Source organism: Paraburkholderia sp. A3BS-1L, assembly GCF_051125215.1.
Classification (GTDB): domain Bacteria; phylum Pseudomonadota; class Gammaproteobacteria; order Burkholderiales; family Burkholderiaceae; genus Paraburkholderia.
The window spans coordinates 859,792-1,090,477 of the sequence record NZ_CP120444.1 but is presented as its reverse complement, the minus strand read 5'-3'; the positions used below and the strand labels follow the sequence as shown (position 1 = coordinate 1,090,477).

Below are 230,686 nucleotides of genomic sequence, written 5' to 3'. Positions count from 1 at the left end.
TTGCGCGCATGGATGCGGACAAATTTGAATCCCATGTGACGCAGACATCGAAGCGCGTCGTAAGCGTAGCGAGTCAGGCCGAAGAAACGGCACTTCGGCGTGCCGAGCGTATCGCATACATCCTTGATATCTGCACGGGCAACGCGCCGCTCGACGGCATCGCGCAGCGTTACCCGGTGCTTTATGTCGATCCGCCGTGGCGCTATGAGCATGTGAAAACTGAAAGCCGCGCCATCGAAAACCAGTATCCCACGATGAGTCTCGAAGAGATCAAGGCGCTACCCGTGGCCGAGATTGCCTTCGATGATTGCGTGCTCTTCATGTGGGCCACGAGCCCGAAGCTCGCGGAGGCGTTCGAAGTGCTCACCGCGTGGGGTTTTACCTATCGCACGTGCGCGGTATGGGACAAGCAGAAGATCGGCATGGGCTATTACTTTCGCCAGCAACACGAACTGTTGCTTGTAGCAACACGCGGAGATCCCATTGTGCCCGAGCCATATGCGCGCGCCCCATCGGTTTTCAGCTATCCGCGTGCCGAGCACAGCGCGAAGCCAGTGGAGTGCTACGCGATGATCGAGGCCATGTATCCCGAACTGCCACGGCTTGAGATGTTCGCACGCCTCTCGCGCGGTGGTTGGGACGCATGGGGCAATCAATCGCGTGGGGGCCACCGTGAGCCCTGACAATAAAAAAGGCCGCTTGTGCGGCGGCCTTCAAATGACCCCGATGCTGTGTCCCGCCCACGCCGGGCCGACGGGGCAGCGTCAGATTAGCCCGCGCCTCATGCGCGCGCAAGCCGTGTGGAGACTGGCATGACGACGCGAACCCAAGAGGACCTGCCTGAAACGGGGGCCGCCGGGACGGCAAGCGCATCGCGCGTAAAGCCGCAAGCCCCATCAGCGCTCGAAGCGGAAGCGCTACGCCTCGATGACGCACGCAACAATTTCCTCGGAAACCGTCACGCAGCGAACGGCCATGGCGCGAAGGGCAATTGTGCGCGTGGCAATGGCGACCGCATGGCCGTACCACTGGCCGCGATACCTCTGCACCTGTCCGGTGAAATCGCCGCTACCGTCGATCTGAACGAAGACGCCATTGCCGTTGTGTTCGCATCGGCTCATCAGGGCAAGCTGCTCTACGATGCACAGCGCGGCAAGTGGTACAGGTGGGAAGGCACCCACTGGAGGCAGGACGATGGCGCACGCGTCACGCGCGAGATGATCCGCCGCACCGTGCGCAAGATGTGCCGTGGCGAACCGCGCTGGCTGACGGCCCGCATGATCGACGCGGTTGAAAAGCTCTCACGCACCGATGAGCGCACCTGTCCGCGCGGAACGTTCGACGCCGAACCGTTGCTGCTCGGCACGCCTGGCGGCGTGATCGATCTGCGTGACGGCACGACGCGCACGGCACGCCCTGAAGACCTGATGACCCGGCTGACCGGTACAATGCCCGCGTTCGGCACGCCGTGCGAGCGCTGGCTAGGGTTACTCGGCGCGTGCATTCACGGCTTCGGCCCGGATGGCGAGCCGCGCAGCGCGCCGCCCGGTGACACTATGGTGAGGTTCCTGCAACGCGTGTGCGGCTACTTCCTCACGGGCTCGACGCGCCACGAATTCGTGTTCCTGCTTTTTGGCGGCGGCGCGAACGGCAAATCCACCTTCCTGCGCGTGCTGCGCGAAATTCTGGGCGATTACTTCGTTTCGGTCGCGGTTGAAACTTTCCTGCAAACCGCTCATGACCAGCACCCGACCGGCATGGCGCATATCGAAGGCGCACGGCTCGCGGCCTGCGGCGAACTGCCTGATAACCGCTCGTGGAACTCGCAGCGCGTTAAAGACATCAGCAGCGGCGAAAAGATGTCAGCGCGCCATATGCGCCAGGACTTCTATGACTTCGTGCCGGTCTGCAAGCTGCTCTTCGTGGGGAATCACCGCCCGCGCCTTCGGCAGGTCGATGAGGCAGAGAAGCGCCGCTTTCGCGTCATCCCGTTCATTCACAAGGTGCCGGAGAGCCAGCGCGACCCGAAACTCGAAGACGCGCTGCGCGAGGAATATCCGGCCATTCTCGCGTGGATGATTGAAGGCGCCCAGGCGGTCATTGCCGAAGGCTTCGGCACGATGCCCGCCGCTGTCACGCAGGCGACAGATGAATATTTCGCGGAAAACGATACGTTCGCCCTGTGGGCCGCAGAACGGCTGCTGCTGCACAAGGACTTGTCCGTGCGTGCTGGCCTTGCCTACTCGAACTATCGCCGCTGGTTTGAAGAAAACGGCCACGAGGGCCGCCCGGTATCGCCAAGGGAATTCAAGGCGCGAATGACCGGCATGGGCGCTATCCACGAGCGCAGCAATAGCGAGCGCCTGTATCGCGGAGTCGCATTGAACATCGGTGACGACGATGAGCCGTGACACTAGTGACACTTGTGACGCTACTTCCCACCATCTATGCATATCGCGCGCCTATAGAGAGCTAACCGGAGGTTGGCGTCACTAGCGTCACAAACTGCCTGCACCACAACGAAAGGAATGGACATGGGACGCAGATTGCATCTGCACTCAATCGAGATCATCGACACCGCCCGCGCAGTGCTCGCCGAGATCGCGCCGACGACCGTTCGCAGCGTCTGCTATCAGCTATTCACGCGCGGCCTGATCGCCGACATGGGAAAGAACGAAACCGGCAAGGTTTCACGGCTGCTCACACGCGCCCGCGAAAGCGGTGTGATCCCGTGGCACTGGATCGTGGACGAAACCCGCGAGATCGAACGAGCCGCGCAGTGGAGCGACGGCGAGGTATTTATCGAACAGGCCGTTCGCCAGTACCGCCGCGATTGCTGGCTCGATCAACCGTGCCGTGTCGAAGTCATCAGCGAGAAAGGCACGGTCAGGGGCGTGCTTGCGCCCGTGCTCGATGACTTCGGCGTGCCATTCCGCGTGATGCATGGGTTCGGTTCCGCGACCGTGCTTAACGATATGGCATGCACGATCAATGCCGCCGAATCGCCTTCGATCCTGCTCTATGTGGGCGATTATGACCCGTCCGGGCTCTACATGAGCGAAGCGGATTTGCCCGAACGGCTCATGCGCTATCACGCGGACCCGGAACACTACGAACTGCGCCGCGTGGCACTCACCTGCGAAGACGCTGGCCGCCTGCCGTCTTTCCCGGCTGACGCCAAGCGCGGCGACGCGCGGCACGAATGGTTCGTGCGGAGCTACGGCGCGCAGTGCTGGGAACTTGACGCCATGAATCCGAATGACCTGCGCGAGCGCGTGCGCCACTGCATCGCCGCCTGTCTCGATATTGACGCATGGGAGCACGCGCTGATGATCCAAGCCGCCGAACGCGAGTCGATGGACTCGTTTATGGGCGACTGGCAGCGCATGTTGCAAGGGGGCCGGGTGTGAATTTCTATTCTGCGACCTGTCCGCAAATAGCCTTCGAGGTGGCGAAATGCTCGATGCGTTAATCGGCGGTGCTTTGACCGCCGCGCCGCAGGAAAAAACGAGCGCGAGCGGCAAGCCGTACGTGCAAGCCAAGATGCGCGCGCCGACCACGGACGGCGAATCCACCTTCGTGCTGCTCACGGAGTTTGATCCCGATGTGTGCCGTGCTCTGCTCGCGCACGCCGCGGGTAATTCCATCGCGGTGAGCGGGCCGCTGCGACTCGGCATCTGGCAGCCGGAACGTGGCGAGCCGCGTATGAATGTCAGCATGATCGTGAGCGCGGTTCTGAGCACCTATGCCGTCAAGCGCCGCCGCGAAGCGATGCGAGATCAGGGCCGCCCGGAGCGCTCCAGTGGCGCGCGGGCATCATCGAGCGGTGGCAATGATTTTCACGATGACGCGCTTGATGGCGCGTTTTGAAGTCTCACTACCGGAGGCAGAACCACCATGGCGAAATCTAAGATTGAAACGGCCGAGATGGACGAAACGGCGGCCCGCGTGCGGGATGCACGCGTCGAACTCATGCGCCTGCGCGCCGAGCTTGTACGCTGCACGAGTGCGGTAGGCGTGGGTGCGGAGCACGCCGATGCGCTTGAGCAATTGCGCGAACAACGTCGTGAATTGCTCGCGGCTGCATACGCAGATGATGTGAACCCCGACACGAGCGAGGTCGACACAGCCATCGCGGAACATGAGCGCAAGCACGCCGCTGCCATTGAGGCGGCGGCAGTGGCACGCGATGCAGCGGTCGTAATCGAGGCGCGCATCGAGGCACAGCAGGACCTCATGGAGCCGCTAGTTGCCGAGTGGCGAGAGCACGCACAGCAGGCCATCCTTCGGGGGCTCGACGCGACGGAGGAAAAGTTTGCGCGCGCGCTCGATGCGCTTGCCGGTCCCGTTGCGGAATTCACCGCGTATGCGAAGGTCTGGCGCGAGTTGACCGGCAAGCCGATTCCCGCCGATGGTCGCGAAGAATTGTGCGAAGCCATGCGCGGCGTACCGGCTCTGCGCGTGCGCTGGGACTTCTCACCATTGAAACACCCGGAACTTTCGGCACGCTTCGCGTCGGAAAGCTACCAGGGCGCAGCGCGCTTTGTGCCGGATTGGCTCGCCCCCGACTCGACGGACTTCGCGGCGCGTGAGACCGCTGCGCTGCGCGCGCTGCTGCATATCGATGACGTGGGTGGAACCCGCTAAAGGAGAGCAACATGACGGATGATGAACTTCTCGCCTTGGGGCTCAAGGCGATGATCGTGGCGCGCGGCCGCTCGGTGCAGGGCCCTGTTCCGGGGACTGGTCGACCAGACCCGGACAATCCGAACCGCGTGATCGGTGTGACTTCGAAAACGTATCGCTCTGGCTCCACGGTTTGGTTGACACCGGACGAAGCGCCGCGCCTTCGCGATCTCGGATATGTGCTTGACCCCGAGCGCGATGCGCAGATCGTCTCGGCGATGTTCGCACCGGCGCCCGCACCGGATGCGCCGACCGTGCTCAATATGGTGCCCGCCGAAGCATTCAATCTGCGGGCCGTAGGAAACCATTAGGGAGACATGACATGGACAAGACGAACGCCTCCGCGCCGTACGCCAAGCGTCTCTGGGATGCCTGCCTGCGCCCGGCACCGCCTAAACGCGCCGCTGCCGGGGCCACGCCAGCAAAGCCGAAAGCATCAACGCCACACGCAAAGCCATCCACGGCAAATGCGAAGTCCGTCACACGTGCCACCGCACGCGCTGCGGTGAGCCATGCCGCGAGCGAGCCTATGAGCACTCCCGTGAGCCGTCGCGACTTCGCGCACCTGCTGCGTGTGCACGCACCTGAGCCGCCGGCATCACCGGTACCACGCCGTGACATCCGCTCGCCTGTACTGAGCCACGAGCAAGCGGCGGCGACAGCCCGCGCCATCGTGCGGGCGAACAACCGCCGCCTGGGGCTCACTCCGGACGCCGGTATGCCGCCCGAGCAGGCAAACATGACGGCAACCGCGAAGCGCATTGTCGAGGTGGCGAGGCGCGTGGGCTTGGCGTGGTGATGGACTCCCACACATTGGAACTCCGGGAACTCTCAAAAGGGACTCTCGGAATGCTTTCTATAGGATTACGGGTCCTTCTGGCACTCTTTTGCAGTAGGGGCATCGCTAGCGTGCGTTTTCCCCGTAGCTATCGATTCCGGAATTTGTTTTAAAACTGCTATGGCAGGTTTGACGCAAGCCGAATTCGCGCGCCGGTCCAACTGCTCGCAAACCACCGTATCGAAAGCGTTGCGCGCAGGGCGGCTTGCATTGCTGGCCGATGGGGGCATTGATCCGCGTTTTCTGGAAAAGCAGTGGCGCGCGCAACCGGTCCACACGAAGGCTGCGAACGCGTCGAGCAGCACGGACAGGCCTGCGAAGAAGGTGGGCCGCCCGCCTAAGAAGCCCGTCGAACCGGCGAGTGCAGAGCGTGTGGCAAGTTTCGCGGCGGCGGCGCTGCAGAAAGAGCGAGCACTTGCTGGGTTGCGTGAACTGGAGTATCAGCAGCGCGCGGGCGCGCTCATTTCGCTTGATGCCGCGAAACGCGTGCTCTTCGAGGCGGCGCGTGGTGCCCGTGACGGCTGGCTTTCGTGGCCCTCACGCGTGGCACCGCTGCTGGCCGCCCGTCTCGGCATCGCGCCTGATGTCGTGCTTCATGAACTCACGGCGCTCGTGCGCGAGCAGTGCGCCTGCCTCGGCGAGCCAGCGGCGGACTTCGGCGCGCGCGAATCCTGAGCGCAGCGCAGCATTTAGCACGTGGTAAGCGTCTAACGGCTATTCATCTTTGGATATGCATGATTCTGTCGCGGTACGACGTGCGCCGCCATGCTCGCATGGATAGATATGCCGCACGCAAAGCGCATAATCTCGGCTAGCGGGCGCTCCAATCCAAGACTCTTGCAACGGATCAGGGTTGGCCTTCTCACCGCCCGGTACGAAACTCGGTAGAAGTCGGCAGCATCTGTGTGCTAGGAGGCGTTTCGATGCTGGCGAACCGCTGGTAGAATTTTTCGCTTCGATCTTGCCGACTGCCTTCGGGAGCGGCTTATTGCCAAAACAAATCTAAGGCTTATGACGATCCTCACCGACCAAGCTCTGGAATTTGCTCGAGAACATATTGAGAAATTCTATGACTCAGACTTCTTCCCAAAGCCGCCAGAATTCCAAGCGCTGTGGCATCAGTGGGGTGAGGTCAAGAAAGAGCTAAGTTCCAAGAACGTAGCGAAACTGTGGGTCACGTCTCCGCGTGCCATGACCATCGCTAAGCCGAAGGCGGGGTTTCGGGTCGTGCATCAGTTAGAGCCCTTGGATGCGCTTGTCTATTCGGCACTTGCATGCCAAGTAGCACCCAGCGTTGAAGCGGCAAGAATGCCCGCTGAACTGCACGTCGCTTGTTCGTATCGTTTTCAAATTGCTGATGGCAGTTACTTCGCAGGTGGCTCTGGTTGGGCCAACTTCGCGAGCAAGACTGAGGAGTTGGCGGATCAGTTTTCACATGTGCTCGTCACGGACATCACGGATTTTTATAATCAGATTTACCTCCATCGACTTAATAACGGGATAGAGGCTGCGGACGGCGGCCTTAAGCCAATAGCCGACGACATTGAGACTTTCCTGTCCATGCTGAACGAGAAGGCATCTCAAGGGGTGCCTGTAGGGCCAGCGGCAAGCATCGTAATGTCAGAAGCGGTACTAATTGATGTAGACGTGTTCTTGCGAGATCAGGGTGTATCCCATACACGATATGTAGACGACATCCGTATTTTCTCGGATTCGCCTCGCCTGTTGATGCAGGTACTTGAGCGCCTGACCTTGTATCTTTACGAGAACCACAGATTGACACTCTCCTCCGACAAGACGTTCGTTATGGAGGCGAAAATGTACGTAAAGGAACACCTGCACAACACATACGCGGAAGAAAAGGTCAAGCTCCTCGAAACACTGGAGGTAATAAACCCCTACACCAACGAGATTGAAGAAATCGAGATCGAGATCGATGACGACGAGGAGGTCCAGAAAGCTCAGCTAAAAGCCGCGATCGAGAAAGTTCTTGCATACGAACACTTGGATTTGGGATTGGCACGCAGCGTTATACGTACGGCTCGGCGTCACAAGATATCGGCGATTGCCTCGCACCTCTTGCATGAGTTTGAGTTTTTCGTTCCGGCGATTAATGACGTCGTGTTGTATCTTCAAGAGGTAACTGATGAAACACTTGCCAAGGAGCTTCGACCGCAACTCGAAGCCATAGTGGATTCAGGCGCGTTGGACAGCCAATTGGTTCGCTTCTGGATAGAGTGGTATGTGGCCCAGCAGCCGATCTACATGGCGGCTCCCAAACTCTACGGTTTGGTGTTCGGTGGCCCCAACGTCGAGAATCAAGCGCTCGCTGCCATAGCAACCAAGAACATCGCTTGGGTCAGGGATCACAAGGCAGGCGTCTATAACCTGGGCGGTTGGGCACGTCGTTCCATCTTGAATGCCGCGCGAGTACTGCCGAGTGACGAACGGGAACATTGGTTGAAGCTGTTCATCAATAATTCGCCAGTAATTCTCGACAGATGGATAGCGAAATGGGTGCTTGAAACAACATGACGATTCCCTTGGAATAGCCATGAAACGGCCGTGCGATTAGGTGATGAGCGTGGTTCCACGCAGCTCCGCTCGGTCTCCTTCTATGGCGCGCTGAATGCGGGCTTTTTCTGTCTAAACGGCACGTGCAGCCCTTGATCGTTCATTCGCAGCGATGAGGTGACAGGCCGAAAATCCGCGCGATGGCGGGGCTCGCGCCGGCCGCTGTCTCTCTCGCTCACGACGCAGTGCAAATCGCCTAGAGCGGGCGAGCAAAGCGGAACTGCGCGAGATCGCCAGCTATATGCTCGCGCTACCAAGCCTCGCCAACGCGCCCTGCTCAGGTTGACAGGTTCACTCAGAGTAGCAACGGCACGCGGTTGCTCCCCACCGTCCCCAACTAAGTCTCCTTTACTGCCCCTATGCGGGCTTTTTCTGCGCGCGCCGCATTGGCTGCCCCACGCACGCTTAGACGCGGCGATCACGCAGCGGGCAACATCAGTTTTATTCGCTGGTCTACCTACTCATTTCCGCTCGCGCGGTCAGCCGACGGGGCGCGTCACCGGCTCATCAGGAAGCGGCGCGGACTTCAGACGCGCACGCCTCATCCGCTTCAAGCCGTAGATCGTGTGCTGACTGCAACCCAGCATAGCGGCGGCTTCCTTGCATGACAGCATCAGAGCGTGTTGTTCGGGTTTCGTTTCGGTCTGGGCAGGCGCGCCTTGTACTGGCGCGCGCTTGTTTTCCCGAGCATCCTGAATGCTCTGATGCCATGACCGCTGGTATACGCTGAAGGTGGCGGCGTTTTGATTGGAACGTGTGCCATGGATACCGGCGGAGACGTGATAGCTCGATCCATTGATGATGTGATACGCGAGCGCATCCGATGGTTCTCCGCAGTGACGAGCCGCACGAATCCGGACCGAAGACCCCGAAGGACGCCGCGAACATGACCGTCTTCGCAAGGCCGGTCAGCGCGCAGCGCAGCGGGGGTACGCTCATGACAAACTGTGATCGTGAACCCGCATCTTGCGTTCCGCTTGCAACGGCTCGGCGTCGACGAAGTCCGCAGACTTCAACGCAAGTTCAAGTGCGCGTTCGTCGTCCAAAAGCGTGCATTGCTTACGGTCATTCACTCTTCGGAAATAAAGCCATTAATAAGCCGACTGAAGTGTCAAGGAAAATATGAACCGCTGCGGTCAAGACGAAAAACGCTCCCCACGCAACGAGAACATCATGCTTGGCCATCTGCTCTACACTTTTTGCAACGGCCCCAAGTAAGCCCGACATAACAACTAGACCTGTCTGCTCATAAAGAGCCAGCTTAAACTGGTTGATTGAGGCGCCAAACGATACCTTATGTGTGTCAGTAAGCTCTCTCAGCTTGACTGCAACCACCGCTGTTGTTTGAACATTAATCGCAAGTAGAGCGATAACAATTGGTATTAAATTTGGAATGAGAATTTCCGATACGACCGTCGACTTGATCCAGAATGAGAGTCCAGTCGCAGCACCGGCAAAAACGGCATAAGCTATTAAATTTCTAAGCCAATCAATCATGATCGAGCACCGAGAGCCACTGATCAAGGACCATCTCATTCGGCCCTTCCAAGGCAAGTTCGTCGATCTCGATGGTCTTGATATTCGTTGACGTACGCACCGTTTTCCTTAACCCTTTGAATTTTATCGCGACATCGCCACCACCCATTGCCGAATATTCAACGCAACCCTCTATTAACGGATTTTGTGCGGAAACGTCCAACGTTGCCTCATGGCCAGCCTCAAGTTCCAGAGAGGTTTTATGTGAGTTCGTGTCTCGATTCAATTGCTTGAGATCAATTTTTAGCACCTTTGAGATGTTCGCCATGTTTGGCGAAACCATTTCGAATTTAATGCGTAAAACCCGGCCGTGAAATTCGTCCATCAAATCCCAAAATTGCCTTTTATCAAACTGCTCTCGAATTTCAACAAATAATCCAAAAATATGAAGCGGCCGCGCGACGGAGCGCTCAATGATTTTCACCACTGTGGCTGTCGAGGCAAAGGCTTTGACGTTAGGGGCCACACCGATAAATTGATGCGCCGGATCATTATTTATAATCACTGTAACATACGGCCAATCGTCAATCCGCTCATCTTCGAAATCATGATTTGTTCGAAGCATACTTTTGTGCGCGCTGATCTTAAATACAAACCACGGTCCGCTATGAAAAAGAAGTTTATGGTGAATATGAGTTCGATTATACGAAAACTCCAAAATAGAAGTCAAAACTCGACCAAAGAACTCGTTCTTTCTTTCGCGAATTTGATCTGCGGTCAAAGGCTCATCAAAAATCCCGAATTGTTGTTGCGTAATTGGAAGAAGTTGATAACGATATAATTCAATCAGCGCCATACATCACCCCGAAGTTCCCTTGCACCTTTCGCTATGCCTGATGCATAGATATAGTTTGTCTACGAAACATTGATAGGCGTTCGCAACGCGCAAATTGTAACCAATCTGCGTAAAAAGGTACCTATTTTCCGCGAAGAACCATGCCCGACCCGCGCGACTAACTCGGCGGGCCGGATCCTGGCGTTACTGCACGGTACTAGTCGGCGGAAGCATCGCGTGACCTGTTCGTTCGGATCGGTGCGCGCATCCAAGCCGCGCGCTACAGTTTGCTTAAAGGGTATCCCCGTATCCCTCAGTCTCCGAAGGAATTGTGCCCCCCTCGTGCGGGCTTTTTTCTGTGCGCTGCACGAGCCGTCTCACTCTCGTCCATGCGCTGCGAAGACGCGGCGGGGCGATATCGTGTTTATTCCCGTGTTTAGCGATCAATAGCGCTTGCGCGGTCTTCCCACGGGTCGCTTTACGGCCCTGTCAGGAAGCGGCGCGGACTTCAGACGCTCGTTCGCAGCCTTCATGCTCTCACGGCTCAAATAATCCTCGATAGCGGCGCGTGAATACTTCACACGGTTCCCAAGTCGCATAGGCACCGGCCAATCCGCTTTTTCTTTCTCGAACCGCAAGATAGTTGAAATACTGCAACCCAGCATCGAGCCGACTTCCTTGCGAGACATCATCAACGCGCCAGGTTTCGGTTCCGGCTTCGCTTCGGTCTCTGGCTGCGATGGCTCAGGGGCGAATGCCTGATAGCGCTGTGCCTGAATTGCGATCTCGTCGGAGATAGCCTCGCGAATTTCGCGAATCAACGCGCGGGCAAACGCGGCGAGTGCCTCTTCAACGCTCAATTTTCCCGCTGGTGCTTTTTCGTTCAATACCTGCACACGCCGGGCGAATGTTTCAGCCTTGGTCTTATCCCACAGCTTCGGGGAACCGTGAGGCGTATCCAGTGGTTGAAACGGAATCTTGTTCGCCTTGCGCAACGCTTCGAACTCCGAGTAGTTGCCGAGCAACTCAACGAACTCTGAAGTCGTGATGTAGTCGTCGGCGCTGACGTTCATGGATTCGAGCGCACGTCTCTTCGCCGTTCTGGTCACTGATTTGCTGAGTTTCTCAATGCGGTCGGAAAGCATTTCGTCCCCTCGCTTAGCTCAATATCTGCGCGCTTCTGGCTGAACTCGCCGACCCTTCACGCGCCGTCCCGGCTCACCCGATGAGCGACCCCGTACGCCGCCGCATTCGCTCATGCTGCATGTCGCATTGAGGAGCGCCACGTTGGTGGGGGCTGCCCGCTGACAGGTTCCCGCTACAATCGGGCAAACAATCTCACCTGTGAACATGCGCGATGAATAGGACGGTAATGGCGGCAATATTCCTGTTCGCGAGTGGCGCGGCATCGGAGTTCGACGTGGACGGCTATCGGGTGGGCATGACACCCGCCGCCGTTGCTGGCATCGCGCAACGGCAAGGTTTGGAAATATGGCAAATGGGAATCCCCAGCACTTGGGCCACTGACATTCGCGTGCAGTCTCGTCTTGACGCCACTTTTTTGACAACGCAGACAAAGGTATAAGAACATGTCATCTCTGAGTGCAGTCGTCACGCTTAGACCGATCCGGTTTGCTTTCCTCGTACGTCCCGACAATACAAAGTTAGTGCATGAGATATTTAAGATAAACACCTGTCTGTGGGGCGGAAGATTTAACCCTATCATCCCATTTTTTAGGCAAATTCCAAAGTGGTGGGATCGGCACGGAGGAAGCTTTGAAACCGCGTTACAAGTAATCAATGGATATCTGGATGCCTTCGAGCCAGATTTCCTAGTTGAAACAGAAGCGGGAATGGCAAACGGGCTGGGCTTCGACGAAGATCGCGTACTTCAACTTGAAAATATTCTAGGTCGAAAGAAAAAATTCAGCGAAGGCAATGGTTTGGACGTATTCGACATATATCGCGATCTATATAATAAAAAATTCCAATTTGTTAGTCGCGATGGGCACGATGTAGTCGATGTAACTCCCAAACAAAAGTCGCTTGGAGCTTTTGGTGCGTGCTTATTTGGTGGGTTTCCGGAAGAGGATGAACTCAAATACTTGCATCAGGGATTCGTGGATGCATTTGCACCACGAGAGGTTGAATTGACCGCCCGGACATTGACTGAACTCCATCGCTCTCAATACACATCCGCATTGCGCATCGGAAGTTCAACAATAAATGTAAATTACCACGACCATAACGATCCTGCAATTTTCGTTATGGACGCAAAAGATCCGCGCGATTTAATTGATTATTGGAATCTGCGCATATTTCAGCGACATGTACTTCCCATCCCGATCCAATGGCTTGAAGAAATGTCTCCATTTTGCAAGGAAGTGATCGAGTCAAATCACAGACCCTTACCCGGCAACCCAAACGGGGTCATGATTCGCGAGACGGTGATGTTCGCACGATCTATCGCGACCGCTGATATAGAACCGTTATATGACGCACATCTTAAGGTGAACAAAGCTGGCGCCAATGTGCTTCAAGTCTGGTATCCGTCGATTTGGCAACCATCGCCGAGTTTTACCGTTAGGCGAACACGATGCACGTTGTCAGCTGGCGAGCGACGTTTCGATACGAAAATCGATTCGGACAAGCCAGAAATCCGGCTTGATACACTTTATCCCGAATTTGCAGATCAGTACGGCGGCATCGAAAATAGATGGGCGAATGTTGTGAAACTGGATGACTGGAGTGGCAAGGCGCAAATTGCGACGGTGTTTCCTACCGATTATAAATCACCCAAGGGACCGAAATTCCATGCTCCATTCGGCAAAATAATACCCACGACCGAGGGTTTTGCATATTTCGTGCGATTCAAAAATGTGCCGAATACTTGGACGTTGGATGATGGTACGTCCGCCATTGGAAAGTGGTTAAAGGAAAATAATATCGATGCCGAATTATCGGATGCAGGAAGATCAACGCAGCAAATTATTCAAGCTCTAGATGGGTTTGGGGGGGGTCGGCAGTCTTTCGCATCCAGACATTGTTAAGCTTTTTAATAAGATTTCGCGCAAACCAATTTCCCCATCGATACAACATCAAAGATTGAAAAATGAAATAGATCGCGCTGTTGAAAAAGATATATGGAAGGATCGGACTTTTGAGACTCTCGTAGATAAGGGGGCGGTCGAACTCGGTCTTGAGTTGAAGTGTTCCAAATGTGGCAACTGGGGCTGGCATTCTTTAAAAGAACTCGACCACGAAGTCGCTTGCGCACTTTGCCGACGAAAGTTCAAGTTTCCCCATTTGGAACCTAGTTCAAGTCAGAAGTCCAGATGGGCATATCGTTTGGTCGGACCGTTTGCGCTGCCCGATTTCGCGCGCGGCGGCTATGCAGCGTCCCTCACAATTAGGTTCTTTGCGCGTATTTTTGGAAGACAGCGCGAGACAGAGATAACTTGGTCTGCTGGACAAATACTGCAGCTCGGCCCCCGCGACAAAGTGGAGGCCGATTTGATCCTCTGGCACCAACGCAAATCGATGCTAGCGTTGGACTATCAGACAGAATTGATATTTGGTGAGGCCAAGAGCTTTAGGGGCGAAAATGCGGAGGAAAAGCGCGCGATTGCGGATGCTTTTGAGCAAGAGGACGTAGACCGTATGAAGCGGTTGGCATCTCGTTTTCCGGGCGCAATTCTCGTCTTCGCGACGATGAAGCAAGCAAGTGAGCTTTCCGCTGGTGAAGTAGCTCGAATCGCGAAACTCGCTGAATGGGGGCGGACGTATATTCGTGAGCGGCGGCAGACAAGGGCCCCTGTAATTGTCCTTACCGGCACAGAACTGTTTGCGTCGTTCTCGCTATCAGAGGCGTGGAAAGCTGTCGGGGGGCAACACGCAGAACTCGCGAGCGGTATTTTGTGGCGTTCCGAAAGACTTAGAGAACTTGCCGACATGACGCAGCAATTATATTTAGGTATGCAGCCGTATTCGGAGTGGCGTCGAGAGAGATGGGAAAGGCGTAGACTGGTGCAGGAACGTAGGCGTGCCGTAGTTGCGACGTAGCTAGGCGGCTGCCGGGCCTAAGGCATGCCCTTATACACAAGTCACCGCAAGCGGAAAGGCACAGTGCAGGTGACGAAGCAAAAAAGCGATTGTTAACGCTGCGGATTTCCTGTTTACTCTCGGATTTTCTGCATGAAAATTCGGGACGATGCGGGGGTGTGGGTGGACGAGGAATTCGAAACGCTGGATCTGGGTGATCCACGGCGAGACCGGCGCGCGAAGGAACTGCTCAAACGGTTTGCCAGCCGGCCGACAGCCAGCATTCCCGGTGCGTGCGAGGGGTGGGCCGAGACGATGGCGGCCTATCGCTTTCTGGGCAATGAGCGCATTGAGTGGCGCGACATGATGCAGCCGCATTGGGATCGCACCACAGCGCGCATGGGGCAATTGCCGGTGGTGCTGTGCATTGCCGATACGACGGAGCTGAACTTTAACGGCCAGGATATCGAGGGCGCTGGCCCGCTCAGTTATGAAGCGCAGGTGGGCATGTATCTTCACGCGACCTATGCGGTGACACCGGATCGGGAGCCGCTGGGTGTCGTCAATTCCTGGATGTGGGCGCGTGAGCCGCGCGAAGCCAACGGCAAACGCGGTGGTGTCAGGGAAAGTATACGGTGGATCGAAAGCTACGAGATCGTGGCCGAACAGGCGCGAGCACTACCTGAGACGCGGTTGGTGTATGTGGCCGATCGGGAAGGTGATATCGCGGCGCTCATGAAGCGGGCGCAGGAACTGGGCGAACCGGCTGACTGGCTGATCCGCTCCCAGCACAATCGTGCCCTGAAGGATGAGGAAAAGCTGTGGGACAAGGTGCACGCGGGTAACGTGCTCGGCCATATCAGCTTCGTGTTGCCCGGGCGCAGTGGCCAAAAGGCGCGGGAAGTAAGGCAGGAACTGCGTAGCCAGCGCATCACGCTGCCCGGGCGGGCCGGTATCACGCTCACCTGCGTCGAGGCGTGCGAGGTGGATGCACCAGTGGGCGCCACGCCCGTTATCTGGCGTCTTGTGACCAACCGCGAAGCGGCTGATGCGGATGCGCTCATCGAACTCATTGACTGGTACCGGGCGAGGTGGGAGATCGAAATGTACTTCAATATCCTGAAGAACGCCTGCCGGGTTGAGGCGCTGCAGCTCTCGCAGATGGAGCGGGTCGAGAAGGCACTCGCGTTGTACATGGTCGTATCGTGGCGTATTGCACGGCTCATGCGTGTGGGCAGGACGTGTCCGGAGCTGGATGCGTCACTGTTCTTTGCGGCTGACGAGATACATGGCGCTCACGTACTCTCAAAAAAGCCACGCCCGAAAAAGCCACCAACGCTCAACCAGATGATACGGATGATCGCATCACTGGGTGGATTCCTCGGGCGCAAGAGCGACGGTGAACCGGGCGCGAAGACGCTGTGGATCGGTATGCAGCGGGTCATGGATGCCGTGATCACCATCCAGATCTTGCGCGACGGCTACGATACTTCTGTATAAGGGGATGGGCCTAAGGGGGCGGTGTTTCACCGCCCCCCGTTGTTTCAACGGGGGGCATGCTCCGATCGATCGCGGCTCGCGCGGACCGATGCGGATTGGGTCCGGTCGGCGCCCCGAAGCCGTCAGAAGGCTGCATGGCGAGCCGCGCGGGAATCCCGCCTGACTTGTCCGCCGATTGTCCTGAACGCAAATAAAAATGTCTTTCCTGCATGCGTTCACTTCGCGCAAATCCTTTCCTGACAAGGCTTCTGGCAATACGCCATTGTTTTTCTTAATTTCCCCTGTGCGGGGCGGCACCTACTTTTCCTTTGCAGCGGCAAGGAAAAGTAGGCAAAAGAGAGCGGCTCAAACCGCCAGTGTGACGCCGTCCACCACTCATTCGCGCTGGCGTCGGATGCGCGCGGCTTGGCCGGTCACATCGGCGCCAGTGAGTGTCGATGTGGATGGTACGCCCTGATGCAGAACGCCGAGCGACCTTGCGCTGCGAAACACGAACTTCATTCTGGGTACGTTGGAGGAAGTTACGAAAGCGGCTACTGAAGCGCTGCAAACAACCGGTGCTACATCACATGTCAAAGCACTTCAAGCGGTGCAGCTTGCCATGGCAATTCACGCCGTAGGCGTTTTTTTCGATCTTCGAGGCCCGGTTGCAAGACGCTTTGGCGTGTAAGAGCGGATTCCCGGAAGCGAAAGACATTTTGGAAAAGTCTGAAAATAAAGCCTTGCTTGGCAGATTTGAAGACCTGTATTTCGCTATCAATGCTCTTAAGCATGGTGAAGGCGCGAGCTATAAGGCGCTTTGTGCGAAGGCTGATCAGCTACCTTTCCGGTTGAAGCTTCCTGATGAGAGGTTCTTCACTGAAGGTGACGTCGCAGAAGTCGTCACGTTGATCGAGGTTGACGACAAGTTTGTGCGGTATTGTTCGGACACGATCACCGAGGTTTCAGAGGTGATTCGTAAAGAGCGGCCGGATTTTATCGGCTAGGCAAAAGCTCCCCAAGAATCGCGAGAATCGCCTAGCCGCCTTCGGGCGCTTTGGGTGAGTCTCCAGTACCAGGTGGATCACCCCAGCGTCACAGCGACGTTTCTGGCGGGCGCCTGCGGCATTGATCCCCGGTCTTCGATCCGCGCGCCATAGAAGAGAGAGGGGCACTCTCGAGCGCCGATCCGACTTTTGACCCGCCCCTCCCGACCCGCCTAAACGAAAAAAGATCTGCGTCAGTGCATAATTTCAGCGCTCGCCATCCTTGCTCACCTAACACATGTACATCTTTGTTGACGAATCGGGAACGTTCACGCTAACCGATAAAGAGAACGCGTGGTGTACGATCGCCGCCTTCGCCTTGCCTGAGTCGAAACGGAGGCCACTGGACGCGCTACTCTCAAGATTCCGTTTCAGGCATGGTGCTGGTCGCGAGGTCAAGCTCGGAGCCATCCATGAAGGTGACTTCGTCAAGTTCCTGACCGATTTGAGGAAGTTGGGAGGCGTCGCCTTTGCGGTGGCAGTCGATGTCAGCCTGCATCGTCGTAACGAAATACAACGGTATCAACAGATGCAGGCCGATTAAAATCCGGCAGAACATCGACAGAATGGTGTACGAGGAAGGCCGACGAGTGATCGCTGACCTTGCGGACGAAATTAGCGCGTTACCGCTACAACCGTACACGCAACTCGTTCTGCAAGCTGAACTCGTGCACACCGTTTTGAAGTACGCGCCCCTGTACTATGTACAACGGGAGCCCGTCGCCTTAGCGCATTTTCGGTGTCGTGTAGATCAGAAAGATCGAATACCCAATCTATACGAGAAGGTGTTTCAGAAAATCTTGCCTGGACTGTTGCAAACCAAGTCTTTACACGATCCTATGATCTCCCTTGAAGGCGCAGATTACAGTCACTTTAAGCGATTCAAGTATGAACCCGGTACTGCGCCGACCTATCTCGAAGAAACCTATGGATTGGACATCGGCACGAGCGGTGAAAACAGCGTGAACGTTGGGCGAATGATCCACGATGACTTCAGCTACGTAGATCAAACTTCGACTCTCCTGAGAGAGTGGCATTGGCCGTGGGGATGAACATGCTCCAAGTTCCCAAGGGTGAGACGACGATTCGTTTGCTATCGCTCGACCAAGGCGGGCAAGTCGATGAAAAGGCCGCCACGTTTGTCAGACTCATGGGCAAATACGCTAGACCGATGATAGCGAAGTAGCCGCGAGCCGTGGACTGCGCTCCGCCCGCCCTGGGCATGACTAGAGAATGAAAGAGACTTCCCCGTCCCGAGGCTGCGGTGGAATACGGACACCAATACAAGGAAGCGAGCCAAACGCTATATCTCGCCCCCTCAAGACGTAGCCGCATGCATCAGCAATTCCCGAACACGCGGCCAGTCCTTTTTATTAAGGATATCCAACGGATAAGAAGCCTCCCTGGTAAGCTCGGCAAAGCGCTTGTCGAGCACGCCTTTCTCCGCATGTTGCGCAACACTCCATTGCGAATCGATCTCGCACGACTTCACAATCATCAAACGCTCGGCGTTGAGCCGATTGGCAAGCCACGCCGCCAGCGAATCCGACGTCACGTCCCAGCTCGTGAGCGTATCGGCCTCCTGCCGCAGCAGACCAAACGGCGCCCACACGGCGGTCCGGCCTTCATGCAGCGCGTGGCGGATCTGAGGCTCGGTCGCCGCGATCACGAGGCGGCGGCACAAGCCCTGCATCATCAACGCGTGCTGCGCCATCGCGAGCACCGCCATGTTGTGCGCAGCAAGATCGTCGAATCGCCAGACCGCCTGATGCTCGCGCACCTGATCCGCGAAGCCGCCGCCGCCCGGCACGATCACCACGCGCCCGCCGCCCAGTTCGTTCAATTCGCGCAGCCACTTCTGCAGCAACGGGTCGCGGCTCAGGCTCCCGCCGATCTTCACCACCCACATAGGCGCTCCCCCAACGACATCGGCCATCCCGCCGCGTCACGCGAGCGCTGCATCGGCAGTCTCCGCGAACAGCAGCGCAACCGCCGCGCTGGGCGCGCAGACCTGCGCCCAGCCCGCCGCGCCGCCGTGCGCCTCGATGAGCTTGCCGAAGCGCACCGTCTCATACCCGCACGAATGCGCGAGCGCCTCGACCAGAAATGCGCCGCAGCCCGCCGCCACCAGCCGCACGGCACCGCGCGCCGGCCCGACCTTGCCCAGCATGCGCGTGAGATTCGCGGCCAGATACCCGAGCTGCAGATCGCGCCATTGGCAGGCGAAGGCAATCCATTCGGATTCCGATGCATCTCGCGCATCATGGCCGATCATGCGCGCGAGCCGCCGGTGCGTAGCCACGGCGTCCTTGCCTGCGCCGTCCGCGGCCGGATGCTGATCGTGCATGGGGGCGAGCTCGCCGGTGAGCCGGTACACGTCGGCAGTGGTTGCGAAGAGCTCGTTCATGACGTTCCAGGTCTCGCCGCGAAAGCCGATGCGCTGTGCGAGCGCGCATAGCGGCGTGCGCACGACGCCCTGATAGACCAGCTCCCCCGTGCGCAAACGCGCCGCGTCGTCGGTGCCGCGTGCGGCAACGCGGCCGCCGCGCACCGGAATCAGGTCCGTCGTGGTGCTGCCGATGTCCACCAGCACTGCATCAGGCAGGCGCCGCGCGACCACCTGAGCCGTGGCGAGCCAGTTGGCCGAGGCGATGTCCGTCCAGTGCGCCGCCACCTCGTCCAGCGCGCACCAGCGCCCCTCCCCTGCATAGAAAACCACGCGCTCGCCCAAACGTGCGGCGAGCCGCTGCGCGAGCGCAGCCACGCCGGCCTCGCGATGCTCGAAGAGATCGGCCATTTCGCCCGTCATCGTCACGGAATGGCCGGCCTCGCGGTAATCGGGCCAGCGTGCGGCGGCCTGGGCCAGCACGGCGTCCAGTTGCGCAAGGCCTTGCCAGAGCGGGCAAGGCCACTGCACGACTTCGACTACGCAGCCATGCTCCACGCGCGCCGCCTTCACGTGCGCGCCCCCGATGTCCCAGCCGATCACGAGGTCATCCAACATGGCAGACCTGTTCGGCGCCGTCGTGTGCCGTGCCGCGAACCCCGTCGTTCGCGTCGTGCTGAGCTTCGTGCTGGGCTTCGAGGTGCGCCGCAAGCACGCGCGCGGCCAGGTTCATCTCAAGCCGCGCCGCCAGCCCCGCATAGGCGCAGGTCACGCGCGGATTGATTTCGACGATCACCGGCCCACGCTCGCGATGCCAGACCACATCGACGCCAACGAAGCCCGCCAATCCCGGCAGCGCGTGCGCGACCCGCGCGGCCAGCTCCGTGCAGGCGCGGCCCACGAGGCTGTCGAGCGCGATGGCGCCTACCGTGACGCCCTCATAGGCGAGGCGCCCCTGCGTGACGTTCACATGCTGCCAGTTGACGCTCAGCAGTTCCGCGCGGCCCCGCGTGCACAGCAGCGAGAGACTCAGCGCGTCGCCCTCCACCCATTCCTCGAAAGTCACGTCCTCCTGCGCCGCGAGGCGCGCGAGGAACGCAGACTGGGCCGCGCGAAAGTCGTGATAGACATGAGTATCGATTGCGCCGGCACCGTCGTCGGGCTTCACGACCCATGCACTCGCGCCGGGCCGCAGCGGCGCGTCGGCCGACCAGGCGCGCGTGGCCGCAATGCCGGCTTGCGCGAGATGCCGCGCCGTCCTGCGCTTGCTGCCCGCCACCTGGAGCGCGGCGGCATTGCAACCGATCCAGCGCGACGCGTCCACCGCCCCGCACAGCGCGGCCAGCACGCCGTCCGTCTCGGGCGCGATGACCCAGACCGCGTCGTGGCGCTGCGCCTGTGCACCCACGAACGCAACGGCGTCGTGCGCGCGCGGCGGCACGTGCCACGTCAGCGAGGGCGCGCGCGGCGCAGTGGCGGTATCGCCAGCCGCACAGATGCAGGTCACCTCCACGCCGGGAATGCGCGCGAGGTCGCTCGCCACCGGATTGCGCATCGCGCGCCCCATCGCGAGCAGTTCGGGCCTGGCAGCCGCTGCCTCATCGCCGCCAGCACTGATATATTCGTAGACCAGCACCTTCGTCATCGCTCGCTCCCCCATGCAAATCATTCCCGTTATCGACGTGCTCGGCGGCACCGCCGTGCGTGCCATACGCGGCGAACGCAGCCGCTATCGCGCCCTCGAATCGCAACTCTGCAGCGGCAGCGATCCTGTGGACGCCGCCCACGCTCTGCTCGACTACTGCGGCGCCTCCGTGCTCTATGTCGCCGATCTCGACGGCATCATGCACGGCGCACCGCAACTCGACCTGCTTGCCCGGCTCGCCGGTGCGCTGCCCGGCATCGAGTTGTGGCTCGATGCGGGCTTTGCCGATCCTCATGCGGCCAGCGCACTGCTTGCCTTAGTGCGCGAATGCGGCACCCGCAGCGACATCGCGAACGGCACCCCAAGCGCCTCCCGCAATGCGCCCATCACGCCCGTCTTCGGCAGCGAATCGCTGCAGCCCGGCGCAATGACGCATCTGCCCGCCGACGCGCTGCTCTCGCTCGACCGCCGTCACGACACGCCGCTCGGCGATCCGCGCTGCTGGACCGACACGTCTCACTGGCCCGCACGCCTGATCGTCATGACGCTCGAGCGCGTGGGCTCGTTCGACGGCCCTGCGCTCGACACGATCGCCGAGGTCAGCGAACGCGCTGGGCAGCGGCAGATCATCGGCGCGGGCGGCATTCGCCACGCGGACGATCTGCAAGCGGCGGCCACCTCGGGCGCGACTGCATGGCTTGTGGCCTCCGCCTTGCACGAGCGGCGTATTCCCGCTGCATCCTGAATGCGCGACCCGCGCGCGGCGCCTGCCACATCGCCACAATCACGTTTCGTGCCAGTGGCGCGCGCATACCACCGCGCCACGGTTTCGCGGCTCGTCACAGTGAATCAGCAATGAACCGGCAATGGCATCGGCGACGAATCGCCAGCCAGATCGCCCCTTGCGCGGATAAGGCGTGGGTACGAGCCTGACGTGACAGTGTGTGACGCGCTCGCGAATTCCCGTGCGCATTGTGTACCGCGCACGGCACGCGCCGTGGCGCACCCGGCGGGCGACGCGAGACGCCCATCCTCCTGCATGGCGGCTCGCAAGGCGCGTAGCTGGCGCCTGTGCCGCCGCAATATCGCTCATGGCATAGCCCTTGCAGATCGGCAGGCATGGATGCGACTCTCGACACCCCACCCTGGACCTGCCCGTTCTGCGCGCTGCTGTGCGACCGCTTTGGCGTCGCCCAAGGCGAAACGCTGACGCCGGCGGGCACGAGCTGCCCGCGCGCCGCGCGCGCACTCGCCCAATTCGGCGGCACGCCGTCCTCGGCGACACCCGCCGTGAACGGCCAACCGGTGGACGCGCAGACCGCGCTCGACACCGCCGCGCAGTGGCTCGCCCGCGCGCGCCAGCCGCTCTTCGGCGGCATGGCCACCGACGTTGCCGGCGCGCGCGCGCTCTATCGCGTCGCCAACGCCTGCGGCGCGATCGTCGACCATGCGCATGGCCGCGCGCTGATGCACGGCTTGACGGCCATGCAGGACCGCGGCGCGTTCACGACGACCTTTGCCGAGATCCGCAATCGCGCCGATCTGATTGTCTACATCGGCTCCTCGCCATCGACGCGCTATCCCGAGTTTTTCTCGCGTTGCGCGGTGGGTAGCGAAACGGGTGGCGAGACGGATGGCGTCGGACCGTCACAGCGCACCGTCGTCTTTCTCGGTTGCGAGATCGACGCTGCGCTCACGCAACGCGCCGGAGTCGAGACGCTCGCCGTGCCGCTGCAGGGCGACCTCTACGACACCGTGGCCATGCTCAACGCGCTGCTCGCCGGCAAATCCCTGCGCGCCCCCGCCGATCCCGCATTGGCCGCGCTCGTGGAGCGCATGCTCGCGGCGGACTATACGGCAATGGTATGGATTCCGGCTGACCTGCCGGGCGCTCATGCCGCGCTGCTCGTGGAGGGACTCGACCGGCTGCTGAAAACGCTCAACCGCATGCGGCGCGCGGGCGGCCTTGCACTCGGCGGCGACGACGGCGGCGCGAGCGTCAACCAGGCACTCACCTGGCTCTCCGGCTTGCCGTTGCGCACGGGCGTGCACCGCAGCGGCCTGGAGCATGCGCCGCAGCGCTACGACACGGCGCGCCTGCTCGCGGATCGCGACGTTGACGCGCTGGTCTGGGTCGCGAGCTTCGGCGCGGACCTGCCGCCGCCGCGTACCCCTCTCCCGACGATCGTGCTCGGCCATCCAGGCCTCGCCGCAGCCTGCGCCGACCGAGAGGGTCCGACCGTGTTCGTGCCGGTCTCCACGCCGGGCATCGGCTCCGCAGGCCATCTGTTTCGCGCCGACGGCGGCGTCGTGCTGCCGCTCACGCCCATCTACGCAGACACGCTGCCGACGGTGGCCGCATTCGCGGCACAGTTGGACGCAAAGCTCGCATCGTGCAAGGAGAACGCAGCATGAGCACGTTTCGTCTGCGCGGCGGCCGCGTGTTCGACCCGGCAAGCCGCATCGACGGCCAGATTGCCGACCTCTGCGTGCGCGACGGCCGCATCGTTCATCTGGGCGACGAGGAAGCCGTGGACCGGGAATACGACGTCACCGGCATGACGGTGATGGCAGGCGGCATCGACATGCATTCGCATATCGGCGGCGGCAAGGTGAACCTCGCGCGGATGCTGATGCCCGAGGATCACCGGATCCGGATGCAACGCGAGCAGGCCGAAAACGAACTGGAGCTGGCCTCGTGCGGCGTCTGCACGCCCGGCACGCTCGCGACGGGCTACCGTTACGCCGAGATGGGCTACACCGCGGCATTCGAACCCGCGATGATCGCCTCTAATGCGCGCCACACGCATCTGGAGATGGGCGATACGCCGATCATCGATCACGGCGCCTACGTGATGCTCGGCAACGACGAGCTATTCCTGCGCATGCTTGCGCAAGGCGAGGATTTCGAGCGCCTGCGCGATTACGTCGGCTGGTCCATCAACGCCACGAAGGCTCTGGGCGTGAAGGTCGTGAACCCGGGCGGGATTTCGGCCTTCAAGTTCAACCAGCGCAGCCTGAATGTGGACGAGACGCACGCGCACTACGCAATCACGCCGCGCCAGGTGCTGCATGCGCTCGCGCGCGCACTCACCGAGCTGGGCGTGCCGCATCCGCTGCACATTCATGCGAGCAACCTGGGTGTGCCAGGCAACGTCGACTCCACGCTCGCGACGATCGACGCGCTCGAAGGGCTGCCGGGCCACCTCACGCATATCCAGTTCCATAGCTACGGCACTGAAGGCCCGCGCAAATTCTCCTCGGCGGCAGAACGCATTGCCGAGGCCGTCAACGCCCATCCGAACATCTCGATCGACGTAGGCCAGATCATGTTCGGACAGACCGTCACCGCTTCCGGCGACATCATGAAACAGGTCAAGCAGGCCGAGTTCGCCTCGCCGCGCAAATGGATCGCGGGCGACATCGAATGCGATGCGGGCTGCGGGGTCGTGCCGTTCCGCTATCGCGAGCAAAGCTACGTCAACGCGCTGCAATGGACGATTGGCCTCGAACTGTTCCTGATGGTGAAGAACCCCTGGCAGATCACGCTCACGACCGATCACCCGAACGGCGGGCCGTTCACGAGCTACCCTCATCTGATCCGGCTGCTGATGGACAAATCGTTCCGCGACGAGCAGCTTGCGAAGCTGCATCCCGAGGTCGCGCAGCAATCGGCGCTCGCGAGCATGACGCGCGAACTGAGCTTCGAGGAAATCGCGATTCTCACGCGCGCCGCGCCCGCGCGGCTGCTCGGGCTGCGCGACCGTGGCCGCCTGGGCGTGGGTGCCGCCGCCGACATCGCCGTGTATCGCGACGACGCCAACCTCGAAGTCATGTTCAGCACACCGGAATATGTGTTCAAGGATGGCGAGCTGGTCGCGCGCAACGGGCGCATCGTGGCAACACCCGTGGGCGGCACGCATTTCGTCGCGCCGGAGTTCGACCGTTCGATCGAGCGCACGCTCGACGAATACGGCGAACGCCACCTCGCGTACAACTTTCGTCACGCCGCCATCAGCCGCGACGAGCTCTGCTCGTGCTGCAACGGCGGGCGGCTCCTGCCCGCGACCTGCGTCGCACACGGCAACAGCACAGGGGAACAGCCGACATGAGCGCAAGCGCGAGCATTGCGGAGCATCCGCCGCTCACCATCAACGGCGTCACCATCGACGACACCTTCGCCGAAGCCTTTCCGATGAAGGCCACCCGGCTCGTGATCACCGCGCGCAACCGCACCTGGGCGCGCCACGCAGCCGTGGCTGCGACCGGCTTTGCGACCTCGGTAATCGCCTGCGGCTGCGAGGCTGCCATCGAACGCGAGATCGAGCCGGACGCGTCACCCGACGGCAGGCCAGGCGTAGCGGTCCTGCTCTTCTCGATGTCGGGCAAGGAGCTGGCCAAGCAGGTCGAGCGGCGCGTGGGCCAGTGCGTGCTGACCTGCCCGACCACGGCCGTCTTTGCGGGCATTACCGAGGGCGAGGCCATCGCGCTCGGCAAGAACCTGCGCTTTTTCGGCGACGGCTGGCAAATCTCGAAGCTGATCGACGGCGTGCGCTACTGGCGCGTGCCCGTGATGGACGGCGAGTTCGTTGCGCAGGAAACGACCTGCGTGATCAAGGGCGTGGGCGGCGGCAACCTGCTGCTGCTCGCGCGCGACCCCGACGCCGCGCTCGCGGGCGCGGAAGCGGCCGTGGAAGCGATGCGGCGCGTGCCCGGCATCATCATGCCGTTTCCCGGCGGCGTGGTGCGCTCCGGCTCGAAGGTCGGCTCGAAATACGCCGCGCTGCCCGCCTCGACCAACGACGCGTTTTGTCCCACGCTCGCGGGCCTCGCCCCGCGCACGGCATTGACCGACGAGACACGCTGCGTGCTGGAGATCGTCGTCGACGGACTCAGCGAAGCTGACGTCGCGAATGCGATGCGCGCCGGTATCGAAGCCGTGACCGCGCGGGGCGCACAAGCCGGCGTCACGCGCATTAGCGCGGGAAACTATGGCGGCAAGCTCGGCCCATTCCACTTTCATCTGCATCGTCTGTGCGGTAACGGAGAAACCCCATGAAGCGCATCACGCTGCGCGTGAAGACGGCGCCCGCGCTGCGCATCGACGCGCGCTCGCTCCTGCCCGCCGCACTCGCCCCCCTGAGCGACAGCGAAGTCGCGCGCCTGCCGCTCTGGCACGGCACCGAGCGCATCGCGCTCGCGGACCTCTTCGATGTGCGTATGCACACTACGCCCGACGCGGAACCTTGCATCGCCTTCGAGGGCGACTTGCGGCGCTACGATCGCGTGGGCTGCGCGATGGATGGCGGCACGATTGTCGTGGACGGCGACGTGGGCGATCTCGCGGGCGCGCAGATGAGTGCCGGCGCGCTCACCGTGCGCGGCAGCAGCGGCGCTTTCGCGGCCTGCGAGATGGCGGGCGGGCGCATCGAGATTGGCGGCAATACCGGCGATTTCGCGGCGGCGGCGTTGCCGGGCAGCATGGACGGAATGCGCGGCGGCACGCTTATCGTGCGTGGTCACGCCGGCGAGCGCTTTGGCGACCGCATGCGGCGCGGCACGGCGCTCGTGTTCGGCGATGCCGGTGCGTTTGCTGCCTCGCGCATGGTGGCCGGTACGATCGGCATCGCAGGCAGCGTGGGCGAGCATCTCGCATACGGCATGCGGCGCGGTTCGCTGATCTTGCCTGATGCGCGGAACGTCCCGGCAACGAACCGGTTCGTGGAGATTCACGCCGAGGTCAGCGTATTCTGGCGTCTCGTCACACGCAGCCTCGCGAAAGAAGGCGGTGCGTTCGGGGATCTCGCGAAATGGACGCCGCGGCGGCTCGCAGGCGATGTTTCTGTGGACGGCAGGGGCGAGGTGTTCATTGCCACGTGAGCCCAGGTCGCGGTGCGCCACGAAACGCACGCACCCCGCAACCTAAGCCCCCCTCCCTACACTTCGTCCATCACCTTCTGCGCCTCGCCCAGCAGGGTCCGCTTGAACGCCTCCACGGCTGCGGAGAGATGCTTGCTCTCGCGATGCACGATATACAGATACCGAACGATCGGAAAGCGCTCCACATCCAGCACTTTCAGGCGCAGCGTCTCCAGCTCCGGCAGCACCGTCTGCAGCGGCACCACGGCGAGCCCCATGCCAACGTGCACGCAGCACTTCACGGCCTCGTTGCTGCTCACCTCTAACCCCGGCCGAAACCGGATGCGATGCTCCGCAAAGAAGCGCTCCATCGCGCGCCGCGTGCCTGAGCCCGGTTCGCGCACCACGAAAACCTCGTCCTCGAGCGCCGCGAGCGGAATCGCACGTTGCCGTGCAAGCGGATGATCGGGCGGCGCAATCGCCACCAACGGGTTCTTCATGAAAGGCTGGGCCATGAGCCCCTGACCTTCGGGCGGCTGCCCCATGATCGCCAGATCGGCTTCATTACCGGCCAGCGCGCCAAGCACATTCTCGCGATTGCCGAACTTCAACCGCACGCGCACACCCGGAAACGCCTTCGTATAGCGCGAAATGCACGCCAGCGAGAGATGGCCGGCCGTACCCGTTACAGCCGAAACGCGAATCTTGCCCTGCGTGGTGTCGCGCAACTGATCGAGCGACTCCTCGAGTATCGACAGTTGCTCCTGAATCGAGCGCGAATGGCTGTAGACCTCGCGGCCCGCCTCGGTAAGAAAGATACGCCGCCCGATCTGCTCGAATACCTTCATGCCGATGGTCTCTTCGAGATGCTTGAGCTGCGCGGACACACCGGGCTGCGTCAGATGCAGCTCTTCGGCCGCGCGTGAAAAACTCAGGTGACGCGCCGCCGCCTCGAAAACGCGCAGTTGCCGCAATGTCAGGTTAAGCATCCGCTTCCTCTTCCGCTTCCTCTTGAGGCCATCAGCCTCCGCTGGACTCCTGAAAAAGGCGTCCATCCCATGCCCTCACTCTACCAGCGCAGGCCAGTGCGGCAATGCCCACGATGAGGTATTCCCGCGTGCCGGAGCCCCGCCGGCATTGGCTTCCAGGCCGGGTTATGGGTTGGATAACAAACCGGAATGAGTGTTTTTGGCGCGGTGCCACTACCATCGATCTCAAGTTTCCGACACCGACCATCGACACCAGGGCGACCCACATGTTCAGCTTCCAGCAGACCATCGCAGCAACCGATCCGGAATTGCGTCAGGCCATCGTTGCGGAATCCACGCGACAGCAAGATCACATCGAGCTGATTGCATCGGAAAACTACACGTCGCCCGCCGTGATGGAGGCGCAAGGCTCGCTCCTCACCAACAAGTATGCCGAGGGCTATCCGGGCAAGCGCTACTACGGCGGCTGTGAACACGTGGACGTGGCCGAGCAGCTCGCCATCGACCGCGCGAAAAAGCTCTTTAACGCCGAATATGCGAATGTGCAACCGCATTCGGGCTCGCAGGCGAATCAGGCCGTCTATCTCTCCGTGCTCAAGCCCGGCGACACGATCCTCGGCATGTCGCTCGCGCACGGCGGCCACCTCACGCACGGCGCGTCGGTGAACGTGAGCGGCAAGCTCTTCAACGCCGTGGCCTACGGACTCCATCCGGATACCGAAGCAATCGACTACGACGAAGTCGAGCGCCTCGCGCACGAGCACAAGCCGCGCATGATCGTCGCTGGCGCCTCGGCTTATGCGCTCACGATCGACTGGCAACGCTTTCGCAAGATTGCCGACAGCGTGGGCGCGTGGCTCTTCGTCGACATGGCACACTACGCGGGACTGATTGCGGCGGGCCTCTACCCGAGCCCGGTGGGCATTGCCGACTTCGTCACCTCGACCACGCACAAGACGCTGCGCGGCCCGCGCGGCGGCCTGATCCTCTCGAGTGCCGAGCACGAGAAGGCGCTCAACTCCACGATCTTCCCCGGCATCCAGGGCGGCCCCCTCATGCACGTGATCGCGGCCAAGGCGGTCGCGTTCCGCGAGGCGATGAGCGACGAGTTCAAGCACTACCAGCGCCAGGTCATGATCAATGCGCGCGCCATGGCCGAGACGCTTCAGGAGCGCGGGCTGCGCATCGTTTCGGGGCGCACGGAATCGCACCTCTTTCTCGTCGACCTGCGCGCGAAGAACATCACCGGCAAGAATGCCGAAGCCGCGCTCGGCAAGGCGGGCATTACCGTCAACAAGAACGCCATTCCGAACGACCCGCAAAAGCCTTTCGTCACGAGCGGCATCCGCGTGGGCTCGCCCGCGATGACCACGCGCGGCTTTGGCGCAACCGAAGCGCGGCATCTCGCGAATCTGATCGCCGACGTGCTCGAAGCGCCCGCGAACGATCTCGTGATCCGCCGCGTGGCCGACGCCGTGCACGCGCTCACGACGCGCTTCCCGGTCTACGGCGACGCGCCCGCGCAGCTGCACAGCGCCACGGCCCAACGGCCCGCCGTCTGATTCAACCGCCCGAGCGGACGTTTCATAGCTTCGTACCTACGTACCTACCTAAGGCCATCATCCCGTCACTCAGGAGTGCAGACATGTCGAATACCACTGGAACGCGTATCCCGGGTCGCAACATTCTCGCCGTGCCCGGCCCCACCAACATTCCCGACGCCGTGCTGCGCGCGATGGTCGTGTCGATGGAGGACCACCGCTCAACGCGCTTTCCCGAGCTCGCGAACGGCGTGCTGAGCGACCTCAAGCGCCTCTACAAAACCACGAGCGGCCAACCGTTCATCTTTCCGTCCTCGGGCACGGGCGCCTGGGAGGCCGCGCTGACCAACACGCTCTCGCCCGGCGACCGTGTGCTCGTCGCGCGCTTCGGGCAGTTCAGCCATCTGTGGGCCGACATGGCGCAGCGGCTGGGCTTCGAAGTCGAGATCGTCGACGTCGACTGGGGCGAGGGCGTGCCCGTCGAGCGCATCGAAGAGGTGCTCAAGGCCGACAAGAAGCATCAGATCAAGGGCATTCTCGCCTGCCACAACGAGACCGCCACCGGCGTCACGAGCGACATTGGCGCACTGCGCCACGCGATGGACAATGCCCATCACCCCGCGCTGCTGTTCGTCGACGGCGTGAGTTCGATCGGCTGCATCGACTTCCGCATGGACGACTGGCGCGTCGACCTGGCCGTGACCGGCTCGCAAAAGGGCCTCATGCTGCCGGCGGGCCTGGGCATTCTGTGCGTGAGCCCGAAGGCGCTCAAGGCGATGGAGCATGCGAAGTCAAAACGCTGCTACTTCGATCTCGGCGACATGATCAAGGCCAACGCAACCGGCTACTTCCCGTACACGCCTGCCCTGTCCCTGCTCTACGGCCTGCGCGCTGCGCTCGACCTGATCTTCCAGGAAGGACTCGATAACGTGTTCGCGCGCCATCATTACCTCGCCCAGGGCGTGCGCGCGGCCGTGACCGAAGGCTGGGGGCTCGAATTGTGCGCCAAGGCGCCGAAGTGGTATTCGGATACGGTCAGCGCCATCGTCGTTCCGCAGGGCTTCAATGCGGCCAACGTGATCGACACGGCCTTCCGGCGCTACAACCTCGCGCTGGGCGCGGGCCTCTCGAAGGTCGCGGGCAAGGTGTTCCGCATCGGCCACCTCGGCGACCTGAACGAACTGATGCTCACGAGCGCCATTGCGGGCGCGGAAATGGCGATGCTCGACGTGGGTATCGACGTGCGCCCCGGCAGCGGCACCGGCGCGGCCACGCAGTACTGGCGCACGCACGACCCGCGCAAGGCGCAAACGCAACACACGCAGAACACGCAACCCGCGGATCAAGTCGAGCCGCTGCGCCGCGTGGCGGCCGCCTGAGCCCTGTTCGCCGCGGGCCATAACCGCATCCCGCGCTCTCAACGTCTCACGAAAAAAGGCAGGATACCGAAATCATGCGTCATGAAATCGTCTTTCTCGATCGCTCCACGTTGAAGGCCGATGTACGGCGTCCCGCCTTCGATCACCGCTGGACGCAGTACGACGTGAGTGCGCCGCACGAGGTGGCCCAGCGTCTCGAAGGGGCCACCATTGCGATCACCAACAAGGTGCCGCTGCGTGCCGACACGCTGGCGAAGCTGCCGCGTCTCAAGCTGATCGCGGTGGCGGCCACGGGCTACGACGTGATCGACACGGCGTACTGCCGCGCGCACGGCATTGCCGTGGCCAATATCCGCAATTACGCCACGCACACGGTGCCGGAGCATACCTTCGCGTTGATCCTCGCGCTGCGCCGCAATTTGCTCGCGTATCGCGACGACGTGCGGCGCGGCCGCTGGCAGGCGTCGAATCAATTCTGCTTCTTCGACCATCCGATTCGCGACCTGCACGGCGCGACGCTCGGCATCATTGGTGACGGCTCGCTCGGCCGCGGCACCGCAGCCATCGCGCGCGGCTTCGGCATGCACGTGGTGTTCGCCGAGCATGCGTCGACCAGGACCAAGCCGCGCGACGTCGCCTTCATGCCGCTCGAGCAGTTGCTGCGCGAGTCGGACATCGTCTCGCTGCATACGCCGCTGCGTCCCGAAACCCGCAACATGATCGCGCTCGAGCAGTTGCAGACGATGAAGCGCAGCGCGCTGCTCATCAACACGGCGCGCGGCGGGCTCGTCTGCGAGCAATCGCTCGCGACGGCCCTGCGCGAAGGGCTGATCGCGGGGGCGGGCTTCGACGTCCTGACCGGCGAGCCGCCCAAGGCGGGCAATCCCCTGCTCGAACTCGATCTGCCGAATTTCATCCTCACGCCGCATGTGGCCTGGGCATCGGACGGCGCCATGCAGTATCTCGCCGACCAGCTGATCGACAACATCGAGGCTTACGTGAGCGGCGAACCGCAACATCTGGTCGCCTGAGCATCGGGCGGCGTTTTCAATTTCATACCGCTTTTCTCATTCGCACGGAACACCATCATGGACATCCACGAATATCAGGCGAAGGAACTGCTGTCCGGCTTCGGCGTGCCGATCCAGCGCGGGCTCGTCGCCTATACGCCGGACCAGGCCGTCTATTGCGCCACCGAGCTCGGCGGCTGGCACTGGGCCGTCAAGGCGCAGATCCACTCGGGCGCGCGCGGCAAGGCCGGCGGCATCAAGCTTTGCGAGACCTATCACGACGTGCACTCGGCGGCCACCGCGCTGTTCGGCAAGCGTCTTGCCACCACGCAAACCGGCCCTGAAGGCAAGGTCGTCGAGCGCGTCTATATCGAAGTGGCCGAGAAGTTCGAGCGCGAGATCTATCTGGGCATCGTGCTCGACCGCAAGGCCGAGCGCGTGCGCGTGATCGTCTCCGCACAGGGCGGCATGGATATCGAAGAAGTCGCGCGCACGAATCCCGAAGCCATCCTGCAAGTAATCGCCGAACCGGCCGTGGGCCTGCAGCCGTTCCAGGCGCGCGAGCTGGCCTTCGGCCTCGGCCTGAACATCAAACAGGTGAGCCGCGCCGTGGCCGCGATCATGGGCGCCTACCGCGCGTTTCGCGACCTCGACGCAACGATGGTGGAGATCAACCCGCTCGTCGTCACCGCCGACGACCGCGTGCTCGCGCTCGACGCCAAGGTCACCTTCGACGACAACGGCCTGTTCCGGCACCCGCATGTCTCGGAGATGCGCGACGCCTCGCAGGAAGACCCGCGCGAATCGGAGGCGGCGCAGTTCGGGCTGAACTATGTGGGCCTCGACGGCGACATCGGCTGCATCATCAACGGCGCCGGTCTCGCGATGGCCACCATGGACACCATCAAGTACGCCGGCGGCGAGCCCGCGAACTTCCTCGACGTGGGGGGCGGCGCATCGCCCGAGCGGGTTGCCGCGGCCTTCCGGCTGGTGCTTTCCGATTCCAACGTCTCGGCCATTCTCGTCAACATCTTTGCGGGCATCAACCGCTGCGACTGGGTGGCCGAGGGCGTCGTGCAAGCCGCGAAGAACCTGCGCGTGCCGCTCGTCGTGCGGCTCGCGGGCACCAATGTCGAAGAGGGGCGCCGCATCATTCGCGAGAGCGGGCTGCCGATCATCGCGGCCGAAACGCTGCTCGAAGCGGCCCAGAAAGCCGTAGAGGCGTCCAAGGCGCACCGCGCCAGAAAGAGCAAATAGGAGCGTACCCATGAGCATCCTGATCGACGAAAACACCCGCGTGATCGTGCAGGGCTTCACCGGCGACAAGGCGACCTTCCACGCGAAAGAGATGATCGCGTACGGCACCAATGTGGTGGGCGGCGTGACGCCCGGCAAGGGCGGCCAGCGCCATCTCGACCGTCCCGTATTCAACACCGTGAAGGAAGCCGTGCAGGCAACCGGCGCCACGGCGAGTCTCGTGTTCGTGCCGCCGCCCTTTTGCGGCGACTCCATCATGGAAGCCGCCGACGCGGGCCTGCGCCTCGTGTGCTCGATCACCGATGGCATTCCGGCCCAAGACATGATGCGCGTGAAGCGCTATCTGCTTCGCTATCCGAAGGAAAGCCGCACCATGCTGGTCGGACCGAACTGCGCGGGCATCATCAGCGCGGGCAAGGCCATGCTCGGCATCATGCCGGGGAACATCTACCGGCGCGGCTCGATCGGCATCGTCTCGCGCTCGGGCACGCTCGGCTACGAGGCGGCGGCGCAACTCAACGCACTGGGTCTCGGCGTGACGACGAGCGTGGGCATCGGCGGCGATCCGATCAACGGCAGCTCGTTCCTCGACCATCTGCGGCTCTTCGAGAACGATTCCGAGACCGAGGCCGTGATCATGATCGGCGAGATTGGCGGGCCCCAGGAAGCCGAAGCGGCGCGCTGGGTACAGGAGAACATGACCAAGCCGGTGGTGGGCTACGTTGCCGGCCTCACGGCGCCCAAGGGCCGCCGCATGGGCCATGCGGGCGCGATTATCTCGGCCGCCGGTGACAGCGCCGCCGAGAAGGCGGAAATCATGCGTGCCCACGGGCTTCTCGTTGCACCCAGCGCCTCCGAGCTGGGCTCCACCGTCGCTGCGGCGCTGACGCAAAATGATGCCCGCCGCGTCGCTTGATGCCATCGAGGCCCGGGAGGCTGCCGGGGCCGAGGCTCGCACCGTGACGTTGCGTGGCGTGGAGGCGCCGCGCCATCGACCGGTTGCATCACAGTCTTCGTCCGCGCCTTCTTCCGCAGCGCCGCCTTCGCTGCTCGACCTTCTCGCCACGGCTTCTGCGGCGTTGCCCGCGCTCGATGCTCAGGCTTACGAACCGTGTGTGGTCGACCTGCTGTTCGGCTTGCTGTGCGATGTCGCGCGGCGCCGCCAGCCCCAGGTCGAACTCGCGCTGCGCGGCGAGCAGTTGCCTCCCGATGTGCCGCGCGCGGTGTGGCGGCGCAGCCTGCAGGCCCAGGGCATCTGGTTCCAGCTGCTGAGCGTGGCCGAGCAGAGCACCGCCATGCGCCGCCGCCGCGAGATCGAAATCGAGAGCGGCTATGCGCGGCTCACGGCCTCGTTCTCGCGCGTAGTGGCCGATGCGGCTGCGGCCGGCGTGCCCGCTGACGAAGTCCGCACCGTGCTCCAGCATCTGAAGATCCGCCCGGTCATCACGGCGCACCCGACCGAGGCCAAGCGCGTCACCGTGCTCGAAATCCACCGGCGCATCTATCGCAAGCTGATGGATCTGGAGTCGCCGCGCTGGACGCCGCGCGAGCGGCGCAAGCTCGTCGGGCAGCTCGGCAACGAAATCGAGCTGCTCTGGATGAGCGGCGAGTTGCGTCGCGAGAAGCCCACTGTTGCGCAGGAAGTGGCGTGGGGGCTGCACTTCTTCGGCGAAACGCTGTTCGAGGCCGTGCCGCTGCTGTTCGAGCGGCTCGAAGAGGCGCTGCACCAGTTCTACCCGGGCGAGCACTTCGAGATGCCGCGCTTCTTCCAGTTCGGCTCGTGGATCGGCGGGGACCGCGACGGCAATCCGTTCGTCAACAACGAGGTCACGCGCGCGACGCTCTACGATAACCGGCTCGCGTGCCTCAAGCGCTACCGGCAACAACTGCTCGACCTCGCGCAGACGCTCAGCATCACCGCCGAGGCACTGCCCGTGCCTGAAGCGTTCGGTGCCGAGCTCGCGCGCATGCTCGAGCAAAGCGGCGACGGCACGGCCATTGCCACGCGCAATCCAGGCGAGGTGTTCCGCCAGTACCTGACCTGCATGCTGCGCAAGCTCGACACCACGCTCGCCGACGCACAACGGCGCGGCGCGGGCACCGCTGTTTCCGGCGGCTACGCGAGCGCCGACGAACTGGCCGCCGAGCTGCGCGCGATGGAACTGGCCCTGCTCGCGACCGGCAGCGACACGCTTGCCGACTCGTATGTCCGGCCATTGCGCCATGAGGTCGAAACGTTCCGCTTCAGCACGGTGCAGCTCGACCTGCGCGAGAACTCCACGGTCATCAACAAGACCCTGCTCGCGCTGTGGCGGTCTCGCGCCAAGCCAGGCTCGGAGCCACCAGATCTGAACTCCGAAGCATGGAAGGCGTGGTTGCTCGCGGAGCTCGCGCGCCCGCTCGCCCCGGGCGAAGCCACGGGCGCCTTGCCCGAATCCCTCGCGGAAGTGGACGCGGAAACGGTGCAGATCTTCCGCATGGTCCGCACAATGCGCCAGCAGGTAGACCGCAATGCCTTTGGCGCGTTCATCCTGAGCATGACGCACCACGCGACCGACGTGCTCGGCGTCTATCTGCTCGCGAAGCAGGCGGGGCTGTTCAGCGATGCCGCCGGCGTGGAAAGTTGCACGCTGCCGGTAGTGCCGCTGCTCGAAACCATCGACGACTTGCGGCGCGCGCCCGAAATCCTGCGCGAACTGCTGGCCGTGCCGATGGTCAAGCGCAGCATCCGTGCGCAAGGCGGGGTGCTGGAGGTCATGATCGGCTACTCCGATTCGAACAAGGACGGCGGGTTCTTCGCGAGCAACTGGGAGCTCTCGAAGGCGCAGACGAAGATCACGCGCGTCGGACGCGAACTGGGCATCACGATTTCGTTCTTCCACGGCCGTGGCGGCTCGGTGAGCCGCGGCGGCGTGCCGGCGGGCCGCGCGATAGCCGCGCTGCCCGCGGGCTCCGTCAACGGACGCTTTCGCGTAACCGAGCAAGGCGAGGTGGTGTCGTACAAGTACGCGAACCGCGGCACGGCGCAGTATCACGTCGAGTTGCTCGCGTCGAGCGTGCTGGAGCATACGTTCAAGTCGGAGCACGAAGACGAACTGCTGCCGCGCGGCGAGTTCGATGACGCGATGGAAGCGCTCGCGGGCGCTTCACGCGCGGCCTATGTGAAGCTGGTCGAGCAGCCCGAGCTGATTGCGTATTTTCAGGCAGCCAGCCCGCTCGAAGAGCTTTCGATGCTGAACATGGGCTCGCGCCCTGCCCGGCGCTTCGGGGCACGCAGCCTCGAAGACCTGCGCGCGATTCCGTGGGTGTTCGCGTGGTCGCAGAACCGCCACGCGCTCACGGGCTGGTATGGCGTGGGCAGCGCGATCTCGTCGTTCCTCGGGGTGCGCCAGGAACGCGGCCTCGATCTGCTGCACAGGATGTTCAATGAATCGCGCCTGTTCCGGCTGATCGTAGACGAAGTGGAGAAGACGCTCGCCCAGGTCGATCTCGACATCGCGCGCGGCTATGCGGACCTCGTGCACGACGCGCGCGTACGCGAAACGATCTTCGCGCAAATCGAGGCCGAGTATCGCCTCACCACGGAGATGGTGCTGAAAGTGAGTGGCGGCACCGCCGCCGCGGACCGCTTCCCACAGTTTTGCGAGCGGCTCGCGCGCCGGCTGCCGGCCATCAACCTCGTGAGCCGGCAGCAGATCGAGTTGCTGCGTCTGTACCGCTCGGCCAGCGCCGATCAGGAGCGGCGCAGCTATCTGGTGCCGCTCCTGCTCTCCATTAATTGCATCGCATCGGGCTTCGGCGCGACGGGCTAGGGCCGCGCGCCTCCACTATCGAGGAGATTACCCATGAGCTTTACCGCAATCGAACCGGCCACGCCGCGGCTGCACCGCTCGGAGCTTGCTGTGCCGGGCTCCAACCCCGCGATGTTCGAAAAAGCCGCGCGCTCGGCCGCCGACATCATTTTTCTCGACTGCGAAGACGCGGTCGCGCCCGACGACAAGGAGCAGGCCCGCAAGAACATCATCGAAGGGCTGAACGACATCGACTGGGGCGCGAAGACGGTGATGGTCCGCATCAACGGGCTCGATACCCACTACATGTATCGCGACGTCGTGGATATCGTTGAGGCGTGCCCGCGGCTCGACATGATCCTGATTCCGAAGGTTGGCGTGGCGGCCGACGTCTATGCGATCGACATGCTCGTCACGCAGATCGAGACGGCGAAGAAGCGCACAAAGCGCATTGGCTTCGAAGTCCTCATCGAAACCGCGCTGGGCATGGCGAACGTGGAGGCAATCGCGCAATCGAGCCGCCGGCTTGAGGCGATGTCGTTCGGCGTCGCCGACTATGCGGCCTCCACGCGTGCGCGCACGACCGTGATCGGCGGTGTGAACCGCGACTACGGTGTGCTGAGCGACAAGGACGCCAATGGCGAGCGCGAATACTTCTGGAGCGACCAGTGGCACGCCGCGCAAACGCGCATGATGGTGGCATGCCGCGCCTATGGATTGCGGCCGATCGATGGACCGTTTGGGGATTTCAGCGATCCCGATGGTTACGACGCCGCTGCGAAGCGCGCCGCGGTGCTCGGCTATGACGGCAAGTGGGCGATTCATCCCTCGCAGATCGAGCTGGCGAACCGCGTGTTCACGCCGAGCGATGCCGAAGTTTCGCGCGCGCAACGCATCATGGATGCGATGGCTCAGGCGGCGAGAGATGGCAAGGGGGCCGTGTCGCTGGATGGCCGGTTGATCGACGCGGCCAGTATTCGGATGGCAGAGGCGCTGCTTTCCACTGCACGGGCGATCGCGGGCTCAGAGGGCAAGCGCTGAAATTGGACGCCTACGCGTGCGCCGCGACGCTCTGCGCATCAACGCGCACGCGCTCCACCGCGCGCCAAGACTCGATCATCGAGTCGGCGGCGCGGTCGATATCGTCCTCGGTGGTAGGCCATGCAATGACCGAAATACGCATTACGCGGCGCTCACGCCACTGTGCGCCGACCGCGAAACATACGCCCGCCTGCTGAATGCCCGCGATCGTGGCGTCCGTGAGCACGTCGCCAAGCGCAACAGGCTCATCCGCACCGAAACGCACGACCACCTGATTCAACTCGACTTCGTTGAGCACCGCAATACCAGGCTCCTCGGCCAGACGACGCGCCAACCGCTGCGCAAGCGCACAATGCCGCTCGATCATCTCCGCGATGCCGCGCCGGCCAAGGGTGCGCAACAGGGCCCACAAAACGAACCCGCGCGCGCGCCGCGACAACTCCGGGGCGTAATGCACGGGGTCGCGCGCGCCGCCGTCTTCGGCGGGCGGGAGGTAGCCTGCGCCGATCGTCATCGCCCGCCGGTGCGCATCGGCGTCGCGCACGAAAGCGCACCCGCACTCGTAGGGCGCCTGCAGCCACTTGTGCGCGTCTGTCGCCCACGAGTCCGCATGCTCGATGCCCTGCGCCAGCGCTTCGCGCGCCGGACATGCCCTCGCCCACAGGCCGAAGGCGCCGTCCAGGTGCAGCCAGCCACCGCGCTCGCACCGCTCGCGCATCAGTGCGGCAATCTCCCCGACGGGATCGAACGCTCCGGTCATGATGTGGCCCGCCTGCGCGATCACGAGATGCGGCCCACGGCAATGCGCGAGCGCGGCGCGCAACGCGTCGATGCGCATGCGCCCCGCGTCATCCGTAGCAATCCTCATGACTGAGCGCTCGCCAAAACCCAGATAGCGTAGCGCGGCAAACACGCTCGCGTGCGCATCGTCGCCGATAAGAACAGCAATGGGCGGCGCGCCGAACAGGCCGTCGGCCTCGACATCCCAGCCCACGCGGCGCAGCAGTGCACCACGCGCCGCTGCGAGGCAGACGAAGTTGCTCATCGTCGCGCCTGTGGTGATGCCCACCGAGCATTCGGGGGGGAGCCGCAGCAGATCGACCAGCCATTGCCCGGCCACCTGCTCGGCCACGGCGGCCGCGGGCGCGCCCTCGTAGCAGCCGGCATTTTGCCCCCAGACGCTCGTGAGCCAGTCGGCCGCGACACCGGCTGGGTGCGAGCCGCCCACGACCCAGCCGAAAAAGCGCGGGCCCGCGGTGCCCATCAAGCCCGGACCGGCCGCGGCGGCCAGTTGCTCGATCACCTCGCTCGCGGGCAGGCCCGCCTCGGGCGCAGGTCCGCCAAACGCGTCGAGCAACGCCGCGAAGCCCGCCGTTGCTGCGGGCGGGCGCGTCGCGCGGGTACGATGAAACGTCAGTGCGTGCCGGTGCGCGGCGTCCAGCGCCGTGCACGCATCATCGTCCGGCATCCTGATCAACTCGGCCACAGCGGCTCCTTTCCCCTGATGACGCCGCGTGGTCGCGCAGCTTGCACCTCGCTAGCGTGCCGGCACCTGCCAGAACGGCTGTGCCGGATGAAACGCCTCGCCCTGCGCGAAACGCTCCGCCGAGCGCAGCGTGTTCTCGATCAGCATGGTGACGGTCATCGGCCCCACGCCGCCGGGCACCGGCGTGATCCACGAGGCGCGCTCGCGCACTGCATCGAAATCGACGTCGCCCACGATGCGCCCATCGGCGAGGCGGTTGATCCCCACGTCGATCACGATCGCGCCTTCCTTCACCATCTCCGCCTTGATGAGCCCCGGCTTGCCCGCCGCTACCACGAGAATGTCCGCGTGGATGGTGTGATGCGCGAGGTCGCGGGTTTTCGCGTGGCAAATGGTGACCGTGGCTTCCTTCTGCAACAGCATCAGCGCCATCGGCTTGCCGACAATATTGCTCGCGCCGACCACCACCACGTTCTTGCCCGCGACTTCGATGCCCGTGGTCTCCAGCAGCAGTTGAACGCCGTAAGGCGTACAAGGCGGAAAGATCGAGTTGCCGACCACGAGCGCGCCAACGTTGTAGAGATGAAAGCCGTCCACATCCTTGTCGACTACGATGCTCTCCAGCACGCGCCGCACGTTGACCTGTGGCGGCAGCGGCAATTGCACGAGAATGCCGTGCGTGGCCGGGTCCAGATTCAGTTCGCCGATGCGCTCGAGCAACTCGGTTTCCGTGCAACTGGCGGGGAACCGGTGCATGAACGAGCGCACGCGGCTCTCCTCGCACGCCTTCACCTTGTTCGCGACGTAGACCTGCGAGGCCGGATTGTCGCCCACCAGCACCACGGCGAGACCCGGCACGACGCCGCGCATGGAAAGCGCGGCGACGCGCTCGCGAAAGCGCGCCCGCAAGCGCCGCGCCAGGTGTTTCCCATCGATGATCTGTGCCGTCATGGCGCGTCAGACCACACCCGGGATCCAGTTGGTGCCGGCGAGCGGCACACGCGCCATCGCCGCTGCCTCGACCGTGAGCGCGACGAGATCTTCGGGCTCCAGGTGATGCACGTTCTGCTTGCCACAGGCGCGCGCGATCGTGGTGAGCTCCATGTTCAGCGTCTTCAGATAATTGCGCAGGCGCTTCGCGCCGACGTCGGGCTGCAGCCGCTCCTGCAACACGGCATCCTGCGTGGTGATGCCCACCGGACACTTGCCCGTGTGGCAGTGGTGGCAATAGCCCGGCGCCGTGCCCAGGTTGGCGTAATCGTCGAGCGCCTGCACGTGCTGGCCGTTCTCGATATACGACGCGCTGTTGCAGCCCAGCGAGACCAGCACGCCCTGCCCGATGGCCACGGCATCGGCGCCCATCGCCAGCGCCTTGGCGACATCGGCGCCGCTACGGATGCCGCCCGAGACGATGAGCTGCACCGTGCCCTTCATGTTGAGGTCTTCGAGCGCATCCACGGCCTGGCGCAACGCGGCAAGCGTAGGAATCCCGACGTTTTCGATAAAGCACGTTTGCGTGGCTGCGGTGCCGCCCTGCATGCCGTCCACCACGATCACGTCCGCGCCCGCGTGCACGGCGAGCTTCACGTCGTTGAAGGTGCGCGTTGCGCCCACCTTCACGTAGATCGGCTTTTCCCAGTCGGTAATCTCGCGCAACTCATGGATCTTGATGAGCAGATCGTCGGGGCCGGTCCAGTCGGGATGGCGGCACGCCGAGCGCTGGTCGACGCCTTCGGGCAGCACGCGCATCTTCGCGACGCGCGGCGAGATTTTTTGCCCGAGCAGCATCCCGCCGCCGCCCGGCTTCGCGCCCTGGCCGATCACCACTTCGATCGCGTCGGCCTTGCGCACGTCGTCGGGATTGAAGCCGTAGCGCGACGGCAGGCATTGGTAAACAAGCGTCCTGGACGAGCGCCGCTCTTCCTGGGTCATGCCGCCGTCGCCGGTGGTCGTGGAGGTGCCCATCTCGGTCGCCGCGCGGCCCAGCGCCTCCTTCACGTTCGCCGATAGCGCGCCGAAACTCATGCCTGCGACGGTGATGGGAATCGCGAGCTCGATGGGCTTTTTCGCGAAGCGCGTGCCCAGCACTGTCTTCGTGGTGCATTTCTCGCGATAGCCTTCGAGCGGATAGCGCGAGAGCGACGCGCCGAGGAACAGCAGATCGTCGAAATGCGGCACGTGGCGCTTCGCGCCGAGACCACGGATTTCATACAGCCCGTGTGCCGCGGCGTTCTGGATATAGTTGATCGTCTTGCGGTCGAAGCCCCAGGATTCTTCGGTGGCCAGTTGCTTCATGTGGATGGGCTTGATTTCCATGGTCGGGATCCTTGGGTCAATATTCCTGGTTCGCGTCGGCGTTCCAGTGATAGAGCGAGCGTGCCGAGGCGATGCGCTTGAAGTCCCTCGGTTCGAAGCCGGAGAATGCGGGGCCTGCCGCGCGCAGCAACTGCGCCACCGCTTCGATGTCAGCGGCAGTCATCGGCTCTTCGCGCGCGTCCGCGCCCAGCGACTTGATATTGCCGCGCACGTACAGCACCGCTTCGTACAATGAATCGCCCAGTGCGTCGCCGGCGTCGCCGCAGACCACCAGCCGCCCGGCCTGCGCCATGAATGCGGAGAAGCTGCCGACCGATCCCTTCACGACGATATCGGCGCCCTTGAGGGAGATACCGCAGCGCAGGCCCGCATCGCCTTCGATCACGAGCAGGCCGCCTTGCGCCGACGCACCCGCCGCATTCGACGCGAAGCCCTTCACGTGCACGCGCCCGCTCATCATGTTTTCGGCGACGCCGGTGCTCGCGCTGCCCGCGATGGTCACCTTCGCCTCCTTGTTCATGCCGGCCGCGTAGTAGCCGGCGTGGCCGTCGATCTCGACCTCGATCGGCAGATCGAGCCCGACCGCGATGTTGTGCGCGCCATCGGGGTTCGCGATGCGCACGGCCTGCACGCCCTTGCCGGCGGCGTCCTTGTGCAGGAACCGGTTGAGTTCGGTCACTGACGTGCTTGCCAGGTCAAAGTTCAGACTTTCCATACGTACATCTCCTCGGGAGCCGGTTCGAACACGCTTGCATGTTTGATATCGGGAAGATGCGCCAGCGAGCGGAATTCGGAGGCGATCGCCACGTAATCGTCGGTCTCTGCCACCACCGCGGGCTTGCACGCGAACGGATCGCGAATCAGCGCGAGCTTGTCGGGTGTCCCCATGAGGAACGTGTAGAAGCCGTCGAGCTGCTCGAAGCCCTGTTGCAGCGCCACTTCGAGATCGTCGCCTTCGCGCAGCCGGTATTCGAGGAAGCGGCAGGCGGCCTCCGTATCGTTGTCCGTATCGAAGTGAATGCCGTGCGGTTCGAGCATGCGGCGCACGCCGAAGGGATTCGAGAGCGACCCGTTATGCACGAGGCAGAAGTCCTCGCCGGCCGTGAACGGGTGGGCGCGGTCGGGCGTGACCGCCGACTCGGTGGCCATGCGCGTATGGCCGACCAGGTGCGTGCCTGAAAGGTTCTGGAACGCGTAGCGGTCCGAAACTTCCTTCGGCGTGCCGATATCCTTGTACAGGTCGATGGCGCGGCCCGTGGAGAGGATATGCAGCTTCGGATGCTGCTCGGCGATCCAGCGCTTCGCGGTCTCCGGCGCAGTGCTCACGCTCAGCACCGCATGGTTGCCCTTGGCCTGAACTGAGGCGCCGGCGCCCAGATGTGCGTTCATCTCGTGCACGAGCCCTTGCCAGTTGAAATCAGCGGCTTCTTCCGTGAGGCCGGAATACAGGCTGATCTTGCGGGTGTCTTCGTCCACCGGCTCCGTGAACACGGCCAGCCCTGCCGAATCGGGCCCGCGCTCCGTCATGCCGAGCAGCATGGGCACCATCAGCTCGCCCAGCCGCTCACGCAACGATGGTTGCTTTATCAGTAATCCTACAATTCCACACATGATTAATCTCCTGCACGTATTTCCTGCGTTTCATGGACGGCTGGCGCAGCGACGCCAGCTCAGAAAAATTCGAGGTAGGTCTTCTGCTCCCAATCCGACACATGGCGCATGTATTCGATCCATTCCATGTGCTTGAGGCGGAGAAACTCTGCGCCTGCCGGGCCGAGCGCCTCCATCATGACTTCGTCGCGCTCGAGTTCGCGAAGCGCATCCTGGAGGTTCTGCGGCAAGATGCTGATTTCGCGCTGGCGCAGCTCCTGCGGCGACATCTCGTAGAGATTCAGATTGCACGGCGCGCCGGGATCGAGCTTGTTGTTCACGCCGTCCAGGCCCGCGGCGATCACGGCGGCAGTCGCGAGATAGGCGTTGCACGCGGCATCGGGCAGGCGCAACTCGATGCGGCCACCGGGAATGCGCACCATCGACGAGCGGTTGTTGTCGCCGTAGCTCACGTAGGCCGGCGCCCACGTGGCGCCGGTCAGCGAGCGGCCCACCACGAGACGCTTGTACGAGTTGACCGTGGGCGCGCAAATGGCCGCGAGTGCCGCCGCATGCTTGAGCAGGCCGGCCGTCCAGTGATAGGCGAGCTTCGAAAGCCCGAGCCCGCGCTCGTCGTGCTTGTCGGCGAAGAGGTTGCGCTCGCCGTCCGAGATCGACATGTGCATATGCATGCCGTTGCCCGGCCGGTTCGAGAACGGCTTGGGCATGAACGAGCAAATCAGGCCGAGCTCATTGGCGATCTCCGCAGCGGCCATCTTGAAGAACACGTATGAATCGGCGGATTTCAGGCAGTCCGAGTAGGTGTAGTTGATTTCGAACTGGCCGTTGGCGTCCTCGTGGTCGATCTGATAGACGTCGATGCCAGCCTTGATCAGCGACTCGGTCAGACGCTCGAGAAATTCGCGCGAGCGCGAGAGCCCCTTGTAGTCGTAGCACGGCTTGGGCAGCGCATCGGAGGCGTCGCACGGCACGATGCGGCCATCCTCGGCGCGCCGCAGCAGCGAGAACTCGGGCTCCAGCCCGGTGTTCAGGATCCAGCCGTGCTCCTGCAAGCGGGCGACCTGCTTTTTCAGCGTCACGCGGCTCTCGAACTGCCACGGCTCCTTTTTCACGTAGCCGTCGCAGGCAATGCGGGCGTAGCCCGGCTGCCACGGCATGAGCGTGAGCGTGTCGAGATCGCCCACCGCCATGAAGTCCGGCCCTTGCGGATCGATGCCGAGGCCCCATACCGCGAAGCCGGCGAAACCCGCGCCATCGGTCAGGATGAGGTCGAGGTGGGCAGCGGGCACGGACTTCGTCTTCGCGACGCCGTGAATGTCGACGAATTGCGCGAGTATGTACTTGACGTCGTTATCTGCGAGGAACTGCTTGGCTTCTGCGGGTGTCATGTCGATTGTCCTCAAGCGTCGTGATGCGGTGTCGAGAAAACGCCCGGCGCCTGCTTGCGCCGGAAGCTTTCGCCCGGGGTGCCAGATGAGCCTGATAAGCCTGATGCAGGCCTGGTGAGTTAGCTGCTGGCCTGGTGCGATGGTGCCTGGTCGATTGCGTCGATCACGGCGAGACCGACCGGCCCGCCTCCCAATTCGGCAGCGATGCCGGCAAGGGTTTCCCACAAGTACACACCGTATGTCCCATCGGCCCACAGACGGTAGTACGGACGGCCCAGCCGCTCGCCCGGCAGGACGGTGACGGCGACCCCCGCCATCGAAGTCAGCACGACGGGTCGGGTTGCGAGGTCCAGCGCGCGAAAGTTGACGTTGCAGGTCTGCAGCAGCAATTCGTCGATCGCCTCGCCGCACAGCACCAGCGCCAGGTCCTGGCGCAGCACCGGATAGACCCGCAGCGCCGGCTCGCGATGGGCCAGCTTTGACGACGCGCGGCCGCTCATGCCGTCCTCGATCAGATACTCGGTGAGGCCCAGACGCGCGATCAGCCCGCCGCTCGCGAGCGGCGCCCATGTGTTGGGCTGGGGCAGCGCGGGCAAGCCCTGCTCCGCGAGCCAGGCGGCCACGCCCTGGCCCTTGAAGCCCATGCGGGACAGGTGCGAGACATCCGCAATGCCCGCGTTGCGTGCGCGCGCTTCGTCGTTCGCGCCGTGGCGCTCGACGATCTGCATGTTCTCGACCGTGCTCCACCGTGCTTCAGCGGCGTGTTGGGCGTCGCGTATGGGACTCGTGCGCAGCGGGAAATTTGCTGCGCCTGCCAGGTTCGATGCGCTCATGCGGTCTCCTCCCTCGGTGCGGCGGCGTGCGCGGGTGCGGCGTCTTTCTGGCGCAGGTTTTCTGGGTCGTAGAACGGCGTGGGCACCACCGTGGCCGACACCATGGTGCCGTCGCTCAGGCGAAAGCGCAGTTGCGTGCCCGGTTTCGCCATCGCGGGCCGCACGAACGCGAGGCCGATCGTCTTGTTCAGCGTCTCGCTCCACGACACGCTCGTCACGCGGCCTGCGATCTCCTTGCCTTCGATGGCGAGGTGGCACTCGCGCAAGGCGTCGTTCTTCACGCCATCATCCAGCGCGAAGCCCACGAGGCGTTGCTGCTGCGCCTGGCTGTCGATGGCCTGCAAGCTGCGCTGGCCGACGAAGAACGGCTTGTCCATCTTGACTGCCCACTCCATGGCGGCATCGCGCGGCGTCGTCAGGCCGTCGGTGTCCTGGCTCACGATCACGTGGCCCTTCTCCAGCCGCAAGAGCCGCTGCGCCTCCACGCCAAACGGACGGATGCCGAATTCCCTACCCGCTTCATAAAGCGCGTTCCACAGCGCCGGGCCATATTCGGCGGGAACGTGAATCTCGTAGCCCCATTCGCCGACGAAGCCCACCCGCATCAGCCTGGCCGGCACGCGGTTGGCGCCCAGCGCGATGCCCGTCACGCGGATGCCAAGATACGGAAATGCTTCGGATGACAAATCAAGGTCGACCAGCTTCGCGAGCACGGCGCGCGAGTATGGACCCGCGAGGTTGATGGCCGCGTAGGCGCCCGTCACGTTGACGATGCCGCAATCGAGCCCCCAGATCGTGTTCAGGCGCGAGAGTTCGCGGTAAATCGCCGCCGCACCCGAGGTCGTGGTCGTGAAGTAGAAGTGATCGTCGGAGAGGCGTGCGATCACGCCATCGTCGATCACCACGCCGGCTTCGTCACACATCAGCGCATAGCGCGTCATGCCGGATTTGAGCCCCGCGTACTTCGACACGTAGACGCGTTCGAGAAACTGCGCGGCTTGCGGCCCGCGCGCTTCGAGCTTGCCGAGCGTCCCCACGTCGATCATGCCCACGCCGGTGCGCACCGCCTGCACCTCTTCCTGGATGCAGCGCGCGCGATCCTTGCCCGCCACCGCGTAGTACTCGGGCCGCTGCCAGACTCCGGCCGGCATCCACTTCGCGCCGAGGCGCTCGTGCTGCGCGTGCATCGGCGTGCGGCGCTCGGGATTGAAGCCGCGCCCGGCAAGCAGCGCCATCGGCACCGGATGAAAGAACGGGCGCGCCGTGGTCGTGCCCACTTCCTGCGGCGCCTTGCCGGTCAACCGTGCGAGCACGCGCAGCCCATTCATGTTCGAGTGCTTGCCCTGGCTCGGGCCCATGCCGTTGGTCGAAAAGCGCTTGAGCAGCTCGATGTTGTCGAAGCCTTCCTGCACGGCGTTTTCGAAATCCTTCAGTTGCAGGTCTTCGTCGAAGTCGACGAAGTTCTTGCCCGCCGGATGCGCCACGATCGGCCACGCATGCGAGGGCGATTCGGGTTCGCGCGCGATCGCTGTGCTGCGCGAGTCGGGCGCGCCCCCCAGCAAGCCGACATGCGCGGCCGCAAGCGCGCCTGAACGGCGACCGTCCTGCAGCTTGCTCTCGAAGGTGTACACGCCGTTCACGCGGCCGCACGCGAATACGCCTTCGGGCAACTTATCGGGTACGAACTGCTCCACGCCCGTGTCGTAGCGCATCGCCGTGCCCGCCTGGTAGAGCAGATTGGCAGCCGGCGCCCAGCCCACGCTCATCAGCAGCGTGTCGCATTCGATTTGCCGGGTGCGGTCGACCGGGGCAGTCATGCCCGCGGGCGGCATCGCACCCACGCGCACGGCCGCAAGCCGCTTGCCTTCCGTGTCGGGCACGGCCTCGACCACGCAGCTCGAGCCGAGAACCTCCACGCCGCGCACCTCCAGCTCGCGGGCGAGCACGCCGCAGCCATGTGTCGCGCGCAGGTCGATCAGCGCCTTCACCTTGATGCCGCGCTCCAGCATGTCGAGCGCCGCGCGATAGCCATCGGCGTTCGCGGCCAGCACGACCGCGCGCTGGCCCGGCGCCACGCCGTAGCGCCACGCGAGCCGCTGCGCCGCCGAGGCGAGCATCACGCCAGGCAAGTCGTTATTGCGGAACACAGCGGGCTGCTCGAACGCGCCGCTTGCCACCACAACCGCCTTCGCGCGCATCTTGGTGATGCGATCCGGTTCGACGAGCGGGACCCAGTGGTCCGCATAATAAGCCGCGGCCAGCGTGCGATTGAACATGCGTACGCGCGGATGCGCACGAACCTGGGCTTCGAGCGCGCGCACGGCTTCCAGGCGCTCCATGTCGCCGCCGGCCTGATACGTGCCGCTGCCGCCCGAGCGCGCATTCTCGTCGACGATCACCACGTCCGCGCCCTGCTGCGCCGCCTCCAGCGCCGCCATCAGACCCGAGGGCCCCGCGCCGATCACCAACACGTCGCAGAACCCGTAGCGCTTGGGCGTGCGCACGTGCGGCGCCTTGAGGTCGACCACGCCAAGCCCGGCCATCTTGCGGAACATGCGCTCCCAGCGCGGAAACCAGCGCTTGCTGTAGAACGCCTTGTAATAGAAGCCAACCGGCAGGAACGGCGCGAGCTTGCCCATCCAGCGGTTACGGTCGTTGGCCACGCCGCCCGTGGTGTTGACCGCGTGCCAGTTCGCACCGGCGATCAGCTCGGTCACGTCGGCGCGCACGTTCAGGCGCGCGCCATCCTGGAACATCGCGTTCACGTCGTGGTTCGCGAGCGAGAGCACGCCGCGCGGGCGGTGATACTTGAAGCTGCGCCCGAGCACCGAAACCTCCGACGCCCATAGGGCGCTCGTGATCGTGTCGCCTGCAAAGCCCGTGTAACGCTGCCCTTCGAAGCCGAATTCGATCTGCTGGCTGCGATCGATCCATTCGCCTGCATGCGGTGCCAGACGCATTTACGCCTCCTCGTCATTCAGATACGTGCGGATGACACGATCCTTCGCGGTGTCACGCTCGGCGATGAACCAGGTGTTGCTCGGGGTATGGCACCACCACTCCTTCTTCACGCCGGCAGCGCCGTTGCGGCAGTACACGTAGTCGGCCCATTCGTCGTCGCTCGCTTTTGCCGGGTCCGGCATCGCGCGCATTTCGCCCCAGTAGACGAACTCCGAAACGGGCCGCGCGCCGTTCACAGGACAGGTCATGATCTTCATCGTCGTGTTCTCCGCTCAGTGTCCGACCGATGCTGCGCCCTTCTCGCCCGTGAGCGCATAGCGGCGGAAGCGATCGAGCGTGAAGCCGTTGATCAGCTCATGGTTCGTATCGTTGGCAACGGTGTACGACATGGTCTTGCCGCACACCGGCGTGGCCTTGAAGCCCCACGTGCCCCAGCCGGAGTCCAGATAGAAGCCCTCCACCGGCGTCTTGCCCATGATGGGCGCGAAGTCCGGCGTCATGTCCGCCATCCCCGCCCACTGGCGCATGACTTTCGCGGTCGAGAGGAACGGGAACATCTCGAGCATGTGCGCCGTGAGCCCTTCCACGAAATCGAGCGTCGAGCGCGTGGCATGCAGCTCGTAGGGGTCGAGCGAAGCGCCCATCACGAGCTCGCCACGCGCCGACTGGCTGATGTAGACATGCAGGCTCCCCGAAACCAGAATCGGATTGAGCCAGGGCTTGAGCGGCTCGCTCACCATCGCCTGCAGCGGATGGATGAAGATGGGCGTGCGCAGCCCGACCATGTCGGTGATGCGCGGCGTGGAGCCCGCCACCGCGCACAGCACCTTGTTGGTCGAGATATAGCCCCGCGAGGTTTTTACGCCCTTCACCTTGCCGCCCACCACGTCGATGCCCAGTACTTCGGTTTGCTGATGAATCTCGACGCCGCGCTGGTCGGCGCCGCGCCCATAACCCCATGCCACGGCGTCGTGGCGCGCGACCGATCCCGGCGCGTGATACAGCGCACCGAGGATGGGCGCCACGCCGCCGCACGAGAGGTCGATCATCGGCGCGGCCTCTTTGACCTCTTTCGGGCCGACCACCTCCGAGTCCACGCCGAAGTGCTTGTTCACCTCCGCGCGCCAGCGCATCGTGCGCATGGCCGAATCCGTATGGGCGAGCGTGTAGTGGCCGCGCGTCGAATAAAACAGGTTCAGGTCGAAGTCCTGCGAGAGGTCCTCCCACAGCTTGACCGATTGATCGTAGAACTTCACGCCTTCGGGCGTCAGGTAGTTCGAGCGGATGATCGTGGTGTTGCGGCCCGTGTTGCCGCCGCCGATATAGCCTTTCTCCAGCACCGCCACGTTCTTGATGCCGTGCTCACGGGCGAGGTAGTAGGCGCTCGCGAGCCCGTGGCCACCCGCGCCGATGATCACAACGTCATAAGAACTGCGCAAAGTGTCATGCCGGGTGAACATCCGCGGCTCAGGGTGCTTCTTCGACATGGCAAAACGCACGAGACGCCACGGCATGGCTCACTCCTTGTTCTCATCCGCGCGCACAGCGGCGCGCGGGCAAACCGGGTTGGACAGCAGGGCTGCTTTTAGCGCAGAACGATCGTCTTGTTGCCGTGTATCAGCACGCGGTCTTCGAGGTGGTAACGCAAGCCTCGGGCCAGCACCGCTTTTTCGATGTCGCGGCCAAGACGCACGAGATCGTCGGGCCGGTCGGAATGGCGCACGCGAATCACGTCCTGCTCGATGATCGGGCCTTCGTCGAGATCTTCCGTCACGTAATGGCAGGTTGCGCCGGTGAGCTTCACGCCCCGCGCATACGCCTGGTGATACGGTTTCGCGCCAACGAAGCTCGGCAGGAACGAATGATGAATATTGATGATGCGGCCCGGATATGCCGCGCACAGCTTGGGCGACAGCACCTGCATGTAGCGCGCGAGCACCATGGTGTCGGCGCGCGCGTCCTCGAACAGGCGCTGCACCTGGTCGTAGGCCTGCTGCTTGGTGTCCGGCGTGACCGGCACGTAATGAAACGGAATGCCATGCCATTCGACGAAGCTGCGCCACGTTTCATGGTTCGAGATCACACACGGAATCTCGATGTCGAGCTCGCCCGCCTTCCAGCGCGCGAGCAGGTCGTAGAGGCAATGCTCGAGCTTCGAAACGAGGATCACCACACGTTTTTTCTGCGAATGATCCGTCACCTTCCAGTCCATCGAGAACTCGCGGCCGATGCGGCCAAAGCGCTCGCGAAACGTCTCGAGGCTGACCGGCAGCGAGTCGGTGGCGATCTCGTGGCGCATGTAAAAGCGCTTTTCGATTTCGTCGGCGTGGTGAGTCGCCTCGATGATCAAACCGTGATGCTCGGCAATGAACGCGCTGACGGCAGCGACAATGCCGATCCGGTCGGGGCATGACAACGTCAGTGTAAAGCGGCGCGTTTCTGACATGAGGGGCACCCATTTCTCGACAGGATTGAACGTGGATTAAAAGTAATCAGCGGAATTTCACTTGTCAACGCCAATAAACTTTTTTTCCTGCCACGAACCCAATCAGGGGTATAGCCCACTGGGTAAGCACTACCCTTCCGGGGGTAGAAAAATGCGAGCCGTCCGCTGCCGCGCGCTACATGTCGCCTGCGCGCTGGCGTTGCACGAAGTACTCGCGGCGATATCGCGAGACCGCGTAGGCGTCGAGCACCGCAATCGCATAGACAAAGATGCCGCCCGCGTGACGGCCGGCGAACGATCGCCCGGGCGCGGCGAGTTGCAGCGTCACAAAGCCCAGCAACAGCATGAAGAACACCATGATGAGCGCACGCCTCGGCATGCGGTTGAGAACCTGCCCTGCGCCCGGCAATACCGCCGCGGCGGCCAGCACGACCCAGGGGTGCAAAGGGCGGCGCACGACTGGATCCGGGGGCCGCTTTGAGGCTTTCTCGACGGCTTCTCCGGTCGCTTCGTCAACACGTTTCTGCGCTGCTTCGATTTCGTGCGCTTGCATGCTCGCCTCCTTGCATCAGATCGGCGCATACGGCCGTCGCGCGCTCGAGCAGCGACTCGAGCAGCGCCACGCTCACGTGCGCCCCATGAAACGTCGCGCGGCGCAGCACCAGGTATTCGCTGCGATCCGCCGCCTGAACCTGATAGACGATGCGCACGCCGCGCGGCATCACGACCAGCTCCTTCGAGCGCGGGTCGGAGAACAGTGTCCTCACGTGCGGATCGAGTATGCGCAGCGGCAATTCGGATGCCTCGCGATCCGACTTGAGCGAGGTATGGCCCGGCCAATCGCTCGGGAGCGGGACGCACCGCGGCAAAGCATCGGCGTGTGACCAGAATTCTACGTTCGCCCTGCGCGCCAGCAGATCGAACGTTCCGGCGACGGGCAAGTTCTGCCTCACCGATACGGTCAGCCAGAGCGACGGCACCTGCCGGAACACGACCTGATCCACGATGGGTTCGATCCTGACGCTATGCTCGCGATACGAGCCCGTGAGCACGGGAAAGGCGACGTCGTCCTGGGTCAAGGTGGCGTGATCGAAAAGCGCGAAGCACCCATCGAACAGCTTGCGGCGTTGCGTCCTGAGCGATTCGCGCGCGCGTCGATTGAGGATGGCGAGTGTCAGCGCAAATACCGCGACGAATACGGCAGTCAATACGGCAGAAAACGCCGTGGCAGGAGCGCTGCCTGCGAGCCACATGACGGAACCCTCCCTATACGAATGCGGCGCGGGCGGTATGACCCGCCCGCGCCGCTGCCACGGCTAGCGTCGATTTCAATGCCCGTCAATAGTCCCTCGGCCGCGGCCAGTTCATCGTGAACTGGTCGCCACGCTTGACGTATTTGTAGCGATGCAGCGCGAACCAGATCGACGCGACGATATAGAACGCCATGATCGACAGCAGCGAGGCGCCATAGCCGAGATAGGTGGCGAAATAGGTCGCGGAGCACAGGCAGGCCAGCACGATCGCCGGGATCGGATGAAACGGATGGACGTAGCCTCGATTGATGCTGCCAAGCGGCCATTTGCGACGAAACTTCACGATGTTGATCGACATGAACGTATAGCCGAGCAGCCCGGACAGGATGGAAAACGTAATGACCTGATCGAGCAAGCCGGTGAATGCGAACGAGATCGCAATCGGCACCAGAAAGATGATCGCGCGGTATGGCGTGCGATAGCGCGGATGCACCGCGCCGAACCACATCGGCATATAGCGGTCGCGTGACATCGAAAACCAGGCGCGCGAGGCGTCGTTGATACATCCGTTGGCCGATGCGATGGCCGAGAACAGCGTGCCCACGAACAGCAGCGTTTGCAGCCCCTTGTTGCCCGTGAGGCGCGCAGCGTCGTAGAGCGGCGTCACTGCCTGGCCGAGATACTCCCACGGCATGAGCCCGGTGGCGACATACCAGGTCAGTGCGGCGGCAATCAGCAGCGTGATCATCCCGCACATGGTTCCGAGCGGAATCGAGCGTCCTGCCGAGCGCACCTCCTCGGCGGCCTGGCAGGTGCCTTCGATGCCCAGGTAGTACCACATGCCGAACTGCAGCGCGGCGACCACGCCGAGCCAGCCATACGGCAACTGCGTCAGCAACTGATGATGGAGCAGGACCTGGCCCGGATTCCACGGCTGCACGCCGAAGAACAGCACGACGATGGCGAGAAAGGCAATCGCCGTGATCACGAAATTGACCGTGAGCGTGACGAACACGCCGCGGTAATTGAGCCACGCGAGAAAGGCAATCGTCAGGAGCGCGAACGGGCGCGAGTCGACGGCATAACCCGAATCCGCCGCCACGGCCTTGATGAGGTCGCCCACCACGAGCGCGTCGGCCGCTTCCAGCATCGTATAGGCCATCACCAGATAGAGGCCTACGTTGAACGCCATGAGCGGCCCGATGATGTGCTTCGCCTGCGTGTACTGGCCGCCGGCCGCCGCGACTGTCGAGGTCACTTCGGAGTCGATCATGGCTACGCAGGTGTACAGCAGCCCGATGATCCAGCAGGCGATCAGTGACCCATATGCACCGCCTTTGGCAACCGAGAAGTTCCACCCCATGAACTCGCCCACGAGCACGATGCCCACGCCGAGCGCCCACACGTGAATCGGTCCCAGTACTTTCAGGAGGGCAATGCGCTCTCCGGACTGTCCTGCCGTTGCTGCGTCGCTCATGCACCGCTCCTGTACAGATTGGCTATCCAGACGGGTTGAGGCGGATCCGTCGCGGGGGTTATCGCGTGGGTTACTCGCTGCCTTCGGTCGAACTCATCAGGAAATCGTCGTCGTATGTGCGGGAGACCCGCAGCGCATCGACAAGAATCCACGCAAACAGCAGGATTGCGAGCGCCCAGGCGGCATGACTCAGCAATGACCAGAAGTTCATGGCGTCACTCTCCGAATTTTTCCGCGATCACCTGTCGATACTGCTTCTCTGACACGCGCAGCACGAATACGAAATAGCCGACGATCACGAGCGCCGTGACGATCAGTGAGCCCGGCTCCACTACGTAGTCGAACCGGGTGGTGATGATGGGCTTGGCCTGCCCGGCGTTGTAGCCGAGCTTCTGCCACTGCGCCTGCATGGTGGGATTCTGGCCCAGCGTCTGCCACGACACCTGGCTGGTCGCGGCCTGTGCCTGATCGGGCTGCTTGTCCGGCACCTTGAGCAACAGCGGCCCGAGCAGGCTGCAATACACGAGCACCAGCAGAAACAGGCTATCCACCAGCTGCCCGAAGCCCTTCTGCACAGGGGGAACATATACGGATGCCATGACGAGTTTCCTCTTCGGTCGGCATTGCGTTGTGTGGTCCAGCGGCGGGGAAGTCAGGCGAGCACTTCTTCTTGCTCGCTGTCGCGAAGCGCCGCCTTGCGCAGACGGTTCTCGTCGAGATGGTGGATGTCCAGACCGTAAATATGGTCCTTGTCTTCCTTGTAGTGCCGCACCATCGCCGTCACCGACGCGGTATTGAACACGACCACGCCGGTGGCGCCAACCGTCAGCGCAATCCGGACCCCAGGATCCGCCACCGACATGCTCACCGCAAAGTAGACGAAGCCCAGCGCAACCCATAGCGCAAGCAATGCGGTGCCTGCCATCCAACGGTCCCGGGCAAACATGCTGTCGATGCGCTTTCTCAAGCGGTAACTCATGCTCAATCCCTCCATCAGTCACGGCGAAACGATTGGGGAATTTCGACCGATCTGGTCGAGTTTCCCTTTCGGAACCAAAGTTTCACCGTGGTATTTATTGTGGATGGAGCCCCGAGTGTCAATACTGTTTTTGTAGGTAGATAGAGACCCTGGGTGGCCGCACGCCCGGTATCGGCCTGGAAGTGCGAGCTAGCCGGTATTGCGCAGCGCTTGCGCGGACCGTGTGAAGTGCCGCATCAGCGTCGCCGCGACGTCGTCGTCATAGCCGAGTTGCGCGATGGCTTTGCGCATGCACGTCAGCCACGCCTCGACCTCCGCCAGCCCGATCTCGATGTGCGCGTGCATGGTACGCAGATTCGCGTGCCCCATGCGCTCGAGGTAGTAATGCGGGCCGCCGAAAAAGCCCGAGAGAAATTCGAACTGCGCCTGCCTGACATGGGCGAGGCCAAAGCCCTTCAAATGCAGCGCGTGAATGCGCGCGCCTTCGGGATCGGTTTCGATGATGTCGTAGAACGTCTCGACAAGGCGCGCGAGCGCGGCCTCGCCGCCTATCATCTCATGCACGGTCGGGGCGCGTTGGTCCGCTGCTCGATGTCTTGTCTCCACGATTTCCTCGGATTCATAGTGTCCCGATACCGGGTGATGCCTGCGCGAAGCATAGACAACGGTGCGCGGCCGCCGCGTCTCCCCTAAGGGGTAGAAGCGGGTAGAAGCGCGCTACCCATTGCCGCCATGCCGCGTCTGCACCGTGCGCCCGGCGCGTACAGGCGCATCGCGCCTACCCCATGGGGGATACCTACTACGAATCATTGATGAAGCACTTTTGGTCGTCGATGCTCGGCGCATTGATTCGTGGTTCAACTTCTCCTCGTCCATGGACACTTGCCGATTCGACGATTTCGTTGCTGGACGTGCGCTCGTCATGCGCGGCCCGCACTCGCGGATCACGGCCCTCAATCGCCGCGAGTTCGCGGGGGCGATGCAGGAAATCGACACGGCGCGCGCGCGAGGACACTGGATTGCCTTGATCGCCGATTATGAGGTGGGGTATTGGCTCGAGCCGTCATTGCATGAACGCAGCAATGAGGAAGACGCACAGCAAGCGCCGCTGACCGCGCTCGTTTTCGACGATGCGAATGAAGCGCCATCGTGCGAGGCCCTCGCGAACGATGCGCAAAGCGAGATCATCTCGATCACGCCACGCATCGGCAAGCATCGCTATATGGAGCAGGTGACCGAGATCCGCAGCCTGATCGCCGCGGGCGAGGTTTATCAGATCAACTATACGTTTCCGCTCGACGTGAGCATGCGCGGCGATACCGGGGCGCTCTACCGGCGTCTGGCCAGCGCGAATCCGTCTGCGCATGCGGCGTATATCGAAGACGGCGATCGCCGGATTCTTTCGTTTTCTCCGGAACTGTTCCTTAAGCACAGCGACGGCAAGCTCACGACACGGCCCATGAAGGGCACCGCGCCGCGCGATCCCGATCCCGGGCGAGACGACCGCTTTGCTGCGCAATTGCAGGCGAGCACGAAGGACAAGGCCGAGAACCTCATGATCGTCGATCTCCTGCGCAACGACCTCGGGCGCATTGCGCGCACCGGTTCGGTCGCGGTGGAGAACCTGTTCGCGCTGGAACGATACGCAACGGTCTGGACGCTCACCTCGACGATCACCGCCGATATCGGCGAGCCGAATCTCGAACACATCCTGCGCGCGCTCTTTCCGTGCGGTTCGGTCACCGGCGCGCCGAAGATTGCCGCGATGCGCCACATCCGCCGCCTCGAAATCGCGCCGCGAGGCGTCTATTGCGGAAGCATCGGATGGCTCGCGCCAGATGGCCGGTTCTCGATGAACGTCGCCATACGCACCCTCGTTCTCGATCGCAGCGGCGAGGGCGTGTACTGCGTGGGCGGCGGCATCGTCATGGATTCCGACCCGTCGCGCGAGTGGGAAGAATGCAAGTGGAAGTCCCGCATCATCGGTTCATGGTGAATGTTTCGCCGCCGTCGTTCGCATCACCGGCGAGCTATCAATGCAGTTCTGTACGGGTTCCGGGCGCCCGACGAAACTCCAGCACCAGTACGAACTCCCCTGTCTCGCCCGTCAAATCAGGAGCCAACGCTAGCTCATGAACAAGCACCTTCCTTGCGCCGCGCTCGCGGCACTTTTCGTGGCCGGCCACGCCCATGCGCAGAGCAGCGTCACGCTCTATGGCGTGATCGACGACGGCTTGAACTACACGTCGAACGCGCGTGGCCATAGCGCTTACGCCATGGTCAGCGGCGACTCCAACGCGTCGAATTTCGGGTTCAAGGGCGTCGAGGATCTTGGCGGCGGTCTTTCGGCCATCTTCACCCTCGAAAACGGCTTCAATGTCAACAACGGCGCATTGAGCATGAACGGCACGCTTTTTAGCCGCCAGGCATTCGTCGGGCTCAGTTCAGCGAACTATGGCACGTTCACGTTCGGACGCCAGTACGACGCAATCGTCGACATGTGGAGCCCATTCACGGCGGCGGGCAACACCATCGGCGACCTCGCATCGCATCCGTTCGACAACGACAACGCGGACCAGGACTTCCGCTTCAACAACGCGGTCAAATATGTGAGTCCGACCTTCGCCGGGTTTCAGGCAGAAGGCGTGTATGGGTTCAGCAATGCCACCAACTTCGCCAACAACCGCGCTTATAGCGCGGGGATCAGCTATGGCGCCGGCCCTTTCTCGGCCACGGTGGCCTACACGCGTCAGTCCAACGGCAACTTGAACAGCACCGGCGCGGTGGGCGGCGACGGCGTCTTCACCGCCGCGCGCCAGCAGAATATCGGCGCGGGCGTGAAATGGACCTTCGGCGACGGTTCGAACATCGGCCTTGCCTATTCGCATGTCGACGTCTATGACCCAACCGGCAACGCCTATGCGCCCGACATCGGCACGCAAGCGTGGTCGTCGTGGAAGTTCGACAACGTCGAAATCAACGGTCAGTACTTCATCGATCCTGCGCTGTCCGTCGCCGCCGCCTACACCTTCACGCACGGCAACCTCAAGGAGACGGCGAGCGGATCGAGTCCGAACTGGCACCAGGTCGCGCTGGCGCTGAACTATTCGCTCAGCAAGCGGACCTCGGTCTACGCGCAAGGCGCTTATCAGCACACGAACGGCAAGACGGGCACCGATCTCGATGCGGCACACATTGTCGGTGCAGCGGACCTCTCTTCGAGCGAGAACCAGGCTGTGGTCCGCATCGGCTTTCTGCATCGCTTCTAATGCAATCCTAACGGATATTCGAAGCATTGCCAGGCACTGCGCGTGTGGCGAGCGCCGCTACCACGTTGGGCATACCCCCTCTTCTGGATAGCGGCCCCAACTGCGTTCGTCAAAAATGCAGGTTAAGGAAACTGCGTGCGCCGGCAGTATCGAAGACTGCCGGCGCTGCGCGGTTCGCCAATCCCTCATCGCTACTTTACGGAGCGTTATCCATGGCAAATTCATGGCGTATTTCGGCACTCGCGGACCGTCATCGCGCGCTGGGTTCCAACCTGGAAGACTGGAACGGCATGGGCATGGCATGGAGCTATGCAGCGGATCTCGCGGACCATCACGAGGCTATCCGCACCAAGGCGGGCCTCATGGATGTTTCGGGCCTGAAGAAAGTTCATTACGTCGGCCCGCACGCCGAGAGTTTGCTGAACTGGGCGACCACGCGCGACATCAGCAAGCTCTACCCGGGAAAGTCGGCCTACGCATCCATCCTCAACGAAGACGGCAAGTTCATCGACGACTGCATCGTCTACCGCACCGGCCCGAACGCCTTCATGGTCGTGCATGGCGCAGGCACCGGCTACGAACGGCTCGTGCGCTCCGCCGTGGGCCGTCAGGTTGCCGTGCTGTTCGACGACGACTTGCATGACCTTTCGCTGCAAGGGCCGGCCGCTGTGGACTTCCTTGCCGAGCATGTGGCTGGCATACGGGAACTGCCCTACTTCCACCATATACAGACGCGCCTTTTCGGCCGGCCCGTCACCATCTCGCGCACCGGTTACACGGGCGAGCGCGGCTACGAAATTTTCTGCAAGGCCGTGGATGCGCCGCTGATCTGGGACACGATCCTCGCCAAAGGCAAGGGCTTCGGCATCATTCCCTGTGCGTTTGCGGCGCTCGACTGGCTGCGCGTGGAGAGCTATCTGCTGTTCTATCCCTACGATAATTCGGAAACCTGGCCATTCAGCGACGAGAAAGCCGGAGACACGCTGTGGGAACTGGGCCTCGACTTCACCGTGTCACCGGGAAAGACGGAGTTCTGCGGCGCCACCGAGCATTTCCGTCTCGCCAATAAAGAGCGCTTCAAGATCTACGGCGTCGATGTCAGTGCGTCGCGCGCCACCGCGGCAGGCGACACGTTGTGGCAAAACGGCCGCAAGGTTGGCGTCATTACCTGCGGGATGTACTCGCGGCTCACGAAGCGCTCTCTCGCGATCGCACGCGTGGACGTGGACCAGGCACGCGACGGTATCGCGCTGGAAGTCAGGGGCAGTATCGAGACGCGCGGCGTGACGGCCGCTCTGCCCTTCGACGACCCTGAGAAGAAGAAGCGCACTGCGTTGGGATGATGGCCGGTCGCCAGGCCGGCGTGGTAACGCGAAGACCGCAAAAAAATGAACCGCACCGAAACGAGTGTCCTCGTCAAGCGGGTCGCGCAGGGCCGCGACCCGCAGGCCGCTCTGTCACTGTACGAGCACAGCATTGCAGCCGGACACAAGCGGATCGCTTTGCTGCGCTATATGGATGCGCGTGATTTGTGCGTGCCAATGACGCAGCAGCATCATGCCTACGCGTGCGCCGTCGCGAACACCCTTAGCGACGGCGAGATGGCGGCCATCGCTCAGCAGGCGCTGAAACGCAGCCGGGAACGCAGGGCGCGATGAGCGCCTGAATATACGCGGACGAGAACCGATCTCAGACGTCAGGGGCAATCTTCCTGCGTAACGAGACGAAGCGCTCCAGCACATTGTCGCCGAAGAGCGGGTCGGGACCGGCCGGCACCGCCGCGGCTACCTCAGCCCAGTCCTCTTCGGTCAATGCCTGAGCTGCGCTGGCCATGATATCGCGCTCCTCAGAGAAGATATGGTGGCGGTAGTACACAAGATAGGTAGCCGTGGCCGCCTCGAGATCCGCCCTCGGCGCCAGTACATCTGCCGCTGCGTCATTCAGGCGATTGAAGAGTTCTTCTCCAGCCGTGGCAATCACGCGATGCTCTTGCAGAAGCCGGTTCACTATCAACCGAGTCCCGGGATTGCGTTCGACGAGCCGCGCATAGGCAACGTCCTCCGGGGGGTGATGATAACGATCCGAGTAGTCTCGCAGATAGTAAAGGATATCGCTCATAAGAGCGTAGTCCGAAGTCTCTCCCAGATGGAAGGCCCCCACCTGTTCGTCCAGCAGATCCAGTAGCCGCACAAAATTGACGTGATCGGCGTGCCACCTGGCAAGTGCATTGATCATGAAGATCCCCTTCTATGCAAATCATGTGTGCGATAAGCCATCGCTCGCGCGCGGCCGGGCACGGCCAGAAACGCCTCGTCATCGGCCTGCGCGCCCACTACGAGGCGAACCAGATCGGCCAGCGAGCGCACCTGCATCTTCTCCATCACGCGTGCACGGTGGATCTTGATGGTCTTCTCTGCTGCGCCCAGTTCGTCTGCAACGAGCTTGTTAGGGCGGCCTTTGACCACCAGCGCCATGACCTCGCGTTCGCGCGGGGTCAGCCTGTCGACGCGGCTCTGAATCTCAGCACGCTCCTTGCGGCGTGCAAATAGCTGGCAGGCGCGCTCGACGGCGCGCGCTGTGGCGTCGAGAAGGGTCAGCGCATCGACTGGCTTCGCCAGAAAATCGGTCGCGCCCGCCTTCATCGCGGCCACAGCGGTGGTCAAGTCACCGTGCGCGGAGATGAACACGATCGGCACGATGCCGTCGAGCCGACGCTGCAATTCGATGCCGCTCGAGTCCGGCAACTCGAGATCGAGCAGCAGGCAAGCAGGCGAGTTCTCCAGGTCTACGTCCTGCAGGAACGCAGTTGCGCTGTCGTATGCCCGCGTGGTGTAACCACTGGCGCGAAGCAGGCGCCACAGGGCGTTGCGGACGTGCTCATCGCCATCGACGATGGACACGATAGGTGCAGGCGTATTCACCATGGTCATCGTGGGCCCGCATTCGGGCCATGCTCCCCGCTAGCAGTTCGTAATCAATAACGTTTGGAGTGCAGATAAAGGCTATCTTCGGAAACGGCACAGCCTGCATCTACGATAAGCTCGCTCATCGCCACCTGGTTGACCCTCGTCAATCAGAGAAGGGCCTTGCCGCGCGATGGCATCGCCCGCACCAGTCTTTAGCGATACGCAAAAATTGTCGATCAGGGCAGGCAGACCGCAACGCGCGACACTTTCACAAACCTGCGCTATGAAGGCGCCATTCCGGCATCTCGATGCTCTTCAGATATCGATTCGATATCCTTCATGTCCATCTCGCGCAGGTACGTTTCGATGACGTCGTCCACGGAGACCCGTCGGCTAATATCGCCAACGAGTTCTTCCAGTCCTTCGGCGCGCAACATATCGCGCGCGCTGCCATGAGCAGCCACGAGGCGCAGCCGCCTTCCTGCGCTGGCAAGGTCCGTGTGCAAAGTGGCCAGCATCCTCGCTCCCGCGATGTCCACCGCGGGAGCGTTCGAGAGGTCCAGTATCACCAGTTTCACGGGGCAAGTTGCGCACAAGATTCTCGCCGTAATCGCAGCGCGCACGTGGTCGGCGTTGAAGTAAAGCAGCGACGCCTCGACGCGAAACATCAACACGCCGGGAATCTGTTCGTTGTCGGCATGGCGCTCGATGTCCGAATAGAAGTGCGTGCCGGGAATGCGGCCAAGAACCGCCACGTGCGGATGTGCCGCGCGCCGGATGAGCAAAAGCATCGACGCCAGCACCGCAAAGATCACCCCTTTGAGAATTCCCAGCAACAGGACCGCAACGAATGCGACCATCGACACCATGAACTCATAGCGGCTGACGCGCCAAAGGTGACGCAACTCGCGAATGTCAATGAGACCCTTGACCGCCACCAGCACGATGGCTGCGAGTACGACGTTGGGCAGGTTGGTCAGCAAGCCTGTGAGAAACATCAGGCATAGACCGATGGCGATCGAAGCGAATACCAGCGCGAGCGGAGTTTTGGCCCCAGCCTTGTCGTTGACGGACGACTGGGACAAGCCACCCGCGACGGGATACCCCTGGAAGAGACCCGCGGCGAGGTTTGCCGCGCCGAGTCCGAGCAGTTCCTGACGCGGATCGATTTCGTAGCCATTTTTCTGGGCAATGGCGCGAGCCGCAGACACGCTTTCCACATACGACAACAGCAGACAGGCAAACGCCAACGAAACAATGCCGTCCACGTCGCGAATGCGCAGCGAGGGCAGGTGAAAATCCGGCAGACCGCGCGGCAATGCGCCGACGACCTTGAATCCCATCGTGCCCAACGGCGTCAGCGAAAGCAGAACAATGGATAGCGCGACCACGAACAGCGCGACGGGACGCCCCGGCAAAAATTTTTCGCCGAGAACCAGCAGGGCTAGCGCACCAACCCCGAAGGCGAGCACAACGAGCTGGGTGTCTGGAAGCTGCCCGAACAGGATCGAAACGCGTTCGAAGAACTGCTCCCCGCCCCCCTTGACCCCGAAAAGCTTGGGCAACTGGGTTAGCGCGATAGTCAGTGCGGCGCCCGCTTTGAAGCCCAGCAATATGGTCTCGCTGATGAAGTTGACGAGCGAGCTTAGCCGCAGAATCCAGCCGATCAGGCACATGATCGCAATAAGGATCGCCGTCAATGCGGCAATGGAGGCGAACCGCCCAGGGTCGCCGCCTGCCATGTCCGTGACCGTCACGCCAACGAGCATCGAAATCGCCGAAGTCGGCCCAATGGCCAGTTGGCGGGAGGTACCGAACAAGGCGTAGAAGATGCCGCCGACCAGGTAGCAGTAAATGCCGTATTGGGCCGGCAAACCGGCGAGCGTCGCATAGGCAAGCGACACGGGTATTCCGTACGCAGCCAGCGTGACCCCGGCCACGAGATCGGATGAAAGCCACGGCAACCGGTAATCGGGCAGCCATTGCGCCGGCACGAGTATCGCGCGCCAGCCTCTGGCAGGGGAAGTCGCGTCAGTGCTCGCGGCGGGAACGTGCTCTTTGTCCATCGCGTCCTCCTACCCGGCCATTCAACCGGAATTTGCCGATCGCGTCGTCGAAGGTTTGCCCGGTCCCATGTAACCGGCCATCATCGATCCACGATAATCATGCACCGGACCTTGCAATTGATGCAGGTCAGTTGCCTGCCGCAAGGCAGCCTGCTTCTTTATCGCCCCGCATGCGTGGTGGCTTCCGGCTCTGATGTGTGGTCGGGGTCCATGCTGACAATGAGTCGAGGCCGGCTCCTTGCGCTGGACGCGACGGACGAGCCGCCCAGCCCCTGGGTGTCGCCGATACGCGCCAGGATCGCGTCTTCGGCCAGAATGTGCTCCCGTTCAATCGCTGCGTCCAGGAGGTCACGTTCGCTGCGTAAAGCGGCGTGATGCGATGCGGGCAACGTCGTCGTCAGGTTATCGATCATGGCCCGAAGGCGCCGGCCAATCTGGATGCTTCCGGCTCCTGCCATCCGGATTTCCCTGAAGCACATATGAACATAGTCTTCCCAGTCAGGCGTGTAAAAGGCCACCCGGGGTTGCCCGCTCTCGTCGTAGATTTCGCGGTTGGCCAGCGAGCGCTTTCCAATCATCCCGAGCAGCCTGTGCAATTGATCGATTGCCAGAACTGCTGTCGTCGGATCGTTGATGGCCGGCGACAGCGCTTTCAGCGCGATATCCACCTCGATGCGGAACGCGAACATGGGATCCTGCTCCATCGTCCTCTCGGAGCCGAGTGCGACGAGGTTTTCCAGCCGACGGCCGTCCAGCGCCCAGGAATTGCCATACAAATAGAAAAGCGGCTCATCGGTTGCAACGAAATCGCCGACCTGAACCGCGAATTCAATAAAACAATCCGCACGCTGCGCCTCGCGCACAAGGCCTGGCAGATTGACGGCCAGCACGACGCCGGACCTGCCGCGCAGGCAAACGACGCGGTTCGCCGGCTCACGTCTCATTCGTGCGCTGTCCACTTCCGCGGCCGCGGCGTCGTCCGCCAGGGCGGCGTCTCCCTGCTCGGACAACTTGTCGGGATACACATTGCGGATGACGATGAATCCCAGCTCGGCGACACGGCCCACGAGACTCACTGGCCTCAGGAGTCGCGCCGAATAGTCGATCAGCAGGATGAACGCCACGAGCGACGCGAGCCCGATCGCGGTGGCAAGGGCAACCTGCAATTGCGGTATGAGCGTGCCCTGGCCGAGCTCGGTCATCGTCCTGTGGGTCCAGAGCATCGAGAAGACGAATAGCCCCACCACCCAACGGATGACGTTGTTCCGGAGCAGGGTTGTCGCGATGATGCGTGGCGTGTATTGCCCCCCCGCGATCTGGATCGCGACGAGCAATGAGCTGAAGGTAAATACGAGGCACGACAGGTTGAGCGTGAAGATGCGGTCGAGTATGGCGTGGGCCTCATCCGCGCTCACGGAGAGGAATCCGTTCTCAACGTCATAGCCATGCGTGCTGATGAGCCACTCGCCGACGGCAACAGCGACACGTTTGAGAATCATGGCGGACATCACCGCGAAAACCGGTACGATCCACAGCGACGAGCGCACGTGGCTGATCAGGCTGTATCGGCGGTTCCAGGCCATTTCACCCTCCTTCGTCCAGGTACGGCCGCTATCTGGAACTAGACTCGCCCTTGCCCCTTCGCCAGTTGATGCATATCAACGCCGCCGTGATCGCCGGAGCATGCTGAGATTTCGCGGCCGTCGATCGTTCCAGCAATGCACGTATGAGCGATTCCCCCTCGTTTCCAAGGCATCGCAGATCAATGCCCGTATTTTTCAGGCGCTGGCACGGCATTGATATACGTCAAACGAACGTTGCTCTCGAGGCATAGCCTGTTGTTCGGCGATACATCAGAACGCCCAGCACACAACCGAGCGGCACGGGAAACGCGAAATCGATGACTTGATGTCTTCTGAAAGGTGAACTCCATGAATGAGCCAACCATCTGGCTTACGGCGCCCGTCCTCTCTCACGGCACCGAATTGTGGTTTTCCGCGTACGGGTTTGCGTGGGGATACCGTGCCTTTGCCATTCCGTATGAAGTCGTCTGCGAAACGCTGGGCGCAGCCGACCACACTGAAGCGCAGATCCGGCTCGCCTTCCAGCTGGGAAAGCAGACGGTTCTGCGGGCGGTCCGGCAGCATGATGACCAACCCTACGAGGGTCAGCGCATCCGTCTTTTGCTTGGGCCCATTAATTCGACGGCGATCACCCACCGCGACACGGCGGCCCTCGCGATGAGCGGCTGAAAGTGTTGCTGAAATGCTGCCAACTGATTGAAACCGACTGAAATATATGGAATGATATCGATTCTCATTTCCCGGAAGAATTCGGGACGTTTAAACCAGGACCAGCCAGCCTAGCGTCGTTTCCCCGTGCATCTGGGGCGGCTCAGCCAGCCACCCCGCCCGCGCTGTTGCGCCATGCGTGCGCAATCGATCGCGCGGATTATTCCTTGCACAGGGCCCCCATGTCGAACAGGACGCCGCTCGCGAGTGCGCTCGCGCTGGTCTTTGCCGTACCTTTTGCTTCGTCCGCGCTCGCCCAGAGCGCGCCAGTTGCCGCGCAGCAGAGCGAGTCTGCCCCGCCAGCTCGGGCCACTCCGCCAGCTCGGGCCACTCCGGCCACTCCGCCAGCTCCGGCGACTCCGGCCACGGATAACGCCACGCTGCCCGCCATCTCCGTCTCGGCGCAGGCCCCCGGCCAGCATAATCAGGACTTCCAGGCTGAGACCTCGACCGTGGGCGCAAAAACGCCCACGGCGCTGCGCGACATCCCCCAAAGCGTCACCGTCATCAACAAGGCCGTGATGCAGTCGCAGGGCGCCACCTCGTTTCAGAACGCCTTGCGCAACGCGCCGGGCATCACGATCGGCGGCGCGGAAGGCGGGCAGATCGGCAACAACATCAATCTGCGCGGCTTCACCGCACAGAATGACATCTATCTGGACGGCTTTCGCGACCGCAACCAGTACTACCGCGACACCTTCGACCTCGAGTCGATCGAAGTGCTTTACGGTCCTTCGTCGATGCTGTTCGGACGCGGCTCGACAGGCGGCGTGATCAATCAGGTGACCAAGCACGCGACGCGCAAGCCGTTCACCGAAGTCTCGGCCACCCTCGGCACCGACGACCGCTATCGCACGACGCTCGACCTGAACCGCCCGCTCGGCGACCATGCCGCGTTCCGCCTGAACGCGTTTGGCCAGTCGATGGGTTCGACGCGCGACCAGATGAAGAACAAGGATTACGGCTTCGCTCCCGAGCTGCGCTTCGGGATTGGCACCCCCACCGAGATCACGCTCTCGGCGCTCATCCAGCACAACCGCGATATGCCCGATTATGGTGTGCAGTCGATTAACGGGCATCCGTTCGCGCCGTCGAAGAGCACTTTCTACGGCCTCACCGACGACCGCACGATCCAGGACGTGCAAACGGTGTCGGCGCGCATCGATCACACCTTCAACGAGCAGTTCAAGATCAGCAACCAGACGCAGTTCTCGCACTCGCGCACCGATGCGCGCGAGACCGCTCCGGGCGCCGTGCTGACCGGCCCGCTCGCCTCGAGCCCGGCGCTGAAAAACGGCAACTACACGACGTTGCCGCTTTCATCGCTGTACGTGAAGCTCGCGAGCCACGACCGCGTGATCGAGAACCACTCGATCTATAACGATACGATGGCGCAATACAAGTTCTCCACGGGCGCCGTGAAGCACGAGATGATTGCGGGCGTCGAAATCGGCCACGACAGCTATACGAACCAGGCCACGACGCGCAACAACCTGCCGATCGTCTCGCTGCTCGACCCCGTCTATATTCCGACACCTTCGAACGTCACGCAGACCGTGGGCAATCATGCGGAATCGGGCGCGACCTCGCTGGCCGCGTACTTCAATGAAACCATGTCGATCGGCGAGCACTGGAAGCTCATCGGCGGCGTGCGCTGGGATCGCTTCCAGGCGCACATTGCGAACACCGTGAGCGCGCCCGCCTACGCGGACCAGACCAATACCTTCACGAGCGTGCGCGCCGGCGCGATCTACCAGCCCACCGACTGGCAGTCGTATTACTTCTCGTACGGCACCTCGTTCAATCCGTCGCTCGAAGCGCTCACGGTCACGAACAACACGCAGAACCTCGCGCCCGAGAGCAGCAAATCGTATGAAGTGGGCGGCAAATGGGATCTGCTGGGCGGCAATCTCTCGGTGACGTCGGCGCTTTTCCAGCAGGAAAAAGACAATGCGCGCACGCAGACATCGACCGGCCAATACATGCTCGAAGGCGACATTCGCGTGCGCGGCTTTCAGGCGGGCGCCACGGGCCACATCACGAACAAGTGGCAAGTGTTCGCGGGTTACACGTATATGGACGGCGTGATCCTCAAGGCGCCCGACGGCACCCAGGGCCACACGCCGGCCAACACGCCGCGCAACACCTTCACGCTGTGGACCACGTATGCGTTCACGCCGCATTGGGAAATCGGCGGCGGGCCGACCTATATGTCGTCGCGCTATGCGTCGAACACGAATTATGTGGAAACGGGCGGCTATACGCGCTGGGATGCGATGGCCGCGTATCACGCAAAGAAGTGGGACGTGCAGCTCAATCTGCTGAACATCACCAACAAGTTCTATTACGACGCACTCGTTCCCTCCGATGGCGGACGTTCGGTGCCGGGCGTCGGCCGCACGTTCCTCGCTACGGCGAACTATCGTTTCTGATTCGAAAAGGAAGCACGCGATGCTGATCCATGTTCCCAACGTATTGACGCCCGAGCAGGTGCGCGCGCTGCGCGAGCGGCTCGATCATGCCGGCGATGCATGGGTCGATGGCCGCGCCACGGCCGGATGGTCGGGCGCGCCCGTCAAGCACAACCGGCAGATTGCCGAGCACACGCCGCTCGCGCGCGAGCTGGGCGACGTGGTGCTCGCGGCCATCGAGCGCCATCCGCTCTTTATCAGCGCGGCGCTGCCCAACCAGGTGTATCCGCCGCTCTTCAATCGCTACGAAGGCGGCATGACGTTCGGCAGCCATGTCGACGGCGCGGTGCGCGTGCTGCCCAATGGGCTGAAGCTGCGCACCGACGTCTCGGTCACGCTGTTTCTCTCATCGCCCGAGGAATACGCAGGCGGCGAACTCGTGGTCGAAGACACCTATGGCGTGCAGGAAGTGAAGCTGCCTGCGGGCGACATGATCGTCTATCCGGCCACGAGCCTGCACCAGGTCAGGCCAGTCACGCGCGGCGCGCGCGTTGCGAGCTTCTTCTGGGTGCAAAGCCTCGTGCGCGACGACACGAAACGCGCGCTGCTGTTCGACATGGATACCGCCATCCAGCGGCTGAACGCCAGCGACGCGGACGCCGGCGCGCGCCGTAGTCTCGTGGGCTGCTATCACAATCTTTTGCGGCTTTGGAGCGAGACGTAGGCGCGAGCGGCGCACTCAGAACGAATGCCGCATCCCGATCCGCACGTCGGCTTGAGTCGTCGAGGTCGACGGCGTGAAGCTATAGCCGATCACCGCGTCCACGCCACTCGACGCCTTCAGATAGTCACCGGAGATATACACATCCGTGCGCTTGGACAACAGATAGTGCGCGCCGAGCGAGCCCTGATTCCAGTGGTGCCCTTCGAAGTTCGTGTACTGATAGCCGCCGATCACACTGAACGCAGGCGTCACCTGCCAACTGGCGCCGCCCTCACCCACCTTCATGTGCGACGTCACGCCAAGACCCTTGATCGCGGTGTACGTGAAGTTACCCATCAGCGTCACATTGCCGATCGCATAGCTCGATCCAATGCCGAATGTGCCCTGCTTGTCCACCGGGAACGGGTTGGCCGAAAACAGATCGGTTCGCGCTCCCGTGGCGGGATCGACCGTCGCGACCTGTTGTCCGAGAAACGTGTGCACGCCGAGCATCGCGTACGGATCGAACGCGTAGATGCCATGCGGATTGTTCAACTGCGTGTAGGCGGCGCCCGCTGTGAACGATCCGTTCGCATAGTGCGCGCCCACGCTCCATGCGCTGTCCCGATGGAAGTCGCCCGCGACGTTGCCGAACGAATACATGCCGCCGAACATGAAGCCCCCGAATTCCTTCGACAGGAACTTCACCGCATTGGGCAGGCGGTCGCCGTTGAACCGGTCGAAGTCGCCCTGATGAATCGCATAACCGCTCGCCCATGCCGAGACGTTGTAGAGGTACACCATCTCTTCAGTCATATCCAGCTGATTGCCGAACGACAATGTGCCCCACTGGTTCTGCAGTCCCACATACGCCTGGCGACCGAACATCGAACCGCCAAAACCCAACTGCCCATTGCCCAGGTGAAAGCCGCTCTCCAGCGCAAAGACCGCTTGCAGGCCGCCGCCCAGATCTTCGGTGCCCTTGATGCCCCAACGGTTGCCGTACGAGATGCCATCGTCGAACTTCACGACGTGCGAGCCGCCCGTGTTGTTCACCCAGGTTATACCCGCATCGAGAATCCCGTATAACGTCACGCTGCTTTGTGCGTGACTCGCGGCGGAAACCCCGGCGAGCGCCAGTGCGACGCCCGTCAATGCTGCGGCATTCAGTTTTTTCATTGAGCTCTCTCTTGCCAGGCTATAAGGTAGGGGAACGCGAAGATGACTTCGCCGCGTGCGCGACCTGCATCACGGTCCACGCACAGTACAAATCCATATTTCGGGCAAACCGACCAGACGCGACACGCTTTGGCCTTGCAGCGACACAGGCAATAAAAGAAGAAGCGCGCAGTTCATGGCAAAACTGCGCGCGCCTCATTACATATCGTTGACGCCGCTTGCGGTCTGGTATTTAGTGAATGCCGAGTTGCGCCTGCACTGCCTGCAATCCGTCCGCACCGCTCGTGGTCGTCACACCCTTGAGCCATGCATCGAGCAATCCCGGATTGCTCTTCAGTGCATTGCGCGCCGCCACATTGACATCCATCTTGTTTAGCAGCACATTCGCGATGATCCGGTTTTCCAGATCGACATTGAATGTCATCTGCTGGAAAAGCCGCGCAAGATTTCCGCACTGGCCGGCAAAGCCCGGCCGTGTCACCGTATTCACGGTCGCGCCGCCATAGTTCGGGCCAAAAAATGCATCGCCGCCGGATAAATAGCTCAAGCGGAATTTCGTGTTCATCACGTGCGGTTCCCACGCGAGGAATACGATCCACTGCTTGTCGCGCACGGCGCGCTCCACTTGCGTGAGCATGCCCGTTTCACTCGATTCGACGATCTTCCAGTCGCCAAGCCCGAATGCCTTTTCCGCGATCATCTTCTTGATGTTCTGATTGGCCGGCGCGCCCGGCTCGATACCGTAGATCCTCCCGTTGAACTGGTCCGCATGCTTGACGAGGTCCGCGAACGAGTGCACGCCCGCCGCCGCCACATAGTCTGGCACCGCCAGCGTGAATTTCGCATTGGTCAGGTTCGCGTGCAGCACGTCGATTGAACGCTCGTCCACGAACGGTTTCACGAGCGGACCTTGGGCGGGCATCCAGTTGCCTAGAAACACGTCGATTTGCCCTTTCTTCAAGCCCTGATACGTGATCGGCACCGACAGGTTCGACACGTTCTGCTGGTAGCCCAGCGCTTTCAGCAATACGCCCGCCATGGCATTGGTCGCGTCGATATCCGACCACCCCGGATCGGCCATGCGAACCTGTGTGCAGCTTTGCGGTTCGGCAGCATCGGCAGCACGTAAGATCCCCGTCAGGGCCGCGCCAAGCGTCGCGACTGCCAGCACCGTCTTCGCAAGCGAACTTCTCCAGCTTTTGTTCATCGTGGACTCCCGTATTGATGCGATTCAGCGCGTAACGCGTGGATAGCGCGCCATGGCCTCCAGCGTGTCGAGCTCGATGTGATTGCGCATATAGCGCTGGCTCGCGTCGTTGAACGGTTGCCAGTCCCATGAGCGGATCGCGCCCTGCGTCGTTGCTTCGAAATGAAAGCGCCGACGGCGCTGGCTCGTCAGCACCGCCTGATGCAATGCCGGGATATCCCAGCGCCGCGCGACTTCATTGCGAAACGCGTCGACGAGGCTCGCGGCTTGCGGATCCGGCGCGAGGTTTACGCATTCGCCGGGATCGTTCGCGAGGTCATAGAGCTGATCGGGATCGACCGGAGTATGGATGAATTTGTACTTGCCGCGGCGGATCATCACCATCGGCGCAATCGCGCCTTCCGCAAAGTACTCGACGATCGCTTCGTCGTGGCCGCCGTCGTCCTGAAGGTGCGGCAACAGGCTGCGCCCGTCGACGGGGTCGGGCCATTGCGTGCGGCGCGTGCCAGTCGCCATCTCGACCAGCGTCGGCAGCAGATCGACATGCGAGACCGCCTGCGCCACGCGCCGCGCGCGGTATTGCGCGGGCGCATGCACGATCAGCGGCACGCGCACGCCGCCTTCGAGGCAGGTCATCTTGTACCAGAGCCCGCGCTCGCCGAGCATCTCCCCGTGATCCGACGTGACGATCACGATCGTATCGTCGGCAAGACCGGTTGCCTTCAGCGTATCGAGCAGCGCGCCGAACTGCGCGTCGACATACGACAGCGCGCCGTAATAGGCGTGCCGCGCATTGCGAATCTGCTGGTCGGTCGGTGGCGTCAGGTCCGCCTCGTAGAGATCGCGCAGGCGCCTCGAATGAGGATCGCTCTCGGCGCGCGTGAGCGTGATGCGCGGCATGTCGATGTCCTCATCGCGGTACAGGTCCCAGTACTGCTGGGTAATCGCATACGGATCGTGCGGATGCGTGAGCGACACGACCATGCAGAACGGACGCTCATCCCGTTGCGCAGCCCGCTCCCGTGCGATGTCATAAAGTTTCTGGCGCGCGGTGTAGGTGACTTCATCATCGAAATCGAGCTGGTTCGTGCGCACGCAGGGGCCCGCATCCAGCACCGAACTCATGTTGTGATACCAGCTGGGACGCACATCGGGGCGGTCCCAGTCGGGCACCCAGCCGAAATCGGCGGGATAGATGTCGGTCGTGAGCCGCTCTTCGAAGCCGTGCAATTGGTCCGGGCCGCAGAAGTGCATCTTTCCCGAAAGGATCGTCCGATAACCGGCCGCGCGCAGGTAGTGCGCGAACGTCAGCGTTTGTGCGGGCAATTCAGCGGCGTTATCGTATGCATCGGTGGCGGCGGGCAGTTTGCCCGTCATCATCGAAATGCGGGCCGGCGCGCACAGCGGGCTCGCGCAGTACGCGGCATCGAACACGACGCCTTCTTTCGCAAGCGCATCGATGCGCGGCGTCAGCGAAACCTGATTGCCATACGCGCGCAGTGCAAACGGCGTCATCTGGTCGGCCATCAGGACGAGGATATTCTGCTTTGTGACAGGGCTCATGGGCGGGGCGGATTAGAATCGTACGGTTATGCGTCGTTGCGCGGCGATGCAGGCATCGTTGTGACTCGCCGCGTGGACTTCACTATTGCCGCCTGCGAAACCTTTGTGAAGGCGGCGTACGCTTATCGGCCCATAAGGGGATGTTATGCCTGTGCCTGGTCCAGACCGTCTTCCGCCGATGCAGACGCTTTCGGCTTTCGAATCGGCCGCGCGCCTCGCGAGCTTCACGGCCGCCGCGCGCGAGCTCGGCTCGACCCAGCCCGCGGTCAGCCAGCGCATCGTGCAACTGGAAGAAGACCTCGGCGCGCCGCTGTTCGAGCGCGGGCATCGCGGCGTGACGCTCACGGCCGAAGGCGCGCTGCTCTACGAAGCCGTGCGCAGCGGTCTCGACACGATTCGCGAGGCGACCGCCTGCATTCGCGCGCGCCGCGCGACGGGCGCATTGACGATCCTCACCGACGCGGGCTTCGCCACCTATTGGCTGATGCCGCGCCTCGCGCGCCTGAAAGCGTCGATGCCGGGTGTCAACGTGAAGATCGTCACGTCGCAGCTTGGCTACGATCCTCACCGCGATCACGCCGACATTGCGATTGCATTCGGCGACGGCCACTGGCCGCCCTGCACCTCGACGCGGCTGTTCGCCGAAGCCGTCACGCCGGTCTGCTCACCTGCGTTCCGCGACGCGAATTGCACCGTGACCCGCGCCGTGACCCACCCCGCCGATCTCGCCGCGTTGCCGCTGCTGCACGTGCAACCGACCGAACCCGAGCGCTGGCTCGCGTGGGACACATGGTTTGCCGCCCATGGCCTCGCCGCGCCGGAAGAAAGCCAGGGGATCATGTTCAACAGTTATTCGCTTGTCGTGCAGGCCGCCCTGATGGGCCAGGGCGTCGCGCTGGGCTGGACGCCGCTGACCGACGAACTGATCGCATCCGGGCTTCTGGTACGCCTGCTCGACACACCCGTGACGACCGGGCGCGGCTATTACCTCGTCTGTCCGCCCGCGCGTCCCGCACCCGCCGCGGTGCCGCTTTTCCGGCGATGGCTGTTCAATGAATTGGGTGAACCAGGCGAACTTGGCGCACGCGAGCATGCCTGAAGTTGGACGCGATGCTTGCGCGCGCAACGGTATCGCCGTTAATCAGTGCCGTCGCGCCTGCGCCTCCGAACTTGCCGGACTCCTGTCGCGCCTGGGGCTCGCGCCAAACCTCGCGCGATAGGTCCGCGAAAAATGCGACGGCGATTCGAACCCGCATGCCACGCATATCGCCGTAATCGACATATCGGTCTGGCGCAGCAGCTCCCGCGCGCGATCGAGCCGCAATTGCAGATAGAAATGCGTCGGCGTGTCCTTGAGCAGCGAACAAAAGAGCCGCTCGAGCTGCCGGCGCGTGACGCCGATTGCCTGTGCGAGATCGGCCGGCGCGAGCGGCTCCTCCATGTTCTGTTCCATCACGCCGATCACCTGGATCAGCTTGGGATTGTGCACGCCATAGCGCGCGGCGATTTCCATGCGCTGATGATCGGAGCGCTGCCGGATGCGGCTCAACACGAACTGCTCGGAGATCGACGAGGCAAGCGCCGCGCCGTGACTGCGCGCAATCAGATCGAGCATCATGTCGATCGAAGCGGTGCCGCCCGCGCACGTAATGCGCCGTTCGCCGATTTCGAATAGATCTCCGCTCGCCGCCACGGACGGGTAACGCTCGCGAAACGCGGACAGCGCTTCCCAATGCAAGGTGACGCTATCGGTCGGGCGAAGCAGTCCCGCTTCGGCAAGAATGAATGCGCCCGTGTCGATGCCGCCAAGCGTGACGTTCGCGCGGTCGAGGCGCTTGAGCCAGTCGCCGAGCGCGCGGGTATAGCACGCAAGCGGTTCGAAACCCGCGACCACGAACACGCTCTGCACGTCATCGACGTCCGCGAACGCCGCTTCGGCGTTCAGCGAGATGCCATTGCTCGCGGGCACGGGCGCGCCGTCCACGCTCACGATGTGCCAGCGGTACAGGTTCTCGCGAAAGCGGTTCGCGACGCGTAAAGGCTCGATGACCGACATGAAACCGAGGGCCGAAAAACCCGGCAGCAGCAGGAACGAGATGTCTTGGGGCATCACTTGATGCTCGGGAGGTCACGTGAAGCGGATGCGTCGAATCCGGCGAGCGTAGCAAGCGCCATGCGACGCGGCAAGCAACGCCAAAAATAACCGGCCCGATGACGCAGTGCACAAGCCGTCCACAAGCCGTGCACAAGCCGTGCACAAGCCGCGCCCGGCGAGCCATTCGTCCCGCACTGTGGTTTTCCCTCATGGTCGCTCGCAAGCAAGAACGGGTCGCTGAGGGTCGATTTGGGCGCGATATGAACCGGTACCTTGATTGCACACCGGATCGGTTCAGGTCATCCGATTCGCCACCCGCAATGCAGGCTCGCCATATAACGCGTCCAGGGGGATTCTCATGAAGTTGCGCATCAAAGCCATTACCGCAGGCCTGGCCGGGCTTCTCGCGGCCATGTCCTTGCCCGCATTCGCGCAGGATCCGGCAAGCTGCCGGGCCGTCCATTTCGCGGATATCGGCTGGACGGATATTACGTCGACAACGGCGCTCGCCTCGACCGTGTTCGAAGGACTCGGCTATCAGCCCGTGACGACGGTTGCCTCCGTGCCGATTTCGTTCGCCGGGTTGAAGAGCAAGCAGCTCGACGTATCGCTGGGTTACTGGTGGCCCGTGCAGCAAATGGCAATTGCGCCGTTCATCGAGTCCAAGTCGATCAACGTGTTGCAGCCGCCCAATCTGACCGGCGCGAAAGCCACGTTTGCGGTGCCGACCTACGAATACGACGCGGGCCTGAAGACTTTCGCCGACATCGCCAAGCATCGCGACGAACTCGACGGGAAGATCTACGGCATCGAGCCGGGCAGCAGCGCGAATGCCGCAATCCAGAAAATGATCGCGACCAACCAGTTCGGTCTCGGCGGATTCAAGCTGGTCGAATCGAGCGAAGCGGGCATGCTCGTCACCGTCGAGCGCGCGGTGCGCGAAAAGAAATGGGTGGTCTTTCTCGGCTGGCAGCCGCATCCGATGAACATTCAGCTCGACATGAAATATCTGACCGGCAGCGATGGCGTATTCGGTCCCAACGACGGCGAAGCGCGCGTCTACACGCTAACGTCGACCGACTTTATGACGCGTTGCCCGAACGCTGGAAAACTCGTCAGCAATCTGCGCTTTACGACACAAATCGAAAACGTCGTCATGCAGTCGGTGATGAAGAAGGAGAAGCCCGCCGACGTCGCCAAGGCCTGGCTGAAACAGAATCCGCAGGTGCTCGATGCATGGCTGGCCGGTGTCAAGACCTATGACGGCAAGGACGGCTTACCCGCTGTCAAGGCGTATCTCGGTCTCTGATCTCGTGTCTCCAGCAGGACTCCATATTTTCCTTTGAAACGTCTAACAGGAATTGCAAGCATGAACCTTGAAGTGATCGTGACCTGTGCCGTCACGGGGGCAGGCGACACCGTCGGCAAGCACCCCGCCATTCCCGTCACGCCGAAGCAGATTGCCGACGCGGCCATCGAGGCCGCGAAAGCCGGCGCGACCGTCGCGCACTGCCATGTGCGGGACCCCAAAACCGGACGCGGCAGCCGCGACCCGAACCTGTATCGCGAAGTCGTCGATCGCATCCGCTCGGCGGATACGGACGTCATCATCAACCTGACGGCAGGCATGGGCGGCGACCTCGAAATCGGCCCCGGTGAAGATCCGATGCGTTTCGGCGCGAACACCGACCTGGTCGGCGGCTTGACGCGGCTTGCGCATGTCGAAGAGCTTCTGCCGGAGATCTGCACGCTCGACTGCGGCACGCTCAATTTCGGCGATGGCGACTACATCTACGTGTCGACGCCGGCTCAGCTGCGAGCAGGTGCGAAGCGCATTCAGGAGCTCGGCGTCAAGCCCGAACTGGAGATCTTCGACACCGGCCATCTGTGGTTCGCAAAGCAATTGCTGAAGGAAGGCTTGCTCGATGCGCCGCCGCTGTTCCAGCTGTGCCTCGGCATTCCCTGGGGCGCGCCCGCTGACACGACCACGATGAAGGCAATGGCCGACAACCTGCCGGTTGGGGCGCAGTGGGCGGGCTTCGGCATCGGCCGCATGCAAATGCCGATGGTCGCGCAGGCGATGCTGCTGGGCGGCCATGTGCGCGTCGGCCTCGAAGACAACATCTGGCTCGACAAGGGCGTGCCCGCGAGCAACGGCTCCCTGGTCACGCGCGCCATCGAGATCATCGAGCGCCTCGGCGGCCGCGCGCTGACGCCCGCCGAAGGCCGCAGGAAACTCGGCTTGCCCGCGCGCGGCGAACGGCTGCTCGACAAGCGCGCCGTCGAACAGTACGCGTGACGCGCCGAAGCGCATCGATCGCTTTAAAACCCATTCAACCCTTCAGACGATCATCGGCAATGAAAGAAATCACCAGCATCAAGACATTCGCGGCCATCGGCTCGGGCGTGATCGGCAGCGGCTGGGTCGCGCGCGCGCTGGCGCACGGGCTCGACGTTATGGCGTGGGACCCGGCCCCGGGCGCGGAAAAGCAGTTGCGCGACAACGTCGCGAACGCCTGGCACGCACTCGAGCGCGTCGGGCTCGCCCAAGGGGCTTCGCAGGAGCGTCTGCGCTTCGTGAATACGATCGAAGCGTGCGTCGCGCAGGCCGACTTCATTCAGGAAAGCGCGCCCGAGCGCGAAGAGCTGAAGCTCGCGCTGCATGAACAGGTCAGCCGCGCCGCGAAGCCCGATGCGATCATCGCGTCGTCGACATCGGGCCTGTTGCCGACCGACTTCTATGCACGCGCGCTGCATCCCGAACGCTGCATCGTCGGCCATCCGTTCAACCCCGTTTATCTTCTGCCACTGGTCGAAGTGGTGGGCGGCGAGCGCACATCGCCCGCGACTATCGATGCCGCGATGCGCATCTATCACGAGCTCGGCATGCGGCCGCTGCATGTGCGCAAGGAGGTGCCGGGATTTATCGCCGACCGGCTGCTCGAAGCGCTGTGGCGCGAGGCGCTGCATCTGGTCGACGAAGGCGTCGCGACCACGGGCGAGATCGACGACGCGATCCGCTTTGGCGCGGGCATCCGCTGGTCGTTCATGGGGACCTTCCTCACCTACACGCTCGCGGGCGGCGACACGGGCATGCGCCATTTCATGCAGCAGTTCGGCCCCGCGCTCGAATTGCCGTGGACCAAGCTCGTCGCGCCGAAGCTGACCGACGAGCTCATCGATCGCGTCGTCGACGGTACGGCGCAGCAGGTCGGGCCGCGGTCGATCAAGCAACTCGAACGCTATCGCGACGAATGCATCACGAACGTGCTGTCGGCGATTGCCGACACGAAAGCGCGCCATGGCCTGCGCGCCGACGAATAGCGCCGCGCGCTATCTGGACCCTCGCGGGGCGTTGAAGCACGATGCCCCGCGAGCGCCAACCCTCATTCAACATAACGGAGCCATTGACCATGCCGCGACACGCGCAATTGCCGGCGTATCACGACGTCGTGCGCGCCGAATGGGTCGATTACAACGGCCATTTGCGTGACGCGTTCTACATGCTGATCTTCAGCTTTGCCGTGGATGCGCTGATCGACGAGATCGGCCTCGACGACAGCGTGCGAAAAGCGCGCGGCCGTTCGATCTATACGCTCGAAGCGCATATCCACTATCTGCAGGAAATCAAGCAGGGCGCACAGGTGCGTGTCGAAATGCGCGTGCTCGCTCACGATGCGAAGCGGATTCATCTGTACCTCGAAATGTTCGCGGACGATGGCGACCAAGCCGTCGCTGCCAGCGAGCAAATGCTGTTGCACGTCGATACGAGCGGACCGCGCTCTGCGGCGTTCGATAGCGACGTGCAAACGCGCGTGCACGCGCTCGTCGACCAGCAGGCAGCGCTGCCCGTTGCCCAATATGCCGGGCGTGTAATTGCTTTGCCTGCGCAAGCCCGCAAGTGACATGCGAGCAATGGCAAGCACACCAGGAGCGACGCGTCATGCTCGAACCTGAAATCGCCGCGTTCGTCGAGCGCGCCAATGCATTTTATGCGAGCGATCACCCGGCTGAGACCGTGGACGATCAGCGCGCGACATACGAGCGGTTTGCCGCTGCGTTCACGCCGCCATTGCCCGATGGCGTGCGCACGCACGACGCGCCCCTCGCCTGCGCCGATGGACAGACGGTGATGCTGCGGCTGTACGCGCCCGCCGGGCGCGTGCAGTCCAAAGGCACGGTGCTGTATTTTCACGGTGGCGGGTTTGTCGTCGGATCGCTGCAAAGCCACGATCTGATCACGGCGCGCATCGCGGCGGATACGGGCCTTTGCGTCGTCGCCGTCGACTACCGGCTGGCGCCCGAACATCGCGCGCCTGCCGCCCACGACGATTGTCTCGCCGTCACGCGTGCGGCGCTCGACGCTCGCTTGCCGTTCGGCCCCCTCCCCCGGCCGCTGCAACTGGCAGGCGACAGCGCGGGCGGCACGCTCGCCGCGAGCGTGGCGATGCGTTTGCGCGACGAAGGCGTGCCAGGCGTGGATGGCATCGCGCTGGTCTATCCGCTGCTCGGTATCGAGCCCCAGCTGCCCGCGCGCGACACGCAAGCCAACGCGCCGATGCTCACGCTCGCCGACGTAAGACGCTACGGCGCGCTCTACTGGGGCGCGGACATCGAGAATCGGGCGCTAGCAGCATGGACCATTCCGCTCGAAGCCGCGCGCTATGACGGGTTGCCGCCCGCGCTCGCGATCGGCGTCGAGCACGATCCGCTATGCGACGACGCGCGGGTGTTCGCCGCTCGCATTCGCGCGGCGGGCGGCCACGCGCACGCGCCCGTCGGCGCCGGCCTTGTGCACGGCTCATGGCGTGCGCTGGCGACGAGCCCTGGTGCGCAATGGATGCATCGCGAGGTGTGCCGGTTCCTGGCCGCGAACGCAGCGCGACGCGCCGACGTCGAGCGCGGCGTATCCCGTGTTGGCCAGCCCGGCAGGTGAAAACGTCTCGATCAGCGCGTGCTGCAGCCATCCGACGCGCTCGCCAGCTCCTGATAGCGGACGAAGTGCGAACCCGTCGCGGCTTTCGCGGCATACATGGCGGTATCGGCTTTAGCCAGCAATTCTTCGGCATGCTTGCCGTCGGCGGGAAATTCGCTGATGCCGATGCTCACGCCCACCGTCATCAGATGCTCGCCCAGCGACACGGGCGCCTCCATCGCCAGCTGCACGCGGCCCGCCGCCACGCGCAGCGCGTCGGTCGAATGCACGCCGCCCACCAGAATCACGAACTCGTCCCCGCCATAGCGGGCAACGACATCGGAGCCGCGCAACGCCGCGCGCAAGCGCTGCGCCACGACCACGAGCGTCTGGTCGCCGGCCGAATGCCCGAATTGATCGTTGATTTGCTTGAAATCGTTCAGGTCGACGAACATCACGGCCAGCGGCTCGTCGCTCAGCGCCGCGCGGCGTAGCGCCAGATCGAGTTGCTCCATGAAGTGCGTGCGGTTCGGCAAGCCGGTCAGCGGGTCGTGCCCCGCCCGGTGCGCCAGCTCCTGCTGCCGCGTATGCAGCGCGTCCACCTGGGAGCGGATCTCCATGCGCATGCGGTCGAAGCAGCGCGCGAGCACGCCGATCTCGTCCGAGCGCGCGACGGGCAAACGCTCGATGGCGTCCTCGTCGAAGATGTGCGTCACCGCGTAGGCGAGCGTGCGCAGCGGCCGCGCCAACGCGCGCGCGAACAACACCGCCAGCACGATCGCGACGGTGCTGGAGATCAGCACGAGACGCACGATTTGCGCGCCGAGTTCGTTGGCGGGCGCGAGCACGTCGGTGAGCGGCCTCGCGAGCCCGAGCGCGATAAAGCGCTTGCCGCCCGCGAGTCCGAACGGCGAGCGCACGAACGCGAACACTTCGGCCGGCGGCTGGTTGCCACGCGCATAGCCGTTGAATGTCAGGCTCGGCGGCCCGTTCGTGAAGAGCGGCGCGGTGGCGGGAAAGCTTTTTTGCAGCAGCACGCGATGGCCGCGCTCGAAGCCGAAGGTCTGGCCCGGGTCCGGATGGAGCAGAAAATCGCCCCACTCGTTGGCCATGTACACCGCGTAGTCAGCCGGCAAATCGCGTTCGATACGCTCGAACACCTTGGTGAGATCGACGTCGATGACGAGCACGCCCACCTTGTCGCCGCTTTGATCGACAATCGGCGCACCCACCATCACTACCGGCAGCGTCGAGCTCCGGTCCGAACCGGGCTGGGCCTTCAGGCCGATGGGCGAGACGTAGACGCGCTCCGCATTCGCCGCCAGCGCGTCGTACACATACGGAAACTGGCCCTTCTCCTGCAATTGGTCATCGGGCACCACCACGATGCCACTCGCTTCGCGCTCGACGCGAACGCGCTCCAGGCCGTTTTGCCCACGCGAGATCAGGCGTATCTGCAGATACTCGGCGTGATGCAGCATGAAGCCGCTGAACACCTGCTTGAGCCGCACATCGGCGGGACGCGGCGCGTCGCCTTGCGCGACCGCCATCGACGAAGGCAGGGTCGCGAGCACGAGCGCGTCGTCGGCGACGTCGCCGAGCGCGGCGGTAAAACGCTGGCTCAGCAATTGCGTCGATGTGAGCAGGCTGCGCTCCGCTTCGTGCATGAGCATCTTGCGATTGGCGCGATAGGTCGAATAACCCGTTGCGCCCGACGCCGCCACGCCGATGCACACCAGCAGGATCGAAAGCCGCGAAGTCAGCCCGAGTTTGATCATGGCGCGAAGCGCTCCAGCGGATCGCCCGCTTTGATTCGGCGCCACAGCGCTTCGCGCTCGCCGGTGCTCTCGACGCCCTGGATCCAGACGAGGCGCGGCCCCGCGCCGGCGGCGGCACCGGCACCGGCAGCAACGCCAGACACGGGCGTCATGGTGTTGGCAAGCCCCTGGCGTTGCGTCAGCTGCTTGCCGATATCGGGCTCCAGCATGGTGTTGATCCAGTCGTAGGCCAGCGCCGGATTGGTCGCGTTGCGCGTGATGGCCCAGCAATCGAGCCACGCCAGCGCGCCCTCATCCGGAATCACGTAGCCCACGTCGACGCCGGCATGACGCAGTTGCTCGACTTGCTGCGTGCCGTAATTGCCGAACATCAGCGCCACGTGATGCTGCACGAACTGCTCGGTGGCCTCTTCAGGCAACGTGTAGTACGTGAGCAGATTGCGCCGCAGGCGCACGAGTTCGCGCGTGACGGTGCGCAATTGCCCGGGCGTCAGGTGAAACGGGTCGGGATAGCCGAGCGCCAGCGCGGCGAACGAGAAGTTGTGCTGCGCGCTGTTGAAATCGAGCACTTTGCCGCGATAGCGCGGATCCCATAGCGCCCGCATGGAATGCGGCGGCTCGGCAATCTGCTTGCGGTCGTAGATCAGCCCCATCGACGAATAGGTGAACGGAATCGCGTAGGTGCGGCCTGCGCTCACGAGCCCGCGAATCTCGGCTACGTGCTGGAAATAAGGCTGCTGCCAGCGGCGGTTCGGAATGCGCGAGAGGTCGAGCGCGGTGAGCAGGCCGGCGTGCGCATAGCGCTCGATCTCGGCGGTATTGGCCGCCAGCACGTCGAACGGCTGCGGCTCCGCGCCATGCATGCGGGCCCAGAGCGCTTCGTCGGAATCGACGAACGTGACTTCGACTTTGGCGTGGAAGCGCTTCTCGAATGCGCGGACCCAGTCCTCGTCCGCATAGCCGGGCCACGCCAGCACGCGCAGCACGGACTGCTTCGGGCCGTGAGAATCCGCGAGCGTATGCGCCCAGAAAAAAGACATCAACAGGACGGCCAAAGCCGCCGGCGTGACCCATCTGCCCACGCGGCGGCGAGTGCCTCCGCCCCGGATGAGCCGGCCAACGACCGTATTGAAGCGTCGCCTCATTTCGCCAACTTATTCGATGCTGCTTCAAGCTTTCGCGAAGCGCATTCTCATTTTTTCCCAAGCGAAAACGCCGTTTCGCTCGACCCCGCACCCCGATGGAAACCCATAATGCGTTCCCGCTGATATCTTATCGAAAATCGAAAACTAGAATATGCAATCGGAATATCTTTCGGCGCAAGGGGAAATACGGCTGGATGAAATGGGGCAAGCCTTTAAACGATATCTAACGTTATCGGCATCCGCTTTTTTATTATGAAAAAGGCCTAAGGCTCGCCCGACGGAGACAGTCGAAGCCAGTCTTAGGCAAGTCACTCATTTAATGCCCGGTCTTATTTCGTCTCGATCTCTCCAGGCGTATCGGTGACGTCTTCCGAACGGGTCACGAATCCTGCGCTACGTGTCTTCGTGTAAAGGCAGAATAGCCATGCCGACACAGAGCGGAAATCAGGTTTTCCTGATTTGCGGCTCAGGAATTGCCTGGAGCCGTCAATAACCCGTGTTGCGCGCCAAACCTCAGGCATCGTCCCGGACGGCAACCGAAGACTCGCGAACCACGAGAGATGGATCGGGCGGCGTGGCGAAGTCCGCCCCGCCCTTGCCCGCCAGATGATCGAACAGCAGCGCCACGGCTTGCGAGGCCATTTCGTCGAGATGAAGATCGACGGCCGTGAGCGGCGGCCTGCAACTGCGCGCGCGAATCCCGTCGTAACGGGTTGCGATCTTGATGTCCTCGGGCACGCGCCGGCCTGCGTCGGCAATGCCCTGCACGGCGCCCACGGCAAACGCGTCAACCAGCGCGCACAGCCCGTCGAGTTGCGGGTGCTGCTGCAACAGCGCAGCGCACGCTTCGCGGCCCGCTTCCTCGCCGCCCGCTTCGTCGGCCACCGCGATCACGGGCGGCATGTCGTGCTCCGCGCAGAATTGCTCGTACGCAGCGCGCGATTCGACATACGAATTACGCTGCTGCGCGCCGATCAAAAGCGCAATCCGCCGGCTGCCCTGCTCATGCAGATGGCGCAGCAACAGCGCCGTGGTGGCGAACGAGTGGATGTCGACATAGGGCAGCGCGTCGTTGCCGGGCATGCGGCCGAGACACACGACCGGCAAGCCGCGCGCCTGCAGATGGGCCACGTTCGCATCGTCGGCGGTGGGTTCGATCACGATGGCGCCGTCGATGTCGAGCTGGTCGAGCGGCAGCCGCCCCGCCATGATGGGCGGCACGAGCACCAGCGCAAGTCCGCGCGTGAGGGCGGCGGCGGCCGCGACCGCCGCCACCTCCATCAGAAACCCGAGCCGCGACGCGCCACCGGCGATTTCGAACGGCATCGACGAAAGCAGCGCGATGGTGCGCGCCTCGCCGGTGCGCAGCCGCTGCGCGCGCACGCTCGGGCGGTAGCCCAGATCGCGCGCCACATCCTTGACGCGCTGGCGCGTTTGCGGATCGACATAGCCCTTGTCGTTCAACGCATGCGAAACGGTGGTCGTGGAGACGCCCGCTGCGCGGGCGACGTCGGCAATGGTCGGCCGCGGCTTTGGCGGCACTGGACTTTGCATGCTGTTTCTCTCGCTTGAGTCCGGGGTTCGTGGGCTATCGCGACCAATCGGTCGATAAATAATCCGGCTTGACAAGGCCTTCAGGACGCACCATTCTACGATAGCAAATCGATTTGGGGCGTCCGCCCAATTTTTTGCACGTGATCCCAAATCGATTTGGGAGACGGTTTTTGTAGAGCAGCTTCGCCAGAACAACGACACACCCTCGCAGACGTGAGGCGGTCTGCGGCACATGGAGACACGCAGTCATGACGAAAGCCCAGCAGGTTCACCCTGTCGACGAGCGCTTGCCGCTCGTCAAACTGATGTTGTTCGGCCTGCAGCACGTGCTGGTGGTGGCCGCTTCCCCCATCACGGCGGTCTTTCTGGTCGCCAAGGCGCTCGGCCTGCCGCCCGCGCTGACCGTCGACTTGATCAGCGCGACCTTTCTCGTCTGCGGAATCGGCACGCTGCTGCAGTCGTTCGGCCCGCTGCGCTTTGGCGCGCGCCTGCCGTTCATCATGGTGCCGGGCGGCGCGCCGGTGGTCCTGTTCGTGCTGATCGCGCAGCAAACCGATCTGCGCACGGCTGCCGGCGCGACCATCCTCACAGGCCTGTTCTACTTTTTGCTGCTACCGGTGTTCCGGCGCTGCCTGCGCTTTTTCCCGCGCATCGTGATCGGCACGATGCTGATCCTCGTCGCCGTCAACCTTATCCGCATCTACGGCGTGGTGATCGTCGGGCGGCCCGGCACCGCCGAGTTCGGCAGCCCGGCCGGAATCGGCCTCGCACTCGCCACGGTCGCCTTCACCGTGCTGTTCGCCAAGCTCTTCAAGGGCATGCTCGGCCAGCTCGCCGTGCTGCTGGGGCTGCTCGCGGGCGCGGCGCTCGCCTCGGTGCTGGGCTTGATGAGTTTTGCCGGCGTCTGGAGCGGCGCGCTCGTCACGCTGCCCACGCCGCTGCCGTTCGGCATGCCGCGCTTCGACCTCTTCGCCGCGCTGCCGCTCTTGATCTTCAGCGTGATTTCGATGGCGGAGGCCACCGGCCAGACCGTGGCGATCGCGGAGATCGTGGGCAAGGAAATCGACCCGCGCGTGGCCGTGCCGCGGACCATCCGCGCCGATGCGCTCATGTCGATGGTCGGCGGATTCTTCGGCACCTCGCTCATCATCACGAGCAGCGAGAACATCGGCATCGTGGAGGCAACCGGCATCCGCTCGCGCTTCGTCACCGCGATGGCCGGCGCGCTGCTGATCGTGATCGCGCTGCTCGCGCCGCTCTCGCGCCTCGCCAACGCCATTCCCGCCGCGGTGGTGGGCGGCACCGCGCTGATCGTGTTCTCGATCATCGGCGTCATGGGCATCAACCTGCTGCGCCAGGTGGACCTGCGCGCGCGCGCCAACATGTACACGCTAGCCGCCGCGCTCACGATGGGCATCCTGCCGATCGTCGTGCCCGGCGTCTACAGCCGCTTTCCCGCGACGCTGCAAATCGTGCTCGGCAACGGGCTCGCGATGGGCGCGCTCACCGCCGTGATCGTCAATCTGATCTTCGAACACCTGAGCCTGCGCTGGCGGCCGCGCGCAAACCGCACGGCCCATGCAGCCCATGCAGCCCATGCGCCCCATGCGGCCGGCGCGCTCGATGCAGCCGTCAACGAAACCCCCTCCTGCCACTGAACCCCATACAGCCCAACTTCTTCATCATGCAAACTCGCTCCACAGCCGCTTCGCCCCGCTCCCTTTCGCGCACGGAACTGTGCGCCGATGAACTGCTGCTGCTACCCGAAACGCTGCTGCTCGCCGATGGTCCGGTGCGCGAGCATGCGGTCGTGGTCGCCAACGGGCGCTTTCGCGACATCGGCCCCGCCGGCGAACTGGTGGCGCGCTACCCGCTGCTGACGCCGCTCGCGCTGCCGGGCAAACTGCTGATGCCCGGCTTCGTCGACGCGCATCACCATCTCACGCAGTCGTTCGGCAAGGCGCTCGCGTTCGGCGAGCCCTCGGAGATCTACCGCCGCATCTGGGTCCCGCTCGAGAACTGCCTCGACGAAAACCTGCTGTATCTCTCGACCAAACTCGCCGCGCTCGAAGCACTGCGCGGCGGCTTCACGACCGTCTGCGACGCCGGCACGCGCTCGGACAGCGATATCTCGACGATCGCGGCGGCCACCCAGGAAGTCGGCGTGCGCTGCGTGCTCGGCAAGATCTGCAACGACCTCGCCGACCATATCGACACCCGCGAGCGCGGCGCCATCGTCGCCCGCGCGCAGGCCCATCTGGCGCATTGGAGCGGCCACGCGCTCGTGCATCCGTCGCTGGCTATTTCGGTGCCCGAAGCAGGTTCGGACGGCATGCTGCAAACCGTGGCCGCCCTGTGCGCCGAGGCCGGCGCGGTGTTCCAGACGCATGCCAACGAGCACCTCGCCGCCGTCGAGCGCTCGATCGTCGCGCGCAAGATGCGCCCCATTGAGCACCTTCACCATGCGGGCGCATTGGGGCCGCAAACCCTGATTGCGCACGCCACGCTCGTTACGCCTTCCGAGCTGAACCTGCTACGCGACACGGGCGCGGCCGTGAGCTACAACCCCGTCGCGAGTTCATGGAAGGGCAATGCGGTGGCCCCGGCGCTGCAAATGGCCGCGCTCGGCATCCGCTTCGGCCTCGGCACCGACGGCACGCGCAGCGACGCATTCCGGCTGCTCGACGCGGCCGAGACCGCGCAGCGCTTCGCCTTCGGCCTCGCAACGGGCGACTCGTCGTGCGGCGCGGGCAAGCTCTGGCTCGATCACGCGCTGCGCGGCGGCGCCGACGCCGTGCGCCTTGGCGCATTGACCGGCGAAATCGCGCCGGGCAAGGCAGCGGACTTTCTGCTGGTGGACCTCGATGTGCCGGAAATGCGGCCCTCGTGGGATCTCGAATGGGAGCTCGTGCGCCTCGCCAATCGCAGCCAGATCGATGCGGTGTTCGTCGCGGGGCGCCTGCGCCTGTGGCACGGCTGGCCCATCGACTGGGACGCGCGCGCGCTGCTGCGCGAAGTCGAAGAAGCCGCTGCCGCTGTCGTTGCGCGCGCACCTATCCAGCGGGTGCACGCCGCGCCCTTGTCGGCCACACCGGCCGCCCCCACGGCTCGCGGCGCCCTGCAGGCGCAGCCCGCCGCGCAAACCCTGGCGCCACTGGTATCGAGTCGTTGAAACACGCGGGCGCGTGACGCCGTTCGATCCGCCCCGCGCATAGCTGTCCATCCTTAGGAGAACCCTTCTGTGAGTCTGACCGTATTCCTCATTCTTGCCGCCACCGTGACGATTGCCGCGTTCATTCAGGGCGCAGTGGGAGTGGGCTTCGCGCTCATCTGCGCCCCCGTGATCGGCTTGATCGATCCGGGCCTGTTGCCCGTGTCGCTCCTGATCCTGATGCTTCCGCTCAACGTCTATCTCGCGTGGCGCGAGCGCCCGGCGCTCGATTCGAGCGGCACGCTATGGATCACAGTCGGGCGCACGGTGGGCGCCGTGGGCGGCGTGCTGATCATCTCGCGCATCTCGGCGCACGACCTGAACCTGTTCATCGGCGCATCGACGATTGCCGCCGCTGTCGCGACACTGTGCGCGCCGACTTTCGCGCCGGGCCGCAACGCGCTGATCACGGCAGGCGCCGTGACGGGCATCACCGAAACCGCGACGGGAATTGGCGGACCCGCGCTGGCGATGGTCTTCCAGCACTATCGCGCGCCCGCGCTGCGCTCGACCATCGCGCTGTGCTTCGCGATCGGCGAAGCGGTCTCGCTGGTGATGCTCAGCTTCACCGGCCAGATCAACCTGGACCGGTTCGTTTCCGCGCTGCTGCTCGTGCCGCCCGTCATTCTCGGCGCCTTCATCAGCCAGCATGTGCACCGGCGACTGAACAGCAAAGTCTTGCGCATCAGCGTGATGGGCTTCGCGATCGTTTCGGGCGCGGCAATCCTGTATCAGACCTTGAAGTGAATCCATGAAGTAAATGCAGGCACAGCTGGCCCGGTTCGGGCCGGCTCGTTCAACAGAGCAAATCGAGCATCGCGAGGAGACCCCCAATGAAGAAGTGTTTGTTGGCGCCCGTGTGCATGGCGCTTGGCATGACTAATTTTTCTGCTGCATATGCACAAAGCAGCATCACGCTGTATGGCAGTCTGGACGCGGGCGTGGGCTACGTCAGCAATCTGCATGGCTCGCACGCGTTCATCGCCGAACAGGGTACTTTCCAGGCCGACCGCTGGGGCCTCACGGGCACCGAGGATCTGGGCGCGGGGCTGAAGACCGTGTTCAAGCTGGAGTCGGGCTTCTCCACGCTGAGCGGCGCAATGTCGAGCGCAGGCACGCTCTTCAACCGCCAGGCCTGGGTGGGTCTTGCGAAGAGCGGCATCGGCACCGTCACGCTTGGCCGCCAGACCGACTTCCACTTCGAAATGCTCGGCCCGCTGTCGACCGCCCAGTCGCTCGGCGACTTCTCCGCCTTTCATCCGGGCAACGTCGACGGGCTGGCCAATACCGTGCCCGTCGAACTGTCCAATACCGCCAAGTTCGTGAGCCAGCCGTTCGCAGGCCTCACCATTGGCGCGCTCTATGGCTTCACGAATTCAAGCAGCAGCACGACGGGACACACCATCAGCTTCGGCGCGAACTATGGCTACGGACCGCTAAAGCTGGCCGCCGCGTGGTCGGAGTACCACGACCGCGCGCTCAACCTGGCCGGCGGGCTGGGCCTGAATGCGTTCGAGGGCGTGAACCTGTCCAACGGCGCGCCGGTCGTGGCCGACCGCGTGCGCAATGCGGGCATCGGCGGCAGCTATCAGTGGGGGCGAGTCCAGTTGCATGCGCTCTACACGCAGGTGCGCATCGAGCGGCATGGCGAGGCGCAGGACTACCGCACCATCGACGGCGGCGCCAATTTCCAGGTCACGTCCGCCTATATGGTGGGCGCGGGCGCGTGGACCACGACGCTCGCCGGCAAGCGCTGGACCCAGGCAACGCTCGCCAATGTGTACTCGCTCTCGAAGCGCACCCAGCTTTATATGGACGTGATGGTGGAACGGGCCTCATCGGGCGCGGTTGCCAGCACGATGGGGATAGGCGCGTCGTCTTCGGGCTCGCAGACGGTCGTGCTGGCCGGCATTCATCACTTCTTCTAGCGCGCCGACGATCACGCCGACCGAACGCGCCTCGCCCACCACCGGCTGCGCCGTGACTTTTACTTCTCACTGCGCCCGCCTGGACCTGCCCCGAGCCAGGATTTTCCGCAAGCTCCCGCTGGTGCTAGTGCGAAAACCCGGAGGCCGTTTCGCTGAGACTCTTGCCCCGGGTTTCAGGGGCTAGCCATTGCGATACGCCGGCACCGACAGCGGCGATGCCGGCGGCAATCAGTATGGTCACTGAGGGGCCGAGATTAGCGATGGACCAGGGCATCAGGAAGGTGCCGAGGCCGGCCCCGATCCGGCTGAACGCGGCAGCGAAGCCCGTCCCGATCCCGCGGATCTCTGTGGGGAAAACCTCGCCAGGGTAGATGCAGGTTAGCGTGCCGCAGCCCGCGTTAAAAAACGAGAATGCGAGAAACAGGCCCAACACGGCCACGCCAGGTGCATCTGTCCACACGCCGAGGATAACGAGGATCACAGTGATGATCCACTGCGGCGGCACCGTCAGCGCACGGCGGCCGGCCTTGTCGATCAGCAGGACCGTCGCGACACTTCCGGCCAAAGCAACGGCGGACAATCCCACTCCTCCGGCGAGCCCGCCACCGAGGCCGAACTTCTGCAAGACACTGTCGGCGAATGTGGCGATCGCAAAGTACGGCGTGACGACACAGAAAAAGAAGAGCGACACGAACAGTGTGACCCGCCAGTACTGGCGGGAAAACAACATCCCGAAGCCACCGCCCGAATGGGGCGCCTCGCGCTCCATGTCGAGCATATCGGAGGCGCTTTCCATATACCGATAAGCGATGGAGCGGGCCTTGTCCGTACGATTCTTGCTCCACAGCCAGCGCGGTGACTCGGGCATGCCAATCCGGCCAAGGAACAATGCCATCGCGATGAAGGTGCTGGTGCCGAGGATGTTTCGCCAGCCGAGATCCGTATACCGGTCCAGACAGTAGCCCACGACGAAGGCGAACATGAAGCCGGCATACCACGCGATCAGCGTCAAGCCCATGAGCCGTCCACGGATCCGGGCTGGCGAGAACTCCGACAACAGTGGCCAACCAACCGAGTACTCCGCGCCGATTGCGATGCCCATCAGCAGCCGCACCACGAACAGTTGCAGCGGTAACGCGATAGATAACTGCGTGGATCCGACGAAGAACTGCATGACCGACGCAATCACAAACAACCCCATGTCGAGCATGAACAGGGGTTTGCGACCGAACTTGTCGCCAGCCCACCCACCCAACGGCGAGCCGATGAGGATGCCGAACAGCGCGCCCGCCGCGATCAGGCCTTCCCAGACCGCCGATATGCCGAGTTCGGCGGTCATTTTGCCGGACACCGGGCCGACAATCCCGAGAATATAGCCGTCCAGGAACGTGCCGCCGGTAAGCACGATGATCATTCTGATCATGAAGCGTCGTTTAAACGCTGCAGATGTCTCTTCCTCCATCGCGACGGCGGAAACCGCAGCAGCCTTTTCTAGCGAGGTCATGCGTATCTCTCCATTTTTTGCGGCACGCATCAGCGACGCCTCAATGCCGTACAGCGCCGCTCGAGCGGTTCGCCACAAGCGGGCAACTGGCCGGTTCGTGATGAAAATGGCGGTGGGCAGGCGTGCAATGGCGTCAGGCCAGACTCCACGTTCGAACTAGCCGCGCAGATCAAAAATGCAATCGACGCATTGGCTAGCGATGAAATTTTTGGGCGAGCCACCAGACGTTGCGGCGCAGGTATTGCTACGCCATTCACCCACCCATCGCGCTGCCGAACGCCGCGGCGCCGGTGGCGCGCTTGAGCAGAGCATCGTCAAGCGATGATGTCCGCGAGAATGGTGGGCGAGAGTGAGGATAGAGCATCCACAGTGCGCCATTCGCAAACGATTCCACTGACTGTCTCCGGATATTGCACAACGAATCCGCCCCGTGCACACCTTCGATCAGTCATGCACTGATCGGGTGCGCTTTCAGGGTTGATGGCGCCGGCGAATTCTTTGAGTGCCATAGTGATGCGAAGGCGGACTACGTTAGAATCCAACTGCTTGGCACCAGGCGACGTTATTTCAAACGATTCTATTTATCTGCACGAAATCGAACCGCAAATAAACCGTCAAGAATCGGCCAGTAAACGACATCAGCACGATGTTTCGCTTCGTTCTTCGTCCGGTCAACGATCAGTGCGAATGTGGCAACCGGTTTGGGCAGCGGCTTGCCTGCAATACCCAAAGGGAATCCGCGTCGTTACGGGTTTGGGCTGCTGACGATGAAACATCGTCTGCTCCCCTTTTGGGCCGATGGGAAATCTGCTATGGATATCCTCGCCATTCCTGAAGCGCATCAAGGTCGACTGACTGCGACAAGCCGTCCAGGGCGTCACCTCGTCACTTAGCGCAGGCACGTGCTATCTCGATAATGAATGGGGCCGCACGTCCCACCATGAGCAGACCAACAAGTCGAGAGGCCATCCCCATGACCATTACCAGCGACACAGCGCGAGGACACGCTATCGAAGTCAAGATCCCCGACGCCCCGGTTTTCAATGTTTGCCCCGAGCTCGGTTATTTCGAGGTGCTCGGCACCATGGAGCAACTCGCTGCCGAATCACTGATTCCGGACGGGCTCGAATGGCCCGCCGGTTTCACGCATCGGATCTGGAGCGACGGAAAATTCGAATGGTGGTTGCGCCGGCAGCGCCCGGCGGGCGCGCGCGGCCCACGGCGGTTCTATGCGGAGTTCGATTACTGGCGGCTGCGCTCGACCGTCTGCGGGCGGTCCATGAATATCGCGCAGGCGCAATGGATGCGCCGCGAAGCCGACAAGATTGCCGCGATCGGAAGCTGGACCCGCGAGGATGAGATGCAGCTTCACGCGGCGGCACGGGCGCACCGCGACGCCGCTTTCCAGCAATTCAAGCAACTCGTTCCGGCGCTCGCCGATCTGTCGAAGAAACGCCGCCGCGCATAAGCGCAATCCATGCCCCGGTGCGCGCACCGCCTCCGCCTCCTGCGTCCGCCCGCGATACCAAGGGCAGTAAGCCAGCGTCAACGCCACGAGAAACTGCACGCCGCGCAGCAAGGTCATGCGGATTCGCACGTCACGAAGGTCGTCAACAGCACGGCCGTCATGAGCCCCGCCCCCAGCAGCGAAGTCACCGGATAGCCTCGAATCCGGAACGCGAGCGTCCGCGCGCCATGGACATGGCACGCCGGGCTTGAATAGGCGTTCGGATTCGCGCAGCCCGTAGAAGTCAGGACATCACGATTTCCCCCACCATGTACGACGCGTTTGTCCTAGTATTGTTAGACGATTCCCGAATTCGCCCTATACGTGCCACCCGACAGTCGACAGAAGCAAGGGGAAAGTCATGCCAATGGAAAGACCGTGGAGAAGCGTGTTCCAGCCCGGCGATTACATATTTGGCTATGCCAATACGATCACGGGATTTGTGGAGGCGCATAAAAGCGAAGGCGCCTCGAACGAGGACAAGATTCAGGTGCTTTCTACGGACCGCTCGGAAGCCTTGAATGGAAAGGGCAAAGCAGCAGACAAGGAGTCGTTTTTGAAATCGCTGGAGCAACACCCAAAGTTCTCCGCCATTATCAGCGATTCGGAGAGAGGCATTCGCGCACCTGCACTCGATGGCTTGAAGCCCGGCGACGTGAAGAACAATCGGGACTGGCGCATCAAGTCCAAGGGATCGCTCTACTGGGCCACCATCGATGTGCATAAACACGTGCATTTCATACTAGATGGCATCGACATGGATGAGGTAGTTCACAAGACTCACACCACCGGGCCAATGCATGGTCGGGATACCCCTTCGGGAACACCAAGTTCGCAAAAAACCAGGACGATCACTCACGCCGAATTACGCTGGATCTACCGTAACAAGGTCTTGCCGCAAGTCCGGGAGCACGTTCAGTTCTGGCTGAACGGTGTATGTTGCGAGCCGCCCTGGCGGACAGATCCGGGGCTTTGGTCTCACTACGTTCCCAGAAAGAGCCCAAGCACCCCAGGGATAGAATTTGAACTCGATTAATCGGCGGCCAATGTCTGCTTACATTTGCCGAAATCTGCTGAGTGACGACGTATGGAAAAAAGTCGAAGCGATCTCGCCGGCCAAAGACTTATCAGCACCGTGGTATGAACGACATGTGTAACCCGATGGTGCCGCCGCGCGCGTGGCTTGATAGGATCGTTCCTTAACGCATATAGCGCAAAAACCGCACTCGCCTCGCGAACATCGATCTTCACGAACGTTCCCGGATTGGATCGGTGCATGGAATCGGAGGCCATCGAGGCGTGAACCAGATCTTGCATATCGAGTGCAGCCCGCGCGGCGACGCCTCGGTCAGTAGCCAGGTGACGCGCTACGCGGTCGAGTCGCTGCTCGGTGAAAACCCGGACGCACGTGTGCAGCGGCGCGATCTGGGCAATGCTCCGCCGCCGCACCTGAGCGCCGAATTCGTCGATGCCATGCTGGTCGCGCCCCACGCGCGCAGCGCCGCGCAACACGGCGCACTCGCGCTTTCGGAACAACTGATCGAAGAACTCGAGTTGGCCGACGTAGTCGTGATGGGCACGCCCATGCACAACTACGGGCCGCCCTCAGGGCTCAAGGCCTGGCTCGATCACGTCATGCGCCTCGGGCGCACCTTCACCATGACCGCGCAAGGCAAGATCGGCTTGCTCAGGGATCGCCCCGTGATGGTCGCGGTCTCGTCGGGCGGTCTCTTTACCTGGGGCGGCGCGGCACGCCAGCCCGACTACCTCACGGGCTACATTCGCGCGGTGTTCGCGACCATCGGCATACGCAATGTCGAGTTCGTCACCGTCGAAGGCATGAGAAACGGCCGCGAACAGGAAGCCATCATGCTCGCCAGCGCGCGCCGCTGGATCGACGCCAACATCGTCGCGCTCAAGCGCAGGCAGCCACGGGGCATTTGAGCGCGCGAGCGCGCCTGGCTCCCTACTTCCTGCGCCGCGCGCCGGAGGAAGACAACATCGCCAGATCGATCACCGGCGCGCCCTGCTCGACGAGGAAATCGCGAAACAACCCGGTCACCTGCGAAATGCGCCGGTCGGCCAGCGTCACCACATACCATTCGCGCTCGACCGGATTGCCCGCGAACGGCAGTTCCTTCAGCAGCCCCGCGCGCAGTTCCAGCGCGCATGCATGACGCGACAGGAACGCCACGCCGAGCCCCGCTTCGGCCATCTGCTTGATGGCCTCGTTGCTAGATAGTTCGGATCCCACATGAAATCGGTGACCCGATGTCTTGAACAGACTCTCGACAGTCGTTCTCGTCCCGGCGCCGCGCTCGCGCACCAGCAAATGCGCCGATTCCAGGTCCTTCATTGAAATACGCTTGCGCTGCATGAGCGGATGGTCGGGCGCAGCGACGAACACCATCGGATGCTTCGCGAACTCGGCCGCATGCGTGCGCAGTTCCTTGGGCGGACTGCCCATGACCGCGAGGTCGATTTCATGCGTGGCGAGCATGCGAATGATCTCTTCGCGATTGCCCACCTTGAAGTAGGTCTTTACATGCGGGCGCGTCGCCGTGAATCGGACCAGCAGCGGCGGTATCAGATATTCGGCGGTGGTGATCGCGCCGATGCGCAAGCTGCCGCCCAAATCTCCCTTCAATGCCGCCACTTCGTCGCCCGCTTCCTGCCAAAGATGCAAGATCTCGCGCGCATAGCGCCCCACGATTTCGCCCGCCGTGGTCAACTCCACGCCCCGGCCCACACGCTGCAGCAACGCCGCGCCCACCGCTTCCTCCAGCAGGCGGATCTGCAGCGAGACGGCCGGCTGCGTCAGATGCAGCTCCTGCGCCGCGCGCGACACGCTTCCGAGGCGCATGACCATGTCGAGCGCCTTGAGCTGCCGGAACGTGGCCGCCTTACCTATTAGTGAAAGCATATGGGTCGCCTATAAACATTAAATTGTTCTTGGGTTCGCGAAACGATATCGTGAAATCCAGTCGCGCGACATTCAAACCGATTTCATTCTGGAAGACAACCATGGCACTCATCCCTGGCATTCTCGCGAAGGCGCGCGCGGCTAATCTGCCCCGCATCCTGATTGTCGGCGGCGGCGCCGGCGGCTTGCAACTCGCTACGCGCCTGGGCAGCACGCTCGGCCGCCGCGGGCAAGCGCACATCGTGCTCGTCGACCGCTTGCCGACGCACTTCTGGAAGCCGCTTCTGCACGAAGCCGCATCGGGCCACCGCGACCCCGCTTCGCATACGATCGAATATGCGGCGCAGGCAAAGCGCCACGGTTTCGAGTTCGTGCAAGGCGAATTGCAATCGGTCGATCGCGCACGCCGCATCGCCACCATCGGCGCGGTGCTCGACCACGACGGCGCGCAGATCGTGCCGCCACGGGAAGTGCCGTACCACGACCTCGTGCTGGCCGTCGGCAGCGTGACCAACTTCTTCAATGTGCCTGGCGCCGCGCGCTACGCGCTTCCGCTCGAACACGTGGGGCACGCCGAGGATTTCCGCAAGAAGTTCCTCGCGGCCTGCGCGAAGGTCAATCACCTCGCCGATGCGCCCGGCGCGCCGCTCGTTCGGCCGGTGTGCATCAACGTGATCGGCGCGGGCGCAACCGGGGTGGAGCTGGCCGCCGCGCTGCGGCACGCAGTGGGGCAACTCGCGGCGTACCGCTTCCGGGCGCTCGATCCCGACCGCGATGTCCAGATTCGTCTGATCGAAGGCGCGCCGCGCGTGCTGCCGGTGCTCGACCCGCGCATTTCGGCGCGCACGCAGGCGCAACTCGAGCGTCTGCATATCGAAGTGCTGACCGACACGCGCGTGGCGAGCGTCGAGGAAGATGCCATCGTGACTTCGACCGGTGCAGTACTGCCCGCCGATATGACGATCTGGGCCGCCGGTGTGGCCGGGCCCGCGATGCTGCGCTCGATCGAGGGACTGGCGCTGAGCGCGTCGAATCAGGTCATCGTGACGGATACCTTGCAAACGCCTGACGATGCGCACGTGTTCGCGTTCGGCGACTGCGCAGCCTGCCCGGTCGGCGGTTCGAGCCGTTACCTGCCGCCGCGCGCCCAGGTCGCCCACCAGCAGGCGGTCTACTTGAGCCAGGCTTTCGCGCGGCGCATCGCGGGCAAGGCGGTTGCGGGCTTCGTGTTTCGCGACGCCGGCACGGTAGTCTCGCTCGGCGAGTCCGGCGCGCTTTATCAGGCGGACCTGCGCTTGCGCGAGCGCTCCGTGATCGTCGACGGCCTGGCTGCGTCGGGCTTGTACCGGCTGCTGTATCGCAAGCACCTGTTGGGCGTGCACGGCACCCGGCGCACGCTGCTCCAGACGCTGGGCCAGTTTCTGCAGCGCTACAACCGGCCCTCGATCAAGCTGCATTGAAGCATGACGGCGGCGGAGCGCGAATCGCGCATCGGCTCCGCTGCCCCGATCACGCGTCGTGCCCGGCCTCGATCGATTGCCACGTGCTGCGGAACCACTCGGCAATCGCCACGTTCTGCTCGAACAGCGAGTACTTCACGCCGCCGCCGTCCCACTTCTCCTCGAGATTGAGCAGTTGCCGGTTGACGGCCGAGCCGTCCACATGCAAACGCCGCGCGGCCTCGCGAATGGATCCGCAGCGGCAGATCATGTCGAAGTAGCGAATGGAGCGGGCGTGGACGTTCACGCGGCGATACCAGCAGATCAGGCCACGTTTCGAGGCGCTGCCGTGGGCGCAATGCCTGGCAGCGCCGCCAGCGCGCGCTCCCAGATCTGCCGCGTGCGCAGCCACACGAGCTCGCGCCAATCGGCATCGGCGGGCATGAACGCTTCGAACAGCGCGCGGCTGATCGCGCGGCCTCGCGCGTCGCGCGGGTCGCCGTACAGGTGCAGCCAGTGGTCGTCGCGCAAGGCCGTGTGCATGGGCGCTTCCGGGTACGTGCCGCATTCGATCACGAGCTGCATCAGATGCGTATCCGGCAACGCGTCCAGCAGCGCCTGCGAGGCGTAGCCCGTTGCGCGCGCAACTACACCGGTTTCGCTGATGGCGGCATCCGCGTGCGTGAGCAGCGTGTAGAGCCAGGGGCCGTAAAGGCGCTGCGCGTCGGCCAGCGCGGGATAGGTCGATTGCGCAATCGCCATCAGCATCGGATGGCCGAACGCGCCCGCCCCGGTATGCAGATCGAACGAAATCGCCACCTGGGCCGGTTTGAGAAAGCGCTGCACAATCTCGTGCAAGGTCCGGTTGGACCATGTTGCAGCCTGGCCGCCATAAAAGAGTCCGTCCGCGTGGCGATATTGGCCCGCGCCCACGATCGCCTGCACACCCGACCAGCCGAGCGACTCGACTTGCCGCTCCAGCAGCGTATCGGCGTGGTGCCGCTGCGGACCGTCGATATCGGGGCACACGTAAATCTCATGCAGTTCCTCGTAGCGCGGATTGAGCGGCAATGGCGCGTCGAAGTCGACGTAGTTGCGATTCAGATCGACATTGTCTTCGTTCACGCGCCTGACCCACGCGGTGCCCCACGGATTGATCAGGTGCACCATCATCACCGCGACATCGTCGGGCAGGCTTCGCGCGGCCAACTCATGCAGCCATTGCGTCTGGCACGTCGATCCGTAGTAGCCCTCCACCCCGTGCGTACCCGACACGGCCACCAGCACGCGGCGCGCGGCGGCGTTGCCCAGCCAGGCGACGTCGGTCGCGAGCGCCTCGCCGTTGGGGCCCTTGAGCGGATGCGCGTAGCTCGTCACCGTTGCCCCCGCCAATTGCGCGGCGTGAAGAAAATGTTGGCGCTGGGCCGCGAAATCCGGTTCGACGGGAAAGCCGATCTTCATGAAATCCTCTGCGAGCCATCAAGCGGGTTGTGGGGAGCGCGCCGCGCCGCTTTGCGCGCACGCCTCGGACAACGCGAGCGTAACGTGTCCCGCGGGTTTCGCGCAGCAAAGCAGCACCGTACCTTCAGCGGGCGGGTCGAGTGGCGCAGTGGCGTACTCGACGTTGCCTTGCGCCAGCCGCGTCACGCAAGTATTGCAGATGCCGACACGGCAACTGAACGGCACGGCATAACCATGTTGCTCCGCCAATTCGAGCAGCGACTCGCAGCGATCATCCCACGCCACGGGCGCAGCGTCCGGATGAAATCGAACAGTGGTTGCGTGCGCATCGATTTCCCGGATCGTCTCCGCGCGCGGGACCGCATCGGGCGATGTTTCGCGCGCAGGTTCCACATCGGCATCGGCTTCCAGCACGGTTGCAGGGCCGAAGAACTCGTAATGAATGCGCTCGCGCGCCACACCGAGGCTGCGCAGGAGCCGCCAGTTGGCCTGCATGAACGCGGGCGGCCCGCATAGATACACTTCGTAGTCGTCGAGCGGCAGCAAGCCTTGCAGCGTCTCGCGCGTGATCAGCCCCTCGCTGTCGAAGGTCTGTGCCCGACGATCTTGCGCGGCGGGCTGCCGGTAGCAGACGTGCACGCGCACGTTCGGACACTCGGCCGCCACCGCCTGCACTTCGCGGCCGAACGCATGCACCGCGCCGTTCTCGCACGCGTGAATGAAATACACGCGCCGGTCCCGCGCGCCCGCCATCGCCCGAAGCCGATGCAGCATGCTGACGAGCGGCGTCAAACCCACGCCGCCGCTCATCAGCACGACGGGCCGCGTGATGTCGTCGCCGCACACGAACGCGCCCGACGGGCCCGCCGCTTCGAGTTCGTCGCCAACCTGCACCGCGTCGTGCAGATACGACGAGCCGCGGCCCGGCGCCAGGTCCTCGCGCCCTGCCGGGGCCGGTTCGCGCTTGACGGAAATCCGCCAGCGCGCCGTATCGGCCGGGTCGCCCGAGAGGCTGTAGGTGCGCAGCAGAGGCTCGCCGCCCGGCAAGGGCAAGCGCAAAGTCACGAACTGCCCGGCCACGAACGCAGGCAACGCCTCGCCATCGGCAGGCACGAGTTCGAACGAAACGATCGATGCGCTTTCGCGCGTGCGCGCGCTCACGCGCAAGCGGCGAAAGCCAGTAGGCGCACGGCTCGCCAGTTCCGCCGCGGTCTTGCCAGCGTCACTCATTTCATGGCTCCACGCGCTCGCGTTGCACGACGTGAGTCGGCGCAAGCGAAAGATTTTCCGTCTGCTGCTCGCGCTCGATCATCTGCGCGAGCGCGCGCCTGAAGCGCAGCGGCCCCGCGTCGATGGCGAGGTCGATGTTCGGCGTGCGCGCGTTCTGCATGCCCGCGTGCACGGCCGTCAACACCGCGCGGTCTTCCTCGAACGCATGGCGCACGTCCTCGTCGAACTGACGCGACACCTGTTCATCGTCGGGCGCGAAGTTGCGCGTCTGAAACCAGTAGTAGCGCGTATGCGATGCGTCCACCGGCGTCATGAAGTTATACGAGTTCATCAGGAACACATCGGTATGAAGCGGTGCATCGTCGCCGCCCGTACCGGCCGGCGTGAAGACAGCCTTGATGATCGCGTGCGACGGAAAACGCACTTCGTAATGCTGCTTGCGGTCGCAACGTCCCGCGAAGCGCACGAACTGCGCGTAGAACGGTGCCACCTCCACATCGCGCATCCAGCGCGACACGGTCACGCCGTGCGCGGTCGCCTCCGTCTTGAGCGGTTCCGCTTCGCAGGCCGCATTGCCGAACGACGAGCGATGCACCCACGCAACGTGCGAAGGGTCCAGCAGATTGTCGGTGACATAGAGATAGTGGCAGTCCACCGTCATGGCATCGCCGCGATTCATGCCCCACGCCGGATCGCCCCATTCATCGATCTGCACGATCTTCGCGGGATCGGCCTGTGCGGGATCGCCCATCCAGATCCAGAGCAGGCCGTAACGTTCCGCCAGCGGGTAGCTGCGCACTTTCGCGCCGGAAGGGATCCTCGCGCTGCCCGGCGCGCGTACGCACGCGCCCTCGCAATCGAACGTGAGACCGTGATAACCGCACTCGACTTGATCGCCGACGAGCCGGCCCATCGAAAGCGGCAGCTTGCGATGCGGACACGCGTTTTCAAGCGCGACAGGCGTGCCGTCCTCGCGCCGGTACAACACCACGGACTCGCCCAACAGCGTCACTGGCGAGAGTTCGCGCGTCACTTCCGCGTCCCATGCCGCGACGTACCATGCATTCCTCAGAAACATTCCGTTGCCTCCACCTTGACGATTTCGTGTATTGGGTTCCAAGGATAAAAAGCCATAAAGCAAAAGAATAGATGTAAAAACCTGCCTGTTCGTTTAGAGTTTCTAAACCGTGAAATCCCGCCAGCGATTCGAGCGATAACGAAATGACGACGAACAGCTTTCCTCCATTGCGCGCGCTGCAGATCTTCGAAGCCGTCGGCCGATGCGGCGGCATCACCGAAGCAGCCCGGCGGCTAGGCATTTCCGCGGGCGCGGTCAGCCAGCAGATCAAACTGCTGGAAGACACGCTGGGAATGCATCTCACGCAAAAGGACGGCAAGCGGCTGCGCCTCACCGCGATCGGCCGGCAGTACCACGAGAGTTGCGCTGCGGCCTTCGAAAGCCTGCGCGTGGCGCATGCGGAAATAGAACGCGCGAAGAACACGCGCAATCTGAGTGTCAGCGCGCTGCCTTCGCTGGTGTCGAAATGGCTCGCGCCCCGCGTGCTCGAATGGCAGCGTCAGCATCCCGAACTGAGTGTGTATCTCGATGGCACGCACACAGAGCCGTCGCCGGACGGCTACGAAATCGACTTTCGCATCAGCTATGGCGAGCGCGGCTTGAATACGGAGAATGCGGTTGAACTGTTCCGCGATTGCGTGGTGCCCGTGTGCAACCCGCGTCTGCTGGAGTCGGGCACGCCGCTCGAGACGCCGGCCGGTCTCCTCGCCTACCCGTTAATCACGGTGGACTGGCAGCCGAAGTTCGCCTCGCCGCCGTCATGGCGCGAATGGTTCGCCGCCAACGATGTCGATTGCGCCGATTTCGACGAAAACCGCCTCGTGTTCTCGCTTTCGAGCGTGGCGATTCAGGCGGCCATCGACGGCTACGGGTTCACGCTCGCGCAAGGCTCGATGATTACCGACGACCTGGCCGCAGGCCGCCTCGTCATGCCTTTCGCGCTCGGGCTTGCGTTGCCGTCGCCCTACTTTCTCAAGTGGAAGCCGAACGCATTCGACCGGCCGCATTGCCGCCAGTTTCACCGCTGGCTCGTCACCCGTGGCAAGGAGCAGCAGCAGCGCAACGAGAGCCTGCTGAGCGTGATCGCTTGAGGCTCCGGAAACTTCAACTCGCCAGCACGTCGAAATCAAAATAACGCCGCGCGATCTTTTGATAGGTCCCGTCCTTGATCATCTCGCCAATCGTCTGATCGATCATCTCGCGCAATGCGTTATCGCTCTTGCGAAAACCGATTGCCGCGCCGGCGCCCAGCGTCTTCGCGTCGTTGACCGGCGCGCCAAGAAACGCGTAATCGCGGCCCAGCGGCGTTTTCAGAAAGCCGTTGCTGCCGGAAATCATGTCGGTCAGCGTGGCGTCGAGGCGGCCCGCGCGCAGATCGGTGTAGACCACTTCCTGATTCGCGTACGAGGTCACGTTGATGCCCGCCGGCGCCCAATAAGCCTTCGCATAGGCCTCCTGCGTGGAGCCTTGCGCCACGCCGATATTCTTGCCCTTCAATGACGCGACCGTTGGTTCGAGCCGCACGCCGCGCGGCCCGATCAACGCGCTCGGCGTCTTGAACAACATGGTCGAGAAGGCCACTTGCGCTTCGCGCTGCGGCGTCACCGACATCGCGGACATGATCGCATCGAACTTGCGGCCCTGCAGTGCAGGAATGATGCCGTCGAACGCGGTTTCGACCCAGATGCACTTTGCGCGAAGCCGCCTGCAGATTTCGTTGCCGAGGTCGATTTCGAAACCCACGAGCTTGCCGTCCGGCGCTTTGGACTCGAACGGGGCATAGGTCGGATCGACGCCAAACTTCAACTCGGTCAATTCCTTCGCGTGGGCGGAAAGCGCCGCAACGGACAGCGCGACGCACACCAGCGTCTTCTTCATGGCAATCATGGGCATTCCTGTTCTAAAGGAGTGGTGTTCGGGGCGAACAATAACAACAAGGCCCCAAGCATATGGACTCAAAAAATCGAAGAATAGAGGTGTGCTAGTGCACGATGCTTAAGTTTTTCTAAAACGTATTGCATGCCGGAGCGTCCCGTGCCCGCCAGACATGCAGGGGCACATCACGGCCGTTCGCAGCGTTGTTTCGCAGGGTTCCCTCGTATACTCCCCGGCAGTATTTGACCTATACTCGTGCCCAGTATCCTCAGCAGCCGCTTTCGCCCAGCAAAGCACGGGCAAACCAGTCCACGCGACTGTTCACTTCACAAGCCATCACGGAGACACATCATGACCATCGCGTTACATCCGACCGTCGATCGGGGCATCAAAAAAGGCACCGAGAATTTCGCGGGAGGCACGCTGCGTTGCAAGTGCAGCGATAACCCGGTTGAAGTGCAGGTTGCTTCACAGGTGCTGTTCAACCACGCATGCGGTTGCAGCAAGTGCTGGAAGCCCGCGGGCGCGCTGTTCTCGGTCGTGGGGGTCGTGCCGCGCGAGAAGCTGTCCGTCGTTGCGCACGGCGAAAAGTTGAAGGTCGTCGACGAGAAAGCGCCGATCCAGCGCCATGCGTGCACCGCCTGCGGCACGCATTTGTATGGCCGCATCGAGAATAAGGACCATGCGTTCTACGGGCTCGATTTCATCCATACGGAACTGTCCGCCGATACCGGCTGGGATGGCCCGGGCTTCGCGGCGTTCGTTTCGTCGATCATCGAAAGCGGCACGCCGCCTTCAAAGATGGAGCAAGTCCGGCAAACCCTGCGCGACAAGGGCCTGGAACCCTATGATTGTCTCAGTCCCGCGCTGATGGACATCCTGGCCACACATGCGGCGAAGGCAAAGGGCACCTACCGCGAGGCTTGATCGGCTGCGCGGCTCGAAGCAACGCTTGCGATGATCACAAGCGTTGCGACGATCCGAATAGTCATTGATCTGAGCAATAAAGTTCAAGGCGAAATACCGATCGGCTTCTTGCCCGCGCGCCAGCGCGCCTCGGCCTCTTAATTCAGCGAGGCTTTCTCGCGGGCAGCCGCCGCCATTCCGGCGCCGGCATCCGACGATTCCAGCGCTTCGAGCGAGGCATCCTTCGTCTCGATGCCGAGCACCCACACGGCCAGCGCCGCAACCACAAACGACAGCGCGCCGAGCGTGAACACGCCGCCCTGGCCGAACAACGGCAGCACGACGCCCACCACGTAGGGGCCGATCAGCGAGCCGACCCGCCCGATCGCCGAGGCGAACCCCGAGCCCGTCGCGCGTGCACCGGTGCCGTAGAGTTCGGGCGTATAGGTATAGAGCGCGGCCCACATCGCGAACAGGAAGAACTGCATCACGAGCCCCGTGCCGACCAGCAATACGATGCTCGCGCCATGCAGCGCCGTTTGCCCGTAGACGAACGCCATCGCGCCGCCGCCCACGAGCGACGCAACGCAGGTGGGCTTGCGGCCCCAGCGCTCGACGAGCCACGCCGCGCACAGAAAGCCGGGTATCCCGCCCAGCGAGATCAGCACCGTGTAGAACACCGACTGCGTGACCGCGAAGCCGGCCTGCTGCAACAGCGCGCCGAGCCACGAAGTGAGCCCATAAAAACCGAGCAGCGCGAAGAACCACAGCAGCCACACCATCGTCGTGCGGCGGCGGTAAGCAGGGCTCCAGATCTCGCGCAATGCGCTGCGCCCGCGCGACGATGCGGGTTGCGCGAGCGGCTGCGGGGCGGGCAAGCGCGTCAGCCTCATGGAGCGCATCACGCGCGCCTCGACGTCCGAGACCACGCGGTCGGCATCGACGAGGCGCCCGCGATGCTCGAGCCAGCGCGGCGACTCCGGCACGATCCGGCGCACGACGAGCACGAACACCGCGGGAATCGCGAGCAGCGCGAACACGGCGCGCCAGCCGAGCGCGGGCAACACGAAGTACGCGACGATGCCTGCGGTAATGAAGCCGAGCGGCCAGAAGCCGTCCATCAACGCAACCATGCGGCCGCGCTGCGCGGAGGGCACGAACTCGGAAAGCAACGCCTGCGCGATCGGGAACTCCATGCCCATGCCAAAGCCGAGCAGGATCCGGTAAACGATGAGCGAGTTGACATCGTGCGCGGTCGAGCACAGATACGATGCGATGCCCCACAGCACCATGCTCCATTGAAACACCGGACGGCGGCCGAAGCGGTCGGCGAGCAGCCCCGCCACCGCGGCGCCGATCGTCATGCCGAAGAAGCTCGCACTTGCCACGAGCCCGGCCTGCGCGCTCGACAGGCCAAACTCCTTCTTGATCGAGCCGAGCACGAAAGTCATGGTGCCGAGATCGACCGAGTCGAAGAAAAACGCGAGTGCGATGATCAGGAAAATCAGCTTGTGATAGCCGGAAAACGGCAAGCGTTCGAGCCGTGCGGCGGCGGTCGCGCGCGATTTGGGCGACGTGGAAACGGAAGCGTTGCGCATGGCGTCCTCTGATGGAAAAAGCTGCGCCACGGGGCGTGACACAGCCGTTCGTTTCAGTAGACGTGAACAAAATCCGATGCCATAGAAGGCGAGCGGCATCGTGACAGAACACAAGCGTCATGAATGCCTGGGCGGGAGCTATTTTTGCGTCTTTGCAAAGCCGCTGGGTGCACAACGTTTAACTGGAAATGGCAATCGGAAATCTTGTTGGCAATTTTCTTCTGAACAAAGAAAAACTGCCCGTTTGTTCCGCTTGTTCTGTCTCATTCGCTTATTCGTTTTGTGCCATTTTTCCATCCGCGCACTGGCCCTTTCCAGGAGAGTTGCCTTTCGCCCCGCCGATTTCTATGCTTTTTGCATCTGCCAGGGATGATCGATCGTGGCGGCCTTCGAGAAGCGAAGCAAGAGGAGAATCGTTCCATGACGATGCCGCCCCAGCCAGAGCCAGGGGAATGCGAAGACCGGGAGCCGGACCACGTCAACGGCCCCGAAGCCTCCGCAAGAAGCAACGATCCCGCGCGCCTGACCGGCGGCGCATGGTTCAGCCTTGCGGTAAGCTTCTGTTTCTTCCTGCTCATGGTCGCGATTGGCGTGAAGTATCACGTGGCCACACCGCAGCGTGAGGCGCCCGCCGAACCCGATCGCTATGTGATCGCGAATGCGTCCGCGCCCGCCATCGCGACAACACCCGCCATCGCGACAACACCCACGCCACAGCCCGATGCCTACGATACCCTGCTCGCGCAGGCGCGCGAATGCGCGGCTGCGGCCCAATGGGATTGCGTGATCGAAACGACCAGCAGCGCCATCGCGCAACGCGGCAATACGCCGGAAACCAAAGCGCTGCTCTCGCAGGCCATGGTCAAGGGCGGATGGGTTCCCAAAAATGCACACAATGTGCGCGAGGTCTCCACCATGCCGCCGGAATCGAAGCGGCCCGTCCTGCATGCGCATCGGCATCGGGCTCATGCCGAGCGGCTAAGGTATGGCGCTGCGACACGGCCTAATTCCGCGGGTGAGATGGCCGATATTTATCGGCATTGAGCACGCCGCCAGCCGGCCAGAGCTGACTAGAGACGCCGGCATGGCGTTCGCGGCTCAGTCATCCATTACCGCCTCGATCCGACCTTCACGAATTGCCCGAATGAACTCTCGATAATCGTTCCGGTTCTGCCCGCTGTATTCCGTTGCGAACTCAGTGATGGCGTCGTCGAAAGCCCCGCCCGAACCCATGTATCCGGCAATCATCGCGGCATCCCCGGAGCGCGCATGAGCCCGCGCAAGCGCATGCGCGCACATGCGTCCGTATTGCCGGAGCATTCTGGCATCCAGTGCTTCGATAACGACAGACATCTTCACGTCGCGCAGTTGCCTGATATAGAAGTCGCGCCCGTTCTGTCCGCGAGTCCAGCCGAGAAACACGTCACTTGCGGACTGCATGATGCGCTGGCCCGCAATCACCCGCTGACCATGGTTGGAATGCAGACTCTTTCCCGCATACGGCTCCAGGACCGAAGCTCTGGCCTCCTTCACCTGCAGAAATAGCGGGTCGTTATCGGAGGCCATGAGGAGGCCCACACTGCACATCGTGCCGACGCTGCCCACACCCACTACCTTGGCCGCGAGGTCAACCAGATGGAACCGATCGAACAACACGCGCACATGCTCGGCGAGACTCTCGCGATACGAGGCCAGCGACTCGGCATAGCCTGACTCGAGGCCAGGCGCCAGTTCCGCATCAGGGTGAAAGATGAGCGGCGGCTCGTCCTTGATACGCGGCCTCCCGCCCTCCTCGGTAACGAGCTTGGGATAGAGGTGATCCGGCACGGTCTTTCGTCGCTCGACTTCGATCCGTTGCGCAAGGCGCTTGCGCGCATACTCGACGATATCCGGATCGCCTGACTTGTCCTCATACTTTTGCAAATCAATCCGGTCGTACCAGACATCGAGCGCGCGCATGTAGGCATAGTCGTGCATACGTTCGCGGTACTGGCGCACGAGATCGGTCGTGAGACGCACGGTGTCGCTGTAAGGCAGCTCGAGATGCTGTGCCGCAATCACCACGCTCGCGGCAAGCCGCTTCAGGTCCCACTCGAAGGGAGCCGGCAGTGTCTCGTCGAGATCGTTGATGTCGAAGATCACGTTGCGCTCGGGGGTCGCAAACCCGCCGAAGTTCATCAGATGCGCATCGCCGCACGCCTGCACGCGCAAGCCGCTCGTCGGCGTCGTGGCAAGGTCCGCAGCCATGATGGCGGCGGCGCCTCGATAGAACGCAAACGGCGAGGCGGACATTCGACCGAAGCGGATGGGGATCAGGTGCGGCAAGCGGCCCGCGTTGGACTCTTCGAGCAGTTCGATCACATTGCGGCGCTGCTCGGGCAGCCGCCATCCCGCCTGCGACGCCCGGGGTACGTGATCGCGAATGACCCGGCCCTCGGCAGCCCGCTCGTCAGGCGTGCGGTAAGCTACTGGCGCCGGGTTCGCGGCGTGCGCGGCCTTGCGCGAAAAAGCTTTATCCATGGCGTCTTTTCCTTGCGTGTTTCAGCGTTTCGGTGCTCCGTGTGCCCGCGAGAACCACCCGTTGTGTAGACAGTAGTGAAGAAAAATCCTCAACGATTGACCTGGATCACAGCCTCCCCATCACGCGGTTTCCAGGTTTCGGCCGCGTCGGTCTTGTTGCTCAGCAAGTAAGGCCGGACGAACTGTGGGGCGATCAGTCGAACAGTGTGTCCGAGCTTGATGAGCTCACGGTCCCGATTTCGCCTTGCGACTTCACTGTGCGCGATGTAATTCAATATCGCCGGTCTGATCGCTAAAAGGGATTCTCCGCCCGCTCATCGCGATCTTCAGTGCGAGGGCTCGCGATTGACGGAAATCAAGTAATCAGCACATCGTTCGTATACCTTTTGTAGCGGCGATTCGTGCTGGCAGTCGGCGCAAATGAGTTTGTCGAACTTCAGCCGAGACGATATGCGTACCCACCGCAGGATCTGCGCTCGCGCGCTATACCGCGGCGGGGGGCAATGAAAGCCTGCCTCGCGATGGTCGCTGTGGGCTGCTTACGATTTCGATTATTGCGTTGGGCGGATAAGCGATGTGAGCCGTCCGGCCGCCGAGGCTATTTACGAGCGTGAGGTGGATGCCATGATATTCATACTATCAGCCGCGATCTTCGTTGTATCGGCTGGGTTGCTCTTCGACATTATTCCGACACCGGCCACATCAGTGATGTCCGCCCCAGCGTCCCCCTCCGGTTCCACCCCGGGCGCAACGGACGAAACTGTCGCCCCGAAGCCGCGGTCCGAATCCGGACGGAGTCCGCGGACTCCCGCGAGTTCAGCGTCAAGATCGGAAGCAAGCGGCAAGGACGCGAACTGATGTTTCTCCAGGCCGCGCCTCGGGCTCGACATGGAAACGAAGGAGAGAAAAATGCACATCGTTTGCAGCCATTGCATGCGGGTCAACCGCATCGATGCGGCACGACTCGACGCTTCCGCCGTCTGTGGGGCCTGCGGCGAGCCGTTGCTTGGCGATGAACCGGTCCATCTGAACACGAGCAACTTCACGTCCTATGTCGGCCGAAATGATCTGCCGGTGCTCGTCGACTTTTGGGCGCAATGGTGCGGTCCATGTCGGGCCATGGCGCCGCAGTTCGCCACCGCCGCGGCTGAGCTCAAAGCGCGCGCCCTCTTTGCAAAGATCGAAACCGACGCAAACCCACAAGTTGCGACGCAATTCCGGATTCGCAGTATTCCGACGCTTGTGCTGTTTCGCGGCGGAATCGAGGTGGACCGCCGAAGCGGCTTGATGAGTGCGCAGGAGATCGGCAATTGGCTCGGCCCGGTACTTCGCCAAAAGCAACCTTGAAAGCACAGCCTCCGAACCGTTGGCGTCAGGCAAGGCGCTGGCGTGTAAGAGGAAGACCGAGCCTCACGCCGGGGGAGCAAAATTCAGTAACCGATCGTTGCCATCGATTGTGTCCGCAACGATCTTCTCGAGGTGCTATGCACGCCGTCGATGCGTCAAGCCTGATCAACTGGCGCCATTCCATGACCTGCCAGCAGATCGCGAATACGACGCGCGAACGCCGTTGCGATGCATGTTTGCGGATTGAGACCCAGCGCCGCGCCAATCATGAGGAACCCGCCTTTCTGGACACCAACGGCGTCCGGCGTGAACAACGCAATGGAGCTGAGAGCTTGAACGAGTGACTCGATCACGGGCGCCAGCAAGAAGCTGGATCTTTGCACCCAACAAGCAGGAGCGCTTTGAGGCGGCCGTTCGCTAGTTACGGGCCTGCGATCGATTCCGGCAGTCTGTCACGGCGAGACCGTCGGACAGCGCCGGCAGCCAGGCATCAGCGTTCCTCACGCGAAGGGGGATCGCCCGGCACGACGAACCCGAACATTCCGCGCCAGATCGCATTAAAGAAGTTCTCGTGCGAGCGGCCGTCAAGCGGCTCTCTTTTGCACTCGCTCTCTGGCGCAGATTCTGGCATTGCGCTGCGTGGCTCTTTCGAGTTGGGCGATGTGGAATCGTCAGATTGCTGGCGACGGGAGGTACGGTTCTGGCGCGACAAATGCAACTCGACCGCGCCAACTGCGATTCGCTCCGCCATTTGTGGCTCACATTCGCGACCAAGTAGCACGCCGAACACGACGTCGCGGTTGTGGCCCTGTTCTGCGAAGCGCATCGCCACAGCTACATAACGCGCATACGCCGCCTGGCGTGCCGCCTCTTGCAAACGCGCTTCTTCTTCCTGCTCACGGGCCAGACGCCCCATTTCCTCGGCATAAACCGCATCATAAACGCGACGCTGCGCGGGATCTGAGAGGATCGCGTAAGCCTCCTTGATCTCCTGAAACTGCGCATGTGCGGATGCTTCGCGTCCCATATTGCGGTCAGGATGCGCTTTCATCGCGGCCCTGCGGTAGGCCCGCTTGATTTCCTCATCACTCGCGTCGTCATGCACGCCCAGGAAGTCATACAACGTCGCCATGGCCCGCCCAGATCGAAGTGGAATCGCGTGACCGATCGTAGCATGCCGCACGGTCCCGCACAGCGAAGGAAAGCTTGCGAAATGGGGAAAACGCACAGTGTGCCGCGCTCGAAGGTGCTCAGTCATAGAAACGCGTGGCGCTTATGCGCCGCGCCGCGGTCGAGTCCGGTTGACGCAACACCCGCCAATCAAGCGTAAAAATTCTCGCTTCACACAGGAGTCGCTGCGCTAGCGAACATGCCTGCTTCTCCATGCGCTCCATTCGACTTCCGTGAAGCACGGCCGGGTGCCTGGCGTTGATTGATCCACATCAGTCAGAAAACCGGGGCCACGCCTAGATTGAACGTTACGTTAGAGCAGCAACGAGGTGTGACCATGTACGAACGAATCCTGGCGCCGATAGACGGCAGCGCAACGTCGCAGAGCGCGTTCAAATTCGCACTGTCGATCGCGCGCGAGAGCGGGGCAGAGCTCATCCCGCTCTTTGTGGTCGAGGTGCCGATCTCGGCCTATGAGATGCCCGGCGGCAATCCGATGCACGTGCACGAAGCGCTGCTAAAGGAAGGCCGGCGCCTGAAGGACGAAGCGCTTGCGGCCATGCAGTTCAACGGTGTACGAGGCACCCCGCGCGTCGTCGAAGTCGACGCGCCCGGGGGCAGTGTTCCCGAGCGCATTCTCGAAGTAGCGCGCGCGACGCATTGCGACCTTGTCGTCATGGGCACGCATGGGCGGCGCGGCGTGAAGCGGCTCATGCTCGGCAGTGTCGCTGAGCGCTTCGTGCGCATGTCGTCGTGCCCAGTCCTGTTGATCCCGGGCGCAGCCTTTGCTGTGGAAACCGGGGCCGCGTCGGCGCCTGAAACTGAAGACGCGTCGTCGTGACCCGAAAGCGGCCTTGTATATGCGAATAAATCCACGCGCAGGCTGGGTGCTTTTTCCGCCGGCGATTACCTGCGCCGCACCCAGATCATCACGTTGGGTGCAGACAAGGGCTACGAGTGAGCGCGTCCGTGTCTGAGAAGTACGGGTGGAGCGCGCCGATGCTGTGACCATCACTCGCACCGAACCGGGTTGTCATCGTTGTTGGCTTACATTTTGTAGGGGAAACGCCTGAGTGATTTCCTTCGTCAGAAGATTATCCTGACCTAGCGGCACTGAAAATTCTCGCTGCGTGTGTGATTTGCGGGCTGCGCTCATGCGGCGCGGCCCTTTTTTTGCAAAGAACAAAAGGCTTACGGTGCAAACAGGTAAGCCGATTGAAACGCTCGCCAAAAGCCGCACATCCTTTCAAATTGCGCCGCGAAACACGCGGAAACACGCGGACAGACAGGGCCAGAGAAGCAGGGCCTTCTGACTCGACAATATCAGCCGGACCATGGATAACCTGGTCAAAGCGTTACAGCTTTGGCAGGCCTTGCCGCTGGCCGTCCTGGACCTGCTGCCGCGCACCTTCCTGCGGCGTCGTTGCCGTGAATTCTCCGGCGTTAGGCGCGTCGGCCGCGCCGGTGAACGACAGTGAGACGCCGCCCGGTCGTTGCCAGCGCGCCTCGATGACCTCGTAGGTGCCGCGCATCCGGTCTTGTACGGTGACGGAGCGTTTGACCTGGGGCTTGCCGAACTTGTACTCCAGGAATGCATAGTCATGTACCTGCGTGTCGACGCCCGGCGTCAACAGGTAGACGCCGTGCACGACGCCCTTGATGAGGCTGATGCGCAAACTGGTGTACATCTCGGGATACTTGTCCACGGGGTACATGACGTCGAGTGTCTCCGTACCTGTTGGGGCCGTGCCAATCAGCGAGCGGTCGGCGTGTTCAAAGCACGGGTGCGGGGTTTCGTCGGTGTAGGAGTTGTGGACGCCCGGATAGCTGTTCGGCTTGAAGGGGCACTCCGGCATCGCGGTGAAGGGTTTGTACAGGGCGATGCCATAGATGGCCGTCACGGTGGGCTCGCTGCCTGGCGCGCTGGTATGGGCTGAAGCTGCGGGTGCAGCAGCAAATGTGAGCGCCGCCAACAGACCACCCAGAGTAGATGGCCGAAAACGAGTGGTGTGCATGTGCTTTCCCCGAGTGTGCTGATAGCGCCCGACTTGCGCATTGGCAGGCGGGTCTGTATTGGGTATGGGCCGCATTCTGTTCGAATGCGCCGCGCCCGTATGTCTGTCAGCGAACCGGCGCTGCGAGCTTGGGCCACACCTCCGTGCCTGGCTCCATCACCGGACCGGTTTCTATCCGGCTACTCAGTCGTGTCCAAAGTGCAACTCGAAGTCCGACGCACGAATCAACACGTGCTTAACAGCGCTGCAAATTTGTCGGCCAGCGTAGGACGTGAACGATGCGGCCAGATCGCACTGAGTTCGAATAGCGGCAGCGCGTCGCCTTCCCGCACCTCGCATACGCGCACGCCTTCGAACTGGATCGCCTTGACGGATTGCGGCAACAGCGAAGCGCCGCAACCCGCGGCAACGCAGGCGAGCACTGTCAGCGATCGATTGGCATCCTGAACGATATTGGCTTCGCAACCGAACTTGCGAAACGCGCTGAGGATGCCCGCTCGCACCACCGGCAAGTGTCCGTGCGGAAACCACACCAGCCCCATGCGTGCCAGTTCCGCGAGGCCGAGCTTGCCATCCTCGCCCAGCGGATGCGACGCCTGCACGACTGCCTGCAAGCGCTCGCGCACGATCAGCTTTTCGCGCATTCTGCCGCCCACCGCAACCGGCGTATGCAGCAGCCCAATGTCGATCTCGCCGGATTCGAGCGCGCTGGCTTGTTCCGCGTTGCTCATTTCGCGCAATGTCAGCTCGACATGAGGGACCGCCGCGCGCAACGCCGCTATCGCCCTGGGCATGACCTCAAACAGCGCCGCGGACGCGAAGCCGATGGTCAGCCTGCCGCCGCGTTGTGCGCCGATATCGCGCGCCCGCTTTTCGGCCGCTTCGATCCGCGAAACGCTAAGACGAATATCCTCGGCGATCGCTTCGCCGGCAGGTGTCAGGGCGGCGCCGCGGCGCGTGCGCGCCAGCAGCTTCACGCCCAGATCCTTCTCCAGCCGGGTAATCGCCTGGCTGAGCGCTGGCTGGGCCATCCCGAGCTGGGCGGCCGCGCCGGTGACGCTTCCCGCATCGACGATGGCGAGAAAATACTTCAACGTGCGGATCGACTCCATGGTCGCCTTTCCATATCAAGATGCTATGAATGAACAACATTTCCATAGTATGCACGCGTTTCAGGCTTACCTAGAATCCCGTCAAATCCACTAACAGCGGCCGCCCGCCGAACTTCGCACGCGGCACGCACCAGGAGACGACGACCATGCGCTGGTATCGCGAAATCACGCCCATCGAGAAACGAACACTGTGGGGCTGCTTCGGCGGTTGGGCGCTCGACGCCGTCGATACGCAGGTCTTTTCCCTTGTCATTCCTTCGCTTCTCGCCACCTGGAGCATCAGCAAAGGCCAGGCGGGACTGATCGGCGGCGCCACGCTGGTGGCCGGCGCGCTCGGCGGATTGCTCGCGGGCATCCTGTCCGACCGCGTCGGCCGGGTGCGCGCGCTGCAGATCACCGTGATCTGGTTCTCGCTCTTCACGTTTCTGAGTGCATTCGCCCAAAGCTTCGAGCAGTTGCTTGTGCTGAAGGCGCTGCAAGGCATCGGCTTCGGCGGCGAATGGACGGCTGGTGCCGTCCTGCTCAGCGAAACGATGAACCCCAGGCATCGCGGCAAGGCCATGGGCATCGTGCAGAGCGCGTGGGGATTCGGCTGGGGCGCCGCTGTGCTGCTCTATATGGCGGTGTTCTCGTTCGTTTCGCCGCAATGGGCCTGGCGCGTTCTGTTCGCGATCGGCCTCGTCCCCGCGCTCCTCGTTCTCTACGTGCGCCGCAATGTGGTCGAGCCGCCGCGCGAACCGCAGATCTCGCACGACGATTCCGCGCAACGCAGCATATTCGGCATCGCCGCGGGAATTTTCGATCCTGCCGTGATCCGCACCACCATCGTCGGCGGCCTGATCGGACTGGGCGCGCATGGCGGCTACCACGCAATCACCACCTGGCTGCCGACGTATCTGAAGACTGAGCGCCATCTCTCGGTGCTGGGAACCGGCGGTTATCTCGCAGTCGTCATCGTGGCATTCATCGTCGGCTGTTTCTTGAGCGCATGGTTGCAGGACCGTATCGGACGACGCTGGAACGTGATCCTCTTCGCCATCTGCTGCGCGGTGATGGTGAACATCTACACGTTCCTGCCGATCAGCGACACTACCATGCTGATCCTGAGCTTTCCGCTCGGCCTCTTTTCGGCGGGCATTCCGGCAACGCTTGGCGCGCTGTTCAACGAGCTGTATCCGCAAGGGGTGCGCGGAACCGGCGTCGGCTTTTGCTACAACTTCGGCCGCATCGTATCGGCCGCATTTCCGGTGCTCATTGGCCATATGAGCGGGTCGATGTCGCTGGGCGCGGCACTGGGCATCGACGCGGGCGTTGCCTATGGTCTCGTCGTCGTCGCCGCGTTGATGCTGCCCAGCACGCGGGGCCGGCTCGTCCCGTCGCAGCACCCGAGCGGCGCGCGCAACGACGCGCCAGCCGTGTCGCGCCACTGAGCGCGCTCGTGCATTGACGCATCGCTCAATGTCAACCGAATTTCAGGCACTACAAACGATGGACCGCTTCCAGCCCGCACTACCGGCCGATCCGTTCGATGGCCTTTCGTCGGCATCCCTGACATGGCTCGACGGGGCCACGACGTCCATCACGGGCATCGATACGCACGCGCACATCTTTGTGCAAGGACTTCCGCTCGCCTCACAACGCCGTCATGCGCCGGACTATGATGCGACGCTCGAGCAGTACATTGCGCAACTCGCAGCGCATGGCATGTCGCAAGGCGTTCTGGTGCAGCCCAGCTTTCTTGGCACCGACAATGCGTTTCTGCGTGCGGTATGCGAGCGCTATCCGCGACGCTTTCGTGGCGTGGCCGTTGTCGCGCCAGAGATCACGGACGCCGAACTGGAAGCGCTGAACGCCGCGCACATCGTAGGCGCACGACTGAATCTGATCGGACTTGCACTGCCGGAGTTTCGCGATCGCCGATGGTCCGCGCTCCTCGCGCGCTTGAACGCCCTGCACTGGCATGTCGAAGTTCAGGCGAATGCGGCCGATCTCCCTGTCGTGCTCAATGCCCTGCTTGGCCACGGTTGCACGGTGGTCGTCGATCATTTCGGACGGCCCGATGCGCATCTCGGTCCCGGCGATGCCGGCTTTCGTTATCTGCAATCCACAGCCTCCTGCGGCAGCGTGTGGGTCAAGCTGTCTGCCGCCTATCGCAGCGCCGACCGCTCAGACGGCACTGAGCACGGGCGCGCCCTCGCCGCCGCTCTGCTCGAATCGTTTGGCCCTGAACGTCTCGTGTGGGGCAGCGACTGGCCGCATACGCAGCATCGTCATCTGATCGACTACCGCGGTACCGTGGAAGCATTGGAAGACTGGATTCCCGACTTTCGGGCGAGAGCAAAAGTGATGACGACCTCCGCTGCAGAGCTTTTCCGCTTCAGTGTTCCTTCCGAGAAATAACTTTGCATGAACGCGCAATGATTTCGAGGCTGTTGGCGCTGCGACACAGCCCAATTCCGCAGGTGAGATGGCAGATATTTATCGGCATTGAGCGCGCCGCCAGCCGATTGGGATCGGAGCAAAAAGCCTTCACGAATCACGCGCGCCACCGTCATGCCGATCCCGCCGCTCCGAGTTCCGCGATCCGTTTTTCGATACGCGCGACCTCCGCTTCCGGCAGGTTTTCACCCACCCATGAACGATAGTTCCGCAGTTCGCGAAGACGGACCTCGTCCGCGCTACCCTCGCGATCGATGAAGAGTGCGTCGTGGGACGACATGGCGCGCACAACAAATGCAGGCTGACTGCTGCGCATGGGCCGGAACGTTTCTGAATGAGCGCCTTTTGTCACGCTCAACGGATGAAATTCGCCAAGCATCAATCCCGCGTCCATAAACGCGGGTTTCAACAATGCATGGGCTTCGTCTATGTATTGATAAAACTGCGCTTCTTCCAGGCCACGAACGAATACACATAATGAAAAGAGCCGAGAATCTGCTTTCGCTGAGTCAAGCAGCCTGAGGTACAGGTCCGGGAACTTGCCCAGTATCGACAAATAGTCCCTGTAGTGCAGATCGGACGCGTCCCACAGGCAAAAAACCAGTGACTCTTCGTGATGAACAGGCTTCGCAAAAGGGCAAACCGCGCCGCGTCGGCCAAGGTCGGCATGAGGCTTCATGATGAAGTCCTCGAGCCAGCAAAGGCCCGTTTCGAATGTCTTTCTGGTGAAGGCGTCCGGGACGCAAGCGATCTGCGTCGACAGGCAGGCCGACCGCTCTATCTTCCGGACTTCCCGATCCAGTTCCGTGCGCACAGACGCGCGCGCTTCACCGCGTGTCATCGTGATCATCATCGTCTACATCCTGCACAACACACGCAGGTGCGAATCCCTGCAATCAGGAACGTCTGCGTGCCCGGCGTCGAGTGCCATCGCGAGCAAGAATGCTTCGAAACGCGCCATCACTATTTCACGCGCGGTGCGCGAGAACAACGAGTGATCCACCCTCTCGATCACCTCGGTCGTGACATGAGTCAGCGTGCGGAGTTCGCTTCCGTTTCGTCCAAAACGCATCTCCAGTTCATCGAGCCCTGCATCGAGCGAGCCGTAGATCAGCGATGTCTTTACGCCTTTGCGCTCGAGATCCGTCAAGAGCCTGCGGGTCGCGCCCGTGGAGGTGTTGAAGCCGAACCGTCCCTCGAACGGACTGCCGGCGAGCGACGTCAGGCGCACGGACCAGCGGCGCGCCAACTCCGCGGCGATCGCCAGTCCGTTCGCGCGGCCGGTCAGCAAGCGGAGCCATTTGCGCGGGTTGCGGACCGAGCGCCGATACACCTGGCTGGATTCGATACGCCGGGCACCCGGTTTCGTTTGCGGTCCACCCCAAAAGAAAAAAGGCAGATTGACCGACATGCAGCCCACCACGTCAGGATGGACCAAAGCCGCATGCATGCTGACCCACGCCCCCGAGCAGACGCCAAACGTCACCACCTCCCGGTATCCGGCCGCGACGAGCCAATCCACGCCGGCGCCTGCGTCGTCGACCGCATGCCGCGCATAGGTGTCATCGAGTGTCGGTGAATCTTCGTGATCCAAACTATCTCCCAGGCCGCCCAGATCCATGCGCAACGAGGCGATGCCTTGCGCCGCCAGCCTTCGCGCCATCAGCACGGCAAGCCTTGCGTCGCCGACGCGGTGAACGCCTCCTGTATTGACGATCAGCACGGCGGGCGCGCGGCGATTCGCGTGACATGGCCGGCAAAATACGCCTGCATAGCGTTTGCCCCCGAATACCACCGGCTTCTCGTTACCCGCCGCAAAATCGATGCGGGCGTCGGCGGCTGGCGCAAGCAATTGAGCCGCTGGCCGCGCAGGCATACCGGGCTGCAATCCCAGCCACGCCAGTACGCCGTCGAAGGCGCGTTGCGGCGCTACGCTGGACCGGGGGTCGACCAGGAACTTGTCGTATTCGGGAAAAATTTCCACGTCCGTGCGCACGCCCCAATCGCGATAGCGCGCCGCGAGTTCGTGCAGCGATGCGTTGTTGCAGACGTCCTGAATCAGCACGCGGCGTGCGGGACGACGCTCGCGTCGCGCGAGGTTGACCGCGGCGAGTGGCTCGAGCGTGTCCGCATGCACTTGAAACCCGAATGCCCCCACGGCCTCGCGCACCTCATCGGCGGTCGCGCTGCCGTTGGAGGTCTTGAGCCAGCTCTCATGCTGCATGCGCAGTTCGCGGATATAGCGCTTCCCGGCTATTACGGGCGCCATTAATACGAGCCCGTCCACGTCGCCCATTTCTTCGGCGGCCAGCGCCGCAAGCATCGCGCCCAAGCGCAATCCGCACAGGATCACGCGCGTTGCGCCGCTGACTGCGCGCAGATAGCGCGTCGCCATCTTGATGCTGTCGATCCATGCACGAAAACGCTGCGGATCTTCCTCGTTGCCGGTCGAATCACCGGCGCCTGGATAATCGAAGCGTAGAACGGATACGCCGCCGTGCGCGAGGCGCTCTGCCAACTCGCGCCAGCCGCGATATGCGCATAGTGCGTCATAGCCGAACGGATTGCACAGCACCACGCCAGTGCCTGCCTCGCCGCCCGCAGGCAGATGCAGCGACCCATAGCAGCCGCCCAGGGTGACGGGCCTCATGGTTGGCTTCATTCTCATGGCTGTCGCGGCAAGGCTGCGACGGGCACACGCGCGGCCTGCCCATCACGCACGAACGGTGCGAGCGTTCCGGCGAGCGCGTCGATGCTCGTGAACAAATTGAACGTAATCAACTCAGCCGGCATCTCGATGCCGAACGCCTCCTCGACAGCCAGCATCACGCGAATCGTGCCAAGTGACGACAGTCCGGCCGCGTATAGATCGTCGGCATCGCTCAAGGTTTCGACCGGCACGTCGAGGCATGCGGTTTCCGAAATAATGCGGCGCAATGCGGCTTTCATTGATTCCCCCTCTTACTGACATTCTTTCCAACATCCCGTGCGCGCGTTCCCGCACGACGACGGCTCGCTATGCGTTGCCTCGAACGAGCACGGGCATCAGACGGCCATCGTGTCGCCCGCGTATTGCCTCGCAAGCGCGGATCGGTCGATTTTCCCGTTCACGTTGAGCGGAAGCGCGTCAAGAACCTCGATCCGTTGCGGAACGGCGTGTAGCGGCAAGCGCTCGCGGCACGCCCGCTGAATCTGCCCGGGCTCGCCGCTGGCGTCGGTCACGAAGGCCACCAGCCCTGCGGCTTGGCCAGCTTCGTCCACCGGCCATGGAATCACCGCGCACTGCGCAGCCTGACTACACGTTTGAACGACACGCTCGACTTCCTCCAGTTCGATCCGGTTGCCGCGAATCTTGACCTGCGAATCCAGACGTCCCTCGAACACCAGGCCATATTGCTCAGTTATGCGAACGGCGTCGCCGGTTCGATACCAGCGTTGCGCGCGCCGGCCGGGATAGCGCCCGACCACGAAACGACTATTGCCGGCCTCGTCGGGCGATAGATAGCCCTCGGCAATCTGCGGGCCCGCCACCAGCAGTTCCCCCTTCTGTCCGTTCGCGACGGGGTCGAGTTCATCGTCGACAATCACCCACTCCACGTCCGGCAGCGCGCCGCCAAGCGGTACGACAGCGTGGCGCCGATCCTCGACGAATCCGGCATCGACCTCGAAATACGTGCAGGCGATCGTCGCCTCGGTGGGGCCGTACATATGCAGCAACCGGCTATGGGGTGCCGCGCGCATCCAGTCTTGCGCCAGAGAGCGGGCCAGCGGCTCGCCACCGAACAGGGATACCCGAAGGCTCGGAAAGGCGTCCGCCGTCAGCTTGCGCATCTGCTGCATGAATCCCGCCACCGACGACACGCTATTCCAGTGCGTGATCCCGTGACGCTTGATGAAGTCCGCGTTATAGAGCGGATCGACGGTCTCAGGCACGTAAAGGCAAGCGCCATTCGCCCAGCAGACGAACATGTCATGCACGGACGGATCGAATACTAGTTCGCATAACTGTATATATCGTGCGTCATCCGATTTTCCATGTATGCGCAACTGCCCGTTGATATAGGCACTGACGTTCGCATGCGTGATCGGCACGCCCTTCGGCGTCCCCGTCGAACCGGAGGTGAAGAGCACATAGGCAACATCGCTCTCCGCGCTCTTGCGCTGCACATAGGGCGCGCTCGGCAGCAACGGCAAAGAGAGGTCGTGCGCATCTTCGTCGAGCAGGAATATCCGTGGCGGCTGCGCAAGCAGCGGCAACACCTCCTCGAGCGCCCGGGCGCCATGCCGGTCGACCAGCATCAACGGCGCACCGGACTCTTCGATGATCGCGGCAATGCGCCTTGCCGGCATCCTCGTGCTAAGCGGCACATAGGCCAACCCGGCGTCGAGAATGCCCAGTATCCCCGCATAGGCGGCGGCGCTGCGATGCCCGAAGAGCAAGCACCGTCGCACGTCGTTGGTCCCGCCGGCCGCGTGCAGTCCCGACGACACGCGACGAGCCCATGCTTGAATCTCGCCGTAGTGGTAAGTGCACCCGCGTGCCCACAACGCCGGCATATGCGGTTGACTCGCGGCTGCATCGAAAAAGAAGGCATGCAACATCTGACGCTCCGGTTAACCTCGGGAAGACGTGGAATCCGCTGCAATCACGGCGGCGGTGGCATGCCAACCCGTCACCCATCGACTGACTTCCCAGATAGCCTTCGCAGCCGATAGCTGAGCGGGCGATTTGTATGCGTCGAGCATAGGGGAAGGCCGATTGCAGGGTAAAGTCAGGCCTTGTAACCAGATGTGAATATTATTGCGATGAGCGGCGAGCCCGCATTCGGATAGATAAAGGGACAAATAGCGCAAACCACCCGAATATATTGGAGCGCTTGACGTTGGCAGTTATTGGATTTATCCCGCCCCGTTTGATACAAACCCATCTCGTTGCACCGAAAACCCCCTATGTTCCGCCGCATATGTAATTTCGACGCAAGATCACAACGGCCATTTATTTTTATTTATTTTTTAAATTTTATCAGCAACGTTTTCACGAGCACATTCTCATTTATATTCATTTTCGGCGGCGAGTGCCAGAAATACGCGGCGGCCCACTTATTGGCTTTATGGGCATAACGTTTTTACCGAATCGCGTGCCTTTTTCAACGCGCATCGTGAAAAATCAACTCCATGCCAAAGCGCTCGCCGCCTCGCACGCGGCTGATCGCGTGCTTGAGCTTGACGCGGTAATGGCCTTGCGCGCCTTCGACGGGGCGCTGCGCGGTCGCGATGATGGCGGCGTCGCCGAGTGCGAGCGGCACGACCATGGGCCGCGACTGCATTCGCGGGCGCTGCTCGGTCATCACGAATTCGCCGCCCGTGAAATCGCGCTGCGGCGCGCTTAGCAGCGCGATCACCTGAAACGGAAATACTTGCTCACCCTCGTCGTGGCGATGCAGCGCGAGGCGATCGCCTGCGCGCAACCGGCTCAGATGCGATTGCGGCCGATGCTGTCCGGCGCGCCGGTTAGCTTCGGAAAAGGCCTCGAATTCGGCGGGAAAGCAGGGTTCGAGACCCGCCAGCGCATGCCAGCGGTTCGCCATGGGCGCCAGCCATCGATAGAGCGCTTCGCGCCACGCATGCAAGAGCGGCGGCAGGCCCTCATTGAAGTCGAACCGTTCGCCGTTGCCGGGTTCCGACGGCACGGACGAAAGCAGTCCATCCTCCAGCAAGCGCGCGAGCGCGCGTGCTTCGCGCGGATCGAAACAGTGTGGCAACACCGCGTAACCTTCGGCGTCCAGTTGCGCGCCCACGGCATCAACATCGAAACGTTCGATCATGGCGTGCGCATTCATGCCGGCTCCGATGTCGATGCCGCGCGCGCATCGTGAAAGATCAGCCCGAGCGTGTGCCGGGTGCCGCTGCGCACGACGCTCACGCCATGACGCATCGCCACGCGGCGCACGCTTGCGCGCCCACGCGCGCTCGCCGTCGTGTCCGGCCGCTGATTGACGGCGAACACTACGGCATCGCCCTGCTCCAGCGCGACAACGTCAGCGTGCTGATCACGGCTTCCCGTTTCGGTCATGACGAATTCGCCGCCCGTGAAATCGGTGCCCGGCGCCGAAAGCAGAATCGCCACCTGAAGCGGAAATACATGCTCACCGTAAAGGTCCTGATGCAGACAGTTGTAGTCGCCCTCGCGATAGCGCAGCATGAGCGGCGTGGGACGCGTCTGTCCGGCTGCGTGGCAGCGCGCGAGAAACGCGTCGAGCTCGTCGGGATACTGCACGTCGAATCCCATCTGCCGGTTCCACCGATTGGCAAGCGGCGCAAGGCGGCGGTACAGCGCGTGGCGCAGCCGTTCGAGCAGCGGCGGCAGCGGATAGGCGAAGTACTTGTATTCGCCGCGTCCGAAATTGTGGCGCGCCATCACGATGCGCGAACGAAAGCAGTCGTCGCGCGAATACAGTGCAGCAAGCTGCTCGCATTGTTGCACCCGGAGCACGGACGGCAGCACCGCGTTGCCATAACGGTCGAGCGACTCGATTGCGTCTGCCCAGATCGCGTCACCGCTTGTGGTCCAATTCGTAGCCCATTTCGTGGCCCAATTCGTGCCGCAGCCCCTTCGCGCAACCAGTTCTGCATCGGCCATATCTTGTTTCCAGTGGAAAATCGAACGAATCCAGTCTACCGGCGCGACAGCCGCAATGAACTCCGCACCTTGCGCTGCAATTCATGCGCGGCAAACTCGAACCACGGGGGAATGTTAGTATATGGCCCGCCGATGGCTTTGGTCATGGCGAAATCGTGCGGGACGCTATCGAAATACCCGGAAACGCCCGCTACGCACCCATTACTTCCCTCATGTCCGCCTCTTCCTCCAAGCGCGCAACGACGCTTGCGCGCGCAACCAACTCACCGCGCTTCCTGCTGGCGATGATCTGCCTGTACGCATCCGCGGGCCAGCTCGCCATCGACATCTACGTCCCCGCGCTGCCCGCGATGGCGCGCTATTTCGCGACCACGCCGCAGGCGATCCAGTCGAGCGTCTCGGGCTACATGGCCGCTTACGCGATCGGCCAGCTCGTCTTCGGCCCCGTCGCCGATGCATATGGGCGCAAGCGCGTGCTCGCGTTCGGGCTCGTGATCTACACGATCGGCTGCGTGCTGTCGCTCGCCGCGCCCAATCTGGAGACCTTCGTGCTGGCCCGCTGTCTGCAGGGCTTCGGCATCGCCACGACCAACCTGCTCGCCAAGGCCATCATCACCGACTCGTTCAGCGGCAAGGCGCTGATGCACGCGTACACCTATATGTCGATCACGTGGGGGCTCGCGCCCATCGTCGCGCCCGTGATTGGCGCGCACCTGCAAACGTGGTTCGGCTGGCAGGCCTGCCTCGTGTTCCTGCTCCTCTATTCGCTCGGAATGTGGGCGGTGCTTTGGCGCTATCGCGAGACGCTGCCGCAGCCCGTGCATCTGGAGCCGCGCACGCTCATGGCGAACGCGGGCAAGGTGCTGGCGAGCCCGGTGTTCCAGAGCTGTTTTCTCGCACAGGGACTGTGCTACAGCATCCTGCTCGTGTTCAATATCGTCGGGCCGTTCATGGTGCTGAACACGCTGCACAAGCCGCCGACCTATTTCGGCTATCTCGCGCTCGGCATCGGCATGATGTATTTCCTCGGCGGCCTGTCGAACCGGCTGCACGGTCCGCGCCTGCCGAGCCCCGAGTGGCGGCTGCGGTTCGGTTCGCGCGTGATGGCGGGCGCGGCGATCACGATGCTGGCGCTCTCGCTTACGGTGGGCCTGCAAGTCTGGACGCTCGCAGCGCCCGTGCTCGTGATGGGCTTGTGCGCGGGCGCGATGTATCCCACGCTGATGGCCAAGGGCAATTCACTGTTTCCGCACATTGCGGGCTTGACGAGCGCGATACTCGGATGCGCGCTGCTGCTCGTGTCTTCGGCGATGATGGGGTTCGCGGGCTTTGTTTCCGTGCACGTGCTCACGCCGCTTGCGGTGTTCTTCGTGATCCTCGCGCTCACGGTCGTCGTGATGGTGAGCAAGCTGCTGCGCTATCTCGAGCGGATGGAATCCGAAGCGGCGGCGTGAAATCGCCCGTGTGATCGCGGGCGGCGAGCGCATGAAGCGGGCTCCCCATACCGCGCCTGCACTACGACGGCAAGGTTCCCGCCGAGCCCTTCAGCGCATCATACAGCGACGCCATCGGCAAATCGCCAATCTCACTGCGAACGTAAGCCGTGAATGCGCGCTCGTACAACGCGCGCCCTTCCGAAGTGTCAATCGTCATATCGAAGCCGCCTAGCACCAGCTCGGCAACCGAATCAGCCTCGATCAGAATGTGTTCGGCTCTGTCCCTGTTCATGTCCACTCCTTGTTGCAGCGTGCCCTCGAATTTTAGAGGATACGCGCGGAAATGGGCGCATCGATACGTCAAACCGGGACTCGCCGTCCACCCGTTGACATGAGGACCGAATAGCCACGCGGGCCCATGCGCGCCAGCGAAATCAATGTACCTCGGGCAGCACGGGCGGCACGTCGGGCGTGTCCGGCAGCCGCGTCGTGCGGTATTCGTTGGGCGATTCGCCAAACTCCTTGCGAAACTCGCGGCCCAGGTGCGAAGCATCGGAGAATCCGCACGACGATGCAATATCGGCCACCGTGCGATCCGAACTCGTCAACAGCCACGAGGCCATGCGGATGCGAATCTGCCTTGCGTAGGTGCCGGGGGAGCGGCCCGTCTCCGAGGTGAACAGCCGTTCGAGTTGCCGAACCGACACTTCGAGCCGGCGCGCAAGCTCCGGCAAGCTCAGCGGCTGGCCAATATGCTGCTCCATCAGCAAGATGGCGCGCCGGACCTTGGGATGCGTGGCGGGCTCGAGGCCCGGCGGATGCGGCTGGGGCGCGTTGCCTTTCTGTGCATCGTCCACGAGCAGAATGCGCAGCGCCTTGCGCACGATCGTGGCCTCCACATGGCGCAACAGGATGGCCGCCGCCACGTCGATCGATGCCCGGCCGCCCGAGCACGTGATGCGCCGCCGGTCGATCACGAAGAGCCGGTCGGCAACGAGATCGCGCTCGTCCACGTGCGGAAAGCGCTCGACGAAATCCCAGTAGTGAAACCAGCTCACGCAAACCCGGTAACCGCTCATCACGCCGGCCCGCACGAGCGCGAACGCACCCGTGCAAACGCCCACGAGGGTGGCCGGCGTATCGGCCATGGCGCGGATGAAGGCGAGCGTCGCGTCGCTGGCCGAGGGTCCGGAATGCAGCAGCCCGCCCACGATCACCACGTAATCGAATTCCCCGGCTTCGGCGAAGGTCGTCCACGGCGTGATCTGAATCCCGCAACTGGCGCGCACGGGAACGAGGTTTTCTCCGACGATGGTCCAAGAGCAGCGCACCGGCCGGCTCATGTCGCCCTCGTCGCTCGCGAGCCTCAGGAGGTCCACGAAACCGGAAAAAGCCGTCAAGGTGAAGTTGGGCAACAGCACGATGCCGAAGCGCAACCGCTGCGGGTTTCTGGCCTCGCTTTCAATGCTGTCAATCAAGTGGGTCGTCATGGGAGAACGCCTGCATCAATGCATTCCAGACAATGGAAACAAAGGAGAATCATCTCATAACGGCGCAGGCGAATACCGACCAGATCGGCTTCGACGATGGCGACGTGAGCCGCGACAGCGAGCCGATGCACGCTACAGCGTTCGGCGAGGCTTATCGCCGTTTCCTTCGTACGCTGAGTGACGCGTATGGCGTCTTCCCATTCGGGACTGGGATAGCTAGAAAAAATTTATCGAATATCAAACGGATATGAATTTCCGGGCCGCGTGATGCGCACGACATAGCTTCCGGCCCGGTTTTCGGATTTTTCGTGTTCCAGGCAAAAACTGGCTAGCAAAGGATAGGCGTCCGCGAACAACGCAAGTTGCCGCCACCCCCTTTCCTTTGGAGGTCAGAGCCGATGAGAGACGCAGTAACGGGGCGCGACGTTGCGCGCCTGGGCGATATCACAGACCACGGCGGCGAAGTCATTCAGGCCGCGTCGAACCTCACACACCACGGCGTACCGGTCGCGCTCGACGGTCACCTTGTACGGTGCGCGAAATGCGGCGGCGATTTTCCAATCGTCGCTAAGGGCAGGCGCACGCATGGCGGCGTGCGTGTGGCGTTCATCGGTGACACCACAACCTGCGGCGCGACATTACAGCGGGGGACCTGAGCATGTGGTTCCCCAGAAAATACAACACCCCCGTGCGCATGCGCGGTCCCGAATTGCCCGTACGGGAAATCACCCTGCAAAGGGGGAGACGGGAACAGGACTACAGTGAGGACGTCCTTCTGCCGCGACGCATTACAGGCCATGAAGCCATCGGGCAGCTTTTCGAATATCGCATCGAGGCGGTCAGATCCGTTCCCCACCCGGAGTGGTTTGCCACCGACGAATTCGAAGTCGATCTCGACGCCATCAAGGGCTCGGCCATCACGCTGACATTCAAGGACGTTTTCACAACAAGTCGCCACTGGCGCGAGCCCCATGACCGCGAACGCACTGGCATACGCGAAATCACCGGCATCGTTGCAGATGCCGAAGTGCTGGGCACCGAAGGCGATAACGTCGTCTATGAATTCGTGCTGCGTCCGATCTGGTGGTGCGCGACGCTGCGTAAAAACTCGCGCATCTTCATTGAAAATAGCATCTGTGACATTCTCCATACGATCCTTAAATCGTACAGCCACGATATCAAATTTCGTATCGAGAACACGCCGTCTCCGCGACGCGATTTCATCCGGCAGGCATCGGAAACGGACTGGAACTTCTGCATGCGCCTGTGCGAGGAATTCGGCTTTCTGATCTGGTTCGAACATAGTAAAGGCCGCCATTTCCTTGTCATCGCGGACAGCATCCGTGCCTGCAAGGCGCAGACCGCGCCCTACGCAACGCTGCCTTATCGTCCCAATGGCGGGTATCTCGACAGGGAATATGTCACGCATCTGTCCTGGCGCACGTCGGTTGCGCTCAACAGGGTCGTAGTCCATGACCACAGCTATATTTCGCCGCGACTGAGCGCGAACAGCGCGCCATATCGCGAAGAGTACGGTATCAAGCACGGAAATAGCCATCCAGACATCTTCGATAGTGAACGAATCGAGTCCTACGAGCCCGCCGAATACGCGCAGCCGGAAACAACCCGCTACCACTCGAAGCCGGTGGATAGTCCGGGACCGGAGGAAGCAAAGGCCTGGCGCAAGGAGGCCCAGCATCTCGCGCGCGTGAAGCTCGAAGCCGCCCGCTGTGGGCGCATCCGTGCGAAGGGCCAGGGCGCGCTGCGTGGTATCGAATCGGGCAGGACATTCACGCTGACGGACCATCCGCACGCCGGGGCGAACGGCGAATATCTCGTGCTCGATTGCAGGATCGATATCCGGGGAACTCAGGGGCTGTCGTCAAAGCTCGACGGTGGCGTGGCGGAATATGAGTTTGACGCCCAGTTCGAACTGCACCCCACGCGAGAGCCCTATCGCATGCCGCAGGTCACGCCGCGTCCACGCATCGAAGGATACGAAAATGCGGTGATTGTCGGGTGGGAGCAGCACCCGATAATGGTCGATGCCTATAACCGTGTGCGGATCCAGTACGCCTGGGACCGGGAGGGCAACTATCACGGGAATACGTCCATCTGGGTACGCCTCGCGCTGCCGTGGCAGGGCGACCAGATGGGCGTGGTGATGCACGGGCGGCCCGGTCAGGAGGTGCTGGTCGCGTATGTCAACGGCGATCCTGACCGGCCCATTGTCGCTGCGTTCGTGTCGAATCAGGACAACATGCCACCGTGGAAGCTGCCGGCAAATCGTGCGCTCACCGGCATCGTGAGCCGCACGCTCGGTAACGGCAATACATCGAACCATCTCGTGCTGGACGACACGGAGAATCGTCAGCAGGCCCAACTGGCATCGGATCATGCGAAGAGCAGCCTGAGTCTGGGCTATATCACGCGCATCGAAGGCAACGAAGGGCGGCAGGAGGGGCGCGGCGAAGGCTTCGAGCTACAGTCAGAAAAGCAGGGCGTCCTGCGCGCACTCGGGATGCTGCTGACCACCATTGTGAAGCTCGGCGCGGCGGGCAAGATGAAGGAGATGGGCGAGACCATCGCCCGACTCACGCGTGCGCGCGACATTCACAAGAGCATGGCGCGGCAGGCGCAGCGGCACGGCGCGCAGGACGCGGGCAGCGATCAGTCCAGCGTGACCGCAAGCATGCGCCGCGACAATGCCGAGTTGCGCGGCAAGCCTGCTGCCGGGGCGCATCCGGGCGTGGACGATTTCCCCGAGTTCGAAGCGCCGCACCTCACGCTTTCGAGCGCGGCGGGCATCCAGACGGCGGCGGCGGGCAGCACGCACATTGCGAGCGACGAACACACCGCGATGACCACTGGCGGGCATGTCTCCATCGCGACGGGCAAATCGTTCCTCGCTTCGGTGCGCGAGACCATCTCGCTATACGCGCAGAAGGCGCTGTCATTTGTCACGCCGGGACCGGTTCGTATCGAGTCGCGCACCGACTCGATGACGCAATCGTCCCAGAAGGACATGACTATTACGAGTACGCAGGGCATCGTGGAGATAACGGGAAAGAACGGCGTGGATATTCGCTGCGGCGGAACGTTGCTGCGCATGCGCCCCGAAGGTCTTACCATCTATACCGATGGAAAATTCCTCGTTCACGCGGGGGACCATGCGACCGACGATCCGCAGGCGCGACCGGTTGATTTCCCCGTTACGCCCGACAACCCCGGCAAGTACGCAGCGCATCATGTACTGGTTGAGGACGGCGGCGGCTTCGCGGTGGCGAATCAGCCGTACCGCCTCACGCTCGATGATGGACAGATCATTGAGGGCGTGACGAGTGAGCTGGGCGAATTGCAGATGGTGACAAGCAATACCATATCGTTCGGCGTGGTTGAGTTGATGTCGCAAAGTTCGCCTGATGACGTAATCGGCGTGACCCATGTAACGGTCTACGACGATGCCAGTCGCTCGGTTACCCCGCCATCGGAGCCTCCCGCGAAACGCACTACGACCATTGGCGGCAAGAGCGCGAGTACCCCCGATGAAAACGTCACGTCACAAGCCAAGCAGCCTGAGTACTTCACCTGCGATGCGCTGAATTTCGGTCTCCGGCGGTATCGGCTTCTCAAAGGCGCAACAGCGGAAGACACACCGTTGAAGTATCAACGCCGCGACAACATCGAATATCCGGTCGCGAAGACGTATACAGCGGCAATCAAGACGGCACTTGAAGCGATAGACTGGGTAGGACTGGATAAAGGTCCGTCGAACGTATTCTACGAAACGATCGTTTCAGCCATTCAGCCGTCGCTATGGGCTGCGCTTCAGGACGGACCGTTCGGATTGCGTGCTGGGTCCGAAGAAAGATACGGTGCTATGCCTGAAGTCGTGATTGTTGGACCGGAAGGGTATCCGAAGTACGGAATGAAAGCCGACTACGCAGGTGGCTTTGTATCGGAATATTGGACCATCGCGATCAACACAACACGCGTGGACAGGATTGTGAGCTATGCCAAACCATTGGACGATAAATCATTGACAGGAAAAGCTCTCGACACTGCACGGAGGAATTTGAGCGAGACGCTTCGTGATATTGCAGATACGCTCTATCACGAATCACGGCATTGCCAACAACGGTACTGGATGATCTCCCTGTTTCACAGCTACCCAGGCGACTATGCAAATTTCAGAGGGTTGGGAATTTGCTACCAAAATACCGTTAATGATAATGCGCTCACAATTGCGAGTGGGACAAAATTCCCCGCGGATGAATTGGCAAAAATCGGCATGCACCGGATGCTTGTATTCGACTACTACTGGAGAATTTGTGGAAAAACAACGAAGGCCAATCCGAAGCTTGCACCGATCCTGAAGGATCTCGAAATTGTCGAGCAGGAAGTATGCAAGTTGAGGAACGTTACGCCGGAAGTCGCGAAACTGATGGTAGATGAAAAGAAAGGCTATAGGAGTCAGTTACATGAAGAAGACGCATGGACGTGTGGTGAGATTGTTACTTCATACTGGCGTGATCCTGATGGTAAATTCCGGGTCAATCCAGGCGCATGCACAAAGCAGTACGGCGATACAGTCACCGCAATCGGAGGCAAGCCCAATGCATGAGCAGAACATGGACAAGCAACATGAAGCCATTCTCGCAATGCTCGATGAGGCCATGACGATCCTGCGTGACGGAAAATCATTCAATCCGGAAAGTGGAATTTTTGGAGTAATCAAATCTACGGACGAAGGCCCCGAGAATACAGGACGTGTCTATCGATATGAAAACGACACGATGCCACCATCGAAACTCGTAATGACTACGGAGGCTGATCCATTGAATTACTTCGAGGACCGATCAAAAGTAGCAGTTGTGCCGTCACAACTTCTTCTCCGATTCTATAAGCCGGTTCGTGGGTTTACGTGGACCGAAATACAAAGGCGGCTCGATCTAGCCGATTACTGGGTCGATACAGGCGGTAACAGGCAGGAGGGCAACTGCTTTCCTGCGTCGCCGCCTAACGACTGGATCACGATCTGTCGCTACCGCGCGAACGAGCATATCGATAGCCGCTTTCCGGTCAATGTCGAGTTGGGCTTCTTCGGCCCGACAAAGGAAGGTATGTATGACCTTGACCGCGTAAAAATCCGCCGCGCCTACCCCTACCTGACACCCGAAATGCGCAAGCAGAAGCGCGAGGAAAAAGCCCTGCGCATCCGCGAGAGCGGCTACACCGGGGTGATAGACGACTAACCGTCCGATTCGAAAACATGGTCACCGACCGTGAGGCCAGGTGACTATGCTCCGACGAATCCGACACAAGCTCGTCGTGGCGTCCAATCGATCAACAATGGAGGCGATACCTGCATGGTGTTTGCCAAACGCATCAACCTGGGTAGTCGACCCGCAAGGACGAGAAGTTTCCGGAGCGCACCATGCGAAAGAGCGACGGCGTCAAGATTCATGACGCAGGCCCCGTAAAGATCTGGCGGTGGGAAGCATTTCCGAAGGCCGGGGACGCCAAATGACCCAGCGATTCGACCGTATAGTCGAGCGTCGCCGCAGTGCGCGTTACTCATGCTCGCGTATCCCTACCTGCGCCCGAGCAACGCAAACAGAAGCGCGAGGAAAGGATTAAACGCATTCGTGGAAGCGGCTAGCACGATCGCACCGGGCCGCACGACGCGCAGCAATTCACGCATGAGCGCCAACGGCTTTTGCGTGACGTGTAAGCCTGGCCCGTCCCTCAATGCGTGCGCCGCGCACCACGATGGCGCGCGCGCACCGACATCATCCATCGTTGGCCCGCCTTCCGATCATTCAATCCGCACACCCGTCCGTGGTCCACCCGGATTGCGCCCCGCTTGCGCGCATTGGCCCGGAAGTTGCATTCACTCGCGGTCGTTCTGCCTCCTGGATCCACACCACCTTTAATCCTTAAGGACGATAAATGAAAAAGCGCGAGTTTCTGAAAATGGCATCGGCAGCGGGGATGGCGGGGATCGCAGCACAAGTACCTGCCGTATTCGCGCAGAGCGCCGACAAAGGCCCGATCAAGGTTGGCATCCTCCACTCGCTGTCCGGCACGATGGCGATCTCGGAGACGTCGCTGAAAGACACCGCGCTGATGACGATTGCCGAAATCAACGCAAGCGGCGGCGTGCTGGGTCGCCAGATCGAGCCGGTGGTCGTGGACCCCGCGTCGAACTGGCCGCTCTTCGCCGAGAAGGCTCGCGGCCTTCTCACGCGCGACAAGGTCGCGGTCGTGTTCGGCTGCTGGACCTCGGTGTCGCGCAAGTCGGTGCTGCCGGTGTTCGAGGAGTTGAACGGCCTGCTGTTCTACCCGGTGCAATACGAAGGCGAGGAGATGTCGCGCAACGTGTTCTACACGGGCGCCGCGCCGAACCAGCAGGCGATTCCCGCCACCGAATACCTGATGAGCGCCGAGGGCGGCGGCGCGAAACGCTTTTTCCTGCTCGGCACCGACTATGTCTACCCGCGCACGACCAACAAGATCCTGCGCGCATACCTGAACTCGAAAGGCGTGCACGATGCAGACATTCAGGAAGTCTACACGCCGTTCGGGCATAGCGACTATCAGACCATCGTCGCCAACATCAAGACCTTCTCGCAGGGCGGCAAGACCGCGGTGATCTCGACCGTGAACGGCGACTCCAACGTACCGTTCTACAAGGAGCTCGGCAACCAGGGGCTGAAGGCCACCGAGGTTCCCGTCGTGGCGTTCTCGGTGGGCGAGGAAGAACTGCGCGGCATCGACACGAAGCCGCTCGTCGGCAACCTCGCCGCCTGGAACTACTTCATGTCGCTGCGCGATCCGCAGAACACGAAGTTCAAGACGATGTTCGCCAACTGGGTGAAAAAGAATAATCTGCCCGGCGGCGACAAGCGCGTGACGAACGATCCGATGGAAGCGACCTACGTGGGCATCCACATGTGGAAGCAGGCGGTCGAGAAGGCGAAGAGCACCAACGTCGACAAGGTGCGCGTCGCGATGATCGGCCAGAAGTTCAATGCGCCTTCGGGCTTCGAGCTCGAGATGGACGGCAATCACCATCTGCACAAGCCGGTGATGATCGGCGAAGTGCGCGCGGACGGTCAATTCAACGTGGTCTGGCGCACCAAGACGACGGTGCGCGCACAACCGTGGAGCCCGTTCATCGCTGGCAATCAGGGCAAGCCGGATGTGGTGTCGTCGATTCCGGACTTCCTGCGCCGACGTCGCGTCGCGTGATTGCCTGATCGATGCATGGCCCGCGATGGGCCAACCCGTTGTGGGCCAGCCCTTGATGGGCCAGCCCGTCGTGGTCCACGCCGCCCGCCGCGCTCCGGCGGGCGCTCTCAACCGCTGCACGATGCACGCCATTACATGACCCATAGCCAATCGCTGCGCGCGCTGCTGGTTTCGATCCTGCTCGCGCTCGCCAGTCCCGCCGTCTTTGCGTTGACGGCCGCCGATCTCGCTGCGCTCGCGCAAGACGACTTCGACGCCAAATCCGCGGCGATCGACAAGTTGATCACCAGTCACGACGCGCCGTCGCGCGCGATGCTCGAGGCGCTCTCGGAGGACAGCGTGCTCGTGACCGATAGCGGCGAAGTGCTGCTGCAAAACGGCGACACGCTCAAGGACGCCGTCACCGGCAAAACCGTTGCCGCGAGCGACGCGCAACCGGTGACGCTGAATAATCTGCTGCGCTCGAAAGTGGCCGGCGCGCTGTCCGGCTTGCAACTCGATTCACCGGACTTCGCCACGCGCCGCTCGGCCGTCGAAGCGCTGTTGAAAAATCCCGATCCGTCGATGAAGGCGCAGATCGACGCGGCCCGCGCGAAAGAAACTGATCCGGCCTTGAAGCGGCGCCTCGACACGCTATGGGCGATGACCGCGCTGCACAACCCCGATGCCGCGACGCGTCTCGAGGCGGTAAAGCTCGTCGCGGCGCGGCAGGATCTCGACATGTACGAGCTGTTGCGTCCGCTCGTCGCGAAGCAACCCGACGGCACTTATGCCGAGCCGGACGCAGCGATTCGCGCAGCCGCTCAGGAAGGCATCGACTCGCTCGACGCCATCCAGCGCCGCAGCGAGATCGCCGGCACCGTGTTCGCGGGCCTGTCGCTTGGCAGCGTGCTGTTGCTCGCGGCACTTGGCCTCGCGATCACCTATGGCCTGATCGGCGTCATCAACATGGCGCACGGCGAATTCCTGATGATCGGCGCTTACGCGACGTATGCGGTGCAGAACTTCATCCAGCACTACGCACCCGGCGCATTCGACTGGTATCCGCTGCTCGCGATTCCGGCCTCGTTCCTCGCGGCGGCGCTCGTGGGCATGGCGCTGGAGCGGCTCGTGCTCAAGCACCTGTACGGCCGCCCGCTCGAGACGCTGCTCACCACCTTCGGCGTGAGCCTGATTCTGATCCAGGCCACGCGGATGATCTTCGGTGCGCAGAACGTTCAGGTGTCCAATCCATCGTGGATGAGCGGCGGCGTCGCCGTGCTGCCGAACTTGATCCTGCCGTATAACCGCATCGCGATTCTTGCGTTCTCGCTGATCGTCGTCGGCATCGCTTGGGCCGTGCTGACGAAAACGCGGCTCGGCCTGTTCGTGCGCGCCGTCACGCAGAATCGCCACATGGCAGCGTGCGTCGGCGTGAAGACGGCGCGCATCGATTCGTATGCCTTCGCGTTCGGAGCGGGCATCGCGGGGCTGGGCGGCTGCGCGCTCTCGCAGATCGGCAACGTCGGTCCGGACCTGGGCCAAGGCTACATCATCGACTCGTTCATGGCCGTGGTGCTGGGCGGCGTGGGGCAGATCGCCGGCACGGTCATCGGCGGCTTCGGTCTCGGTCTCGTCAGCAAGGCGATTGAGCCGTTCTGGGGCGCGGTGCTCGCGAAGATCGCGGTGCTCGTGCTCATCGTGCTGTTCATCCAGAAGCGTCCGCAGGGCCTGTTCGCCCTGAAGGGCCGCAGCGCGGAGGCCTGAGATGACCACCGCAATCTCCTCCGTTTCCCCTCATGACGCAACCGACAAGACCCGCGCACCATCGGCAGGCGCTGCGCAAGAAGGCTTCGCACTCGGCCTGCCAGCGCGCCCTCCGCTGCTGTCGCGCCACGCCTGGCTCGCGCTGATCGCGTTGATCGTTGCCGTAGGCCTCGGCGTGCCGTTTTCGGCGCTCGTGCTGCCCGAGTCCAGTGCATTCCATTTGTCCGCGTATGCGATGACGCTGGCCGGCAAGTTCATGTGCTATGCCATCGGCGCGCTCGCGCTCGATCTCGTGTGGGGCTATTGCGGCATCCTGAGTCTCGGCCACGCGCTCTTTTTTGCGCTGGGCGGCTACGCCATCGGCATGTATCTGATGCGCGCGATCGGCCATGACGGCGTGTACGGCAGCGACCTCCCCGACTTCATGGTGTTCCTCAACTGGAAGACCATGCCGTGGTATTGGGCCGGCACGCAGCACCTGGGGTACGCCTTGCTGCTGGTCGTGCTGGTGCCCGCCGCGATTGCCTGGGTGTTCGGCTTCTTCACGTTCCGCTCGCGCGTGAAGGGCGTGTACCTGTCGATCATCACGCAGGCGCTCACGTTCGCCGCCATGCTGCTCTTCTACCGCAACGAAACCGGCTTCGGCGGCAACAACGGCTTCACGGACTTCAAGCGTATCGCCGGGTTTCCGATCACGCACCCCGGCACCCGCACCACGCTCTGCCTGATGACGTTCGCGGTGCTCGTGCTCGCATTTCTCGGGGCACGATTCATCGTCACGTCGAAGTTGGGGCGCGTCGTCACCGCCGTGCGCGACGGCGAAACGCGGCTGATGTTCCTCGGCTACAGCCCGCTCGCGTACAAGCTCTTTGTGTGGGTCGTCTCCGCCGTGCTGTGCGGGATTGCCGGTGCGCTGTACGTGCCGCAAGTAGGCATCATCAATCCGAGCGAGATGTCGCCGGGCAATTCGATCGAAATGGCGATCTGGGTCGCCGTGGGCGGGCGCGGCACGCTGATCGGGCCGATCATCGGCGCATTCGCAGTGAACGGCGCGAAGAGCTTCTTCACCGCGTACTTCGCCGAATACTGGCTGTTCTTCCTCGGTCTCATTTACGTGCTGGTGCCGCTGCTGTTGCCCAACGGGATCATGGGCCTGATCGAATCCCGCCTCGAACGACGCCGCCGCGCGAAGGAATGACCGATGACACCGCACTCCATGCTCCTGAACGAAGACGCATCGGACCATGCGCTCAGCGGTGTGGCGTCGCTTGGCCGGGTCGTCACGCCCGGCGAAATCGACGTCTCGCACGGCGCGATCCTTTATCTGGACGACGTGGTCGTCAGCTTCGACGGCTTTCGGGCGCTCGACGCGCTCACGCTCTCTATCGACGCCGGTGAGCTGCGCTGCATCATCGGACCAAACGGCGCAGGCAAGACCACGATGATGGACGTGATCACCGGCAAGACCCGCCCCGATCACGGCAAGGTGTTCCTCGGCCAGACCATCGACCTCACGCGCATGAACGAGCCGGAGATCGCGCATGCGGGCATCGGCCGCAAGTTCCAGAAGCCGACCGTATTCGAGCAGCACCCGGTATGGGAAAACCTCGAACTCGCGATGAAAACCGACAAGGGCTGGTGGGCCTCGCTGCGCGCACGCCTCGATCGCAGCGCGCAGGCACGCATCGAGGAAACACTCGGCATCATCGGCCTCGAAAGCGCAGCGCGACGCGCGGCGGGCGAGCTTTCGCACGGCCAGAAGCAGCGCCTCGAGATCGGCATGCTGCTGATGCAACAGCCCGCCTTGCTGCTGCTTGACGAGCCCGCCGCCGGCATGACCGACGACGAGACGATGCAGCTTGCCGAGCTCCTGAACCAGCTGCGCGGCACGTGCTCGATGATGGTTGTCGAGCACGACATGGAGTTCGTGGCGGCGCTCGCGGGAGAGACGGGCAAGGTCACCGTGATGGCGGAAGGCCGCGTACTGGCGCACGGCACGCTCGACAACGTAAAGCAGGACGAATCAGTGATCGAATCGTATTTGGGCCGATAGAACACGCACCGAATTCCGTGCGGATGCTCGCGTCGATATCACGCAAAACAGGAAGCCATAACCATGCTGGAAGTCGACGGACTGAACCAATACTACGGCGGCAGCCACATCCTGCGCGATGTGAAGCTGGCCGTGCCGGAAGGCAAGCTGACCGTTTTGCTTGGCCGCAACGGTGTCGGCAAGACTACTTTGCTGCGCTGCCTGATGGGCGTCGTGCAAGCGAAGAGCGGCTCGATCGCCTGGCGCGGCAACGCGCTCACGATGCTGCCCACCTGGGCGCGGGTTGCGCAAGGCCTCGCCTATGTGCCGCAAGGGCGCGATATCTTTCCGCGTCTTTCCGTCGAAGAGAATCTGCTGGTGGGCGCGGCCAGCCGCAAGGCGCCATCGGGCGTGCCGGAGCGCATCTACGATCTGTTTCCGGTGCTGTGGAACATGCGCTCGCGGCGTGGCGGCGATCTCTCCGGCGGACAGCAGCAACAGCTCGCGATCGGGCGCGCGCTGATGAGCGAGCCGCAGCTTCTGATTCTCGATGAGCCGACCGAAGGCATCCAACCGTCGATCATTCAGGACATTGGCCGGACACTGCGCCAGCTCGTCGAAGAAATGGGCATGACAGTACTGCTCGTCGAGCAGTACTACGACTTCGCGAAAGCCATTGCGGACCAGTACTGGGTGATGCGTCGCGGCGAGATCGTCGCGGGTGGCGAAGGGGCTGCGATGGATCAGGACGGCGTGCGAGAACTGATTGCGGTTTGACGCGCTTTGTCAGTTGCGCTGCACCATCCGGCGTCGCGCCACGTGCACCCAGGCAGGCTGACTCGTGGGGCGCTGGACGCGCCCCACGGGGCGAAACACGAAGCGAATCAATGCCCGTGCGCCGCGCGCCAACCGGCACGCTTTTTCGGCTGCTGACCGGGCGCGCCGGTGTGGAACCCTGCCGAGACGATAAAAAGAATCCCGGCGAACGGCCAGACGAAGGTGGCAAAGACAAAGCTGAGCCAATACGCATCTTGTGGAGGGTATGCCTGAAGTGCCCAGATCAGGCACGCAGCTGGCAACATCAGCAGACACAACGCCGACCGGTGAAGAAAAACCGCGGCCCTTGCATTCTTGAGCGTCTCAGCTTGCATGCCTACCTCCATAGGGAATGGCACTGAGACATAGAGTCGCACGGCAACCGCCGCACGCAAACTTGGTGAAATCCCTGACACGCGCTTTTCTACAGAATATGCGGCTATGCAGCAAATATTGGGGCCCGCGCATCAACCAGGCATGACTAATTGATGGGTGCTTCAAAGACATCGCGCGCGAGCAACCAGGCGACCCTGTATCGCGAATGCGAATCCCTGCTTGCCTGGGAGGCATCCCAATCGCCCATGCTGCTGTCGACGAGCGCGACCCGCAGTATTCGAAAGATTCATGAAGGTCAATCGTAGGCACGGTCACATGACCGGCATAAAAGCGCCTTACTACCGTCCCGTCAGCGTCATGCAAGTGGTTTAGTTTTCCAGCCTGCAACACGCCGCAATCATCTGGAAAACCGTACAAACCTCCCCCCAGTCTTGCGAAGAAGTGCAACGCTTCCATGGAGACTCACATGAGCCTGACATCGAGACCGAGACACCCAAGGTCTGCCGCCCCCGCTTTGCTTGCTGCTGTTTCGCTGGCCTCCGCGGCCATCTTCTGCTCCGCAGCGGCCGGCCAGCCGCAGGCGCGCACGGATCCCTCTCTGGCAACGGCAACCCCGATCAAGCACGTCATCATCATCGTGGGCGAGAACCGGACCTTCGACCACGTCTTCGGCGCCTATCAGCCGCGGGCGGGCCAGACCATCTCGAACCTTCTCTCCAAGGGCATCATCAGGGCGGACGGCTCACCCGGACCGAACTTCAAGCTCGCCGAGCAGTACACGGCGAAAGCAACCAATCCCTCACGATTCGACGCCAGCCCCGCATCGAAACAGCCTTATTCGACGCTGCCAGCGCCGAACACGGGATCGGCGCCGACCGCCGCGAGCGACGCGAATCCGCCGCCGTTCGCCACGCTTGCGGCTGCACAGGCGGCAGAGGGCAACGCGCTCGAAGCTGGCGACGTCGTTCATCTGACCACGGGCGCGACAGGTCTTCCAAACGACGTGCCCGATACGCGCTTCGGTGCGAACCTCTATAACTTGCAAAGCGGTCCTTATCAAATTTCGCGCGTCGGCCCGAACTACGACCAGTACATGAACAGTCCGGTCCATCGCTTCTATCAGAACTGGCAGCAAGCCGATTGCAATATCGCGCACGCCACTTCCGCGAATCCGAGCGGATGCAAGATGGACCTGTTTGCGTGGGTTGAAACCTCGGTGGGCGCCGGATCGAACGGCAAGCCGCAGCCCGCCAATTTCACAGACGAGACAACCCACGAAGGCGCTACGGCCCTTGGGTTCTATAACGTCAACACCGACGACATGCCCTACTTCACCGAGCTCGCGCGCCATTACACGATCAGCGACAACTATCACCAGCCGGTGATGGGCGGCACGGGCGCGAACAGCATCATGATCGGCACGGCCGATGCGCTCTATTACACCGACGGCCAGGGCAATCCCGCTACGCCGCCGCAAAACCAGATCGAGAATCCGCGGCCGCAGCCGGGCACCAACAACTGGTATGCGCAGGACGGCTACTCGGGCGGGAGCTATAGCAATTGTTCGGATCCGAAACAGCCTGGCGTGGGCGCAATCCGGCATTACCTCGACAGCCTGCCGTATCGCCCCAATGCCAATTGCGCGCCCGGCTCGTACTATCTGCTCAATAACTACAATCCCGGCTATAACGGCGACGGCACCGTCAATACGAGTGCGTTCACTATTCCGCCCTCCCCGGTGCGCACCATCGCTGACACCCTGCTCGAACGCAGCATTTCATGGAAGTACTATGGCGAAGGCTGGAAGACATTCGTGACCAATCCATCAACCAGTGTCTATTGCAATATCTGCAATCCGTTTCTGTATGAAACGGCGATCATGACGAATCCGGCGCTAGTGGCCGCGCATCTCCAGGATACGAGCAACCTGTATTCGGACATTGCGAACGGGACGTTGCCGGCTGTCTCCTTCGTGAAGCCAGGCGGCCTGCTGGATGGACATCCGGCCTCTTCGAAGTTCGGCCTCTATGAAGCGTTCGTGCACAAGATCATTAATTCGGTTCAAGCGAACCCTGCCTTGTGGGCGTCCACTGCAATCTTCATTACGACCGATGAGGGAGGCGGCTATTACGATTCCGGCTACATTCAACCGGTCGACTTTTTCGGGGACGGGCCGCGCATTCCGCTCATTGTCGTGTCGCCTTACTCGCGCGGCGGCCGGGTGGTTCACGATTACTCGGATCACGTCTCGCTCGTGAAATTCATCGAGCACAACTGGTCGCTGGGACCGATTACGGCGCGCAGCCGCGACAATCTTCCGAACCCGGTTCAGCTTCCTTCGAACCCCTACGTGCCCACAAATGTGCCGGCTATTGGGGACCTGTTCGGTGTTTTCCGGTTCGAACCCGTCAAGCAATCCGGGCTGGAGAATTCAAACGAAGGGGCTGTGGGGATGTCGCCGTTCTGATCACGTCGGCTAGTCCGCTGCGTCATTGAATTGGCACCACTCGAATCCGACGCGAAGGATCGTCATATTTCCACTTGATCGGCTTCGGGTTCTTGTTGTGCTCGCGAATGTAATGCATCAGTTTGCGATCCAGATCCTTCACCGAAGTGAAGATGCCGCGCGCGATAACATCGCGCTGGATGCGCGAGAACCAGTTCTCCACCTGGTTGAGCCACGACGAGTAGGTCGGCGTGAAGTGCAGGCGCACGTTGCGATGCGCATCGAGGAACTCGGCGACCCGATGCGTCTTATGGCTGCTGACGTTGTCGCAGATAACATGGATTTCGCGGCGTTTGGGCTGGCTGGCGACGACGTCGGTCAGGAAGGCCACGAACTGTTCGCTGGTGTGGCGTGCTGCCGTTTTGCCCAACACCTCGCCGGTGGCGGTGTTGAATGCCGCGAACAGACTGAGCGTGCCGTTGCGCTTGTACTCGAAGCCGTGGCTCTCGGCACGCCCCGGTGACAGCGGCAGCATCCGGTCCTTGCGGTCGAGCGCCTGGATCGCGGTCTTCTCGTCCACGCAGAACACCGCTGCGTGCGCCGGTGGGTTCAGGTACAGCCCGATCACGTCGGCCGCCTTGGCCTCGAAATCCGGGTCGTTGGAGACCATGTGCCGCCCCAGCTGCGGCGGTTTGATGCCGTGCTTGCGCCAGATGCGCTGCACGGTCGAGACCGACACGTCGCTGAGTTCTGCCGCGAGTTTGTAGCTGCTCCAGTGTGTCGAACCGTCGGCAGGCCTGTGTTTGAGGGTTCGGTTGAGCACCCGCGCTTCCAGTCTCGCGGGAGGCTGCCTGGGCGCACGCCCGGGGTGCCGGGCATACATGCCGGCCAGCCGCTCACTGAGGAATCGCGCCGACCAGCGCGCGATGAAGCGAGAATCACAACCGAGTGTGCGCATGATGCTGTCACGCGACTCGCCGTCCTCGAGCATCAGGATCAACTTCGCGCGTCGCACGTCCGCCGCACGCACCGTCCGGCTACGCGCCGCCGACAGCAGTTGCTCCCGCTCAATATCTGTCAGATTCATTTTTCCCATGACCTAGATCTGAACACAGACGGGGTGCTAATTCAATGACGCAATCGACTAGTGTTGGCATCGCCGGTCATGGCCAAAAAGCAAAAAGCCCCGCAAGGCGAATCTTTGCGGGGCTTTTCTTCACGTGGGAGGCGACGCTTTATACTGGTGCCAGAGCGGGACTCCAATAACGCCCGCTATCCACTACTGTTAAACGATTCAAAATTTTCTCAGATGGATACAACCGTCGCCGCCAGCGAGTTGCGGTCGTTCGACGACGGCTCCAGCAGAATTGCCTCGGGACGCAACGCTAGCATACGTTCCTTGCCGGCGTCGTCCGATGGGAGCGACCGGGATATTCGCGCCTGCTTGCAGACGTCCTGACGTTTATAGTTTCTGATTCCTGTAATCCGTTCCACGCGCCTAAACGCCAGAACCCCGGCGCTCATTCGGAGTCACCGGGGTTCTGGACATACTGCATGAGGAGCCTGACGATTACCTACTTTCACACGGGCAATCCGCACTATCATCGGCGTGGAGCTGTTTCACGGTCCTGTTCGGGATGGGAAGGGGTGGGACCAGCTCGCTATGGTCATCAGGCATGACGGGTTGCTGCGTCGCACGGGTTTGGGTGAACCTGGCGCCACAGCCAATCGGGAAGAAGCGTAAAGAGGTGCTGTTTCTTGGGGTTGTGTTGTTTCCGGCACAACACCGATCTCTCAACCTGCGCGTCCTTCACTCCACACCGGGAGGAAGACACACCTGTTATAGGATCAAGCCTTACGGGCAATTAGTATCAGTTAGCTTAACGCATTACTGCGCTTCCACACCTGACCTATCAACGTCCTGGTCTCGAACGACCCTTCAAGGGGATCAAGTCCCCGGGGAAGTCTCATCTTGAGGCGAGTTTCCCGCTTAGATGCTTTCAGCGGTTATCTCTTCCGAACATAGCTACCCGGCAATGCCACTGGCGTGACAACCGGTACACCAGAGGTTCGTCCACTCCGGTCCTCTCGTACTAGGAGCAGGCCCCCTCAAACTTCCAGCGCCCACGGCAGATAGGGACCAAACTGTCTCACGACGTTTTAAACCCAGCTCACGTACCTCTTTAAATGGCGAACAGCCATACCCTTGGGACCGGCTACAGCCCCAGGATGAGATGAGCCGACATCGAGGTGCCAAACACCGCCGTCGATATGAACTCTTGGGCGGTATCAGCCTGTTATCCCCAGAGTACCTTTTATCCGTTGAGCGATGGCCCTTCCATACAGAACCACCGGATCACTATGACCTGCTTTCGCACCTGCTCGACTTGTCAGTCTCGCAGTCAAGCACGCTTATGCCATTGCACTATCAGCACGATTTCCGACCGTACCTAGCGTACCTTCGTACTCCTCCGTTACACTTTGGGAGGAGACCGCCCCAGTCAAACTGCCTACCATGCACTGTCCCCGACCCGGATCACGGGCCAAGGTTAGAACCTCAAACAGATCAGGGTGGTATTTCAAGGACGGCTCCATGCAGACTGGCGTCCACACTTCACAGCCTCCCACCTATCCTACACAAACCGGTTCAAAGTCCAATGCAAAGCTACAGTAAAGGTTCATGGGGTCTTTCCGTCTAGCCGCGGGGAGATTGCATCATCACAAACACTTCAACTTCGCTGAGTCTCGGGAGGAGACAGTGTGGCCATCGTTACGCCATTCGTGCAGGTCGGAACTTACCCGACAAGGAATTTCGCTACCTTAGGACCGTTATAGTTACGGCCGCCGTTTACCGGGACTTCAATCAAGAGCTTGCACCCCATCATTTAATCTTCCGGCACCGGGCAGGCGTCACACCCTATACGTCCACTTTCGTGTTTGCAGAGTGCTGTGTTTTTATTAAACAGTCGCAGCCACCAGTTTATTGCAACCCCTTCACCCTCGGAGCGCAGGCTCCTCAAGCTACCAGGGCGTACCTTATCCCGAAGTTACGGTACCAATTTGCCGAGTTCCTTCTCCCGAGTTCTCTCAAGCGCCTTAGAATACTCATCTCGCCCACCTGTGTCGGTTTGCGGTACGGTTAATGTTGAACTGAAGCTTAGAGGCTTTTCCTGGAACCCCTTCCAGTTGCTTCGCTTCCGAAGAAGCTCGCGCCACACCCTTGAATTACGCGCCCGGATTTGCCAAAGCGCCTTCTCCAATGCAGCGACCGGGACTTCCAACACCCGGACAACCTTCCGCGATCCGTCCCCCCATCGCATTCAACACTAGTGCAGGAATATTGACCTGCTTCCCATCAGCTACGCATTTCTGCCTCGCCTTAGGGGCCGACTCACCCTACGCCGATGAACGTTGCGTAGGAAACCTTGGGCTTACGGCGAGGGGGCCTTTCACCCCCTTTATCGCTACTCATGTCAGCATTCGCACTTCTGATACCTCCAGCACACTTTCCAGTGCACCTTCGCAGGCTTACAGAACGCTCTCCTACCATGCACATAAATGTGCATCCGCAGCTTCGGTATATGGCTTAGCCCCGTTACATCTTCCGCGCAGGACGACTCGATCAGTGAGCTATTACGCTTTCTTTAAAGGGTGGCTGCTTCTAAGCCAACCTCCTGACTGTTTTAGCCTTCCCACTTCGTTTCCCACTTAGCCATATTTGGGGACCTTAGCTGGCGGTCTGGGTTGTTTCCCTCTTGACACCGGACGTTAGCACCCGATGTCTGTCTCCCGTGATTGCACTCTTCGGTATTCGGAGTTTGCTATGGCGACGTAATCCGCAATGGACCCATCAACCATGACAGTGCTCTACCCCCGAAGGTGATACACGAGGCACTACCTAAATAGTTTTCGGAGAGAACCAGCTATTTCCAGGTTTGTTTAGCCTTTCACCCCTATCCACAGCTCATCCCCTAACTTTTCAACGTTAGTGGGTTCGGTCCTCCAGCACGTGTTACCGTGCCTTCAACCTGGCCATGGATAGATCACCTGGTTTCGGGTCTACACCCAGCGACTAATCGCCCTGTTCGGACTCGCTTTCGCTACGCCTGCCCTATTCGGTTAAGCTTGCCACTGAATGTAAGTCGCTGACCCATTATACAAAAGGTACGCCGTCACCCCTTGCGAGGCTCCGACTGTTTGTATGCATGCGGTTTCAGGATCTGTTTCACTCCCCTCCCGGGGTTCTTTTCGCCTTTCCCTCACGGTACTGGTTCACTATCGGTCGATCACGAGTATTTAGCCTTGGAGGATGGTCCCCCCATCTTCAGACAGGATTTCACGTGTCCCGCCCTACTTGTCGCATCCCTAGTTCTTCCATTCCGTTTTCGTCTACAGGGCTATCACCTGCTATGGCCGCACTTTCCAGAGCGTTCGACTAACGGTACAGATAAAGAATGCAGGCTGATCCCATTTCGCTCGCCACTACTCTGGGAATCTCGGTTGATTTCTTTTCCTGCGGCTACTTAGATGTTTCAGTTCGCCGCGTTCGCTTCACGTGACCTATGTATTCAGTCACGGATACTCCATTCGGAGTGGGTTTCCCCATTCGGACATCTCCGGATCAAAGCTTGTTTGCCAGCTCCCCGGAGCTTTTCGCAGGCTACCGCGTCCTTCATCGCCTGTGATCGCCAAGGCATCCACCACATGCACTTGTTCGCTTGACCCTATAACGGGTGCGTCTCTCGACTCACTCGCTACAGGCTGAGTTTTCGCGTTGTGCCGTATTCCAAAGCCCTCTTTCGAGGAACTTAAAAATACATCGATACAATCACAACCCTGATTCACCTACTCCACACCCATCTCTAAGTGTGTTTCAGATAAATCTCTTTACTACTTCTTCCTGATTGTTAAAGAACGACAGCCGATACGTTTTCACATACCGCTCTGACTGGCTCAATCGCCAATGCAAAACTCCCTGCATTTAACTGCTCCTGCAGGATGCTGTGCATTAGGGATTGGTGGAGGATGACGGGATCGAACCGACGACCCCCTGCTTGCAAAGCAGGTGCTCTCCCAGCTGAGCTAATCCCCCAGTCATGCATACTCAAGGGGGTTACCAGTCAGCCACCGCGCAGACAAATTGGTGGGTCTGGATGGATTCGAACCATCGACCCCCGCCTTATCAAGACGGTGCTCTAACCGACTGAGCTACAGACCCCTGAGTCTGTCTTTTCTACAGCCGACAAGTGTGAGCGCTTCAATGAACTTCGCAATGAGCTCTGGAAAGGAGGTGATCCAGCCGCACCTTCCGATACGGCTACCTTGTTACGACTTCACCCCAGTCATGAATCCTGCCGTGGTGACCGTCCTCCTTGCGGTTAGACTAGCCACTTCTGGCAAAACCCACTCCCATGGTGTGACGGGCGGTGTGTACAAGACCCGGGAACGTATTCACCGCGGCATGCTGATCCGCGATTACTAGCGATTCCAGCTTCACGCAGTCGAGTTGCAGACTGCGATCCGGACTACGATCGGTTTTCTGGGATTGGCTCCACCTCGCGGCTTGGCAACCCTCTGTTCCGACCATTGTATGACGTGTGAAGCCCTACCCATAAGGGCCATGAGGACTTGACGTCATCCCCACCTTCCTCCGGTTTGTCACCGGCAGTCTCCCCGGAGTGCTCTTGCGTAGCAACTGGGGACAAGGGTTGCGCTCGTTGCGGGACTTAACCCAACATCTCACGACACGAGCTGACGACAGCCATGCAGCACCTGTGTGACGGCTCCCTTTCGGGCACTCCCGGCTCTCACCAGGATTCCGTCCATGTCAAGGGTAGGTAAGGTTTTTCGCGTTGCATCGAATTAATCCACATCATCCACCGCTTGTGCGGGTCCCCGTCAATTCCTTTGAGTTTTAATCTTGCGACCGTACTCCCCAGGCGGTCAACTTCACGCGTTAGCTACGTTACCAAGCCAATGAAGGCCCGACAACCAGTTGACATCGTTTAGGGCGTGGACTACCAGGGTATCTAATCCTGTTTGCTCCCCACGCTTTCGTGCATGAGCGTCAGTATTGGCCCAGGGGGCTGCCTTCGCCATCGGTATTCCTCCACATCTCTACGCATTTCACTGCTACACGTGGAATTCTACCCCCCTCTGCCATACTCTAGCGATGCAGTCACCAATGCAGTTCCCAGGTTAAGCCCGGGGATTTCACATCGGTCTTGCATCACCGCCTGCGCACGCTTTACGCCCAGTAATTCCGATTAACGCTTGCACCCTACGTATTACCGCGGCTGCTGGCACGTAGTTAGCCGGTGCTTATTCTTCCGGTACCGTCATCCCCCCGGGGTATTAACCCAGAGGTTTTCTTTCCGGACAAAAGTGCTTTACAACCCGAAGGCCTTCTTCACACACGCGGCATTGCTGGATCAGGCTTGCGCCCATTGTCCAAAATTCCCCACTGCTGCCTCCCGTAGGAGTCTGGGCCGTGTCTCAGTCCCAGTGTGGCTGGTCGTCCTCTCAGACCAGCTACGGATCGTCGCCTTGGTGAGCCTTTACCCCACCAACTAGCTAATCCGCCATCGGCCACCCCAATAGCGCGAGGTCTTGCGATCCCCCGCTTTCATCCTAAGATCGTATGCGGTATTAATCCGGCTTTCGCCGGGCTATCCCCCACTACTGGACATGTTCCGATGTATTACTCACCCGTTCGCCACTCGCCACCAGGTGCAAGCACCCGTGCTGCCGTTCGACTTGCATGTGTAAGGCATGCCGCCAGCGTTCAATCTGAGCCAGGATCAAACTCTTCAGTTCAATACCTGTTACTGTTTTCTGTCCCTCTCGAGACAGGTCGCTCACTCAAAGCTGACAGGTTCTGAATAAATTCAAAAACCTGACTTACTTTTGTGTGAGACTCTTGATACTTTCGCTACTCCCGGTCATCCCCGAAAGAATCACCAGGTCACGAAACCCATCAAGCGCCCACACTTATCGGCTGTAAATTTTTAAAGAGCAATCGCTCAAAAACAGCGCTTAAATCAGCTATTTTCTCGCGCCCCGCATCAGAAGGGAGGCGAATTATGAAGCCCAATGAACCTCTCGTCAAGAGAATCTCGAATATTTATTTTTGAGGTCCTGACGCGGAATGTGAAGATACGTTGCCGCCTCTCGCGATCTGACACGCATGTCTTCGCCTGAACGTGGCGCGGTGCATATGGCTTGCGGGACTTTTGTGAGTCGAAAGCAAAACATGTTGACCAGAACCAACGATCTCAGTAAACTTCGCGCCGCGGGGTGGAGCAGTCTGGCAGCTCGTCGGGCTCATAACCCGAAGGTCATAGGTTCAAATCCTATTCCCGCAACCAACATCGAAGCCCGCTCCGCGTCAGCAAGCGGGCTTTTTGTTTTTGCTTCTTTTTTTTGGCGGGGTCTATGGCTCGCGAGCGTGGATGCGCGAGCTTGGCCGCCGCACGTCGCCCGCAAAGGCGGCAGCAAGCCGCGAGAACGGTCGCAAGGGGGGGACGCCCCCGAAAGACACCGGCAACGGGATCCACTGATAAACCAGTGTCGATACGCCGCGCCCGCGCCGCAACCGCCCGAATGACAGCCCCCCCCTACTGGCCGCCTGAGCATCCCCATCGACCGGCAGAAATGCGGTCAACCCCGAACCGCTATTGGCTTGCCCCCATTGGCCCCGGTCGGGCACGCTTCAGCGTTCATATGCAACTTGCGACGCCCGCACCTGTTCCCGTGATGGTGCTCATGCGCACGATCGCGGACGGGCTCGGGGGTCGTACGGCCGTTCGGCGCCAGCCGCGCAACGGCCGTGCTTTCCGCCGGATTTCGGGTATATGACCGGCCAGCTACGCACCGCACGCCCTCCGGAATCGCAGATCGCCGACGCGCAGATTTCGGACGGGTGGCGCAGGGGTTCACGCTGCGGGCGGTGCTGCATGCGCACGGCATCAAGGTGCCGGCTGGCCTACGGGTTCCCCAGTGCCGCTCGAAAACCTCGATAGTCGGCAATCGCCCACCTGTGCTACAAGATAACCGCACCGCTGGCGCAGGCCCGTGGCCTCCTCTACAACCCGACTTCACAGGAACATTCAGAACATGGCAACCGGTACCGTCAAGTGGTTTAACGATTCGAAGGGTTTTGGCTTCATCACGCCAGACGATGGCGGCGAAGACCTGTTCGCACACTTCTCCGAGGTTCAGGGAGCTGGCTTCAAATCCCTTCAGGAAGGCCAGAAGGTGAGTTTTGAAGTCAAGCAGGGCCCCAAGGGGAAACAGGCAGCGAACATCACGCCGTTGTAAGTTTCCCGGGCAACGTACGCGTCCTGCGGGGCAGCGATCAGGTCGACGCAGGATCGCTGCCGGCCCGGAGCCGGGCGTCGACAGGGGGCGTGCTCCGCTTTTGCTCAGCGCTCGACAAACGGCCTCAACCTGTCCGCGCGAATGGGCTCCCTCAGCGTGCGCATCGCCTTGATCTCAATCTGGCGGATTCGCTCACGGGTCACGCCAAACTGCTCGCCGACCTCTCCAAGCGTGTGTTCCGAGGTCGTATCGAGCCCGAATCGCAACCGCAGGACCTTGGCCTCGCGTGGTGACAGCCCGTTGAGCGCCTCATCGATTGCGACACGCATGTTCGCGTGAATTGCGGCCTCAGCCGGTGAACTTGCGGAGACATCCTCGATCAGGTCACCGAGCGTCGCGTCGGCATCGTCACCCACCGGCGTCTCGAGCGACACGGGTTGCTTCGCAATTCTGATAATACTGCGTACCTTTTCCTCGGACATCTCCAACCGTTCGGCGAGAACGGCGGGATGCGCTTCCTGCCCCGTCTGCTGCAGGATCTCGCGCGAAATCCGGTTCAGCCGGTTGATCGTTTCGATCAGGTGCACGGGCACACGAATGGTCCTGGCCTGGTCGGCAAGGCCACGCGTGACAGCCTGCCGGACCCACCAGGTGGCGTACGTCGAAAACTTCCAGCCGCGCCGGTATTCGAACTTGTCCACCGCCTTCATCAGGCCGATATTGCCTTCCTGAATCAGATCCAGGAACGGCATGCCGCGGTTCATGTATTTCTTGGCAATTGAGATGACAAGACGAAGATTGGCTTCGATCAGCTCCCGCTTGGCCTGCCGCATTTTCAACTCGGCGGTACTCATCCTGCGGTTGATCTCCTTGAGCTGCCGCAGCGGCAGTGAGACCTTGGCCTCGATGTCAGTGAGTTTCAGCTGCGCGGCCTGAATGGCCGCCAGATGTCGCTCAAGCGCCGCGCCAAACTGCCGCGAAGTGGCCGCCATGCGGCGGGTCCATTCAAGGTCGGTCTCGTGGCCCGGAAACGACTCCACAAACGACTCGCGTGGCATGCCGCAACGGTCGACGACGATCTGCAGAATGCTGCGCTCGATCGCACGAACTTCCGTAATCTGTTCGTGCACACTGGCGCACAGGCGATCAATGGTTCTGCCCGTAAAGCGGATTGGCGCCAGTTCGCGCTGGATCTCCAGCTGCACTCGCGCAACGGCTGCCGAACGGGCCGCGCCAGTAGCCGGCACACCCGGCAACTGCTCGAGCAGTGTGCGCACACGTGCGAAAACCGCAAGGCCGTCGTTCGTGAGTTGCTCGAGGCGGGCAGCGTTCGCTGCCTCCGGATCCCCGACGTCCGACTCAACATCGCCACCGTCCGGGTCATCGCCGCAGCCGGAGGCTTCCACCTCATCTCCTTCGGAGTCGTGCGTCATTGCACTTTCGTTCACTCCGTCGTTGATGCCATCGACCAGTTCGTCGATACGCAGTTCGCCGGCAACGATACGGTCCACCTCGGCAAGAATGGCGCCCACAACCGACGGACATGCGGCGATCGCCTGAATCATCTCCTGCAGGCCGTTCTCAATGCGTTTCGCGATCTCGATTTCGCCGGCGCGGGTCAGCAGTTCTCTGCCCCCCATCTCACGCATGTACATCCGGACCGGATCCGTCGTGCGGCCGAATTCGGAATCGACGGTCGACAGTGCAGCTTGCGCTTCCTCGTCCGCCTGATCGTCGGATGCCACGGCGGGCGCGGCGCCGCTTAACAGGAGCGTCGCCGCGTCTGGCGCCTGCTCGTACACGGCCACCCCCATGTCGCTGAACGTGCTGACGATCGCCTCCATCGCAGCCGTTTGCGTAACGTTGTCTGAGAGGTGATCGTTGATGTCCACGTGCGTGAGATAGCCGCGCTCACGGCCAAGCGCAATCAGCGCGCGCATCTGGCGTTGACGCTCCTCGTCCTGTCGGGCCATCGACTCGATGTCCAGCGGCGTTTCCACCGCCCGGGCCTTTCCCTTTGGCGCGCGGCGGCCGGACTTTGATGCAACCGCAATCATGCGGGATGCTGAATCCACGCGAACGGGATTTGCCACTACATTCTCCTCGACAGGTTGGCCGACGAACGTTGCAGGCCGGCAGATCAGGTTGATCTGTCGGGGTGCGAACGGAATCGTGGAATGACGCACGGACAATCGAGGCGGGAACGCCTCCGACGGAAATGATGCGCGCAGATTGGGGAATCCTAAATACTACCAGACAAAATTGTGCGCCGCAATATACTACCGATACGGCTTGATCACATCGCGGGATACCAGATAAAACGGGGATGTGACGCAGGGCCACCAACCAGCGCACGGTGCCACACCCCGGCCCCGGCCAGCGGTATGTGACCGTCCTGGGCGGCGGGACGCTCCAGGGGCGTCTGCTTGACTTGGGTAGTGCTGGCAAGGACGCCCCCTCGCCTGCTACCGAAGCGGCAGCGTTCCGTGCCCCATATTCGGTACCCTGGCCCGCATCTCCTCCACGACGGACTGAAGCTCTGCGCGCCGGGCGAGTTCCACCTACTTCTACGGGAAAGGGCCCCGAGGCGGGATCTCCCGCGCTGTGCTGCACGTCACGCAGGACATCTGTGCCGGGAGCTTCGCTTCATCCCGACTTCGCGTACACTGCGCCAGATCCCCGGTCGCTCATGCTTGCGCTTGTGGCGATGGTCGAAGCTCCAGTTATGCAAGGAGGCGTCATGCAGGCAATGCCTATGCTCGAGAGCAGCGCCATCGACCCACTCGCAAGCGCGCCCGGGTGTGACCTGCGCCGTGCACCCATCCATCCCTATCACTGGTATCCGCTGGCCTGGTCGAACGAGGTTAAGCGCGGCAAAGCCGTCGGAGTGCACTTCGCCGGCAATCCGATCGTGCTGGCGCGCACCGGGTCCGGTACATATTCGCACTGGAAGATCGTTGCGCACACCGACAGGTGCCGCTGCACGCGGGCGTGGTGGAAGGCGAGTCCATCCGCTGCGGCTATCACGGCTGGACTTATGACTGCACCGGCCACTGCATCGATGTGCCATACCTCGGGCGTGAGCGCCCTGAGTCTAGCCGTCGAGGTTGAACTGTTCCATCAACTGACGAACGCCAACGGACCGCGTATTGCCCAAGTCGATACTTACTTCTCGCCGTGAGGCTCAAGGACGGGCTTGAGCGGTCAGCCGCTTCATCACTTCGGTCAGCAACACACGCCGGAACACGGGCCACGCATTCGGCATCCTGAATAATCTAACCATCGTCCGGATTGCTCCAGGCGGCTCCTTGCCTTTGCCCTGACGCGGCCAAAAGACGTTTGCCGCAGCGCGTGCGTCCGGTCCGTCGGACGCCGTACGTGCCGACGGACGAGCGTAGGCCGTATTGCATCGCCGTTGCGATAATAATTGTGCATCGTGCGCCAACAGCAAGACTGGGCCCGTCAATCAGCGCCGTCGCGCTGCTGTCTGTCAACTGCCTGTTCGAGGCAACGCCGACAGCCCGCTTGCTTACTGACAGCCGGACGTCGAACTGCCGGTGTCGTTAAGGGTTATTCGATGCCTGCCATCGGCCACAGGAATGTGACGGTGCCTGCGCGCGTGTCGGCAGGCGTCGAATAAGCCTCGATGGAGGAAACCGCGGAGTGCCCCGAAGCGCTTGAAGTCTTCGCGGCTATGGCGATTGATAGGCCGGGATGCTCAGCGGTGCCGGATGCGGCGCGTTCAGGCGGGATGCCGGACGGGCACTGACGCGATGGCGAAGCGGTACTGAGGTGCAATCGCGATGATGACGCGGGCTTGGGAGGCGCTTCGAGAAGCGACACGCGCAAATGTCCGCTCGTGGGCCGCGTTGCCGCAAAGCCGACGGTCGGTTCAGATATCGGGGAACCGTGGAGTTCATGTCTGCTCCCGGCGCATTGGCGGTGCGCGGATCGGGGCGCTGCGCGCGAGGATGTCGACGACGATCATCGGTGCGCCGCAGTGCCGGCAGATGAAGACGGGCCGGGTTTCGAGGGTGGCGTCGTCCGGTGACGGGCTGATCCCTGGTGCGACGTGTAGCAGATCGCGCACCCTGGCGAGCCTGGCGCGGCGTACCGGGTTGGCGAGCAGTCCGTAGTGACGGATGCGATGGAAACCGCCGGGCAGCACATGGAGCAGGAAGCGGCGTATGAATTCGCCGGTTTCGAGGGTCATGGTCTTGTAGCGGGTGTGTCCCTTCGCGCGGTAGTCCTTCCAGCGGAACGTCACACCGCGCTCATCGAAGGCGACCAGACGCTGGTTGGAGATGGCAACGCGGTGCGTGTAGCGTGAGAGGTACTCGAGCACCGCCTTCGGTCCGGCGAACGGGCGCTTGGCGTAGACCACCCATTCGCAGGTACGCAGCGGCGCAAGCCAGTGGGCAAAGGTGGCGGGATCAGCGAGCCCGGTGTACTCGCCGAAGAACTGCAGCTGGCGATTCCGGTGGGCCAGTTCGAGCGCTTCGAGGAAGCGCCGGCGGAACAGGCGTGAGAGCACGCGCACCGGCAGGAAGAAGCCGGGCCGGCACGCAATCCAGCGCTCGCCATCGGGCGAGAGTCCGCCGCCGGGTACGATGCCGTGCGCGTGTGGATGATGCGTAAGGGCTGAGCCCCAGGTGTGCAGTACGAGCGTGGCTCCGATCTGCGCGCCGAGATGCCTGGGATCGGCAGCGATCGTGCGCAGCGTGTCGGCGGCGATGTCGAGCAGCAGGCCGTAGATGATCCGTTTGTTGTACCAGGCGATCGCGCTGATGGGTGCGGGAAGCGTGAAGACGACGTGGAAGTACTCGACGGGTAGCAGGTCGGCCTGGCGCGCCTCCAGCCAGCGGTGTGCGGCGCTGGCCTGGCACTTCGGGCAATGGCGGTCCCGGCACGAGTTGAAGGACACTTCCGTCCTTGCGCAGCCTGAACAGCGCAGCACATGTCCGCCCAGTGCCGCCGTGCGGCACCGTTCGATGGCCGACATGACCTTCAGCTGCCCCAGGCTCAGGTGTGTCGTGGCTCGCCACGCTGGCCCGTGGCTGCGGAAGATCTCCGCAACCTCCAGCATGAGGCGTTGCGGCTGCGGGCTTACTCGGTAGGCAGCCGGTCCAGCGGGCTGGTGACCTCCTGCAGCAGGTCGGTGGCGACCTGGACGTAAAGCGCGGTGTTCTCCAGCTTCGCATGGCCAAGCAGGACCTGGATCACGCGGATGTCCACCTTCTGTTCAAGGAGGTGTGTCGCGAAACTGTGTCGAAGCGTGTGCATGGACACGCGCTTGTCGATGTGCGCGGCCTCGGCGGCGGCGTGAATGGCGCGGTTCAGTTGCCGCGTGCTCAGCGCATCGACCGGATCGAGCCCGGGAAACAGCCACCCGCCGTCGAGCATCTTGCCCTGCGCACGGGCCACGCGCCACCACACACGCAGACGCTCAAGCAGAACCGGTGAGAGCATTGCGTAGCGGTCGCGGCGGCCCTTGCCCTGCTCGATACGCAGTGTCATGCGCTGGCTGTCGACGTCGGTGACCTTCAGCGCCACCACTTCGCTCGCGCGCAGCCCGGCACCGTAGGCGACCGACAGCGCGGTCTGGTGCTTCAGGTTGCCGGCTGCCTCGATGAGGCGCCGCACCTCATCGGGACTAAGCACGACGGGCAATATGCGGGGCACGCGCACCGGCTGCATCCTGACCATCAGCTCGGGCCGGTCGAGCGTGACGGTGAAGAAGAACTTCAGGCCGGTGATCGCGCGGTTCAGTGAGACGGGTGAGGTGCCGTGATCGACCAGATAGAGCTGGTAGCGCCGCAGGTCCTCGACGGTGGCCATGTCGGGCGAGCGCTCGAGAAACCGGGCGAACTCGCGCACGATGCGCAGATAGCTCTCCTGCGTCTTCGGGGCAAGCTGGCGCATGCGCATGTCGTCGATCATGCGCTGGCGCAGTGGGCTGGCGTTTGCCGGTAAGGAGGTCATGATTCGGCTCCTGTTGAAGAACGAGGCGGATTGCCTCATTCGCCAACATAAAGCCGCGTGACCGGCCTCTCCCTGATCTCCAGCGTCGGACCGTAGCCCCTACCGCGCGAGCGGTTTAGTCCTCCGGCCAACTGTGGCCGATCGTCGATTCCGCAGACTGGCGATTTGAAAGACTGCTTTGCAGCTCAGACCTGACACCGGACACAGATCATACTTTCACCCGAGAGGAGAAAACGAAAAGTCGCGAATAATTCAACGACATTTAAGTCGCTACATCCCGACGGCGCGCCGGCGCACGCCCAACAATCCGTCATTCGTCGCCACTGGATTGTTGGGCGCTAATCGCTCATCGCGGCTGTAACGATCCGGGCTTCAAAGTCCCAACTCGCACAGTCCCGGATGATCGTCCGGCCGACGGCCCAAGGGCCAGTGATACTTGCGCTCCGATTCCTTGATCGGCATGTCGTTGATGCACGCATAGCGACGTTGCATGAGACCATCCTCGCCGAACTCCCAGTTCTCGTTGCCGTAGGAGCGGAACCAGTTGCCCGAGTCGTCGTGCCATTCGTAGGCGTAGCGCACGGCAATGCGATTGCCACCGAACGCCCACAGTTCCTTGATCAGACGATACTCGTGTTCTTTCTTCCATTTGCGCTCGAGGAACGCCTGCGCTTCCGCGCGATTGCTCGCGAACTCTGCGCGATTGCGCCATTTCGTGTCGAGCGAATAGGCGAGCGCGACCTTGGCGGCGTCGCGCGAATTCCAACCGTCTTCCGCGAGACGGACTTTCTCGATGGCCGTCTCCAGCGTGAACGGGGGGAAGCGGCGGGCGAATTGCTGCGGATGAAGTCATTTCGGATCTCCTTGTGTGGGACAGCGCGTTGCTGGTGCTCGACGTGGAGCGCGGCCCCGTCATCGTGCAACCCGAGAGGGCAAGACCGCCCGAAGCAAGCGCGGCACCGGTGCTCAGTAAGAATTTTCGTCTTTGCACCATGGGTTCAGAACGGCTTGGTCGGCAGATACTTGCCGTTGAGCGTGATGACGGCACGCTCGCCGCCTTCCGGGTCCGGCACCTTCTGGATATCGAGTTTGAAGTTGATCGCGCTGATGATGCCGTCGCCGAATTTCTCGTGAACCAGCGCCTTCAACGTCGAGCCGTACACCTGCACCATTTCGTAGAAGCGGTAGACGGTGGGATCGGTCGGCACGCCACCCGGAATGCTGCCGCGCACGGGAATGGTTTGCAGCAGGCGAACGGCGGCGGCGTCGAGCCCGAGGCGTTCGGTGACGAGCTTCGCTGCATTCTCCGGCAGCGCATGCTGACCGAGTAGCGCGGCTGTCGTGTATGCGAGGCTCAAGCCCGTGCCTTCGTTGATGGCTTCGAAGGTGAGGTTCTTGCGCACCTTCGCGTCGACGATCGTTTCCGTCAATGCTTCGCGTGCGTTCGGTGTGACTTGCGATTGGGTCATGTTGTTGCTCCTTGGGTAAATCAACCTGGTGAGATCGGCAGTCGGTGTGACGAGCCGGGAATCAGAGCGCAGCCACGCACTCAGCGGGCGTCGCGGTGACATCGGGATGCACAGCGAGCGGCACGAACTGGCGGGGCGCGGCGTCGAGCGCGTCGATCGAGCCGGATTCGATGTCGTAGACCCATCCGTGCAAATTTAGGCGGCCTTGCGCGAGTCCCAGGGCAACTGAGGGGTGGGTCTTGAGGTTGTCGAGCTGGGCGATGACGTTCTCGCGCACCATCGAGTCGACGCGCTCGCGCTCGCCCGCATGTTCACGCGCCTCGTTGACGAGCCTCGCCGAGTCGGCGTAGCGCAGCCAGTTCGCGACAGCGGGCATATGGTCGAGGCACTTGCACGTCGCGACGGCCGTCATCGCGCCGCAGTCCGAGTGGCCGCATATCACCACATCCGTCACGCCGAGCGCGGCCACCGCATATTCGACCGTTGCCGACACACCGCCGGGCTCAGGACCGAACGAAGGCACGATGTTGCCGGCATTGCGGATCACGAACAGATCGCCCGGTTCGCGCTGCGTGACCAGTTCGGGAACCATGCGACTATCGGAACAGGAAATGAACAGTGTGCGCGGCGTCTGACTGGTGGCCAGCTTGCGGAACAACTCCCTGCGCGCGGGCATGATGTCCCGCTGAAACTTCAGAAAACCGTCGATGATCTCTTGCATGGTCAGCTCCATTCAATCTGGCGTTCGTTGCCGTGTCGGTCAGTGCGGTGCGTTGGACAGAGAATGGACATGTTCAGTCATAGCGTCCAAGACGGGTTTATGATGCTCACCATAGGAAACACCAATAGTTATCGAGGACGAGGAGATTCGCCATGCTGTTGCGTCATATCCGTTACTTCCTGGCCGTCGCGGAACACCGCAATTTCACACGCGCCGCCGAGGCGCTGCACGTTTCACAGCCCACGCTGTCACAGCAGATACGGCAACTGGAAGACACGCTGCGCACGCAGCTCCTAGACCGTTCGGGGCGGAACGTGCAACTCACGGATGCCGGCGCGGCGTGGATGCGCTATGCGAAGCTCGCGCTACAGGATCTGGATGCGGGCGTGCGGGCGATACATGACGTCGGCGAACTAAGCCGCGGCAATTTGCGCCTTGCAGTGACGCCGACCTTCACGGCTTATCTCGTGGGGCCCGTGATCGATCGTTTTTATGGCCTGCATCCCGGCATCGCGATCGACATTCAGGAAATCACGCAGGATCAAATCGAAGCGCAGCTCGCCGATGACAGGCTCGACGCCGGCATCGCGTTCGAGCCCGTCCACACTGCGGAAATCGAAAGCGAGCCGTTGTTTCGCGAGACGCTGAGCCTCGTCGTCGGCGGAGGCCATGCGCGCGCGACGCGCCGCAAGCCGCTGTCCGCGTAGGACTTCGCCAACGAACGGCTGGTGCTGCTGAACAAAGCGTTCGCGACGCGGCGTTACATCGACGAATACTGCGCGCAGAACCGGATCCGCCCGCAGGTTGCCATCGAGGCCAGTTCGATCAGTGCGATCGTCGAGATCGTGCGGCGTGGGCAGCTCGCAACCGTACTGCCCGATGGCATCGCGCGCGAGCATACCGAGCTGCACCCCGTGCTGCTCGACCCGCCGCTGCAGGCGCGCACGGCTGTGCTGCTGCAACGCAAGGACGCGTATCGGACGGCGGCGAGCAAGGCCTTCGTCCAGGTGTTGACGGAATTGACGAAGAACTTCCGACGCTGATGGAGATCGCGTACGTGACGCGCAAAGCGAAGAGATCAACACGCAACGCGCGCTCCGTTAACTTCGACACCTGCGATGCCGACACCACCGGCGTGGGTTGTTGCGAAGCGACGTGCCGCCGCCACACGAAGTGCTCGAGCAGCAGCGGCACGTCTTCGCGGCGCTCGCGCAACGGCGGCAGCACGATCTGCGCAACGTACAGCCGATACAGCAGATCCGCGCGAAAACCGCCTTCGGCGGCCAGCGCCGCGAGATCGGCCTTCGATGCCGCGATCACGGGGCAATCGACGGGAATCGACTCGTTCGCGCCGACCCGTTCCAGCGTGCGCTCCCAAGACATGCTGCGGCGCCACAACGGTAACGTCGCCGAGGCGAGCCATGCGCTCGGCATCTCGAAAAAGACGCTGTATCACAAGCTGCGTCAGCATCCGCTGTCTGGCCATTCACATCGTGCCCGGATTTTTCTGTCGCTACTCGGTGTCAACACGAACTCATTTAGATAAACGTAGCAGCAGCCGCAAACAAATCATCGTGATTTATGGGGCTCAATCCTGATAACGTTTATATCGGTCCAGCAACTTTGTCGCGTCGTCTGGAATCCGAATGACCGGTGATCGCCCCAGACCGGTCACCGCATCACAGTCGTTGCGAACGTCTCAGTTGGGTCGACGGACTAAACCGCTCGCGCGGTAGGGGCTACGGTCCGACGCTGGAGATCAGGGAGAGGCCGGTCACGCGGCTTTATGTTGGCGAATGAGGCAATCCGCCTCGTTCTTCAACAGGAGCCGAATCATGACCTCCTTACCGGCAAACGCCAGCCCACTGCGCCAGCGCATGATCGACGACATGCGCATGCGCCAGCTTGCCCCGAAGACGCAGGAGAGCTATCTGCGCATCGTGCGCGAGTTCGCCCGGTTTCTCGAGCGCTCGCCCGACATGGCCACCGTCGAGGACCTGCGGCGCTACCAGCTCTATCTGGTCGATCACGGCACCTCACCCGTCTCACTGAACCGCGCGATCACCGGCCTGAAGTTCTTCTTCACCGTCACGCTCGACCGGCCCGAGCTGATGGTCAGGATGCAGCCGGTGCGCGTGCCCCGCATATTGCCCGTCGTGCTTAGTCCCGATGAGGTGCGGCGCCTCATCGAGGCAGCCGGCAACCTGAAGCACCAGACCGCGCTGTCGGTCGCCTACGGTGCCGGGCTGCGCGCGAGCGAAGTGGTGGCGCTGAAGGTCACCGACGTCGACAGCCAGCGCATGACACTGCGTATCGAGCAGGGCAAGGGCCGCCGCGACCGCTACGCAATGCTCTCACCGGTTCTGCTTGAGCGTCTGCGTGTGTGGTGGCGCGTGGCCCGTGCGCAGGGCAAGATGCTCGACGGCGGGTGGCTGTTTCCCGGGCTCGATCCGGTCGATGCGCTGAGCACGCGGCAACTGAACCGCGCCATTCACGCCGCCGCCGAGGCCGCGCACATCGACAAGCGCGTGTCCATGCACACGCTTCGACACAGTTTCGCGACACACCTCCTTGAACAGAAGGTGGACATCCGCGTGATCCAGGTCCTGCTTGGCCATGCGAAGCTGGAGAACACCGCGCTTTACGTCCAGGTCGCCACCGACCTGCTGCAGGAGGTCACCAGCCCGCTGGACCGGCTGCCTACCGAGTAAGCCCGCAGCCGCAACGCCTCATGCTGGAGGTTGCGGAGATCTTCCGCAGCCACGGGCCAGCGTGGCGAGCCACGACACACCTGAGCCTGGGGCAGCTGAAGGTCATGTCGGCCATCGAACGGTGCCGCACGGCGGCACTGGGCGGACATGTGCTGCGCTGTTCAGGCTGCGCAAGGACGGAAGTGTCCTTCAACTCGTGCCGGGACCGCCATTGCCCGAAGTGCCAGGCCAGCGCCGCACACCGCTGGCTGGAGGCGCGCCAGGCCGACCTGCTACCCGTCGAGTACTTCCACGTCGTCTTCACGCTTCCCGCACCCATCAGCGCGATCGCCTGGTACAACAAACGGATCATCTACGGCCTGCTGCTCGACATCGCCGCCGACACGCTGCGCACGATCGCTGCCGATCCCAGGCATCTCGGCGCGCAGATCGGAGCCACGCTCGTACTGCACACCTGGGGCTCAGCCCTTACGCATCATCCACACGCGCACGGCATCGTACCCGGCGGCGGACTCTCGCCCGATGGCGAGCGCTGGATTGCGTGCCGGCCCGGCTTCTTCCTGCCGGTGCGCGTGCTCTCACGCCTGTTCCGCCGGCGCTTCCTCGAAGCGCTCGAACTGGCCCACCGGAATCGCCAGCTGCAGTTCTTCGGCGAGTACACCGGGCTCGCTGATCCCGCCACCTTTGCCCACTGGCTTGCGCCGCTGCGTACCTGCGAATGGGTGGTCTACGCCAAGCGCCCGTTCGCCGGACCGAAGGCGGTGCTCGAGTACCTCTCACGCTACACGCACCGCGTTGCCATCTCCAACCAGCGTCTGGTCGCCTTCGATGAGCGCGGTGTGACGTTCCGCTGGAAGGACTACCGCGCGAAGGGACACACCCGCTACAAGACCATGACCCTCGAAACCGGCGAATTCATACGCCGCTTCCTGCTCCATGTGCTGCCCGGCGGTTTCCATCGCATCCGTCACTACGGACTGCTCGCCAACCCGGTACGCCGCGCCAGGCTCGCCAGGGTGCGCGATCTGCTACACGTCGCACCAGGGATCAGCCCGTCACCGGACGACGCCACCCTCGAAACCCGGCCCGTCTTCATCTGCCGGCACTGCGGCGCACCGATGATCGTCGTCGACATCCTCGCGCGCAGCGCCCCGATCCGCGCACCGCCAATGCGCCGGGAGCAGACATGAACTCCACGGTTCCCCGATATCTGAACCGACCGTCGGCTTTGCGGCAACGCGGCCCACGAGCGGACATTTGCGCGTGTCGCTTCTCGAAGCGCCTCCCAAGCCCGCGTCATCATCGCGATTGCACCTCAGTACCGCTTCGCCATCGCGTCAGTGCCCGTCCGGCATCCCGCCTGAACGCGCCGCATCCGGCACCGCTGAGCATCCCGGCCTATCAATCGCCATAGCCGCGAAGACTTCAAGCGCTTCGGGGCACTCCGCGGTTTCCTCCATCGAGGCTTATTCGACGCCTGCCGACACGCGCGCAGGCACCGTCACATTCCTGTGGCCGATGGCAGGCATCGAATAACCCTTAACGCGTGCTGCCGATTGAAGCGTGGCGAGGTTGAAGCGGCGTATGCCGGCATGAGACGGTTCGCGGCCAACAACGGCCAAACATGTGCCTGACTAATGGCGGTTATCGAACTCGCTACAGTCGTCGAGCCTGCGAAGATCGGGAGTTGATTACATCCGGCGCGGCGCCTTATCCAGAATCCTGACGACGCAGCCGTGCCGGAAGCCGTAACCCACCCCTTACTGGCCACCAAACGGCTTCTTGACGGTCAGCCTGTTGGACACGGACATCACGCCGGGGACGCCGCGGGCGATCTCGGCGACTCTGTCGATCTGTGCGGCGTCGATGACCGAGCCGTCGAGCGTCACGGCGCCGCTTTTCGCGACCACACTGATGTTGCCCGCATTGATCTCCTTGTGCGCGACGATGGCGGCGTAGACCTTCCTGCGCAGCGCTCGGTTGGCCTTGCGGATTTCCGCGGCTGTTATGGTGCCCGAGGCGGTGGCAGCGCTCGAGGTTTCGACTGTATTCGATGCGGCGCTCGCTTCCGGCTGGGCCGAGGCCTGCACGGATGCGATCGCGATCCACGCCGCGCAGGCGAGCCAGAGTGCCGTTATTGTCTTCATGAAATGCTCCACTTTTTGTTTGACTGGATCAGAAGCTGTGACGGATGCCGACCATCGCCGCCGTGCTCGAGCGACCTTCCGGAACGGGTGCGCCATAGGTGATCGTCTGGCTCATGTTGCCGTGGTTGTCGACGTAACCCACCTGCGCGTAGGTAAGCGTGCGCTTCGTGAGGTTGTACTCGGCACCCAGTGCGTATTCCGCAGAGTGGTTGGCCCCGACGTTGCGGTCATGCAGGTAATAAAAACCGGAGGTGACCTTGAAAGATGGGCTGAACTTGTAGCCGAGCCCGCCGGAGAACATCTCCAGAGTGAACCCTTTCGGACCGCCGGCGTTGGCGGGATTGCGTGCCCGGCTGTACGAGGACGAGACGGAGAAGTCGTGGAACGTGTACTGCGCGCCCAGGAAGTAGAACTGGTTGTTGTTCAGTCCGGTTGACGGTGTCGTGACAATGGTCGAGGGGCCCGTCTGCGTGAACGGGTTGGTGTCATGCCCGTTGTAGTACACCGCTGCGAGGTTCAGGCCATAGTTCGAATACTGAAGCACCGCCGACTCGCGCGTGCCGCCCTCGAACTGTCCGGGGGTGCCGCCCGGCGCGTACTCGAGCGCAACCGATGCGCCGTAGAACTTCGGTGACCGGTAGACGATCGCATTGTCGTCATAGAGCGCGCCCACAGGACCGTTCGTGCTGAGCCCCTGCCAGCCCGCTGCCTGGTTCAGGCCGAGCCACCCAGTGAGGATGGAGCCAAAATACTGGGCGCTGCGAACGTCAGTTTCAGCCATCGCGTAGATCATCGGCACGATCTGGCGGCCCGCATCGATTGTGCCGAACGGGCCTGACACGCCAATCGTCGTTTGTTGGTTGAAGACGGCGGTGGCCCCTGGGGCGTCGGCAAGCCCCGTTCTGCCGTTGCTGCTGTTGAATGCGCCTTGCAGCTTGAAGTTGACCTTATAGCCGCCGCCGATGTCCTCCGAACCCTTCAAACCCCAGATGCTCGAATAGATGCCACCATCCTTGAGCTGGAAGACGTGACCAAGATTCACTTTCGACTGGAAGTTCGCCGCGTTTGCGCTCTGGTAGAGCAAACCGGAATCAATCACCCCATACAGCGTGATCGACGATTGTGCGTTTGCCGCACCAGCGAACGCGATAAGCGCAGCAGCGCTCCCCCATCTCAATTTCATTTCGTCTCCAATCATATTTGTGATTGCCGGACGGATCCGGCTGGTACTTCGAGTAATGAAAATGGGTTCGCCTGAATCTCCGGGAATCAGGTGAACAGGCTGTCCTGGTCAGACTCAGACCACGGCGCCGCCGTTGGGACTGACGACCTGTCCAACGAGGTAGTGGTCGCTGGCCAGGTAAACGACCATGGACGCATATTCCTCGGGGGCACCAAGGCGGCCGGAAGGAACCATCTGCCAGAGCCGGTTGCGGGCTTCTTCGCCGGCCGACGCGAGATACGCATTGAACTCGGGCGTGGCGACCCCGCCGGGCGCCAGTACGTTGACGTGGATGTTGGCCCCCGCCACCTCGGCTGCCACTGACTTGCTGAAGGCGATAACGGCCCCCTTGGTCGCGCTGTAGTGCGGACTGTGCGCACTCATCGAACTGATGCCGGCGATGGACGCGACGTTGATGATGCGCCCGTAGCGCTGTGGCTCCATCAGCCTGAGCGCCTCCCGTGTGCAATAGAACAGACCGTGGACGTTCACACCCCAGTAGCGATGCCAGTCCTCGTCGCTCATGCAGCTCGTAAAACCGAGCGACTGTCTGGGCACGGGCGTCGTGAGATAGGCGTAGTGCCGGTTGCGCCGCTCGGTGTCTTCGGGTCTGTTCGGGGTCAGCGCCGCATTGTTCACGAGGATGTGAAGCGTGCCGAAATGCCCAGCCACCTGCGAGAACATGTCCGTCACGTCAGAACTGGACGAGACGTCACAGCGGATTTCCAGACATTGCGCGCCCTGTTCAACGACGCTGGCGCGTGTCGCCTCCAGGGCTGCGGAGTCGACGTCGCAGATCGCAACGTCGGCGCCGGCCCGCGCCAGCGCGACTGCACACGCACGGCCAAGACCGGGCCCAACGCCCGTTACCAGCGCCACGCGATTCTCCAGGTGGCGCGTTCCCGGACGGATCCGCTCAATGGTGCTATTCATGATCAGCATTCCCTCAGTTTTGAGGTTGTTGCCACGGCGAAGCGGCAGATGCCTTCTCCGGCTGTGCGTCGCCATTTGACGACCCCGGGCGGGAGCGTGCAGCGAGTGCGAGGAAGCACGGCAGCGACGCGATGGCGAGCAGATCGGTCCCGAGCAGAACCCACGTCAGTGGCGCATGAACGCCGGTGTTTGCCAGCCGGTCGCTCAACGCACCGGCAACGAAGTTCCCGAGCGCTATCGCGAAGAGATTGATGAGTGTCATCGTCAACCCCGTGATCGTCGAGCGCATCCGTGCCGGCACGTGGCCCTGGATGACGGCAATGGCGGGCCCGTACAGCGCGAGCGGCAGGAAGGCACCCGCGCACATGCCGGCGTAGAACAGCAGCGAGCCGGCGGGCGCGAAGCGGTAGACGATCATCAGTGGTCCACACACGGCGACGAGCAACGCCATGAAGCCCGCGTGCCCGCCCGAGAAGCGCCGCGCGAAACGGTCGCCTGCCGCACCGCCGACGACGGAACCGAGTGTGCCGAAGACGATCTGCACACCGCCGATGACGCGCGTGATTTCTGCCGGATTGATCCCGCGTTCGCGTACCAGCCACAGCTGGGCAAACGAGAGGCCCACAAAGGCGAGATGTGCGAGGACGAACCCGGGAATCGCCAGTTGCAGCGCGCGGCTGGCGCGGACCACGCCCAGGACTTCGCGCAGTTGCAAGGCGAATGGTTCGCCGCGCGCGGCGTCGGCGTGTTGTTCTCGTTCGTCTTTGAGGAACACAAGCCCCACAGCCATCACCGCGCCAATCACGCCGAGGGCATGGAATGTCGTACGCCACCCGTAAGTCGCGCCGAACGTTCCGGCCAGCAGGAAGCTGATACCGACGCCGAGTGGAATGCCAACGAAGAACAGTCCGAGCGCCGTGCCGCGGCGCCGCGCCGAAAAGACTTCGGCAAGGATGCCGACCGCAGCCGGCACGAGCGAGGCTTCGCCGGTCGCCACGAGCAGGCGGGCTGCCACCAGTTGCCCGAAACTGTGAACCGAACCGGACGCCGCCGTGCACACGCTCCAGACGAGAAGCCCGGCTGCGATGACGCGCGTGCGGCTGAAGCGGTCTGCAAAAGTCCCTGTGACAACGGCCATCACGGCGTAGCTGAGGACCCACACCGCCCCCACAAGCAGTCCATATTGCGCGTTGCTGAGTCCCAGTTCGGCGGTCAGCGTCGACGAGAAACCCAGCAGGATGTTGCGGTCGATATGCGCGAGGATATGCGTGAGCAGCAGCGTCGCCAGTATCGCGCAGGGGTACTTCTTCAAGGCCATCGATTTCTCCACGAATCCGCACCGCTCAAGCGATGTCTGGTTATGTCTATCTGCAAGGGGCCACCACAGCGGTGCGGGTATCCGCCATCACTCAGGCCGCCACGCGGAATCCGCGCTGTCCGGGCTGCCGGTTAGGCGGAAGTCCAAGTGCCCTCAAGGTCTCGTCGACACGGGTGTAATGCTCACCGATGCGGTAGATGCGACGCGCGTCCTTGCCCGTCGCCACATCACGGTGCAGTTCGCGGGCAATGCGAACCATCTGTTCGACCTGCTGCACCGACGTCATGCGCTCGCCGGGCCTGCCCCAGAGGTTGTCCTCGATGCCGACGCGCACATGCAGACCCATTGCGATGGCCATCGTGTTGAGCGGCAGCACATGTCGCATCAGGCTTTCGACGGTCAGCACGGCGTTCTGTGGGCATCGATTGATGAACTCCATCAGGTTGCGCGGATTGGGGCCGTCGGCACCGCCGCCGATGGCAACCCAGTTCAGCACGAGCGGACCCGTGTAGTGGCCGCGACGGATCAGTCGCTCGACGCTCTCCAGTTGACCGACGTCGCCGAGCATGAAGTGCGGCTGGATGCCAGCGGCCTGCAGGCGCTTTAGGTGCTCCTCGACGAAACCTGGACCCGACGGAATCCACATTTCCTTGTAGGCCTGGAAATACGCCGGATGGCCGAGTGACGTGTCGCCGCAGTCCTCGGGCGTGAGCAACTCGGTGACGTTCATCTGGTTGGTGTTGATGGCGATGGTCACCTGATCGGGCGCGGGCGTGAGATTCGCGAGCATGTGGCGCGTGTCGTCGTTGAGCCACTTTGCTGCCTCGCCTTCGCCCTCTGGTGCAAACGAGATCGAACCGCCCACCTGCAGCACCATGTCGGGAACTGCATCGCGCAGGCGTGCGAGCATCTCATTGAACTTCGACAGGCGCTTGGAGCCTTTACCGTCTTCCTCACGAACATGCACGTGGAGGACGGTTGCGCCCGCGTTGTAGCAGTCAACTGCCTTCTGGATCTGCGCGTCCATGGTGAGCGCGATGTCGTCGGAGTCGGTGGGCAGGAACTGCGGGCCATAGGGCGCGACCTGGATGACGAGCTTCTCCTGGTTCTCCGGCAGCAGTGAATCATCGAGAAATTGCATGGTTCGTGTCCTTTCAGAATGGGTTACTTGTGTGAAGCTTCAACGCGGGTTGCATGTGCCGCTGTCTCTTCGAGGAGGATCGGCGCCGCTACGCTCATCGAGTGGATACCGAGTACGGATACACATTGCAGGACCGCAGTGATCTCTTCTTTCGTTGCCCCCAGTTCAAGTGCCTTGCGGATATGGCGCCGCACGCCGGGGGCGTACAGGTGCGTGCACGAGGCGTCGACGGCAATCGCGATGAACTCGATCGTCTTTGCGTCGAGGAAGCCGGACGTCATGGGCGCCGTTCCCATAGCCATGAACTTCTCAGTCCAGGCGGGATCGAGTTCCGCGAACGGCTCCCAGTTCGGGTTCCAGTTGCCGCTCGCGCGCAACGCATCGCAGACCGGGGTTGCCGTGGCGTCGGTAGCATTCATCAGAGGACTTCCTTCATGTTCGGTGTGAGGTGCCTGGATGGTCCGGCTGTGCCGTGGCCGTTCAGGGATGAACCGATTCTAGGCACCCGCTTTTTTTGAGGCTTGACTTTAGGGGTCAATTTCTTACCATAATGGGACATCTCGGGAAGTCCCTAATGCTGAAACTTGTTCGCAGTGCGAGCCTGACCCACTACGCTGAAATTGCGCGTGCCTCGGGACTCGACCCCTGGCGCATGCTCGCCGAAGTCGGGCTGCCACCGGAAAGCCTCCGCGAGGTCGACCTCAGAATCCCGGCGGAAAAGGTCGCGCTACTGCTCGAACTGTCGGCCCAGCGCAGCGAAGTCGAGACATTCGGCCTGCGCATGGCCGAGTCGCGCCGCGCGTCGAATCTCGGCCCGCTGGCGCTCGCGGTGCGCGATGAGCCGACGTTGCGCCACGCCCTGAATGCGGCGGCGCGTTACAGCCACCTGCAGAACGAGGCACTTTTCATCAGCGTCGAGGAAGAGGCGAATGTGGCGATCATTCGCGAAGAATTGTTGGCGGGCCAGGGGGTGCCGGTTCGCCAGGCGGCCGAGCTTGCGCTTGCGGTCATGTTCCGGTTGCTGCGCTTTTTCCTTGGCGAGGAGTGGCGGCCGAAAACAGTCTGCTTCACGCATGGGCCACCCGCCGACCGCACCGTGCATACGCGTGTGTTCGGGCCGAATGTCGAGTTCGGTCACGCGTTCACGGGCATCGTATGCGACGTCAGCGACCTCAGGCTGCCGCTACCGTCTGCGGATCCCGTCATGGGGAAATACGTACGGCAATACCTGGGCAACGCAGACGAAAGCGCCGACGTCCCGCTGTCCGATGAAGTGCGCAAACTCGTTTTCCTGCTGCTGCCATCGGGTCGAAGCTCAAACGAAACCGTAGCGCAGCAGCTGGGCATGAGCCGTCGCACGATGCATCGTCATCTGGCAGATGAAGGCATGACGTTTTCTTCGATACTCGAGGCGGTACGGGGCGAACTGGCGCTTCGCTATCTGGAGCGGCGCGAGCGTCCGTTTGCGGAGGTCTCGGGCCTGCTTGGATTTTCCGAACCCAGTGCATTTACACGGTGGTTCAGATCGCGGTACGGGTGCAGTCCCAGTCAGTTCGAGGCTTCAGTGCAAAGTCCGGTTGCGAAGCGACGGAAAGGACGGACCATTCCCGTGGAGGCGACGCGCGGCAAGATCAGTAGCTGACCCCGGTTGGTTTCACGATTGGCCTCCAAGGTACTGCTGGCAATTCTGGTGCAAATAGGCTCACCGGATGGGTTAAAGTGGCGATCCAATCAGTCTGGTGGCCGGATATGAGCACGAGGAAAGGTCTGGATGGGGTGTTCGCTGGTCGGCATTTTGATCGAGAAATCATTGTTCTGTGCGTACGCTGGTACCTTCGCTACAAGCTGAGTCTGCGTGATCTTGTCGAGATGATGGCCGAGCGGGGTTTGTCGCTGGCTCATACGACAATCATGCGCTGGGTGAAGCGCTTTACGCCGGAGTTCGTCAAGCGCTGGAACCGTTTCGCAACGCCGGCGGGAAAGTCGTGGCGCGTTGACGAAACCTACCTGAAGATTCGCGGCAATTGGGTCTATCTTTACCGGGCGGTTGATCGGGCCGGCCAGACAGTAGACTTCATGCTCAGGGCGAAGCGAGATGTAACTGCGGCCAAAGCCTTTGTCAGCAAGGCCATCAAACATCCGGGCCAGCCTCCAGAGAAGATCACGCTTGATGGATACGCTGCCTCGCACCGCGCGATACGCGAGATGAAGGGCGATGGCCTGTTGCCTGAGGATACGAAGGTCCGGACCTCGAAGTACCTGAACAATCTGATCGAACAGGACCATCGAAACATCAAGTCCAGAATAAACGTGATGCTCGGCTTCAAACGGTTCAGGAGTGCCGCGATCACGATTTCAGGCATCGAGTTGATGCATCGCATTCGCAAGGGTCAGTTCGACCTCCGCGCTCTCAGGCTCAAGAATGCCACTGCGCCCTCCGCATGGAATGGCGTCCTGTTCGACAAATAAGGATACCTTATTTACTGAAGGCATCTACGCCCCTACGGCTATTTGCACCAGAGCCGCTAATATGACGTTAGCCCATGGACGCCTTCCAATTGGGCTTGGGGTGCACGCATACTCGCGACGACCGGTTAACCACGTGTGCCGACCATACATCGGACACTGTGCCATGACCGCGTTGTCGTCATTGAATTCCACCTCCCTTTCGCCTTTACGTCGCCAGAAAATATGGCGGCCACCGGCGCTTCTGCTGGCAGCGTGGAGTCAGAAAAACGAACCAACGGGGAGGCTATTGCATTGGTCGTGCTCGTAGGAGACCCTTACCGCGCTCGCTTCGCGCGCGGCGCAACCGCAGGCGCCGCCAACTGCTCCACCAGAAAATCCACGAACGCCCGTACGCGCGACGTCAAATAGCGCGCATGCGGATACAGCAGGATAAACGGCCGGGTACGCCCACCCTCCTCACGCAGCACCTCCACGAGCCTGCCTTCGCGCAGATCATCCGCCACCACGAAGCGATACGTCTGGAAGAGCCCCGCCCCCGCACGCGCGAGCGTCACGCCGGCGAGCGCGTCGCCCGAAGTGCCGTAACTTCCGCTCGTGATCACATCGCCATCTTCACTGGTATTGCCGTCGAAGGTCCACGCAAGGTAACGTCCACTACTTGGCAGCTCGAACTGTATGCATTCGAACGACTGCAGGTCCGCCACGGTCCTCGGCACGCCCGCGCGCTTCAGATAAGCGGGCGTGGCCACCACCACCATCTCTGCGTCTTCCAGCTTGCGCGCGACCAGGCTGGAATCGGCGGGCGCGCGCCCGCGAATCGCCAGGTCGAAGCCTTCGTCGGCAAAGTCGATGTTGCGGTTGCTCAGATGCGTGTCGACCCGCACCTGCGGATAGCGCTCGCGAAATGCTGGCAAGAGCGGCAGCACGCGATAGTGTCCATAGGGCGTGGGCATGCTGATGCGCAGCACGCCAGCCGGCGTGGTCTGCTCGCCCGTGACTTCGCGCTCGGCGTCCACGAGTTGCGAGAGCGCCTGGCGGCACTGCTCGAAGTAGCGCCGCCCCGCATCGGTCAGGCGGATCTGGCGCGTCGTGCGCACGAACAGGCGCACGCCGAGCCGCTCTTCGAGCCGCGCCACAGAGCGGCTCACCGCGGCGGGCGTGACGCTCGCGGCATTGGCCGCCAGCGTGAAGCTGCCCAGCTCCGCCGCCTGGCAGAACAGTTCAATGCTGCCCAGCTGCAGATCATCGAATTTGCGTTGCATGCCCGTTTTCTCCTGCTTGCTTCTGTTTGCGCTTGTTGTTTTCGCTCTATCCTGAAGGTTCCAACATGAGGCGAATGCTCATTACCATTGGAGGAGAACCTCGTGTCGGTCTAACAAAAACTTGCCTAATCTCGGTCTCGCCTTGCCCGCTGCGCCGCAACCGCTCGGCAACTACACCGCCACTTTCGAGGCGGGCGATCCGCTCTTCATCTCCGGCCAGGGCCGCTCGCCAACGGCAAGCTGCGGTGGACCGGACGCGTGGATGCGGAACTGACGCTCGAACAAGGCCACGAGGCCGCGCAATTCACCGCCTTGAACGTGCTCACGCAGATCAAGCGGCGCCTCGGCAGCTTACAGCGCCTGCATCACATCGTGCACATGGAAGGCGCGAGCAGCGCCGAACGCTTTTTTTGAGCAGCCCGTCGTGCTCGACGCCGCGTCGGTTCCCTTCGCTGCCGTGCTCGGCGAGAAGGCCGGGCACGCGCGCTCCGCGGTCTCGCATCCACAACTGCCCGTGAATTTGCCCGTCGAACTCGTAGTAATCGCGCAGATTGTGACTGCCTGAAAGCGTGCTAAACCCCGCAACGGAACATCGGCACGCACCTCCGTCGCGTGTGCCGATGTTATTTCAGAGTGCGGGCGTTACCCCCGCTCAAGCCCACACCGACTGCAACATTGCGATGCTCTCGCGCGTCTCGCACTCCAGTCGCGCCACCAGCTCGGCGGCGGGCAGCGCTCGCGCGAGCGGTGCGGCCTGCCCCGCCCATTGCGCGCCATAGCCGAATTCGCCTTTGGCCTTCGCGGCCGCATTGAGCGACTTCCCCGCATCGTAGGTGATCGGATACGACGGAATGCGCGGCGCGTCCGGGTCTTCGCCTAATGCAGTGAAACGGTTGACGAGGCTGCGCGCGACGCGGCCCGAGATCGCCGCAGTGAACGTCGTATGGCGTGCCGCGTCGCCGAGCAGGGCGGCACGATACCCTTCGTCGGCGGCGCTCTCGGGGCAGGCCACGAACGCCGTGCCCAGTTGCGCCGCCTGCGCGCCCAGCGCGAGCGCGGCGGCGATGCCCGCGCCGTCCATGATGCCGCCAGCCGCGATCACGGGCACGTCGAGTTCGCTCACCAGAAGGCGCGTGAGCGCGAAGGTGCCGAGGCCATCGTCACGCGCCCGCTGATCGAACACGCCGCGATGACCGCCCGCCTCGACGCCCTGCGCGACGATCGCATCCACACCCGCCTCGACCGCCGCGGCGGCTTCGTCGAGATTCGTCGCGCTCGCAAGCAAACGGATGCCCGCGTGCTTGAGTTCGGCGATCACCGCATCGGGCGGCAGGCCGAAATGAAAGCTCACGATCGCCGGCTTTTCTTGCAGCAGCATGCTCTGCATGGCCTTGTCCGCGACGAAGCTCGTGTAGATCTCCGTAAGCGACTGTGGCGGCGTCGCGCCGTATTGCCGGAACACCGGCTCCAGCCAGTCGAGCCACGCACGCTCCACGGCCGCGTCGGGCGTGGCCGGGCGATGGCAGAACACGTTGACGTTGAACGGTTTCGCCGTCAGCTCGCGCGTCTGATGAATGGCCTTGCGCGCGTACTCTGCGCTCATCGCGGCCACGCCCAACGAGCCGAGCGCACCGGCGTTCGACACGGCGGCGGCCAGCGCCGGCGTGGCGGTGCCCGCCATGGGCGCCTGAATGATCGGTTTCTGAATGCCGAGCGAGCGCAGCAACGCCCGGTCGTTCGCTTGAGTGCTCATGTTGCGTTCCCTCAGAATGCGTTCCGGTTTCAAGCGTGTGCGCGACGCTGGGCCCAGCGCGCGAGTCCGCCGCAAGCGATCAGCAGCGCGCCGGTGGCGAAGAACACGGCGTGCAGGCCGAAGTGAACGCCGATCACGCCGCCGATCACCGGGCCTACCACCTGCCCACTGAATTGCGCCGACTGCAGATAACCGAGCATGCGGCCCGTTTTGCTTTCGTCTACCGACTGCCGCGCGAGCTTGCCGATGGAAGGTAAGAGCCCCGCGAGCGTCATGCCCATCACCACGCGCAGGCCACCAAGCTGCCACCAGTGCGTGACGAACGCTTGCGGCACCATCGCGAGCCCCGTGAGCACGAGGCAGGCGACGATCACGCGCCAGCTCCCGAAGCGGTCGGCCAGTGCGCCGAGGCGCGCCGCCGTGAGCATACTGCCAAGCGCCGAGCATGCCATGACCACGCCCGCCACGCGCGCGAGATGCGCCGCGCCCACGCCCAGACTGCCGATATAAACCGTGATGACGGGCTCGATCGACATGTTGGCGAGCAGTACCATCATCGCGGTCACGAGCAGCGCGGCCACCACCGCATAGTCGGGCCGGCGCGCGCCACTGCCCGAACCGGCCGCGGCGTTGCCTGCGTGCGGTTTCGCGTCGCTTTCCGGATGAAACGCTTCCTTCACCACGAAGATGGTCAACAGCGCCGCCACGGCGATCATCGCGCCGCCCGCGAAAAACGTGCCGCGAATGCCGATCCAGCCGGGCAGCACGCCGCCCACCAACGGCCCGACGAGATTGCCCGAGAGCGCGCCCGTTGAGAGAATGCCGAGCGCCCAGCCCGCTCGCTCGCGCGGCGCCTGGGTGCCGACCATCACGGTGGAAGCCGACGCGTATCCACCTACGAGGCCGGCGATCAGTCGCAGCGCGACGAGCTCGTACACATTGTGCGCCACGCCGATCAGGGACATCACGACGGCCATGCCGATGGCCGCGCGCACGAGCATGGGCTTGCGCCCATAACGGTCCGCAAGGCGCCCCCAGAGTGGCGCGGTGAGCGCTGTGCCGAGAAAGGTCGCGCCGAATGCCACGCCCGACCACTGGATCACGGCGGACTGCGAGGTCACGCCGAGCTGCCGCACATAGAGCGGCAGGAACGGCAGCAGCATGCTGAGGCTCACGAGCGTCGTGAACGAGCCGATCACGCACACGGCGAGATTGCGCCGCCAGTACTGGACGTTGCGCTCGGCGTAGCCGCGCGGCTGCGGCCTGGTCTGCCGTAGCGCAGCCGACGGGGAAGATACGGTGGTATTCACTTGGCCCTCAACGCGGAGAAGAGATCGACGAAGAGCGCGAGCACGAGCGCCGCGGCGCCGATCGCGAACAGCACGAGGTAATTGCCGCCGCTCGACGAGAACACGAACGACAGGCCGTAGGCCGCAACCGCCTGCATCACGGCGAAGCTCGTCGTGGCCCGACTCCACGCGTCTTTCACGGCGGACGGATGGTGCGCGAGCAACTCGTTCACGCGGCCGAGCACGAGCGGCACGATGCCGGGCGTGAATGCGCCCACCAGCACCGCCGACACCATGAGACCTTCCGTGCCGAAGAGGCCGAGCGCTGGAATGGCGCCCGCGAGCAGCGCACCGGCCAGATAGCCGCCCAGGTTGGCGGCGCCGAGGTAGGCAGCGGTCGAGGCCGGAAACCAGTGCGCGCCGATGATGGCGGGCAACAGCGGCGTGTAGGCGAACCGCGCGAGGCCAATGCCGATGAGGCTCGCGCAGGCCCCCGCGAGCGTGCCCCGCCACACGTTGAAGGCCGCGGGCGCGGACGGATTCGAGACGGCTTGATGCATGGTGATTCCCGGCGGGCGAGCAATGAAGCGCCCTGAAGATGGAAGTCAGTCTAGGTTAGATCGCGCATCGAGAGAATGAATGGGGTACGGAAGTCATTCTTCCGTATCGCGAACGAATGGGCGAACGTCCCTCAGGCGAATGCCGCTCAATCGGCGTCAGTAATGCGCCGGGCCTGCTCGAAGTACTCACGCAGGCGTGGCGCGGCGAAATCGACGAAGCTGCGCACCTTCGGCACCGAAAGGCGCCCGTGCGGCGTGACAAGGTTCGCGGGCAGCGGCCCATGCTCGCTGTCGCGCAGCACGATCTTGAGCCGGCCCGCCTCGACCTCCTCGGCCACGTGATAGGAAAAGAGCCGCGTGACGCCATGCCCCGCCACGGCCGAAGCCCGCGCCGCGCGTATCGTATTCACGATGAAGCGCGGCGAGAACTGCACGACCTGGGGCAGCGCGGTCTGGCGCGCCGCCGGGAAGCTCCACGAGTCGAGCCCGAAATGCGTCATCGAAATGATCGCGTGGCCCGCGAGATCGGCGGGCGCCGCGATGGCCGGATGCGTGGCGAGATAGCCGGGCGAAGCCACCACCACGCGCCGCACCTCGCCTACCGGAATGGCGACGAGCGTCGAATCTTGCAGATGCGCGATGCGCAACGCCACGTCGATCCCCTCGTCGACGAGGCTCACCGGCCGGTCGAGCAGGTGCAGGCGCAGCGACACCTCGGGGTGACGGTCAAGGAATGCCTCGATCATCGGGCGCAGCACCTCTTCGCCCACGGCCACGGCCGCCGTCACGCCCAGCAGCCCGCGCGGCGCGGAGCGTTCGTCGGCTGCGAGCAGATCGGCTTCTTCGAGATCGGCCAAAATGCGCCGGCACGCGAGGACATAGCGCTCGCCGGCGTCGCTCAGCCGGATCGTGCGCGTAGTGCGGTACAGGAGCGGCGTGCCGGTGTGCGCTTCGAGGAACGCAATGGCGCGGCTCACCGCAGCGGGCGAGCGGCCAAGACGCCGGCCGGCACCCGCGAGACTTCCCTCGTCGAGCGTGGCGACGAAAACCTTCATGGCGTCGATTCGGTCCATTGCGTGTTTCCGGCATGCTGGTGGCTTTGTTCTGTGAACCCCGCGTCGATATTAGCGGTTTATTGCCTGCGCCATGGCGGCGCCCCGATAGCCGGCCATACCCGCGCCGGCTATCCTCAAGCGCACGGCGAATTCACGCGTCGGGCCAGCGCTGCGTCACGCTCTTGTAGCGCGTATAGAAGCGCACCGCTTCCTCGCCATATGCATGATGATCGCCGAACAGCGAACGCTTCCAGCCCCCGAACGAATGCCACGCTGACGGCACCGGACTCGGCATGTTGATGCCCACCATGCCGATTTGAATCTGCCGGGTAAACGTACGTGCTGCCGCGCCATCAGCCGTGAACAGCGCGACGCAATTGCCCAGTTCGTGTGCATTGACGAGTTCAATCGCACTGGCGAGATCCGGCACGCGCACCACAGAAAGCACCGGCCCGAAAATTTCTTCCCGGTAGATCTTCATATCCGGCTGCACGTCGTCGAAGAGCGAGCCGCCGAGGAAGAAGCCCTCCTCGTGCCCCGCCATGGTATGACCACGCCCGTCCACCACGAGCTTCGCGCCAGCGGCGACGCCCGCGTCGATATAACCCAGCACCTTGGTGCGATGCGCGGCGCTGATGAGAGGCCCCATATCCAGATCTGGCTGCATACCCGCACCGATGCGCAGCGCGCGCACGCGCGGTGCGAGACGCTCGATCAATTCGTCGCCAATGCTCCCCACCGCCACCGCCACCGAAGTCGCCATGCAGCGTTCGCCCGCCGAGCCGTATGCCGAATTGATCAGCGCATCGACGGCCTGATCGAGATTCGCGTCGGGCAAGACGACGAGATGATTCTTCGCACTGCCCAACGCCTGCACACGCTTGCCGCGTTTGGCGCCCTCTGCATAGATATATTCGGCCACCGGCGTGGAGGCGACGACGGACATCGCGGCCACGTCGGGATGCTGAATCAGCGCATCGACGGTGCCCTTGTCGCCGTTCACCACGTTGAAGACACCTTTGGGAAAGCCCGCCTCGACAAAGAGTTCCGCCAGCCGGATCGACGACGTCGGCGTGCGCTCCGAAGGCTTGAGGATGAACGTGTTGCCGGTCGCGGCAGCCATGACGAACATCCAGCATGGCACCACCACCGGGAAATTGAACGGTGTGACGCCGGCAATCACGCCCAGGGGTTGGCGCAGATTCCAGCTGTCGACGCCGCTGCTGCTTTGATCGGTGAAACCGGTCTTGAGCAGGTTCGGAATGCCGCACGCGAATTCGACGATTTCGATACCGCGCATGACCTCGCCCTTTGCGTCCGAAAAAAGCTTGCCATGATCGCGCGTAATGAGTTCGGCAATTTCGTCGAGGTGCGCCTCGAGCAGTTCCTTGAACTTGAACATCAAGCGCCCGCGCTTGAGGGGTGGGGTTTCGCTCCACGCCGGGAATGCAGCCTTGGCAGCCGCCACGGCTGCGGCAACCTGATCGGCGTTAGCAACCGGTACGCGTGCAGTAATACGGCCCTGCGCCGGATCGTACACGTCGTTGAATCGCCCGCTCGTTCCAGCGGCGCTTTGACCGTCGATGAAATGATTCAGTTGGCGCACCGCGCCCTGGTTTGCTTCGCTCATACGTCCTTCCTTTAAGGGGATTTGGGCGCTGCCCGCGGATAGAACAGAGTTCGCATTGCAGCGCGCATCAAGTCAAGTGGCCGGGCATCTCCATGACTCCCCGCCAGGACCGGCAGTCATTGACCGCCGACGAGAACAGTCTACGTATTACGGCTCCCGGCTGATGGGCTAGCTGCGCCGGTTTGGGGACATTCCGGGCTCATTTCCGGCCATCGCGGCAAAGCGGAAATCGCCGCGATCTGAAGGGTCGAATGGGACGCAGCGCTAAATGCGCGCTGGCAACGAAGCTTGACGTTGTGCGGGGAGCGTGAAATGGAAGCTGGCGCCGACAGGGTCGTTTGCCGTCACCCATAACTGCCCGCCGTGGCTTTGCACGATCGAGCGGCAGATGGGCAACCCCATGCCGAGACCATCGGGCTTGGTAGTGAAAAAGGCCTCGAATATGCACTCGAGGTAGCCGGCGGCGAGTCCCGGCCCGGAATCCTGCACGGTAATGCAAAGCTCGGTATCGTCGGTCCTGCCCGTCTGGATCAGCAGCTTGCGCTTGCCGGCTTTCATGTCGCTCATCGCTTCGAGGGCGTTGATCATCAGATTGAGCATGACCTGCTGCAGTTGCACCCGGTCGCCCTGAACGCGCGGTAACCCCTCCGCAAGCTCCACCGTGAGTTCGACACCGGACTTGCTGGCTTCGCCGCGCATGAGCGCGATCAGTTCCCGAATCATGTCGCTGACATCGAGCCCGTCTGTACGCAGCGGCTCTTTTTTGAAGTAGGTGCGGGTCCTGTCGACAATGCCATTGGCGCGGACGCAATCCGCGACGATCCTGGCGAGTGCGAGACGCGCTTCGTCGAAGTTTGGCGGGCAGCCCGCGAGCCAGCGCAAGGCGGCGCTCGCGTACGCTGCGATAGCGGTAATCGGCTGCTTCACTTCGTGGGCGATCGACGCCGATAGATGCCCCATCGTCGCCACGCGGTTCGAATGCGCCAGCACCGTCTGGAGTTCACGGTAGCGTCGCTCGCGGTCGCACACATCCTGTTGCGCGCGCTTCGGCTCAGTCAGCTCGAGTATGAACGCGACGCCCTGCCCCTCACGGTCGCCGAATGCCGCCGCGCCGACCATGACGGACACGCGGCTGCCGTCCTTGCGAGCATATTCCTTCTCGAACGGTTTGGCGCTGCCACTGGCCTGCAATTCGGCATTCACACGTTCGTCGCGCTCATGCCATTCCGGCGGCGTCAGGTCGGGCCAGCGAATCTGCCCCGAACGGAGATCTTCGCGGGTGTAACCCACGATGCGCAGAAACGCATCGTTGGCCTCGACGACATTGCCTTCGAAGTCCCATATATCGATGCCGATGATATTGGAGTCCACGAGGCGCCGCACCTTTGCTTCGCGCTCCTGAAGATCGGCATACAGACGCGTATTGTCTTTACGCCATGCGAGCGCCGCAGCATCACCGATTGTCCTGAACAATGATGAGCGGATACAAGGAGCCTGCGAAGCCTCGACGCAAGGCAACCTGGGCATCACTGCGTCTCTCTGCAGGATCGGCCTGTGCGGTAGCAGATCGTCGATGGCAAGCGGTGCGCCCTGTGCGCGAGATAGGCTGGCGAGGCGCAGAACAAGAGCCCCGACTAGTTGGAAACGGCGTGCTTCGGGCTATGGATTACCCCCCATACGTCGACTCCCATCCCCCGCCCAGCGCTTTACAAAGCGTAATGAGATTCGTGGCCGCCGTGGCTCTGCTTTGCTCGAGATTGCTTTGTGCTTCGAGCAGCTGCTTCTGCACATTCAATACGTCGAGGTAATCGAGCGCCCCGGCCTTGTACCGCTCCCGCGCGACCGAAAGCGCACGCTCGTTCATGGTCACGGCCTGGGCCAGCCGGTTGCGGCGGCGCTGTTCGGCGTCGTAGGTGACCAGCGCGTCGTCCACCTCCTGCCACGCGCGCAGCACCGTTTCCTTGTACGCAATCGCAGCCTCCTGCTGTTGCGCTTCACGCAGCTGGAGCGTTCCCTTCAAGCGACCGCCTTCGAAGATGGGAAATGTAATGGAAGGGCCAACGACGAACTGCCCGGACGCCCAACTGGCCAGACTCGAAAGCTGAAGACTCTGAAATCCCGCGCTGCCATTGAGCATGATGCGCGGATAAAAATCCGCCTTCGCCACGCCAATCGACGCCGTCGCCGCGTGCAGTTCGGCTTCCGCCTTGCGGATATCCGGCCGGCGCTGCACGAGTTCGGAAGGAAAGCCGATCGGCACCTGCGCCGGCAGGACGGGCACCTCCTGCGTTGCAAGAAGCGTCTGGCGCAGTGCGCCAGGTTCCTCGCCGAGCAGCAGGCCGATTGCATTGATCGTCGTTTCGGAGTGTGATTCGAGGGTGGGAATCAGACTTTCGATGTTCTCCACCTGCGCCGAAGCGTTCGAAACATCGAGATCCGTCGTGACGCCTTCATGCGCACGCACCTGGGTAAGCTTCAGCGCGTCGTTGGCGATGTCCAGGTTTTGATGCGCGATCTGCAGCAGTTCCTGTGTGTCGCGCAGCTCGATATAGTCTCGCGCAAGCTCCGCTCGCGCGCTGAGCAAGACTGCGTTCCGGTCCTCATACGAGGCTTCCGAAAGCGCCGTCGCCGCTTCCACGCTGCGCCGCACGCGGCCCCAGATATCGATCTCCCATGAGGCATCGAAACCGACCTGATACAGGTTATAGGCGGGCGAACCCTTCGAGCCCGGCATGGCCGCCACGCCTAGCGGCGCGCTGCCGGAGGCCGACTGCGGCTGACTTTGCGTCGGCGTCACGCCAAGCAGCGAGAGAATGCCGTTTTCACTGCCGCGTTCGCGGTTATACGATGCTGCGCCGTCCAGCGTCGGATATTCGGCTGCGCCGGCCACGCGGCGCTCGGCCCGACTTTGCAGCAGCCGCGCAGAAGCGGCTGCAACGTCCAGGTTCGCGTCGGCGAGTTGCTTCTCCAGGCCGTTCAATACTGGGTCGTTGAACAGCGTCCACCATTCCGGACCGAACTGGCCTTCCACAGCTTTGCTCGGCGCCTGCGCCCTCTGTGTACGGTTGAAAACCGCCGGTGTAGGCGACTTTGGCGGTTTGAAGTTCGGACCCACCGTGCAAGCAGCCATTGCGAGACATGCGAGAACCGTGAGCAGGATCGCTCGGCTAGAAGGTTGGCTCGTGTTCATTTCCTTTCCGCTCCTTCAGCCATCGCTTCGGCGCCCCGGCCAACGGCGACTTCGGCTTCCACCGAGAGCCCGACGCTCAATTCCGCCGCAGCAGGCTGCCCGCGATCGATCGTGATCTTGACGGGCACGCGCTGCACCACCTTCGTGAAATTGCCCGTTGCGTTGTCGGGTGCGATCGGCGCAAAGCTCACGCCGGTCGCCGGCGCAAGGCTGTCGATGCGGCCATGGATCACGACGCCGGGAAGGCTGTCGACGGTCACGCGCACGCTTTCGCCGGGCCGCATGTTGGTAATCTGGCTCTCCTGGAAGTTGGCGACGACATATGCATCCGAAAGCGGGACGATTGCCAGCACAGGGGCGCCGGGCGTCACGAAGGCACCGACCCGCGCCGAGCGGCGTCCCACCTTGCCGTCGACGGGCGCGCGGATTTCCGTATAGGAGAGGTTGAGCTTCGCCTGTTCAACCACCGCTTCCGCGTGTTGAAGCGCGCCAGCGGCCTTGTCGCGCTCCGTGCGCAGGACGTCCAGATTCTGCTGGGTGGCCGACAGCACCGCCTGATCGTGTGACTGCTGCGCAAGCTGCTCGGCGAGCGTGCTCGAAGCCTGTTGCTGTTCCTGCGCGGTCCCCGCCCCCGCCGTGGAAAGATTCTGGTAGCGCGCCGCGTTGGCCCGCGCGAAGCCAATCGATGCATCGTCGGAGCGCAGCGTAGCGCGCGCCTGATCGACGAGCGAGGGCTGGCGTGCGATCTGCGCGTCAAAGTTCGCCACCGACGCCTTTGCGGCCACCACCTCCGCCTCGGCGCTCATCAACGCGGCGCGATAGCCGCGGCCGTCGATGCGCACCAGCAGCTGACCCGCCTTCACGTCCTCGTTGTCGTTCACCAGTACGTCCGTAATCTGCCCTTGGACTCGCGGCGCGACGAGCGTGAAGTCCGCGGTGACGTAGGCGTCATTCGTGGATTCCGAACTCGAGTGAGACAGGAGCTTCGTGCCGGCCCATGCAGCGATGCCGACAACGGCGACGACTGCTGCGACAGGAAGCCATTTCAACCTGGACGGTGCGGGGGTGGGTTTAGTCGATGACATGGAAAAAGGACCTCATTTCGAAGCGGGCGGCGTAGTGCTCCACGGCGGATAGATCCGCACCGGCAGCACTGGAACAAGAAGAAGCAGAACGAGCGCAACGCACGCCATCACCCGGTAGAGATCGGCGGAAGTCAGCACGACGGCCTGCTCATGAATACGGTGCGCGAGCTGGCCCAGCGCGTAAGGGGTGTCGAGGCCCGGGCCTGCCACTAGCGCGCGGTTGCCCAGCTGATCGACGAGCATGCTCGAATGGAAATGTTCGCGCGTAGTGCCTACACCCTCGATCAGACCCGTCGCGATGGCGGCGGCGAACGTCTTGAACGTATTGAACATGGCCGAGGCGAACGGGCCCTCCGTTGGCGGCAGCCCCGTCGTGACACCCATGAGGATCGACATGATCACCATGGGTTGTGCGATGATCTGCAGCGCCTGGAATACATAAAAGTTGTCGCGAATCCACTCGGACGTCATGAAGCTGCCGAGTGCGCACGTCGTGAACATGAGCGACAGTCCGATTGCGATCACCCAGCGGTGATCGGCGCGCCGCGTATTCAACAAAGCCGCCGACAAAGGGAGCGTAATCAGCAGCGGAATGGCAAGCAACAGCGAGAGCGGCGCCGTCTGCAGCGGCCGGTATGCGTGAACTTTGGCGAGAAACTGCCCGGGTATTGCCGCGACGCCCACGAGCAGGATCACGGTGCCGAGCAAGGTCGAAAGTCCGTGCGTGAAGTTTCTGCGCTCGAGTAACTGGAGCTTGAAGAAAGGCACAGGCTGAAACCACTCGTTGACCAGGAAGATCACGAGCAACAGGCCACCGCCGCCAAACATCATGCGAATAAACTCCGATTCGAACCAGTCGAGCCGGTCGCCTTGCAAAAGCCCGGTCACGAGCATGGCGAACGCGGGGAAGCCCGTAATCAACCCGATCCAGTTGAACGTACGAAAGCGCTCGAGCTTGACCGGATCGGCGGGCAGCCCCTGCTGAATCGCGATACAGCACAGCACGCCGAGCGGAATGATTTGCCAGAACGCCATGCGCCAGCTCACGAATTCCGTCCATAACGCGGCGAGCGGGGTGCCGAGCGCCGGCCCGAAGGTTGCCGTGAGCGCATAGCCGGCGAGCCCATACAGCTTGAATTTAGGCGGCAGATAACGCAGCGCCACGATGATCAGCATGGGGGGCAGGCAGCCGCCCGCGATTCCCTGGAGGATACGCAAGACGTAGAGCGTCGCCAGATTCGGCGCAAACGGGCACAGCAATCCGAAAAACATCGTGGCGAGCACGGCGCCGATCGTGAAGCGCTTGAGCGTAAACGTGATGCCGAACCAGGGGGCGAATACCATCGTCGCGACATTGGCGGCTTCGAAAAGCGACGTGAGCCACGTCCCGTCGTCGTGCCCGATCAGGAACGCGCCCTGGATATCAGCCATCGCTGCCGCGGTCACCTGTTCGTTGAGGATGGCCAGCAACGAAGCGAACAACATGCCGAGCAGCCCCACCACGATGCGTCCCGTAAACGCCATTTGCGCGGGGGCAGGCTGAGGCGACGCCCCGGCTTCACGCACAGGGCGCGGGTCCAGCGCCTGCGGGGCAGTTGCCGCTTCCGTTCCAGTCGTCAAAAAGTTCGCAGTTTTCATGGCGATCAGAAACTTCCGGGGATTCGTTAGTTGTACTGTTTGATGTGGCTATTACACTGTGAGGCAATTCAGCGCCCTGCATCCCCACGCGATACGATGACCACACCATCGGTTTCGCCGCGCATTGTTGCTGTCCACTGACGGCTTTATTGTCAGAGATGAGCCCAATTTCTTAAAGTCTCGCCTGGTCTGATTTTGGGCCATCTAGTACGAGAATTTTGCCAGGTCGTCCGGTCATGATTCGCACAACGCGCGATGTGCGCGGCGCCAACGCAAACCTGACTGATTACGCATGGGTCATTTCTGCGCTGTTTTGAGCCAATCCAGCTTGGGAGGCGATACCGAACGGCGCACGATGCCTAGAATCGCGGCGTAGGCATTCAGGCCGCGCGTTAATCACGCTGGGGGCGATTAACGAACAACTGAGAACGACTGAGCCGTCATACGAAGCTCGCGGTACGCGCTCACGAGCGCGTCGAGGCTGAAAGCACGATTCAAGCCGCTCGGGTTCGGCAGAACCCAGGCGCGCGCGCCGCCGAATCTGCTGGGTTGCAAACCCCACTGGATATCGCGCTTGCCGGACATTTCGGCAAGCGCCATCTTGCCAAGAAAGGCGATAAACCGCGGCGCGTAGTGCTGCACCTTGAGCTCGAATTGCGCCGCAGCGTCCTGAATCTCCGCTCTCGACAACTCGTCCGCGCGTGCCGTCGCGCGCGAGACCGCCGTAGTCAGACCAAAGCCATGCTGCAGCAACTCGCGGTCGTTCTCGGGGCGAAACTCCTCCGGCATAAAACCGGCGAGATGGAGCACTCGCCAGAAGCGGTTCCCTCTGCCATGGAAGTGGCGCCCCGTGGCCGCCGCACGCATGCCTGGATTGATCCCACAAAACAATACGGACAACCCAGGTTCGATGATATCGGGAAGGAATGGCGCGGAATTGGGGTTCGCCGGTTCCGCCAGGGAATCGCCGCTATGCACTCGCCTCCCCGCGGAATCGCAGACGATATTGTTTCGGCGTGACGTTCAGGCGCCGCGAAAACGTCGTACGCATATGCGTGGCGCTATGAAAGCCGCATTTGAATGCGACCGTCTTGAGCGGCGCATCCGTATCCTCCAGCAGTTTCCTCGCCGTGTCGACGCGAACCTGCTCGACGAATACGGAGGGCGTGACCTTGGCGTTTTTGGCGAAGATGCGCGACAAGGTGCGCCGGCTCACGGCAGCCGCACTCGCCAGCTCCTCGATAGAAAGCGTATCGGTGATATGTTCGCTCACGTAGCGATACACCTTGCCGAGTATGGGATCCTCGTCCTTGCCCGCACCGATATACGGACTGTACTGAGACTGCCCGCCTTCGCGCTGGATATACACCACCAGCCGCTTCGCGACTCGCACCGCCAGTTCATGTCCCCAGTCTTCCGCCACCAGCGCGAGGCATAGATCGATGCCCGCGGTCACGCCCGCCGATGTGAACAGTCGCCCGTCGCGCACGAAAATGCGGTCCGGCTGCACGTTGGCGTGCGGGAATTCATTGGACAGGCGCCCGGCATCCGACCAGTGGGTCGTCACTTCCTTGCCATCGAGAAGCCCCGCATGCGCCAGCACAAATGCGCCGTTGCACACCGAACCGAAGCGGCTCGCGCTGCGCGCCTGGTTTTGCAGCCAGGCGAGAAACTCATTCGACGGATGCACGTCAGGCAACTGCGGGCCGCCTGCTACGAGCAGCAGGTCCCATTGCATGTCGCTGTCGGCATAGCCACGCGAGACCGCCAGTTGCATGCCGTTCGAGCAGGTCACGCCGCCCGCCTCGCGCCCGACGAGCGTCACCTCGTAGCGCTGATGGTCGGAGAGGAATGTGTTCGCCTCGGCGAACACATCGAGTGGGCCTGCAACATCTAGCGCCTGCACACCATCGAATACAACAATGGCGACTTTCATGCCGTGACCTTCAGATGTGGTGTCCCAACCAGGACCGTGGCGCAGCTTAACGCATCGTCGTTAGTGCATGCAGTCTGTCCCCTGAAAAAGTATTGTGCGTCGGTGTAACAAATCGGCAGCGTGGCCCAAAACGTCCACTAGTTGGCAGGCGGCGGCACCACGCGCGCATTTCGCCCGCTGCCCCGCATCACTAGACTGTGTTCACGACTGCGGCTGGGCAAACAACCCGGACGGACCGGAAGGCGTTATCGCCATCACTCCACGTGTTGCGCCCCACATTGGACCGCACACCGACCAAAGGCAGATTGATCATGTTGAAAGAACGTCAGAGCTCTTTCCTCTTCGGGGGCAACGCCCCTTACGTCGAAGACCAATATGAAACTTACCTGGCTGACCCGGATGCGGTCACCAGTGAATGGCGGGCGTGGTTCGATGCACTGCGCGAAATGCCCGCTATCGACGGCAGTGATCGCGACGACGAGCCGCACGCCCCCGTCATTTCCCGCTTTGTCGAGCTCGCGAAGCGGCCGCCGCGAGCGATCGTTCATGCCGACACTACCCTCGCGAATGACGCCGGTCTCGGCCTCGCACGCAAACAGGTCGCGGTACAGTCGCTGATCGCCGCGTTCCGCGTGATCGGCACCCGCGCGGCCAATCTCGATCCGCTGTCGTGGACGCCGTCACGCGCCTACGCCGAGTTGACCCCGGCTTACTACGGTCTGACGGCCGCAGACATGGCGACGACATTCAGCACCGCCGACACGTTCCTGTTCGACGACGACGCCACGTTGCAGGAGCTCGTCGCCGCACTGGAGCATACCTACACGGGCACGCTCGGTGCCGAGTTCATGCATCTGACCGACGCAGAGCAGCGGCGCTGGTGGCAGATGCAGCTCGAATCCACCCGGGCGAGGCCGTCGCTGCAGGCAGCGGAAAAACGCCGGCTGCTGGAACGCCTGAGCGCGGCAGAGGGCCTCGAGAAGTACCTTCACGCGCGCTATGTCGGGCAAAAGCGCTTCTCGCTCGAGGGCGCGGAATCGCTGATTCCGATGCTCGACGAAGTCGTGCGCTACGGGGCTTCGAAAAAGCTGCGCGCAGTGGTGATGGGCATGGCGCACCGCGGACGCCTGAACGTTCTGGTGAATATCGTGGGCAAGCCATTGCGTGCGCTGTTCGACGAATTCGATGGCAAGGATCCCGAGAGACTGCCCGCGGGCGACGTGAAATATCACAAGGGCTTTACGAGTTCGGTCGAAACCCCTGAAGGGCCGGTCGAAGTGATGCTCGCGTTCAACCCTTCGCATCTGGAAATCGTCAACCCGGTCGTGCAGGGCATGGCGCGCGCCAAGGGCGAGCTTCTGGGCAGCGCCGACGGCGTCGAGGTTCTGCCGGTCGAGATTCACGGCGATGCGGCGATGTCCGGCCAAGGTGTCGTGATGGAAACCTTGAGCCTCTCCTATACGCGCGGCCACGGCACGGGTGGCACCCTCCACATCGTTGTTAACAACCAGATCGGCTTCACGACCTCCGATCCGCGCGACACGCGTTCGTCGTTCTACACCACGGACGTCGCGAAGATGATCGAGGCGCCGATCCTGCATGTGAATGGCGACGACCCCGAAGCCGTCGCGATGGCGGTCCGGCTTGCCCTCGACTATCGCACCGCGTTCAAGCGGAGCGTAGTCATCGATCTCGTGTGCTTCCGCAAACACGGGCACCAGGAACAGGACACGCCGGGCATCACGCAGCCGCTGATGTATCGTGCGATTGCCAGTCATCCCGGCGTGAGAACGCGCTATGCGCAGAAGCTGATTGGGCAAGGCGTGTTGACAACCGAAGAAGCAGAGGGCTATGTCAGCGCGCGGCGTGAACTGCTCGAGCGTGCGAATGCAACCGACGGCTCAGAGGCCATCTCTTCACGGGACGAAGCGCCCGGCCCGGTCTCCTGCTCCGCCCCTTCGACGGAAGCGCTGCGCAGTCTCGCGCAGCAGATTTCGATCGTTCCCGAAGGCCTGGCGCTTCATCCGCTCGTCAAGAAGATGATCACAGGGCGCCAGGAAATGGCCTCAGGAAAGCGGCCGCTCGACTGGGGCATGGGCGAGCATCTGGCATTCGCTTCGCTGCTTGGCGATGGGGTCAGCGTTCGACTGAGCGGGCAGGATAGCGCGCGCGGGACGTTCAATCATCGTCACGCCGTGTTGCACGATCAAACGCGCATGAACCGTCCGGATGGCGTTTATATTCCGCTCGATCATCTCGCTGACGCGAGTGGCAACGCGCGCGGCCGCTTCAGAGTGACGAACTCCATCCTTGCCGAAGCGGCAGTGCTCGCGTTCGAGTACGGCTACACGACGGTGAACCGCGATGCGCTGGTGATCTGGGAGGCGCAATTCGGTGACTTCGCAAACGGTGCGCAGGTGGTAATCGACCAGTTCATCGCAGCGGCCGCCGCCAAGTGGGGGCAACGCAGCGGCCTGACGCTCTTCCTTCCTCACGGGCAGGAAGGCGCGGGACCCGAGCATGCATCGGCGAGGCTCGAACGCTATCTGCAGCTGAGCGCGCAGGACAATATGCGCGTCGTCCAGCCGACTACGCCCGCGCAGCTGTTCCATTTGCTGCGCAGGCAGGCACTCGCCTCCGATCGCCTCCCGCTTGTCGTCATGACGCCCAAGTCGCTGTTGCGGCACCCGGAAGCGGTCAGCACGTTCGAAGCGTTGAGCGAGGGCGAATTCCGCGAAGTACTTCCGGATACGCAGGTCGAGGCATCGCAGGCATCCAGCGTCGAGCGCGTCATCGTGGCCACGGGCAAGGTGTACTACGAATTGCTCGAGCATCGCCGCGCGGACGCGACCGACACGCCGATCATCCGCGTCGAACAGCTGTATCCGTTTCCCGCAGAACAGTTGGCCGCCGAACTCGCGCGCTATCCGAACCTGAGGACGGTCGTCTGGTGTCAGGAGGAGTCGCGCAACCAGGGCGCATGGAGTTTCGTCGAGCCGCAGTTGCGCGAGCTCCTGCCAACGAGCGCGAAGCTCGCCTACGCCGGTCCTGATGCCGGTGCATCGACCGCGCCGGGCTACCATTCGGCGCACGTCGCGCGGCAATCCGCGCTGGTCGAGCAGGCGTTCACGGGGTAACGGCGCATGCGTGTCGCGATGATGCTTTACGCAGGTTTTCAACTGCTCGAGGTGAGCGGCCCAATGGATGTGTTTCATACAGCGAATCGCCTGTATGGCAGCGCCTTTTATGAACCACACCTCGTCGGGACCTCCCCTGGGCCCGTGCCGTCTTCCAACGGCACGGCGGTGGGCACCACGGAATGCCTGTTCGAAACGCACACGCCGTTCGACGTCGTCTTGGTGCCCGGGTCTCCCGTGGTGAGTTCGTCGAGTGAGCATCGCGAACTCGTGGCTTGGCTCGGCGACGCCGGGTCCGCCACGCGCAGGCTGGCCTGCATTTCCAATGGCGCGTTCCTGCTGGCGCGCGCCGGCGTTGCCGACCGTCGCTGGCTGACCACGCATTGGCGCGACGCTTGCCGACTCGCGGCGGAACATCCACGCGTGCACGTCATGTCCAATCCCGGCTGCCTGAAAGATGGCAACCTCTATTCATCGGGCGGCGCAAGCGCCGGCATTCATCTGGCGCTGTCGATCGTGCGGGAAGACCTTGGGGAAAGCGCGGCGGGAACCATCGCCAGAACGTTGTTGATGCAGCCGCATTGAAGCACGCGAGAGCACAAGGAACGCCATGATAGACGCGAACCGGATTCACAAGGCCCTCGCCAATCCACTGCGGCGCGACATCCTCGCGTGGCTGAAGGTCCCCGCCGATGCCTTTCCAGAGGGCCACGTCGATCTGGGCCGCGGCGTGCCCGCACACGCCATCCAGGCTCGCAGCGGGCTCTCGCAGTCCACCATATCGGCGCATCTTGCCGTACTGGACGAAGCGCGACTGCTCGTTTCGACGCGAGTCGGACAATGGATGTTTCTTTCACGTAACGAAGAAGTGATACGGACCTTTGCCGAACAGATTCGCCTGCATTTATAGGGGAATCTGGCATGGCGCGAGTTTGCGGCGTAATTGCGTGCGAGGCAGAGCTATCCGTGGGAATACGCGTAATGGACAAGCTGGACAAGATGCGGATATTCGTCCGCATTGCGCAAGAAGGAAGCTTTACGCGCGCGGCGCTGCGCCTGGACATTCAAACTGCCAATGCATCGCGGGCGATCTCGCAACTCGAGTCGCAGCTGCGCACGCGCCTGCTGCATCGGAGTACGCGGCGGCTCGCGCTAACCGAGGCGGGCCAGCGCTATCTGGAGCGATGCGAGCAGGTTCTCGCGTATGTCGACGAGGCCGAGGCAGAGGCGGCCAATGCACATGTCGCCCCTTCGGGGCGGCTGCGTGTTCATGCGTCGCCGAGCTTCGGTAAGGCCTATGTGGTCCCGGCGCTCGTGCGCTATCGTGAGCGGTATCCCGCGGTGTCGATTGAATTGACGTTATCGCAGCACGCGCCCGACATCATCGAGGCCGGCTATGACGTGATGCTTCAATTAAGTACGACGGAGTTGCCAGATTCCCGGCTCGTGTCGCACCGGCTGGGCGAAGTCCATAACGTGCTGTGTGCGGCGCCCGCCTATCTGAATACCCGCGGCGTGCCATGCATGGTGCAGGACCTCGAAGCACACACGTGCCTGCAGTTCGCCACGACATTTTTTCCGCGCGATCGCTGGCATCTGCAAGGCCCCAACGGCCGCGAAACGGTGGCGTTCCCGAAGGCGCCCGTCGAGATCAATCTTCCCGATGCACTCAGTGTCGCCCTTCGCGAAGGCGTGGGGATTGGCGCGCTGCCGATGTCGACGGCGCTAGCCATGCTCGATAGCGGCGCGCTGGTGCGTGTATTGCCGGAGTATCGTCTGCCGAGGTTGACCGCCTATGCGGTGCACGCCTCGCGAAAGTACCTCGACGCCAAAATCAAGACGTTCATGGATTACCTGCGCGAGGCGGTACCCAAAGCGCTTACCGCCGATGCGGAAGCGTTGAGCCGGGCTGCCAAACAACCTTAGCCCGCGATTGCCTTGTGCTCGTGCGAAGCCACACGTTGCGGCGAAGGTTGTGACGCAGTCGCCGGTGCAGCCATTTCGTTTTGCTTGATGATCTTTTCGATCTTGCCGGTGGCTTGCGCGTCGTACTGCGCGAAGACGTCGGTGCGATAGCGCGTGTTTTGCGCCGCGCCTAGCTGCGAGCCCGATTCGTCGTGCGTATCGGCGTCCACTGTCATCGAAAGACCGATGCGCAACGGACGCGCCGCGAGTTCGCGTGGATCGAGCGCAATGCGCACCGGCAGGCGTTGCACGATCTTGATCCAGTTGCCCGTGGCGTTCTGCGCCGGCAGCGTCGCGAAGGCGCTGCCAGTGCCCGCCGAAAAGCCTTCGATACGACCGTGATACTTCACGCTCGAGCCGTAGACATCGGCAGTGAGCGTCACCGGCTGGCCAATGCGCATGTGCTTGAGCTGCACTTCCTTGAAGTTCGCGTCCACCCACACGCCGTCGAGCGGCACGATCCCCATCAGCGGCGTGCCGGGCGACACGCGCTCGCCAACCTGCACCTGGCGCTGCGCCACATAACCCGTGACCGGCGCGGGCAAGGTATCGCGCGCATACGCGAGCCACGCCGCGCGCACCTTCGAGGCGGCCGCCTGCACGTCCGGATGCTGTTCGACCGACGTGCGATCGGTCAGCGCGTGATTCGCCGCCCCTTGCTGACGCGCGGCGTCGAGCGCGGCCTGTGCGGCCTGCACGGCATCGCGCGCGTGGGCAATGTCTTCGGCGGAAACGGCGCCCGAGTCCGCGACGGCCATGCGGCGGCGCAGATCGTCGTTGGCGCGAGCCAGGTCCGATTCGCGTTGCGCCACGTTCGCCGCATAGAAGTCGTTGTTGACATAGAGGCCGCTCACCCGGCGCACGGTCTGCCCGAGCGATGCTTCGGCATCGGCCAGCGCGATTCTTGCGTCGGCCGGATCGAGCGTCACGACGGGGTCACCCGCCTTCACGATCTGAGTGTCGTCGGCGTTGACGGCCACCACCGTGCCAGGGACCTGCGGCGTGAGTTGCACGAGGTTGCCGCTCACATAGGCGTCATCGGTGGTTTCGTTAAAGCGGCCTTCCGTGAAGTAGTACGCGCCATAGGCAACGCCCGCCATCAACGTCACGGTGCCGAGCAGCGCGATCAGGCGCTTGCGGCGGCCCGGGGGCGTGGCCTGCTGGTCGTTGTTGGCCGGGGCAGCTTGCGCGCCGCCTTTCTTCTCGTCGAGGCGCTCCGCCGGCTTGCAGTCGGTCGTGGTCGTTTCGCTCATTTCAGTTTTCCTGACGTGTTGCAACCATGCCGTTCAACGCGCGACGGCAATGACGGAATTGGCTTGAGGGTTGGGTTGGGCGGCAACGCCCGCGGGGCGGACCGTATCGGCTGAAGTGTCGACATAGCCGCCACCCAGCGCGGATGCCAGAGCGATCTGCTGATCGCGGCGATCGATCTTCAGGTTCGCGATGGTTTCGTCGGCGTTCAGCGCCGTGACGTCGGCGTTGAGCACCGTGAGCTGATTGGTCAGGCCGCCCTTGTATTGCGTGATCGCAAGCTGGTCGGCGTCGCGCGCTGCCTGCTGCGCGGTTTGGGCATCCACGAGCTGCGCATCGCTCGAATGGATCTGCGCGAGCTGCGTGGCCACGCCGCTCAACGCGCCAATGAGCGTCTGGTCGTAGGCGGCCACCGCGTAGTCGAACTCCGCGTAGCGGCCCTTCAACTGCGCACGCAACTCGCCGCCGTCGAAGATCGGCAGATGGATCGCAGGGCCGACCGACGCGGTGCGGCTCGCGGCGCTCAGGAAGCGGCCGAAGCCGAACGCGTCCAGACCGATCGCGGCGCTCAGATTGATGTCCGGATAGAACTCGGCCTTGGCTTCCTTCACCTCGTGCGTGATCGCGTCCACGCGCCAGCGCGCCGCGACGATATCGGGGCGCCGGCTCACGAGATCGGCGGGCAGGTTGTCCGGCAAACGCACCTCGTCGCCCGCGCCGAGCGTCGGGCGCGTGATCGCGAGTCCGCGGTCGGGGCCCTTGCCCATCAGCGCGGCCAACTGGTAGCGCGTCGTGAGAATGCTGCCGTCGAGCGCGCTCACCCGCGAGCGGCTTGTCGCCAGGTTCGCCTGCGCGGTCTTGCGTTCCACCTGCGTGTCGAGGCCCGTTGCGATGCGGCCCGCCGTGATGCGGTCGATCTGCTCGCGGCGCGCGACTTCTTCCTGCGCGATGTCGCGCAAGGCGTAGAGCCGCGCCAGCTGGTTGTAGTTACGCGCGATCGAGGTATCCAGCGTGAGCTTGACCACTTCCTCGTCGGCTTCTGCCGCTGCTGTCTCCGAAACGGCCGCGCGCAGCGCCTCGCGATTCTTCCCCCACAGGTCGAGATCGTAGGAAGCCGTGAGCAGGCCCTTGTTTTCGGTCTGCCACGAGCCGGCATACGGCGGCGGAATCAGCGCAGTGCTGCTGTACTGCTGGCGTGTGAGCGTGTAGCTCGCATCCACGCGCGGCAGCGTGCCTGCCTTTGCGGTTTCGCTATAGGCCTGCGCCTGAGCGACGCGCGCTTTGGCCTGCTCGACCGTAGGGCTGCCTTGCAGCGCTTCCGCAATCAGCGCCTTCAGCTGCGCGTCGCCGAACTGGTCGACCCAATCGGCGGACGGCCAGTGCCCCTGCTCTTGCGGCAGGCTCTGCGCCGTCTCGTACTGTTGCGGCTGGGCCATCTGCTTGTCGCTGTGGATGCCCGCGTAGTTGGCGCAAGCCGCCAGCGTGGCCAACGCGATCGCCGATACACCCAGCTTCAGCGTACGGGCACCGATGCTTGCTTTAGAAGTCTGCGATTTCATTTTCTGACATATCAGATTAATGGGCGAAAAAAAGCGCGGCACTACGGCCGCACCGTTCAGTCGTCCGTGAACTTGCGAAGCAGGCGGTTCAGTTCGGCAAACTCCGCCTTGGTGAATTTGCGCAAGCGTGCGTTCAACACGTGCGGTGCAACTTCCGGAATCTGCTCCGCCGTTTCCAGTCCCTTTGCAGTGAGGTTCAGATTGACCACACGACGGTCGTCTGCGTCGCGGGAACGCTCCAGCAGCCCTTTCGATTCCAGCTTGTCCAGCATCCGCGTCATGAGGCCCGTATCGATGCCGAGCAGTTTCGACAGTTCGAACGGCGTGGTGGCCACACCCTGCTTCAACGAAAGCAGAATGCCCATTTGCTGGCCCGTGATATCGAGGTCTCTGAGCGCCGCGTCCATCTCCGCGACGACCAGATTGCGCGCCTTGACGATCCTGAAACCGACACTTTCCGTGAGCATGAAATTTCTCGCTGTGTAATGGTCCATCGAGACATCCTCCGTGTTGAACATCACAGTATCTGCATTATCAGATATTGTCAAGAAGAAACAGGCGGGGCTCGTCTGCCCACCGGACCGGATTCAACGGCAGAATTCAGTGTCCGCCAGCGCCTGCCGCGCCCGCGCCAGCGCCAGCGCCCTTGAGCGGCCTCGTCACCCAGATCAGCGGGATGATCACGACAAAGATCACCGCCGATATCCAGAAGATGTCGTTCAACCCCAGCATTGTGGCTTGTGCGTTGAGCGAGTTCGCGTAAAAGGCCGTGGCCTTGGGAATGCCGCCGCCCAGCGTCGCCTGCAGGTGCGCAATGGCTCCGGTGAAAGCCGGATTCTCCACGCTCGTTTGCTCGGCAAGCCGGGCGTGATGGAGGATCGTGCGGTCGTTCCAGGCGTTGCTCATAAGCGATGTGCCCACGGCGCCGGCGAAAATGCGCACGAAGTTGGATAGGCCCGCGGCAGCCGGAATCTCGTCGGACCGCAGACCCGACAAGATGATGCCGGTGAGCGGTGTGAAGAACAGCGCCGTGGGAATGCCTTGCAGCAGCGTCGGCAGAATCAGCGCCCACGCATCCACGCCGGTCGTATAGTTCGAGCGCATGAAGAACACGGCGGCGAAGCCCACGAACGCCAGCGTGGCGAGCACCCGCAGGTCGGAGCGCGGCATGACCTTGCCCATTACGGGGGCGAGGATCACGGCGAAGATCCCCAGCGGCGCGGTGACGAGGCCCGCATCCACCGCGCGGTAGCCGAGAAAGCCCTGAATCCACTGCGGCAGGATAACGAGGTTTGCAAAGAAGATCGCATACGCGACGGAAATCGCAATCGTGCCGCCGAGGAAGTTGCGTTTGGTGAACAGCCGCAGGTTGACGATCGGCTTTTCCTCAGTCAATTCCCAGATCAGGAAGAACGCGAAGCTGACCGCGGCGACGATGGTGAGCACCCAGATGACTGGCGAGCTGAACCAGTCGAGATCCTTGCCCTTGTCGAGCATGATCTGCAGCGGGGCAACCCACGCGATGAGCGAGATCAGCCCGACCTTGTCGATGGGCAGCTTGCGTGCCGCCGACTCGCGGTCGCGGTAGATCGCCCAGATCACGCCGGCGGCGAAGAGGCCGACCGGCACGTTGATATAGAAGATCCAGGACCAGCTGTAGCTGTCGGTGATCCAGCCGCCGAGCGCCGGGCCCGCGATCGGTCCGACGGTCGCGGTCATCGCCCACAGCGCCAGCGCATTCGAACTCTTTTCCTTGGGGAAGGAGGCGAGCAGCAAGGCTTGCGACAACGGCACCAGCGGCCCCGCCACCGCGCCCTGAACGATACGGGCGACGAGCAGCGTCAGCAGGTTCGGGGCCATACCGCAGGCCGCCGACGAAAGCACGAACAACAGAATCGCCCAGACGAACAGCTTGACCTGGCCCACACGCTGCGTCAGCCACCCGGTCAACGGAATGGACACCGCATTGGCGGCGGCAAACAGCGTAATGACCCACGTGCCTTCGTCGATCGATACGCCGAGGTTGCCGGAGAGCGTGGGAATCGCGACGTTTGCAATCGACGAATCCAGCACGTTCATAAAGGTGGCGAGCGCCACGGCGAAGGTGCCGAGCGCGAACTTCGCGCCAGTCAGCTGGGCTGGCCCGCCTGGGTTGGTCGATGGATTCATGTTAGGTTCTCCTCGTCTGGGTGCGAATGTCCCGTCAAGCACGGGCCGCTATCTGACATGTCTGATAATTGGGCAAAAAAAGCCCCTAGCCATGGAGCAGTCTCGAAAGCAGCGTGCTCAACGCGTCGAAGTCGGACTTCGAAAAGTGCGAGAGCCGCTCGCTCCAGGCGCCATGGGCAACGTTTGCGTTGCGGGCTGCGACCGCGCGGCCCTCCCGCGTCAACGAAACGTCCACGAGGCGCCGGTCCGTGTCATTGCGCGCGCTCCACGAACCCGCTGGATTCGAGCTTGTCCAGCACGCGGGTCATCCGGGCCGGGGGCACGCCAAGCAGCTTCGCCAGCGCCGCAGGCGGTTTGGCGCTCCCGCCGGCCAGCGTCGGCAGAATGCCGCGCTCCTGCAGGTTCAGACCGGCGTCCTTGAGTCCTGCCCTGAGTTCGGTGGCCATCAGGTGGTGCGCCTGACCGAGCACGAACACCAGCTTCTGCGTGCGCTCGAAATCTTCATTGACGGGATCGTTCATCGATTGCCCTTCTAGATATCTGATTTTTACTATATCTGACATTGCAGATGTATGCAAGGAAGTTTCCGAGATCACATGAGAGGGGTCGGCGCCCGCCCCGATGCAACGCCCAACCGCCTTCTGCGCGCGGCGCGATACACCGCGTAAAAAGTGATGTGACCGGCAAGGGATAATCGACGCCGATCTTCACAGCTATATTGTTTCGGCAGCGTTTTGATCCGTGAAGTGTGGAACGCAGGATCGACGCACTCTTTACTCAGGAGAATCGAAGCATGACTGACAAACCGCTTACACTGGGCATCGATCATGTCGGACTGACTGTGCGCGACCTGAATGTCACGCGTGACTTCTTCGTGAATTGCCTGGGCTGGAAACAGGTTGGCGAAAGACCCAGTTATCCGGCGGCGTTCGTTTCGGACGGTCACGTCATGTTGACCCTCTGGCAAGTGACCGATCCGAGCCGTCTGGTCGAGTTCGACCGCAAGACCCATGTGGGCCTGCATCATCTTGCCTTACGGGTAGTCAGCGAAGAAGCACTCAACGATATCTTTTCGCGCGTGTCCGCCTGGCCCGGCGTGCAAATCGAATTTGCCCCGGAAAACCTCGGGCCGGGGCCGAAACGCCATACCATGGTGTACGAGCCAGGGGGGATCAGGCTTGAATTCGACCACGATCCGCGCATGCAAGCCTCCTGAGCTTCGCAGACAACCGCGTGTGAGGGATCACGCGGTAATGCCTGCCAAAATTACTCAGTTATCCAAATCGTCTCAAACACCATTCGCATAACCTTTTCCGCCGTGCGCCGTCGCCCGCCGCTTGCTCTCATTTGTTCCTGCGACTCACAACTGTTTGTCCGCGTCCTGTATTCAAACGGGCGGCGTGGATGCGTAAATTGATCGTCATCGGAGCAGCAAGCCCGATCAGAAACAGAGTCCAACTTACTTCGAGGTTCATATGAGTCAAGCCCCCAAAGTCATCGTGATCACCGGCGCATCGCAAGGCATTGGTGCCGAAACCGCCAAGGCATTCCGCGCACTCGGCCACAAGGTGGTCGCGACATCGCGCAACATCAAACAGACTGACGATAGCGATCTCGTCGCAGTGGCTGGCGATATCGCCGACCCGGCCACGGCGCGCCGCGTCATCGAAACGGCCGTCTCTCGCTTTGGCCGCGTCGATACGCTGATCAACAACGCGGGCATTTTCATCGCGAAGCCGTTCACGCAATACACCGCGGAAGACTACGCGGCGATCAAGGGCACCAACCTCGACGGTTTCTTCCATATCACGCAGCTCGCCATTGCAGAGATGGAAAAGCACGAGAGCGGCCACGTCGTCACGATCACGACGACGCTCGTCGATCACGCGATCGACGGCGTCCCTTCAGTGCTGGCCTCGCTGAGCAAGGGCGGTCTCGCCGCTGCAACGCGCTCGCTGGCGATCGAATATGCGAAGCGCGGTATTCGCGCCAACGCGGTCTCGCCGGGCATCATCAAGTCGCCGATGCACGCGCCCGAAACTCACGCCGCGCTCGGCGCGCTGCATCCGATGGGGCATATGGGCGAGATTAGCGACATCGTGAACGCCATCCTCTATCTCGACTCGGCGCCCTTCGTGACGGGCGAAATCCTCCACGTCGACGGCGGCCAGGTCGCCGGCCACTAAGGTGCACTGCGCGCCACGTGGCACCACCGGGCCGAGGGGGAGCGCCGCTCGCCGGCACTCCCTGCCACGACCACCATTAAGGAAAGCAAAATGCCGATCGTCACAATTCAGGTTACACGCGAGGGCACGCGGCCCGGCACGGATTCCGTCACGGCGGAAGAAAAGGCCCTGCTCATCAAGGGCGTGAGCCAGCTCCTGCTCGACGTCCTGAACAAACCGCTGGAGGCGACGTTCGTCGTCATCGAAGAAGTGCCAACGGAAAACTGGGGATGGGGCGGCCTGCCTACCGACGTCTATCGAAGACAGAAGGGACTTATCAAGTAAGTGCGCGCTGTCCGCTCCAGAGCGGCCTTAGAGGTGTTAACAGAATGACTTTTGCAGGTGTCTCCAGCATATGATGCAGCAGGCGATTCTGAGGAAAGCCTCGTGGATAGAAGCGAGCTGTTCGAAGCGGATGCGCAGTCGGCGGAAGTTGTGAAGCCACGAGATGGTCCGCTCAACAACCCAGCGTGTTTTGCCTAGCCCGCTACCATGAGGCTGACCACGTCGAGCGATTTCGCTGAACCACTGGGCGGCGCTCACGTTCTACTGCGAGGACGGACGCGCCGAGATCAGCAATGTTCTTGCAGAAAATGCCCTGCGTTGTGTAGCGTTGGGCAGGAAAAATTATCTGTTCGTTGGCGCCGATAGCGGCGGTGAGCGCGCCGCGGCGATGTACAGTCTCATCGGTACATGCAAACTCAACGAAATCAACCCACGTGCCTACCTCGAATACGTGCTCACTCATATTGCGGACCACAAGGTCAACCGCATCGACGAACTGCTTCCCTGGAACGTGGCTGACAAACTGAAGCCGGCCGCTCCACCCACGCCCAACGTTTGACCGGGTAGATCCAGATAGATCGTGTCCGCGATCATGGAACGATCTCACGAGATCTACCCGGACCTCCCCACGCTCTCACATCATGCGCCACGCGCGCGCGAATCGGGGACCGGCCCTGGCGAGCCGCTTACTCCCCCTCTCTCGGCCAGCCGATACATAAGGCTTTGAGCGATTCACGCTCATGGCGCTGTACCTTAGAATCGCAGTTGTACCTTTGCACATCCGAAAGTGGCTCCGTTTTAACGGGGCCTTTTTTGTTTTGGGCGCATCGCGGCCGGCGCGCGCCCCGAAAAAAGCCCGCCAGGTGGCGGGCTTGGGATGTCGAAATCGCTCGATCGGACGCGCTAGGCCACCGAGGCTTTCGCCTTCGCGGCGCGCGGCGGTGCCGGGAACACTTCGGCATGCATCTGTGCCGCGGGGAAGAGGTTCAGGAACGAGCGCGCCTCGTCCATCGAATGGCATGCGAGCCAGTTCTCATACTCCGCCGGCGGCAGGATCACCACCGAGCGCTTCTCGTCTCCGGGTTTGTGAAAGCGGTTCATCAGCGGATGCTCATCCGAGTTGACCGTCAGCATCGTGAACGACAGCGCCGCCCCTTCTGGCTCACTCCATTCGCGCCACAGACCGGCAATCGCAAACGGCGCACCGTCGGCCATGCCGATGCGCCACCGCACCGCCTTACCGCTCTCGTAATTCGGCTCGTAGAACGCCTCAGCCGGGATCAGGCAGCGCTGCTGCTTTTTCCATGCCCCGCTGAAGCTGCGCTTCTCGCCCACGGTCTCAGTGCGAGCGTTCATCGTATCGAAGGGCCTCACGCCTTCTGGGATGTGCTTGCGCGGCACGATGCCGAACGTCGCCACGTCTGCCCGCTGGGACCCATTCACGCGCCGGATGATCGGCGCGGGATAGTCCTTGTAGACCTCTTCGCGCCATGGACTGTCGGGTGGCTCGATCCCGAAGTGCTTGAAGAGCTGGTCGCGGCGCGCGGCGGCATAGTTGGTGCACACGGGTGGCTCCAAGTGGCGAAACCACCATCATAGCCAGGTTGAGGTCACGCACCGCACCTGAAAGCGTTTGGCGACTATGTGGCGCGGACGTGCTCAAGTGCTAATTCGACTTGGTCGCTCCGCGTCATTAGCCACTCGCGCGCCCACTCGATTGCGACGCGCTCGGCGTCCTTTTTCGACGGGCACTCCACCATGCTCGCGAAAACCGCCTTGGGGTCCTTTTTCGACTTTCGGGAAATGCGCGCCGTCGCTGTCCATCCGTCACCGGGAATGCGACTCGTGACGCACTCGACGAACTAATCGCCAACCGAATACATGGCCAGGAGTGGAGACATGGAATCGAAGTCGATTAGTGCAGGCATTCTCGCGACTATAGTGGAGGTTCTCGAAGTACGTGCGGCTGCACGTACGTCATTTTTCTTCATGCGTAGGAACAAAGCGAGAAAGGCAGCCCGCGCGAACGCCAGCGGCGCGTGATTGCCATTCATGCAATGCGTTCGTTGCCCACGCGTTGACGATCAGCGGAAACCGCCTGCGGCCAGCACATGCTCCCCGGTCAGCCAGCGCGCTTCGTCGGAGGCGAGGAACACCGCGACGTCGGCGATATCTTCCGGTTGGCCGGCGCGGCCAAGCGGCGTCTTCGCAATGAAATCCGAAGCCATGTCTGAGCCGGTGATGCCCGCGCTATGCGTGCCTTCCGTTTCCACGTATCCGGGGTTGATCGAATTCACGCGGATCTTGCGCGAGGCGAGTTCCAGCGCCAATACGTTCGTGATAGCGTCGAGCGCACCCTTGGTGCCGGTGTAAATCGCGCTAGCGGGCGGCGTGATGCGCGTGACGCCCGAACTGATATTGATGACGCTCGCGCCTTCGCCAAGGTGCTTCACGGCCGCTTGCGTGACGAGCAGCGGGCCGAGCACGTTCGTGTTGAACTGCCGATGGAATTCCTCGACGGTAATGTCCTCAACCGGCGAAAACGCGTACACGCCCGAATTGTTCACGACGACATCGAGCCGGCCGAACGAGTCGATGGCCGTTTGCACGAGTTTCGCGGCGTCGGCGGGCTGCGAGACGTCGCCGCCCACGGCCGTCGCCTTGCCACCCGCTTCCTGAATCCGCTCGACGACCGCCAACGCGCCCGCCTTGCTGCTCGCATACGTCACCACGACCGCCGCGCCCTCTTTCGCGAGCGCAGTGGCGATCGCCGCGCCAATTCCCTTCGATGCGCCCGTAACGAGCGCGACTTTCCCTTCGAGCCTGGCCATGACAAATCTCCAAAATGGGGTTGAACCGTCCGCTTGCCCCGCTGCGGCTTGCGTCGGTGCTCAACGACAATGTAGAGGGTGCGCGCAGCGCGAAAAAGAGCCCGCCGCCGAATGGAGTGGCCGCATTTGCCGAACAATGCGCGCACGATGCCGAAGATGCGCGTACCCAGTCTTCGTGCGGGCTTCCCTCGATCGGACTCCGCCCTATCGGATTACACGACATTGCGACGGCGATCGGCGCTAGTAGCGCCATATCGGGACATTTCCTGAAGAGATCTCGAACTGGCTCGAAAGTCAACGTACAGCCCGCATTAACGCCCGCTGCGTGGCGCGGCCAGCACGGTGGGATCGATGGAGCAGCCGAGGCTCCTCCCTGGAATTCGCGGCCGCCCCAATTTTTCCTCGGCGCTCCGCGAATCGCAGCCATAAAGATAACTGTTCGTATCTCGAGGCTCTTACCGATCGCGAAAGCTTTTTATAATTAGTCATGCAAATTACATGGACGGAACTGGCGTCGCTAGCGCGATACACCATCCCGTCGCGCCGACGATAATATCGAACCTGCAACATATCGCGGTGTTCGTGCCGGGCGGCCATGGTGTGCTCGCGGGCGAGGTCAAGCAGGTGCTCAAGTGGGCGATGGATCATGACAAGTACATCGTCAGGTTGTGCCACGGTCCGTCCTGCCTGCTTTCCGCTGCTATCGACGAAGTTCCGGCCACCTACATGTTCAACGGTTACGCGATTTTCGTGTTCCCCGATTCGCTCGACAAGGGCGCGAATCTCGCGATCGGCTACATGCCGGGACCGCTGCCCTGGCTCGTCGGCGAGAGCCTCCTGAAGCTCGGCGTGAAAGTGTTGAACAAGGGCATCGACGGCAGTTGCCACATCGATCGCAAGCTCATTGCAGGCGACGGCCCGCTTGCGTCACACAACATCGGCAAGCGGCCGCCGCGGCCCTGCTGAAGAAAGTCGGACTCTAGACCTCCGACGTTGCGCGGCTTCCACATGCCGCCGCGCGTTCATAAGCGGCACGCGTCGTTGGCACGATCTCGCCGACACGCGTGCCCGTCCGTTATCAGAAGTGGTGACGCAGACCGATGTTGACCATCGTTTGCGAATTCGTGCCGCTGTAGCCGTAAGAACCGACGGGCAACACTGAACTGCTCCACATGTTCGCAACGCCCGAGCAGCGCGAGCAGTGGCCGCTGCCGCTGCTGCACGGCGAGATCTGCTCGGCGTTCGCGATGATGGAGCCGGGCGGGCCGTCGTCGGACGCGACAAACATTACGACTCGCATCGAGCGTGACGGCGGCGACTACGTGATCAACGGCCGCAAGTGGTTCATCACGAATGCCGCGACCTCCCAACACACGCACCGCTAGACGGCATCGTTGCCTCTTTACCGATGGTGACCGAACTCGACCGTACGCTGTCGCCCGTCGCGCTGACCATTCCGTTCAGCTTCGCGATAGCGCCCGGCCTGATCGCAAAAAGCGCGCCTCATGCATAGCACGCGGGCTCGCTACCGGTGTTGGAGCAACCGCGGCGCACGCGGGTAGGCCCGCACCACACCGCGGTCGCACCGATAGCAGGCCGGTTGCGCAACCTGGGTCAGAACTAGAAAAATTTTCCAGGAATCGATTGATGTGCGCACGCTTTTGGAAACACTTTCCATTCTGACAACACTAAGCTTGCCATCAGTCGAGCCGCATTCGTAACCGTGACCGGTGCACCCCGATCCATGTGCGAAAACTGCGCTTCGCGCGCTTCAATCGCCCTTCAAATCTAAAAGAAAACATCCACTTTTATTGTTACCAACGGAGACAAAGATGAAGTCGTTCAAACCGCTGTTCACGTCAGCACTAGTCGCCGCTCTGCTCGGCGTCACGAGCGCATCCGTGCATGCGGCTGACCTGCTCGACACGGTCAAGCAGGCCGGCGTGCTGAAGGTCGCGCTCGAAGGCACCTACCCTCCGTTCGATTACCGTAACAGCGACGGGCAGCTCGAAGGATTCGACGTCGACGTTGCGAAGGCCGTCGCCGCGCGGCTCGGAGTCAAGCCACAGTTCGTCACGACCGAATGGAGCGGTATTCTCGCCGGCCTTCAGGCTGGCAAGTTCGACGTAATCGTCAACCAGGTAGCGATCACGCCAGCGCGGCAGCAGGCGCTCGACTTCAGCCAGCCCTACGTGTACTCGGCCGCGCAACTGCTGCAGCGCGAGAACGATACTCGCGCGTTCAAGTCGCTGAACGACCTGAAGAACCTCAAGATGGGCGTCGTGCTCGGCAGCAACTATGCGGAGCTTGTGAAAACGGTGCCCGCGATCAACGCGCAGATTTATCCCGGCGAGTCCGAAATTCTGCGCGACCTTGCGACCGGCAGGCTCGATGCCGCAGTGAACGATCGCCTGATGGTTCCTTACCTGATCAAGACCACGCATCTGCCGCTGCGTGCGAGCGGTGTGATTCCGGGCGCCGACACGAAGATGGGCATCCCTTTCCGCAAGGGCAATCCGAAGTTCGAGAAAGCGATCGACGGCGCGCTCGCCTCGATGCGCGAGGACGGCACGCTCAGGAAGATCTCGATGCAATGGTTTGGTGCCGACGTCTCGGCGGCCCCGAACTCCCACTAACCCTCCCAATCAAGCAACGATACGCGCGCACCGGCATGGATCGCATCGCCGGCGCGCCCGACAATGATCTGGAGTCGAGTTCATGGACGCATTTGATCTGGTCGTGCACACCCTTCCCGTCCTCGCAACGGGCGCCGTGCTCACAATGAAATTCGCAGTCGCATCGATGGTGCTGGGACTGATCGTCGGCCTTTTGGTCGCGATCGTACGAATCGGCAACAACCGGTTCCTGTCCTCGATCGCGCAAGGCTATGTCAGCCTGATGCGCGGTACGCCGCTCCTCGTGCAGATGTTCGTTGTGTATTACGGGCTGCCCGACGTCGGTATCTCGCTCGATCCAACCTCAGCCGGCATTCTCACGCTGACGCTGAACGCCGGCGCGTACCTGTCTGAGAGCATGCGCGGCGCGATCCTGGGTATCGGCCGCGGCCAGTGGGCCGCATCGCACAGCCTGGGTCTCACGCACATACAGACGCTGCGCTACGTCGTCTGTCCACAAGCGCTGCGTCTCGCAGTGCCGAGCCTTTCGAACACGCTTATCAGTCTGGTCAAGGATACGTCACTCGTTTCCGTCATCACCGTCACCGAGCTGCTGCGCTCGGCTCAAGAAGTCATCGCCTCCACCTTCCAGCCGCTTCCGCTGTATCTTGCGGCCGCCGCGATCTACTGGGTGCTCAGCACGTTGCTCGCGTGGCTCCAGGGCCGCATTGAAACGCGCTGCGCGCTGCCGTCGACGCACTGAGCACCCGCCGGCCGTCCGGACCGTGGACGGCTGCGTTCCTCTTTCACGAACAATCCGAACATGATTACCCTTGACAACGTCTCGAAGTGGTACGGCAAGCATCAGGTTCTCACCGACTGCAGCGCAGCGGTCACGAAAGGCGAAGTGGTCGTCGTCTGCGGCCCGTCCGGATCCGGAAAATCTACCTTGATCAAAACGATCAACGGTCTCGAACCGTTCCAGAAAGGCTGCATCACGGTGAACGGTGCCCGGCTAGACGATCCAACGGTGAAGCTCGCACAACTGCGTTCGCGCGTCGGCATGGTGTTCCAGCACTTCGAGCTGTTTCCTCACCTGACCGTGCTGGCCAACCTGACACTGGCCCAGACGAAAGTGCTGCACCGGCCCATGGACGAGGCGCGTGACATCGGGCTGCGTCTTCTCGATCGCGTCGGGCTCAAAGCGCACGCCCAGAAGTTTCCCGGGCAGTTGTCCGGCGGGCAGCAACAGCGCGTTGCGATTGCCCGTGCGCTCTCGATGAACCCGATCGCGATGCTGTTCGACGAGCCGACGTCAGCACTCGATCCGGAGATGATTAACGAAGTCCTCGATGTCATGGTCGAGCTCGCGCGCGACGGGATGACCATGGTCTGCGTCACACACGAGATGGGTTTCGCACGCAAAGTTGCGCATCGCGTGCTGTTCATGGATCGTGGCGTGATCGTCGAAGACACAACGAGCGACGCATTTTTTCATACGCCGCGTTCCGAGCGTGCACGCGATTTCCTCGACAAGATCCTCCACTGAGCCGCAGCGCACCGCCCTCTAACCGGCGGTGGCGCCTTCAAACCCGACACCTGTGCCATCCGCATGACAACGACAACGCTTACCACAAGACTGAATAACGTTGCGCGCCTGAATCTCATCGACGCACCAACTCCGCTGCAGCGGCTGCCGAGACTGTCCGAGCACGTCGGTCGCGACATCTACGTGAAGCGCGACGATTTCACTTCGCTCGCCATGGGCGGCAACAAGCTGCGCAAGCTCGAGTATCTCGGTGCACACGCGATACGCCAGAACGCCGACGTGCTCGTGACTGCGGGCGCACTCCAGTCGAATCATGTTCGGCAAACCGCGGCGCTCGCGGCACAACTGGGACTCGGCTGCGTCGCGCTGCTGGAGAATCCGATCAGCACTACGCGCGACGATTATCTGCGCAACGCCAACCGCTTGCTCCTCGATCTGTTCCGTGTGAGGGTCCATGAGGTCGCCAATCTGGACGACGCAGACCGGCAGCTCGAGACCGTCGCGCAGCAACTTCGGGACGAAGGGCGACGGCCGTATGTGATTCCGGTCGGCGGATCGAATGCGCTTGGCGCGCTTGGCTATGTGCGTGCGGGCCTCGAGCTCGACCAGCAGATCCGCGCGGCGGGGTTAGAATTTTCGGCCGTCGTGCTCGCGTCCGGCAGTGCGGGCACGCACGCAGGTCTCGCGCTCGCGTTTGCTCATGAGATGCCATCGACGCCCGTGATTGGCGTGACGGTGTCGCGCACTTCGGCAGCGCAGCGTCCGAAGGTACAAGGCCTCGTCGACCAGACAAGCGAGCTGCTCGAACTCGAACCGGATCCGGCGATGCGCGTCGATCTATGGGACGCTTACTTTGCACCACGTTACGGTGAGCCCAATACCGCCGGACTCGACGCAATTCGCCTGCTCGCGCGGACCGAAGGATTGCTGCTCGATCCCGTCTACACGGGCAAGGCGATGGCCGGCCTGCTCGATGGAATCGCCTGCGGTCGGTTCGACGGAAAGGGGCCGGTGCTCTTCGTACACACCGGCGGCGTACCCGCGCTGTTCGCTTATCGCGAGGCGTTTCGCAGCGACTGAGCCACTTCGGAGCATCATAGACCAGGCATGCAATGCCAATAAACGCGCGATCTGCCGACAATTGAATTGTCGGCAGGTCGCGCGTTTTCGTTATTCACTCACCACGTAATCGAGTGGAAGCGCTGTTGTTCGCTTGATCACCTCCATCGCGAACGCCGAGCTCACGTCCATCAGTTCGACACTTTTGATCAACCGCTTGTAGACGCTGTCGTAGCCGGCGATATCCGGCACGACGACCTTGAGCAGGTAGTCGACATCGCCGCTCATCCGATGGATCTCGATGATCTCCGGGATCGCCCGCACGGCGGCGATGAATCTCGTTGTCCACGCATCACCGTGCTGGTTCGAGCGCACTGTCACGAATGCCGTAAGTCCAAGATTTAGCTTGTTAGGATCACAAAGCACGACCTGCCGGCAGATCACCCCATCGTCGCGCAGCTTCTGCAGGCGCCTCCAGCACGGCGTCGGCGAAAGATTGACCGCCTTGGCCAGTTCATTCAGTCCGATTGTGGCATCCGCCTGAAGCAGTTTGAGTATCTGCGCATCACGTTTATCCATATCTCCTCCGGGTTAGAAACTTTTCCCAATCTTAGCGGGATCGGCGCGATTCTTTAAAAACATTTTTCGCGTCCGCGAAATTAATATGTCTTCACGCACAGCACAGGTAGTGATATCGCGGCGGTGCTCGATACACCCCGATTGAACCGACGATAGAGAGGACCACACCTTGAACGCAATGCATTCGACCGACACCGTTCTGGCCCACGAGGGCCGCAAGCACGACCAGCTCGGCGCGCCGGTGAATCCGCCGGTTTATCGTCAATCGACGCTGCTGTTTGAAAATCTCGAAGCGCTGAGGACCGCGAGCGGCACGCCAAACGCGTACGGGCGCGGCGGCAGCCCGACCACGCGCGCGCTCGAAAACGCGCTCGCGCGACTCGAAGGCGCGCAACATGCGATGCTCACACCAAGCGGACTCAGTGCGATCACGACCTCGCTGCTCGCCGTGCTGAATCCCGGCGATCATCTGCTGATGACCGATTCCGTCTACGACCCGACGCGCACGTTCTGCAACGAAACGCTCATGCGCCTCGGCATCGAAACGACCTACTACGATCCAGCGATTGGCGCCGGCATCGCGGCGCTGATGCGGCCGAACACGCGCGCAGTTTTCGTCGAGTCGCCCGGATCGCTGACGTTCGAAGTGCAGGACATCCCGGCGATCAGCCGGATCGCGCATCGTCACGGTGCAATCGTGCTGATGGATAACACGTGGGCCACGCCGCTCTATTTCCGCTCGTTCGAGCATGGCGTCGACGTATCGATTCATGCCGCAACGAAGTACATCTCGGGGCACTCCGATCTGCTGATGGGCGTGATCCTCACGACGGAGTCGCTATATCCGAAGATCAACCGTTTTTATCGGCAATTAGGCATGACGGTGAGCGGCGACGATTCCTATCTCGCGCTGCGCGGCTTGCGAACACTCGCGGTTCGGCTCGAGCGGCACCAGCGTAATGCGCATGCGTTGACGGACTGGTTCGCGCAGCAGGCGGAAGTAGCAGAAATTCTTTATCCGGCTCGGCCTGGTTCACCGGGACACGCATTGTGGCAACGCGACTTCACAGGCGCGAGTGGTCTGTTTGGGGTTGTGTTGCACCCGCAATCCGAGGAGGCGATGCGCGCGTTGCTCGACGGTATGTCCTGCTTCGGCATGGGCTATAGCTGGGGCGGCTTCGAAAGTCTCATTCTGCGCTCCAGCCCGGGGAGCTACCGCACGGCGAAACAATGGCCGTGGGACGGCCCACTGCTGCGGATCCACGCGGGCCTCGAACATCCCGACGACATGATCGCCGACCTCGAAGCCGGTTTCTCGCGACTGAGAGCCGCGACCCTCGTGCCGATGGAATCGTGAATCGACGTACGTAGAACCTCAACTCTGAATTTCCAACCACAGCGAGACAATCATGAAAGACAAACTGTTCATTCTGCGTCCTGGATTCTTTAGCGGTGAAGAAGGTCCCCTCTACTGCGGCGACTCGGTTGCCGTCGAGGGGCTGCTGAGCTTTTTCCCGCAACTGCGCAACAACGTCGACGTCGAATACATCGATGCCCCGCGTCCGCGCAAGGCAATCGTCGAACTGATCGGCGAAACCAACCAGTCGGCACCCGTGATCGTGATTGGTAGCGGCCAGGCGGTAAAGGACACGTCCGTAGATGTGCTTGAACACAACGGAATGCGCTTCATCAATGCACCTGACGACATCCGGCGCTATCTGTCGTCGCAGTACGGTGTCGCTCACGCATCGTGATGGGACGGGGAGAATGCGCTTGCATTGGGCGCGTTCGTTGAAGGGACCGCGCCATGCTCATGCGGTGCGGGCCTGAAGCCGTCGGACCATTGACATTGGAATTCCGCGGCTTCATCGTGTTTCCGGGGAATGGCAAACGCGATCGGCGGGTATTCATCATCCGCTCGACGCATGCCTCACCTGCGTGCGTGGCCCGCGTCTTTCGCATCATTGGGAAGAGTTCCCCCCGCTCTTCACAGGAACCATCCGAGGGCGATGTGTGGTCCTGGTGATGGTGGTGCTGGCGCAATTTTTGGCAGGCAATCTCCTTTCCGTGCTCGAAATCCGGTACGAACGCAAGCCCGTGCCTCACGGCACCCCGATATAATATGGACTACAAATGGAATGTCGAAAATAGAATTATGTTAAATTCATGTCACCAGGCAAGGCGCACAGAGGGTTCTCCGTGCCGTGGCCATGGCGGCAAAAAAATCGAACTACGCGTGCTGCGCTACCTAGCCGAGATGGATGTTCATGTACTCAATCGAGTTCCGGCGCGGCGGACGCGCCCGTGAGCACGGAATCGCAAAACGCTCGCCGCGCGCGTGCGCCTTATCGATCAGATGCGCCAGTTCGAGCGGCACGGCCTTCGATCAGCGCGGCAGCAGCGCTGGCCGGCATCAACTTCGACGCTAGCGATGTGTTCCGGATACGCGATTCCATCTGCATTCCTCTTCACTACACAACCGGCCGGTCCACGACGGCGCGCACGCCGCGCGTGAACCAGACGGCGCCGCAGGCCGCAAGCCTCTCATGCAGCGAGGCGACAGTATCGATGAGCGTCATCACGCCGTCGTGCTCGTCGATGTGGATGCCCGCGAACTCGCGTTGCGCAGGGCGCGCCAGCGCCGCGCTGATATGCTGAGCGCCGTGGAGCGCCGCATCGCTATGGCGCACGCTCAGCCGGTTAGCCACGCCCACCAGGCCGCGCATGCGGCTCACGACGCTCTCCGCGGCGTTGTGCTGATAACACAGGTCCACTTCGCCGATGAGGGTCACGCAGCGATGTTCGACCTCCACGCGCACCCCGGTTCGGGCTCAAACTCGTCTGCCAACGCAAGGCGCCCATGATCGCGGTGGCTAGATAGGCGTCGGGATGGTCGGGGTCCGGCGGCGGGTCGTTCGACAGTTCCAAGCGCGATCGCGCGGCAACCGGCCACGCGCTCGGCGGCGCGCTCGGTTGCCAGCTTCTGCGCATAGTCGGGCGCCCATCCCGACAACGTGACGATGCGATCTTTCACACCGACCTTGATGCCCGAGGCGTCGAGTGCGAGATCCCGCGCCAGTTCGAACATCGCGGGGACCGCTCGGCTGATGCCGATCAATCCACGGCGCGACGGGCAGGCTCGCCGCCGGCGCTCAGCTCGACGATCTCCGAGGTAATCTCCTCCTGGCGCACTGCCCGATAGTGCTGCGTGAGATCATTCAGGCGCTGCTGCACGTGGGTGCGCGCCGCGAGCATCGCGCGCACGCGCGCTTCGTTTTCAGCCGCGAACGAGAGCATCAGCGCTTCACACAATTGCACGAACACATAAAAGTCGACGAGACCGGACAGCAGCCGCGCCGGCGCGACGTTGACAAGCGGTGGCTGCGCGCGCGGGGATACCCGGAAGCGCGTGAAATCGAAGGGAATGAGGATGCGCTGCGCGATCTGCAAGCGTGACTCGCCGGGCTGCGCACTCACCACCGAAATCCGGGCGACGCGCTGGCCGGGCGCGAGCCGCGCGTAGAGCGCATCGGTAATGCGGACCGCCAGTTGCGGAATGGCGTCGGGATGCACCGCCATCGGTGCGGACCAGACAGCGCTCAGGCCGCGCGAGGCGGCGGCGCTCGCGAGCCGCGAACCGACGAGCAGCCAGCGGTACGCATGCGCACCGCCGTCCTGACGCAGCGCGTACTCCACCAACTCGTCGTTGAGCGCCCCGACGAAGCCCTGCTCCGTGCCGACGACGATGCACACGTCGCCTCCCCCCGCGCTGTCGCGCACGGCCGGCGTGCCGGCCGCTGGACCGCCGGCCGCGCCTTCGGTCGCGAACGCAAGCACTTCACCGATTGCCGCCCTCGCCGTCGCCGTCGCCGCCGTCGCCGCCGCCGCGCGGATGCCGGCCAGCCGCTCGCGCGCCTCGTGCGAGCGCGAGGCCGCAATGCCGCGCATCGCCGCGATCACGGCATCGAGTTGATGCGTCGCCGCGATCCAGCTCTCGATTTCGCCGAGCTTGCCGCTCATTCGTGCCCCCTGGCAGACGCGCCGCCCACCGCCGTATCGGAAGTCCGCTCGCGCACCCACTCGCGAAGCTGGTCCAGGTTCTGTGATATTTCGGTATCCGAATGAACTGTCGATTGCTGTGCATACCGCTGCGCGAGGCGATCGCGAATCTGCGCGGCCACGCTCGCTGGCACCGCGTCGAACGCGCCTTCGGCGAGCGCGGCGAGCAGCGCCACCTGGTCGCCGGTGCCCAGCGCGCTGAGGCGCGGCTGCGCGAGCAGGGCGCGAATCCGCTCGCCGCGCGCGATCTGCGCGCTCACGCGCGCATCCGTGAGGCCGCCGAAGCGCGTGAATATCTCCAATTCGAGGAACTGCGCATAGTCAAGCCGCAGGGGCCCGGCCACCTGGCGCAGCGCGGCCGTCTGCGCCTTGCCGCCCACGCGGCTCACGCTCAGCCCCACGTTGACCGCCGGCCGCTGGTTGGATGCGAACAGCGCGGCATCCATCACGATCTGGCCGTCGGTGATCGATATCAGATTCGTGGGGATGTAGGCCGAGAGATTGCCCGCGTCGGTCTCGGCGATGGGCAGCGCGGTCAGCGAACCGCCGCCCAGCGCGGGGCTCAGCTTCGCCGCGCGCTCCAGCAGCCGCGCGTGCAGATAGAAGATATCGCCGGGATAGGCCTCGCGGCCCGGCGGCTCGCCGGTACTTGATGCTGCGCCACCCCCGTTCGACGAACACGTTGTCGCGCCAGCTTCCCTTGCCATCCGTCGACAGCCGGATGTCTCGGACCAGCACGGCCTCAGTGAACACGTTCGCCGTGAACTGGCTGCCCTGATCCGAAAAACTCGCTTGCGGACGTTATCCGATCGCTAATCCGCGAAAATGTGGGCGTTCACAGGCAGCCTCTTCAAGCGCCCTATAATTCAGGGGACGGTTCACCGCTGAAATCGGCCATTGGTCCGGAATGGCGAGCTTTACTCGATTTGGACTTCCCGACATCCCGATAATTGCCAGCGTGAGTTGACGCTTCAAGCTGCCTGTCTCGCTTCGAGGGCGTGCCACGACGGAGCGTGACCAATGTGCTTCATAAAATCTTCGAGATCTTGTCTCGACAACGCGATTGTCGCTGTGCTATCGAGCGGATGAAACAAAAAGACCCGTTCGTGCGCCAGGTCATCGTCGATGACGAGGCGAACGTCATGAGCGCGGTCATTGACCAAAGCGAGTGGGCTCAACGAACCGGGCCGAACCCCAAGCAGATCGAAAAGGCGATCGGCCGAAGCGAACGAGAGACGTTTGCTGTTCAGCGTCTTCGCGACCGCGGACACGTCCAGCGATTTATGCGCGGTCGTGACGACGAGGTATAAACCGCCCTGCTTGTCCTGGAGCAGAAGATTCTTGCAGCGCGCACCATCGAGCGAAAGCTTGAGCGCGCCGGATTCCGCCATGTTGAGCACCTGCTCATGGTCCTCACACTCAAACGGCACCTCTTGCTCCTCGAGCAGCGTGAGCAGTTCGTCCCTTCCTATCATTTCCCACTCGCTCCACAATGTTGCAAAGGCCGTCCGTGATCTTGCGCGGCCGGCCAGGGGTCAATCAACGCGGCTCAAAAACCGGGTACGACGCCACGTCGATCGCCGACAGGGTGTCATCGCGCGACAGAAAGCCAGATTCGTCGAGAATCTCCACCAGCGGCCGACCTTCCGCCACCGACTGCCTCGCCAGCTTGCTCACTCGAGCATAGCCAAGTTTCGGCACGAGCGCCGTCGCCACAGCCATCGAGTCCATCAGGTGTCGTTCGTTGCACGCAACGTCTGCGGTAATGCCGGCAACGCACTTCTGCGTGAACCGCTGGATGCCGTTGGTCAGCAGCATGATGCTGTCAAACACGCGCGACGCCACGACAGGCTCGAAGTGATTGATTTCCAGCTCGCCATACTGCACGGCCTGAGCCACCGCGACATCATTTCCGATAACCGCAAAGCTCAGCTGGATCATGGCCATTGGCAGCACGGGGTTCACCTTGCCCGGCATGATCGAGGAGCCGGCCTGCGCCTCCGGCAGGCGCAACTCCCCAATTCCGCCCACTGGACCCGAGGACAGCACCGTAAGGTCCGATGCAATTTTCGCAATGGACGCCGCACAGGTCCGAAGCTCCCCCGAAACGCGCGAGAACACGTCCATGTTCTGCATCGCGTCGAACGGGTTTGCCGGCGCGACATAGTCGACACCCGCGATATCCGAGAGGTGCCGGTAGACCGCGGATCGATATCCAGCGGGCGCACCGAAGCCCGTACCGATTGCCGTACCACCTAGCGGCAGTGTCCGCAGCTTGTCGCGCACCGCCGCCAACTCTTCCGCCAGACGTCGCGCAAGCGACGCATAACCGCTGAAAAGCTGGCCGAGGCGCATCGGCTGCGCATCCTGGAGACACGTTCGGCCGAGGTGAAGGACGTCGGCAAACTCGAGAGCCTTACCTTCGAACTTCTCAGCCAGTTTTTCTACTTCCGCACTGAGCGGTCCAAGCATCGCGTAGGTCGCAATTTTCAGCGCGGCCGGATACACGTCATTCGTGGACTGCGAGCGGTTGACATGGTCGTTGGGATGGATCACGTCGTACGAACCTGGCGTATGCCCCAAAATCTGTTGCGCCCGATTCGCGATCACCTCGTTGAAGTTCATGTTCGTCGAGGTTCCACCCGAGCCTTCGAGCAGATCAACGATCAGGGAGTCGCCGAGCTTGCCTTCGATGATTTCCTGACACGCCCGGCTGATTGCATCACATTGTTCCAGCGTGATCACCTCGTTGTCGCGGTTCGCGAGCGCCGCCGCCCATTTGCACTGCGCGAAGGCCACCGCAAACGCAGGATAGTGCGCAATGCTGAGCAGCGAAATCGTCAGATTGTCGACGCCCCTTACCGAGTTGACGCCGTATAATTTTTCGACGGGAATATCAACTTCGCCGACGTAGTCGCGTTCCGTACGCGTTTCAGCTTTGGCTTGACTGTTCATTTGAGTTCCTGTTTCCCACAGCAATGAGTCTTTTAATTTCCTCGCCGAGTGCTTTCCTCACTCTCGGCAGGAATGATGTTTCGATAACTTCGGATGCCGTATCACATGCATCTTCGAAAAAGGCGCTGTATTCATCCCGACGCGCTACCAGGTACAGCGACCGTTCAAGCCCCAGCCTGTCGACCACGTGGGTGGCCACCTGGCCGGCATAAGCCGCCCCCTGGAGCAGGCACATCGGCGAGGTCACTGCCCATCCGATACCCTCTGCCACCATCGACGTGAGCGCATCGGCGGTATCGAGTTCGAGCCGGTTCGGTGCACGCACTTCGATGCGCCGCAAATAACGCTCAATCTGCATGCCCACCTGTGATTTCCGGTTAAAGCGCACGATCGGCAATGCATTGGACAACGCCCGGATGTCCTCCACGGTTCGGATCGACCTGCGAAAATCCCGGGGCGTGATGACCAGGTATTGCTCGGAGAAGAGCCGGAACCGGACGACGTCATTGGCGTCTATCAACGCGTCACTCGTGACGATGAGATCCAGATCGCGCCGCAGCAGCGCCTCGCCTTGCTGCGGGCTCAATCCCGTACGGATGGACAGTTGCGACACCTTTCCCAACAACCGCTTCGTAAAAGCCGAGCCGCAGGTGGAAGCGAACGAGTCGACAAGTCCAATGCGAAGATCAGGCTTGATGCCTCGCCCCGCTTCGACAACCTGAGCCTTCAGGTTGGCGATCTCCTCACTGAGTACCGTGCCGCGGTTCCTCAATGCGATGCCGTACGGCGTCAACGCGAGGGGACGGGTCGTGCGATTGACCAGCACAACCCCCAGTTCGTCTTCGAGTTGGCGGATGATCTGCGAGACACCGGATTGGGAAATGCCCATGCGTGCGGCTGCCCCAGACATGCTGCCCTCTTCCGCCACCGCGACGAAGACCTGTACCGCGTACATATCAATTGGCTTGTTGGACGACACGATCCGCTCTCCCTTAGTTTCGGTCAGCAGACGTTGCCAGGCGTGCGCCAACGCGCGTCGGAACGTCAGACGCCCGGGTTTCCGTTGCGATGCGCCGCTGTGCGCAGGCTCACGTTCTGGCCGTCGTCCACCGCCGGTTCATTGCTGCCGTGACCCGAGCTCATATCCGAAAGACTCTCCTTGCCGGTTTCCGGTGCGAACCAGTGACAGAACACGCCACCGAACACCAGGACGGCCACGCACACACCGAGCGCGGCGTGGATGCCGACCTGTTGCACAGCCACAGGCAGAAGAAACGTGCTGATCGCAGAACCGAAGCGGCTGGAGGCGACGGCCAGCCCTACACCGGACGCGCGCAGGTGGGTCGGGAAAAGCTCCGGCGGATAGACGAACTCGAGGTTCGCAGCGGCAGAAAGGATGCAGGCGAAAATGCCAAATGCGAGTATTGTGCCGAGCGGCCCGAATCCGGCGTAGGTGAGCACCGCCAGTCCGATTGCGGCCAGATAGAAGCTGCCAACGAGAAATGCGCGACGCGAGAGCCTGTCGGCGATCAGCAGTCCAAAGATTGCTCCGGCGAAGAGCAGTACGTTATAAACGAGGGCGCCGACAAAGCCGTCCTTGACCTGCAAGGCTTGCAGTACCTTTGGAGAAAACGTGCCGAGCGCAAAGTAAGGAATGACCTGGCACGTGTAGAACACACAGCCGACCAGGGTGTTCTTTCTCCAACGGGCCGAGAACAGTTCTGACCACACACCACGACGTTGCTGGGGCACGGCCGTCGATGCAGGCAGCATGGTCTCCGGTCCGAACTTTGCACGGATGATTTCCAGTGCCTCGTCCTTGCGGCCGCGTTTCATCAGCCACATGGGAGACTCGGGTACGCCGAGACGGAACGGCAGGATCAGCAGTGCCGGCAGCCCACTGGCGGCCAGCATGATCCGCCATGCGTCGGGGCCGATATCGCGAATGGCGAAGCCTGCGAGATACGCACAAACGTAACCTGCCGCCCAGGCCGCGGCGAGCACACTCAGGAGACGGCCACGATAGCGGCGTGGAGCAAACTCCGTGACGAGCGACTTGCTCACGACGTAGTCGGCGCCGAGAATGAGCCCAAGCAGTACGCGCAACACCAGCAGTTGGGTCGGCGCCGTCACAAAATATTGCGCTGCGGATATCACGGCAAAAAGCAGCATGTCGAAGGCGAAGATGGTGCGTCGGCCATAACGATCCGCCACAGGACCCGCAAACATGCTTCCGAAAAAGAGGCCGGCAAGCGACGCCGCACCGAGCGCCCCCATCCAGACTGCGTTCAGGTGAAGTGCGCCGGCAGCCATGCTCACGGCGATTCCAATAATGCCCAGCACAAAACCGTCGCTGAACTGCCCGCCTGTACCGCTGAACGCCACGCGCACGTGGAAGCCGCGCAGCGGAACATCCTCCATCAATATCTGCTTGCTCACTTTCGTCTCCTGAACTCTGGTTATCAGCGAGGCGCCTGCGTGCGCCTTCAAAAACCAGTGTAGGGAGTCAGAATCAAAAAAACAGCATGTCAGGCGGCAGTATCAATGCATCTAATAGTATGTGACGCAGTGGTTGAAGTCGAGCACTGCAACGGGCGCCAGGCGTGTTGGGGGCTCGAACTGGGGACGGCTCTGGCGTCTCCCGGAACGACACGCGGCGCGACGGCGCTTTCACAGCACCGTCGCGCCCATACGAATCGTCGTCCCGCTGCACCTCAACCGGCGATAACAATTCAAAACTCGTGAAGCATTGCCTGGATACGTGACGGATCTTTGGTTACCGTAAGCGCGAGCATCAGGAGAATGCGTGCCTTTTGGGGGTTCAGGTCGTCACCGAGAAGACCCACGTAGGCTGGATCTTCGGGTATGAATCCGCCCCCTGTACGGGAGGAGCGGACCACAATCAACCCCTTGGCAATCGCCTTCTTGATCGAGGGAAGGGTAAGAAGCGATTCGCTGCCTGCGCCAACTCCCGCAACGACTATGCCCTTTGCGCCGTGCGAAACTGCGGCGTCGTACATGAAGCCGCCGTCGTTCTGGTGGCCGTAGACAATATCGACTTCCGGCAGCGAATCTAGCTTCGACACGTCAAATGGCGTCGATGTGGTGTGGCGCTTCAACACGGCCGTCTCGAAGTGAGGAACCTCGTCTACCAGCGTGCCCAGGTAACCAGCGTCGTTTCCCTTGAACGTATCCAGCGTGGTGCCGTTTGTCTTCGTGGTGTAGCGCGCCGAACCGATCCGGTCGTTCAGCACGATCATCACGCCACGGCCACGTGCCTCCGGCGACGCGGCAACGGTGACTGCCTGCAGGAGGTTGCTCGGGCCATCAGCACTGATCGCCGTTGACGGTCGCATCGAACCCGTGACTACCACAGGCTTGTCGCTCTTGACGACAAGATCAAGGAAATATGCGGTTTCCTCGAGGGTATCGGTGCCGTGAGTAACCACGACACCCGCGATATCCGGTTGAACCAGAAGCTGATTCACACGCCTGGCCAGTTTCAGGAGGATATCGTTAGTGATGTTCTCGCTTCCGACGTTCGAAATCTGTTCACCGGACACCTGTGCAATCTTGCCTAATGACGGCACTGATTTGAGAAGCGCGTCAGCCGTTAATACGCCTGGCTTGTAGCCCGTCGTTTGCGTCTCACTCCCTGCGGTACCGGCGATCGTGCCGCCGGTTGCCAGCACTGCGACGTGGGGCAGTTCTCCGGTGGATGTGGATTGCGCCATGGCCGGGGCCACTGACACCAGGAAAAGCGCAATACTGGCTAAAAATCGGTGCACGTAGCCGCTCATATGAGCGTGGTTGTCTCTCACAATAGGTCTCCAGATTAGAAGAGTGAAACGCCGGATAGCCATCCAAAATGGCGTATCGCTGGAGACGAGTGTAGTGACACATTCAAGAAATCAAATCAGGCCTGCGGCATCATTAGAGAAACTGATAGTATGGTGTACGGAAGATGAAGGTGCGCGTATTCATGGCGCCCGCAGGTGGAAAGACCGCTTCGGGTCGATATGACCCATTCGCTTTCGCACCGAACCAGCGCTCCCGTCCAGGCGTTCGTTGTCCTCCGACGCTGCCAGACATGCCGCGTACCGCCCGGCGATGTAGTCTCGCTCCATTTGACATTACAGGAGGAATGTCGCGGCACGGCGCGGCCGGGACACGCAAACTGTCGGCGTAGTATCGGGTCGTCCACGACACCCCGTTTTCCTATGCCACTACCACGGCTTCTTTTGAACCGTTTTGTAACGCGTGGTCGCCCCACTCGATCACATCCGGCGCAACCTGTCCGACACTATCGGACTGACCGATCTTAACGATCGTTGGCGGCTCGGCGTTCTCCGATCCGGCTGCGGCGAGCAGCCTGCCATTCCCTTTGGAGACGTTCCATGATCCATTGCTGTGTCCGTGGACAATCAGGTCTTCATCGCCTGCTTCCAACCGGAAGCGAACGGCGCATTGATGTTCGTTGATATCGCTCATAGTGGTATTCCGATCAGTCGTTCCAGTCCCGCGATCGCTTCCAAACGCCGTCTTTGTACTCGAACTCAGCTTCTTGGCTCGACTGTACGGGTCCTCCGAAACATTGACCTGCCCCCTTCAATAAGGCCAATGAGCTTCTAGCAAAGTCCCTTTAAACCAACTCCTGGAAAGCGGCAGGAGCATCCGCGGTTGCCCGGTGTTTCGCCGCAAACTCTGACGGCGCAAGGTAGTTCAGTGCGCTGTGCGGCCTTTGCTCGTTGTAGTCCTGACGCCATGCCGCGATGACAGCCCGAGCGTGCGCGAGCGTCGTGAACCAGTGCTCGTTAAGGCATTCGTCGCGGAACTTGCCGTTGAACGATTCGATGTACGCATTCTGCGTTGGCTTGCCCGCCTGAATCAACTTCAGTGTGACGCCGTTCGCATACGCCCACTGGTCAAGCGCGCGGCTCGTAAATTCGGGGCCCTGGTCTGTTCGCACCGCCTTGGGATAGCCACGGAAGCGAGCTGCACGGTCCAATGCCCGAGCGACATACAAACCTGAGATGCCATGGTCGACGACAATGTCGATAGCCTCTTTCGTGAAGTCGTCGACGACGGTCAGGCACTTCACGCGCCGGCCGTTGGAAAGCGCATCCATCACGAAATCGATTGACCACACCTCGTTGGGTGCGCCCGGCAATGAGCGCGAGATAGAAGCCATAGCGGCTGTTCAAGCAAGCGGCGGGCCGTGGATACTCAGTGAGAGCGCTGGGCCCATTCTCGAAAACATCGTTTGTATCTACGACGTCCAGCTTAGCTGGCATATCGGCGGGGTCTTCACACGATGCCACGCCAGGCTGGAACAGCGCCTTGGCATGTTGGTTGTCCGGTCCGGGGCAGCCTTGCTGCATCGCGGTGTAGCAAGCTGCGCAGTTAGAACCACCGGGGATTAACAGCCTATAAACGCGCTGTAGTCGGACCGGCAAGCTGCTGCAGGGTGCCGGTCTGCTCCGCAACTCGTCTTCAGTGACACTTCCATCGCGGTCCGAGACCCTCGCGTTGGCGGCCGCGGAATATCCACTTCGGCAACTTCGCGCGGTGTTCTGGCTCTCAGGAGAGCTTTTGAAACGCGTCCGCGGAACGTCCGCGGCGATCGTCCCGCCGATTACAGCTGCACCGAGCGTCGCGCGATATGCCTCATGCGCCATCCATTGCTCGTTTGCAGAACTGTCTTTTCAAATCTCACGCGTATGTTTGAGGAATGACACGGGCCGACGATTGGCGTTGTGCTCTCACCACGAAACAAAAAAATATGTCGTTCCAACGCGTTCCGCGTGTATCCGAGGTGTTCCGCAAACGTCTGCTTTCCGCGTGACTGCGGCATTGACGCCCTGTCCGATGGGATACACGATGGCTTCAAGCGCTCCAATCACCCAATGCAAATGGACGGTCGCCATACCCGCACCGAAGACCTACACGAAAGCACAATGGGACGAGTTTGCCCGGCGACTCGACGCACTACCGGAAAAGCCACCATCGGAACGGCGCGTCACGGTACGCGATGCAATGCCAAAGGTCCGAGCCCATATCAATGCGGCTCGCGCGAAGGGATATTCGTTCGAACAACTATCGATCAGGCGAAGCAGGCCCGCATCGACGTAACGGCCTGCGCACTCCGATACGCGCTCCAGGATGCGACGAAACGACGAACAAACACTCGTCGAGCGGCTGGCTCACCCCATTCGCATGGGACAGCGGACCCGTCCGGCACTTACCCGGCCCTGCGGCCGTCCGATCAGCAGGGCAGTACACCATCGCGGACAAAGACGGGGCCCGGCAACAATAAATCCGGATCGAAGGTCATTCATGACGCATTCGGTGGTTTTGAGATCACACCCGATACGGAAAATCTCTGAACGCGAAAGCGGTGGTGGCCGCCGTTAAGTCGCAGTTCTCCCAGTCTCGATACGAATCACCTCTGCGCCCAATCGGAGCCGATCCAGGTAATCGGCCCATTTCTGCATCATTGCCCGGCGTTCCTTGATGAACTTCGTGCGGTTGTAAGCCGTTCCGAGGTTGTCCGGTACCGTGTGCGCGAGCTGATGCTCGATCACCTCCGGCTTCTGCTCGAGTTCCTCGTGCAGAATCGTGCGCGCCATCGCACGAAAACCGTGTCCGGTGATCTCCGTGCGCGTGTCGTAGCCGAACCGGCGCAGCGCGGCATTGATCGCGGCCTCGCTCATCGGTCGGTTGCGATCGCGCGCGCCAGAAAACACATAGCGGCCGGCACCGGTGAGTGCGTGCAGGTCGCGCAGAATGGCGATCGATTGCGTGGAGAGCGGTACCAGATGCTCGGTTTCGGTCTTGGTGACGAGGTAGCGCCATTCGCCCTTGTCCAAATCGAATTGGGACCATTCGGCCTGCCGAAGCTCTCCAGGCCGGACGAAAAGAAGGGGCGAGAGCCTGAGCACGCAGAGGACGGGGAAGGTGCGGGTGAATCCGTCGAATGCACGCAGCATTTCGCCGACTTTTGTCGGCTCCGTGATCGACGCGAAGTGGGTCGTTTGCGCAGGAGGAATGGCACCCACCAGGTCCCGCGCGGGGTCGGCTTTGCAGTGTCCTTTTTTGATCCCGTACCGGAATACCCGGCTTATTTCACTTCGCACGCGGTGGGCGGTGAAGCGGGCGCCGCGACCGTCGATACGCTTGAGGACGGCCAGAATCTCGGGGGCGTCGATTTCGGTGATCGGACGCTTGCCAAGCCACGGGAACACGTCGTTTTCCATGCGGGAGAGCGTCTTTTCGTGTTGCGCGGGCTCGAGCGTGCTCTTGCGTTCGTGCATCCAGCCGCGCGCGACTGCTTCGAAGGAGTTGGCCGCCGCGAGCCTGGCGGCGCGTTTCTCTAGGCGCTTGACGTTGCTAGGGCAGCCAACTTCTCACGAGCCTCCTCCCGCTTCTTCCGAGCCGCCGCCAGCGATACGTCCGGGTAGACGCCGCGCGCTAGCGTTTTGTCCTTCCCGGCGAAGCGGTAATTCATCCGCCAGCACTTCGCCCCGGACTTGTCGAGCTGAAGATACATGCGGCCGCCGTCTGACAGGCGGTTGCCGGTTCCGTCCGGGTTGTAACGCGCGTTCCTGACCTGGGTGTCGGTGAGCGGCATGGTGGTATCTCCTATCGGAGAAGGGCTGCAGCGAGCCAGATACCACCCAAAATACCACCCGATACCACCGGCTGTCCAAGGACCAAACCGGACCGCCGAGAAAAGAAAAACCCCGCAAGAGCTTGATCTTGCGGGGTTTGTCGGAATACTTCGGCTTTCGCCGGAACAACTTCTGGTGCTCAGAGCGGGACTCGAACCCGCATGCCTTTCGGCGCTACCCCCTCAAGATAGTGCGTCTACCAATTTCGCCACCTGAGCAAGAGGAACGGGATTGTATCGGCTCATTGCCGATTTTTGAAGTCCCCAATCCAAAAATTTCCGAAATAATTCCGGTGGCGCGAATCACGTTCCGGAGGCCTCTCGTGCGCTCGGGTCAGCCCTCGACGCCTTGCAGAAATTCGCCCACTATCGCCGCCACCCGCGCTTCCTGCTCGCGGTGCGGCACGTGGCGCACGCCTTCCATGATCGTCGCGCGGGCCGGGCCGCTCACGCGCGCCGCGATGGTCTCGGGGTGCACGCGCGTGCCGTACTCGTCCAGGCTGCCGTGAATCGCGAGGGTGGCGCACTCCACGCGCGGCAACACTGTGTCGAGCGACCAGTCGGCGAATTCGGGCGAGAGCCACGTTTCGATCCACGCGTCGAGCACCCATTGCGTCTTCTCGCCGTGGTAGCGCGCGAGCCGGGCGAACTGCGCGGGATCTCGAAACTGCTCGCGCGCCGCGCGGATGCCCGCCAGCGTGCGATCTTCCGCGAAGGTCTGCGCCGCCTCGGTCACGAGCGCCACGCAACGCTGCGGGTGCTGCGCGGCGCATTCGATCGCCATGCCGCCGCCCACGCTGTGGCCAAATGCAACGAAGCGATCGATCCCCAGCTGATCGCACAGCGCCGGCACATCATGCCGAGCCTCGTCGCGCACGAACGACGCGGTTAGCCGGTCCGTGCGCGCGCCGGAAGCGCCAAAGCCAGCGCGGTCGTACGCAATCACACGCCGGTTGGTTGCGCGCGCAAGCGTCTGCGGAAATGTGCCCCACAACGCGACGCAGCCCAGCGAGTCGTGCAGCAGCACAATCGGCGCGCGGCGCGCCGCCGCTTCGCTCGCCGAGGTGTGCGGAGCATCTGTCCCCCAGCTGCGTGCGAACAGCCGGCCCTTTTGGGTCTCGATCCAATGGTCCTGCGGGTCCTGCTGGTGCTGGGTGATGGCTTGCGTTTCGCTCATGCTCGTTCGGATATCAATGATTTGTCCGGTCGGAGGTCGCAGTATGCCCGCCGACCGCTCACGCCGTGTACTTTCCACGCTCCGTCGATTATCAACGAAAAGTTAGCAATGCCTGACCGTAACCACCGAATAAGTGAAGCGTGCGGGGCGCGACAGGATCGAATGCGCGCTCATGCAGGATGCGTGCGCCGCATACTGCCTATATCTGTTCGCTACTTAAGTTCTCGAATCGGCAACCGATAACGTTTTACGAAACCACGTTTAACGTTGTCGAGAGCCCCTAATGTCCATTTGGCGAAAGCTTTCCATTCAGAACAAGCTGGTTCTGAGCATGACTACCTGCTTGCTGATTTTCATCGGCATTTCAAGCGGGCTGAGCGTCTGGTTGATTGGCGACACCGTGCGCGAGCGCGTCGTGCAAGACGAACTGCCGACGGCCGTGAAGGGCATTCGCGCCGACATCGAGCGCCAGCTTGCTGGGCCGATCACCGCCGCGCGGGCGATGGCAACCGATCCGTTTCTTCAGCAATGGGAAGCCGATGGCGAACCCGAGGCCGCCACCGCCACATGGATGCGTCTCGCGCAGAACGTGAAAACCGAACAGAAGGCCGTGAGCGTGCAATGGGCGTCCACGAAGAGCGGCAACTATTTCACCGAAGCCGGCCTGCAACGCAAGCTCGGCGAGCACGATCAGTGGCTCCAGAGCTTCCTCGCCACGGGCAAGCCCTACGAGGTGAGCATGGATCGCGACGTGAGCCTGGGCGGCTACATGATGTTCATTAATGCGCGCGTGGAAAGCCTCAATGGTTCCGGCGGCCCGACCGGCGTCGCCGCCATGGGGCTCTCCGTTGATGCGCTGGCCGCGGGCGTCGCGAACTACAAGCTCGGCGAGACGGGATTTGCGTATCTCGTGCATCCGGACGGCTCGATCATGATCCATCGCGACACCGCGCTGGTCGACGGCAAGCACTTCCTCAAGGACCTGCCCGGCATGCCCGCGAATGCGGGCTCCACGCTGCTGGCCGGCAAGCGCTACACCTTCATGACCTACCCGGCGCCGGGCGGCACGCGCTACATCGCCACCTCGTTCGTGCCGCAGCTCAATGCCTACGTGGTGGTCGAAGTGCCGCAAGCGGAATTGCTAGGGCCGTTCGAGCGCGCGATCCGCATGGCGACCGTCATCGCCGCCGTCGTGGGTCTGGCCGGCGCGCTCGCGGTGATCCTGCTGGTGGGCCGCGCCATCGCCGCGCCGGTGCGCCGCGCGGCCACGCTGCTCGCGGAAATCGCCAGCGGCCAGGGCGACCTCACCCGCCATATGAAGGTCGAAAGCAGCGACGAGATCGGCCAGCTCGCCGATGCGTTCAACCGCTTCGTCGCGTCGATGAACACCCTCGTGCGCCGCGTGCGGGCCTCGTCGACTTCGATCGCGATCGGCTCCACGCAGATCGCAACGGGCAACGCGGACCTGAGCCAGCGTACCGAGGAACAGGCCAGCAATCTCGAACGCACCGCGGCGTCGATGGAGCAGATCACCGCCGCCGTGAAGAACAATTCGGACACCGCGCACACCGCCGCGCAAATGGCGAGCCGCGCTTCCTCGGCCGCCGCCGAAGGTGGCGAGGTGGTCGGCCAGGTGGTGAGCACGATGGAGCAGATCAGCGATGCTTCGCGCAAGATCTCCGAGATCATCGTGGTGATCGACAGCATCGCATTCCAAACCAATATTCTCGCGCTCAACGCAGCGGTGGAAGCGGCGCGCGCCGGCGAGCAAGGCCGCGGCTTCGCCGTGGTGGCTTCCGAGGTGCGCAACCTCGCGCAGCGCAGCGCGCAGGCCGCCAAGGAAATCAAGGCGCTGATCGAACATAGCGCCGGGACCGTGGACACCGGTTCGCGCCTCGTTGCCAACGCCGGCAAGGTCATGGACGACGTGGTCTCGCAGGTGCAGAGCGTGAGCACCATGATGAGCGAGATCACCTCGGCCAGCCTCGAGCAGAGCGCGGGCATCGGGCAGATCGGCGACGCGATGCAGTTGCTCGATCAGGTGACGCAGCAGAACGCGGCGCTGGTGGAGGAAAGCGCGGCGGCGGCGGAGAGCTTGAAGCAGCAGGCGGCGGAGCTCGACAGGCTGGTGGCGGTGTTCAAGGTGGGAGATGAGAGGTGATTCGGCCGCGTGAGGATTTACCCTGAATACGGCCTGAATCCCGCGACCCGGGATCGGCTCTTGCGCCATTCAATCGAATCCGCAATGCATCACAACGTGATATATCATTACGGTACTACCCTGGCGACCCGGCGCACGTAGCCTGTCACGCGTCGCGTACATGGGTGCCGATAAGGCCGTCGCGCGCGCCATGAGTCACCAGACCCCATCACCCTTATTCCTTGGGGGTACGAAATGAGTGACGAAAAACCAGGAGCGCTGCTCCTGACCGATCAGGAAGCCCATCGTCAATTGCGCCGGGCCGTGATCGCCAGCACGATCGGCACGACGATCGAATGGTACGACTTCTTCCTTTACAGCATTGTCACAGGCCTCGTTTTCGCGAAGCTCTATTTTCCCGAGTCGGATCCGCTGGTCGGCACGCTGCAGGCGTTTCTGATCTACGCCGTGGGCTTCGTCGCGCGGCCAGTGGGCGCGGCCATATTCGGCCACTACGGCGATCGGGTCGGGCGCAAGGCCACGCTCATCGTCACGTTGCTGCTGATGGGGCTCGCCACCTTCGCCGTGGGCTTCGTTCCCACCTATGCGTCGATCGGCATCTGGGGCGCCGTGATCCTCACCGTGTTGCGCTTCATTCAAGGCGTGGGCGTGGGCGGCGAATGGGGCGGCTCGGTGCTGATGTCGATGGAGTGGGCGCGCACCAATGCGCACCGCGGCTTCGTTGCGTCCTGGCCGCAGTTCGGCGTGCCGGCGGGGCTCTTCATCGCCAATCTGGTGGTGCTGGCGATGAGCCAGATCTCCGGCAGCAGCTTTCTCACGTGGGGATGGCGCGTGCCGTTCTTCCTGAGCATCGTGCTGGTCGCCATCGGCCTGTATATCCGTCTGAGCATTCTTGAAACGCCGATCTTCGCGAAGCTTCTCGCCGAACGCAAGATCGAGAAGACGCCGATGACGGAGGTGATCCGCCGCCAGCCGAAAGACATCCTGCTCTCGGCATTCGCGCGCATGGCCGAGCAGGCGCCGTTCTATATTTTCACGGCGTTCGTCTTCGCCTATGGCGTGAGAACGCTCGGCGCCTCGCGCGACCTCATGCTCACGGCCGTGCTGGCCGCCGCGGTGGTGGAATTTTTCACCATCCCATTCTTTGGCCACGTGTCCGATCTGATCGGACGCAAGCGGATGTACATGATTGGCGCTGCTTGCGCCGGCCTGTTCGGCTTTGTTTTCTTCGCGATGATCGACACCCGTAATCCAGCGCTGATTTTCGCGGCCATTGTGCTTTCGCTGGTGCCTCATTCGATGCTTTACGGGCCACAAGCGGCGTTGATCGCGGAGTCGTTCACGGGGCGGCTGCGTTACAGCGGCGCGTCGCTCGGTTATCAATTGGCTTCCGTGATTGCAGGCGGCCCCGCGCCGCTGATTGCCACCGCGCTGTTCGCGTATTACCGCACGGGCTATGCAATCGCCGCTTATATTTTCGTGTGCGGCGTGGTGAGCCTGCTGGCCGCGTGGCGCATGGGCGATTACACCAACAAGGACATTTCGCGTGAATACGACGATGCCCGGTCGCCGGGCAGTGGTGGACATACACCCCGGCACGCCTGATCGATCACGCGGCTCCTGCGGTATTTTTTACGGCACTCGCAACCGCACCAGACAAAATCGGTTGCTGCGCCAACAACCCCTGTGTGCGAGTTAAACTGCCGGACGATAAAACCAGAATTCGATCGGGGGTAGTTGGCATGAGCGAGGCCTATTCTCATTTTTGGCCCGGGCAGGGTTTTCTGGGCGCATTCCAGAAGAACCCTGAAAAAGAGCAGGCCGTGCTGCGCGTGTCGCTGGGCGGCCTGGTTTTTTTAGCCTATCTGGCCGCCGCCTCGGTTTATCGAACCAAAAACATCTATGAAACCACGGCGCTGGTCGCACTTTACGTGGCCTACGGCGGCGTCACATACATTGCCGCGACGGTCGCGCCCGGCCGCTCGCGCCGGAGATTGACCCTCACCACGTTCGCCGATCAGTCGCTCCTGATCGCGCTGCTCGCGGTGGGCGGCCAGGCCACGCTGCCGCTGCTCTGGGTCGTGTTCTGGTTTCTGGTCGGCGCGGGCTGCCGCTACGGCCAGCGCATGCTCGGGCTCTCGTGCGCGGTGGCGCTGACCGGTATCGCGGGCTTGATGCATTGGCAGCCGTGGTGGCACGCGAATTTCACGGCCGGCCTCGGCGTCGCGCTCAGCCTGGCCGCCACCTCGATCTATCTGGCGGTGCTGGTGCGCCGGCTTGAAAAGCAGGCCGCGACCGACCCGCTCACGGGGCTGAGCAATCGCGTTCAGCTCGAGCACGCGATTGGCCGGACCCTCGCCCTGCGCAGCCCCGAAGCAAGCCAGGCCGCGCTGCTGCTCATCGACCTCGACGGTTTCAAGGAGGTCAACGACGCGCACGGCCATGCGGTTGGCGACGAGCTGCTGCGCCGCTTTGCTGCCGCGTTGGCGAGTTGCGTGCGCCGCGGCGACACGCTCGCCCGCCTCGGCGGCGACGAATTCGTGGTGCTGGCCCACCAGATCCCCAGCAAGGCCAACGCATTGAGCATTGCCACGCGCATCCACGCGATCCTGGGCGCCATGCGCACCGTCGCCGGACATCCTGTGGCCGTTTCCGGCAGCATTGGCGTGTGCATGCTGGCACAAGAGGCCGGTGCGTCACCACTCGCGCCGCTCACCGCTCGCGCGTTGATGCGAGCCGCCGACGGCGCCATGTATCGCGCGAAATCCCGTGGCAGCGGACAGACGGTGTTCGCCGAGACGGACGAAATGCGCGCCGTCGCATAAGCCCCCTGCGCCGGCCTCAAAACTTCGACAGCGCCTGCGCGAAGCGGAAATGAACGCAATTCGCGCGGCCAGCCGGACACTCGGCTCGCCGAATCTCGCGGGCCATAGCCGCCGATGGAAACGCCGCTCAGCCGGCCGCTTCATCGTCCCCCTGATGGGCTGCATCGCGCCCGGGCCGGCGCACCGCGCGGATTTTGCCGCTGTTGCCGCCGCCACAGAAGAACTGCTCGCCGCCGTCCGACTCCAGCCCGGAAACCCCTACCCCCGGCGGCATGTCGAGCCGCTCGAGCACCTTGCCCGTGTTCGGGTCGATGTGCCGCAGTTCGCTCTCTTCGCCCTCCCAGGTGGCATGCCAGAGTTCGCCGTCCACCCAGGTCACGCCGGTGACGAAGCGGTTCGCTTCGATCGTCCGCAGGATCTCGCCGGTTTGCGGGTCGATCTGGTGGATCTTGCGCTCGCGGTATTCGCCCACCCAGAGCGTGCCGTCGGCCCATGCGAGCCCCGAATCGCCGCCCTTGCCCGGCGCGGGCAATGTCGCGAGCACGCGGCCCGTCTGCGGATCGATCTTCTGGATCCGCGCCTCGGCGATCTGATACAGATGCTGGCCGTCGAAGGCCGTGCCCGCGTGCGCAGCCACGTCGAGCGAGCGCAGCGTCTCGCCGCTGTGCGGATCGAGCGCCGTGATGCGTTCGCCCGAGGCGAACCAGACCTGCTTGCCGTCGTAGGTGAGTCCATGCACATTATCGACGCCAGCAAAAGGGCCGTACTCGCGAATGATGGTGGCATTGGCGTGCTTCATCGTTTTCTCCTGTTCGTTCACGCCTTCATCCTAATCGCCGGGCAGCGGCGCGGGGAGTAACAAGCTGGTCGCGAATCCGGGCGCGGGCGGCACGATCCAGCGGCGCGCGCGCCCCTGGCCGAACGCCTGCACCTTGCGCCCCGCCGCCAGCGCGTCGAGCGCGCGCTGCACGGTGCGCTGACTCGCGCCCAGCGCAAGCGCGAGCGCCGAGCTCGACCACGACTCGCCGTCCGCGAGCAAGGCCAGCACCGCCGCGTGCTGCTCCTCGACGGGCCGCGCCAGCACGACCACCTCGCGCGCATGCTGGGGCGCGAGCGCGAAACCCTGCTGGGTGGCGTCGATGCCGGCCACGCCTTTGAGCAAGCCGCGCAGCCGCCCAATCTCGACGCGCAGACGCGCACGGTGCGTTTCGTCGGCGTGCTTCATGCGAAAAGCACGCGCGATGAGCGCGTCGCGCGGCACGTCGCCGGGCCACGCTTCGGCCAGCGCGCGGGCCAGCACGAACAGCACGGGCCGCCGCGCGAGCGGCACCAGCGCCGCGCCCTGACGCACGACGTAACGGCACGCGTCGACCACCAGCGCCGGCGACGCCAGCAACGCTTCGACTTCTTCGAGCAGTAGCGCACGCGCCTCGCCGTGCGTAACGAGACGCGCGGCGGGCGCTTCGAGCAGTTGCGCCGCGTTCTCGACCTCGGCGAGCAGCGGCGCGATGCGCGCAAGACGCGCTGCCTGCGCGGCGTCGGCCAACGCCTTGCGCGCCGCCTGGGTCTGGATGCGCCGCATCGCGATGCCTGCCGCAATCAGCGCGTGCGCCGCGCGCAACGCGGGCGGCAAGGGCGCGGGATCGATTTCAGCGAGCAGCCCCTGTGCGCCGTCGAGCCGGCCGATCAGCAGCAGCCGGCGAATCTCCAGATAACGCGCATGGGCGGCGTTCACGCGGTCGCCGTGCGCTTCGAGCGTGCGGCGCGCCGCATCGAGCGTGGCCACGGGCCAGCCGAGATCGCGCGAAGCCAGCGCGATTTCCGCTTGCGCGACGACGCAGCGCGCGCGAGCCACGGCCTCCCTCGCGCCGAACGCGCGCGCCGCGCGGCGCAGCAGCGCTTTCGCACGCTCCAGATCGCCGAGCTGCGCCATGGCGATGCCGCGCAGCGCAAGCGCGGGCGGGTCGTCGCGCAACGCGACGCGATTCAGCGCGCCGAGCGGGTCACCAGCGGCGAGCGCGTGCGCCGCCGCCGTGATCAGCGAGTCCATGCTCATCGGAATCCCGACACACTTGTCACTCCCTCCCGTACCAAGGCCGGACCTAATCTACCACGGCATTCAGGCGGTTTTGACGCACTGGGACTCACCCCAGCAGACCCACACAGGAGGCAACCATGGCAACGCACACGACTGGAACACGCGAGCAATGGCTCGCGGCAAGGCTCGAACTGCTCGCAGCCGAAAAGGAACTCACCCGGCGCAGCGATGCGCTCGCGCAGCAACGCCGGGCGCTGCCATGGGTGCGCGTGGACAAGACCTATACGTTCGAGACCGAACAAGGCCAGGCCACGCTGCCCGACCTCTTCGCAGGACGCTCGCAACTGCTCGTCTATCACTTCATGTTCGGCCCCGACTACGCGGCGGGCTGCCCGTCATGCTCGGCGCTCGCCGATGGCTTCGCCGGCAGCGTCACCCATCTCGCGAATCACGACGTGACGCTGATGGCGGTCTCGCGCGCGCCGCTCGCGAAGCTGCTGGCCTACCGGCAGCGCATGGGGTGGGCGTTCGCGTGGGCGTCGTCGCGCGGCAACGATTTCAACTTCGACTTCAACGTCTCGTTCACGGCCGAGCAGCAGCGCGAAGGCAGCGTCGAATACAACTACGTGCGCGGCAGCCACGCGATGGACACGGAGCCGCCGCCCGCGCCGGTCGCGCAATTCGCGGCGAGCTGCGGCACCGACGCCGCCACCTATGCGCGCGACCGCCCCGGCATGAGCGCATTCGTGCTGGATGACGGCGTGGTCTACCACACGTATTCGACCTACGCGCGCGGCCTCGACGGCTTGTGGAGCATGTACCAGTGGCTCGACCGCGCGCCCGCCGGACGCAACGAAGCGGGCATCTGGTGGAAGCGGCACGACGAGTACGGCCGCCTCTGAAACCCCGGAGTTGGCCATGAGCATCGTCGACATGACGCGCATGCCCGGCATGTCCCGGCGCACCGCGTCGAACAGCATCCTGATCGGCGCGGCGGCGCTGCTGTTCGCGGCGAGCGCGGCCGCAACGGTGCGGCGCTACGCCTACATGGCGGCGATGAGCGGCACGCCGATGGCGGGCCGCTGGATGCTTTCGGCGATCTGGACGCCGATGTGCGGGCAAACGTGGTGGCAGGCCGCCGCCTCGTTTGCCTCCATGTGGGCAGTGATGATGCCCGCGATGATGCTGCCCGTGCTCGTGCCGATGGTGTTGCGCGAGCGCGGAACGTGGAGCCGCCTGCCTCCCACTCAATCCGGATTGCTAATGATATTGATCGGCGCGGGCTACTTCATGTTCTGGATGCTGGCCGGCTGCGCGGTATTTCCGCTGGGCAGCGCACTGGCAGCCGGCGCGATACGCGTGCCCGCGCTCGCTCGCGCTGCGCCGGCCAGTGCGGGCGCGCTCCTCGTGCTCGCCAGCCTGTTTCAGTTCACGTCATGGAAAGCGCAGCAGCTTGCCTGCTGCCGCACAATGCGCCGATGCGGCGATGCGCCGATGCGATCGCACGCGCCCGCCAGCGCGAGTGCGGCATTGCGCCATGGACTGCGCCTCGGCGTGCAGTGCGGCCTCTGCTGCGGCAACTGGATGGCGGTGCTGCTCGTGGTGGGCGTAATGGATCCGCGCGCGATGGCAGCGATCACGGCGGTCATCGCCGCCGAGCGCATCGCGCCGTGTCACGTGCAGGTGGCGCGCATCATCGGAGTGGCCGGCATTATTGCCGGGCTGGCGACGATGGCGCAGGGCCTGTGATTCCGCGACGACCGGCACACCCGGGACATACCTCTGAAAACCCGGCACAAGAACGCTGCAGCCCGCGCTACCGTGTTATTGCGCCCAGCCGGTAACACCGTGGGACTGTGCTCGCGCCGCGGCCGCGTGACCGCCGCCGCCATGCGGCAGTCCCGCAAAACGCCGCTCGCCCACGGCGGCACCCCACGCAACCACCCAGCGCGTCGCCATGATGCGCTCTTGACTGGCATCGGCATCGATCTGAATCAGACGCTTCATCGCCAGGCTCAGGCGATGCATGGCGTAACGCTTGCGCCGCGTCTCGGTCTCAGTCTCGGGGTGCGTGATCATCGTCAGACCTTTTCTGGTTGCGTGACTTGCAAGACAGAAGGCCGAGTAGACCAGAAAGTTTGTTCAGCAGGGGCCGAATTTCAGCGTGGCCGCTGCATCGGTAAGTGGCAGGCAGGGCGCAGCACCTCGCAGGTCCGCACCCCTTTTTTAAGGAGCGAGAACCGCGAGCGAGCCCTCGCGAAGATCGCCAAGGGCGCGATCGCCATCGCGCCAGGCTTCGGTTTCGTGCATGAACGTGGTCGCGCTGTATGCGATGACCTTGAAACCGCTGCCACCGGCCCTCGGAATGGTGATGCCCCAGTGCCAGCCGCCTTCCTGTTCGAAGACGTGCAGCTTTGGGGATGAGTTCAGTGTTGGCGTTTCGGACGTCATGGTGGCACGCCCTCCTTTCGGGAACTTTCCACGTTGTGAGCGGATTGGATCAGTGTAGGCATCATTTTGCTGCGCTGCAATAAGGATTGTTACGGACTGTTTGCGCCGCTGCATGCTTGTTGATCTGAATATTGGGACTTCGAGAAAGCCATCGACACATCACGTTGCAAAATGAAATAAGAATTACAGCGTTTGCAACGCCAAACCGTGGATCCGGGCGCGCCTTGCGGCGATACGCAAGCGCGAACCGAGCAGGTATGATCGAATCCCGTTAAAAAACTCCCTGCCGGACCGCGCTTATGAACACTCCTGCCGATGCTTCGTCGCCGCGCACGCTGCGTGCGCTCACGCCGCTTGAAGCGCGCATCGTCGGCGTGCTGATCGAGAAGCAGCACACCGTGCCGGACACCTACCCGCTCTCGCTGAACGCGCTCACCTCGGGCTGCAACCAGAAGACCGCGCGCACGCCGGTCATGAACGCGAGCGAGGCCGAGGTGCTGAGCGCCATCGAAGACCTCAAGCTGCTCAGTCTCGTGTTCGAAGGCAGCAGCAGCCGCGTGCCGCGTTTCGAGCACAACCTGAACCGTGTGCTCGGCGTGCCGGCGCAGGCCGTTGCGCTGCTCGCGGTGCTCATGCTGCGCGGCGCGCAAACCGCCGCCGAACTGCGCCTGAATTCCGCGCGCCTCCATGGTTTCGCCGATGTGTCGTCGGTCGAGGCGTTTCTGAGCGAACTGGCCGAACGCGAGCCGCCGCTGGTGGTGAAGCTGCCGCGCGCGCCGGGCGAGCGCGAAAGCCGCTGGATGCATCTGCTGTGCGGCGAAGTGAACGTGAGCACTTACTCGCCGGCCGGCGCGCAAGCCGGCGAGCGCGCGATGGGCGGCGCGATGGGCAGCGAGGCAGGCGGCGTATCGCTCGACGAATACGAAGCGCTCAAAGCCGAGCAGCAGCGCCTCGCCGACGAGATCGCGGACCTGCGGATGCTGGTCGAGCGCATGGCTGGGGAGCTGGGCGTCTCGATAGAAAAGCGCCTGGGCGAGGAGTGAGCCCGCCGCGCCGCGTTTCCCATATACGGGAATGCCGGACCCAATATTGACGCGCGATAGCGCCGTTTCTATGATCGTCCGGCATCTGCA

The 230,686-nt window shown here is 62.5% G+C and carries 197 protein-coding genes, 4 tRNA genes, 3 rRNA genes and 13 pseudogenes (1 of these 217 cut by a window edge); 100 read left to right on the top strand and 117 right to left on the bottom strand.

Translation table 11 applies throughout. From position 1 onward, the window contains the following. From P5W99_RS30090 to P5W99_RS30050, 9 genes are all read left to right on the top strand, one after another. Positions 1-683, top strand: the 3' portion of a protein-coding gene (locus tag P5W99_RS30090) for an MT-A70 family methyltransferase (RefSeq protein WP_434664761.1). Its footprint begins 517 nt before the window's first position; 683 of the gene's 1,200 nt are visible here — the last part of the coding sequence; the start codon falls outside the window, past its left edge; it ends in the stop codon at positions 681-683. 129 nt (positions 684-812) lie between these two features. Continuing rightward, positions 813-2,411, top strand: coding sequence for a phage/plasmid primase, P4 family (locus tag P5W99_RS30085; protein ID WP_434664759.1), 1,599 nt, complete (start codon positions 813-815; stop codon positions 2,409-2,411). Between the two features lie 123 nt (positions 2,412-2,534). Then, positions 2,535-3,410 (top strand): hypothetical protein, encoded by an 876-nt coding sequence (locus tag P5W99_RS30080; protein WP_434664757.1) that lies wholly within the window; start codon positions 2,535-2,537, stop codon positions 3,408-3,410. Positions 3,411-3,483: 73 nt separating this feature from the next. Then, complete coding sequence (locus P5W99_RS30075; RefSeq protein WP_434664756.1) at positions 3,484-3,870, top strand: single-stranded DNA-binding protein; 387 nt, start codon at positions 3,484-3,486, stop codon at positions 3,868-3,870. Positions 3,871-3,897: 27 nt separating this feature from the next. Beyond that, positions 3,898-4,647 carry a hypothetical protein gene (locus P5W99_RS30070; RefSeq protein WP_434664755.1) on the top strand — a complete coding sequence of 250 codons (750 nt, stop codon included), beginning with the start codon at positions 3,898-3,900 and terminating at the stop codon, positions 4,645-4,647. 11 nt (positions 4,648-4,658) lie between these two features. Next, positions 4,659-4,997, top strand: coding sequence for a hypothetical protein (locus tag P5W99_RS30065; protein ID WP_434664754.1), 339 nt, complete (start codon positions 4,659-4,661; stop codon positions 4,995-4,997). A 218-nt stretch (positions 4,998-5,215) separates the two neighbouring features. Next, the gene (locus tag P5W99_RS30060) at positions 5,216-5,485 is read left to right on the top strand and encodes a hypothetical protein (RefSeq protein WP_434664753.1); all 270 of its coding nucleotides are present in this window, start codon (positions 5,216-5,218) and stop codon (positions 5,483-5,485) included. Positions 5,486-5,653: 168 nt separating this feature from the next. Further along, a complete protein-coding gene (locus P5W99_RS30055; RefSeq protein ID WP_434664752.1) occupies positions 5,654-6,199 on the top strand; it encodes a hypothetical protein in 546 nt (181 codons plus the stop codon). Positions 6,200-6,535: 336 nt separating this feature from the next. Beyond that, positions 6,536-8,059 carry an RNA-directed DNA polymerase gene (locus tag P5W99_RS30050; RefSeq protein WP_434664751.1) on the top strand — a complete coding sequence of 508 codons (1,524 nt, stop codon included), beginning with the start codon at positions 6,536-6,538 and terminating at the stop codon, positions 8,057-8,059. 1,104 nt (positions 8,060-9,163) lie between these two features. On the opposite strand, the gene P5W99_RS30045 is transcribed toward P5W99_RS30050, so the two are convergent. From P5W99_RS30045 to P5W99_RS30035, 3 genes are all read right to left on the bottom strand, one after another. Next, on the bottom strand, positions 9,164-9,595 hold the full coding sequence (locus tag P5W99_RS30045; protein ID WP_434664750.1) for a hypothetical protein: 432 nt from the start codon (positions 9,593-9,595) through the stop codon (positions 9,164-9,166). Next, a complete protein-coding gene (locus P5W99_RS30040) occupies positions 9,588-10,430 on the bottom strand; it encodes a hypothetical protein (RefSeq protein WP_434664749.1) in 843 nt (280 codons plus the stop codon). The genes P5W99_RS30045 and P5W99_RS30040 overlap by 8 nt, the downstream gene beginning before the upstream one ends. 422 nt (positions 10,431-10,852) lie before the next feature. Next, complete coding sequence (locus P5W99_RS30035; RefSeq protein ID WP_434664748.1) at positions 10,853-11,554, bottom strand: helix-turn-helix transcriptional regulator; 702 nt, start codon at positions 11,552-11,554, stop codon at positions 10,853-10,855. A gap of 444 nt (positions 11,555-11,998) precedes the next feature. Here P5W99_RS30035 and P5W99_RS30030 point away from each other — a divergent pair, with 444 nt between their 5' ends. The 6 genes from P5W99_RS30030 to P5W99_RS30005 all read left to right on the top strand — a co-directional run bounded on the left by P5W99_RS30030 (position 11,999) and on the right by P5W99_RS30005 (position 18,027). Then, complete coding sequence (locus P5W99_RS30030) at positions 11,999-13,459, top strand: hypothetical protein (RefSeq protein ID WP_434664746.1); 1,461 nt, start codon at positions 11,999-12,001, stop codon at positions 13,457-13,459. Positions 13,460-13,514: 55 nt separating this feature from the next. Continuing rightward, the gene (locus P5W99_RS30025) at positions 13,515-14,471 is read left to right on the top strand and encodes a hypothetical protein (protein ID WP_434664744.1); all 957 of its coding nucleotides are present in this window, start codon (positions 13,515-13,517) and stop codon (positions 14,469-14,471) included. Between the two features lie 132 nt (positions 14,472-14,603). Further along, positions 14,604-15,950: an IS4 family transposase gene (locus P5W99_RS30020; protein ID WP_434664743.1), complete on the top strand. Its 1,347-nt coding sequence runs from the start codon at positions 14,604-14,606 to the stop codon at positions 15,948-15,950. Positions 15,951-16,597: 647 nt separating this feature from the next. After that, positions 16,598-16,936: a hypothetical protein gene (locus P5W99_RS30015; RefSeq protein WP_434664741.1), complete on the top strand. Its 339-nt coding sequence runs from the start codon at positions 16,598-16,600 to the stop codon at positions 16,934-16,936. Between the two features lie 277 nt (positions 16,937-17,213). Beyond that, positions 17,214-17,519: a hypothetical protein gene (locus P5W99_RS30010; RefSeq protein ID WP_434664739.1), complete on the top strand. Its 306-nt coding sequence runs from the start codon at positions 17,214-17,216 to the stop codon at positions 17,517-17,519. A gap of 46 nt (positions 17,520-17,565) precedes the next feature. Continuing rightward, a complete protein-coding gene (locus P5W99_RS30005; RefSeq protein ID WP_434664737.1) occupies positions 17,566-18,027 on the top strand; it encodes a hypothetical protein in 462 nt (153 codons plus the stop codon). Between the two features lie 266 nt (positions 18,028-18,293). Here P5W99_RS30005 and P5W99_RS30000 read toward each other — a convergent pair whose 3' ends face one another. Genes P5W99_RS30000 through P5W99_RS29990 form a run of 3 tightly spaced genes read right to left on the bottom strand, consistent with a single transcriptional unit; the run spans position 18,294 to position 21,006 of the window. After that, the gene (locus tag P5W99_RS30000; RefSeq protein ID WP_421027459.1) at positions 18,294-18,884 is read right to left on the bottom strand and encodes an aspartate kinase; all 591 of its coding nucleotides are present in this window, start codon (positions 18,882-18,884) and stop codon (positions 18,294-18,296) included. Between the two features lie 36 nt (positions 18,885-18,920). Further along, a complete protein-coding gene (locus tag P5W99_RS29995; protein ID WP_421027458.1) occupies positions 18,921-19,979 on the bottom strand; it encodes a hydantoinase/oxoprolinase family protein in 1,059 nt (352 codons plus the stop codon). Further along, entirely contained in the window at positions 19,969-21,006 is a 1,038-nt protein-coding gene (locus P5W99_RS29990) for an ATP-grasp domain-containing protein (protein WP_421027457.1), read from the bottom strand. Before P5W99_RS29990 ends, P5W99_RS29995 begins: the two co-directional genes overlap by 11 nt. 13 nt (positions 21,007-21,019) lie before the next feature. Between P5W99_RS29990 and P5W99_RS29985 the strand changes: the two genes are divergently transcribed. The 5 genes from P5W99_RS29985 to P5W99_RS29965 all read left to right on the top strand — a co-directional run bounded on the left by P5W99_RS29985 (position 21,020) and on the right by P5W99_RS29965 (position 26,886). Then, complete coding sequence (locus tag P5W99_RS29985) at positions 21,020-21,751, top strand: HisA/HisF-related TIM barrel protein (protein ID WP_421027456.1); 732 nt, start codon at positions 21,020-21,022, stop codon at positions 21,749-21,751. Between the two features lie 374 nt (positions 21,752-22,125). Continuing rightward, complete coding sequence (locus tag P5W99_RS29980) at positions 22,126-23,421, top strand: formylmethanofuran dehydrogenase (protein ID WP_434664734.1); 1,296 nt, start codon at positions 22,126-22,128, stop codon at positions 23,419-23,421. Next, complete coding sequence (locus P5W99_RS29975) at positions 23,418-25,118, top strand: formylmethanofuran dehydrogenase subunit A (protein ID WP_421027454.1); 1,701 nt, start codon at positions 23,418-23,420, stop codon at positions 25,116-25,118. Before P5W99_RS29980 ends, P5W99_RS29975 begins: the two co-directional genes overlap by 4 nt. After that, the gene (gene fhcD / locus P5W99_RS29970; protein ID WP_434664732.1) at positions 25,115-26,065 is read left to right on the top strand and encodes a formylmethanofuran--tetrahydromethanopterin N-formyltransferase; all 951 of its coding nucleotides are present in this window, start codon (positions 25,115-25,117) and stop codon (positions 26,063-26,065) included. Before P5W99_RS29975 ends, fhcD begins: the two co-directional genes overlap by 4 nt. Further along, entirely contained in the window at positions 26,062-26,886 is an 825-nt protein-coding gene (locus P5W99_RS29965) for a formylmethanofuran dehydrogenase subunit C (protein ID WP_421027452.1), read from the top strand. The genes fhcD and P5W99_RS29965 overlap by 4 nt, the downstream gene beginning before the upstream one ends. A 56-nt stretch (positions 26,887-26,942) precedes the next feature. Here the strand turns inward: P5W99_RS29965 and P5W99_RS29960 are convergent, their stop codons facing one another. Continuing rightward, entirely contained in the window at positions 26,943-27,854 is a 912-nt protein-coding gene (locus P5W99_RS29960; protein WP_421027451.1) for a LysR family transcriptional regulator, read from the bottom strand. 266 nt (positions 27,855-28,120) lie between these two features. Here P5W99_RS29960 and glyA point away from each other — a divergent pair, with 266 nt between their 5' ends. From glyA to P5W99_RS29925, 7 genes are all read left to right on the top strand, one after another. Further along, on the top strand, positions 28,121-29,416 hold the full coding sequence (gene glyA / locus P5W99_RS29955) for a serine hydroxymethyltransferase (protein ID WP_421027450.1): 1,296 nt from the start codon (positions 28,121-28,123) through the stop codon (positions 29,414-29,416). An 83-nt stretch (positions 29,417-29,499) separates the two neighbouring features. Continuing rightward, the gene (locus P5W99_RS29950; RefSeq protein ID WP_421046230.1) at positions 29,500-30,774 is read left to right on the top strand and encodes an aminotransferase class V-fold PLP-dependent enzyme; all 1,275 of its coding nucleotides are present in this window, start codon (positions 29,500-29,502) and stop codon (positions 30,772-30,774) included. 74 nt (positions 30,775-30,848) lie between these two features. Next, complete coding sequence (locus P5W99_RS29945; RefSeq protein ID WP_421027448.1) at positions 30,849-31,805, top strand: D-2-hydroxyacid dehydrogenase; 957 nt, start codon at positions 30,849-30,851, stop codon at positions 31,803-31,805. A 57-nt stretch (positions 31,806-31,862) separates the two neighbouring features. Continuing rightward, positions 31,863-33,041, top strand: a complete 1,179-nt coding sequence (locus P5W99_RS29940; RefSeq protein ID WP_421027447.1) for a malate--CoA ligase subunit beta — start codon at positions 31,863-31,865, stop codon at positions 33,039-33,041. Between the two features lie 10 nt (positions 33,042-33,051). Beyond that, positions 33,052-33,957 (top strand): succinate--CoA ligase subunit alpha, encoded by a 906-nt coding sequence (gene sucD / locus P5W99_RS29935; RefSeq protein ID WP_421027446.1) that lies wholly within the window; start codon positions 33,052-33,054, stop codon positions 33,955-33,957. Next, entirely contained in the window at positions 33,935-36,853 is a 2,919-nt protein-coding gene (locus tag P5W99_RS29930) for a phosphoenolpyruvate carboxylase (RefSeq protein ID WP_434664728.1), read from the top strand. The genes sucD and P5W99_RS29930 overlap by 23 nt, the downstream gene beginning before the upstream one ends. 33 nt (positions 36,854-36,886) lie before the next feature. Beyond that, the gene (locus P5W99_RS29925; RefSeq protein WP_421027444.1) at positions 36,887-37,873 is read left to right on the top strand and encodes an HpcH/HpaI aldolase/citrate lyase family protein; all 987 of its coding nucleotides are present in this window, start codon (positions 36,887-36,889) and stop codon (positions 37,871-37,873) included. A 10-nt stretch (positions 37,874-37,883) separates the two neighbouring features. On the opposite strand, the gene P5W99_RS29920 is transcribed toward P5W99_RS29925, so the two are convergent. From P5W99_RS29920 to P5W99_RS29835, 18 genes are all read right to left on the bottom strand, one after another. After that, positions 37,884-39,359: a pyridoxal phosphate-dependent decarboxylase family protein gene (locus tag P5W99_RS29920; protein WP_421027443.1), complete on the bottom strand. Its 1,476-nt coding sequence runs from the start codon at positions 39,357-39,359 to the stop codon at positions 37,884-37,886. Between the two features lie 51 nt (positions 39,360-39,410). Continuing rightward, the gene (folD, locus tag P5W99_RS29915; protein ID WP_421027442.1) at positions 39,411-40,310 is read right to left on the bottom strand and encodes a bifunctional methylenetetrahydrofolate dehydrogenase/methenyltetrahydrofolate cyclohydrolase FolD; all 900 of its coding nucleotides are present in this window, start codon (positions 40,308-40,310) and stop codon (positions 39,411-39,413) included. A 6-nt stretch (positions 40,311-40,316) separates the two neighbouring features. Beyond that, positions 40,317-41,675, bottom strand: coding sequence for an FMN-binding glutamate synthase family protein (locus tag P5W99_RS29910; RefSeq protein ID WP_421027441.1), 1,359 nt, complete (start codon positions 41,673-41,675; stop codon positions 40,317-40,319). Between the two features lie 16 nt (positions 41,676-41,691). Further along, the gene (locus tag P5W99_RS29905; RefSeq protein WP_035525493.1) at positions 41,692-42,390 is read right to left on the bottom strand and encodes a protein glxC; all 699 of its coding nucleotides are present in this window, start codon (positions 42,388-42,390) and stop codon (positions 41,692-41,694) included. Continuing rightward, a complete protein-coding gene (locus tag P5W99_RS29900) occupies positions 42,378-43,286 on the bottom strand; it encodes an amidophosphoribosyltransferase (RefSeq protein WP_421027440.1) in 909 nt (302 codons plus the stop codon). Before P5W99_RS29900 ends, P5W99_RS29905 begins: the two co-directional genes overlap by 13 nt. Positions 43,287-43,345: 59 nt before the next feature. Continuing rightward, positions 43,346-44,674, bottom strand: coding sequence for a type III glutamate--ammonia ligase (gene glnT, locus P5W99_RS29895; protein ID WP_421027439.1), 1,329 nt, complete (start codon positions 44,672-44,674; stop codon positions 43,346-43,348). Between the two features lie 119 nt (positions 44,675-44,793). Next, on the bottom strand, positions 44,794-45,507 hold the full coding sequence (locus P5W99_RS29890; protein ID WP_421027438.1) for a hypothetical protein: 714 nt from the start codon (positions 45,505-45,507) through the stop codon (positions 44,794-44,796). After that, entirely contained in the window at positions 45,504-48,467 is a 2,964-nt protein-coding gene (locus tag P5W99_RS29885; protein WP_434664724.1) for a glycine cleavage T C-terminal barrel domain-containing protein, read from the bottom strand. The genes P5W99_RS29890 and P5W99_RS29885 overlap by 4 nt, the downstream gene beginning before the upstream one ends. Further along, positions 48,468-48,725 (bottom strand): sarcosine oxidase subunit delta, encoded by a 258-nt coding sequence (locus tag P5W99_RS29880; protein ID WP_421027436.1) that lies wholly within the window; start codon positions 48,723-48,725, stop codon positions 48,468-48,470. Between the two features lie 15 nt (positions 48,726-48,740). Beyond that, positions 48,741-49,982 carry an FAD-dependent oxidoreductase gene (locus P5W99_RS29875; protein ID WP_421027435.1) on the bottom strand — a complete coding sequence of 414 codons (1,242 nt, stop codon included), beginning with the start codon at positions 49,980-49,982 and terminating at the stop codon, positions 48,741-48,743. Positions 49,983-50,053: 71 nt separating this feature from the next. Then, positions 50,054-50,914, bottom strand: coding sequence for a formyltetrahydrofolate deformylase (gene purU / locus P5W99_RS29870; RefSeq protein ID WP_421027434.1), 861 nt, complete (start codon positions 50,912-50,914; stop codon positions 50,054-50,056). A 175-nt stretch (positions 50,915-51,089) separates the two neighbouring features. Beyond that, positions 51,090-51,467 (bottom strand): hypothetical protein, encoded by a 378-nt coding sequence (locus P5W99_RS29865; RefSeq protein WP_421027433.1) that lies wholly within the window; start codon positions 51,465-51,467, stop codon positions 51,090-51,092. Further along, positions 51,427-52,167 carry a hypothetical protein gene (locus P5W99_RS29860; protein ID WP_434664721.1) on the bottom strand — a complete coding sequence of 247 codons (741 nt, stop codon included), beginning with the start codon at positions 52,165-52,167 and terminating at the stop codon, positions 51,427-51,429. The genes P5W99_RS29865 and P5W99_RS29860 overlap by 41 nt, the downstream gene beginning before the upstream one ends. 85 nt (positions 52,168-52,252) lie before the next feature. Then, the gene (locus P5W99_RS29855; protein WP_421027431.1) at positions 52,253-53,644 is read right to left on the bottom strand and encodes an APC family permease; all 1,392 of its coding nucleotides are present in this window, start codon (positions 53,642-53,644) and stop codon (positions 52,253-52,255) included. 70 nt (positions 53,645-53,714) lie between these two features. Beyond that, complete coding sequence (locus P5W99_RS29850) at positions 53,715-53,855, bottom strand: hypothetical protein (protein WP_421027430.1); 141 nt, start codon at positions 53,853-53,855, stop codon at positions 53,715-53,717. A gap of 4 nt (positions 53,856-53,859) precedes the next feature. Then, entirely contained in the window at positions 53,860-54,243 is a 384-nt protein-coding gene (locus P5W99_RS29845) for a hypothetical protein (protein ID WP_421027429.1), read from the bottom strand. 53 nt (positions 54,244-54,296) lie between these two features. Beyond that, positions 54,297-54,623 (bottom strand): hypothetical protein, encoded by a 327-nt coding sequence (locus tag P5W99_RS29840; protein WP_421027428.1) that lies wholly within the window; start codon positions 54,621-54,623, stop codon positions 54,297-54,299. 189 nt (positions 54,624-54,812) lie between these two features. Then, the gene (locus tag P5W99_RS29835) at positions 54,813-55,178 is read right to left on the bottom strand and encodes a group II truncated hemoglobin (RefSeq protein ID WP_421028013.1); all 366 of its coding nucleotides are present in this window, start codon (positions 55,176-55,178) and stop codon (positions 54,813-54,815) included. Between the two features lie 319 nt (positions 55,179-55,497). On the opposite strand from P5W99_RS29835, the gene P5W99_RS29830 reads away from it, so the two are divergent. The 4 genes from P5W99_RS29830 (at position 55,498) to P5W99_RS29815 (ending at position 59,550) form a co-directional block, all read left to right on the top strand. Continuing rightward, entirely contained in the window at positions 55,498-56,619 is a 1,122-nt protein-coding gene (locus tag P5W99_RS29830) for an aminodeoxychorismate synthase component I (RefSeq protein WP_421028012.1), read from the top strand. 136 nt (positions 56,620-56,755) lie between these two features. Further along, positions 56,756-57,892 carry a porin gene (locus P5W99_RS29825; protein WP_421027427.1) on the top strand — a complete coding sequence of 379 codons (1,137 nt, stop codon included), beginning with the start codon at positions 56,756-56,758 and terminating at the stop codon, positions 57,890-57,892. Positions 57,893-58,104: 212 nt separating this feature from the next. After that, positions 58,105-59,235, top strand: a complete 1,131-nt coding sequence (locus P5W99_RS29820) for an aminomethyltransferase family protein (protein ID WP_421027426.1) — start codon at positions 58,105-58,107, stop codon at positions 59,233-59,235. A gap of 45 nt (positions 59,236-59,280) precedes the next feature. Beyond that, positions 59,281-59,550, top strand: coding sequence for a hypothetical protein (locus P5W99_RS29815; protein ID WP_421027425.1), 270 nt, complete (start codon positions 59,281-59,283; stop codon positions 59,548-59,550). 31 nt (positions 59,551-59,581) lie between these two features. Here the strand turns inward: P5W99_RS29815 and P5W99_RS29810 are convergent, their stop codons facing one another. The 4 genes from P5W99_RS29810 to P5W99_RS29795 all read right to left on the bottom strand — a co-directional run bounded on the left by P5W99_RS29810 (position 59,582) and on the right by P5W99_RS29795 (position 64,447). Beyond that, positions 59,582-60,127, bottom strand: coding sequence for a hemerythrin domain-containing protein (locus tag P5W99_RS29810; RefSeq protein ID WP_421027424.1), 546 nt, complete (start codon positions 60,125-60,127; stop codon positions 59,582-59,584). Next, positions 60,124-60,822, bottom strand: coding sequence for a response regulator transcription factor (locus P5W99_RS29805; RefSeq protein ID WP_421079611.1), 699 nt, complete (start codon positions 60,820-60,822; stop codon positions 60,124-60,126). The genes P5W99_RS29810 and P5W99_RS29805 overlap by 4 nt, the downstream gene beginning before the upstream one ends. Positions 60,823-61,079: 257 nt before the next feature. Further along, the gene (locus tag P5W99_RS29800) at positions 61,080-62,864 is read right to left on the bottom strand and encodes a SulP family inorganic anion transporter (protein ID WP_421027422.1); all 1,785 of its coding nucleotides are present in this window, start codon (positions 62,862-62,864) and stop codon (positions 61,080-61,082) included. 158 nt (positions 62,865-63,022) lie between these two features. After that, positions 63,023-64,447 (bottom strand): DUF2254 domain-containing protein, encoded by a 1,425-nt coding sequence (locus P5W99_RS29795; RefSeq protein ID WP_421027421.1) that lies wholly within the window; start codon positions 64,445-64,447, stop codon positions 63,023-63,025. Positions 64,448-64,795: 348 nt separating this feature from the next. Between P5W99_RS29795 and P5W99_RS29790 the strand changes: the two genes are divergently transcribed. From P5W99_RS29790 to P5W99_RS29780, 3 genes are all read left to right on the top strand, one after another. Then, entirely contained in the window at positions 64,796-65,116 is a 321-nt protein-coding gene (locus tag P5W99_RS29790; RefSeq protein WP_421027420.1) for a hypothetical protein, read from the top strand. A gap of 221 nt (positions 65,117-65,337) precedes the next feature. After that, positions 65,338-67,587, top strand: coding sequence for a TonB-dependent receptor (locus tag P5W99_RS29785; RefSeq protein ID WP_434664716.1), 2,250 nt, complete (start codon positions 65,338-65,340; stop codon positions 67,585-67,587). 19 nt (positions 67,588-67,606) lie between these two features. Beyond that, positions 67,607-68,290 (top strand): Fe2+-dependent dioxygenase, encoded by a 684-nt coding sequence (locus P5W99_RS29780; protein ID WP_421027418.1) that lies wholly within the window; start codon positions 67,607-67,609, stop codon positions 68,288-68,290. 15 nt (positions 68,291-68,305) lie between these two features. Here the strand turns inward: P5W99_RS29780 and P5W99_RS29775 are convergent, their stop codons facing one another. From P5W99_RS29775 to betC, 3 genes are all read right to left on the bottom strand, one after another. After that, positions 68,306-69,448 carry a porin gene (locus P5W99_RS29775; protein ID WP_434664714.1) on the bottom strand — a complete coding sequence of 381 codons (1,143 nt, stop codon included), beginning with the start codon at positions 69,446-69,448 and terminating at the stop codon, positions 68,306-68,308. A 232-nt stretch (positions 69,449-69,680) separates the two neighbouring features. Then, complete coding sequence (locus tag P5W99_RS29770; RefSeq protein WP_421027416.1) at positions 69,681-70,655, bottom strand: choline ABC transporter substrate-binding protein; 975 nt, start codon at positions 70,653-70,655, stop codon at positions 69,681-69,683. A 24-nt stretch (positions 70,656-70,679) separates the two neighbouring features. Then, positions 70,680-72,218, bottom strand: a complete 1,539-nt coding sequence (gene betC, locus P5W99_RS29765) for a choline-sulfatase (protein WP_434664712.1) — start codon at positions 72,216-72,218, stop codon at positions 70,680-70,682. A gap of 178 nt (positions 72,219-72,396) precedes the next feature. On the opposite strand from betC, the gene P5W99_RS29760 reads away from it, so the two are divergent. Beyond that, positions 72,397-73,317 carry a choline sulfate utilization transcriptional regulator gene (locus P5W99_RS29760; protein ID WP_421027414.1) on the top strand — a complete coding sequence of 307 codons (921 nt, stop codon included), beginning with the start codon at positions 72,397-72,399 and terminating at the stop codon, positions 73,315-73,317. Between the two features lie 42 nt (positions 73,318-73,359). Here the strand turns inward: P5W99_RS29760 and P5W99_RS29755 are convergent, their stop codons facing one another. After that, entirely contained in the window at positions 73,360-74,328 is a 969-nt protein-coding gene (locus P5W99_RS29755) for a GlxA family transcriptional regulator (RefSeq protein WP_421027413.1), read from the bottom strand. 343 nt (positions 74,329-74,671) lie between these two features. Here P5W99_RS29755 and P5W99_RS29750 point away from each other — a divergent pair, with 343 nt between their 5' ends. The 5 genes from P5W99_RS29750 to P5W99_RS29730 all read left to right on the top strand — a co-directional run bounded on the left by P5W99_RS29750 (position 74,672) and on the right by P5W99_RS29730 (position 79,249). Next, complete coding sequence (locus P5W99_RS29750; protein ID WP_421027412.1) at positions 74,672-75,622, top strand: choline ABC transporter substrate-binding protein; 951 nt, start codon at positions 74,672-74,674, stop codon at positions 75,620-75,622. 60 nt (positions 75,623-75,682) lie between these two features. Continuing rightward, the gene (locus P5W99_RS29745) at positions 75,683-76,612 is read left to right on the top strand and encodes a 3-keto-5-aminohexanoate cleavage protein (RefSeq protein WP_421027411.1); all 930 of its coding nucleotides are present in this window, start codon (positions 75,683-75,685) and stop codon (positions 76,610-76,612) included. A gap of 59 nt (positions 76,613-76,671) precedes the next feature. Beyond that, positions 76,672-77,637: an L-carnitine dehydrogenase gene (locus tag P5W99_RS29740; protein ID WP_434664709.1), complete on the top strand. Its 966-nt coding sequence runs from the start codon at positions 76,672-76,674 to the stop codon at positions 77,635-77,637. A gap of 89 nt (positions 77,638-77,726) precedes the next feature. Next, positions 77,727-78,218 (top strand): thioesterase family protein, encoded by a 492-nt coding sequence (locus tag P5W99_RS29735; protein WP_421027409.1) that lies wholly within the window; start codon positions 77,727-77,729, stop codon positions 78,216-78,218. A 38-nt stretch (positions 78,219-78,256) separates the two neighbouring features. Next, on the top strand, positions 78,257-79,249 hold the full coding sequence (locus P5W99_RS29730; protein ID WP_421027408.1) for an alpha/beta hydrolase: 993 nt from the start codon (positions 78,257-78,259) through the stop codon (positions 79,247-79,249). An 11-nt stretch (positions 79,250-79,260) separates the two neighbouring features. Here the strand turns inward: P5W99_RS29730 and P5W99_RS29725 are convergent, their stop codons facing one another. The 3 genes from P5W99_RS29725 to P5W99_RS29715 all read right to left on the bottom strand — a co-directional run bounded on the left by P5W99_RS29725 (position 79,261) and on the right by P5W99_RS29715 (position 83,705). Next, positions 79,261-81,006, bottom strand: a complete 1,746-nt coding sequence (locus tag P5W99_RS29725) for a diguanylate cyclase (RefSeq protein ID WP_421027407.1) — start codon at positions 81,004-81,006, stop codon at positions 79,261-79,263. Further along, positions 81,003-82,151 carry an extracellular solute-binding protein gene (locus P5W99_RS29720; RefSeq protein WP_421027406.1) on the bottom strand — a complete coding sequence of 383 codons (1,149 nt, stop codon included), beginning with the start codon at positions 82,149-82,151 and terminating at the stop codon, positions 81,003-81,005. Before P5W99_RS29720 ends, P5W99_RS29725 begins: the two co-directional genes overlap by 4 nt. Positions 82,152-82,664: 513 nt before the next feature. Then, the gene (locus tag P5W99_RS29715; RefSeq protein WP_434664707.1) at positions 82,665-83,705 is read right to left on the bottom strand and encodes a LacI family DNA-binding transcriptional regulator; all 1,041 of its coding nucleotides are present in this window, start codon (positions 83,703-83,705) and stop codon (positions 82,665-82,667) included. A 248-nt stretch (positions 83,706-83,953) separates the two neighbouring features. Here P5W99_RS29715 and P5W99_RS29710 point away from each other — a divergent pair, with 248 nt between their 5' ends. From P5W99_RS29710 to P5W99_RS29695, 4 genes are all read left to right on the top strand, one after another. Further along, positions 83,954-85,363 carry a uracil-xanthine permease family protein gene (locus P5W99_RS29710; RefSeq protein ID WP_434664705.1) on the top strand — a complete coding sequence of 470 codons (1,410 nt, stop codon included), beginning with the start codon at positions 83,954-83,956 and terminating at the stop codon, positions 85,361-85,363. A 26-nt stretch (positions 85,364-85,389) separates the two neighbouring features. After that, a complete protein-coding gene (locus P5W99_RS29705) occupies positions 85,390-86,877 on the top strand; it encodes an amidohydrolase family protein (RefSeq protein ID WP_421027403.1) in 1,488 nt (495 codons plus the stop codon). 69 nt (positions 86,878-86,946) lie between these two features. Beyond that, entirely contained in the window at positions 86,947-87,663 is a 717-nt protein-coding gene (locus P5W99_RS29700; RefSeq protein ID WP_421027402.1) for a sulfite exporter TauE/SafE family protein, read from the top strand. A gap of 128 nt (positions 87,664-87,791) precedes the next feature. After that, positions 87,792-88,844 carry a porin gene (locus P5W99_RS29695; protein WP_434664703.1) on the top strand — a complete coding sequence of 351 codons (1,053 nt, stop codon included), beginning with the start codon at positions 87,792-87,794 and terminating at the stop codon, positions 88,842-88,844. Between the two features lie 124 nt (positions 88,845-88,968). Here the strand turns inward: P5W99_RS29695 and P5W99_RS29690 are convergent, their stop codons facing one another. Next, a complete protein-coding gene (locus P5W99_RS29690; RefSeq protein WP_421027400.1) occupies positions 88,969-90,348 on the bottom strand; it encodes an MFS transporter in 1,380 nt (459 codons plus the stop codon). 916 nt (positions 90,349-91,264) lie between these two features. Here P5W99_RS29690 and P5W99_RS29685 point away from each other — a divergent pair. From P5W99_RS29685 to P5W99_RS29675, 3 genes are all read left to right on the top strand, one after another. Beyond that, positions 91,265-91,816 (top strand): hypothetical protein, encoded by a 552-nt coding sequence (locus P5W99_RS29685; RefSeq protein ID WP_421073372.1) that lies wholly within the window; start codon positions 91,265-91,267, stop codon positions 91,814-91,816. 427 nt (positions 91,817-92,243) lie between these two features. After that, positions 92,244-92,891, top strand: a complete 648-nt coding sequence (locus P5W99_RS29680) for a hypothetical protein (RefSeq protein WP_421042748.1) — start codon at positions 92,244-92,246, stop codon at positions 92,889-92,891. A gap of 263 nt (positions 92,892-93,154) precedes the next feature. Then, positions 93,155-93,799 carry an FMN-dependent NADH-azoreductase gene (locus P5W99_RS29675; RefSeq protein WP_421027397.1) on the top strand — a complete coding sequence of 215 codons (645 nt, stop codon included), beginning with the start codon at positions 93,155-93,157 and terminating at the stop codon, positions 93,797-93,799. A 22-nt stretch (positions 93,800-93,821) separates the two neighbouring features. Here the strand turns inward: P5W99_RS29675 and P5W99_RS29670 are convergent, their stop codons facing one another. Beyond that, complete coding sequence (locus tag P5W99_RS29670; RefSeq protein ID WP_421027396.1) at positions 93,822-94,778, bottom strand: LysR family transcriptional regulator; 957 nt, start codon at positions 94,776-94,778, stop codon at positions 93,822-93,824. Between the two features lie 101 nt (positions 94,779-94,879). Between P5W99_RS29670 and P5W99_RS29665 the strand changes: the two genes are divergently transcribed. Further along, a complete protein-coding gene (locus tag P5W99_RS29665; protein ID WP_434664700.1) occupies positions 94,880-96,238 on the top strand; it encodes an NAD(P)/FAD-dependent oxidoreductase in 1,359 nt (452 codons plus the stop codon). A 49-nt stretch (positions 96,239-96,287) separates the two neighbouring features. Here P5W99_RS29665 and P5W99_RS29660 read toward each other — a convergent pair whose 3' ends face one another. From P5W99_RS29660 to P5W99_RS29645, 4 genes are read right to left on the bottom strand one after another with little or no spacing between them, the layout of a single operon-like run. Then, positions 96,288-96,524 carry a helix-turn-helix domain-containing protein gene (locus tag P5W99_RS29660; RefSeq protein ID WP_421027394.1) on the bottom strand — a complete coding sequence of 79 codons (237 nt, stop codon included), beginning with the start codon at positions 96,522-96,524 and terminating at the stop codon, positions 96,288-96,290. A 17-nt stretch (positions 96,525-96,541) separates the two neighbouring features. Continuing rightward, positions 96,542-97,678: a DUF2817 domain-containing protein gene (locus P5W99_RS29655; protein ID WP_434664698.1), complete on the bottom strand. Its 1,137-nt coding sequence runs from the start codon at positions 97,676-97,678 to the stop codon at positions 96,542-96,544. 18 nt (positions 97,679-97,696) lie between these two features. Beyond that, positions 97,697-98,908: a 2Fe-2S iron-sulfur cluster-binding protein gene (locus tag P5W99_RS29650; protein ID WP_434664696.1), complete on the bottom strand. Its 1,212-nt coding sequence runs from the start codon at positions 98,906-98,908 to the stop codon at positions 97,697-97,699. Between the two features lies 1 nt (position 98,909). Beyond that, the gene (locus tag P5W99_RS29645; protein WP_434664694.1) at positions 98,910-99,986 is read right to left on the bottom strand and encodes a Rieske 2Fe-2S domain-containing protein; all 1,077 of its coding nucleotides are present in this window, start codon (positions 99,984-99,986) and stop codon (positions 98,910-98,912) included. Between the two features lie 143 nt (positions 99,987-100,129). Here P5W99_RS29645 and P5W99_RS29640 point away from each other — a divergent pair, with 143 nt between their 5' ends. Then, a complete protein-coding gene (locus P5W99_RS29640) occupies positions 100,130-101,077 on the top strand; it encodes a LysR substrate-binding domain-containing protein (protein ID WP_421027390.1) in 948 nt (315 codons plus the stop codon). Between the two features lie 13 nt (positions 101,078-101,090). Here P5W99_RS29640 and P5W99_RS29635 read toward each other — a convergent pair whose 3' ends face one another. Then, on the bottom strand, positions 101,091-101,864 hold the full coding sequence (locus P5W99_RS29635) for an ABC transporter substrate-binding protein (protein ID WP_421028011.1): 774 nt from the start codon (positions 101,862-101,864) through the stop codon (positions 101,091-101,093). A gap of 348 nt (positions 101,865-102,212) precedes the next feature. Here P5W99_RS29635 and gfa point away from each other — a divergent pair, with 348 nt between their 5' ends. Next, the gene (gfa, locus tag P5W99_RS29630) at positions 102,213-102,788 is read left to right on the top strand and encodes an S-(hydroxymethyl)glutathione synthase (protein WP_421028010.1); all 576 of its coding nucleotides are present in this window, start codon (positions 102,213-102,215) and stop codon (positions 102,786-102,788) included. Positions 102,789-102,925: 137 nt separating this feature from the next. Here the strand turns inward: gfa and P5W99_RS29625 are convergent, their stop codons facing one another. Then, complete coding sequence (locus tag P5W99_RS29625; protein WP_421027389.1) at positions 102,926-104,365, bottom strand: MFS transporter; 1,440 nt, start codon at positions 104,363-104,365, stop codon at positions 102,926-102,928. A 100-nt stretch (positions 104,366-104,465) separates the two neighbouring features. Here P5W99_RS29625 and P5W99_RS29620 point away from each other — a divergent pair, with 100 nt between their 5' ends. Continuing rightward, positions 104,466-104,738, top strand: coding sequence for a hypothetical protein (locus P5W99_RS29620; protein WP_434664691.1), 273 nt, complete (start codon positions 104,466-104,468; stop codon positions 104,736-104,738). A 47-nt stretch (positions 104,739-104,785) separates the two neighbouring features. Further along, positions 104,786-105,409, top strand: a complete 624-nt coding sequence (locus P5W99_RS29615) for a hypothetical protein (RefSeq protein ID WP_421027387.1) — start codon at positions 104,786-104,788, stop codon at positions 105,407-105,409. Between the two features lie 54 nt (positions 105,410-105,463). Here P5W99_RS29615 and P5W99_RS29610 read toward each other — a convergent pair whose 3' ends face one another. Continuing rightward, complete coding sequence (locus P5W99_RS29610; protein ID WP_421027386.1) at positions 105,464-106,885, bottom strand: DUF2252 domain-containing protein; 1,422 nt, start codon at positions 106,883-106,885, stop codon at positions 105,464-105,466. A gap of 909 nt (positions 106,886-107,794) precedes the next feature. Between P5W99_RS29610 and trxC the strand changes: the two genes are divergently transcribed. After that, positions 107,795-108,232, top strand: coding sequence for a thioredoxin TrxC (gene trxC, locus P5W99_RS29605; protein ID WP_434665383.1), 438 nt, complete (start codon positions 107,795-107,797; stop codon positions 108,230-108,232). A gap of 137 nt (positions 108,233-108,369) precedes the next feature. Then, complete coding sequence (locus tag P5W99_RS29600) at positions 108,370-108,576, top strand: hypothetical protein (RefSeq protein ID WP_434664689.1); 207 nt, start codon at positions 108,370-108,372, stop codon at positions 108,574-108,576. A gap of 146 nt (positions 108,577-108,722) precedes the next feature. Here P5W99_RS29600 and P5W99_RS29595 read toward each other — a convergent pair whose 3' ends face one another. After that, entirely contained in the window at positions 108,723-109,364 is a 642-nt protein-coding gene (locus P5W99_RS29595; protein ID WP_421027383.1) for a J domain-containing protein, read from the bottom strand. A 375-nt stretch (positions 109,365-109,739) separates the two neighbouring features. Here P5W99_RS29595 and P5W99_RS29590 point away from each other — a divergent pair, with 375 nt between their 5' ends. Further along, the gene (locus tag P5W99_RS29590) at positions 109,740-110,243 is read left to right on the top strand and encodes a universal stress protein (RefSeq protein ID WP_421027382.1); all 504 of its coding nucleotides are present in this window, start codon (positions 109,740-109,742) and stop codon (positions 110,241-110,243) included. A gap of 514 nt (positions 110,244-110,757) precedes the next feature. On the opposite strand, the gene P5W99_RS29585 is transcribed toward P5W99_RS29590, so the two are convergent. Together P5W99_RS29585 and P5W99_RS29580 are read right to left on the bottom strand one after the other, a co-directional pair. After that, positions 110,758-111,303: a hypothetical protein gene (locus P5W99_RS29585; protein WP_434664687.1), complete on the bottom strand. Its 546-nt coding sequence runs from the start codon at positions 111,301-111,303 to the stop codon at positions 110,758-110,760. Between the two features lie 338 nt (positions 111,304-111,641). Beyond that, positions 111,642-112,529, bottom strand: a complete 888-nt coding sequence (locus P5W99_RS29580; protein ID WP_421027380.1) for a LysR family transcriptional regulator — start codon at positions 112,527-112,529, stop codon at positions 111,642-111,644. Between the two features lie 146 nt (positions 112,530-112,675). On the opposite strand from P5W99_RS29580, the gene P5W99_RS29575 reads away from it, so the two are divergent. Continuing rightward, entirely contained in the window at positions 112,676-113,959 is a 1,284-nt protein-coding gene (locus P5W99_RS29575; RefSeq protein ID WP_421027379.1) for an MFS transporter, read from the top strand. A gap of 58 nt (positions 113,960-114,017) precedes the next feature. Then, complete coding sequence (locus P5W99_RS29570) at positions 114,018-114,929, top strand: amidohydrolase family protein (protein ID WP_434665381.1); 912 nt, start codon at positions 114,018-114,020, stop codon at positions 114,927-114,929. A gap of 151 nt (positions 114,930-115,080) precedes the next feature. On the opposite strand, the gene P5W99_RS29565 is transcribed toward P5W99_RS29570, so the two are convergent. From P5W99_RS29565 to P5W99_RS29540, 6 genes are all read right to left on the bottom strand, one after another. Next, positions 115,081-115,821 carry a DUF6875 domain-containing protein gene (locus P5W99_RS29565; protein ID WP_421027378.1) on the bottom strand — a complete coding sequence of 247 codons (741 nt, stop codon included), beginning with the start codon at positions 115,819-115,821 and terminating at the stop codon, positions 115,081-115,083. Positions 115,822-115,824: 3 nt separating this feature from the next. Continuing rightward, the gene (locus P5W99_RS29560) at positions 115,825-117,618 is read right to left on the bottom strand and encodes an alpha/beta fold hydrolase (RefSeq protein ID WP_434664686.1); all 1,794 of its coding nucleotides are present in this window, start codon (positions 117,616-117,618) and stop codon (positions 115,825-115,827) included. A gap of 14 nt (positions 117,619-117,632) precedes the next feature. After that, complete coding sequence (locus tag P5W99_RS29555; RefSeq protein ID WP_421027376.1) at positions 117,633-117,917, bottom strand: acyl carrier protein; 285 nt, start codon at positions 117,915-117,917, stop codon at positions 117,633-117,635. 96 nt (positions 117,918-118,013) lie between these two features. Continuing rightward, positions 118,014-119,570, bottom strand: coding sequence for an amino acid adenylation domain-containing protein (locus tag P5W99_RS29550; RefSeq protein ID WP_421027375.1), 1,557 nt, complete (start codon positions 119,568-119,570; stop codon positions 118,014-118,016). Positions 119,571-120,115: 545 nt separating this feature from the next. Further along, entirely contained in the window at positions 120,116-120,808 is a 693-nt protein-coding gene (locus P5W99_RS29545; protein ID WP_421027374.1) for a 2OG-Fe(II) oxygenase, read from the bottom strand. Then, positions 120,805-121,608 (bottom strand): 2OG-Fe(II) oxygenase, encoded by an 804-nt coding sequence (locus P5W99_RS29540; RefSeq protein ID WP_421027373.1) that lies wholly within the window; start codon positions 121,606-121,608, stop codon positions 120,805-120,807. Before P5W99_RS29540 ends, P5W99_RS29545 begins: the two co-directional genes overlap by 4 nt. A gap of 212 nt (positions 121,609-121,820) precedes the next feature. On the opposite strand from P5W99_RS29540, the gene P5W99_RS29535 reads away from it, so the two are divergent. Continuing rightward, entirely contained in the window at positions 121,821-123,062 is a 1,242-nt protein-coding gene (locus P5W99_RS29535) for a multidrug effflux MFS transporter (protein ID WP_421027372.1), read from the top strand. Between the two features lie 61 nt (positions 123,063-123,123). On the opposite strand, the gene P5W99_RS29530 is transcribed toward P5W99_RS29535, so the two are convergent. Then, entirely contained in the window at positions 123,124-123,336 is a 213-nt protein-coding gene (locus P5W99_RS29530) for a hypothetical protein (RefSeq protein ID WP_421027371.1), read from the bottom strand. A 142-nt stretch (positions 123,337-123,478) separates the two neighbouring features. Continuing rightward, a complete protein-coding gene (locus P5W99_RS29525) occupies positions 123,479-124,534 on the bottom strand; it encodes a GlxA family transcriptional regulator (RefSeq protein WP_421027370.1) in 1,056 nt (351 codons plus the stop codon). A 32-nt stretch (positions 124,535-124,566) separates the two neighbouring features. On the opposite strand from P5W99_RS29525, the gene P5W99_RS29520 reads away from it, so the two are divergent. The 9 genes from P5W99_RS29520 (at position 124,567) to urtE (ending at position 136,343) form a co-directional block, all read left to right on the top strand. Then, positions 124,567-124,785, top strand: coding sequence for a hypothetical protein (locus tag P5W99_RS29520; protein ID WP_434664683.1), 219 nt, complete (start codon positions 124,567-124,569; stop codon positions 124,783-124,785). A gap of 147 nt (positions 124,786-124,932) precedes the next feature. Next, a complete protein-coding gene (locus tag P5W99_RS29515; RefSeq protein ID WP_421027180.1) occupies positions 124,933-125,190 on the top strand; it encodes a PAAR domain-containing protein in 258 nt (85 codons plus the stop codon). 2 nt (positions 125,191-125,192) lie between these two features. Next, positions 125,193-129,158: a type VI secretion system Vgr family protein gene (locus P5W99_RS29510; RefSeq protein ID WP_434664682.1), complete on the top strand. Its 3,966-nt coding sequence runs from the start codon at positions 125,193-125,195 to the stop codon at positions 129,156-129,158. 7 nt (positions 129,159-129,165) lie between these two features. Continuing rightward, the gene (locus tag P5W99_RS29505; RefSeq protein WP_434664681.1) at positions 129,166-129,789 is read left to right on the top strand and encodes a hypothetical protein; all 624 of its coding nucleotides are present in this window, start codon (positions 129,166-129,168) and stop codon (positions 129,787-129,789) included. A 697-nt stretch (positions 129,790-130,486) separates the two neighbouring features. Beyond that, a complete protein-coding gene (gene urtA / locus P5W99_RS29500; protein WP_421027366.1) occupies positions 130,487-131,788 on the top strand; it encodes an urea ABC transporter substrate-binding protein in 1,302 nt (433 codons plus the stop codon). 135 nt (positions 131,789-131,923) lie between these two features. Further along, a complete protein-coding gene (urtB, locus tag P5W99_RS29495; RefSeq protein ID WP_421027365.1) occupies positions 131,924-133,534 on the top strand; it encodes an urea ABC transporter permease subunit UrtB in 1,611 nt (536 codons plus the stop codon). Between the two features lies 1 nt (position 133,535). Next, positions 133,536-134,732, top strand: coding sequence for an urea ABC transporter permease subunit UrtC (gene urtC / locus P5W99_RS29490; protein WP_434664679.1), 1,197 nt, complete (start codon positions 133,536-133,538; stop codon positions 134,730-134,732). Positions 134,733-134,735: 3 nt separating this feature from the next. Continuing rightward, on the top strand, positions 134,736-135,587 hold the full coding sequence (urtD, locus tag P5W99_RS29485; protein ID WP_421027363.1) for an urea ABC transporter ATP-binding protein UrtD: 852 nt from the start codon (positions 134,736-134,738) through the stop codon (positions 135,585-135,587). Positions 135,588-135,650: 63 nt separating this feature from the next. Further along, positions 135,651-136,343: an urea ABC transporter ATP-binding subunit UrtE gene (gene urtE, locus P5W99_RS29480; protein ID WP_421027362.1), complete on the top strand. Its 693-nt coding sequence runs from the start codon at positions 135,651-135,653 to the stop codon at positions 136,341-136,343. A gap of 107 nt (positions 136,344-136,450) precedes the next feature. Here the strand turns inward: urtE and P5W99_RS29475 are convergent, their stop codons facing one another. Further along, positions 136,451-136,717, bottom strand: a complete 267-nt coding sequence (locus tag P5W99_RS29475) for a hypothetical protein (RefSeq protein WP_421027361.1) — start codon at positions 136,715-136,717, stop codon at positions 136,451-136,453. 467 nt (positions 136,718-137,184) lie between these two features. On the opposite strand from P5W99_RS29475, the gene P5W99_RS29470 reads away from it, so the two are divergent. Further along, on the top strand, positions 137,185-139,185 hold the full coding sequence (locus tag P5W99_RS29470; protein WP_434664676.1) for an alkaline phosphatase family protein: 2,001 nt from the start codon (positions 137,185-137,187) through the stop codon (positions 139,183-139,185). Between the two features lie 22 nt (positions 139,186-139,207). Here the strand turns inward: P5W99_RS29470 and P5W99_RS29465 are convergent, their stop codons facing one another. From P5W99_RS29465 to P5W99_RS29435, 7 genes and pseudogenes are all read right to left on the bottom strand, one after another. Further along, positions 139,208-140,260, bottom strand: a complete 1,053-nt coding sequence (locus P5W99_RS29465; protein WP_434664674.1) for an IS630 family transposase — start codon at positions 140,258-140,260, stop codon at positions 139,208-139,210. A gap of 212 nt (positions 140,261-140,472) precedes the next feature. Beyond that, positions 140,473-140,595: pseudogene (locus P5W99_RS29460) on the bottom strand (ABC transporter ATP-binding protein); the annotation flags it as partial. Between the two features lie 130 nt (positions 140,596-140,725). Then, positions 140,726-140,839: ribosomal RNA gene (gene rrf / locus P5W99_RS29455) — 5S ribosomal RNA — on the bottom strand. Between the two features lie 169 nt (positions 140,840-141,008). Next, a 23S ribosomal RNA gene (locus tag P5W99_RS29450) occupies positions 141,009-143,888 on the bottom strand. A gap of 292 nt (positions 143,889-144,180) precedes the next feature. Continuing rightward, positions 144,181-144,256, bottom strand: a tRNA-Ala gene (locus P5W99_RS29445). A 49-nt stretch (positions 144,257-144,305) separates the two neighbouring features. Continuing rightward, positions 144,306-144,382 (bottom strand) — tRNA-Ile (locus P5W99_RS29440). A 65-nt stretch (positions 144,383-144,447) separates the two neighbouring features. Beyond that, a 16S ribosomal RNA gene (locus P5W99_RS29435) occupies positions 144,448-145,980 on the bottom strand. The 16S, 23S and 5S rRNA genes sit together here with 2 tRNA genes alongside, the layout of an rRNA operon. 474 nt (positions 145,981-146,454) lie before the next feature. Here P5W99_RS29435 and P5W99_RS29430 point away from each other — a divergent pair. Continuing rightward, a tRNA-Met gene (locus P5W99_RS29430) sits at positions 146,455-146,531 on the top strand. Between the two features lie 748 nt (positions 146,532-147,279). Further along, positions 147,280-147,483 (top strand): cold-shock protein, encoded by a 204-nt coding sequence (locus P5W99_RS29425; RefSeq protein ID WP_133198258.1) that lies wholly within the window; start codon positions 147,280-147,282, stop codon positions 147,481-147,483. A 104-nt stretch (positions 147,484-147,587) separates the two neighbouring features. Here the strand turns inward: P5W99_RS29425 and rpoD are convergent, their stop codons facing one another. Further along, positions 147,588-149,540, bottom strand: a complete 1,953-nt coding sequence (rpoD, locus tag P5W99_RS29420; protein ID WP_421028008.1) for an RNA polymerase sigma factor RpoD — start codon at positions 149,538-149,540, stop codon at positions 147,588-147,590. Between the two features lie 698 nt (positions 149,541-150,238). On the opposite strand from rpoD, the pseudogene P5W99_RS29415 reads away from it, so the two are divergent. Further along, positions 150,239-150,570: pseudogene (locus tag P5W99_RS29415) on the top strand (Rieske 2Fe-2S domain-containing protein); the annotation flags it as partial. 829 nt (positions 150,571-151,399) lie between these two features. Here P5W99_RS29415 and P5W99_RS29410 read toward each other — a convergent pair. The 5 genes and pseudogenes from P5W99_RS29410 to P5W99_RS29390 all read right to left on the bottom strand — a co-directional run bounded on the left by P5W99_RS29410 (position 151,400) and on the right by P5W99_RS29390 (position 155,655). Beyond that, a complete protein-coding gene (locus P5W99_RS29410; RefSeq protein WP_434664668.1) occupies positions 151,400-152,569 on the bottom strand; it encodes an IS91 family transposase in 1,170 nt (389 codons plus the stop codon). 20 nt (positions 152,570-152,589) lie between these two features. Continuing rightward, positions 152,590-153,465: a tyrosine-type recombinase/integrase gene (locus P5W99_RS29405; protein WP_434664670.1), complete on the bottom strand. Its 876-nt coding sequence runs from the start codon at positions 153,463-153,465 to the stop codon at positions 152,590-152,592. A gap of 372 nt (positions 153,466-153,837) precedes the next feature. After that, positions 153,838-154,318 (bottom strand): annotated as a pseudogene (locus tag P5W99_RS29400) (DUF1348 family protein). A 145-nt stretch (positions 154,319-154,463) separates the two neighbouring features. After that, complete coding sequence (gene cynS / locus P5W99_RS29395; RefSeq protein WP_434664672.1) at positions 154,464-154,934, bottom strand: cyanase; 471 nt, start codon at positions 154,932-154,934, stop codon at positions 154,464-154,466. 61 nt (positions 154,935-154,995) lie between these two features. Continuing rightward, positions 154,996-155,655: a carbonic anhydrase gene (locus P5W99_RS29390; protein WP_421027356.1), complete on the bottom strand. Its 660-nt coding sequence runs from the start codon at positions 155,653-155,655 to the stop codon at positions 154,996-154,998. Positions 155,656-155,807: 152 nt separating this feature from the next. On the opposite strand from P5W99_RS29390, the pseudogene cynR reads away from it, so the two are divergent. Then, positions 155,808-156,698 (top strand): annotated as a pseudogene (cynR, locus tag P5W99_RS29385) (transcriptional regulator CynR). On the opposite strand, the pseudogene P5W99_RS29380 reads toward cynR, so the two are convergent. Continuing rightward, positions 156,664-157,029, bottom strand: a pseudogene (locus P5W99_RS29380) (sigma 54-interacting transcriptional regulator); the annotation flags it as partial. The pseudogenes cynR and P5W99_RS29380 sit on opposite strands and share 35 nt — an antisense overlap. 1 nt (position 157,030) lies before the next feature. Here P5W99_RS29380 and P5W99_RS29375 point away from each other — a divergent pair. From P5W99_RS29375 to P5W99_RS29365, 3 genes and pseudogenes are all read left to right on the top strand, one after another. Beyond that, positions 157,031-157,201, top strand: a pseudogene (locus P5W99_RS29375) (helix-turn-helix domain-containing protein); the annotation flags it as partial. Positions 157,202-157,490: 289 nt separating this feature from the next. Beyond that, positions 157,491-158,366, top strand: coding sequence for a tyrosine-type recombinase/integrase (locus P5W99_RS29370; RefSeq protein ID WP_434664670.1), 876 nt, complete (start codon positions 157,491-157,493; stop codon positions 158,364-158,366). Positions 158,367-158,386: 20 nt separating this feature from the next. Continuing rightward, a complete protein-coding gene (locus P5W99_RS29365) occupies positions 158,387-159,556 on the top strand; it encodes an IS91 family transposase (RefSeq protein ID WP_434664668.1) in 1,170 nt (389 codons plus the stop codon). A gap of 570 nt (positions 159,557-160,126) precedes the next feature. Here the strand turns inward: P5W99_RS29365 and P5W99_RS29360 are convergent. The 6 genes from P5W99_RS29360 to P5W99_RS29335 form a co-directional block, all read right to left on the bottom strand. Next, on the bottom strand, positions 160,127-160,513 hold the full coding sequence (locus P5W99_RS29360) for a BON domain-containing protein (RefSeq protein WP_421028007.1): 387 nt from the start codon (positions 160,511-160,513) through the stop codon (positions 160,127-160,129). A 28-nt stretch (positions 160,514-160,541) separates the two neighbouring features. After that, positions 160,542-161,696: a porin gene (locus P5W99_RS29355; RefSeq protein WP_421027354.1), complete on the bottom strand. Its 1,155-nt coding sequence runs from the start codon at positions 161,694-161,696 to the stop codon at positions 160,542-160,544. 114 nt (positions 161,697-161,810) lie between these two features. Then, positions 161,811-162,668 carry an SDR family NAD(P)-dependent oxidoreductase gene (locus P5W99_RS29350; RefSeq protein WP_421027353.1) on the bottom strand — a complete coding sequence of 286 codons (858 nt, stop codon included), beginning with the start codon at positions 162,666-162,668 and terminating at the stop codon, positions 161,811-161,813. Between the two features lie 13 nt (positions 162,669-162,681). Next, positions 162,682-163,986: an MFS transporter gene (locus tag P5W99_RS29345; RefSeq protein WP_421027352.1), complete on the bottom strand. Its 1,305-nt coding sequence runs from the start codon at positions 163,984-163,986 to the stop codon at positions 162,682-162,684. Between the two features lie 91 nt (positions 163,987-164,077). Beyond that, positions 164,078-165,127: a 3-keto-5-aminohexanoate cleavage protein gene (locus P5W99_RS29340; protein ID WP_434664665.1), complete on the bottom strand. Its 1,050-nt coding sequence runs from the start codon at positions 165,125-165,127 to the stop codon at positions 164,078-164,080. Positions 165,128-165,150: 23 nt separating this feature from the next. Then, positions 165,151-165,546: a carboxymuconolactone decarboxylase family protein gene (locus P5W99_RS29335; RefSeq protein ID WP_421027350.1), complete on the bottom strand. Its 396-nt coding sequence runs from the start codon at positions 165,544-165,546 to the stop codon at positions 165,151-165,153. Positions 165,547-165,677: 131 nt separating this feature from the next. Between P5W99_RS29335 and P5W99_RS29330 the strand changes: the two genes are divergently transcribed. After that, the gene (locus P5W99_RS29330; RefSeq protein WP_421027349.1) at positions 165,678-166,769 is read left to right on the top strand and encodes an AraC family transcriptional regulator; all 1,092 of its coding nucleotides are present in this window, start codon (positions 165,678-165,680) and stop codon (positions 166,767-166,769) included. A gap of 107 nt (positions 166,770-166,876) precedes the next feature. Next, positions 166,877-167,596, top strand: coding sequence for an IS6 family transposase (locus P5W99_RS29325; protein ID WP_434664663.1), 720 nt, complete (start codon positions 166,877-166,879; stop codon positions 167,594-167,596). Positions 167,597-167,910: 314 nt separating this feature from the next. Here the strand turns inward: P5W99_RS29325 and P5W99_RS29320 are convergent, their stop codons facing one another. Next, a complete protein-coding gene (locus tag P5W99_RS29320) occupies positions 167,911-168,858 on the bottom strand; it encodes a LysR family transcriptional regulator (RefSeq protein ID WP_434664662.1) in 948 nt (315 codons plus the stop codon). A gap of 121 nt (positions 168,859-168,979) precedes the next feature. On the opposite strand from P5W99_RS29320, the pseudogene P5W99_RS29315 reads away from it, so the two are divergent. Next, positions 168,980-169,423: pseudogene (locus P5W99_RS29315) on the top strand (RidA family protein). A gap of 87 nt (positions 169,424-169,510) precedes the next feature. Here the strand turns inward: P5W99_RS29315 and P5W99_RS29310 are convergent. The 11 genes from P5W99_RS29310 to P5W99_RS29260 form a co-directional block, all read right to left on the bottom strand. Further along, positions 169,511-170,611: an NAD(P)H-dependent flavin oxidoreductase gene (locus P5W99_RS29310; protein WP_421027347.1), complete on the bottom strand. Its 1,101-nt coding sequence runs from the start codon at positions 170,609-170,611 to the stop codon at positions 169,511-169,513. Positions 170,612-170,640: 29 nt separating this feature from the next. Further along, positions 170,641-171,921, bottom strand: a complete 1,281-nt coding sequence (locus P5W99_RS29305; protein WP_434664660.1) for an MFS transporter — start codon at positions 171,919-171,921, stop codon at positions 170,641-170,643. Further along, positions 171,918-172,460, bottom strand: a complete 543-nt coding sequence (locus P5W99_RS29300) for a YbfB/YjiJ family MFS transporter (protein ID WP_421027345.1) — start codon at positions 172,458-172,460, stop codon at positions 171,918-171,920. The genes P5W99_RS29305 and P5W99_RS29300 overlap by 4 nt, the downstream gene beginning before the upstream one ends. A 146-nt stretch (positions 172,461-172,606) precedes the next feature. After that, positions 172,607-173,533 carry a LysR family transcriptional regulator gene (locus P5W99_RS29295; RefSeq protein WP_421027344.1) on the bottom strand — a complete coding sequence of 309 codons (927 nt, stop codon included), beginning with the start codon at positions 173,531-173,533 and terminating at the stop codon, positions 172,607-172,609. 133 nt (positions 173,534-173,666) lie between these two features. Next, positions 173,667-175,145: a CoA-acylating methylmalonate-semialdehyde dehydrogenase gene (locus P5W99_RS29290; RefSeq protein ID WP_421027343.1), complete on the bottom strand. Its 1,479-nt coding sequence runs from the start codon at positions 175,143-175,145 to the stop codon at positions 173,667-173,669. A gap of 264 nt (positions 175,146-175,409) precedes the next feature. Further along, complete coding sequence (locus P5W99_RS29285; protein ID WP_421027342.1) at positions 175,410-176,672, bottom strand: sensor histidine kinase; 1,263 nt, start codon at positions 176,670-176,672, stop codon at positions 175,410-175,412. Between the two features lie 139 nt (positions 176,673-176,811). Next, positions 176,812-178,335 (bottom strand): efflux transporter outer membrane subunit, encoded by a 1,524-nt coding sequence (locus P5W99_RS29280; protein ID WP_434664657.1) that lies wholly within the window; start codon positions 178,333-178,335, stop codon positions 176,812-176,814. Beyond that, on the bottom strand, positions 178,332-179,420 hold the full coding sequence (locus P5W99_RS29275) for an HlyD family secretion protein (protein ID WP_434664656.1): 1,089 nt from the start codon (positions 179,418-179,420) through the stop codon (positions 178,332-178,334). Before P5W99_RS29275 ends, P5W99_RS29280 begins: the two co-directional genes overlap by 4 nt. A 12-nt stretch (positions 179,421-179,432) precedes the next feature. Continuing rightward, on the bottom strand, positions 179,433-181,058 hold the full coding sequence (locus tag P5W99_RS29270) for an MFS transporter (RefSeq protein WP_434664654.1): 1,626 nt from the start codon (positions 181,056-181,058) through the stop codon (positions 179,433-179,435). A gap of 411 nt (positions 181,059-181,469) precedes the next feature. After that, positions 181,470-182,036, bottom strand: a complete 567-nt coding sequence (mug, locus tag P5W99_RS29265; RefSeq protein ID WP_434664652.1) for a G/U mismatch-specific DNA glycosylase — start codon at positions 182,034-182,036, stop codon at positions 181,470-181,472. Further along, positions 182,029-182,994: a GlxA family transcriptional regulator gene (locus P5W99_RS29260; RefSeq protein WP_421027337.1), complete on the bottom strand. Its 966-nt coding sequence runs from the start codon at positions 182,992-182,994 to the stop codon at positions 182,029-182,031. Before P5W99_RS29260 ends, mug begins: the two co-directional genes overlap by 8 nt. A gap of 311 nt (positions 182,995-183,305) precedes the next feature. Between P5W99_RS29260 and P5W99_RS29255 the strand changes: the two genes are divergently transcribed. The 4 genes from P5W99_RS29255 (at position 183,306) to P5W99_RS29240 (ending at position 188,057) form a co-directional block, all read left to right on the top strand. Then, positions 183,306-186,131 carry a 2-oxoglutarate dehydrogenase E1 component gene (locus P5W99_RS29255; RefSeq protein WP_434664650.1) on the top strand — a complete coding sequence of 942 codons (2,826 nt, stop codon included), beginning with the start codon at positions 183,306-183,308 and terminating at the stop codon, positions 186,129-186,131. A 6-nt stretch (positions 186,132-186,137) separates the two neighbouring features. Further along, complete coding sequence (locus P5W99_RS29250; RefSeq protein WP_434664648.1) at positions 186,138-186,716, top strand: AraC family transcriptional regulator; 579 nt, start codon at positions 186,138-186,140, stop codon at positions 186,714-186,716. Positions 186,717-186,741: 25 nt separating this feature from the next. Further along, positions 186,742-187,041: an ArsR/SmtB family transcription factor gene (locus tag P5W99_RS29245; protein ID WP_434664647.1), complete on the top strand. Its 300-nt coding sequence runs from the start codon at positions 186,742-186,744 to the stop codon at positions 187,039-187,041. 71 nt (positions 187,042-187,112) lie between these two features. After that, the gene (locus P5W99_RS29240; protein WP_434664646.1) at positions 187,113-188,057 is read left to right on the top strand and encodes a LysR family transcriptional regulator; all 945 of its coding nucleotides are present in this window, start codon (positions 187,113-187,115) and stop codon (positions 188,055-188,057) included. On the opposite strand, the gene P5W99_RS29235 is transcribed toward P5W99_RS29240, so the two are convergent. The 6 genes from P5W99_RS29235 to P5W99_RS29210 all read right to left on the bottom strand — a co-directional run bounded on the left by P5W99_RS29235 (position 188,054) and on the right by P5W99_RS29210 (position 193,596). After that, positions 188,054-189,349: an HlyD family efflux transporter periplasmic adaptor subunit gene (locus tag P5W99_RS29235; protein ID WP_434664644.1), complete on the bottom strand. Its 1,296-nt coding sequence runs from the start codon at positions 189,347-189,349 to the stop codon at positions 188,054-188,056. The two genes, P5W99_RS29240 and P5W99_RS29235, sit on opposite strands and share 4 nt — an antisense overlap. A gap of 33 nt (positions 189,350-189,382) precedes the next feature. Beyond that, complete coding sequence (locus P5W99_RS29230) at positions 189,383-190,906, bottom strand: efflux transporter outer membrane subunit (protein WP_434664642.1); 1,524 nt, start codon at positions 190,904-190,906, stop codon at positions 189,383-189,385. A 56-nt stretch (positions 190,907-190,962) separates the two neighbouring features. Continuing rightward, complete coding sequence (locus P5W99_RS29225) at positions 190,963-191,400, bottom strand: MarR family winged helix-turn-helix transcriptional regulator (RefSeq protein WP_421027330.1); 438 nt, start codon at positions 191,398-191,400, stop codon at positions 190,963-190,965. A 106-nt stretch (positions 191,401-191,506) separates the two neighbouring features. Beyond that, positions 191,507-193,075 carry a DHA2 family efflux MFS transporter permease subunit gene (locus P5W99_RS29220; RefSeq protein ID WP_421027329.1) on the bottom strand — a complete coding sequence of 523 codons (1,569 nt, stop codon included), beginning with the start codon at positions 193,073-193,075 and terminating at the stop codon, positions 191,507-191,509. An 85-nt stretch (positions 193,076-193,160) separates the two neighbouring features. Further along, on the bottom strand, positions 193,161-193,310 hold the full coding sequence (locus tag P5W99_RS29215; RefSeq protein ID WP_421027328.1) for a hypothetical protein: 150 nt from the start codon (positions 193,308-193,310) through the stop codon (positions 193,161-193,163). A gap of 16 nt (positions 193,311-193,326) precedes the next feature. Further along, a complete protein-coding gene (locus P5W99_RS29210; RefSeq protein ID WP_434664639.1) occupies positions 193,327-193,596 on the bottom strand; it encodes a MarR family winged helix-turn-helix transcriptional regulator in 270 nt (89 codons plus the stop codon). A 272-nt stretch (positions 193,597-193,868) separates the two neighbouring features. Between P5W99_RS29210 and P5W99_RS29205 the strand changes: the two genes are divergently transcribed. The 3 genes from P5W99_RS29205 (at position 193,869) to P5W99_RS29195 (ending at position 195,585) form a co-directional block, all read left to right on the top strand. After that, positions 193,869-194,291, top strand: coding sequence for a VOC family protein (locus P5W99_RS29205; RefSeq protein ID WP_421027326.1), 423 nt, complete (start codon positions 193,869-193,871; stop codon positions 194,289-194,291). Between the two features lie 259 nt (positions 194,292-194,550). Continuing rightward, entirely contained in the window at positions 194,551-195,261 is a 711-nt protein-coding gene (locus P5W99_RS29200; RefSeq protein ID WP_421027325.1) for an SDR family NAD(P)-dependent oxidoreductase, read from the top strand. A 90-nt stretch (positions 195,262-195,351) separates the two neighbouring features. Further along, positions 195,352-195,585, top strand: coding sequence for a tautomerase family protein (locus tag P5W99_RS29195; protein ID WP_368602461.1), 234 nt, complete (start codon positions 195,352-195,354; stop codon positions 195,583-195,585). Positions 195,586-195,621: 36 nt separating this feature from the next. On the opposite strand, the pseudogene P5W99_RS29190 reads toward P5W99_RS29195, so the two are convergent. Continuing rightward, positions 195,622-195,816, bottom strand: a pseudogene (locus P5W99_RS29190) (transposase); the annotation flags it as partial. A gap of 1 nt (position 195,817) precedes the next feature. On the opposite strand from P5W99_RS29190, the pseudogene P5W99_RS29185 reads away from it, so the two are divergent. Further along, positions 195,818-196,144: pseudogene (locus P5W99_RS29185) on the top strand (transposase domain-containing protein); the annotation flags it as partial. A 344-nt stretch (positions 196,145-196,488) separates the two neighbouring features. On the opposite strand, the gene P5W99_RS29180 reads toward P5W99_RS29185, so the two are convergent. Together P5W99_RS29180 and P5W99_RS29175 are read right to left on the bottom strand one after the other, a co-directional pair. Beyond that, positions 196,489-197,151, bottom strand: coding sequence for an SOS response-associated peptidase (locus P5W99_RS29180; protein ID WP_434664636.1), 663 nt, complete (start codon positions 197,149-197,151; stop codon positions 196,489-196,491). A 518-nt stretch (positions 197,152-197,669) separates the two neighbouring features. Next, positions 197,670-198,416 carry an SDR family NAD(P)-dependent oxidoreductase gene (locus P5W99_RS29175; protein ID WP_421027323.1) on the bottom strand — a complete coding sequence of 249 codons (747 nt, stop codon included), beginning with the start codon at positions 198,414-198,416 and terminating at the stop codon, positions 197,670-197,672. 498 nt (positions 198,417-198,914) lie between these two features. Between P5W99_RS29175 and P5W99_RS29170 the strand changes: the two genes are divergently transcribed. From P5W99_RS29170 to P5W99_RS29145, 6 genes and pseudogenes are all read left to right on the top strand, one after another. After that, a complete protein-coding gene (locus tag P5W99_RS29170) occupies positions 198,915-199,382 on the top strand; it encodes a hypothetical protein (RefSeq protein WP_434664634.1) in 468 nt (155 codons plus the stop codon). 182 nt (positions 199,383-199,564) lie between these two features. Beyond that, positions 199,565-199,777 (top strand): annotated as a pseudogene (locus tag P5W99_RS29165) (acyl-CoA dehydrogenase family protein); the annotation flags it as partial. Between the two features lie 471 nt (positions 199,778-200,248). Beyond that, the gene (locus P5W99_RS29160) at positions 200,249-201,052 is read left to right on the top strand and encodes a transporter substrate-binding domain-containing protein (protein ID WP_421027321.1); all 804 of its coding nucleotides are present in this window, start codon (positions 200,249-200,251) and stop codon (positions 201,050-201,052) included. A gap of 82 nt (positions 201,053-201,134) precedes the next feature. Beyond that, entirely contained in the window at positions 201,135-201,794 is a 660-nt protein-coding gene (locus P5W99_RS29155) for an amino acid ABC transporter permease (protein ID WP_421027320.1), read from the top strand. Positions 201,795-201,854: 60 nt separating this feature from the next. Then, positions 201,855-202,580 carry an amino acid ABC transporter ATP-binding protein gene (locus P5W99_RS29150; protein WP_421027319.1) on the top strand — a complete coding sequence of 242 codons (726 nt, stop codon included), beginning with the start codon at positions 201,855-201,857 and terminating at the stop codon, positions 202,578-202,580. 63 nt (positions 202,581-202,643) lie between these two features. Continuing rightward, positions 202,644-203,660 (top strand): D-cysteine desulfhydrase, encoded by a 1,017-nt coding sequence (locus P5W99_RS29145; RefSeq protein ID WP_421027318.1) that lies wholly within the window; start codon positions 202,644-202,646, stop codon positions 203,658-203,660. 90 nt (positions 203,661-203,750) lie between these two features. Here P5W99_RS29145 and P5W99_RS29140 read toward each other — a convergent pair whose 3' ends face one another. After that, on the bottom strand, positions 203,751-204,218 hold the full coding sequence (locus P5W99_RS29140; RefSeq protein WP_421027317.1) for an Lrp/AsnC family transcriptional regulator: 468 nt from the start codon (positions 204,216-204,218) through the stop codon (positions 203,751-203,753). A gap of 169 nt (positions 204,219-204,387) precedes the next feature. Between P5W99_RS29140 and metC the strand changes: the two genes are divergently transcribed. Together metC and P5W99_RS29130 are read left to right on the top strand one after the other, a co-directional pair. Further along, positions 204,388-205,575, top strand: coding sequence for a cystathionine beta-lyase (gene metC, locus P5W99_RS29135; RefSeq protein ID WP_434664631.1), 1,188 nt, complete (start codon positions 204,388-204,390; stop codon positions 205,573-205,575). Between the two features lie 52 nt (positions 205,576-205,627). Next, positions 205,628-205,972, top strand: coding sequence for a DUF3088 domain-containing protein (locus P5W99_RS29130; RefSeq protein WP_421027315.1), 345 nt, complete (start codon positions 205,628-205,630; stop codon positions 205,970-205,972). Positions 205,973-206,689: 717 nt separating this feature from the next. Here the strand turns inward: P5W99_RS29130 and P5W99_RS29125 are convergent. The 14 genes and pseudogenes from P5W99_RS29125 to P5W99_RS29060 form a co-directional block, all read right to left on the bottom strand. Continuing rightward, the gene (locus tag P5W99_RS29125) at positions 206,690-207,010 is read right to left on the bottom strand and encodes a hypothetical protein (RefSeq protein ID WP_434664630.1); all 321 of its coding nucleotides are present in this window, start codon (positions 207,008-207,010) and stop codon (positions 206,690-206,692) included. Then, positions 207,007-207,306: a BON domain-containing protein gene (locus P5W99_RS29120; protein WP_434664628.1), complete on the bottom strand. Its 300-nt coding sequence runs from the start codon at positions 207,304-207,306 to the stop codon at positions 207,007-207,009. Before P5W99_RS29120 ends, P5W99_RS29125 begins: the two co-directional genes overlap by 4 nt. 26 nt (positions 207,307-207,332) lie before the next feature. After that, entirely contained in the window at positions 207,333-208,238 is a 906-nt protein-coding gene (locus P5W99_RS29115; protein ID WP_434664626.1) for a F0F1 ATP synthase subunit gamma, read from the bottom strand. Next, positions 208,235-208,924 (bottom strand): annotated as a pseudogene (locus P5W99_RS29110) (F0F1 ATP synthase subunit alpha); the annotation flags it as partial. The gene P5W99_RS29115 and the pseudogene P5W99_RS29110, both read right to left, overlap by 4 nt. 324 nt (positions 208,925-209,248) lie before the next feature. Then, entirely contained in the window at positions 209,249-209,752 is a 504-nt protein-coding gene (locus P5W99_RS29105; protein ID WP_434664624.1) for a prolyl-tRNA synthetase associated domain-containing protein, read from the bottom strand. Positions 209,753-209,816: 64 nt separating this feature from the next. Continuing rightward, a complete protein-coding gene (locus P5W99_RS29100) occupies positions 209,817-211,256 on the bottom strand; it encodes an aspartate ammonia-lyase (RefSeq protein WP_434664622.1) in 1,440 nt (479 codons plus the stop codon). Beyond that, positions 211,210-212,211: a LysR family transcriptional regulator gene (locus P5W99_RS29095; RefSeq protein ID WP_421027308.1), complete on the bottom strand. Its 1,002-nt coding sequence runs from the start codon at positions 212,209-212,211 to the stop codon at positions 211,210-211,212. Before P5W99_RS29095 ends, P5W99_RS29100 begins: the two co-directional genes overlap by 47 nt. A gap of 65 nt (positions 212,212-212,276) precedes the next feature. Then, positions 212,277-213,671, bottom strand: coding sequence for an MFS transporter (locus P5W99_RS29090; RefSeq protein WP_421027307.1), 1,395 nt, complete (start codon positions 213,669-213,671; stop codon positions 212,277-212,279). 293 nt (positions 213,672-213,964) lie between these two features. After that, positions 213,965-215,032, bottom strand: a complete 1,068-nt coding sequence (locus P5W99_RS29085) for a type II asparaginase (protein WP_421027306.1) — start codon at positions 215,030-215,032, stop codon at positions 213,965-213,967. Positions 215,033-215,450: 418 nt separating this feature from the next. Continuing rightward, a complete protein-coding gene (locus P5W99_RS29080; RefSeq protein ID WP_421027305.1) occupies positions 215,451-215,723 on the bottom strand; it encodes a hypothetical protein in 273 nt (90 codons plus the stop codon). Between the two features lie 151 nt (positions 215,724-215,874). Further along, positions 215,875-216,402: pseudogene (locus P5W99_RS29075) on the bottom strand (IS3-like element ISBam2 family transposase); the annotation flags it as partial. Positions 216,403-217,642: 1,240 nt separating this feature from the next. Continuing rightward, positions 217,643-218,862: pseudogene (locus tag P5W99_RS29070) on the bottom strand (tyrosine-type recombinase/integrase). A 173-nt stretch (positions 218,863-219,035) separates the two neighbouring features. After that, a tRNA-Leu gene (locus tag P5W99_RS29065) sits at positions 219,036-219,120 on the bottom strand. Between the two features lie 115 nt (positions 219,121-219,235). Beyond that, positions 219,236-220,078 carry an alpha/beta fold hydrolase gene (locus P5W99_RS29060; RefSeq protein WP_421027304.1) on the bottom strand — a complete coding sequence of 281 codons (843 nt, stop codon included), beginning with the start codon at positions 220,076-220,078 and terminating at the stop codon, positions 219,236-219,238. A gap of 283 nt (positions 220,079-220,361) precedes the next feature. Here P5W99_RS29060 and P5W99_RS29055 point away from each other — a divergent pair, with 283 nt between their 5' ends. The 3 genes from P5W99_RS29055 (at position 220,362) to P5W99_RS29045 (ending at position 225,064) form a co-directional block, all read left to right on the top strand. Next, positions 220,362-222,239 (top strand): methyl-accepting chemotaxis protein, encoded by a 1,878-nt coding sequence (locus P5W99_RS29055; RefSeq protein ID WP_421027303.1) that lies wholly within the window; start codon positions 220,362-220,364, stop codon positions 222,237-222,239. 234 nt (positions 222,240-222,473) lie between these two features. After that, positions 222,474-223,844: an MFS transporter gene (locus tag P5W99_RS29050; protein WP_421027302.1), complete on the top strand. Its 1,371-nt coding sequence runs from the start codon at positions 222,474-222,476 to the stop codon at positions 223,842-223,844. A 137-nt stretch (positions 223,845-223,981) separates the two neighbouring features. Further along, positions 223,982-225,064, top strand: coding sequence for a diguanylate cyclase domain-containing protein (locus tag P5W99_RS29045; RefSeq protein WP_421027301.1), 1,083 nt, complete (start codon positions 223,982-223,984; stop codon positions 225,062-225,064). A gap of 127 nt (positions 225,065-225,191) precedes the next feature. On the opposite strand, the gene P5W99_RS29040 is transcribed toward P5W99_RS29045, so the two are convergent. Both P5W99_RS29040 and P5W99_RS29035 read right to left on the bottom strand, forming a co-directional pair. Beyond that, positions 225,192-225,863, bottom strand: a complete 672-nt coding sequence (locus tag P5W99_RS29040; RefSeq protein WP_421027300.1) for a Vgb family protein — start codon at positions 225,861-225,863, stop codon at positions 225,192-225,194. A gap of 30 nt (positions 225,864-225,893) precedes the next feature. Further along, a complete protein-coding gene (locus P5W99_RS29035) occupies positions 225,894-227,114 on the bottom strand; it encodes a helix-turn-helix domain-containing protein (RefSeq protein ID WP_421027299.1) in 1,221 nt (406 codons plus the stop codon). Positions 227,115-227,239: 125 nt separating this feature from the next. Here P5W99_RS29035 and P5W99_RS29030 point away from each other — a divergent pair, with 125 nt between their 5' ends. Together P5W99_RS29030 and P5W99_RS29025 are read left to right on the top strand one after the other, a co-directional pair. Beyond that, a complete protein-coding gene (locus P5W99_RS29030; RefSeq protein ID WP_421027298.1) occupies positions 227,240-228,004 on the top strand; it encodes a DUF899 domain-containing protein in 765 nt (254 codons plus the stop codon). Between the two features lie 16 nt (positions 228,005-228,020). Further along, positions 228,021-228,851, top strand: coding sequence for a DUF2182 domain-containing protein (locus tag P5W99_RS29025; protein WP_421027297.1), 831 nt, complete (start codon positions 228,021-228,023; stop codon positions 228,849-228,851). Between the two features lie 75 nt (positions 228,852-228,926). On the opposite strand, the gene P5W99_RS29020 is transcribed toward P5W99_RS29025, so the two are convergent. Together P5W99_RS29020 and P5W99_RS29015 are read right to left on the bottom strand one after the other, a co-directional pair. Beyond that, positions 228,927-229,181, bottom strand: a complete 255-nt coding sequence (locus tag P5W99_RS29020; RefSeq protein ID WP_421027296.1) for a hypothetical protein — start codon at positions 229,179-229,181, stop codon at positions 228,927-228,929. Positions 229,182-229,328: 147 nt separating this feature from the next. After that, positions 229,329-229,553 carry a hypothetical protein gene (locus tag P5W99_RS29015; protein ID WP_421027295.1) on the bottom strand — a complete coding sequence of 75 codons (225 nt, stop codon included), beginning with the start codon at positions 229,551-229,553 and terminating at the stop codon, positions 229,329-229,331. A gap of 299 nt (positions 229,554-229,852) precedes the next feature. On the opposite strand from P5W99_RS29015, the gene P5W99_RS29010 reads away from it, so the two are divergent. After that, positions 229,853-230,596: a YceH family protein gene (locus tag P5W99_RS29010; protein ID WP_421027294.1), complete on the top strand. Its 744-nt coding sequence runs from the start codon at positions 229,853-229,855 to the stop codon at positions 230,594-230,596. Positions 230,597-230,686: the final 90 nt, after the last annotated feature.

Bases quoted from the DNA above. Each gene is read 5' to 3' on its own strand.
- P5W99_RS29670 (WP_421027396.1), bottom strand. From the start codon at position 94,778: ATGCTTTCACTAATAGGTAAGGCGGCCACGTTCCGGCAGCTCAAGGCG.
- urtA (WP_421027366.1), top strand. From the start codon at position 130,487: ATGAAAAAGCGCGAGTTTCTGAAAATGGCATCGGCAGCGGGGATGGCG.
- P5W99_RS29280 (WP_434664657.1), bottom strand. From the start codon at position 178,335: ATGAACACGAGCCAACCTTCTAGCCGAGCGATCCTGCTCACGGTTCTC.
- P5W99_RS29550 (WP_421027375.1), bottom strand. From the start codon at position 119,570: ATGTTGCATGCCTTCTTTTTCGATGCAGCCGCGAGTCAACCGCATATG.
- gfa (WP_421028010.1), top strand. From the start codon at position 102,213: ATGACCATCGCGTTACATCCGACCGTCGATCGGGGCATCAAAAAAGGC.
- P5W99_RS29140 (WP_421027317.1), bottom strand. From the start codon at position 204,218: ATGGATAAACGTGATGCGCAGATACTCAAACTGCTTCAGGCGGATGCC.
- P5W99_RS29885 (WP_434664724.1), bottom strand. From the start codon at position 48,467: ATGCGTCTGGCACCGCATGCAGGCGAATGGATCGATCGCAGCCAGCAG.
- P5W99_RS29250 (WP_434664648.1), top strand. From the start codon at position 186,138: ATGCGTGTCGCGATGATGCTTTACGCAGGTTTTCAACTGCTCGAGGTG.
- P5W99_RS29340 (WP_434664665.1), bottom strand. From the start codon at position 165,127: ATGCAATTTCTCGATGATTCACTGCTGCCGGAGAACCAGGAGAAGCTC.
- betC (WP_434664712.1), bottom strand. From the start codon at position 72,218: ATGAGCCCTGTCACAAAGCAGAATATCCTCGTCCTGATGGCCGACCAG.
- P5W99_RS29695 (WP_434664703.1), top strand. From the start codon at position 87,792: ATGACTAATTTTTCTGCTGCATATGCACAAAGCAGCATCACGCTGTAT.
- P5W99_RS29390 (WP_421027356.1), bottom strand. From the start codon at position 155,655: ATGCAAGAGATCATCGACGGTTTTCTGAAGTTTCAGCGGGACATCATG.
- P5W99_RS29985 (WP_421027456.1), top strand. From the start codon at position 21,020: ATGCAAATCATTCCCGTTATCGACGTGCTCGGCGGCACCGCCGTGCGT.
- P5W99_RS29505 (WP_434664681.1), top strand. From the start codon at position 129,166: ATGGACAAGCAACATGAAGCCATTCTCGCAATGCTCGATGAGGCCATG.
- P5W99_RS29595 (WP_421027383.1), bottom strand. From the start codon at position 109,364: ATGGCGACGTTGTATGACTTCCTGGGCGTGCATGACGACGCGAGTGAT.
- P5W99_RS29645 (WP_434664694.1), bottom strand. From the start codon at position 99,986: ATGTTTCTGAGGAATGCATGGTACGTCGCGGCATGGGACGCGGAAGTG.
- P5W99_RS29515 (WP_421027180.1), top strand. From the start codon at position 124,933: ATGAGAGACGCAGTAACGGGGCGCGACGTTGCGCGCCTGGGCGATATC.
- P5W99_RS30040 (WP_434664749.1), bottom strand. From the start codon at position 10,430: ATGGCGCTGATTGAATTATATCGTTATCAACTTCTTCCAATTACGCAA.
- P5W99_RS29325 (WP_434664663.1), top strand. From the start codon at position 166,877: ATGAGCACGAGGAAAGGTCTGGATGGGGTGTTCGCTGGTCGGCATTTT.
- P5W99_RS30050 (WP_434664751.1), top strand. From the start codon at position 6,536: ATGACGATCCTCACCGACCAAGCTCTGGAATTTGCTCGAGAACATATT.
- P5W99_RS29560 (WP_434664686.1), bottom strand. From the start codon at position 117,618: ATGAGGCCCGTCACCCTGGGCGGCTGCTATGGGTCGCTGCATCTGCCT.
- P5W99_RS29360 (WP_421028007.1), bottom strand. From the start codon at position 160,513: ATGAAGACAATAACGGCACTCTGGCTCGCCTGCGCGGCGTGGATCGCG.
- P5W99_RS29035 (WP_421027299.1), bottom strand. From the start codon at position 227,114: ATGGACTCGCTGATCACGGCGGCGGCGCACGCGCTCGCCGCTGGTGAC.
- P5W99_RS29300 (WP_421027345.1), bottom strand. From the start codon at position 172,460: ATGCATCAAGCCGTCTCGAATCCGTCCGCGCCCGCGGCCTTCAACGTG.
- P5W99_RS29290 (WP_421027343.1), bottom strand. From the start codon at position 175,145: ATGAGCGAAGCAAACCAGGGCGCGGTGCGCCAACTGAATCATTTCATC.
- glyA (WP_421027450.1), top strand. From the start codon at position 28,121: ATGTTCAGCTTCCAGCAGACCATCGCAGCAACCGATCCGGAATTGCGT.
- P5W99_RS29085 (WP_421027306.1), bottom strand. From the start codon at position 215,032: ATGAGCGGCTACGTGCACCGATTTTTAGCCAGTATTGCGCTTTTCCTG.
- P5W99_RS29665 (WP_434664700.1), top strand. From the start codon at position 94,880: ATGGCACTCATCCCTGGCATTCTCGCGAAGGCGCGCGCGGCTAATCTG.
- P5W99_RS29105 (WP_434664624.1), bottom strand. From the start codon at position 209,752: ATGATAGGAAGGGACGAACTGCTCACGCTGCTCGAGGAGCAAGAGGTG.
- P5W99_RS29310 (WP_421027347.1), bottom strand. From the start codon at position 170,611: ATGAGCACTCAAGCGAACGACCGGGCGTTGCTGCGCTCGCTCGGCATT.
- P5W99_RS29520 (WP_434664683.1), top strand. From the start codon at position 124,567: ATGGAAACAAAGGAGAATCATCTCATAACGGCGCAGGCGAATACCGAC.
- P5W99_RS29790 (WP_421027420.1), top strand. From the start codon at position 64,796: ATGAATGAGCCAACCATCTGGCTTACGGCGCCCGTCCTCTCTCACGGC.
- P5W99_RS29335 (WP_421027350.1), bottom strand. From the start codon at position 165,546: ATGAATGCTACCGACGCCACGGCAACCCCGGTCTGCGATGCGTTGCGC.
- sucD (WP_421027446.1), top strand. From the start codon at position 33,052: ATGAGCATCCTGATCGACGAAAACACCCGCGTGATCGTGCAGGGCTTC.
- P5W99_RS30000 (WP_421027459.1), bottom strand. From the start codon at position 18,884: ATGTGGGTGGTGAAGATCGGCGGGAGCCTGAGCCGCGACCCGTTGCTG.
- P5W99_RS29940 (WP_421027447.1), top strand. From the start codon at position 31,863: ATGGACATCCACGAATATCAGGCGAAGGAACTGCTGTCCGGCTTCGGC.
- P5W99_RS29615 (WP_421027387.1), top strand. From the start codon at position 104,786: ATGACGATGCCGCCCCAGCCAGAGCCAGGGGAATGCGAAGACCGGGAG.
- P5W99_RS29900 (WP_421027440.1), bottom strand. From the start codon at position 43,286: ATGTGTGGAATTGTAGGATTACTGATAAAGCAACCATCGTTGCGTGAG.
- P5W99_RS29910 (WP_421027441.1), bottom strand. From the start codon at position 41,675: ATGGAAATCAAGCCCATCCACATGAAGCAACTGGCCACCGAAGAATCC.
- P5W99_RS29925 (WP_421027444.1), top strand. From the start codon at position 36,887: ATGAGCTTTACCGCAATCGAACCGGCCACGCCGCGGCTGCACCGCTCG.
- P5W99_RS29285 (WP_421027342.1), bottom strand. From the start codon at position 176,672: ATGCCCAGGTTGCCTTGCGTCGAGGCTTCGCAGGCTCCTTGTATCCGC.
- P5W99_RS29220 (WP_421027329.1), bottom strand. From the start codon at position 193,075: ATGAATCCATCGACCAACCCAGGCGGGCCAGCCCAGCTGACTGGCGCG.
- P5W99_RS29115 (WP_434664626.1), bottom strand. From the start codon at position 208,238: ATGAGCGGCAAGCTCGGCGAAATCGAGAGCTGGATCGCGGCGACGCAT.
- P5W99_RS30035 (WP_434664748.1), bottom strand. From the start codon at position 11,554: ATGCTTTCCGACCGCATTGAGAAACTCAGCAAATCAGTGACCAGAACG.
- P5W99_RS29840 (WP_421027428.1), bottom strand. From the start codon at position 54,623: ATGAGTTACCGCTTGAGAAAGCGCATCGACAGCATGTTTGCCCGGGAC.
- P5W99_RS30070 (WP_434664755.1), top strand. From the start codon at position 3,898: ATGGCGAAATCTAAGATTGAAACGGCCGAGATGGACGAAACGGCGGCC.
- P5W99_RS29355 (WP_421027354.1), bottom strand. From the start codon at position 161,696: ATGAAATTGAGATGGGGGAGCGCTGCTGCGCTTATCGCGTTCGCTGGT.
- P5W99_RS29405 (WP_434664670.1), bottom strand. From the start codon at position 153,465: ATGACCTCCTTACCGGCAAACGCCAGCCCACTGCGCCAGCGCATGATC.
- P5W99_RS29590 (WP_421027382.1), top strand. From the start codon at position 109,740: ATGTACGAACGAATCCTGGCGCCGATAGACGGCAGCGCAACGTCGCAG.
- P5W99_RS29730 (WP_421027408.1), top strand. From the start codon at position 78,257: ATGCTCGAACCTGAAATCGCCGCGTTCGTCGAGCGCGCCAATGCATTT.
- P5W99_RS29535 (WP_421027372.1), top strand. From the start codon at position 121,821: ATGTCCGCCTCTTCCTCCAAGCGCGCAACGACGCTTGCGCGCGCAACC.
- P5W99_RS29800 (WP_421027422.1), bottom strand. From the start codon at position 62,864: ATGGACAAAGAGCACGTTCCCGCCGCGAGCACTGACGCGACTTCCCCT.
- P5W99_RS29040 (WP_421027300.1), bottom strand. From the start codon at position 225,863: ATGAAGCACGCCAATGCCACCATCATTCGCGAGTACGGCCCTTTTGCT.
- P5W99_RS29160 (WP_421027321.1), top strand. From the start codon at position 200,249: ATGAAGTCGTTCAAACCGCTGTTCACGTCAGCACTAGTCGCCGCTCTG.
- P5W99_RS29965 (WP_421027452.1), top strand. From the start codon at position 26,062: ATGAAGCGCATCACGCTGCGCGTGAAGACGGCGCCCGCGCTGCGCATC.
- P5W99_RS30045 (WP_434664750.1), bottom strand. From the start codon at position 9,595: ATGATTGATTGGCTTAGAAATTTAATAGCTTATGCCGTTTTTGCCGGT.
- P5W99_RS29205 (WP_421027326.1), top strand. From the start codon at position 193,869: ATGACTGACAAACCGCTTACACTGGGCATCGATCATGTCGGACTGACT.
- P5W99_RS29845 (WP_421027429.1), bottom strand. From the start codon at position 54,243: ATGGCATCCGTATATGTTCCCCCTGTGCAGAAGGGCTTCGGGCAGCTG.
- P5W99_RS29120 (WP_434664628.1), bottom strand. From the start codon at position 207,306: ATGTTCGAACTGGCGCGGGATCTCGCACTCGACGCCTCGGGCATCAAG.
- P5W99_RS29930 (WP_434664728.1), top strand. From the start codon at position 33,935: ATGATGCCCGCCGCGTCGCTTGATGCCATCGAGGCCCGGGAGGCTGCC.
- P5W99_RS30030 (WP_434664746.1), top strand. From the start codon at position 11,999: ATGTCATCTCTGAGTGCAGTCGTCACGCTTAGACCGATCCGGTTTGCT.
- P5W99_RS29170 (WP_434664634.1), top strand. From the start codon at position 198,915: ATGGACGGAACTGGCGTCGCTAGCGCGATACACCATCCCGTCGCGCCG.
- P5W99_RS29330 (WP_421027349.1), top strand. From the start codon at position 165,678: ATGGGACATCTCGGGAAGTCCCTAATGCTGAAACTTGTTCGCAGTGCG.
- purU (WP_421027434.1), bottom strand. From the start codon at position 50,914: ATGTCAGAAACGCGCCGCTTTACACTGACGTTGTCATGCCCCGACCGG.
- P5W99_RS29565 (WP_421027378.1), bottom strand. From the start codon at position 115,821: ATGATGATCACGATGACACGCGGTGAAGCGCGCGCGTCTGTGCGCACG.
- urtD (WP_421027363.1), top strand. From the start codon at position 134,736: ATGACACCGCACTCCATGCTCCTGAACGAAGACGCATCGGACCATGCG.
- P5W99_RS29245 (WP_434664647.1), top strand. From the start codon at position 186,742: ATGATAGACGCGAACCGGATTCACAAGGCCCTCGCCAATCCACTGCGG.
- P5W99_RS29760 (WP_421027414.1), top strand. From the start codon at position 72,397: ATGCAGACGCTTTCGGCTTTCGAATCGGCCGCGCGCCTCGCGAGCTTC.
- P5W99_RS29145 (WP_421027318.1), top strand. From the start codon at position 202,644: ATGACAACGACAACGCTTACCACAAGACTGAATAACGTTGCGCGCCTG.
- P5W99_RS29815 (WP_421027425.1), top strand. From the start codon at position 59,281: ATGAACCGCACCGAAACGAGTGTCCTCGTCAAGCGGGTCGCGCAGGGC.
- trxC (WP_434665383.1), top strand. From the start codon at position 107,795: ATGCACATCGTTTGCAGCCATTGCATGCGGGTCAACCGCATCGATGCG.
- P5W99_RS29410 (WP_434664668.1), bottom strand. From the start codon at position 152,569: ATGCTGGAGGTTGCGGAGATCTTCCGCAGCCACGGGCCAGCGTGGCGA.
- P5W99_RS29345 (WP_421027352.1), bottom strand. From the start codon at position 163,986: ATGGCCTTGAAGAAGTACCCCTGCGCGATACTGGCGACGCTGCTGCTC.
- P5W99_RS29470 (WP_434664676.1), top strand. From the start codon at position 137,185: ATGAGCCTGACATCGAGACCGAGACACCCAAGGTCTGCCGCCCCCGCT.
- P5W99_RS30010 (WP_434664739.1), top strand. From the start codon at position 17,214: ATGTACATCTTTGTTGACGAATCGGGAACGTTCACGCTAACCGATAAA.
- P5W99_RS29570 (WP_434665381.1), top strand. From the start codon at position 114,018: ATGGACCGCTTCCAGCCCGCACTACCGGCCGATCCGTTCGATGGCCTT.
- P5W99_RS29650 (WP_434664696.1), bottom strand. From the start codon at position 98,908: ATGAGTGACGCTGGCAAGACCGCGGCGGAACTGGCGAGCCGTGCGCCT.
- urtE (WP_421027362.1), top strand. From the start codon at position 135,651: ATGCTGGAAGTCGACGGACTGAACCAATACTACGGCGGCAGCCACATC.
- P5W99_RS29010 (WP_421027294.1), top strand. From the start codon at position 229,853: ATGAACACTCCTGCCGATGCTTCGTCGCCGCGCACGCTGCGTGCGCTC.
- P5W99_RS29625 (WP_421027389.1), bottom strand. From the start codon at position 104,365: ATGCGCAACGCTTCCGTTTCCACGTCGCCCAAATCGCGCGCGACCGCC.
- P5W99_RS29200 (WP_421027325.1), top strand. From the start codon at position 194,551: ATGAGTCAAGCCCCCAAAGTCATCGTGATCACCGGCGCATCGCAAGGC.
- P5W99_RS29275 (WP_434664656.1), bottom strand. From the start codon at position 179,420: ATGTCATCGACTAAACCCACCCCCGCACCGTCCAGGTTGAAATGGCTT.
- P5W99_RS29835 (WP_421028013.1), bottom strand. From the start codon at position 55,178: ATGATAGGCGGCGAGGCCGCGCTCGCGCGCCTTGTCGAGACGTTCTAC.
- P5W99_RS29130 (WP_421027315.1), top strand. From the start codon at position 205,628: ATGAAAGACAAACTGTTCATTCTGCGTCCTGGATTCTTTAGCGGTGAA.
- P5W99_RS29320 (WP_434664662.1), bottom strand. From the start codon at position 168,858: ATGCAACGCAAATTCGATGATCTGCAGCTGGGCAGCATTGAACTGTTC.
- P5W99_RS29785 (WP_434664716.1), top strand. From the start codon at position 65,338: ATGTCGAACAGGACGCCGCTCGCGAGTGCGCTCGCGCTGGTCTTTGCC.
- P5W99_RS29640 (WP_421027390.1), top strand. From the start codon at position 100,130: ATGACGACGAACAGCTTTCCTCCATTGCGCGCGCTGCAGATCTTCGAA.
- P5W99_RS29795 (WP_421027421.1), bottom strand. From the start codon at position 64,447: ATGGCCTGGAACCGCCGATACAGCCTGATCAGCCACGTGCGCTCGTCG.
- P5W99_RS30085 (WP_434664759.1), top strand. From the start codon at position 813: ATGACGACGCGAACCCAAGAGGACCTGCCTGAAACGGGGGCCGCCGGG.
- P5W99_RS29475 (WP_421027361.1), bottom strand. From the start codon at position 136,717: ATGCAAGCTGAGACGCTCAAGAATGCAAGGGCCGCGGTTTTTCTTCAC.
- P5W99_RS29890 (WP_421027438.1), bottom strand. From the start codon at position 45,507: ATGAGCGCATCGAACCTGGCAGGCGCAGCAAATTTCCCGCTGCGCACG.
- P5W99_RS29655 (WP_434664698.1), bottom strand. From the start codon at position 97,678: ATGAAGATCGGCTTTCCCGTCGAACCGGATTTCGCGGCCCAGCGCCAA.
- P5W99_RS29705 (WP_421027403.1), top strand. From the start codon at position 85,390: ATGCAAACTCGCTCCACAGCCGCTTCGCCCCGCTCCCTTTCGCGCACG.
- P5W99_RS29735 (WP_421027409.1), top strand. From the start codon at position 77,727: ATGCCGCGACACGCGCAATTGCCGGCGTATCACGACGTCGTGCGCGCC.
- P5W99_RS29825 (WP_421027427.1), top strand. From the start codon at position 56,756: ATGAACAAGCACCTTCCTTGCGCCGCGCTCGCGGCACTTTTCGTGGCC.
- P5W99_RS30020 (WP_434664743.1), top strand. From the start codon at position 14,604: ATGAAAATTCGGGACGATGCGGGGGTGTGGGTGGACGAGGAATTCGAA.
- P5W99_RS29155 (WP_421027320.1), top strand. From the start codon at position 201,135: ATGGACGCATTTGATCTGGTCGTGCACACCCTTCCCGTCCTCGCAACG.
- P5W99_RS29240 (WP_434664646.1), top strand. From the start codon at position 187,113: ATGGACAAGCTGGACAAGATGCGGATATTCGTCCGCATTGCGCAAGAA.
- P5W99_RS29810 (WP_421027424.1), bottom strand. From the start codon at position 60,127: ATGATCAATGCACTTGCCAGGTGGCACGCCGATCACGTCAATTTTGTG.
- P5W99_RS29350 (WP_421027353.1), bottom strand. From the start codon at position 162,668: ATGAATAGCACCATTGAGCGGATCCGTCCGGGAACGCGCCACCTGGAG.
- P5W99_RS29525 (WP_421027370.1), bottom strand. From the start codon at position 124,534: ATGACGACCCACTTGATTGACAGCATTGAAAGCGAGGCCAGAAACCCG.
- P5W99_RS29060 (WP_421027304.1), bottom strand. From the start codon at position 220,078: ATGAGCGAAACGCAAGCCATCACCCAGCACCAGCAGGACCCGCAGGAC.
- P5W99_RS29195 (WP_368602461.1), top strand. From the start codon at position 195,352: ATGCCGATCGTCACAATTCAGGTTACACGCGAGGGCACGCGGCCCGGC.
- cynS (WP_434664672.1), bottom strand. From the start codon at position 154,934: ATGACCCAATCGCAAGTCACACCGAACGCACGCGAAGCATTGACGGAA.
- P5W99_RS29745 (WP_421027411.1), top strand. From the start codon at position 75,683: ATGAACCTTGAAGTGATCGTGACCTGTGCCGTCACGGGGGCAGGCGAC.
- folD (WP_421027442.1), bottom strand. From the start codon at position 40,310: ATGACGGCACAGATCATCGATGGGAAACACCTGGCGCGGCGCTTGCGG.
- P5W99_RS29025 (WP_421027297.1), top strand. From the start codon at position 228,021: ATGAGCATCGTCGACATGACGCGCATGCCCGGCATGTCCCGGCGCACC.
- P5W99_RS29295 (WP_421027344.1), bottom strand. From the start codon at position 173,533: ATGGACCGAATCGACGCCATGAAGGTTTTCGTCGCCACGCTCGACGAG.
- P5W99_RS29990 (WP_421027457.1), bottom strand. From the start codon at position 21,006: ATGACGAAGGTGCTGGTCTACGAATATATCAGTGCTGGCGGCGATGAG.
- P5W99_RS29720 (WP_421027406.1), bottom strand. From the start codon at position 82,151: ATGAGGCGACGCTTCAATACGGTCGTTGGCCGGCTCATCCGGGGCGGA.
- urtC (WP_434664679.1), top strand. From the start codon at position 133,536: ATGACCACCGCAATCTCCTCCGTTTCCCCTCATGACGCAACCGACAAG.
- P5W99_RS29045 (WP_421027301.1), top strand. From the start codon at position 223,982: ATGAGCGAGGCCTATTCTCATTTTTGGCCCGGGCAGGGTTTTCTGGGC.
- P5W99_RS29465 (WP_434664674.1), bottom strand. From the start codon at position 140,260: ATGGGAAAAATGAATCTGACAGATATTGAGCGGGAGCAACTGCTGTCG.
- P5W99_RS29600 (WP_434664689.1), top strand. From the start codon at position 108,370: ATGCACGCCGTCGATGCGTCAAGCCTGATCAACTGGCGCCATTCCATG.
- P5W99_RS29960 (WP_421027451.1), bottom strand. From the start codon at position 27,854: ATGCTTAACCTGACATTGCGGCAACTGCGCGTTTTCGAGGCGGCGGCG.
- P5W99_RS29015 (WP_421027295.1), bottom strand. From the start codon at position 229,553: ATGACGTCCGAAACGCCAACACTGAACTCATCCCCAAAGCTGCACGTC.
- P5W99_RS29610 (WP_421027386.1), bottom strand. From the start codon at position 106,885: ATGGATAAAGCTTTTTCGCGCAAGGCCGCGCACGCCGCGAACCCGGCG.
- P5W99_RS29545 (WP_421027374.1), bottom strand. From the start codon at position 120,808: ATGAATGCGCACGCCATGATCGAACGTTTCGATGTTGATGCCGTGGGC.
- P5W99_RS29805 (WP_421079611.1), bottom strand. From the start codon at position 60,822: ATGACCATGGTGAATACGCCTGCACCTATCGTGTCCATCGTCGATGGC.
- P5W99_RS29020 (WP_421027296.1), bottom strand. From the start codon at position 229,181: ATGATCACGCACCCCGAGACTGAGACCGAGACGCGGCGCAAGCGTTAC.
- P5W99_RS29750 (WP_421027412.1), top strand. From the start codon at position 74,672: ATGAAGTTGCGCATCAAAGCCATTACCGCAGGCCTGGCCGGGCTTCTC.
- P5W99_RS29150 (WP_421027319.1), top strand. From the start codon at position 201,855: ATGATTACCCTTGACAACGTCTCGAAGTGGTACGGCAAGCATCAGGTT.
- P5W99_RS29945 (WP_421027448.1), top strand. From the start codon at position 30,849: ATGCGTCATGAAATCGTCTTTCTCGATCGCTCCACGTTGAAGGCCGAT.
- P5W99_RS29685 (WP_421073372.1), top strand. From the start codon at position 91,265: ATGAATGGGGCCGCACGTCCCACCATGAGCAGACCAACAAGTCGAGAG.
- P5W99_RS29365 (WP_434664668.1), top strand. From the start codon at position 158,387: ATGCTGGAGGTTGCGGAGATCTTCCGCAGCCACGGGCCAGCGTGGCGA.
- P5W99_RS29950 (WP_421046230.1), top strand. From the start codon at position 29,500: ATGTCGAATACCACTGGAACGCGTATCCCGGGTCGCAACATTCTCGCC.
- P5W99_RS29235 (WP_434664644.1), bottom strand. From the start codon at position 189,349: ATGAGCGAAACGACCACGACCGACTGCAAGCCGGCGGAGCGCCTCGAC.
- glnT (WP_421027439.1), bottom strand. From the start codon at position 44,674: ATGACACCCGCAGAAGCCAAGCAGTTCCTCGCAGATAACGACGTCAAG.
- P5W99_RS30060 (WP_434664753.1), top strand. From the start codon at position 5,216: ATGAGCACTCCCGTGAGCCGTCGCGACTTCGCGCACCTGCTGCGTGTG.
- P5W99_RS29530 (WP_421027371.1), bottom strand. From the start codon at position 123,336: ATGAACAGGGACAGAGCCGAACACATTCTGATCGAGGCTGATTCGGTT.
- P5W99_RS29175 (WP_421027323.1), bottom strand. From the start codon at position 198,416: ATGGCCAGGCTCGAAGGGAAAGTCGCGCTCGTTACGGGCGCATCGAAG.
- P5W99_RS29905 (WP_035525493.1), bottom strand. From the start codon at position 42,390: ATGGAAAGTCTGAACTTTGACCTGGCAAGCACGTCAGTGACCGAACTC.
- P5W99_RS29860 (WP_434664721.1), bottom strand. From the start codon at position 52,167: ATGTGGCTCGCAGGCAGCGCTCCTGCCACGGCGTTTTCTGCCGTATTG.
- P5W99_RS29710 (WP_434664705.1), top strand. From the start codon at position 83,954: ATGACGAAAGCCCAGCAGGTTCACCCTGTCGACGAGCGCTTGCCGCTC.
- P5W99_RS29555 (WP_421027376.1), bottom strand. From the start codon at position 117,917: ATGAAAGCCGCATTGCGCCGCATTATTTCGGAAACCGCATGCCTCGAC.
- P5W99_RS29210 (WP_434664639.1), bottom strand. From the start codon at position 193,596: ATGAACGATCCCGTCAATGAAGATTTCGAGCGCACGCAGAAGCTGGTG.
- P5W99_RS29055 (WP_421027303.1), top strand. From the start codon at position 220,362: ATGTCCATTTGGCGAAAGCTTTCCATTCAGAACAAGCTGGTTCTGAGC.
- P5W99_RS29740 (WP_434664709.1), top strand. From the start codon at position 76,672: ATGAAAGAAATCACCAGCATCAAGACATTCGCGGCCATCGGCTCGGGC.
- P5W99_RS29880 (WP_421027436.1), bottom strand. From the start codon at position 48,725: ATGAAGATCATGACCTGTCCTGTGAACGGCGCGCGGCCCGTTTCGGAG.
- P5W99_RS29690 (WP_421027400.1), bottom strand. From the start codon at position 90,348: ATGACCTCGCTAGAAAAGGCTGCTGCGGTTTCCGCCGTCGCGATGGAG.
- P5W99_RS30065 (WP_434664754.1), top strand. From the start codon at position 4,659: ATGACGGATGATGAACTTCTCGCCTTGGGGCTCAAGGCGATGATCGTG.
- P5W99_RS29715 (WP_434664707.1), bottom strand. From the start codon at position 83,705: ATGCAAAGTCCAGTGCCGCCAAAGCCGCGGCCGACCATTGCCGACGTC.
- P5W99_RS29255 (WP_434664650.1), top strand. From the start codon at position 183,306: ATGTTGAAAGAACGTCAGAGCTCTTTCCTCTTCGGGGGCAACGCCCCT.
- P5W99_RS29575 (WP_421027379.1), top strand. From the start codon at position 112,676: ATGCGCTGGTATCGCGAAATCACGCCCATCGAGAAACGAACACTGTGG.
- P5W99_RS30080 (WP_434664757.1), top strand. From the start codon at position 2,535: ATGGGACGCAGATTGCATCTGCACTCAATCGAGATCATCGACACCGCC.
- P5W99_RS29980 (WP_434664734.1), top strand. From the start codon at position 22,126: ATGGATGCGACTCTCGACACCCCACCCTGGACCTGCCCGTTCTGCGCG.
- P5W99_RS29540 (WP_421027373.1), bottom strand. From the start codon at position 121,608: ATGGCCGATGCAGAACTGGTTGCGCGAAGGGGCTGCGGCACGAATTGG.
- P5W99_RS29975 (WP_421027454.1), top strand. From the start codon at position 23,418: ATGAGCACGTTTCGTCTGCGCGGCGGCCGCGTGTTCGACCCGGCAAGC.
- P5W99_RS29830 (WP_421028012.1), top strand. From the start codon at position 55,498: ATGGACACTTGCCGATTCGACGATTTCGTTGCTGGACGTGCGCTCGTC.
- urtB (WP_421027365.1), top strand. From the start codon at position 131,924: ATGACCCATAGCCAATCGCTGCGCGCGCTGCTGGTTTCGATCCTGCTC.
- P5W99_RS29510 (WP_434664682.1), top strand. From the start codon at position 125,193: ATGTGGTTCCCCAGAAAATACAACACCCCCGTGCGCATGCGCGGTCCC.
- P5W99_RS29030 (WP_421027298.1), top strand. From the start codon at position 227,240: ATGGCAACGCACACGACTGGAACACGCGAGCAATGGCTCGCGGCAAGG.
- P5W99_RS29580 (WP_421027380.1), bottom strand. From the start codon at position 112,529: ATGGAGTCGATCCGCACGTTGAAGTATTTTCTCGCCATCGTCGATGCG.
- fhcD (WP_434664732.1), top strand. From the start codon at position 25,115: ATGAGCGCAAGCGCGAGCATTGCGGAGCATCCGCCGCTCACCATCAAC.
- P5W99_RS29050 (WP_421027302.1), top strand. From the start codon at position 222,474: ATGAGTGACGAAAAACCAGGAGCGCTGCTCCTGACCGATCAGGAAGCC.
- P5W99_RS29080 (WP_421027305.1), bottom strand. From the start codon at position 215,723: ATGAGCGATATCAACGAACATCAATGCGCCGTTCGCTTCCGGTTGGAA.
- P5W99_RS29370 (WP_434664670.1), top strand. From the start codon at position 157,491: ATGACCTCCTTACCGGCAAACGCCAGCCCACTGCGCCAGCGCATGATC.
- P5W99_RS29780 (WP_421027418.1), top strand. From the start codon at position 67,607: ATGCTGATCCATGTTCCCAACGTATTGACGCCCGAGCAGGTGCGCGCG.
- P5W99_RS29635 (WP_421028011.1), bottom strand. From the start codon at position 101,864: ATGAAGAAGACGCTGGTGTGCGTCGCGCTGTCCGTTGCGGCGCTTTCC.
- P5W99_RS29755 (WP_421027413.1), bottom strand. From the start codon at position 74,328: ATGCCCCAAGACATCTCGTTCCTGCTGCTGCCGGGTTTTTCGGCCCTC.
- P5W99_RS29260 (WP_421027337.1), bottom strand. From the start codon at position 182,994: ATGAAAGTCGCCATTGTTGTATTCGATGGTGTGCAGGCGCTAGATGTT.
- P5W99_RS29865 (WP_421027433.1), bottom strand. From the start codon at position 51,467: ATGCAAGCGCACGAAATCGAAGCAGCGCAGAAACGTGTTGACGAAGCG.
- P5W99_RS29725 (WP_421027407.1), bottom strand. From the start codon at position 81,006: ATGATCAAACTCGGGCTGACTTCGCGGCTTTCGATCCTGCTGGTGTGC.
- P5W99_RS29270 (WP_434664654.1), bottom strand. From the start codon at position 181,058: ATGAAAACTGCGAACTTTTTGACGACTGGAACGGAAGCGGCAACTGCC.
- P5W99_RS29225 (WP_421027330.1), bottom strand. From the start codon at position 191,400: ATGGACCATTACACAGCGAGAAATTTCATGCTCACGGAAAGTGTCGGT.
- P5W99_RS29875 (WP_421027435.1), bottom strand. From the start codon at position 49,982: ATGCCGTGGCGTCTCGTGCGTTTTGCCATGTCGAAGAAGCACCCTGAG.
- P5W99_RS29425 (WP_133198258.1), top strand. From the start codon at position 147,280: ATGGCAACCGGTACCGTCAAGTGGTTTAACGATTCGAAGGGTTTTGGC.
- P5W99_RS29775 (WP_434664714.1), bottom strand. From the start codon at position 69,448: ATGAAAAAACTGAATGCCGCAGCATTGACGGGCGTCGCACTGGCGCTC.
- rpoD (WP_421028008.1), bottom strand. From the start codon at position 149,540: ATGATTGCGGTTGCATCAAAGTCCGGCCGCCGCGCGCCAAAGGGAAAG.
- P5W99_RS29995 (WP_421027458.1), bottom strand. From the start codon at position 19,979: ATGTTGGATGACCTCGTGATCGGCTGGGACATCGGGGGCGCGCACGTG.
- P5W99_RS29230 (WP_434664642.1), bottom strand. From the start codon at position 190,906: ATGAAATCGCAGACTTCTAAAGCAAGCATCGGTGCCCGTACGCTGAAG.
- P5W99_RS29850 (WP_421027430.1), bottom strand. From the start codon at position 53,855: ATGAACTTCTGGTCATTGCTGAGTCATGCCGCCTGGGCGCTCGCAATC.
- P5W99_RS29855 (WP_421027431.1), bottom strand. From the start codon at position 53,644: ATGAGCGACGCAGCAACGGCAGGACAGTCCGGAGAGCGCATTGCCCTC.
- P5W99_RS29820 (WP_421027426.1), top strand. From the start codon at position 58,105: ATGGCAAATTCATGGCGTATTTCGGCACTCGCGGACCGTCATCGCGCG.
- P5W99_RS29770 (WP_421027416.1), bottom strand. From the start codon at position 70,655: ATGAACAAAAGCTGGAGAAGTTCGCTTGCGAAGACGGTGCTGGCAGTC.